The following is a 226,256-nucleotide window of genomic DNA, read 5'->3' as shown; positions in this document are numbered from 1 at the left end:
TGCGGCCGGCTGGCTTTCGGCAAACGGAAGGTACGGTTTGATATCGAGAACGGGAGTCCCGTCGAGCAGGTCAACGCCGCCGAAAGTGAGCAGCACGCCGGCGCGCGTATCGATCGCCAGCAACTCGACCAGCGACAGGCCCAGGGGGTTGGGGCGAAATGGGCTACGGCTGGCGAAAACACCGACCCGCGCGTTGCCGCCAAGGCGCGGTGGGCGGACCGTCGGGCTCCACTGATCTGCGCTACGGTGGAAAACGAAACTGAGCCAGACGTGCGAGAACTCGTCCAGGCCACGCACCGCCTCTTCTCGATCATACGGTCGCAGCAGGCGCAACTGGCCGTGGGCATGCGGCGCCAGTTGCCCCTGCCGGGGGATGCCGAAGCGATCGCGAAACGGCGTCGCCAGAAATCCGATCGGCGAAAAGCTGACCTCAGACACCGATGTGCTCCGCGTCGGCCGCAGCACAGAACAGCAATCGTCGATGACCGGCAGCCGTTGGGCTGGCGCTGGCCACCGGCAACTAGCCCTCGACCAGCGCCAGCGCGTGCCGGGCCATGGCCTGCACGACGCTGTCGGCTTCGCCCACCGCAGCGCCCAACTCAAACTGCGCCTGCGGATGGCAACGCCGCAACTCGTCGAGCAACAGGGGCACGTCGCGTTTCAGATGTCCGCCACGGGCAATGAACATCGGCAGCACGACGATCCGTTCGAAGCCCTCGCCGAGGAGCAACTCGGCGCATTCGCGCAACTCGGGCGTCATGAACTCCAGGAAGGCGAGTTCGACGCGCCGATCCGGAGCCTGTTCGCGCACAAACGCGCAGACGCGGCGCATTGGCTCGGCCCAATCGGGATCACGAGCGCCATGGGCAAAAAGGATCAGGGCTGTCTTGGGCATGGCGAGCTTTTCTCAAGGATGGCGAGCGTCTTTCACGCTCGGTGGATACCGGCGAGGACGGCAATTTCCCGCGCGTGATCGACGACATGATCGGCACCCCACTTCTCTATCGGATCGCCATCACCGAGATAGCCGTAGCGCACCGCCACGGTGACCATGCCGGCAGCGCGACCGGCCTGGATATCACGCAGATCGTCACCAACGTAGAGGCAACGCGCCGGATGCCTGGCAAGCAGGGAACACGCCAGCCGCATCGGGTGCGCTGCCGGCTTGGCACGTCGCGCCGAATCACCGCTGACGACACAGGCTGCGCGCTTGGCGAAGCCAAGCCGGGCCAGCAGCGGCAGGGTGAAGCGCTGCGCTTTGTTGGTGACGATACCCCACAGCGAACGGCGCCCCTCAAGGACGTCGAGGAGTTGCTCAATTCCGGGAAACAGCCGTGTTTCGACACAGATGTCCTGACTGTAGTAGCGCAGGAAGCGATCGTAGAATTGCGCGTAGCCGGCATCGCTCGGCTGCATGTCGAGTCCACCCTTGAGCATGCCCCGTACGCCCTGCGACGTCAAAGGGCGGAGCTGCTCTGGCGACACCCGCGGCAGTCCCAGATCGGCGCGCAATCGGTTGAGGGCGGCAGCCAGATCGGGGGCGGTATCGGCAAAGGTGCCGTCGAGGTCGAAGAGTACTGTGTCAAACATTCTTTATGCTATGCAGAAGGTAATTCACGTCCGTGTCGTGACCGAGAGCGTAGTGCTGCGTGAAGGGGTTGTAAGTCATCCCGCGCAGCTCATCGGGATCGAGGCCGACGTTTCGCAGCCAACGCGAAAGCTCTGATGGTTTTATGAATCGCGCATAGTCGTGAGTGCCTTTCGGCAACATCTGCAGCACATATTCGGCGCCAATCACCGCAAACAGGTAGGCTTTCGGATTGCGGTTGATGGTCGAGAAGAAAACGTGCCCGCCGGGTTTGGCCAGGGCCGCGCAGGCGGCAACGGTACTGGCCGGATCGGGAACATGCTCGAGCATTTCCATACACGTCACCACGTCATACCGGCTGCCCTGCTCGGCGGCAAGTTCTTCGGCGGAAACCTGCCGATAGTCGACCTGGCGACCGCTTTCGAGTAAATGCAATCGGGCCACACTCAGCGCCTTTTCGGAGAGGTCGATGCCGGTCACCGTCGCCCCTCTCTCACACATGGCTTCCGAAAGCAGGCCTCCGCCGCAACCGACGTCAAGCACGCTCTTGCCAGCCAGTTGGCAGTGACGGTCGATCCACTCAAGGCGCAAGGGGTTGATGTCGTGCAAGGGCTTGAAGTCGCTGCCCGGGTCCCACCAGCGATGGGCAAGCTGGCTGAATTTCTCGAGTTCCTTCTGGTCGGCGTTGATCATCATGAAGCGGTTTCCATGGCGAGAGGCGGGAAGCAGGCGAGAGTGGGCCACCGTACCGGCGTGCACCGGTGAGTATGCCAGGCGGCAGGCACCAACGAAAAAGCCCTGCCGAAGCAGGGCTTCTCCCGTAAAACTACCGGATTACTTGGTGCCGATGAGTTCGATATCGACACGACGGTCAGGCTGCAGGCACTCGATGACTTTCGCGCTCTTGCCACCCGGGCACTGACCAGGCTTGGTCACCGGCTGCTTCTCGCCCTTGCCTTCGGTGTAGACGCGGTTGGCCTCGACACCCTTGCTCACCAGATAGGCCTTGACCGACGCGGCACGCCGCTCGGACAGTTTCTGGTTATAGGCATCGGAGCCAATACGGTCCGTGTGACCGACGGCGATGATCACTTCCAGCTTGATCTGCTTGGACATGGCGACGACTTCGTCGAGCTTCGCCTTGCCGGCCGGACGCAGCGTGGCCTTGTTGAAATCAAACAGCGCGTCGGCAGCGACGGTCACCTTGTCACCGGACGGCTTGGCCGTCGCAGCAGCAGCCTTGGCCATCGGCGGCTCGCAGACTTCCTTCGGCAGCAGATCCTTGTCGCACTTGCAACCAGCCGGGTCCTTGGCCGCGCCCGCAGGAGTCCAGAAACCGGTCCGCCAGCAGAGGCCGGCGCCGCTCATCGCGACTTCGCCGCGGGAGTCAATCACATACACGCGATCCAGGGGAATCGAAGTTTGTGCCTGAGCCAGCGAGGCGCCGAAGCCGAGAGCGGCGGCGAACGCAGCCACGATGGTGCTTGTTCTTGCAATTCTTTTCATCTAGGTTTCCCTCGTTAATTGAAGGCTGCGGAGCGGGTCCGCATGGCCTGTTATGCCTCGTTGTTCACTGAACTCGTCACGGACGGATTTTATTCTGCCACAAGAGCGCCAGCTTTATCAATCCGGTTTCGTTGCTTTCAATCAGTTGGCCGTTTTCGACAAGCATGCGACCAGCGACCCACACCGCAGAAACATGCTCTCGGGCTACAGCGTAGGTGAGGTGTGAAACCGGCTCATAGCAGGGGGCAAGGGCAAACTCGTCGAGCGCGACGGCGCACAGATCGGCCGCCTTGCCGGGAGTGATCGAGCCGATCCGTGCCTCGAGACCCAGGGCTCGGGCGCCACCGAGGGTCGCCATGTGCAGTACCTGATGGGCCTTGATCGCGTCGGCACGGCCACTCTGCGCCTTGGCAAGCAATGCGGCCAGCCGCATCTCCTGTAGCAGGTCGAGCCGGTTGTTGCTGGCCGCACCGTCAGTACCCAGACCAATATTGATTCCCTTTGCCGCCAGCTCGGCAAGCGGGGCAATGCCGCTGGCAAGTTTGAGGTTGGAGCTGGGGCAATGCGCGATGGAACAGCCCTGCTGGGCGAGCAGTTCGATTTCGTGCGCGTCGAGGTGCACCGCGTGTACGGCAATCAGTGCCGGGCTCAACATTCCCAGGCGACGGAGGCGCTCGATCGGGCGTATCCCGAAACGCTGCACGCTCTCTTCGATTTCCTGGATGGTTTCATGCAGATGTACGTGTATCGGCAATTCGACCTGCTCGGCAAGCGTCAGCACCCGGGAAAAGCCCCCGTCGCCTACTGTGTACGGCGCATGTGGCGCCAGGCAGAAGGACAGCAGCGGCTCTTCGAGCCGCTGGTCGCGGGCGGCGAGCCCCTTGGCCAGATAGTCGTCGGCGTCGGTCGCGTAGCTACTCGGAAAGTCGACGGTGATCAGACCGATTGCGGCGCGCATGCCCGACGCCAGCGCCGCGTCCGCCGCGGCGCCGGGGAAGAAGTACATGTCATTGAAACAGGTGATGCCACCGCGCAACATTTCGGCGCAGGCGAGCAAGGTTCCGTCATAGACGAACTGCTCCGAGACGTGCTGCGCCTCGGCTGGCCAGACGTGCCGCTGCAACCATTCCATGAGCGGCAGGTCGTCGGCAAGACCGCGCAGAAGGGTCATCGCCGCGTGGGTATGCAAATTGACCAGCCCCGGAATGAGGACGTGCTGCTCCAGCCGCTTGTGGCTCCTTGCCGAAAAGCAGCTCGCCGCCTCGCTCTGGGGAACGACGGCCACGATGCGGCCATCGTTGATCACTACAGCGTGACTTTCAAGAACCACACCAGCGGGGTCGACCGGAACTATCCAGCGCGCCTCGATGAGCAGATCGACAACTTCCATGGGCATGATCCCTGCGTAATCAGGAATGTGCTGGCTGAAAAAAAACCCCGCCGGAGCGGGGTTTTCTTACGCCTTCTCTGAATTACTTGGTGCCGATGAGTTCGATATCGACACGACGGTCAGGCTGCAAGCACTCTATGACTTTCGCGCTCTTGCCACCCGGGCACTGACCAGGCTGGGTCACCGGCTGCTTCTCGCCCTTGCCTTCGGTGTAGACGCGGTTGGCTTCGACACCCTTGCTCACCAGATAGGCCTTGACCGACGCGGCACGCCGCTCGGACAGTTTCTGGTTATAGGCATCGGAGCCAATACGGTCCGTGTGACCGACGGCGATGATCACTTCCAGCTTGATCTGCTTGGACATGGCGACGACTTCGTCGAGCTTCGCCTTGCCGGCCGGACGCAGCGTGGCCTTGTTGAAATCAAACAGCGCGTCGGCAGCGACGGTCACCTTGTCACCGGACGGCTTGGCCGTCGCAGCAGCAGCCTTGGCCATCGGCGGCTCGCAGACTTCCTTCGGCAGCAGGTCCTTGTCACACTTGCAACCAGCCGGGTCCTTGGCCGCAGCTGCAGGCGTCCAGAAGCCGGTCCGCCAGCAGAGGCCGGCGCCGCTCATCGCGACTTCACCGCGTGAGTCGATCACATAAACGCGATCAGCCGCGGTTTGCGCTTGTGCGGCGCCAACTGCAGCAAAAAGGCCGATTGAGGCCAGCAGGGTAGTAATGATTTTCGATTTCAAGATATTCCTCCTCGATTAATCTCTGTTAGGTCCGAATGCGTGTCACGCGATGCGATTTTTGCGCAGTCGGCGGATTTAAGCATACAAACTTCGGCGGCTTCAAGCATTGGTTTGGCATTGTGTTGCATTTATACAACGATTGCCCGTTCGCGGCACTCCGCTGCGTGCGTCGAGACGCTGCCACGCCCGCCCCCGCACCCCGTGCTGACAAGCTGCCCACCGCCGCCTGAGGGAATTCGCCAAGCGCGTGTCGGCCCCGTGCGGACCGGGATGGTCAACAATCGGGAATATGCGAGAATCAAGCGAGCATGAGGCGCCCTGAGGTCCACTTCCTCGGAGGCGGGATCTGGCCAACCAGTCCGGGTACCGGAAAGGAGACGACAATGCACTCAGGCAGCCTGGAATCAGTCGCTTCCGTGGTGCGCGAGGCGAAGGAAATCGTTGTTTTCTCAGGGGCAGGTCTGTCCGCCGACAGTGGCATTCCAACCTTTCGCGACGGCGCAACCGGACTGTGGAACAAGGTCGATCCTGATGAGGTCGCCAGCATTGAGGGCTTCCTACGCAATCCGGAACGCGTATGGAACTGGCTGCTGCAATTGAAAAGGCTGGTCGACGAACGACAGCCGAACGCCGGCCACCAAGCCCTCGCCCGGCTGCAGGAAATCTGTCGGGCAAAACAACTGACGGTCATTACGCAGAACATCGACGGCTACCATAGCCGCGCCGGGAACGCGCCAGTGCTCGAAGTTCACGGCACCATACACCGCCTCCGCTGCCAGCAGCGTTGCGGCTTCTCGGCCGACTGGGAGCAAAGCGCCGCCGAACCTTTTCGCTGCCCCCGCTGCGGTGCGCCGGTGCGCCCGGATCTGGTGTTGTTCGGAGAAATGCTCGACGAGGAGGTCTTTGCGGCTGCCGAAACGTGCAGCATGACCGCCGATCTGTTCTTTTGTGTTGGCACCTCGTTCACCGTCCAACCGGCCGCGCTGCTGCCGGTGTGGGCCAAACGGGCCGGGGCGACGGTGGTGGAGGTCAACCCGCACCCGACATCGCTTTCAGCCCTCGCGGATTACTCGATCCGCAGCGGCGCTTCGGAGTTCTTCACTGCTCTGAGTGCGAAACTCGCAGCACGGCAGGCGTGAAGCGCCCGATTACGCCAAAACACCTGCGCTGCGGGGACGATGTCGGCGACGCCGACTGATCGGCTATAATTTCGCCCTTTTGCTGCCTTGCCCTGACCGGGTCGCGCAGCTCACTTCACTTCACTTCAGCCATCGAGTCGCGAGTCGTATTCATTGTTCTTACCGCTTCCCCGCGCGCCGCTGCCCAAAGTCGGCGAAAGGCTTCAGCTTCCCTCCTTTGCAGGCTCAGCCGACGCGCTGCTGATCGCCCAGGCGGCAACCGCCGCGAGCGCCGGGCAGCGCATGCTCGCCGTGCTCACGGCCGATGCCACCGACGCGCAGCGCCTGCTCGCGGAAATTGCCTGGTTTGCTCCAGATCTGTGCATCCGCCTGTTGCCGGACTGGGAAACGCTGCCTTACGACAGTTTTTCGCCGCATCACGACCTGGTTTCCGAGCGTCTGGCGACACTCTACGCGGTCATGCGTGGCGATTGCGACGTGCTGCTGGTTCCTGCGGCAACGGCGGCTTATCGCCTGGCGCCGCCGGCGTATCTGGCCGCCTATACCTTTTTTCTGAAGCAGGGCGAGCCACTCGACGCCGTTCCGTTCCGAGCGCAGCTGACCCTGGCCGGCTACGCGCACGTCACCCAGGTCGTGGCGCCGGGTGAATACTCGATCCGCGGCGGCATCGTCGACCTCTTCCCGATGGGCTCGCAACTGCCTTACCGGCTGGATCTCTTCGACGACGAGATCGAAAGCATCAAGACCTTCGACGTCGATAGTCAGCGCACCCTCTACCCGGTCCCGGAAGTTCGCCTGCTACCCGCACGCGAGTTCCCTCTCGACGAGAAGGGCCGCGCGCGCTTCCGCCAACGTTTCCGGGAGATTTTCGAAGGCGACCCCGGCAAGTCGCGGATTTACAAGGATGTCTCGAACGGCGTCGCGGCGGCCGGCATCGAATACTGGCTGCCGCTGTTCTTTGAAGAGACGGCAAGCCTTTTCGACTACCTGCCCAAAGAGACCGTTCTCGTCCTCCACAACGACGTAGCGGCGGCGATCCGTGCCTTCTGGCGCGAGGCACAATCGCGCTACGACATGCTCTCCGGCGACCGCAGCCACCCCCTGCTGCAGCCGGCTGAACTGTTCCTCGCCGAGGAGCCGTTTTTCGTCGCCGCGAAATCGTACGCCCGCGTGAACCTCGCCGCCGGCAACGACGGCCCCGCACAAAACCTGCCGCCGCTGGCCGTTGACCGCCGCGCCCAGGACCCGCTGCACGTCCTGAAGGGCTTCATCGACGACTTCCCGGGCCGCGTCCTGCTGCTCGCCGAAACCGCCGGACGCCGCGAAACGCTGAGCGAACTGTTCGCCGACTACGGGCTGGCGCCGACCGCGGGTGGCGACTTTGCCACGTTCCTGGCCGCCGACAGCAAGCTCGCTCTGGCGGTCGCGCCGCTGCACGACGGTTTCCAGCTCGCGCAACTGGCGATCATCACCGAAGCCGAGCTTTACGCCGACAGTCCCTCGCGCCGCTCCCGGCACGCGGCGCAGCGCAAGGCAACGGTCGACAACTGGTTGCGCGACCTCACCGAGCTGAAGGTCGGTTCGCCGGTTGTCCATGAGCAGCATGGCATCGCCCGCTACCGGGGTCTGATTCACCTCGACCTCGGTGAAGGCGAGATGGAATTTCTCGAACTGCACTACGCCGGCGACGCCAAACTCTACGTCCCGGTGTCACAACTGCACGTCATCTCGCGTTACTCGGGTGCCGATCCCGACGCCGCGCCGCTGCACACACTCGGCTCGCAACAATGGGAAAAAGCGAAACGGCGCGCGGCGCTGCAGGCCCGCGATACGGCTGCCGAGCTGCTCGCACTCTACGCTCTGCGCGCCGCACGCCAGGGGCACCCTTGCGAGTTCAAGGCGCACGACCACGACGCCTTCGCCGACGGCTTCGGTTTTGAAGAGACTGCCGATCAGGCGACGGCGATCGAGGCGGTGATCGAAGACATGAAATCCGGCCGGCCGATGGATCGCCTGGTCTGCGGCGACGTCGGTTTCGGCAAGACAGAGGTCGCCTTGCGCGCCGTCTTCTGCGCAGTCGCTGGCGGTCGGCAGGCGGCCATCCTTTGCCCGACGACCCTGCTCTGCGAACAGCATTTCCAGACTTTCAACGACCGCTTCGCCGACTGGCCGGTAAGAATTGCCGAGTTGTCCCGCTTCAAGACCAACGCCGAGGTAGCGCAGGCGCTGCGCGAACTGGCCGACGGCAAGCTCGACATCGTCATCGGGACGCATCGCCTGTTGCAAAAAGACGTCAAGTTCAGCCGTCTCGGACTGGTGGTCATCGACGAGGAGCACCGCTTCGGCGTCCGCCAGAAAGAAGCGCTGAAAGCGCTGCGCGCCGAAGTCGACGTACTGACACTCACCGCGACACCGATCCCGCGCACGCTGTCAATGTCGCTCGAAGGCCTGCGCGACTTCTCGGTCATCGCCACGGCGCCACAGAAGCGCCTGGCGATCAAGACCTTCGTCACCCGCTTCTCCGACGGCATCATCCGCGAAGCGCTGCTGCGCGAATTCAAACGCGGCGGACAAGTGTATTTCCTGCACAACGAAGTCAACACCATCGAGAACATGCGCAGCAAGCTCGAAAAACTGTTGCCCGAAGCACGCATCGTCGTCGGCCACGGCCAGATGAAAGAGCGTGAGCTGGAGCGGGTAATGCGCGACTTCACGCAACAACGCGTCAACGTCCTGCTGTGCACGACGATCATCGAAACCGGCATCGACAACCCGCATGCCAACACCATCGTCATCAATCGTGCCGACAAGTTCGGCCTGGCGCAGTTGCATCAGCTGCGCGGTCGCGTCGGCCGCTCGCACCACCAGGCCTACGCCTATCTGCTGACCCACGACGACGCGGCACTCAACAAGCAGGCCAGGCAGCGCCTGGAAGCGATCCAGATGATGGATGAACTGGGTGCCGGCTTCTACCTCGCCATGCACGACCTCGAAATTCGCGGTGCCGGCGAGGTCCTCGGCGACAGCCAGTCCGGGGAGATGCAGGAAGTCGGCTTCAACATGTTCACCGAGATGCTCAACCGCGCTGTCGCGGCGCTCAAACAGGGCAAGGAACCGGACCTGCTACAGCCGCTGGCGATCGCCACCGAGATCAACCTGCATACCCCGGCGCTGCTGCCCAACGACTACGCGCCCGACGTCCACCAGCGGCTGGCGCTCTACAAGCGTCTGGCCAACTGCACCACCGGCGACGACATCGCCGACCTGCAGGAAGAGCTGGTCGATCGTTTCGGCGCGCTGCCGCCACAGGCCCGCGCGCTTCTCGACAGCCACCGGCTGCGCCTGCTGTGCAAGCCTCTCGGGGTGAGCAAGCTCGACGCCACGGCCGAACAGATCATCGTGCAATTCGACGCCGAACCGCCAATCGACCCGCTGCGCATCATCAATCTGATTCAGAGAGACCGCAACTACCGTCTGTCCGGACCCGACAAACTGCTCCTCAAACGCCAGTGCGCAACGCTTTCCGACCGCGTCGCCGCGGTCAAGGACCTGATTCATCAACTAAGCTGTCTGCCAAAACCATGACCCATTTCGCCATCGAAAACATCAACGTCAGCGCCTTCGACGCCATGCCTTCCCCCGAAGAAATCCACGCCCGCCTGCCGCTTTCGCCAGCCGCCGCAAGCCTGGTGATGAACGGCCGCGAGGTCCTGCGCAATATTCTCGACCGCCGGGACCGCCGCTTGTTTGTCGTCGTCGGACCGTGCTCGATCCATGACCCGATCGCCGGTCTCGATTACGCGCGCCGCCTGAAGACGCTCGCCGACGAAGTCAGCGAAACGCTGTACCTGGTCATGCGCGTCTACTTCGAAAAGCCGCGCACCACCACCGGCTGGAAAGGCTACATCAATGACCCGGACATGGACGATTCTTTCCGCGTCGATCAGGGCATGCAACTGGCGCGCGAGTTCCTGCTCGAGCTCGCCGAAATCGGCCTGCCGGCCGGAACCGAGGCTCTCGACCCGATCTCGCCGCAGTACCTGGGCGATCTGATCGCCTGGACGGCCATCGGCGCGCGCACGACCGAGTCGCAGACGCACCGTGAAATTTCGTCGGGGCTATCGACCCCGGTCGGTTTCAAGAACGGCACCAACGGCGACGTCGCCATCGCCATCAACGCCATCCTTTCCGCCTCGCGGCCGCACAGTTTCCTGGGCATCAACGGCCAGGGGCGCACGTCGATCGTTCGCACACGGGGCAATCGTTACGGCCACCTGGTACTGCGTGGCGGCGACGGCCGACCGAACTACGACACGGTCAGCGTGCAGATGGCCGAGCAGGCGCTGGGCAAGGCCGGTTTGCCGCGCAATATCGTGATCGACTGCTCGCACGCCAACAGCTACAAGAAGCCCGAGCTGCAGCCGCTGGTGATGGCCGACGTGGTCAACCAGGTACGCCTGGGCAACCAGTCGCTGGTCGGCATGATGGTCGAATCGAACCTCGTCGCCGGCAACCAGGCGATCCCCGAAGACCTGTCACAGCTGAAGTACGGCTGCTCGGTCACCGACGCCTGCGTCGACTGGGAGAGCACCGAAAAGATGATTCGCGACGCGGCCCGATTGCTGCACGAGGTGCTGCCGACGCGCACCGGCTGAATGCGCCAACTCCGCCGACAACAAGCGGGCGCCCTCCCTTACACGGGCGCGCTACCAGGTTCCTCTTTCGCGGCAGCGACCTGGCGCTCGAAGTCCTGGGTCGCTTGCTTGACGGAAACGTAGAAGTCCGCGCCGCCGATTTCCTCGGATAGACCAACCTTGGCGAGTTCCTCCCGGAACGGCCTCGGCGCGTCGGCGATCTTGACGTCAATACCCCTGGCGACCAGTTCGCGATGCAGCTCCGCAAAGCGCTGCCCTGCCGTGACATCCATGTCGTGGATCGCCTGGGCGTCGATGACCAGCCATTTGACCGGCGGCTGCGCCTCGTCGACCAGCGTCCGCAGGCGGTTCACGACGTGCCTGGCGTTGGCGAAGATCAGCGGCGCATAGAGCCGGTAGACGAGCAGGCCCGGAACGCTCTCCGCTTCCTCGTCCTCAAGACAGTCGTGGAACTTGCCGTCGCTGCGCAGGCGGCGCAGCACCGCGTCATCGGGACGCGAAACCTCGACCAGCACGGCGACCAGCGACAGCAGCAGACCGAGAATGATCCCGGGCACGACACCGGCCAGCAGGATCGCAGCCGTGACGCCCAGGGCAATGCCGGCCTCGACCCGGTCGATCTTGTACAAGCCCTTCAGGGACGCCACTTCCAGCATGCCGATGGCGGTGACGATGAGGATCGCACCGAGGGCGACTTTCGGCAGCAGGGCGATGAGACCGGTGAGGAAGAACAGGAACAAGAGCAGGCCGAGGGCCAGAATCACCTGCGCGAGCTGTGTCCTGCCACCGGCGGAATCGACGATCGAGGTACGCGACTGACTGGCCGAAACGGGAAAGCCCTGCCAAAGCCCGGCCAGTATGTTCGCCGAGCCCAGAGCGACCAACTCGCGGTTCGGACGCACCTCGTAGCCGTTCTTCTCGGCAAAGGTCTGCGCCAGAAGAATGCCGTCTGAAAACGCCAGGAAGGCAATCGCCACGGCAGCCGGCGCGAGTGCCGCGAGATCTGCCCAGCGGATCGAGGGAATCGTCAGATGCGGAAATCCCGACGGCACCTCACCGACCAGAGCGATGCCGTAGCTGCCCAAGTCAAGAGCGAAAGTGGCTGTGATCGCCACCGCGCAGACCGCCAGCGCACCAGGTACGCGTGGCAGCCAGCGCGCCAGCGCAACCAGCAGAGCAACCAGCAGCACGCCGAAAAAGAAAGTCGCCAGATGCGTCTCGGGCAACTTCTGGAATACCGTATTAACAATGTGGAAGAATTCTTCGCCCTCGGTCTTGATGCCGAACATCTTCCCGAGCTGCGTGGCAATCAGAACCAGCGAAGCACCGTTCAGGTAACCGATCAGCACCGGCCGGGACAGCAGATCGGCAATGACGCCGAGCTTCAGTCGCGCGGCGAGGAGCAGCACGACACCCGACAGGAGACTGAGCACCGCCGCGAGAACGACGATGCGCGCCGGATCCCCGCCCGACAACGGCAGGATTGCCGAACCAGCGAGCAGACCGATCGCCGCATCTGGCCCGGCGATAACGTGCCGCGAACTTGAAAACAGGGCGTAGCCGATGGCCGCTGCCAGCGCCGCGTACAAGCCGGTGATCGCCGGCAGGTGTACCAGCTCGGCATAGGCGATCACCGACGGAATCGAGACGATGCACGCCGAAAGGCCGGCGATCGAGTCCTTGCCGAGCCATGCAAGTCGATAGTCCCGCAGCGTCGCGAGCAAGGGCAATCCAGATCCCAGTAACGCAGATAGAGCGCCAGCTTTCATGTATGAGGCTCCCGAAGGAAGAGGTGTAACGACAATATACCGTGATTCGTCCGCGATCCGGCAAGTGTCAGTCGCGCGCAGAGCGGCGCGGAACGTCGTGCGAGAAGAAGGCCGCCGACCATCCGGCGATCAGGCGGGGCAAGCACGCCGCAGTTTGAAATGACGATGGGGGCCGAAGCCCCCACCGATAGCCATTCTGTTTATTGGACGGCTATGTCCTCAGCAGGCCTTAAGCGGCCATTGCGAAACGCTCATCATTGGCGTTTGTGGTTTTGCGCGGATTACGTCCGTCGCCTCTCGGGCCGCCTGCTCGCCATCTGTCACCCTGTCGAAACCGGTGCACCCCCGCAGTGGTGGAGGTGGCGGGAATCGAACCCGCGTCCAGAACGCTTCCGGTTTGCCGGAATTACGACCATGGAAAGCATTATGGGTGCAGCGCAGCTGGAATACAAGGTCCCATGACCGGTGGCAGACGAGCGCCAAGCTGCAGCCGAGCGCAGAACTGTACACTGCAAAGAAGCCAGCGTGCCGGCGTTCGATCCAACCCGCTAGACCTGCATGTTCATGACGTCCTGATACGCAGAGACGAGCTTGTTGCGCACCTGAATCATCTCCTGGAAGGAAAGGCTGGCCGTTTGCAGCGCGATCATGACTTCGTGCAGGTTCTCGGTGCTGTTGCCGGCGGCAAAATTTGCCGCCATGGCCTCCGCCTGCTGCTGCGTCTGACTGACCTGGGCGATCGAATTCTGCAACACCTGCGCGAAGTCGGCCCCCGTTGCCAGGCTCTGCGCCTCGGCAACACGACCGCCAGCGGTTGCTGACGTCGCCTTCAAGACGCTCAACACTTGCTCGATACCCTTGCTGTCCATTCTCTTCTCCGTTCACTGCCTAACCTATTAAAGCAAAAATCCCGCCAGCTCAACGGCCAGGCTGAGCAGACCTTCAAGCCTTCAGAAAACCGTCGAGACGATACTGTCGCAACTTGTGGCGCAAGGTCCGCTCCGACATCCCCAGGCGCTGCCCGGCAAGGGTTCGGGAGCCGCCGACCGACGCCAGTGTCGCCAGTATATGCTCTCGCTCCACTTCGCTCATCTTGTTGGCTTTCCGGGGCTGCGCCGGGGACGCGACGGTGGTCATTGCCGGCGCAGCCGGTTCTGGTCGCCGCGCGGCGCTCGGCGCCAGCGGTGCCGCTGCCGCCAGATGCAGGGCCTCGAGTTCGACGATGTCGCCGGGGGCCAGAATGACCGCCCGCTGCATGACGTTCTCCAGCTCACGGACATTGCCCGGCCAGGGATGCTGACGCAGCGCCGCATCCGCAGCGGCAGACAGGCGGAGAGCGGGGCGACCGGCGCGAGCGCCGTGATCGGCAAGAAAATGACGCGCCAGCGGAGCAATATCCTCGCCTCGTTGCCGCAGCGCCGGAATGAGCAGGGGAAAGACGTTCAGGCGGTAGAACAGGTCCTCACGAAAGTGACCCCTGGCCACGGCGTCGGCCATGTCGCGATTGGAAGTGGCGATGACGCGGATATCGAGGACCACCGGCTGCTTGCCGCCGACGCGCTCCACTTCGCGCTCCTGCAAGACCCGCAACAGCTTGGCTTGCAGTCCGAGCGGCATTTCGGTGATCTCGTCGAGCAGCAGACTGCCGTTCTGCGCCTGCTCGAATTTGCCGGCCTGTGCGCGCTGCGCGCCGCTGAAGGCGCCCTTTTCGTAACCAAACAGGGTGGCCTCGAGCAGACTGTCCGGAATGGCCGCGCAATTGATGGCCACGAACGGGCCCTTGCTGCGCGCCGAGTGCTGGTGAATGAAGCGCGCCACGACCTCCTTGCCAACGCCGCTTTCGCCGGTCAGCAGGACCGTGCTGTCACTCTGTGCGACCCGCCGGGCAAGTGCAAAAAGGTTGACACTCAGCGGATCGATGGCGATCGCCCGCGCGTCATCGTGGACTTCCGGCAGACGATAGCGCTGCACGTGTTCGAGCAGAGCCTTCGGCTCGAACGGCTTGAGCAGAAAGTCGCAGGCACCCGCGCGCATGGCTTCGACGGCGCGGTCGACGTCGGCGAAAGCGGTCATCAGCACCACCGGCAGGTAGGGATGGCGAATGCGGATCTCCTTGAGCAAGGTGATGCCATCGATGGGCAGCATTCGCACATCGCTGACCACCAGCGCGACGGTGCGTTCGGCGAGGAGCTGCAGGGCCTCGTTCCCGCCGCCGGCGGAGACGACCGCCTGGCCAGCCAGTTCGAGGGTATCGCACACCGCCTCGCGCAGGGCGGCGTCGTCTTCGACCACCAGTATCGGCAGACCGGGCCGCATGGGCTGTGGCCCTCAGACCGCCCGCTCGGCCGCCAGAGCGACCGGCAGCATGATCACGAATTCCGAGCCTTCGCCCGGCACCGAGTGCACTGTCATCGCCCCACCGTGCGCGCGTACGACGCCCAGCGCAATGGCCAGACCAAGTCCGGTTCCCTGCCCGCTGGTGGTAAAGAAAGGCTCGAATACGCGCGCCTGGATTTCGGGGGCAATGCCGGCACCCGTATCGCGCACGGCAATGCGTAGCTGGGCGTCGACCAGATCGGCGCCAATGGTGACGACTGGACGTCTGCCACCTTCCCCGACGGTCGTACAGGCCTGCAGAGCGTTCTCGAGCAGATTCACCAGGGCGCCGACCAGCGCCTTGCGGCTGCCGGTGACAATGATGCCGGCAGCGTCGCCTAGCACCCGGAAAGCAATCCCCCCCTCCAGGAACAGGGGCTCAACGGTCTGCGCAGCTTCGGCGAGCAGCTGGCTGGCCGGCGTCGAATCGCGACCGATGCTTTCGCCACGGGCAAAGAGCAGCACTTCCTGGATCAGGCGCTCGAGGCGCTTCAGCTGGGCAGTCGTCTTGTCCGCGAAACGAAGCCGCGCAGAGTCGGCAAGCCCCGGCTGCGCCAGGTTGGCGCTGTAGAGCAAGGCCGTCGCCAGCGGCGTACGCAACTGATGGGCCAGCGAAGCGGCCATCTCGCCCATGGCCACGAGGCGCTGGTTACGTTCCAGTTCCGCCTTGAGAGCGTGCGCTGCGGTGACGTCGTGGATGAGCAGAATTCGCCCGCCGGCAGAATCAAGGGGGCTCTCGACGATCGCCAGACGGCGCGCGCCAAGCTGCCACTCGTCGGGCGCCTCGGCGGCAACCAGACTGGCCTGAGCCAGCGTCGGCCAGGCTTCGCCGATCATCGCCTGGGCAAACATTTCGGTGGCCGCCGGATTGGCTTCGCTGACCCGAGCCGCGCTGTCGAGCACCACGACGCCAGCCGGCAAGGCCTTGAGCAACAGCGACAGGCGTTCGGAAAGCGCTTCCTTCTCTTCGTATTGCCGACGCAGCTCGCCATTGGCAAGCGCCAGTTCAGCGGCCAGGGATTCGACACGGCCCTGCAATCCCTGGTACGACTGGGTCAGCGCCAGCGAAACCTGGTTGAAGGCGTCGAATGCCCGTTGCAGTTCCTGCGCCTTGAGTTCAGGGCCCGGCGTTTGTACGACTTGCTTCATCCGATGGAAAGTCCCGTGCATTTAACAGCTACAATAGCAGAGTAATTGTCATCATTTTTCGCTTTTCGCCTGCGCCAACGCAGGCTTTCACCGTATCGGGCGCATGGCTGCAGCCGGAACCGAAACCACCGAGATAGCAGGCGCGGGCAAACCGCTGGATCGCGCTCGCGAGGCGCTGGCGCGCTTGAGCGACAAGCAGAAAGTGGTGCTGATAGTCTCGATTGCCGCGATTTTTGCGCTGCTCGTCGTCGCCGGCACCTGGCTCAGGCAAAGCGAGTTCAAGGTACTTTTCTCCAATATCTCCGAGCGCGACGGCGGCGCAATCATCGCTGCGCTCGAGCAGATGAACATCCCCTACCAGTTCAGCAACTCGGGCAGTGCGATCCTGGTCCCCGAGAGCAGGGTGCACGATGTCCGCCTGCGCCTAGCGTCGCAGGGACTGCCACGCGGTGGCGCCGTCGGCTTCGAGTTGATGGAAGCGCAGAAGTTCGGCGTCAGCCAGTTTGCCGAACAGGTCAATTATCAACGTGGCCTGGAAGGAGAGCTAGCGCGGACCATCCAGTCGATCGCCGCCGTGCAGGCGGCACGCGTACACCTGGCGATCCCGAAGCCAAGCGTCTTCATGCGCGAGGAGCAAAGGCCATCGGCGTCGGTCATGCTCAATCTCTATCCGGGACGCACGCTCGATCCGACCCAGGTCGCCGGCATCCAGAATCTGGTCGCCGCCAGCGTCCCGCAATTGACGCCGGCCAGCGTCACCCTGCTCGACCAGAGCGGCGCCTTGCTGTCGAGAAAGAAGAACGCTCTCCTGGAAGCCGGTCTCGACCCAACGCAGGCGAGCTACATTCATCAGGTCGAGGCGAGCATCATCAAGCGCGTCGAGGACATCCTGGCACCGATTGTCGGCCCCGACAATGCACGCGTCCAGATAGCCGCCGACATCGACTTCTCGCAAAGCGAGCAGACTGCCGAAACGCATCGCCCCAACACCACCCCGCCCGATATCAGTATTCGCAGCCAGCAGACCGCTGAAACCGCGAGCACCAACCCGAGCGCGCAAGGAGTTCCCGGTGCCCTCAGCAATCAGCCGCCGGTACCGCCGACGGCCCCGTTGACCCAACCCGCCGTGGCAGGCGCCGGCCCCGCCGCCCCGGGCCAGCCTCCGGTCCCCGGACAGATCAACGCCGCCGGGGTGCAGGCGGTCATCGCAGGCGTCGGACAGCCACTGAGCACGAGCAAGAACGCGACGATCAACTACGAGGTGGACAAGACCATCCGCCACACCAAGAACGCCGTCGGAACAATCAGGCGCCTCTCCGGCGCGGTGGTGGTCAATCAGCGGCAGGAAATCGACAAGGACGGCAAGAGTGTCAGCAAGCCGCTGTCCGACGCCGAGATCAAACAGATCAGCGACCTCGTCAAGGAAGCGATGGGCTTCAACAAGGATCGTGGCGACACCATTTCAGTGGCCAATGCGCCATTCACCACCCTCGAGAAAGAGGACGGCCTGCCGCTGTGGCGAGACCAGGAAATGCTTTCGCTGGTCAAGGACCTGCTCAAGTACGGAGCGCTTGCCGGCATCCTCGCCTATCTCCTGCTCGGCGTCGTTCGGCCTCTATTGAAGACCATCCTGCAACCGGGAGCGGCCAGCGAAGGCAGCGTCGGCGGCACCATCGACCTCCTTGCTGGCGACGAAGGCGAAGGCGAGGGCGAGGAGCAGGCGCCGACAGCCGCCAAGCTGCTCGAGCAGCAACTTGCCAAGGCGCGTGAGCTGGCGCAGCAAGATCCACGGGCGGTGGCCAACATCATCAGGGCATGGACCGGCACCAATGCCAGCTGACGACGGCATCGAGAAAAGCGCCATTCTGCTGATCGCGCTTGGCGAAGACTATGCGGTCGAGGTGCTCAAGCACCTGGGGCCCAAGGAAGTGCAGAAGCTGGGGCACGCCATGGCCGCACTGAAATCGGTACCGCGCGCGCGCGTCGGCGAAGTGCTCGCCGAGTTCCAGACCACTGCCGAGGAGTCTGCCGCAGTCAACTACGATACGGATGCCTACGTTCGCTCGGTCCTCACCAAGGCCCTCGGTGACGACAAGGCGTCCAACCTGATTTCCCGTATCCTCCAGCCGGGCGATACCAACGGTATCGAAGGCCTGAAGTGGATGGATGCGCCAACCGTCGCCGACCTGATCAAGAACGAGCATCCGCAGATCATCGCCACGATTCTCGTCCACCTCGCCCATGACCATGCGAGCGACATTCTCAACCAGTTCCCCGAGCGCCTGCGCAACGACGTGGTCTTGCGCATCGCGACACTCGAAGGTATCCAGCCCGAAGCCCTGAAGGAGTTGAACGACGTCATGCTGCGCCTTCTTTCCGGTTCCGCGAGCGTCAAACAGTCGGCGATGGGCGGCGTGCGCGCGGTTGCCGAAATCCTCAACTTCATGGGTACCGCCAACGAGTCTTCGGTGGTTGACTCGATCCGCGAGTACGACCCCGATCTGGCACAGAAGATCCTCGACGAGATGTTCGTCTTCGAGAACCTCATGGATCTGGACGATCGGGCGATCCAGCTCCTGCTGCGCGAAATCCAGTCGGAATCGCTGATCCTGGCAATGAAGGGAGCCACCGAATCGCTGCGCGAAAAGATCTTCAAGAACATGTCGCAACGCGCCGCCGAAATGCTTCGCGAAGACCTCGACTCGCGCGGGCCGGTGCGGCTTTCCGAAGTCGAAAGCGAGCAAAAGGAGATTCTCAAAATTGTCCGCCGCCTGGCAGACGAAGGGCAGATCGTGCTTGGCGGCGCCGGCGGCGAGGAAATGCTCTGAGTAAGCCAGGCGCATGAGCAACTGGATCCCCAAGGAGAAACTGACCGCCTACCAGCGCTGGGAGGTTGCCGCTTTCGACGAGCAGCAAGAGGCCGGCGCAGCCCCGCCTCCCGACCGCCCGCCTGCTGAGCAACCACCTGCCGAGCAACCGCCTGCCGACGCCACGCCGGCCGAAGAAGCGGCTGCCGAAGTCGCGGATAGCCGCGGCGACGAAGTGCCGGCAGAGCCGCCGCTGGTCCTGCCGACCGCCGAAGACATCGAGCGCATGCATCAGGAAGCGCACGAGGAAGGCTATGCCGCCGGCTATCAGGAGGGCATCGCTGCGGCAAAATCCTCGGCGGACGCCCTGGCAACCCTGATGGACAACCTGCAGCAGGCCATGAGCGGTATTGATCAGGGTGTCGCCGATCAATTGCTGACCCTGGCAATGGAGGTCGCCAACCAGGTCTTGCGGCAAAGTCTGCGCGTACAGCCGGAGTTGCTGCTGGCAGTGGTCAGGGAGGCCGTGGGCACCCTGCACCCGCTTCACGGACAGCCCCTGCTGTTCGTTCACCCCGACGACGCTGCGCTGGTACGCGAGCATCTGGGCGATCAACTGCCGCACATCAACTGGCGAATCGTCGAGGATGGCGCGCTGACGCCTGGTGGCTGCCGCGTCGAACTCGGGGCCAGCGAAGTCGACGCGACGCTGGAAACGCGCTGGCGGCGTGTCGTCGAAGGCATCGGCATCAGCCAGGACTGGCTCGATGGCAAGGAGCCCGAGGCAAAGGCCAAGCCAAGATGAGCGAGCACGCGGACAATCGGCACCTCGCTGACTGGCGGCGCTTTCTCGATGGCTGCGGACAAGCGGCCCATCAGGTCAATTCGCTGCTTCCCAGTGGCCACCTGACACGCATCAACGGCCTGGTAATGGAGGCATCGGGGTTGCGCCTGCCGCTCGGCAGCTCTTGCCGCATCATGCCGCTGGGCGGCTCGCCAATCGAAGCCGAGGTCGTCGGTTTCAACGGTGAGCGGCTCTTCCTGATGCCCTCGGAAGACGTCTATGGCCTGCCCCCGGGAGCCCGGGTCGTCGCTCTCGAAGCGCCGCAGCAGCCACCGCGCATCGGTCAGCCACCGCCGGCACGGCGGCGCTCGATTGACCGTGCAAAGCTGGTCCCGGTCGGCGAATCACTCCTCGGTCGTGTCCTCGATGGCGCCGGCCGCCCACTCGACAAGTTGGGCCCGCTGGAGGCCAGCTCGCTGCGGCCGCTGCAAAGCCGACCGGTCAACCCGATGTCCAGAGCGCCGATCGAGCGCCCGCTCGATGTCGGGGTACGCGCCATCAACGCCCTGCTCTGCGTCGGCCGTGGCCAGCGCATGGGCCTGTTCGCCGGCTCGGGGGTCGGCAAGAGCGTCCTGCTTGGCATGATGGCTCGCTATACCGAAGCTGACGTCATTGTCGTTGGACTGATCGGCGAGCGTGGTCGGGAAGTCAAGGAGTTCATCGAGCAGATTCTGGGTGAGGAAGGCCTGCGCCGGTCGGTAGTCGTCGCCGCACCGGCCGACGTCAGCCCGCTGATGCGCCTGCAAGGCGCTGCCTACGCAACCAGCATCGCCGAGTACTTCCGTGACCGGGGCCAGCATGTCCTGCTGATCATGGACTCACTGACGCGCTACGCCATGGCCCAACGCGAGATTGCGCTGGCCATCGGCGAGCCGCCGGTCACCCGCGGTTACCCACCGTCGGTTTTCGCTCGCCTGCCACAGCTCGTCGAGCGTGCCGGCAACGGTGCCGACGGCAGCGGTTCGATCACCGGTTTCTACACCGTGCTCGCCGAAGGCGACGACCAGCAGGATCCGATCGCCGATTCGGCGCGCGCGATTCTTGACGGTCACATCGTGCTCTCGAGGACGCTGGCCGACGCCGGCCACTACCCGGCAATCGATATCGAACAGTCGATCTCACGCGCGATGGTCAACCTGGTCAGCCCCGCGCACCTCGATCACATCCGCCGTTTCAAGAGCCTCTTTTCACGCTACCAGCGCTCCCGCGACCTGATCAGCGTCGGCGCCTACGCTGCCGGCTCCGACCTGCAACTCGACCAGGCCATCGCCATCTATCCAGCATTCGAAGTACTGCTGCAACAGAATCTCGCCGAGCGCGCCGACTTCGACACCAGCATCGCAAATCTGCAGTCCTTGTTCGCCGTCAACCCCTGATTGAGGGTAGTCAGCCATACTTCCGACTCCGACCCTTCGCTGAATTAGCCAGCCGCGTTCCCCGAGTCCAACGTGCCGAAACCATTCTCCCTGCAAGCCGTTCTCGACCTGATGCAGAATCGCAGCGACGAAGCGACGCAACGTCTGGCGCGCCTGATTGCCACGGAACGCGATGCGCAGGGCAAGCTCGACCTGCTCGAACAGTATCGCGATGACTACAGCGAGCGCTTTCGCAGAGCCGTGCAGGAGGGACTGCGGCAGCCCGAATGGCGCAACTATCAGGAATTCCTGTGCCGGCTCGACCAAGCCATCAGCGAGCAGTTGCAGGCGGTCCGCCGGCAACAAGCGCACACGGCCGCGGGGCAGGCGGCATGGCAGCAGCAGCGGACCCGACTGCAAGCCTTTGACGCCCTCTTTGAACGCCATCGCGCCAGCGAAGCAAAGCTGGAAGGGCGCCAGGAGCAGAAGGAACAGGACGAGTTTGCCGCGCGCCGGAAGTACGACCGACAGGACGACCATTAAGCGCGGCTGCTGGAACATGGAACGATACTTGCTTGAATATCGGCAGCACTCGCCGAAAGGGATCGTTCATGAGCATTGCAATCGTTTCAAGCTTCGTCCAGGCAACCGCCCTGGAAGCGTCCGCCGAAGGTGGCGCCAGCGGCCCGACCGCTGTTGATGACGCTGGCGGCGGACTCGACTTTGCAAGCATTCTGCTGGCTCTGCCCGTCAGTGCCGTGCCGCGCCCCCTGGAGAGCGGAAACGCTGCCGCGGCTGGCGACATGGCGTCACTCGCGGCAGCCGATCCCGCTTCGGCAGGCCTGCAGTTCCTCGCCATGCTCGGCCTGAATCAGCCAAACGCGCTGCCTCCGGCCAGCCATCCTGCGCGCGGCTCGGACAGTGGCGAGATCGCCCCGCTGAGCGTCTCCTTGCAGACTCGCAGCGCAGCGCTGCTCGCCTCGGCGGCGACAAGCTCGGCAAGTGATGCCGCGCAATGGCCCTACCCCGGCAGCGACGAGCGCGGGGCGTCAGCGTCTACCACCTTGAGCAGCGACGGCAAAGCGGCAAAATTTGCCGTCGGCGACTTGCTCGCGCAGGCTCTTGCGCAAGGCGAGGCGAAGCGGGCGGAGCAAGCGCTGTCGCCGGCCAGCAACCTGGCCACTCTCGGGCCCGCGAGCCAGGCGCATAACGGCAGCGCAGGCATCGTCCAGGACACGTCCATGGGCCTGCAGACAGCGCTCCGCGACCCCTCGTGGGCCACCGATTTCGGTCAGAAACTGTTGTGGTTCGCAGGTAACGACAAGCAGCTTGCGCAACTGACGCTCAATCCGCCGCAATTGGGAACGGTGGAAATCACCCTGAAGATCGACAAGGACAGCGCCAACGCACACTTTGTCTCGGCCAACGCCGAGGTTCGCGGGGCCATTGAGACGGCCCTGCCGCGCCTGCGCGAAATGTTCGCCAGTGCCGGAATCGACCTCGGGCAGGTCAGTGTTGGCGGCGAATCCTTCCGCCAACAGAGCGACGGCCAACGCCAGCCCGCGGGGTCGCCCCGCCCGATGGCTGATACCGCTATACTTGGCAACGATTCGCGCGGCGACCTGGTGGGTCAAAGCATCGTCACGCACCGTGGCAGCGCACTGGTCGACATTTTCGCCTAGCGAGGCTGGCGCCAGACCTGCGTGAAGCACGTCGACACGGGAGCTGAAAACCACCACCGGGCGAACCAACCAGGGAGAGAGTTGCTGAATGGCCAAGGATGCAAAAGCCGAAGCGGACGGCGCAGTCGCCGCGCCAGTGAAAAGCAGGAAAAAGCTGCTCATCGTCATCATCGCCGTGCTGGTCCTGGTGATCGGGATCGGCGGCGCAGGCGCCTACTTTCTCTTGAAGCCAGCCAGCGAATATGACGAGGAGTACGCCGACGCCCCCCGTGAACGGGCCAAGCCGGCCAAGAGGAAGAAGGCAGACCACAACGCGCCGCCGGTCTATGTCGCCCTCGACGCATTCACGGTCAATCTCGTACCCGAGAACGGCGACCAGTATCTGCAATTGATTCTTTCGGTCGAGGTTGAGGATCAGCAGGTCGACGAACAACTCAAGCAGTACATGCCCAAACTGCGTAACGACCTGACACTGCTGCTATCCAGCAAGAAGGCCTCGGACTTGATTACCACCGACGGCAAGAAAAGCCTTGCCAACGAAATCAAGGAGCGGATAAACAGCGTCCTCGACCCCGCCGGCAGGGGGAAAAACAATGACTGGCCGGTCAAGGAAGTGCTATTCACGTCATTCATCATCCAGTGAGCCGCGATGAGCGCCGATTTCCTCTCGCAGGATGAAGTCGACGCCCTGCTCAAGGGCGTCAGCGGCGAAGCCGACGAACCGGAAGAAGCGGAAGATCTTGGCGCTGGTCCACGCCCCTACAATCTCGGGACGCAGGAACGAATCGTTCGCGGGCGCATGCCGACGCTCGAACTGGTCAATGAACGCTTCGCCCGTTACCTGCGCATCGGCCTCTTCAATTACATGCATCGCAGCGCCGAAATATCGGTGGGCTCGATACGGGTGCAGAAATACAGCGAGTTCACGCGCAATCTCGTGGTGCCGACCAACCTCAACCTGGTTGCCGCCAAGTCGCTGCGCGGCACGGCACTGTTCGTCTTCGACCCCAGCCTGGTCTTCCTGGTCGTCGACAACATGTTCGGCGGCGATGGCCGTTTCCATACGCGGGTCGAGGGAAGGGATTTCACAGCCACCGAACAACGGATCATCAAGGGCCTGTTGACGGTCGTATTTACCGAGTATTCGCGCTCCTGGAAACCGGTTTACGACATGACTTTCGAATACATCCGCTCGGAGATGAATTCACAGTTCGCCAATATTGCCACCCCGTCCGAGATCGTCATCTCGACGAGCTTTTCGCTGGAATTCGGCGGTTCGAGTGCAGACATGCATATCTGTTTTCCCTACTCGATGATTGAACCGATTCGCGATCTGCTGTACAGCACCCTGCAAAGCGATCAACTGTCGACCGACCGACGCTGGATCATCATGTTGCGCAAGCAATTGAAGAATGCCGAGGTGGAAATCACGGCCAAGCTGGCCACGACGAGCGTCGCTCTGCGCCAGATTCTGGAGATGAAAGTCGGCGACGTCATTCCTATCGACATTCCCGACAAGATCATCGCCCTGGTCGACGACGTCCCGGTGATGGAATGCCGCTACGGGCAACAGGATGGCCAATACGCGCTCAAGGTCGAACGCTTCATGGCCAGCGATCACCAGGAAGCCCCTGCCGGAGGAAGTAATGGATAAGGACGCAAAGGACGAATTCGACCTGCCAGATGACGCGGACGCCGGCGCTGCCGACGACAGCACGGCTGACGACGACTGGGCAGCGGCAATGGCCGAGCAGGCGCAGGCTGACCCAACGCCCAACGCCAGCGCCAGCGCCAGCGCCAGCGAGAAGGCTGCCAACATCTTCCCGAGTTTCGACGAACCCGGGAACAAGGCCTCGCTGATGAACGAGCTGGACATGATTCTGGACATCCCGGTGCAGATCGCCGTCGAACTCGGGCGCACCAAGATCACGATCAAGAACCTCCTGCAGCTGGCGCATGGCTCAGTCGTCGAACTCGACGCCATGGCCGGCGAACCGATGAGCGTTTATGTCAACGGCACGCTTATCGCGCAGGGCGAGGTGGTCGTGGTCAACGACAAATTCGGGATTCGGCTGACGGATATCGTCACGCCCTCCGAACGGGCTCGCCAGATCGGACGCTGAGCGTCCTTGCGCCCTCCTCAAGCCATAGCCCTCTCGGACGGGCGTTTGCGCTTCGCCACGCTTGCTTTAAGATAGCGCCCAGCATCCAAAGCTGGCCGACCCTCTTGCTTCGACACCTCAAGCCCCTCGCCGAACACCCGACGCACAATGCGTGCTGGCTTCTCTGCGCGCTGTCTTCGAGCGGCGCACTCGCCCAGACGGCGCTCCCGGACCCACCCGGTCTTTCGCTGGCGACGATGCTGCAAACGGTTTTCGGGCTGGCGGCGGTCATCGCCGTTCTCTTTCTCGCCGCGTACTTCCTGCGTCGACTCAACGGCGGTCGTGGTTTCGGCAGCAACGGGCCGCTGCGCGTCGTTGGCGGGCTGATGATCGGCACCCGGGAGCGCATCGTTCTCGTCGAGATTGGCGATACCTGGCTCGTTGTCGGCCTGGTGCCTGGCCAGATCCGCACCTTGCACACGCTACCGAAGGGCGAGCTGCCAGCGGCCGGCGACGGCGATAAGCCATTTTCGCAATGGCTGAAGCAGGTCGCCGAGCGCAAGCATGAAGGCCGCTAGACTCAGCCGCTGCGGCACCCTGCTCGCCCTGCTGGCTTTACTCACGCCACTGGCGGCCTGGGCTCAAGCCGGAGGCCTGCCGGCGCTGACCAGCACGCCGGGTGCCGGTGGCAGCCAGACCTACACGCTGTCGATCCAGACGCTGCTGACGCTCACCGCGCTGACCTTCATTCCGGCGGCTCTGCTGATGATGACCAGCTTCACCCGGATCATCATCGTCCTGTCGCTGCTCAGGCACGCCCTCGGCACGCAGACCTCGCCGCCCAATCAGGTGCTCCTTGGACTGGCACTTTTCCTGACCTTCTTCATCATGTCGCCAGTGCTCGACAGCGTCTACAGCGAAGCCTATCAGCCGCTGTCGGAAAACAGAATCACCTACCAGCAGGCGATCGAACGCGGCGCCGTGCCGCTGCGCAAGTTCATGCTCAAGCAGACGCGCGAATCGGACATCGCGCTCTTCGCGCGCATGGCAAACGCGCCCCGCTTCCAGTCTTCCGACGACATTCCGATGCGTTTGCTGGTCCCGGCCTTCGTCACCAGCGAACTGAAAACAGCGTTCCAGATCGGCTTCATCATCTTCATCCCCTTCCTCATCGTCGACATGGTCGTCGCCAGCGTGCTGATGTCGATGGGCATGATGATGATGTCACCGGTAATGATCGCCCTGCCCTTCAAGCTGATGCTCTTCGTGCTCGTCGATGGCTGGCATCTGATCCTTGGCTCGCTGGTCGCCAGTTTCGCCACATGACGCCCGAACTGGTCATGGACATCGGGCGCCAGGCGGTCGAGATGACCTTGCTGCTGGCGGCGCCCCTTCTCCTGGCGGCGCTGCTGATCGGCCTGATCGTCAGTATCTTTCAGGCGGCGACGCAGATCAACGAGCAGACGCTGTCGTTCATTCCCAAGCTCGTCGGCGTATTCCTGATCCTTCTCCTGGCCGGCCCGTGGATGCTGGGACTGATGGTCGACTACGTGCGCCGACTGTTCGAGAGCATTCCTCTACTGGTCGGCTGAAGCGGCAATGATCAGCCTGACGTCGGCCGAGATCAATGCCTGGATCGTTGCCTTTTTCTTTCCGCTGGCGCGCATCCTCGCCGTCCTGGTCAGCGCACCGCCGTTCAACAACCCGGCCTTGAACGTACGCATCCGGCTGATCCTCGGCCTGGCGGTCACCCTCGCCATCTCGCCCGCGCTGCCACCGATGCCGGCGATCGATCCGGCGTCGGCTGCGGGTCTGCTGATCCTCGCGCAACAAATGCTCATCGGTTTTGCCATGGGTTTCGCCGTGCGCCTCGTGCTCGGCGCGGTCGACCTGGCTGGCAGCATGATCAGCCTGCAGATGGGTCTCGGCTTCGCCAGTTCCTACGACCCGCTGACCGCCGGTCAGACGGGGGTCGTTTCGGAGTTCCTCGGGCTGCTGGCACTGCTGGTTTTCATGGCCATCAACGGTCACCTGATGGTCATCGCCACTTTGACGCACAGCTTCACCGCCATTCCCGTCGGCGCGGCACTGCCCGATGCCGGCAGCTGGTGGCAGCTGGCGCGTTCCGGGGCCATGATCTTCTCCTCGGGACTCCTCCTCGCGCTGCCCATTCTTGTCGCCCTGCTGATCACCAACCTGGCCCTGGCCATCCTCAGCCGCGCCGCGCCGCAACTCAACCTGATCGTGATCGGCTTCCCGCTGACCATCACCCTCGGTTTCGCCGGATTGATGTTCGGTTTGTCGTATTTGAGCCAACCCCTGCAGCAGCTTTTCGAATATGGCCTGCAGTCGATGCTCGGCAATTTCTCGCCCGCCGGCGGCTAGGGCTGCTTGTCGACAGGGGGGCTATGGACCAGCTGGAAAGTGCCTTCCGCGTAGCGATGCGTAAAAGGCGTGCTCGATTCGACCCCCTCGGAGTAATCCAGGATACGGTAGTCCAGGAAACCGCGTTTACGCTGCAACTGCAACGCTCGCCGTTTGAGAATCAACCCCGACTCGCCGTCGCCGCCGGTGCGGAAACTCTTGGCGCGCATCGATAGCAGGTAGGTATCGCTGCCCACCATCCGCTCCTCGATGGTCCAGTTCGGAGCCAGCGGATCGTAGACCACATAGGCAATGATCGCGGCGGCAGCCGCCATCCCCAGATTCGCCACCGGCCCGGTGTACTCGGACGCGGCATAGCCGACGGCGCCGACCAGGGCCACCGCCTTGCCCGGCTCGACGCTGACCGTCGGATCGGGCGACTGCGCGAAGCGGCTGTCCGGCGGGCTGTTCTCGGCGCGCGCCGGCGGCTGCCGGTCGACCGTGCCGCAAGCGGTCAACAGGGCCACCAGAACAAGCGCGACAGGGATCAGACGGCGCGTAATCATCGCTCAGAGATAGCTGAACAGACTCAGTCCGCTGATGGTCACGAAAGACCTTTGCGCGGCCTCGAGGCTCATCTGCTGGCGGGTAAAGTCGGAGAGCGCCTTGGCGTAGTCCAGATCCTGAAGGTCCGACAAGCTTTGCTCATACAGAATATCGACCGCGGTCGAGCTGCTGCTGAGGCCATCCAGCGCCTGCAGGCGGGCGCCCACCGACGCCTGGAGACGACCCACATTGGCCTGCGCCTGGTCGAGATTGATCAGATGTCCGGCCAGCTTGCCGGTGAATTCGGTGCGCGCTTCACTCGAACCCAGCGGTGAGCGCAGCAGGCCGATCAGCTCCTGCATCGTCGCGAAGACGCTCTTGTTGGCGCTCGGGGTAACGCTGAAGCTGTCGCCGTCGGCCGGCAGGCCGTTGATCACCACCTGCGCACCGAAGTCGGTCACCGGCGCGACACTGGCCGACAGCGGAATGGCCTGTCCAGCGGTGAATGGCAACAGATCGCTGACCGGCCTGGCCGGTAGGGCAGGGTCCGGCGAAACCGCCGTCGACACGTCGAACAACTGGTAGTGGCTGACCCCGGCAACGGCCGAGAACCTGATTTCCAGCACCTGATTGCTGCTTCCCTGCCAGAAATCCGAATTCAAGGCGCGTTGCCACTTCTGCGGGTCGAGCACCGAACCACCGTCGATCACCCCGGCACCCTGGTTGGCCAGCGTGCCGCCGCCACCTCCGCCCGCGGCGGTCACGAAGCTGCCGTTGCCTTCGCGGATATTCATGAACAGATCGCTGCCGGCGACGCTGCTCGCCATCTGCTGCGTCGGGCCGACCTGCATCAGACGTTCGCCGTTGTCACCGAAGTAGCTGACCGAAGCCGGTGCCGCCGACGATGTCGCCGCGCTGAGCACGAATGGCGTCGTCGCCCCCTGGTGGCCGGCAAAGAGATAATCGCCCTCGGCGTTCTGGCTGTTGGCTATTCCCAGCAGCTCCTCGAAGCGCGCCTCGAGTTCGCTGGCCACGGCCCTCCGATCACTGTCGCTGAGCACCGTGTTGCCGGCCTGAATGACACGATCGCGGACGCTCTGCAGGAGATCGGTGACCGCAGCCAGCCGACTGTCGACCAGTCCCAGGCGATCGGCGGCGGCACCCTGGTTGCGCGCGTGTTGCGCGGCGACCTCCCGGGTCTGCGTCACGGTCAGCGCACGCGCCGCACCGATCGGGTCGTCTGCCGGGGTGAGGATTCGTCGGCCGCTGGAGATCTGCTCCTGCAGCTTGAGCATCTGGGTCTGATTGCGCTCCATGCCGCGCACGCCTGCATCATAAAGCTGATTGGTACTGATCCGCATCTGCGTCTCCCTAACGTCCCAGTTCGAGAATCGTATCGAACAAGGCGGCGCCAATCTGAAAGGCCCTCGCCGAAGCCTGGTAGGCCTGCTGATAACGAATGAGATTCGCCGCTTCCTCGTCGAGATTGACCGCCGAGAGCGAGTCGCGACTCGCCTGTGCCTGCGCCAACAGGTTCTGTTGCGCGTCCGAGCTGACCTGCAACTGGCGTGTCCGGTTACCGGTTTCGCTGACCAGGCGCGCGTAGGCGTCCTGATAGGACGCCGTCTGCCCGGACATCGTCCGCTGCGTCTGCAACTGAGCCAGCGTCAGCGCGTTGCGCCCATCGGCCGTGGCCCCGGTGTTGACCTCAATCGAAAACCGATCGCCGTTGTTCGGCAGACCGGTCATCACGAAACTGAACCCCGCCGGCGGACTGGCGGCGACCGAACCGACCACGGTGACGGTCGCGCCGCTGGTGTAAGCGATGCCCGGGTTGAGCGCGGTGATGGTCACCGCTGTAGCGCCATCGATCGAGACGCGCGTATTGACCGGGAAACCCAGCAGTTCGCCGGCATTGTATTGCAGGCTGATCGGCAGTGCGGCAAAGGCGCCCTGATAACCGGGTCCGGCCTCACCCGAGGTGACCGTGGCAGTGCCCGTATTGGCCGTCCCGGCCGACGCGCGCAGTGGTCCCGCCGCGGCGATCAGGCGCGCATCGGCGACCAGCGCCGGATTCACCGTGATGCCGCGGGCGGCGCCGCGTGTCGGCTGAATCAGGTAGCTTGAACCCGCCGGCAACGTGCCCGTTGAGGCGAGGACGAAACCCTGCGGATCGCTGCTCAGCTCGGCATTCACCGCTGCCAGGTCGGCGCCGGACCACTGCCTGCTGTCCGCAAGGCGAGTCAGCGTAAGAGCGCCGCCGGCGTCGGCTCGCAGGCGGTAGTCGCTGTTCCCCAGGTCGGTGTAGAAATTGCCGTTGAACGGCGTTGTGGGGTCAAAGCTGGCACTGACCAGGGGGCTGCCCGACGGATTCCTGGTGTTGCTGACCACCGCCGGCTGCGCCAGCGAAAAGAACTGCGGCGTAAAACTGGTCGGCGGCGTCGAGGCGAGCAGCGACTGACCAAAAAAGTCCTGCCCGAGAGCATGTTGCGCATTGAAGGTCAGCGCCAACGAAGCTGCGTTGCTGCCCAGATCGTTGCTCGCCCGGTCGAGAGACTCGCGACGGAAAGCCAGCAGGCCGCTGAGACTGCCACCGCTGACCAGCGACTCGGGCATCTCCTGGATCCCGGTCGCCGTACGCAGGCCGACCACCAGTCGTGAGGGATCGTCAGCCGCCGAGGTCGTCGTCATGCCGATCAGCTGCGTGCCGACAACGAGTTGCTGGCCGCTGCCGACGAAAACGTTGTAGCTGCCATCGGCATTGGTCGTCGTTCGCGTACGGATCAGCTGATTCAGTTCGAGCACCATCCGGTCGCGCGTATCGAGCAAGTCGTTCGGCGGTTGGCCGGTCGACGCTTCGGCGACCGAGATGCGACCGTTCAGCAAGGCGATCTGTTCGCCGTAGGAATTGACACTGGCGACGGCAGCGGTGATCTCGCTGTTGATACCGTCGTACATCTGCGCCAGTTGATCGCTCAGCGACTGATAGCGGGCGCTCAGGGACTGCGCCGCCGAGACCATTGCCTGGCGGCTGGGCAGGTCCGAAGGATTGCCGGCGAGCTGCTGGACGCTGCCAAAGAAGGCCTGCAGCACCGGCGACAGTCCGGTGCCCGGATCGGCGAGCAGGTTGTCGATCTGGCTGATTTGCGCGTGGTAGGTCGCGAGTTCGCCGGCGCTGCTCTGCGAACGATCGACCTGATCGCTCAGGAAACGGCTGTACATGCGCTCGACGGTGGCCACGTGCGCACCCTGGCCAATAAAGCCGGCGCCGGTCAGCAAGGCGGGATTGCTCCCCTGAATGGTCCGCTGCCGCGAGAAGCCCGGCGTGTTGGCGTTGGCGATATTGTGTTCGGTGGTCAGCAGACCGTACTGCGCCACGTTCAGGCCGGTAACCGCGGTACTGATGATTCCTGAGCCCATGAGGCGAACTCCTGTTGGATTATTCCGTTAACGGCAGCGCAGCGCGAATGTTTAGCCGGCGCCCGCGCACCCTGTCGAGCCCCTAGCCGGCCAGCGCCTGGCGCAGAGTGCTGCCGCCAATGATCCGCGCCAGCTTGTCAGCGTACATCGGGTCGGTCGCGTAGCCAGCCTGCTGCAATGAACGGGCGAACTGCACGCCATCCTGCTGTCCGACCACGCCCGCGTAACGTGGCTTGCTGGCGAGCAGCCTGGCGTAGTCGCGAAACGCCTCGGCGTACGAAGCATAGGCGCGGAACGTCGCGCGCTCGGACTGCGCCACGCCATTGACGAACTCCGTCGTATCGACCTCGACGGTCGCTCCCGACCAGTTGCGCCCGGCCTTGATGCCGAAGACATTGAAACTCGGCGAACCGTCGGCATTGCGGATCTCGTGCCTTCCCCAGCCACTTTCCAGCGCCGAGTGGGCGACCAGGAAACGTGCCGGCACACCGGTGGCCGCCGCTGCTTCCTGAGCGTGCGGCCAGACGCGCTCGACGAAATCGCGCGGCGCCGATGGCGATCCGGCGGCCAGCGTCGCCGCGCTGCTGCCCGCCTTGACCCCGGGAAGCAGGCCAGCGCGCTGGCGAGCGCCAAGCAGATAGCTTGCCTCACTTGCCGGCGACAGGGAAGCCAGCGACTGCTGCAAGGCGTCGAGGGCTCCACTGCCGGCGTCGGCCTTGGCCGACTGCCCCGATTGCTGCTCGATCAAACCGGCGAGCCCCATGGGCATCTGGCTGGCCAGGTTCAACGCCATCTGCTGATCGCCAATGGCGGTAAAGAAACGGCTTTGCTGGCTATCGAGCAGGCCACTGCTGGCCGTCGCATCGCGCATGCTTTTCAGCAGCAACTGCAGGAGCATGCCCTCGAACTGCTGCGCCACCTGCTTCAGGCCTCCTTGCGGGTCCTGATTGAGCTTGGCGCGCAGATCGGCGGCGGCGGCCGGATCGACAACCAGGCGGGTGTTGGCAAGGTCGATTGATTTCATGGGCGAAAAATGGCGGTTGGTGGGCGTCTCGAACGCCGACTCAGATGATCTCGAGCTCGGCGCGCAAGGCGCCGGCCGCTTTCATGGACTGCAGGATGGAGAGCAGATCCTGTGGCCCGGCCCCGAGCGCATTGATCGCCTTGACGACCTCGGCGAGATTGACCCCGGCCTTCACCTGCATCAACGATCCGCCCCCCTGCTTGATGTCGATTTCGCTCTGCGTCGTGGTGACCGTCTGTCCGGCAGCCAGCGCGTTCGGCTGACTCACCTTCTGTTCGGTGTTGATGACCACCGAAAGGCTGCCGTGCGCGACCGCGCAGGACTCGATGGTCACCGTCTGGTTCATCACCACCGAGCCCGTACGCGGGTTGATGATCACCTTGGCAATACCTTTGCTCGGACGCACTTCCAGGCTCTCCAGTCGCCCCAGGAAGGCCACCCGGCTGTTCGCATCTTCGGGGGCGATCACCTGCACCCGCCTGCCGTCGAGCGCCTGTGCGGTCCCCGGACCGATCTCCCGGTTGATCACGTCGACCACGCGCTGGGTGGTACTGAAGTCGGTCGTGCGCATCTCGTAATGAACGAAGGGGCCCTGCCCGAGCGCGGTCGGAACCTCGCGCTCGACGGTTGCGCCACCGACCACACGCCCGGCAAGCAGGTGATTGACCGCCACCTTGCTGCCACCCGCCGACGCGCCGGCGCCGCCGACCAGCAGGTTGCCTTGGGCCTGCGCGTAGATCTGACCGTCGGCGCCCTTCAGCGGAGTCATCACCAGCGTCCCGCCGCGCAGGCTCTTGGCGTTACCCATCGACGACACGGTGATGTCGATGGCCTGCCCGATGCGGGCAAATGGCGGCAGATTGGCGGTCACCATCACCGCCGCAACGTTCTTCAGCTGCAAGGATTGCGTCGTCGGCAAAGTGGTGCCGAGCTGGGCGAGCATGTTGATGATGCTCTGGGTGGTGAAGGGCGTCTGCGTGGTCTGGTCGCCGCTGCCGTCCAGGCCAACCACCAGCCCGTAGCCAACCAACTGGTTGTTGCGCACCCCCTGCACCGAGGCAAGGTCCTTGATCCGTTCTGCGGCCACCGGAAGACTCAGCAGGGCAAGGACGAGAAAACCGGCAAGAGCGGCAAAAACCGCCGGACGACGCTGGATTTTGCCGGTTTTCCTGGCGATGATCGGGGCCACTTTCTCTTCTCCTAGAATGGCAGGACGGTAAGGAAGAATCGTGCCAGCCAACCCATCACCTGCGCTTCGCTGATCGTCCCGCTCTCCTTGTACTCGATTCGCGCATCGGCGATCTGCGACGAGGGGATGGTATTGGCGGCGTTGACGAAATACGGATTGACGATACCGGAAAGCCGGATGTATTCCTGTCCCTGACCAATGGCCACCTGCTTCTCGCCCGAAACCAGCAGATTGCCGTTCGGCAGGACTTCGATGACGGTCACCGTAATCGTCCCGGTAAACACGTTGTTGGCCGCCGCATCGCCCTTGCCGGCAGCGACATTGCTGCTGTTCGCGCTCAGCTCCATGCCCTGAAACGACTTGCCGGGCAGGCCGACGATCGGGCCGGCGGCGGCGCTGATACTGCCGGTCTTGCTGACGTTGGTGTTGGACTTGGTCGCCGCCGTGGTGTTCTCGGTGATCGTCACCGTGATCGTGTCGCCGACGTAACGCGCGCGGCGATCTTCGAACAGTGTTCGTGACGACCCGGCCTGATAGATGCTGCCGGTCGCCGCCAGATTGGCCGCCAGCGCATCGGTACGGTGCTGCGGACGCGCCGTCATCGGCTGATGGATATTGGTCGGCGGCACGGTGGTGCAGGCGGCCATCAGCAGCGCCACGGGGATCAGCAGCAGCGTCTTCTTGTCCACCCGGCCCATGCTCATCGCCCGCCTCCTACAACTGCGTCAGACGCGCCAGCATCTGATCCGAGGTCGACACCACTTTCGAGTTCAGTTCGTAGGCCCGCTGGGTCTGGATCATCAGTACCAGTTCCTGCGCGACATTGACGTTGGACGCCTCGACGTAGTTCTGCACCACCACCCCCGAGCCGTTGTTTCCCGGGGTATTGGGCGTTGGCGTCCCGCTCGACGCGGTCTCCAGGTAGAGGTTGTCGCCAACGCTCTGCAGCCCGCCATTGTTGATGAAAGTGGCCACCTGTATGGTGCCGATCTGCACCGTCGCCGGAGTCCCCGGCTGGGTGATGCTGACCACACCATCGGTGCCGATGGTCAGGGTCAGGGCGTTCTCGGGGATGGTGATCGCCGGCTGCAGCGGATAGCCGCTGGTGGTGACGATCTGCCCCTGATTGTCCTTCTGAAAGGAACCGTCGCGCGTATAGGCCGTTGTCCCGTCGGGCAGCAGGACCTGGAAGAAGCCCGCCCCGTCGATGGCCATGTCCAGACTGTTTCCGGTTTGCTGCAGAGCGCCCTGGGTGAAGATTCGCCCCGTCGAGACGGGCGTCACGCCGAGACCGATCTGCAGACCATCCGGGATCTGCGTCGTCTGCGACGACTGCGCCCCCGGCTGACGCAACGTCTGGTAGAGCAGGTCGGCAAAAATTCCGCGCGCCTGCTTGAAACCATTGGTGCTGACGTTGGCCAGGTTGTTGGCGATGACGTCAATCTGCACCTGTTGGGCATTGAGGCCGGTACTGGCGGTCCACAGCGAACGGATCATGCTTGTCCTATCAGCGGTTCATGGAGAGAAGCTGGCTGGCCGTCCGCGCATTGGCGTCGGCCGTCTGCAACATCTTGATCTGCATCTCGAACTGGCGAGCGAGACTGATCATCCTGACCATCGCGTCAACCGAGTTGACGTTGCTTCCCTCGAGTGCCTCCGGCGCCAGCTTGACGTTTTCGTCGGCCAGAGCATCGATGCCGTTGCGCGTCCGGAAGAGTCCGTCGTCGCCGCGCACCAGATCGCTTTCCGGCGGATTGACCAGCTTGATCCGGCCGACCACGTTGACCCCGTTGATGGCCCCGGCACCCACACGCGGAATGCTCGACACCGTCCCGTCGGTGGCGATGGCGATGTTGTTGTCGGGCGGCAGCGAGATCGCTCCGCCTTCGCCCGCGACATTGAAGCCGCTGGTCGTTTGCAGCACGCCGTTGGCGTCGGTCCTGAGATTGCCGGCACGGGTGTAGGCCTCACGACCGTCGGCAGCCTGCACGGCGATCCAGCCATTACCGTCTACCGCGACATCGAGCGGCCGACCGGTGACCGTGATCGGCCCCTGCTCGAAGGCGTCGGCCACCGAGGCGTCGGCGGCAAAGGCCCTGGTCGGGGCCCCTTCGCCGAGCACCGGCACGGCGCGAAAGCGATGCTCCATTGCCCGATAGCCGATGGTCGTTGCATTGGCCAGGTTCTGGGCGACGCCCGCCTGCTGCAGGAAGACCTGCTTGGCCCCGCTCATCGCAGTGTAGATCAGGCGATCCATGGCGCTTTCGCAATCCGTCGCTCAGCGTCGGCCATCAGCGCAGATTGACCAGCGTCTGCATGATCTGATCCTGGGTCTTGATGGTTTGCGCATTCGCCTGGTAGTTGCGCTGCGCAGTGATCATCTCGACCAGGGCCTTGGTCAGATCGACGTTCGAATCCTCGACTGCCGCCGCCTGGATGACCGCGCGACTGCCCGACCCCGGCGTTCCGATCAGCTCCGGCCCGGAAATCGAGGTCAGGCTCCACTGGTTGTTGCCCAGGCTCAGGAGCCCGTTGGGATTGGCAAAGCTGGCCAGCACCACCTGCCCCATGCTGCGCGTCTGGCCATTGCTGTAGCGCCCCTGGACGATGCCATCGGCGTTGACCCCCACGCCGACCAGGCTGCCCGACGTGAAGCCTCCCTGCGTCAGGCGGTCGACGTTCGAGCCGTTGCCGTACTGGGTGGTGCCGGTGAAATCCATATCCCCCGGTGACCACGGCGATACGGCACCGGTGGTCAGCGCCCACGACGGCAGCGTATGCACCGCCGACGCCGGCTCGAGGGCACCGGAAGTACTGAAGATCAGGTTTCCGCCCGGGACGACTTGCGGGTCCGCGCCGTCGAGCGTGGCGTGCACGGTCCACTGCCCCGGATCCCCCGCTGCCGCCGGCGTATTGAGCACGTAGAAGGTGGTCAGGTTGTGCACCACGCCGAGGGTGTCGAAAACGGTCAGCGGGGTCGAGAAATTGTAGGTTTCGGGGTCGGTGAAATCGAACGGCGTGACCGCCGGAACCGAGTCGCGGGAGTCGAGATTGAGCACCGCGCGCAGCTCGCCGGCGAGCGGGTCGCTGGTCGCCCGCGGGGCGATCTGGCCCGCTGAAATCTGCAGCTCGACGGGGTTGGAAGGCGTGATCGCACCGCTGGCGGCGACCGGATAACCGGTCAGGCGAAGGCGCAGATCGTTGATCATATAGCCTTCATTGTCGATGTGAAACTGGCCATTACGGGTATAGCTGATCGCCCCTTCCTGGCTCATGCGGAAGAAACCGCCGCCGTTGAGCGCGAGGTCGAGTGGATTGTTGGTGGTCGTCAGATTGCCCTGGGTAAACTGCTGCTGAACCGCCCCGACGCCGACGCCGATACCGATCTTGGCGCCGGTGCCAAAGCCGAGGGAAGCGGCGTACACGTCCGCAAAGTTCGTGCCGCCGCTCTTGAAGCCCACGGTGCTGGCGTTGGCGATGTTGTTGCCGATCACGTCGAGCGACGACGACGCCGCGTTCAGACCGCTCAAACCTTGTTGAAAACTCATTCCTGCCCCCTACACCTAGAGAATTTGCTGAACCTTGTCGAAAGCGACCCGCCCCAGCGCACCCAGGTCGAGCTGATAACCACCCTGCCCTCTAACCAAAGCATTTACCGTGCCAATCTGTAGAGCCTCGGCGGCCACCGTTTCATTGCCGCGCACGGCGTTCACCGCGAAGCGGTAACGGCCGGCTGGCGCCTGCGTACCCTGCGCCGTCATGCCGTCCCAGACGAAGGCGAAGCTGCCGGCGTCGCGGGCGCCGAGGCGCTCGCTCTGGATGACGTTGTCGCCGGCGCCAAGAATCGTCAGCGTCACGTCGTCGGCCGGCCCGGCGAGATTGACCCCGCCGCGCGCCTGACCGTCGACCAGCGCCAGCCCGGACCCCCCGACCAGAACGCTCTTGCCGATCAGCGCGGCGGCCTGCACGGCCTGCCCGTCGTTGTAGGTACCGAGCAGGGTCTCGAGGGTCGCGTTCAGCCTTTCGATGCCGGTCACCGTGTTGATCTGCGAAATCTGGGTGGTTACCGCCGCGTTGTCGAGCGGGTTGAGCGGGTCCTGGTTCTTCAACTGCGTCACCAGCAGCTTGAGAAAACGATTCTGGACGTCCTCGCTCGTCGACACGAGTCCGCTGCTGCCGGTCCTGGCCTGGGTGTTGAGCGAAGCCAGGATGTCACTGCTAGAAGTGCTCGATTGCACGGTGGCCATTTCTTTTCTCTCCGGAGCCGCGTCGCGACTACTGGCCAAGCGCCAGCGTCTTGAGCAGCAGTTGTTTGGCGGTGTTCATGACCTCGACGTTGGTCTGATAGGAACGCGAGGCGGAAATCATGTTGGTCATCTCGTCAACGACGCTGACGTTGGGCATGGTCACGTAGCCGCGCTCGTCGGCGGCGGGATTGCGCGGGTCATAGAGCAGGCGGCCGGGAGTGCTGTCCTCGACCACCTGCGTGACCCGTACGCCCTGTGCCGCCGCACTGCCCATCGGCGTCGCCGCGAACACCACCTGCTTGGCGCGATAGGGCTTGCCGTCGGACCCGACCACGCTGTCGGCGTTGGCCAGATTGCTGGCGACCACGTTGAGGCGCATCGCCTGTGCGGTCAGCGCGCTACCGGCCACCTTGAAGGTATTGAAAATGCTCATTCCTATTGTCCCTGGATCGCCGAGCGCAGGGTATTGATGCGACCGGAAAGAAAAGTCAGGCCCGCCTCGTAGAAAAACGCATTCTCGGCAAACTGCGCGCGCTCGACGTCCATGTCGACGGTATTGCCGTCGGCACTGGCCTGCGTCGGCTGGCGATAGAGCAGGCGCAAGGGATCGGCGGCTTCTCTGCCCTGCGCATGGCGCGGCGAAGTGGTCGCCAGGGGCAGGCTGGCCTGACCACGGCCGCTGACCGCCTGCTGCAGGGTGGTCGCGAAATCGAAGTCCCGCGCCAGATAGTGCGGCGTATCGGCGTTGGCGATATTGCCGGCGAGCACCTGCTGCCGTTCGCTGCGCAGGGTCAATGCCTGCAGCTGGAACGAGAGCGCCCCCTGGATCTTGCTGACCATCACCGTGTCACTCCCTTCGCTGTTCTCACGAACAGTCGACAAGCAATAGCCGTGCCAATTGCCTCGCGACCAGCGGACGGCAGGATCGCCTTCGCGCCGGCGCAGCGGCCAAGCGGCATTTGCCGGATCGTCGGCAAATTTTGCCGCCCGCACCGGCAGGCACGCGCAGCCGGCCCGCTTCGCGAGCCGCCCGGAATCAGGCAGAATGGCGGCATGCCTAACTCTGACCGCGTCAAGCATTCCGCCAGCCTGGCGAAACTGCTGCTCGTTGTTGTCGCTGCGGCAAGCAGCGGCGTCGCCGCGCAGACCTCACTGGGCGCGGCTGTGGACAACTACCTGCGCGTCCAGACGCAGGGCCTGCCGGGAAAGGTGACCTACAGCGTCGGTCGTCTCGACCAGCACGCGCAGGAGGCGTCGTGCAGTGCTTACGAGCCCTTCCTGCCGCAAGGCAGTCGACTCTGGGGAAGGACCACTGTCGGCGTACGCTGCCTGGCCCCCGAGGTATGGACGATCTACGTGCCGGTGCAGATCAGCATCGCCGGAAGCTACCTGGTCACCGCGCGGCAGCTCAATCGCGGCCAGGTGATCAGCGCCGGGGACGTTTTCGCGCAGAGCGGCGACCTCGGCTCGCTGCCGGCCAGCGTCGTCACCGACCTGGCACAGGCGATCGGAAAAAACGGTCAAGAACGGCGTCGCGGCTGGCCAGCCCCTGCGCAACGACCTGCTCACCGCCCCCTGGGCGGTGCAGCAGGGACAAAGCGTCAAGTTGCAGTCGACCGGCGCCGGCTTCTCCGTGAGCAACGAGGGAAAGGCCCTCAACAACGCCAGCGACGGCCAGATCGCCCAGGTGCGCACCGCCTCCGGGCAGGTGGTCAGCGGTGTTGCCCGTCCCGGCGGCGTCGTTGAAGTGACCTATTGAGCTATCTGCAGGATGTTGCTGAAAATAATGTTAAAGTTTTGTCGTTCTGCGCCGATAGATGAATTGAGAACAACCGCTCAAGGGGCAACACCGTGAAGATCGACAGCACCAGCACGACGGCCAGCACCACGGTCAGCAATGACACCCGTAATCGCGGCAGCGTCAGCAAAGCGACCAGCAGCGCGGCAGCCGAAGTCCATCTCAGTGAATTGGCGACGCATCTGCATTCGTCCGGGGACGCCCCGGCCTTCGATGCCACGCGTGTTGCCGAAATCAAGCAGGCCATCGCCGAGGGCCGGTTCACGATCAACGCCGAAGCCGTTGCCGACCGCCTGATCGAGTCGGCCAGCGAACTGATCAGTTCGCAACGGCAAGGCTGACCAGCGCCAGGCCAATGGCTGAAAGCCCCGTGCCAGCCGAGCTTGCACAGACCGTAGACAGCGAGATCGCCGCAGCGCAATGCTTTCTCGCCTTCCTCGAGCGCGAGCAGCAGATGCTGGTCAAGGGTGAAGTGGACGACCTGCTCGATCTGGTGCGCCAGAAGAACAAGGTCGCTGCCGAACTGGCAACGCTCGCCGCGAGACGCAGTCGTCTGCTTGCCGCCAGCGGCGTAGCCAGCGATGGCGCCGGCATTGCTGCCTGGTTTGCCGCGCACCCCGAGGAAACAGGTACCCGTGACGCCTGGTCGTCGTTGCTCGCCGTCGCCACGCAGGCACGCGAACTGAATCGGGTGAACGGCGAACTGATCCAGGAACGCCTGCAGAGCAATGCGCAGGCACTCGAAGCGCTCCTCGGAAGCAACGCCGCGGCCGGCAATCTGTATGGTCCGGACGGACAAAGCGCGCCGCCCAGCACCCGGCGCATCAGCGACAGTGCCTGAAAGCCGCGAACCTGCCTAGCGCGCAGGCAGCGGCGGCACCCGCGCGCTTGCTGCTGCCGCTGGCGCCGGATCGGCGGCGGCCTCGCCGGCCTCGCCCTGCCCCTGTAGATTGACCTCGGTACCTTTTTCGGGAATCGCCGAGTCGATCAGAATCGATACCCGACGATTGCGTGCCCGCCCGTCCGCCAGTGCATTCGGCTCGACCGGACGCGTATCGGCGTAGCCAATCGCCGTCAGGCGTGGCGGCGCAATTCCGGCGGCCGCGAACAAACGTAGAACGGTGGTCGCGCGCACTGCCGAAAGCTCCCAGTTCGAAGGGAACTGCGCGTTGCTGATCGGCACATCGTCGGTGTGTCCCTCGATGGTAATCGGGAAATCGGTTCCGACCAGCACCGCGGCCACGGCCTCCATGGCTCGGGCCAAAGGCGGCTGAATCAGGGCCTGGCCTGGCGAGAACAGGATGCTGTCGTTGATTTCTATGGTCACTCCGCGACTCGTTTCAAGGACCCGCACCTTCCCCTGTTCGACCAGTGGCGCCATCACCTCGAGGATGTCCTTGGCAATACTGCGCATGCTCTCGCGCTGCTTCTGGCGGACCGCCTCCTGCGTCTTGCTGGCCAGATTGGGCTTGCTCACCGGCGCCGGTGTCGGCAGGATCGCCGCCAGCTGGCCGACGCTGTTGACCGGCACATTGCGAAAGGCGCTGACCATCGAATCGCTGAGGATTCGGTACTTGCCCTCGTTCACCGACGAGAGTGCGTACATCACGACGAAGAAAGCAAAGAGAAGGGTAATGAAATCGGCGTACGAAACGAGCCAGCGCTCGTGGTTCTCGTGCTCTTCGACGTGCTTTCGACGGGCCATCGATCAGAAGATGTAGCCGCGCAGGCGGCTTTCGATGATGCGGGGATTGTCGCCATTGGCGATGCAGACGAGGCCGTCGACGATCATTTCGCGCTGGGTGAGCAGGCGATTGATGTGCGCCTTCAACTTGTTGGCCATCGGCAGATAGACCAGATTGGCCAGGCCAACGCCATAGATCGTCGCCACGAAGGCGACGGCGATGCCGGCGCCCAGCTTCGACGGGTCGGAGAGATTCTCCATCACGTGAATCAAGCCCATCACCGCGCCGAGGATGCCGATGGTCGGCGAATAGCCTCCCGCCGCCTCCCAGATTCTTGCCGAGAGCTTCATTTCCTGTTCGAAGGTGCTGATCTCCACTTCCATGACCTCGCGCAGGCGCTCCGGCTCGGCGCCATCGACGAGCAGCTGCAGTCCCTTGCGCGTAAACTCGTCCGGCAGTTCGTTGACCACCGCATCGAGGGCCAGCAGACCTTCGCGCCGGGAGATCTGGCTCCAGCTCGAAATCTGCTCGATCAATTTCTGCGGATCCGAAACGGGCGGCCGAAAGACCCATTTCGCCATGCGTATGCCGCGCATGAATGTCGCGTACGGACTCTGCAGCATGACCGCGCCCAGCGTACCGCCAACGACGATCAGCAGCGCCGTCGGCTGCGACAGGGAACCCACGTGACCCCCCTCGAGAATCTGCCCACCGACGATCGCCAGCACGCCGATCAGCAAGCCGAGTACGCTGGTCCTATCCATTCTTTCTGGCTCTCTTCCGCTTCGTGGCTGCAGCTCCCGCCAGGCGAGTGCGCAGCCTCATCACCGCCTGGCTGTGCAGCTGGCAGACGCGTGATTCGCTGACCCCCATCACTTCCCCGATTTCGCGCAGATTGAGATCCTGTTCGTAGTAGAGAGCCATCATCAGCTTTTCACGCTCGGGCAGGTCGGCAATGGCTTGCACCAGGGCCTGACGGACACCTTCCTCCTCGAAAAGCTGCGCCGGATCGCTGCTCTCTTCAACCCGATGTCGCTCCAGAAAGTCCTCGCCATCCTCGCTGACGAGGTCTTCGAGATAGACCAGCTGGTGTCCGCGAGCGTCCTGCAACATCGTCTGATAATCGGCCAGCGTCATTCCCAGCGAGTCGGCAAGCTCCTTTTCGCTTGGCGCACGTCCCGTCTCCTGTTCCAGCTGCGTGATGGCCGCCTCGATGAGACGACAGCTGCGGCGCAGGCTGCGCGGCAACCAGTCGTTCTCGCGCAGGCTGTCGAGCATCGCGCCACGTACCCGCTGCGCCGCATAGGCTTCGAACTGCGCTCCCACGCCGGCCTCGAAACGGCCAATCGCGTCGAGCAGACCGAGCATGCCGTTCTGCACCAGGTCGTCGAGCAGAACGCTGGCCGGCAGGCGCGCGACCAGATGGCAAGCGATGCGCTTGACCATTGGCGCGAAGCGCTGGACCAGCTGCTCCTTGTTGATCTGACCAGCAGCGTTATACATGCATTCCGGGAGGGCGCTATCAGGCGTAGATAGCTGTGGGGTCTAGACGTTGGCTCAAGTGTAGCAGTTGTTGCACGAAATGTTCGAGGCCGCGGACATCGACGTCGCCGTTCGGCCAGTTGAGCAGAGCACTGGCCAGGCTTTGATAGGCCCGCGCCGAGGGGGCATCCGGAAACAGCCCGGCGACCGGCTGGCAAAGCCTCGAAGCCTGCCGCAGAGACTCGTCGAGCGGTACGTGACCGGCATAGTCGAGGCGGGCAAGCTGGCGGCTGTGGGCGACCTCGGCGATGTTGTCGTACACCGCCTGCGCGTCGCTCGCTGCCCGCGCCTTGCTCACCAGGATGCGAAAGTTCTTGCGCGAGTAACCCAGGCTGACTTTCTTGATCAGCGCATAGGCGTCGGTGATCGCAGCGCCATTCGGCGAGACGACGATCACCGTATCGTGCGCCGCAAGGCCAAGTGGCGAGAAACCGAGCGGATGGTCAAGCGAGGCATCGACGAGAACGACGTCGGCAGGCCGGCCGATGTGGCCAAGGCTGTCGACCAGGATGCGCTGTTCGGCAGCGCTCAGGCTGGCGAGCCGTTTGACCACCTTGGCGGCGGGCAGAACGCGCACTCCTGGCGCCACCGAAAGGATTACCTCGGCGAGCGACTTTTCCCGATGCACGACCTGCTGCAGATCGTGCCGCACCGGGACGCCGTAGTAAGCTGCAACGCTGTCGTCCGTATTCTCATCGACGACCAGGACTTCCTTGCCCTGGCGCGCCAGGCAAGCCGCCAGATTGGCCACCGCAATGCTCTTGCCAACGCCGACGCCACCCGCGGCAAAGGTGACGATGCGCAGCCGCGGGCGGCTGAAGAGGCGCCGCAGCCCGGCCGCCTGGTCGCCGCGAAGATTAACCACGCTGCGTTCCTCCGGCAGAGACGATGCTGGCTGCATTGGCCGCGTTGGCCGCCGCACTGGCCATCATCAGCCCGGGCTCGAGGCCGGCCAGACGGTGTGGCGAGGTCTCCGGCAGGTCCCGGAACGCACGGTGCACCAGATAAGGGCGATTGGGCAGGTGCAGGTCTTCCGGCACTCGCTGCCCGTTCGAGACGTAGTACAGGCGCAGGCGATGACGGATGATGACATCGAGCGACGACGCCAGACTCGCCGCTTCGTCGACCTTCGTGAGGATGCAACCGGCGAGATTCTGCAGGCCGTTGTACGCCCTGATCACGTCATCGAGCGTATCCCCACGGCTGGTCGCCGAGAGCAGCAACAGCGACTTGACGTCGTTGTCACCGAACATCGCCACCTGCTCGCTGACCAGGCGATCGCGCTGGCTCATGCCCATGGTATCGATGAGCACCATGTGCGTGTGCTGCAGATCCTGCAGCGTCGCGCGCAGGTCAGCGGCGTCCCTGGCGAGATGAACCGACACGCCGAGAATCCGCCCATAGATGCGCAGCTGTTCGTGCGCGCCGATCCGATAGCCGTCGGTGGTCACCAGCGCCAGCTTCCTGGCGCCATGACGGAGGACGCAACGGGCGGCGAGTTTGGCGGTCGTGGTCGTCTTGCCGACACCGGTCGGCCCGACCAGCGCATAGATGCCGCCACGGTCGACGATGTCGCTCTCACTGTCGGTGGTCAACAGGCCACGATCGGCTCCCCCCTTTACCCACCCCAGCGCCTGCCCGGCGTCGAGGTCGCGCGGCAGATCGACAAGCAGGTCGCGGGCGAACTGCGGCGAAAAGCCGGCGTCGAGCAGCTGGCGGAGGACTTCGGTCTTCACCGGCTCGGCGCGCGCCGACTCGCCCCAGGCCAGACCGGCCAGGTGCTGCTCGACGATTTTCCGCAACGAGCGAATCTCGTCCATGACCGCCGCCGGAACGACTTCGGCCGCCGTCGGCGGTGTATTCTGCGGCGCCGGTCGCGGCAGATCGAGCTGCGGCTTGGCGCGCACCGTCAATGGCGGCGACGGACGCAGCGGCGGCTGGCCGGCGCGCGCCCTCTCCACCGCCCTCTCCGGCGCTCGCCGGGCGGGCGCTGCCGGCATCGGTGCGGCGGGCGCCGGGCGCCCAACAGCCGCTTCGGACGACGGACCCGGGGCAGCGTCCCGGCGCCGTGGCGCTGGCTCGCGCTCTGCCGTCGGAACGATCATCTCCATGTCACGGGCGGCAACCGCCATGATCTCGACGCCTCCGGGAATTCCACGATTGGAGAGAATGATCGCGTCCGGCCCGAGGGTCTCCTTGACCTTGCGCAAAGCGTCACGCGCGGTCGCGGCGATGAATTTCCTGACGTTCATACCCTGCCTCCAATAATCGAGGTGACTCTGATGATTCTGTTTTCAGGCACTTCGCCGTGCGCCAGCACCTTCAGCTGCGGGATGCTCCGCCGGAGAAAGCGGGACAGGAGCGTACGAAGATTTCCCGGGACCAGCAGAACGGTCGGCAATCCCACCTCTTCCTGCCGCTGCGCCGCAGCGACCGCCTCGCGCAGCAGCGTATCGGCCAGACCCGGTTCGATACTGGCGCCGTCGCCGCCACCGGCAACCGCCTGGAGAAGAATCCGCTCGAGCTGGGGATCGAGCGACATGACCTGCATTTCAGCGCCGCCCGGGAACAGCTCCTGGGCAATCGAACGACCCAGGGCGATACGCACCTGCGCGGTGAGCACCTCGGCGTCCTGCGAGCGTGGCGCGACTTCGGCCAGGGTTTCGATGATCGTGCGCATGTCGCGCAGAGACACGCCCTCTTCGAGCAGGTTGCGCAAGACCTTCTGGAAGACACCGATGGTCAGCAGCTTGGGCACCACGTCCTCGACCAGCTTGGGCATTTCCTTGGCCAGGTGATCGAGCAGCGCCTGCGTTTCCTGGCGCCCGAGAAGCTCGGCGGCGTGCGACAGAATCAGCTGATTGAGATGCGTCGCGGTGACCGTGCTGGCATCGACGACGGTGTATCCGTAGGCCTGCGCCTGCTCCCGCAAGGCAGGCTCGATCCACACCGCCGGCAGGCCGTAGGCGGGATCCTTGGTCGCCGTTCCCGGCACCTGGCCAGCGACGCGACCGGGATTGATGGCCAGAAGATTCCCGGGAAACGCTTCTCCAGCGCCAATCTCGACGCCCTTGAGCAGGATCTTGTAGGCATTCGGTTTCAGTTCCAGGTTGTCGCGTATGTGCACCGGGGAAACGAGGAAGCCCACTTCCTGAGCGAATTTCTTGCGAATGCCACGGATACGACGCAGCAATTCGCCGTCCTGTGACTTGTCGACCAGCGGAATCAGGCGATAGCCGACCTCCAGGCCAAGAATGTCGAGCGCCGTGACATCGGCCCAACTCGCCTCCTGAGCTTCCCTTGCGGGTAGCGGTGCAGCAGCGACCGGCAGTGGTGCGACGGCACGCTCGCCCCTCTCCAGGCGCCAGCCGATGGCTGCCAGAATGACGGCCAGCAGCAGAAAAACGAAGTTCGGCATACCCGGGATCAGGCCCAGCAAACCGATGATTCCGGCGGTCAGGAAAATCAGCCTGGGATTCGTGAACAGCTGCGCGATGAACTGCTGCGAAACGTCCTGGCCGTCACCGACGCGGGTCACCACCATGCCCGCGGCAATGGAGATGATCAGCGCCGGGATCTGCGCCACCAGACCGTCGCCGATGGTCAGCAAGGTATAGGTCTTGGCCGCCGCCGCGATGTCCATGTCGTGCTGCAGGACGCCGACGAAGAGCCCGCCGACGACGTTGATCAACATGATCAGGATGCCGGCCACGGCGTCGCCGCGAACGAACTTCGAGGCACCGTCCATGGACCCGAAGAAGTCCGCTTCTTCGGCGATCGTTGCGCGTCGCTTGCGCGCCTCGTCCTCGCCGATCAGTCCGGCATTGAGGTCGGCATCGATGGCCATCTGCTTGCCGGGCATGGCGTCCAGCGTGAAGCGTGCCGCCACTTCGGCGACGCGACCGGCGCCCTTGGTGATGACCACGAAGTTGATGATCACCAGAATCGTGAACACCACCAGGCCGACGGCGTAGTTGCCGCCGACCAGGAAATGCCCGAAGGCTTCGATGACCTGTCCGGCGGCCCCTGGCCCGGTATGCCCTTCGAGCAGCACGACGCGTGTCGAGGCGACGTTGAGTGACAGACGCAGGAGGGTGGTGACCAGCAGCACGGTCGGGAAGACGGAGAAGTCCAGCGGTTTCATCACGCTCATGGCAACGAGCATGACGATCACCGAAATGGCGATATTGAAGGTGAAAAAGAGATCCAGCGCAAAAGGCGGCAGTGGCAAGACCATCATCGCCAGAATCGCCAGGATCAGCAGCGGACCCGCCAGCTGCCGTTGCGCGAAACGGGCAAAGAGATCCTGCACCGCGATGACCCCGGCGTTAGCCATGCAGGGCCTCCGGGACGAGTTCGGCCGGGACGACGATTTCCTGCGGCGGCAGCGGGTAGACGCCACCCTCCGCGCGCCAGCTGCTCAGCTGATAGACGTAGGCCAGCACCTCGGCGACGGCCGCATAAAGGGCGGCGGGAATCTCCTCGTCGAGTTCGGCGTGACGATAAAGCGCCCGCGCCAGGGGCGCAGCCTCGACCATCGGCACCGCGTTCTCGACGCCTATCGCGCGGATTTTGAGCGCCACCTCGCCCATTCCCTTGGCCAGCAGTTTCGGCGCCCGCATGCCGGCCTTGTAGGCCAGCGCCACCGCGAAGTGACTCGGGTTGGTGACGATCACGTCGGCGGCAGGCACAGCCGACATCATTCGCTTGCGGGCGGCCTCGCGCTGCAGCTGGCGAATTCGGCTCTTGACTTCAGGGTTGCCTTCCAGTTCCTTGCCTTCCTTCTTGACCTCCTGACGAGTCATCTTGAGCTTGTCGTGGTACTGCCAGATCTGGAAGGGAACGTCGACGGCGACGATCAACAGCATGGCCGAAACGATGGCCAGAAAACTGAAGCTGAGCAGGTGTCCGGCGCTGGCCAGGGAGACCTCGATCGATTGCGCGAACATGGCCAGCAGCTGGCCACTCTCGCTCCACAGGACGAGCACGGCAACGCCGCCGACCAGCGACGACTTGACCACCGCCTTGACCAGCTCGACCAGGCCGTTCCATGACAGCACGCGGCCCAGGCCCTTGAGCAGATTGAGGCGGCTGAGGTCGGGTTGCAGCGCCTTCGGCGAGAAGTTCCAGCTGCCGAGAAAAAACGGCGACAGCAGCGCGGCGACGATCAGCGCCGCGAACATCGGCGCGAAGGACAACAAGGCGTCGAGCGAGATATCCGCCAGGCGAACCAGCATCAGCGTCGGCTCGGTGGCCAGACCGTGGTCGAGCACCAGACCGCGGCGGAAAAAACCGGCAACACGCTCGACCATCCACGGCCCCATCAGCCAGAAGCCCGCCGCGCCGACCATCAGGACGAGGAAGGTGCCGATCTCGCGCGAGCGCGGAACCTGCCCCTCCTCACGCGCCTGCTCAAGGCGCCGTGCCGATGCCGCTTCGGTTTTTTCGAGGTCGCTTTCCTCTGCCATATCGAGTTCCCAGTGTACTCGTGGCTATTATAGGAAAAAACATTAATAAATAAAGAGGTATGAGGTTTTATTTAGACCGATTCTCGGATAGTAGCGCGCCTGCAACAATTGTTGCGGACGCGCAAAAAAAACTGGGGGGCCGTAGCCCCCCGAAAAAATGCCTGCTGGTACAGCTTTTTATGCGAGAAATTCGAGCGCCCTGGTCGGTGCGCCACGCGCATCGCGGTCGTTATGGGCCGACAGATCGCTGAGTAGCTCCTTCATGTCCAGGATCAACACGATCTGCCCGTTCGACAGTGTCGTCACGCCGGCCACTCCGCGCGGACGGAAATCGTCGAGCGCCTTGATCACCGCATCGTCACGGCCGGCAAAATTGTCGACCGCCAGAATGAAGCTGCGCTCTGCCGTCTGCATCAGCACCCCGTACTCCGGGCGCGCAAGCTGCGGCCAGCCGAGCAGGCGTGACAGCGCGATCACCGGCAGGATCTCGCCGCGGACGACAAGCGTTTCCTTGCCGCCCACTTCCTGCATTCTCTCGTGGTCGATGGGGAGAATCTCCCTGACCATGGATAGCGGCAGGGCGAACGGTTGATCACCGAGCAGGACCAGGAGCACCGGCAGAATGGCCAGGGTCAGGGGCAGCGAGATGCTGAACACCGACCCCTTGCCAAGCTCGGAGCGAATCTCGATCGAGCCGTTGAGTTTCTGGATGTTGGTCTTGACCACGTCCATTCCGACGCCCCGGCCCGATACCGCCGAAGCCTGCGCCATGGTCGAAAAGCCGGGCAGAAAGATCAGGTTCAGGCTCTGCCGATCGTCCAGCGTATTGGCTTCTTCTTCGCCGATGATGTTCTTTTCGATCGCCTTGGCGCGGATTTTCTCCGGGCTCATGCCGCGTCCGTCGTCGGCAATGATCAGCACGATGTGATCGCCCTCCTGGCGCGCTTCGAGGCGAACGACGCTCTTCACCGGCTTGCCGGCGGCCTGCCGCTGCTCGGCCGTCTCGACGCCGTGATCGACGGCGTTGCGAATCAGGTGGACCAGCGGATCGGCCAGGTCCTCGATCATCGTCTTGTCGACTTCGGTCTCTTCACCGACCAGTTCCAGCTCGACATCCTTGCCCAGCTGCCGTGCCAGGTCACGGGCAATGCGCGGGTATTTCTGGAACAGGCGGCCAATCGGCTGCATGCGCGTCTTCATCACCGAGTTCTGCAAATCGGAGACCAGCAGATCGAGCTGACTGACCGCCTGGTCGAGCGCCTGCAGCGTATCGGCATCGGTTCTGCCGGCGATGATGTCGGCGCGCAGGCTGGTCAGCCGGTTCTTGGTCAGGCCGATTTCTCCCGACAGGTTGAGTACCTGGTCGAGGCGCGCGGTATCGACACGAATGGTGGTCTCGCGAACGGCGGCCCTTTCGTCGGCCCGCCGGCCGGCCGGGGCAGCACTGGCGATCGCGCCTGGCCTGTCTGCCGCGCGGCGGCCTTGCGGCGGAAAGTGTGGCTGCAGCCTGGCGGCGTCCACGGCGTTCGCTGGCGGCGGCACCGACGGTACCGACCGCACTGGCGCCGCGGCGGCGGCTGGCGGCGGCGTGGCAAGCGACGCGCCAGGCGGCGTCACGGCAAGGGGCAGATCCTGCGGGCCGACCAAAACCTCGTAGAGCAGCTGCCAGTCGGGGCCCGCCGGCGCTTCCCGGGCGGGAACGGGCGCCGCAGGCGCAACCGGCGCGGCGACCTTCCCTGCCAGTGCGGCGCGCAGACTGCCGCTGACTGCCGCCGGCACCGGGTCGGGTTGCCTTCCCTGGGCGATCTCGCCAAACATGTTGCGAACCCCCTGTGTCGCGGCCATGATCGTATCCAGCAGCTCAGGGGTCAGCGTCTGCTCGCCGTTTCTCAACTTGTCGAAAAGGTTCTCGGTCAAGTGGCATAGCTTTACCAGCTCGCCGGCGTTGAGAAAACCGGCGCCGCCCTTGATGGTGTGAAAGCCGCGGAATATGTCGTTCAGCAAACGGCTGTCGCCGGGAGTCCTTTCAAGATCGACGAGCTTGTTGTCCACATCCGACAGCAGGTCACCGGCTTCCTGCAGGAAGTCCTGCAACAGATCTTCCATCCCGGCGAAATCACTCATCTCGTGTCTCCTAGAAGCCCAGGCTGCCGAGCAGATCGTCGACCTGTTGCTGCGTGGCCACCACGTCACTTCGCCCTTCGGCGTTGATCACCGGTCCGTTGAGCATACTCATCACCGATTCGGTGCGTCGCTCGCCAGGCATGGCTTCGATCAACACGCCCACCAGTTGCGCTTCCAGCTCCTGCGCCACGGCAATGGTCTTCTTGATCACCTGTCCGGTCAGATCCTGGAAGTCCTGCGCCATCATGATTTCCAGCAACTGCGCCCTGGTCGCTTCGGTTTTCTGCGGCAAACCCTGCTTCAGGAAGGCACGCGTTTCTTCGGCCAGCTGCTTGAACGCATCGACACTCATCTGGTTGGCATACAGCGCGTCCCACTTCGCGGCCAGGGCTGCCGAACTCGCCTCGAGTTGCTCCTGCAGAGGATTGGCGATATCGGTCGCGTTCAATACCCGACAGGCCGCCTTTTCGGTAAGCGTGGCGACGTAGTTGAGACGCTCCCTGGTGTCGGGGATGGCGGCGGCGGCGCTACCGAGGAGTTCGTGATAGCCGAGTTCGCCGAGCGTATCGTGCAGCTGCCTGGCCATCTGGCCAACGCGGCGAAAGACCTTGTCGTTACCGCCGCTCGCCTGGTCGTCGTCCGCCGTCGGCTCGCCGGCCGCCGGAGCTTGCGCAGCGACGACCGCGTCGAACAAGGCCTGCAAGTCGTCGCTATCGTCTTCCTCGCCTTCGACCTCGCGCAGTTGCTGCAGCAGCGACCCTTTGGCAGCCGCTGCGTCAGTCGGGACGGCTCCCGAAGCGATGCTGTCGAACAGCGCTTCGAGTTCTCTCGAGTCCCCCGAACCATTGGAGTCGGTCATCTCAGCCACCCATCTTGTCAAAAATCTTCTGCAACTTCTCGGCCAGTGTTGCGGCGGTGAAGGGCTTGACGATGTAGCCGCTGGCCCCCGCTTGTGCCGCGGCGATGATGTTTTCCTTCTTCGCTTCGGCGGTGATCATCATCACCGGCAAGTGCTTCAGCGTCGGTGAGCTGCGAATCGCCTGCAGCAGTTGCAGGCCGTCCATGTTCGGCATGTTCCAGTCGGTCACGACAAACTCGACGCCACCGCTTTGCAGCTTCTGCAGTGCGATCGCGCCATCCTCGGCCTCGTCGACGTTGGAGAAGCCCAGTTCCTTGAGAAGATTTCTGACGATTCGCCGCATCGTCGAAAAATCGTCCACCACCAGAATTCTCATTTTTGGGTCAGCCATTCTCTACTCCTGATTCTTCTTCTAACGTTCGAGCAAGGGGCGCAGGGTGTCGGCAAGGATTTCAGCGTCGAACTTGGCCACGTAGGCGTCGACGCCCACCGCCTTGCCCATTGCATGATTGGCCTGCGACGACAGCGACGAGTGCATCACGACCGGGATGCCCGCGAAGCGTTCATCGCCCTTGATGTTCTTGGTCAGCACGTAACCGTCCATCTCGGGCATTTCGGCATCGACCAGGATCAGGCGAATCTCGTCGCGCACGGCGGTGCCGATCTGGCTGGCGTGCGCGGCAATGGCCTGCAAACGGCTCCACGCTTCGGCACCGTTGGTGGCGTGCTTGTGCTTGACGCCCAGCCGGTCGAGGACCTCGACGATCTTGCGCCGGGCGACAATCGAATCGTCGGCGAAGAATATTCCCACATCGTCGCCGACATTGGCGCGCCGGATATCGACGATCAGCGCCTCGCCAAAGGCGTTGGCGAGGATCTGCTCGACGTCGAGAATCGACACCAGCTTGCCATCGTCGAGTTCGGTGATCGCCGTGATCAATCCCTGGTTGGTCGACAGGACGCTTTCCGGTGCCTTCACTTTCTCCCAGTCGACGCGGATGATGCGATCGACCTCGTGCACCAGGAAGCCAAGGGTGCGCTTCGAATACTCGGCGACCATCATCGTCCTGCCGTGCTCCGGCGATTGCTCCCTGGGTTCGAGGAAGGAAATCAGGGATAGCACCGGAATGACATTGCCACGCAGGGAAATCAGCCCCTCGACGCCGCGTGGCATGTTCGGGGTCCGGGTGATGTGCGGGGTTCGCCCGACTTCGCGGACCTTGAAGACGTTGATGCCGAAGGTCTCGCGCGTCCCCAGGGAGAAGAGGAGGATCTCCATCTTGTTGGAACCGGCGACCAGCGTCCTCGCGTCCACCCCCTCGAGGTGGCCCTTTCTTTCTGCCAAATCCATCATCTATGATCGCTCCAGAGGTCGCCTGACGAGGTCCACTACGCGGTCAACTGCAGCGCCGGGAGGTCGCCCAGCAACCTGCGCGCCAGCGTCTCCGAGAGGCGCTGCGGTTCGAACTTGGGCACGTATTCATCGACGCCGACCGACCTGCCGAGTTGCTGGTTGGACATCCCCGACAATGAAGAATGCATGATCACCGGCACGCCCGCGAAGCGTGCGTCGGACTTGATCTTCTTGGTCAGAATGTAGCCGTCCATCTCGGGCATCTCGATATCGGTCAACACCAGACTGATCAGCTCGCTCACTTTCTGACCGGCCGTCTGCGCCGACCTGGCCACTTTCTCGAGTTCGTCCCAGGCTTCGCGACCATTGATCGCGGCCACGTACTTGACACCCATCGCCTGCAGCGTGCGCTCGATCTGCCTGCGCGCCACCGCTGAATCGTCGGCAAAAAAGACCGTCAATTGCGGATTGTCGAGCGGCTTGATATTGCGATAGACGCTCTCGTCGTCGTAGCGGGTGGTTTCGGAAAGAATCTTCTCGACGTCCATGAGCATCACCAGGCGACCGTCGGACAACTCGGTGACCGCGGTCACCAGGCCACCGAGTTCGGCGAGCAGCATCGCCGGCGGTACGCGCATCTGACCCCAGTCGAGACGAAGAATGGTATCCACCGCCTCGACGAGAAATCCCTGCGTATGGCCTGCATATTCGGTGACGATCATGATCGAGCGCGGCGTCTGCGTATCCACCCGCGCGTAGCGGGCCAGATCGACCACCGGCACCAGTGCCCCGCGCAGGCTGACCATTCCCTCGACCGCTGCCGGCATGTCCGGTGCCGCCGTAATCGGCGGCGTACGCATCACCTCGCGGACCTTGAAGACATTGATGCCGAAGGTTTCCCGGCGCCCGGTACGCGCGTCCGTCCCGAGCGAGAACAACAGGATCTCCAGCTTGTTGGTCCCGGCCAGCTTGGTGCGCGCATCGATGTTCTTCAGCAGATCCGACATGGTTCTCTTCCCTCGCGTGACGACGGACACAAGCCCGGCCACAAACATCTTAAATCAATCGCCGCCGCCTCGTCATGCGCGGCCAGGGGCCAGCGGCAGCCGCCTGCCAACTCAGACCTCGGTCTTGTAGCCGATGCGGAACCCGCCCCAATGTCGGCCCTTGACGTAGATCGGCGCCGAGATGTCGTGCATTACTTCACCCGTGTCGCGACGATAGGTTTGCAGCAGGAAGGCTTGCTCGTGCGCCCCGCAGCGCTTGCCCACCGGATCGTCGAACAGGCGCTTGCTGCGGCTATTCACGAAATCGATCTTTTCGTTGCCGGTCAATGGCTGCGAGAATTTCCGGTTGTGGGTCGGCACGTAGGCGTTGCGGTCGATGCAGATCGCGTACACCGCCGACTTGCACTGCTCGAGCAGGGCCTCCTGCACGGCAGGCAGGTTCTGATCGGTAAAGTCGTCGAAGCGCGTCTTGAACTTCTGCGGCCGCGTGTTGGCAATCGGCTGGTAGCGGTCGTCGAAAAGATCGTCGATCTTGATCTTTCCCGCATCGACCGCCCTGTCGAAGACCCGGGCAACGCCGAGCGCCGCCTGCCTGACGATGGCCGGCATTCTGGCGTGCGTGGCCAAGGCCTCGTCGCCGGCCGGGCCGAGCCTGAAGACGTTGCTGATTTCGCGCAGATTCTCGGCCAGACATTCGACATGATCGACGGCGACCAGCGTCTCGGCGGCGACCGCGTTGTTGGCGTCGGCCATGTCCTTGATCCGCCGTACATGGTCGGCGATGCTCTGCCCGGTACGACTCTGCTGAGCCACGGCGGCGGCAATCGAATCCACCTTCTCCATCGTTGCCCGGGCGCCGCTGTTGATGCTCTCCAGCGACTGCGCCGCCTGCTGCGCCAGCTCGGCGCCATTGCGCGCCTGCCCGCTACCGGCTTCGATGCTCGCGATCGCACTCTGCGTCTCGCCCTGAATCGCCGCAATCATCTGGCTGATTTCGCCAGTGGCTTTCGATGTTCGTTCGGCGAGCTTGCGCACCTCGTCGGCGACGACCGCGAATCCACGTCCCTGATCACCCGCGCGAGCCGCCTCGATCGCCGCATTGAGCGCCAGCAGATTGGTCTGGTCGGCGATCTCGCGAATCGTCTGAACAATGCCGCTGATCGCCTTCGAACGCTCACCGAGTGCGCAAACGACCCGCGCCGACTCGGTGACCGAAGCGGCGATCTGCTCCATTTCGGCCGAAGCGCGGTGTACGATCCTCATTCCTTCGCTCGACAGGCGGCTCGAAGTCTCCGAAATCTCGGCCGTTTCGCTCGCGCTCCGACTGACCTGGCTCATGTTCTCGGTCAGCTCGCCCATCGCGCCGGTGGTCGCCAGGGCCGCGTCACGTTGCTGGTTGGAACCCGACGCCACACGATTGGCGTCGCCCATCAGCTGCTTGGAAGCGCTGACCACTTCGACCGAATTGAACAGGACCTTGCCGACGATGGTCGCAAAGCTGCCGATCAGGCGATTGAAGTCCTCGGCGACGCCGGCGATTTCATCCCGGCCCTCGACCGCTGCGCGTCGGGTCAGGTCGCCGTCGCCATACATCCCGGCGATCACCGCACGCAGTGCGTTCAGGCGGCCGACCAGACTCTTCTCGAGGAGCACGCCGAGCAGCGCCGTGAACACGGCGAGCACTCCGAAAGTCGCCAGCCACGCGTTCACGTCGCCACCGAGAACAGCGTTCGCCAACCAGGCTGCCAGGGCTGCCGCCGCCACCTGAAGCAGCATCACGGCGCGAATCTTCCACGCAACTCCACCCATATCTTGCTCCTCCTGGTTATTGGCGATCGTCTCGCTATTACGGTACCTACGACACAACTTGCGCGTTCTTTAGCCGGCCAGGCGAAAAACCTCCGCCAGGCCGGTCCACGGCGGCAGACTCGATCACCCGGCGAGCGGTTCGTGGATGGCCACGGGCGCCGTGCGCCCGCGCACCGTCACCCGGTCCAGCTCGCGGCACGGCCAGTCGCCCAAAGCCCGACGAGTCGCCTCACCGATGATCACGCCGGCGCCGTAATCACCCGACAATGCCTGCAGACGTGAGGCCAGATTGACCGCGTCGCCGAGCACCGTATAGGCGCGCCGATGGCGCGACCCCATGTCGCCGACAACCATGCTGCCGCTATTGATGCCGATGCCGATGCGCAACGCAGGCCAGCCGCGCGCGGCAAACTCCCGATTCACGAGCGGCAGCGCTGCCTGCATGGCCAGGCCGGCGGCGACGGCATGCTGCGCGTGCTGAGCGTCGGCGACCGGCGCACCCCAGAAGGCCACGACCGCATCGCCGATGTACTTGTCGAGCGTCCCGCGATGGGCACGGATGACGTCGGTCATCGCCGACAGGTAGTCGTTCATCAACTGCGCCAGTTCGCCCGGCGGCAGCGTTTCGGCAAGGGTGGTGAACCCGCGCACGTCGGCAAACAGGACGCTCAGCTCGGCGCTGCGCCCGGCCATGCTGTAGTGCTGCGGGTCGCGGCTCATCTCCTCGACCAGCTCCGGCGGGACATACTGGCCAAAGAGCTGCGCCAGGCGTCGTTTGCCGCGCTGTTCGAGGAAATAGCCGACGAAGAGCTGCAGCGTGAACAAGCCGGCGACGAGCAACAGAAGCGCGGCGATCGGCAGGAGCAGTTGCGCGAACGCCCAGGCGGCCAGGTTGATGAGCAAAACCAGCAGCAGCGTGGCCATGGTCAGGCCGCCGGCCCAGAGCGGCGAAAGCCGCGGCAGCGCGAAGAGCAGGCCGCCGCCGACGATGAGCAGCAAAGCGGCAGCGACGACAGGCGTCCAGGCGGGTGACTGCAGCAGGCGGTCGTCGAGCAGCGCCGAGAGCAGATTGGCGTGCGCCTCGACACCCGGGTAGGCCTCGCCGAGCGGGGTGACGCGCTGGTCGAAGAGCCCCGGGGCGGTCGTCCCGAGCAGGACGACACGACCGCGCAGGCGATCGGCGGGCAGGCGGGCGGCGAGCACGTCGGCGGCCGAATAGTAGGGAAAACTCCCCTCGGCACCGCGAAAGGGCAGCAGCACGCCGGCCTGGCCGTCGGTCACGATGCGCAGGCTGCGGCGAGCGCCGAGCAGTGTCAGCGCCTCGATCACCGGCCGATCTTCGCCGCCCGCCGACGGCCACGGTGGCTGGTCGGCAAATTGCAGCTTTAGCGTGGCGTTGCCCAGCAAGGCCTGCGCCATGGCCAGCGACAGCGCCGGATAGACCTGCCCCTGGTAGTTCGCCAGCAGCCAGGCGCGCCGCGTCACGCCGTCGCCAGCCACCGGCGCGTTGAGGAATCCGGCCCCCATGGCGGCCTGCTGGAGAAGCGGCAGGTTGCCCCCGTAGCCCGTCCACCGGCTGAGCGACGCGACAGCTGCCGGAGCAAGGTCGGCGAGCACCGGCGCCGGCAGCGCGCCACTGCTGGCCGCAGCCGCGCCGCTGGACAGATGAAAACCGAGAATCACTGCATGGCGACGAATGACGTCGGCGAGACGGGCGTCGTAATCGAGCGTCGGTCGCAAGCCCTCCAGCGCCGCGACAAAGCCGCCATTGCCGCGCAGGGGGCCGCTCGCCAGCGCCTGCAGCGAAGCCAGCCCGGAACTTTCGTCCGGCTCGGCCAGGATCACGTCCATGCCCAGCAGCAAGGCGCCGTAGTCGGCGAAAATTCGCTCGACCAGATCGGCCAGCCGCGCCCGGTTCCACGGCCAGCGCCCCAATTCGGCCAGCGAAGCCTCGTCGATATCGACAATGGCGATCCTTTCGTCGACGGGCGCCTGCGCGAAGAAGCGCACACGAGCGTCGTAGAGGACCGCTTCCAGCCGGGAAACGGGCGCAATCTCGACATAGTGCAGGCTGTTCCCCAGCAGTACGCCGAGCAGCAGGAGACCCGGCAGGTAGCGCAGGAGGAAGGGCGTCAGCCGACGCCGGAATTCGCCAGGCCGCCTAGCGAAGCTTGATTTCAACACGGCGGTTGCGTGCTTCGGCGACCTCGTCGGCGGTCACCACCGCCGGCGCACGCTCGCCCCGCCCAACCACCACAACCGCCGCTGGCGCAATGCCGGCGCTGACCAGCAGGTCACGCACCAGGACAGCGCGTTGCAGCGACAGCCGGTCGTTGGCGTCGACCGCGCCGACCCGATCGGTGTGTCCGATGACCACCGCCTCACCCGCGGGCAGCGTCGCCAGCTCGCTGCGAATGCCCGCCAACAGGGCTCTCGATGCCGGCGTCAGCCGGCTCGTCCCGGCGTCGAAATGGACGACGAACAGGCGCGGCCGTGCCGGCTGCATGGCGAGCAGCGCACCGTAATCATCGCGCACCATTCCCGCGCTGGTCTTCTGCATGCTCACCCTGCCGCCAGCGACCCGGGCGTCGGCATAGGCCTCGCTGAGCACTTTTTCTTCCTGGCCAGTGCTGACCAGCACGGCGCCACTGCGGCCATCCGGCCCCGGCAACAGGACGACACGATCGGAGAGCGGCGCACACCCGGAGAGGCTGAGCAACAAGGCCAGTCCGCAAAGGCGTCCCGCTTTCCTCATTCGCCTTCTCCACGCGTTTCGATGATGAACTCGGTGCCCCTGACGCCGAGCACCACGTTCGGTGTCTTGAAACGCACCTTCTCCGGTGCCTGCCTGGCGATCAGGCCGCTCACCACGCTCAGCGTCCCCTTGAACAGGGTGGCCAGCAGGCTGCCCTCCTCGGTGGTGGTATTGAACTCGAACTCGTTGATCAGCAGCGTGCTGTTCGGCCCGGCGGTGAGCAAGGTATCGTCGGCCAGGGTGACGCCGACCGAACCGTCACCGGCGGTGCGAATGCGGTCGCCGACGAAGACCGGGCTGCCGACCTGCAGCGCCTGTGTCCGGCCAGCGTGGTCGATCGTTACGCCGCCCGCGCTGCGCTTGACCGTGCCGGCTGGCGGGATGACTTCCGCCGCACCCGCGCTGGCCAGCGGCAGCAGCAAGGCGGCCGCGAGGGCCAGCCAGGAGGAACGGCGGGCTACCCGCCGCCTGGCACAGGTCCTCGCGCGCGCAGCCATTAACGCGCGCGGTAGAGCAGCGTCGGATGAACGTCCTGCAAAACCTTCTGCATTCCCCGCCGGGTCCTCACGTTGAGGATGATCGGCGAGCGCGTATTGGCCGCGATCTTGCCGCCCTCGGCCTCGTTGCGGTAGACGATCAGCGCCACGGTCGCGTCATCGCCACCATCGAGACCGAGCAAGGCGCAGTCGGCGTCGGAGAGTTCGATCTGGTATTCCAGATCCAGCGTCTGCGGCGGCACGATCGGAAAACTCAAATCAGGGTCGTCGAGCGACTGCAGCCAGAAGACCGTCGCCTTGCCTTCCTCGTGAAAAATCTTGAAGCGCGTGCAGTCGGCAAAACCGGCCAGCCCCTCGTCAAAAGTGAATACGGTGTCCGGGTCGACGGGTACATCCTTCAGCCCGAAGCGTTCGAGATCGATTTTCATGAGGTCCCCCTGAGCGGCTGCTGCAGCGCGCAGCCAAGAGCAGCAATTTAACCCCATTCGCCGGGCAGCGGCAATTCGATCGGCGCCTCCGGCAGATCCCGCGGCCACCGTCGCCTTGCCATCCTTGAGTTCTGCCGGCCGATTCTGCATAGTGCGCGTCTTTCCCGCCAGCCAAGCCCAGCCGATCACCGATGCCACCAACAACCACCGAACAACGTATTGCTGCAAAGATCGCCGAAGAAATCGGCTGCCGCCCACAGCAGGTCCAGGCCACCGCCGCGCTGCTTGACGAAGGCGCGACCGTACCCTTCATCGCCCGCTACCGCAAGGAGGTGACCGGCGGTCTCGACGACATCCAGTTGCGCCTGCTCGACGAGCGCCTGGTCTATTTGCGCGAGCTCGAAGAGCGACGCCGCGCGGTCCTCGCGTCGATCGAGGAACAGGGCAAGCTGAGCCCGGCGCTGAGCGCCGAGATCAACGCCGCCGAAACCAAGCAACGCCTCGAAGACCTCTATCTGCCGTACAAGCCGAAGCGGCGCAGCAAGGCGCAGATCGCCCGCGAAGCCGGCCTCGAAGCGCTCGCCGACGCCCTGTTTGCCGACCCGACGCTGTCCCCCGAAAGCGAAGCCGAGCGCTATATCAACGCCGAGGCCGGCTTCGCCGACGTCAGGAGCGTCCTCGACGGCGCGCGCCAGATCCTGATGGAGCGTTTCTCCGAAGACGCCGCGCTGCTCGGCGAACTGCGCAGCCACCTCGAAGCGCACGGCGTGCTGCGGGCCAGTGTCGTCGCCGGCAAGGAGAACGAAGCGGCCAAGTTCCGCGACTATTTCACCTACTCGGAAGCAATCCTGGCGATCCCCTCGCATCGCGCGCTGGCGCTCTTGCGCGGCCGCAACGAGGGAATGCTGCAACTGGCGCTGGTCCTCGACAGCGAAGAGCAGGACAAGGCCAGCGCCAGCCACCCCTGCGAAGCGCGCATCGCCAGGCGCTTCGCCATCGTCGACCGCGGCCGCCCGGCCGACAGGTGGCTCGCCGACAGCGTGCGCTGGACCTGGCGCGTCAAGGTCTCGCTGCATCTCGAACTGGAACTGATGAACGCCCTGCGCGAGCGCGCCGAAGCCGAGGCGATCCGCGTTTTCGGCGCCAACCTGCACGACCTGCTGCTCGCCGCACCGGCCGGAAGGCACGCCACCATGGGCCTAGACCCCGGCCTGCGCACCGGCGTCAAGGTCGCCGTCGTCGACGCCACCGGCAAGCTGCTCGAAACGGCCACCCTCTACCCGCACGAACCGCGCCGCGACTGGGACGGCGCGCTGCACCAGCTGGCCCTGCTGGCCGGCAAACACCGGGTCGACCTGATCAGTATCGGCAACGGCACGGCTTCGCGCGAAACCGACCGCCTCGCCGGCGAGCTGATCGGCCGCCACCCCGAGCTGCGCCTGCGCAAGATCGTCGTTTCCGAGGCCGGCGCTTCGGTCTATTCGGCGTCCGAATACGCCTCGCGCGAGTTCCCGGACGTCGACGTCAGCCTGCGCGGCGCGGTCTCGATCGCCCGCCGCCTGCAGGACCCGCTCGCCGAACTGGTCAAGATCGACCCCAAGTCGATAGGCGTCGGCCAGTACCAGCACGACGTCAGCCAGACCCGCCTGGCGAAGACGCTCGACGCCGTCGTCGAGGACTGCGTCAATGCCGTCGGCGTCGACGTCAACACGGCGTCGGTGCCGCTGCTGACGCGCGTCTCCGGATTGAGCGCGACGCTGGCGGCGAACATCGTCGCCCATCGCGACCGGCACGGCGCCTTCGCCAACCGCCAGGCGCTCCGCGAAGTTCCGCGGCTCGGCGACAAGACCTTCGAGCTCGCCGCCGGCTTCCTGCGCATCAACGACAGCGACAATCCGCTCGACGGTTCGGCGGTACACCCGGAGGCCTACCCGCTCGTCGAGCGCATTCTCGCCGACATCAAAAAGGGAATCCGCGACTGCATCGGCGACAGCCGCCTGCTCCAGGCGCTGGTTGCGGAGAAATACACCGACGACAGGTTCGGCCTGCCGACCGTCCGCGACATCCTCAGGGAACTCGAAAAGCCCGGCCGCGACCCGCGCCCGGAATTCAGGACCGCCGCTTTCAGGGAAGGCGTCGAGAGCGTCAAGGACCTGCAACCGGGGATGATCCTCGAAGGCGTGGTCACCAACGTCGCCAACTTCGGCGCCTTCGTCGACGTCGGCGTCCATCAGGACGGCCTGGTGCATATCTCGGCGATCGCCAACAGGTTCGTCAAGGATCCGCGCAGCGTCGTCAAGGCCGGCGACGTGGTCAAGGTCAAGGTGCTCGAGGTGGACCTGCCGCGTCAGCGCATCGCGCTGAGCATGCGCCTGGCAGACGACCTTCCCGGCAGCGCGAAAGGCGGCGCAGGCTCGGCGTCGGCACCGGCGCCAGTCACCGCCCGGGCCCGCCAACGCCAGCAAAACCAGACCGAACCGGGCAGCGCGATGGCCAGCGCCTTTGCCCGCCTGAAGCGCTGAACGCGCGACCATTAACGGCACCCTCCACATCGGATCGCACCATGTTCCAGGCCATCATTTTCGACCTCGACGGCACGCTGATCGATTCACGCGCCGCCATCCTCGACGCTTTCGGCAAGGCGCTGGCGGAAAAAGGCCTAGCGCCGCGGATTGCCCTCGCGGCGGTACGCATCGGCCCCCCGCTCACCGAGACCTTGCGCGAGCTGACCGGCAGCAGCGACGAGGCGCTCCTCGATTCGCTCGCCGAGCACTTCAAGGCGCACTACGACAGCACTGGCTACCGGGCCAGCGAAGTCTTCGCCGGCATCCCCGAGTTGCTCGCAGCGCTGACGGCAAGCGGCGCGCGCTGCTTTCTCGCCACCAACAAGCGCATCGCACCGACGCGCCTGATCGTGCAGTACCTGCAATGGGAGCCGTACTTCGCAGGGATCTACGCGCTCGATCGCGAAACGCCGCGCCTGCCCGACAAGAGCAGCATGCTCGGTCGGCTCCTCGCCGAGCAGGCGCTGGACGCGAGGAAGTGCATCTATGTCGGCGACACGCCGGAGGACGAGGCCGCAGCGCGCGCCAACGGGCTGCCCTTTGCGGCCGTGAGCTGGGGCTACGGCGAGTTCCCGAACACAAACACCCTTCGCTTCAGCAGCGCGCACGAACTCGGCAGCTTCCTCGGCCAGGGAAAGAACGCGCGATGATCCGCGTCTTCACCCCCGCCTGAAACGCGGCACGACCGCACTATAATCGGCAGCAGCCCGATGCCAACCACGCCACGCCCGCCGACGCCATGACCAAGACCACCCGACAAAGCACCGCCAAAGGCCGCAAGGCGGCCCCCCGCAGCACGAGCGAGCCGCGCCTCTCGCGCCAGCGCAAACCGGCGGACCTGCCGACCGACGCCTGGCAAAGGGGCTTGCGCCGCCAGTTCGGCCGCGAGCAGGCTTTCGCTTTCGAGAATCTGGGCGACGATCCGGTGTTTTCCGATTTCGCCGTCTTCAACCCCGAGAGCCGGCGCCGCTACCGGGTCGTCATCCGCGGCGCGCAGCCCGGCGACAACCGCTGCTCGTGCCCCGATTTCGCGACCAACGACCTCGGCACCTGCAAGCACATCGAATTCACCCTCGCCCGGATCACCGCCGATGCGGCGGGCAAGCGCACGCTCGAACAGGGTTTCCGCGAATCGTTCAGCGAGCTGTTTCTCGACTACGCCGGCCAGCGACGCGTCCGCCTGCGCCTCGGCGCCGGCTTTCCTGCCGAGCTGCAGGCGCAGGCAAGTACCCTCTTCGACGCCGGCAGTGGCTGGCAGCTGTCGGCGCAGCGCTTTGCCGACCTCCCCGCCTTCATCGATCAGGTACGCAGCAGCGGTCACGACCTGCGCTGCCAGGACGATGCACTGGCCTATGTCGCCGAGGTTCGTGATGGCGAAGCGCGCCGCAAGGCACTCACCCTGATCTATCCCACCGGCGCCGACGCCCCCGCACTGCAGACCCTGCTCAAGGTCGGGCTCTATCCCTACCAGCGCGAAGGCGCCCTCTTCGCCGCGCGTGCCGGACGCGCGTTGATCGGCGACGAGATGGGCCTCGGCAAGACCGTGCAGGCCATCGCGGCGATGGAGATTTTCGCGCGCCACTTCGCTGCCGAGCGCGTGCTGGTGGTCTGCCCGACTTCGCTCAAGCACCAGTGGGAACGCGAAATCGCCCGCTTCAGCGAACGCCAGGCGACGGTCATCGGCGGCCTGCGCGCGGTCCGCGAGGCGCGCTACGCGCAGGACGACTTCTGCAAGATCACCAACTACGAAACCCTGGGCCGCGACCTCGACCTGATCCAGGCCTGGGCGCCGGACCTGGTGATCGTCGACGAGGCGCAGCGCATCAAGAACTGGAACACCATCGCCGCGCGCGCGCTGAAGCGGGTCGACAGCCCCTACGCCCTGGTACTCACCGGCACGCCGCTGGAAAACCGCCTCGAGGAGCTGATCTCGATCGTCCAGTTCGTCGACCAGCATCGCCTCGGCCCGACCTGGCGCCTGCTCGACGAGCACCAGGAGCGCGACGAACGCGGCCGCGTCGTCGGCTACCGCAAGCTGCAACAGATTGGCGAGACGCTGGCCCCGATCATGTTGCGGCGACGCAAGGCGGCGGTCCTCGAACAACTGCCCGAGCGCGTCGACAACACCCTGTTCGTGCCGATGACCCCGCAGCAGGCCGACCATCACGAGGAAAACCGCGCCCAGGTGGCGCGCATCGTGCACCGCTGGCGGCACACGGGCTTTCTCTCCGAGAAGGACCAGCTGCGCATGCGCTGCGCGCTGCAGAACATGCGCATGTCGTGCAACAGCACCTTCCTGATCGACCACGAAACGGACCATGGCTACAAGGCCGACGAACTGGCCACGCTGCTCGACGACATCCTCGACGACCCGCAAGCCAAGGTCGTCGTCTTCAGCCAGTGGCTGCGTACGCACGAGCTGATCGTCCGCCGCCTCGACGAGCGTGGCTGGCAACACGTGCTCTTCCACGGCGGCGTTCCCGGCGACAAGCGCGGCGCGCTGATCGACCGCTTCAACAACGATCCCGACTGCCGCGTCTTTCTCAGTACCGACGCCGGCGGCGTCGGCCTCAACCTGCAACACGCCGCGGCGGTGATCGTGAACATGGACCTGCCGTGGAATCCGGCGGTACTCGAACAGCGCATCGGTCGCGTGCACCGCCTCGGCCAGACGCGCGGCGTGCAGGTGATCAACTTCGTTGCCCGCGGAACGATCGAGGAAGGCATGCTCTCGGTGCTGGCCTTCAAGCAATCGCTGTTTGCCGGCGTCCTCGACGGCGGCGAAAGCGAAGTCGTCCTGCAGGGAACGCGGCTGTCGAAGTTCATGGAGGTGGTCGAAAAAGCCACCGGCGCCGTCGAAGGCCAGGCCGCCAGCGAAGACGACGGCCAGGATACGCCGCCGCTCGCGGCGATCAACGCCGCGGATGGCGACGACGAGGACGACGCGGGTAGCGGCGGTGCAGCCGACGAGTCCGATAAACGTGCCGGCGACGCACTGGCAATCGACGAAGCGGCAATAACCAGCGAGGCCGAGACCGCACCCGCCGCCGACCGCACTGCGCCGACCAATGAATCCAATGAATCCAATGAATCCAATGAACCCAATGAACCGGCGACCGCAGCCACGGCCGAAGCAGTGCCCGGAGGTTCCGATCCTTGGGCACCACTCTTCGCCGCCGGCGCGCAACTACTCGGCGAACTCGCCGCCGCATCGAAAGGCGAAGGTGAGTCAGCGCTGGTGAAAACCGATCCCGCCAGCGGCGAGCGCTATCTCAGGTTGCCGGTGCCCGACCGGCAGACCATACAACGCCTTGCCGAGGGCCTGCTGGGTCTGCTCGGCAATCGCAAATAGAACCTATCTCCTAGCTGCCAAGGTACAAGCACAGCACCAAGCAAGCCTCAGAGCAGCGAGTGGCCAACGACCCATGCCCTGCGTACGGTCACGGCAGGGATGAGTGACGATGGACTCACGTCGCCCGGGTCCCGTCACCCCAGACGACGATCGTCTGCATCGAGCGTTGGAGCAGGCAAGGCGACCTTCTCCTCGGCAGGCTACTTCTTCTCCTCGTGGTACTCGTCATCGACGTTGACGCCCCAGATGTCGTCCTTACAGCACGAGCCAGACAAGATCGCTTCGACAGCCAAGCGGGCCGTGAGCATGGAATGGTCCTGATTGTTGTACCGGTGCATGCCGTTTCGCCCGACCAGAAACAGATTTTCGATCGTATCCGTGTGCCGGCGCAGCACCTCAAATTGATCGTAGGTGCCGAAGTATGCAGGGTAGGCCTTGGGCACTCGAACGACATTGAAATCGAGCGCATCCGCAGCGTCGATCAGGTCGATTCTCGCGAGTTCGTCTACCGCAAAGCGCCCCATCTCCTCATCGCTTAGGCACCAGAGTTCGTCACCTTCCTGACAGAAATACTCCAGGCCAAGCCAAATCGTATCGGCGTCTCGCACCATGGCCGGACTCCAGTTATTGAACAGCTGCAGCCGACCCAGTTTGACGTCTGGCTCTTGGATGTAGATCCACGTATCCGGCACCAGGTTGCCTTTGTGACCGCGCAGACTTCCTCTGGTCGGCCGCAGCTTTTTAACCAGCACCCCCACGGTGATAAAGTCACGGTAGCAGAGTCCCGCCGCCACCTCCCGCACCACTTCTGGTGCCGGCGGCGAAAGGCCCAGCACCATGTCCCTGACAGGCATCGTGGAAATCACGAAGTCACAGCGATACTCCACGCCCTGTCCCTGCTTGTCCTCCGCGACCACGGCAACGATCCGCCCGGATTCCTCACGCAGTTCCTTTACCCTCACTCCATGGTGAATCCCGCCGCCCCCAGCGCGAACCATTTCGGCCACGACCTGCCACATCTGACCCGGACCGAACTTCGGATACAGGAAGCGCTCGATCAGACTGGTATTAACACCCTTTTGAGCGACACCGTTGCCCGACCCGCGAACCAACTTGCGCAAGGAATGGCTGATCGCCTTTACGACCGAGAGGCCCTTTATACGTTGCGCCCCCCACTCCGGACTGATTTCCCGGCAAGGAACACCCCATACCTTCTCCGTATAGTCCTTGAAAAATGTGCTGTAAAGCTCTTTCCCGAAACGATTGACGAAGAAATCTTCCAGGTTCCGTTCTGGCTTGCGCTGGAAGACGGATGAAAAAGTGTAACTGCAACCGATTTTAAGCAAGCGCATAAAACCAAGATTGCGCATTGTATTTGCACTAAGCGAAATCGGGTAGTCGAAAAACTTGCGAAGGAAATAAATACGCGACAACCTCGGCCTGATCAGCAAATGCCGATCGGCTGCCGGTATCACGCTCAATCCATCGGCCGTCTTGTCAGGAGCCACCGGGAGAATTTCTCGCCACCAACTCATCACCCAATCCGACTTCGAGAAGAACCGGTGGCCACCAATATCCATGCGGTTCCCGTTGTGATTGATGGTGCGGGAAATACCTCCGACGTCATCAAGCGACTCGACGACGATCGGCGTGTAATCGGTCGAGCGACGCAGGAGCTCAAGAGCAGCGGTAAGGCCAGCCGGCCCGGCACCAATGATAAGTACGGTTTTGCTCATAGTATCGATATTTGTGGAGAGACTGGTTGTGGAAGAACACGACGATTGGCCAGTAAAAGCCCCTGCGCAAGAAAATGCTCCCACCCGCAGGAATACGATCCAACAATACTGGCAGAAGGCAAAGGCTTCAACAGTGACAAAGTCTACCTGCACCTCGCAAATGATTCAGAGCCAAAGGCCGATCCCTGTCTGAGCGAAGTGTGGTGAAGGCATGGCCGCCAACCCCGCTGGACAAGCGCTACGGAATTAAGCGAGAACAAATATAATAGCAACCGCAAGCGGAGGAAATTCAAACTTTAACAAACAGTCTTGAAAGAGGAAGCTTCGCCCGCACAATTGCATGCCTCATGGCGAGTCCAGCTGCGCTTTTTTTCTTTCCGAAAACAACCATAACCGCCTGAGAAAGAAATTGAAGAACAATATGAAGACTGCGGCTCCCGCCTTGGACACCAGGTAGTAAAATCCAAGAAACTCGGTAAACAAGAAGATCAGCAGATTGTTGAGCAGCAGGCCCGCGACGCCGATCAGCGAAAATATCACGAACTCGTGCGCCCGATTCTGCAGGGCTCGATAATCAAAAACCACCGCGACACACAATATATAATTTGTCGCCAACCCTAACACAAATGCGATAGAGGCAGAAGAAATATAATGAAAACCAACTTTTTCTGTTAACAGGAAAAGCGCTGCGATATCAACGCCGAAAGCCAGCCCACCGACGCATACATATTGGGCAAATTGCCGCATGATTGGCGTTATGGGCATCACGTCAATGGCCAGGGGACGGGAGATCTGGGAAGGAACGCAGATATTCGCAGGCGTAGAGATAGTATTCACCGTATGAAGAAAGCAGGCGTACCGTCATCATCGGGGTCGCCCCCGCCACCTGCTGCGATAGTACGACGAAATCCAGGATCGGATCCTGACAGACATGAACGATACCATTGAGGGTGGGCAACAACTCCGGCGCCTCACTGCTCGCCCTGCTCACCCAATCAAAGCGTGAATCCGGCAATCCAAGGATCTCCAACCGTGCCAGGCGGCGATCGGCCTCGATCGCCGTCTGTCGCGAAAATATCACGCCGGCAGCTTGCTGAGACGATGCATAGCTTCCGCGGTGGAGAACAAACCAGAGGTTTTTAAGACCCGAGCCCCAGTAGGTCAAATGGTGTGGCTGAATAATTTTGGCCAGTTCCGCGTGCCCGACTTCGCGGAGCTCGTCTTCTGCCGCTTGCAAGCGGCTGGTTCGGTGCCAATAGCCAACAAAAAAGGTTAGAGAGATACTGAACAGCAGCAACAACATCAGCCGGACACTGCTTGAGTCACGACGCTGGAGGAACCACCAAGTGCCCAACATAGCGAGCGGGAAGACGAACCAACCCGTGTCGTGTGCAACGAGGAAAACACGGTGGACAATTTCATGGTTCGATAGACTTGGTGAGTTGAAGTCAATCGGAAACCAAGAGAGCCAGACCGCCCAAAAGACGTTCTCGCCTACCACTATAAAAATAGCAAACCAGGCTAGCCGAAAAAGCCAGGGTGGCAATTGCGGATCAATCCGAAATCGATAGCGGGCTATAACTAGGGCAGACAAGAGGACCGCGCAACCGAGCCTTGTGGCGTCAAGAGTGAATGCACAGACGGCTAAGGCGCCAAGGAGGAGGCGACTGTAAGGCGAGACCGACCACATGTCCTTCAACAAGCTCATTCCAGCTGCTAAAGCGAGTATTTTTGTCAACCACAAAACGCGCCAAGGCTGCATTTGGATCAAGAGCACGCTCGGCCAAAAGACCACTAGGAGCGCCAGACCCATGCCAACCATTAATACTCCGAAAGCAGACCACCATAAGGCGCGGCGCTCTCCGACCGAGACAAGCGCAGCAGTGCCAAGCAGCAGAGCAAAAAAAATGGGTTCGAGGCGTTCTTCCCATGTCCAGTGGTCGAGAAACACAAAAGGGCTGCGTTCTATCGAGAGGCTTAACCACAAGGGATCCATTGCCTTCGTCAAATACACGAACGGACGAATCTCCAGCGCATCAAGTATCGCCCATCCGGCAAGGCCAACCGCGAAAGCAAGCAGCTGTTGGCGACCGTGAAATCCGAAAAAAAAGACGAAGACTACGGCGGGAAACGCGATCACCGGATGCATGGCAACGGCGAACGCCAGACTGACTATCGCCACGATTCGGTAGCCGCGCAAAATGCAGGCAACGGCCAGGAGAGCCGGGGGCTCGGCCCAGATACGCGCGGTAACGAAGGTTTCGCCGTACGAGAAAATACCCATGGATCCATAGGTTGCTGGGAGCACGGCGAGAAGGATCAGCGCCTGCCAGAAGGCGAGCCCGCTGAGGATTCCCCGCAACAAGAAAGCGGCGGCTGCGACCCAGGCCAAGTGCGCCATCCCGAGTAGTGCCATGGACGCAATTGGCAGCCCAAGTTCCTGAATCGCAAGCGAATAAATCCCGGTAAATGCCGTAAAGCTATCCTGCGATCCGTAGGCGAAGAATAGGTCCTGTGCAAACGGAAGGGGATCCCGCCGAAAGATCGCCTGCCCCGCGTACAGCACACCGTCATGCCATATCCCCTGGTAGCGATGAAAGGCGAGCCAGCTTACCGCGACCAGTAGCGCGAGTACCACGGAGTCGATGTACCGACCTGCCGCAGATCGAATGAGCGAGAGAAAGATGCTCTCAGCGCCGCGATGCAAAGATCGAGAGGTCAATGGGCTACTCGCTCGCAGGCGCTGCTGCATTGGCGTTCACTGGCAGGCTTGGCGGCGACCCGCGCTGACCGCACATCGCTGGAAACCGCTGGGCAGCCGTGGCAAATCCGACGCCTTCGTGAGCAAGATGAGGGTGCCCGCGGGCAAGGTCCGTGAACAAAGGCACGCATCGTCTGGGGCAAGTCCAAAGCCTCCTTTATTGTGACCTGCCGACACGAAAACGGCCTTCCTAGCCACTTTTTTCATCAGCCGACGCGATTGTCCGGAAAAAAGCGGTCTCGAGCGAAACACTGGCTTCGACCTTCTGCAGGACGCCGCCACAGGCGAGAACCTTGGCGATCAGCGCGGGCAACTCGGCCGCGCGGGCGTGCCCCCCATACAAACCCGGCCGCAGTTCGACACAGTGCGCTATCGGCGTACCGCCCCGATAGCGCAGCAGGTACCGGTCGGCCTGGTCGGCGACGAGTTCCTGTGGCGAACGTATGGTAAGCAACTGCCCGCGGTGGATCAGCCCGAAGCGGTCGGCAATCCGCTCGACGTCGTGCAGCACGTGCGACGAAAAGAACAGCGTGCCACCCTGGGCACGGTATTCATCGAGAATATCGACGACCTCCTTTCGCCCGACCGGATCAAGACCGGAAAGCGGCTCATCCAGAATCAATAGTCTTGGCTGGATGGCCAAGGCATGTGCCAACGCCGTTCGCTGCAACATGCCTTTGGAGAAGCCGCGCAAGCGGCTGTCGGCAACCGCCGCGAGATCGAAACGCTCCAGCCAGTGCAGGCAGTGCTTGCGTTCGTCGCTGAAACGAAGCCCGTGCAGGCGCAAGCCCATCAACAGGACTTCATAGGGGCTGAGGAAATCCTGCAGACTGGGGTTCTCGGGAACGAATCCCAGCCCGCGGCGGGCCTCCGGCTCGCGCACGTCGCGGCCGAAGATGCTCGCGCTGCCCGCGCTTGGCCGCAGCGCGCCGACCAGAATCTTGATCAGCGTGCTCTTGCCGGCTCCGTTGGGGCCGATGAAACCGAAGGTCTCACCGGCCGCTATGCTCAGCGAGATCCCCTTCAGCGCCTCCCGCGCGGGCTTGCGCCAGGCGCCGGCATAGCTCTTGCGGATGGCATCGACAGCAATGGCCTGACTCACGGCGCACTCCCCGACGCGGCGGCGCCCTGTTCAACAAGCTCGGCCTTGCCCTCCTTGTCGATGCCATAGGGCACGGCAAAGGGGTCGGCCGGAATCGCCGCCAGCAGCGACTGGTCCACCAGCTGCTGCAGGCGGCTTGGCGGCTTGCCCGTCCGTTCGCGGAAACGCGCGATGGCGCGATCGAGCAACAACAGGTTCTCGAGCCGCACCGCCCGCTTCTCGAGGAAACGGGCAAAGGCCTTGTGCCGGGTTTCCCTGGCCATGGCCCGATGCAGGCGGATCGAGAATTCCCTGTCCTCTCCCTTGCTCACCCACAGCGCGGCGACCTGCTGCAGCTGGAGCTGCTCCATCTCGTCCCTGGTGTTGCGCGCGGCGATGCGCATCCACTTGGCGGCCTCGACCGGATTCTTCAGGAAGTGCAGCTCGTTGAAAGCGTAGTAGAAGGGTGGGCCGGAATCGAAGGGGCGGGCTGCCGTCGCCAGGCCGAGGATATACTGCGCGGCAGCCACCTCGCCGGCCCACGGCAGGATCGCCGCGGCAATGTAATAGTTGTCCTCCTGCGCGGGATTGAGCCACGCGGCGTCCGACTGGACGATGCCGAGGATGCGGTAGTTCTCGGCACTCATCGTTGCCGTCGACACCACCAGGGCGCGGAACACGGCCAGGTTGGCGGCAAGGAAGCGGTCGCCGGCCGCCATCACAACCTGCACGAAGCGGGGCATGGCCACTTCCATCTCGGGCGAGACGGGCGGCCGCGGACGCGCGTAGAGCGCGGGCACCAGCAGCGTGTAGGCGAGCACGCCGAGAAGCGCCAGCAGGAGTCCGAAGTGGGCACGCAGGCGGTTCATGTCAGGAAAACTCGCGCCGCGAGAAGGCATGGATGGCCAGCCCGATCATCAGCATGGCGTAGGCGATGGCCATCGCCGCCGCCAGTCCCATGGTCTGGAGGTCGGGAAGCAGGCCGTACATCGGCCACGCCCGCCAGTCGAGCCGGGAGAGGTCGGGCAACAGCCAGCGGATGACGTCGAGCAGGGGGCCATAGCGGGCGGCGAGTTCAACCTGCCCGTCGGCGCCGCGGGACACGAAATCGAAGACCGCGCCCAGGGCCCGGCCGCCAATGGCGAAAACCGCGCCGAGCGCCAGCGGCAACATGGTCACCGTCGACAGCGTCGCGATCCACAGCGTGAAAGCGGCGACGACGGCGATGTCGAGCCATACCCCGAAAACGGCGACCCAGAAGGGCAGGCCGAGCTGGACGCGAAACTGCTGGTCGTAGTTGGCGCCGGACATCATCACCGCGATCCACAGCAGCAGCCCGAGGATCAGCGCGGCGACGCCGGCCAGCGCCAGGACACCGCAGTAGCGTCCGATCAGATACGCCGAGCGGTCCGTTGGATAGCTCAGGGTGAGGACCACCGAACGCTGTTCGATCTCGCGCCCGACAAGGTCCTGGACGAGGGTGATGGTGAACAGCACGAGACTGACGCGCAGGCCGGAGAGGCCGACGTCGAGCGCCACCGTCAAGGGCTGCCGGGGGGAAAACGACGCCGACAGATAGGCCACGCCCACCAGCGCCACGCCGAGCAGGAGCACGGCAAAAAACACCCGATTACGAAAACCGGAGCGCCACGAAGACAGGAAGAACTGCAGCATTTGCAGGCCCAACAAACGAAAGGCGCGCAAAAAAGCGCGCCTCTTTCTTGATTTTGACGAGGGACAGCTGCGCCGTTAAGTACCGCTACCAGCCGCCGCCGTGTTGGCAACGCCCCTGGCGGTCACCGCCTCGGCAGCCGTGCAACCGCCGGCAATAGCGCAGTCAGCGGTCTTGGCGACCGCGCCGCCGTTGGTGTGACCGCCAAAATTGGTCTTGCCCTTGACCGAGTTGGCGCCGACGGCGTACCACGCGCCAGAGGTGCCGTCCTCGCCGGCGACATTCGTATTCGCCGAGCACTTGGCGGCGATCGGCCGCGTCATGTAGTGCGTACCCGCCGTTCCGTTCGGGATCGGCGCGCCCGCGGCGGCGGCCGTGCTACCAGCGGTCGCCGGACAAATGACCGTGGCGATCGCGAACGCGGAACCGCTGCCAAGCAAGCCCGCAATCAGGGCAGTAGAAGCAAGAATCTTTTTCATGAGACCTCCAAGAGAGCGTGAATGAGTCAATCCGGGGACGAGGCAACGACGGCTGCCGTGAGAATATTCCGGGCATCCGACTGCGCAGCCTTGTCTTCGCCCTTGCGGGTGTAATCCGAGAACTGCGGGATGGCGATGGCGGCGAGAATACCGATGATCGCGACGACGATCATCAGCTCGATCAAGGTAAAGCCTTTTTGCAGCTTCTTCATGGTGGGAACTCCTTCGAGTGAGTGCAACGGACAATCCGTTGATATAAGCAGTATCAAGTTCCATGCCAGGGCCGGAAAAGCCCGCAAAAGCGTGAATTTCCGCACACGGCGGCGACGAACCCGGTCACGTTGCGTCACTCGACTGACGCAAATTGTCACAATCTCCCGCTCGGCACGAGTTCAGCGCGCGAACTCGCCGGCGCGCCTCAGCTGCCGGCGACGCGCCCGGGCGCCGAGCGCGGTAGGGTCAGCGTGAAGCGGGTGCCGTGTCCGGGCGGGCTATCGACGGCGATGCTGCCGCCGAGTACGGCAGTCACCAGGTTGTAGGCGATGTACAGCCCGAGGCCGCTGCCGCCCTGGCCGAGACCGGTCGTGAAGAAGGGTTCGAAGACCCGGTTGAGCGCCTCGGCGGGAATTCCCCGGCCGTTGTCGACGTAGCACAGAACGACCTGATCCGGCGCGACGGTATGCGCCATGATTTCGATGCGCCCCTCGTCGATGCCGGCGAAACCGTGCGCCAGCGAGTTTCCGACGAGGTTGGCGATGACCTGTTCGAGCGGACCCGGGTAGCTGTCCATTTCCAGGTAGGCGGGGATTTCCAGGTCGATGCGGTGACGCGTGTGCTTGAAACCGGGACGCAGGGTGACGAGCATCGCCGCGACGGTCTTGCGCAGGTCGAACGAGCGCCGGCGGGCGCTGCTCTGATCCACCGCCACCTCCTTGAACTGGCCGATCAGTTCGGCGGCGCGGGCCGTATTGCGTTCGAGCAGGTCCACCGCCTCCAGACCGCGGCTGAGCAATCCGTCCACCTGCGAGCGACGCAGGCGGCCGCTGGCAATGGCCTCCGAGAACTCGCGAAACTGCTCGCCGAGGACGCCGGCGACGACGCGCGCGTTGCCCAGCGGCGTGTTCAGTTCGTGCGCCACGCCGGCGACCAGGTGACCCAGCGCGGCGAGTTTTTCCGTCTGCACGAGTTGGGCCATTGCCTGGCGCAACTCGGCGGTTCGTTCGGCGACCAGTTCCTCGAGGTGTTCGCGATACTGGCGTAGCTCCTCGTCGACTCGCCGATGCTCGGTAATGTCGGAACCGACGCTGAACACCTCGACGACCTGGCCGTGTGCGTCGGCCACCGCCCGGTTGGTCCACGAAACCCAGACCCGCTCACCGCCACGGCGCATGTTCTCGTTGATATTGCGCTCGAAGCTCTCCGGGTTGCGGCAGATGTCTTGCATCTGCGCGCGCAGATCCTGGCCACCGCTGGCAAACTCCGGAACGATGGTCCCGATCACGTGCTGGCCGAACAGTTCGTCTTCCGAATAGCCGAAGAACTTCAGACCGAAGTCGTTGATGAAGTTGATCTGCCCCGCGGGGCTCCAGCGCAGGATGATGCTGTTGGCGTTTTCGACCAGTTCGCGATATTGCACCTCGCTCTCCAGCAACGCCTGCTCGGCGCGTCTGCGGTCGGTGACATCCTCGGCGAGAACGACTTGCGCCGGACGCCCCTGATAGGTGATCGCATGGGCGACGATTTCGACATCGATGATCGTTCCGTCCCGGGTGACGTGTTTCCACACCCCCGCAGCGTCGCCCATCTCGTCGACCGAGACGATATCCTCGGGCAGAATCGGGGTGTCGTCGGCAAGGTTTATGTCGCTCACCGTGAGGCCCAGGAATTGCTCGCGGGAATAACCGTACTTGCGCACGGCGGCATCATTGACGGTCATGAAGGCGAGCGTGTCCAGGTCATAGACCCACATCGGATGCGGATTGCTGTCGAAGAGCAGCCGGTAGCGCGCCTCGCTCTCGCGCAGCGCCTGTTCGACGTTCCTGCTTTCGCTGACGTCGATGACCACGCCCAGGTAATGGGTGACCTGCCCGGCAGCGTTGCGTTCGACGGCGGTCCGGTCGTCAACCCAGCGCGTCGTCCCGTCCCTGCAGACGACGCGGTACTCCTGCCGAAAGCGGTCGGCGCCCTGTTCCGTGAATGCCTGCACCTCGGCGCCGACGCGTTGCAGGTCGTCGGGGTGGATCAGCGCGGCGAAGCGAATCGATCCATCGAGCAGCTCTGCCGACGAATAGCCGAGCTGGCTGACGTTGTCGGAAACGAATACGGCCGGCCAACCCTCGTCGGCACGCCAGCGGAAGAGCATCGCCGGGCTGTGCTCGACGACCAGATTGGCTTGCTGCAGCTGCTCCTCGACGCGCAGACGGTCGCTCATCGCGCGCTCGCGCTCACGCTGACGAATGGCCGCCGACATACGATCGAGGTGCGTCGCCAGGCTGTCCAGTTCCTTGACCTGCGCCACTGGCCAGGGCCGCTCGTAGTCGCCGCCGGCGATCGCCTGCGCTTGCGCCGCGTAGCTACCGACGCGCCGGGCAAGGCCGCGGGCGGCGATCCAGGTCGCACCGACGGCCAGCAGCAGCGCCGCCAACAGCCCGGCGGCCAGCGCCCGGAAAGTGCTCATGAACGGCTCGAGGGCCTCGCTTCGCTCTTGCACGACGAGCACCGACCAGCCGAGTTGCGCAACGCCGGCCAGGGTGCCAATGAAACGCTCGCCGTCGGCCACGAACTCCCGTGTCGCGGGAAGCCCCGGCTGCCCGTCGCTGACGCCCGGCAGCGGAGCGAACTCGCGCAGCCGGGCGCCAGAACCGGGTTGTGCGCCGGCGACGAACTGCCCGCGGCGGTCGACAATCATCGTCGCCATTCCGGCGGCATTTGGCAGACGGGCGAGAAGCTCGCCCAGCCGATCGATCGACACTTCGCCGAGCAAGATCGCATCGCCGAGCGGAATGGCGAGGACCGCTGCCGCGCGGTCACCGGTAGACGCGCTGGGCACCTCCGACCACGCGGCGGCGCCACGCGCGCGCGCCGCGCGCATGACCGCGTTGAGCGCTGGATCGGTGCTCGACAGGTGTCGCCGCTGTCCGCCCTGCCCGTCTGCAAGTCCAACGGCGTGCACCACGTCATCCGCGTCGGCGACGTAGATCGCCGTGAATACGTCGCCGTCGGCCAGGTGTGCGCCCAGGACATCCGGCCACGACGAAGGCGAAGGCGAAGACGAAGACGAAGACGAAGACGAAGAAGACGACGACGGCGGCGGCTGCCCGTCCTGCCGGCGAAGGTGGGCGGCAATCGTCGACAGTTCACGCTCGGCGCCAAGCAGGTGCAGCTCGACTTGGCCGGAAATGGCGCCGGCAAGCACCTGCTGACGATTGTCGATATCCACCCGTGCCTGCGGCAGATAGACGACCAGCAGGAGCGCGCCAACCAGCAGCAGTGGCAGCACGCCGGCGAGGACGAAGCGCGCAGCCAGCCACAGCCAGAGCGGCCGCCCCGACGCGCCGGCCCGGGCAGAAAGCGAGGCCGGGGGGGGGTCAGGGCGCAAGCGACGCACCTCGCGTGACGCAACGCGGCGGCGGCGTCGAGACTGCGCGCGCCGAGTCTTGGCGCAGCGGTTCGATCGGGAGACTCATGGGGTGGAAGTCGTGCGCGCGGCAAGCGGACGACGGTTCACAAAGGAAGACAGTCTAACGCCATCGACGGAAAGCTGCCCAGCCGCGCGCTCGCCAGCCACCCCAGGCGCTGCGGCGAAACTCCGCGGCGAGCGGCCTGGAGTAGAATCGGACGCTTGTCGTGCGCGGAAAATGCACCATGCAGTCGCTCTGGATGATCGTCGCCAGCCTCCTCTTCGCGTCCATGGGGGTCTGCGTCAAGCTGGTCGCAGAAAGCCATTCGGCGGTCGAAATCGTCTTCTACCGCAGTTTTCTCGCCCTCTTGCCGATGCTCGCCCTGGCCCGGCTGCGCGGCGTTTCGCTGCACACGCCGCATTGGCGCTGGCAGCTCGGCCGCAGCGCCTTCGGCTTCGCGGCGGTGGTGACCTACTTTTCGGCGATCGGCCTGCTGCCACTGGCCACCGCAGTGACCCTCAACTACACCTCGGCGATCTTCCTCGCCGGCTATCTGGCGCTCGCCGGACTGCGCATGACGTCAGGAATCGTCGCCGCCCTGCTTCTCGGACTGAGCGGGGTCGCCCTGCTCCTCAAGCCGACGCTGCACGCCGAGCAGTTGCTCGGCGGCCTGCTCGGGCTGCTCTCCGGCGCACTCGCCGCGATGGCCTACTTCAGCGTCCGCGAACTCGGCGCGCGCGGCGAGCCGGAAACGCGCACCGTCTTCTATTTCACGCTGCTCTCGTCGCTCGCCGCCGGGCTGTGGCTGCTGTTCTCGGAACGGCACGCGGTCGACATGCGCAGCGGCGCGCTGCTGCTCGGTGTCGCCGCCTTTGCCACCGCCGCGCAGCTGGCCATGACGCGCGCCTACGCCACGGAGAGGACGCTGACCGCCGCAGCCCTGGCCTACAGCACGGTGGTTTTTGCCAGCCTCTTCGGGATCATCCTCTGGAACGAGACGCACGACGGCTGGTCCTGGCTGGCGATCACGCTGATCGTCGTCTCGGGACTGGCGGCGACGCGGCGACCGCTCGCCCGCTGAACCGGTCGCCAACCAGGAGAGCCTCGCCGCGCTCAGAACAGCTTCAATCCATGCAGCAGGACGGCGGCAATCGACAGCGGGGCGACGAAACGAACGAGAACGAAGAGCACGCTCACCAGCCGCGTGTTGCGCAGCGCGCCGTCGTTGCTCAGTTGCCGCGCCATCTCCGGCAGGCCATAGACCCAGCCGACGAAGAGACAGACCATGATCCCGCCGAGCGGCAGGAGGATATTGGAACTGAGGAAGTCGAAGAGGTCGAAGGGATTCATGGCAAAGACCTTGAGGTCGCTGGTCAGGCTTGACGACAGGGCGGCCGGGACGCCGAGGGCGGCAACTGCGGCGATGGTGCCCAACGAGGCGCGCTTGCGACCCAGCCCGAAACGTTCCGAGAGAATGGCCACCGGCACCTCGAGCAGCGAGAGCATGGCGCCGACGCTGGCGATCGCCGTCAGGATGAAGAAGAGCGTCATGAACAGCGTTCCGCCGGGCATGGCGGTAAACACGGCGGGAATGGTCATGAAGACCAGCGATGGCCCGGCAGCGGGTTCGAAGCCGAAGGCAAACACCGCCGGAAAGATGGCCATGCCGGCGAGCAGCGATACCGAGAGATCGGCAAACATGACCCGCGTCGCGGTCAGCGGGATGTTCTGATTGTCGCGAAAATAGCTGCCGTAGGTGAGCATGCAGCCCATGCCGATCGAGAGTTTGAAGAAGGCCAGGCCAAGCGCGGTGAGGACGACGGCCGGGGTGATCTTCGCCAGATCCGGGCTGAACAGGAAACTCAGCCCGGCGCTCGCGCCCGGCAGCGTCAGGCTGCGCGCGCAAAGCACGAGCAGCAGGATGAAGAGCAGTGGCATCAACCTGCGGGTCACCGCCTCGATGCCCCTGGCAACGCCGAACATGATGATGCTGCCGGTCACCGCCAGCACCACCCACTGCCAGAGCAGCGAACTCAGCGGATTGGCCACCAGCTCGGCGAACACGGCACCGGCCACCTGCCGATCGGTGGTGGCGATCTGCCCGGCCATGGCCTTGAAGACGTAGGCGTAGACCCAGCCGGCGACTTCGGAATAGAAGGCGAGAATCAGCAGCGCCGCCGCGAAACCCATCCAGCCGATGCTCTTCCACCACCACTGGCGGCGCGGCGCGACGCGATCGAAAGCGCTCACCGCGTTGGCCCGCGCCGCTCGTCCGAGCATGGTCTCGACGATCATCACCGGCAGGCCGACGAGCAGCGTCGCCAGCAGATAGACGAGGAGAAAACCGGCACCGCCGTTGGCGCCGGTCAGCGAAGGAAATTTCCAGATGTTGCCGAGTCCGACGGCCGAGCCGAGCGTCGCCACGAGGACGCCGAAGGAGCTGGTGAAACCGTCGCGGGAAGTTTGATTCATCGTCTCTCCGAGTGCTTTCTGATGCTGAATGTTCATGCACGTGAGCGCTCACCGGAGGCGCGCATGGCCCGCTCCGACGGTCGACGTGCAAGGGGAAAATGGGGCCGCCGGGGCGATGCCCCTTGCCGGCCATTCGTTTCTGAGCCCTGCGCAGGCGGTTCCCGGACTTAGAGCATGTTCTCCAGAAACGCCCGCGTGCGCGGATGTTCGGGAGCGGCAAAGAGCTCCTTCGCCGGACGCGCTTCGACGATTTCGCCGCCGTCCATGAAAACGACGCGGCTGGCCACCTCGCGGGCAAAGGCCATCTCGTGCGTCACCACCAGCATCGTCATCCGCTCTTCGGCCAGCTCGCGGATGGTGCGCAGGACTTCACCGGTGAGTTCCGGGTCGAGCGCCGAAGTCGGCTCGTCGAAGAGCATGATGTCCGGCTCCATGGCCAGCGCCCGGGCAATCGCCACGCGCTGCTTCTGGCCCCCCGAAAGCCGCGCCGGATAGCTGTCGCGCTTGTCGAGCAGGCCGACCTTGCGCAACAGCGCTTCGGCCTTGGGCAGGACCTCCTGGCGGCGCAATCCCTTGACGGTCAACGGCGCCTCGACGATGTTCTCGAGCACGGTCAGATGCGGAAACAGATTGAAGTGCTGAAAGACCATGCCCATCCTGCGGCAGATGCGCCGCAGCCCGGCGTCGGCGACGTAGCGGCAATGCCCCTTTTCGTCCGCACCGACCAGCGTTTCGCCTTCGATGTCGATGTGCCCGCGATCGATCGTTTCGAGATGGTTGAGGCAGCGCAGAAAGGTGCTCTTGCCGGACCCCGAGGGGCCGATGATCGCCAGCACCTCGCCCTTGCCGACGTCCAGCGAAACGCCGCGCAGCACTTCCACCGCAGCGAAGCGCTTGTGCACGTCGAGCGCGTGGATCATCGGGCTATTCATCGTACACCGCGTACTTCCTTTCCAGACGCTGGAAGGCGAGCGTCAGCACCAGCGTCATCACCAGGTAGAAAGCCGCGGCGACGATGAAAGGGGTGGTCGTGAAGTCGCGCTGCACGATGCCGCGCGCAGCGCGCAGCAGGTCGTTCATGGCCAGCACGTAAATCAGCGAGGTGTCCTTGACCAGGGTGATCGTCTCGTTGCTCAGCGGCGGCAGGATGCGCTTGAAGACCTGCGGCAGGACGATGCGGCGCATGGTCTGCGGGTAGCTCAGACCGAGCACGCGCGCACCTTCGTACTGGCCGCGGTCGATCGACTGGATGCCGGCGCGAAAGATCTCGGCGAAATACGCCGCGTAGTTGAGCACGAAAGCGACGATCGCCGCCGTGAAGTCGGGCAGGCGAATTCCGATCAGCGGCACGAAAGGCAGGGCGAAGTAGATGAACAGCATCTGCAGCATCAACGGCGTGCCACGCATCAGCCAGATGTAGCCGTTGACCAGAGCGCTGACGACGACGAAACGCGAAACGCGCAACAAGGCCAGCAACAGGCCGAGCGGCACCGCCAGAACGAAGGTGATGATGAACACCTGCAGGGTCACCCCCGTTCCTTCGAGCAGGGGACCCATTATTTCGATTACATAGTTCATGCGCTATTTCTCAACACCCGCTGGGGGGCAGATAGCGAGGTGTCGAGGTGTCGCATTCTTGGCAAGACTTTCAGCAAGCCCCTCTTCGCTCCACCTGGCGGCAATCCGGCGCCACTCTCCCGCGACGCTTCCGCCGCATCGACAACGCCCGGGGTAAAACCTCTGGATTGCCGCGTCGGCTTCGCCTCCTCGCAATGACGTGCGGATTCGCCGTGGCGCCGCGACCGCCCGGCGGCACGGCCGGGTTCCGTTCGCAGCGGGAACCGCCGGGCTATTTCTTGACGATGTCCTTGCCGAACCATTTGTTCGAAATCGCAGCGGCGGAACCATCGCCCTTCATTTCGTCCATCGCCTTCTGCAGCCTGGCCATCAGCTCGGTATCGTCCTTGCGCGTCCCCACGCCGTAGTCCTCGGTGCCGAAGTTTTCCTCGAGCACGCGATACTCACCGGGTTTCTTGGCCGTGTAGTAACGCCCGACGACCTCGTCGACCACCAGCGCGTCGAGTCGACCAATGCTGAGATCCATCAGCGCCGTCACGTTGTCGCCGAACTTCTTGAGTTCCTTCAGCGATTTGGCGGTCGCGCCATCCTTCTCGATGGCCTCGATCGCGCTGCTGCCGTCCTGCACGCCGACCACCTTGCCGGCCAGGTCGGCCTTGCTGTTCACCGCCGACTTGTCGGTGACGATGATGATCTGCCGGTTTTCGAGGTACGGCGTGGTGAACAGGATCTTTTCCTTGCGCGCGTCGGTGATCGTCAGGCCGTTCCACAGCACGTCCACCCGCTTGCTGCTCAACTCGGCTTCCTTGGCATTCCAGTCGATCGGTTTGAACGTCACCTCGGCGCCAAGGCGCTTGCCGGCCTCGGTCGCCAGATCGATGTCGAAGCCGACCAGCGTGTTGCTCTCGTCACGAAAGCCCATCGGCGGGAAATTGTCGTCCAGTCCGACGACGATCGCGGCCACCGGGGCCGGGGCCGGCGCCGCTGCGGCGCTGGCCGCAGGCGCTTCCTTCTTGCCGCACGCCGCGAGCAGGGCTGCGGCAAGAATAGCGACGATCACCAGCGAGGTCTGTTTCTTCATGTCTCTTCTCTAGCTATGCGTTGAAAGGGCGGCATGATAACAGGCTCTGACGCCAGCGCCGCCTGCGCTGCGCGTCGCTGCCGAAGCCCCGGCCACGCCCCTGGCGTGCGGCGGCGTCGGCAGTTCAATTCCGCTCGTGGTCGCGGCGATAGCGCTCGAAGGCGCCGCGCACGGTTTCACGCAGTTCGGCGTCGTCCCAGGGCTTGGTCATGAAACGGTAGATCTCGCCGTGATTCACGGCGTCGGTGACCGACTGCAGATCGGTATATCCGGAGAGGATCATGCGCACCGTATCCGGAAACAGCGCCCTGGCACGGGCGATGAACTCGCTGCCCGACATCGCCGGCATGCGCTGGTCGGTGATGATCACGCCGACGCGGTGGCGGGCGAGGATCTCCAGCCCCTCGATGCCACTGCTCGCCGTGAAGATGCGGTAGCGGTCGGCGCGCAACAGCCGGCGCAGCGCGTTGGTGATGTTCGCCTCGTCATCGACCAGCAGCAGCGTCCGCGACGCCTCATCCTCCTCATCCGCGGCGCCGGCCGCGGCAAAGTTCAGGCAGCGCGCCTCGCGCAGGAAGACCTCGAAATCGTAGCCCGGCAGGGGCTGGCTGAAGTAGAAACCCTGCATCTCGTCACAGCCCCGTTCGCGCAGGAACTTCAGCTGCGCCTCGCTCTCGACGCCCTCGGCGATGACCTTCACTCCCAGGCTCTTGGCCATGGCGATGACGGCCAGCGCGACGGCCGCAGCGGTCCGGTCGCCGAGAATGTCACGCACGAAGCAGCGGTCGATCTTGATGCGGTCGACGGTGATGCGCAACAGATGGGCGAGCGACGAAAAGCCGGTACCGAAGTCGTCCATCGCCGTCGTCACGCCGGCGGCACGAATCCTTTTCAGGATCGCCGTCACCCGTCCGATGTCCTGCAAGGCGAGGCTTTCGGTCAGTTCGACTTCCAGCGCGCCGCTGCCCAGCCCGGCGCGATCGATTGCCGCAGCCAGCTGTTCGGCCAGGTCGTCACTCTCGAACTGTCGCGCCGACAGGTTGACCGCCAGCCGCGGTGGCGTCAGGCCGGCGTCCCGCCAGGCACGCGACTGCTGGCAGGCGGTTTCGATCACCCACTGGCCGATCGGCACGATCAGGCCGCTGTCCTCGGCAAGGGTAATGAAGTCCTCGGGCGAAATCATCCCGCGCAGCGGATGCCGCCAGCGCAGCAGGGCTTCAGCGCCAACGATTTCGCCGCTGATCAGATCGACCTGCGGCTGGTAGTGGAGCTCGAACTCGCCACGCTCGAGCGCTCGCCCGAGGTCGGCTTCGATGGCCAACTGCCCGGCAACGCGCTCGTTCATCTCGGCCTGGTAGAAGTGGAAGGCGCCGCGACCCCTGGCCTTGGCGCGATGCATCGCCGCGTCGGCGTTCTTGAGCAGCGTCTCCGCATCGCAACCGTCACGCGGGAAGAGACTGGCGCCGACGCTGCAGGTGATCGCCAGTTCGTGGCCGTCGATTTCCACAGGCCGGGCAACGCTCTCCAGGATGCGCGCGATGACCCGCGCCACTTCACCGTCGCCGAGCGGATCGGCAAGGATCAGCACGAACTCGTCGCCGCCAAGGCGGGCGACGGTATCCCCTTCGCGCACGCTGTCGGCGAGCCGCCCGGCGACGATACGCAGCAACTCGTCGCCATGGCCGTGCCCGAGGCTGTTGTTGACCCGCTTGAACTGGTCGATATCGACCGCCAGCAGGGCCAGCTTGGCATCGTGGCGTTCGGCGTAGGCGATCGCCTGCTGCCCGCGGTCGCGCAGCAGGTTGCGGTTGGCCAGGCCGGTCAGCGAATCGTGGTTGGTCTGGTGTTCGAGTTCCTCTTCGTAACGGCGGCGCTCACTGATATCGTGGAAGACGCTGACGAAGTGTCCGAGCGTACCGTCCGGCGAACAGACCGGCGCCACGTTCAGTTCGGCCCACAGCGGCGAACCGTCCTTGCGACGACAGCGCAGCGTCACCTGCGTGCCGCGCCGCTCGCGCAGCGCCTGACGCAACTCGTTGAGCTCCAATTGATCGAGTTCGCCGGCGAGCAGAAAACGGCCGCTGCTGCCGAGCACTTCGTCGGCGCCATAGCCGGTGATCGCTTCGAAACCGGGATTGACGTAGGTGATCGGGTGAGCGGGGTCGAGGGCATCGGTGATCATGACACCGTTGGCCGACGCTTCGACGGCGCGCTTGAGCAACAACATGCCGGCTTCGGCGCGCTGCGCGAAGATTCCGTAGGCGAGGTCGTCGGCGAGCTCTTCGAGCACCTCACAGGCGTCGTCGTCGAAGCCCTGTGGATCGGGCGTCAGCAGGTTGAGCACACCGATCGACACGCCGCGTCCGACCAGCGGCAGAGCGATTGCGGCGCACTGGCCGCGGTCGGCGAGGCCGCTGCTCCAGTGCTCGGGGGCATTAGCCAAAACGAACAGGCAGGTCAGCGCCTGCCCCTGCTCCAGGGCAGGCAGCGCCAGCTGCTGGCGAAAGCCGCTGCGCCAGAGATCGCCATCCAGTGACGCCAGGGAAGAGGCGGCGACCAGCGCGGCCGGTTCCGCCGCCAGTCGAGCCTCGCCGCTACTGCGATCCACCAGGTCGACCCACACCGCGGAATAGCCGCCCTGGCGGTGCAGGCGATCAACGATGCCACCGATCATCTCGCTCTCGCTACCGGCGCGCACCAGCGCCGCGTTGCAATCGTGGATCAGACGCAGCGTGGCGTTCAGCCGACGCAGCGCCAGCGACTGGCGGTCGCGCTCGCTGACGTCGCGGACGGCGCAGGTGATAATCCTTCCCGACGCCTCGTCGATGTGGCTCAGGCTGATCTCGACGGGGAACAGGCTGCCATCGCAGCGCTGGCCCTGGAGATGCGCAACGCGCATGCTGCCCGGTCGCGGCTGCGCGTCGAAGCGGGCGCGGTGACCACGGTGCGCCGCACGCTTGGCTTCGGGAACCAGCAGGTCGATGCAAAGTCCGTTCAGGGCGCCGGGACGATAGCCGAACATCCGCTCGGCGCTGGTATTGGCGAGCAGGATGCTGCCGGCCGAATCGACCAGAAACAGAGCGTCAGCGGCGGTTTCGAGTACGCCACGGTAGCGCGCCTCGGCGGCCGCCAGGGCAGTCAGAGTGCGCGGTTCCTGGCCGGCGTCCGGCGGCCTGTCGAGATCTTCGGGTGAGACCGGAAGGACGTCGGCCTTCATGCGCAGAGCTCCGCCAGCACGCGCGGCAATTCAGGAACCAGATTGGCCTTGCAGACGTAGGCGTCGACGCCGATCGCTGCGGCCGCCGCCCGATACTCCGGCGTCGAGTGCAGGGAAACGACCAGCAACTTGATGTCCGCGTCCACCTCGCGGATGCACTTTGCCGTCTCGAGACCGTTCAGGCCGGGCATCGCGATATCGAGAATGACGACATCCGGGCGCTCGCTGCCCAGGACCTGCAGCGCTTCCTCGCCGGAGCCGACGCTGGCGGCTATTTCGAAACCCAGCCCGCGCAGCATGCGCGCCAGCAACTTGCGGAACTCGGGACAATCATCGACCAACAGCACCCGGACCACACTCATGACCATCACCCTTTCGTCTGAACATGGGCTGAGTCTGGTGGAAGCGGCGGCCTGGCGCCATCGGGGGATCCCCTAGCGGCGACCGGAAAAATCCCGCCCGGCGCCGGGGCGCTCAGCGTCCGGCACGCCTATTCGGCGGCGGAAACAAGTCCGTTGCGGATCGCATAGCGGGTCAGCCCCGCCACATCGTGAATGTTCAGCCGCTCCATGATCTGGGCACGGTGCGACTCGACGGTCTTGGCGCTGATGCCGAGGTCGAAAGCGATTTCCTTGGCCCCGCGACCGGCGGCGATACGGCACAGGATCTCGCTTTGACGCGGCGTCAGGGCGTCGGCGGCGGGTGGTCCGCCTTTGCCGCGGGAAAGGTAGCCGTCGACGACCTGTCGCGAGACGCTCGGCGACAGCCAGGTTTCACCGCGCATCACCGCGCGCAGCGCGAGTTCGAGCTCGACCGGCGCGGCGTCCTTGATCAGGTAGCCGACAGCGCCGACCTGCAGCGCCTCCCTGACGTACTCGGCGTCGGCGTGCATCGACAGCACGATCACCCGCACGGCCGGATAGAGGCGATGGATCTCGGCGCTCGCCACCAGTCCGCCCATGCCCTTCATGGCGATGTCGATGAGCAACAAATCGGGCAGGCACTCGCCGACGCGAGCGATGGCCGTGGCGCCATCGTCGGCTTCACCGACCACTTCGACGCCGCTGAAGGCGCCGAGGAGCGAACGGATGCCGGCACGCACCAGCTGGTGATCGTCGGCGAGAACGACGCGTATACGGTCGTTCATCAGGTCGCTCCGGGCAGTGGCAGCGTCACACGCACCTCGCTGCCGGCGCGCTGCGCGGGCTGCGAGCGCACCTCGAGCCGGCCGCCGGCAAGAGTGGCGCGCTCCTGCATCGAGAGCAGGCCGAGGCTCGTGCCACGCGCCGCGCCGGCAAATGCCGCCGCGGCGTCAAAGCCACGGCCATCGTCACGCAGGGAGAGGATCAGCGCGCCTTGCGCATAGCGCAACTCGAGCACCACCGCAGTCGCGCCGGCATGGCGGATGACGTTGTTCAGCGCCTCCTGGGCAATGCGGAAGCAGGTGATGGCAATATCCTCCGGCGGCGACGGCAGGCCGTCGTCGGCGATGAAGCTGGCCCGGATTCCGGCATGGCGGCAGGTATTGCCGAGGTGTGCGCGCAGCGCCGGCACCAGGCCGAGGTCGTCGAGCTGCGGCGGGCGCAGCTCGACCGACAGGGCGCGTACGCGCTGCAGGGTCCGGTCGGCAATATCGGCAGCCTCGTGGATTTCGTCCTGCTCGCCGCCGGCAGACCAGCGGCGCATGCCCAGGAGCACGATCTTGATCATCGTCAGGTTCTGCCCGATATCGTCGTGCAGGTCGCGGGCCAGACGCCGCCGCTCGTCTTCCTGCACGCCGATGAGCCGAGCCGAGACCTCGTGCAGACGCGCGAGAGCGCTGCGCAAGTCGGCCTCGGCGCGCCGCCGGTGCTCGTCGGCGCTGAATTTTTCGAGGGCGAACGATATGTCGCTGGCCAACTCGGCGAGCAGCTCGATCAACTCCTCGTCAAAGTAACCGACTTCGCCGGCGTAGAGGCTGAAGACGCCGACCACGGCGCCAGCGCGCCGGAGCGGAAACGCCGCCGAGGCGGCGATTCCCGCCGCCCGCGCGCGTTCCTGCCAGGGGCCGGTGCGCGGGTCACTGACGAAGTCATTGCAGATCGCCGGCCGACCAGCGCGCATGGCGGCACCGTCCGGGCCATGCCCCTGCTCATGCTGGGCGTCGATCGAAATGCGCAGGCCGCGCAGGTATTCGCCGGCGATGCCCGAATCGGCGACGACGCCGATCCAGCCATCGGCGTCGAGCAGGCCGATCCAGGCACCGTCGACGTCGCCGTGGCGAACGACGATCCGGCAGGCGTCGACGAGCAGCGTCCCGGCAGACTCGGCGTGCATGATCGCCTGATTGGTCTGCGCCACGGCGTTGAAGAAACCGCTCAGCCGCCGCAGGCGCCGTTCCGCCTCCTTGCGTTCGCTGATGTCGCGGGCGATGGCAAAGACGCCAACCGTCTCGTCGGCGAGCTGCAGGCAGCCCTTGGTCGTCAGATAGGTGCGCTCGCCGCCGTCGGCAGCGCGGAGGATTTCCTCGCAGGTCTCGGTCACCGCCGCCGACATCAGACGCTGGTCGTCGGCGCGCCGGCGCGCCGCCGTCTCGGCGGGAAAGAGATCCGCGTCGCCACGGCCGAGAATGTCCTTGCGCTGTCGCCCGAGCAAGCGCTCGAACGCGCGGTTGCAGAGGAGGTAGCGACCATCGGCAGCCTTGGCGAAGATGCAGTCGGTCGAACCCTCGACCAGCGCCGAGAGCGTCGCCGCCAGCTCGTCGATGCGCCGCTCCTGGCGCTCGGCTTCGACACGCAGCAAGGCCTCGTGCTGGTGCCGCTGCAGCGCCAGCTCGATCGCCAATTGCAGCTCGCGATCGTTACAGGGTTTGATCAGGTAGGCATGCGGCGCAGTGATGCGCGCGCGCGCGAAGCGCTCCTCGTCCGCATAGGCGGTCAGATAGAGCAGCGGCACGCGCTGCTCGTCGAGGATCACCCGCGCTGCATCGATGCCATCGACGCCGCCGGGCAGGACAATGTCCATCAATACCAGGTCAGGCCGTTCACGCGCCGCCACGGCCACCGCCTCTTCGCCGGAGGCCACCGGCCCGGCAATCACGTAACCCAGCGCGGCGAGCCGCAGCGCCAGCGCCCGGGAAACGAGGGGGTCGTCCTCGACGACCAGGATGCGTTTGCCCGCCGGCATGCTGGTGTTCATTTCCTGGCTCCCGAGAGTGCGGCGGCCGGCGCCGTAAGGGCAGGCGGCGAGCTGTCGCTCGCCACCGTCAGTGTGGTCAGAAGGCGATCGAACTGCAGCCTGGCGCTGTCCACGCGCGCGGCCGGGTCGGCGTCCAGCTGCCGCGCCAGTTCCTCGATCGCGAGCGCCGTGGCGCCAAGGTCGGGGTGACCGAAGGTTCCCGCCGCCCCGGCGAGGCTATGCGCGACGGCGCACAGTTTGCGCAGCGCCGCCTCGTCGCTCCTGTCCCGGACCTCCCGGTCCTCCCAGTGCTTCCCGAGCGCCGTCAACGCAGCCTCGACCTGGCGCAGTCGCGCCGGCAGCGAGCGCTGGAACTCCTCGCCAAGCTCGGCCAGTTGCGCCGCCAGCTGGGCGGCGGCAGCGGCGGGCAGGTCAGCCATCGCGAGCCTCCCAGAGCGCGCGCACCTGACCGGCCAGGGCCATCGGATCGAAGGGCTTGGTGATCACGCCCAGCGCACCCTCGGCCTGGAGCGCGGCGATCTCGCCGGGCAGCGCTCGCGCGGTCATGAAGATCGCCGGCACGGCCTCGGTTTCGGACAGCGCGCGCAAGGCGCGCAAGGTCGCCGGCCCGTCCATGCCCGGCATCATGACGTCGAGCAACAGCAGATCAGGGGCGAATTCGCGCACGCGCAGCAGCGCCTCGTCGCCGGAGGAAGCGACCTCGACCGCAAAGCCGCCAACCGCTTCGAGCGCCAGCTTGGCGACCGTGCGGATGTCGACCTCGTCCTCGACGTACAGAATCCGTTGCAGGCTAGCACTCATCATCGTTCTCCTTCTCGTTCTTCGTCACGTCTCCGTCTGCCAACCGAGCACGCCGGCCCGGTTCAGCACGCGCCGCCGACCGCGTCAACCCGTGCACGATCTGCACCAGCCGTTCGTTGGAGGTACGCGACTTGACCAGGCTGGCGGCGACCGCCTGCTGCGCAGCGAGCGGCGTCTCGGCGTCGCTGGCGGAAAAGACGACCACCGGCGGCGGCTGCGCCAGACCCTGGATCAGCGGCAGCAGGTCGAGCCCGGACCCGTCGGGCAGGCCAAGATCGAGGATCACGACATCGAAGGTGCGCGTGGCCAGCTCGGCCTTGGCAGTGGACAGCGTACGCGCCTCGATGATTTCCGCCCGCGATCCGAACTGGGCGGCAACGATGCGCACCAGATCGACATCGTCCTCGACGTGCAGGATGCGCGTCGGTTGCGACGCTGGCCCGCGGATGGCGCGCTTGAGCGCGGCCGAGAGTCGCTGCGCGTCGACCGGCTTTTCGAGCCAGTCGACCACCGCCAGCGCGCCGCCGAGCCCCGGGGTCAGCACATCCGGCGACCCCGACACGACGACCACCGGCACCTCGAACCCCCCCTTGGCCGCGCGCAGGCGGGTCAGCAGATCGACGCCCGTCTCATCGGGCAGGCCGATCTCCAGGGTCATCGCCGCGTACTGACGGCTGGCGAGCAGCTCGCGAGCCATCGCTGCGCTCGCTGCATGGTCGACCTGATAGCCGGCACGCTGCAACAAGTTCGCCAGAAGCTGCGCGACGTCGGCATCGTCCTCGCAAACGAGCACCCGTGGCGCGTCGGCGCTCGCCTCGCCGCCATTAGCCGGTACCGTACCCGACAGCGACGCGACCTCCGGCAACTCGAACCAGAAGCAGGCGCCGTGACCGGGCTCGCTGCTGAAACCGATCTCGCCGCCCATGCGCTCGACCAGCGCGCGCGAGATCGACAGGCCGAGACCCGAACCGCCCTTGGCCCGCGTCGTCGATCCGTCGGCCTGGGAGAACTTGTCGAAAATTCGCGCACGAAACTCCTCCGGGATCCCCGGGCCACGATCGACGACTTCGATGCGCAGGCGATCGCCGCGGCGGTGCAGCGAGACATCGACCGTCGCGCCGGGCGGCGAGAACTTGGCGGCGTTGGAGAGCAGATTGGCGAGCACCTGCAGAAGGCGATCGGCGTCGATGTGCGCGCTGCCCTCGGCGAGGCGGGCGACGATGGCCAGCTTGACGTCGTGTTGCACGGCAAAGCCCTGGTTGGCCGCGACCGCCTGCTCGATCAAGGGCAGCAGCGGCTGCGTCGCAAACTGGAAGCTCATCCGGCCCGAAGCGATCCTTTCCACGTCGAGAATATCGTTGATCAGGTCGACCAGCCGATCGCAGTTGGTCGCCGCGATTCCGATCAGCGCTTTCGCCTGCGGCGGCAACTCGCCGGCGATTCCGCCCTCGAGCAGACCGAGGGAGCCGCGAATCGACGTCAGCGGCGTACGCAACTCATGGCTGACCGTGGACACGAACTCGTTCTTGAGCTGCTCCATCTTCTTGCGCTCGGAGATGTCGCGCACCAGCCCGATGAAACGCCGACGGTCGTTCACGGTCACCTCGGTGACCGCCAGTTCCATCGGAAAACAACTGCCGTCGGAACGCTTGCCGACGACTTCGCGGCCGATGCCGATGATCTTGCGCACCCCGGTTCGCCGATAGGCACTGAGGTAGCCGTCATGCTCGCCGGCGTAGGGCGCGGGCATCAGCATCTTGACGTTGCGCCCGAGCACCTCCTCCGTGCGGTAGCGGAACAGGCTCTCGGCGGCCAGGTTGAAGCTTTCGACAAGACCTTGCTCGTCGATGGTAATGATCGCATCGAGCGTGTTGTCGAGCACCGCGCGCGCGCGTGCCTCGGATTCGCGCAGCTCGTGGGTCATGGCGTCGGCCAGCGTGAGCGCGCGCGCCCGCGACCCGGCAAACGACTGCAGGAGCGCGAAAACGAGGGCGCTGATCAGCGCACCGCCGGCGAGTACGGCAGTGGCGGTGCGTTTGACCGCCGCCGGCGCGTCGACGGCGTCGATGCGCAGTCGCCACTGTCGGTCGGCGAAGTCGAATAGCTTGTCGCTGCTGTAGGGCGCCGGCGACGAGCGGCTCTCCGACGGCATCAGGCGCAGGAGGGGCTGCGCGTCGGCGACGGCACCGCCGGCCGCGCCAACCAGGCCAACGTCATCGATCCTCAGGTCGAGACGCTCGGCATCCTCGCCGAACACGCCACGCGCCAGATCCCCCATCCGGAAGGCGGCATAGACGACGCCGACAAACGCCGCCCACCGCTCTTCGATGGTCAGCAGCGAGGCCCCGTTGCGATAGATCGGCAGGAGCAGCAGGAAGCTGCTCTGACGCCCGGTCTCCTGGACCAGGGTGATTGGCGCGGTTGCAGCGGCTGCACCACTCGCGCGCGCCCGCTCGGCGGCGCTCCGACGCTCGCTTTCGCTGAGTAGATCGAGGCCGAAAGCAGCTTCGTTGCCCTGCGGCGGCTCGGTGTAATCGATGACCAGGTACTCCGGCCGCTCGCCTGGCGGGCGAATCGCAAACGTCGGATAGCCCTCGGCGAGCAGCCGCCGATCGGAACGAACCGCTGTGATGAAGGCCTCGCGTTCCGCAAGTGGCACCCGGCGCGCGAAACCGACGACCTGGACGCCGGGAAGGTCCTGCTTGAGTTCGAGCCGTACGACATAGCGATGGAACTCGCCACGGTCGACCTCCTCGGAGCCCGCGAAGAAGCCCTGCAGACCACGCAGGACACCTTCGTAGGCATCGAGTCGTTCCTTGAGCTGGAGGGCGCGGATCGCCGCCGCCTGCTGGAATTCGTGCCTGGCCTCGCTTTCGGCAACGCCGGCGGCCCATTGCGCCGCCCAGACGGTAAGCGCCAGACCAGCGAAGAGCGAAAGCACTGCGCTGCGTTGAATGCTGAACACTGCCATCAATGCCCTCCGCCGCTTGCCGATCAATCGCCGCACGGCGACACCGCCGGCCCGACGCACAGCCCCCTCCCGGGTGGCAATCATTCAATAACCGCGTCACCAGTATAGGTGTGACAGTGAACCACGGTCAATCAAGGTCCTGGCACGCCGCGCGGCGCCTCCCCCGGCAATCGTCGTCTGCCGCCACCTGATCGATCGGCAGCTTGTTCGAGTGCCGCCTTGCGCGCACACTGGCGGCCTTCAAGGGAGCCCGCGCATGGCACTGAAAGCGACCATTTTTAAAGCTGAACTCACCATCTCCGACACCGATCGCGGCTACTACGCGACGCACGCCCTGACCATCGCCCGCCACCCCTCCGAAACCGACGAACGCATGATGGTGCGCCTCCTGGCGTTCGCCCTGAACGCCAGCGACAGCCTGCAGTTCACCACCGGGCTGTCCACCGAAGGCGAACCCGATCTCTGGCAGAGATCAGCGACCAACGAAATTGACCTGTGGATCGACGTCGGCCTGCCCGACGAAAGACATCTGCGCAAGGCCTGCGGCCGCGCGCGGCAAGTGGTCGTCTATGCCTATGGTGGCAGCAAGGCAGGCCTCTGGTGGGCCAGGGTCGGCCAGGCGCTCGAGCGCTTCGACAACCTCAGCGTCTTCGCGCTGACGCGCGCCACGACCGGCGAACTTGCCGCTCTCAGCCAACGCGGGATGAGCATCACCTGCATGGTCGGCGACGGCGGCGTCTGGCTGAGCGATGGCGGCAACAACGTCAGCGTCGAGCCGGCAGCGTGGATGAATTCCCGCCCTGGGAAGCAGGCATCAGCAAACGGGCGCTGAGCGCGCCGCGGCGCTCAGTGCGGCGGGAAGCGTCCGGCGAGGCGCATGTTATAGATCATTTCGGCCGCTTCGATACAGCGCGCGTTGCCGGTCGCCAGCAGGTCGGCATAGGTCAGTGCCAGTGGTACCGTGGCAGCGGCCTCGTCGCCGGCGAGCAGCGACGCGCCCCAGAAAGGCTTGCGCAACTCGACCAGGTGCTCGTACGCCGCCGGACCGGCGGCTTCGATCCCCTGCTCGGCAAGCAGGCGCGCAGGCAGCTTGTCACCGTAGAGGGTCAGCACGCCGGGTGTCCGCCCATTCGGCATCAGCTCGCCCAGGAGCAGGGCGGCCGCCGCCTCACCACCCCAGCGCGCATGCGCGGGGTTCAGTGACCATGCACGCCAGTCGTCGAAGTGCCGTGCGAGATAGCGGTCGCTGAGCGTCTTGCCGCGCAGGCCGAGCGCATACCCCTGCGCCCACTCGTCGAGCAGACGCTTGCTGGCGACAAGGCAACGCTGTTTGCCGGTGACCACCAGGGCGCCGTGCTGCTGCAGGTCGGCGACGACCGCCGGCAACGAGCCAAGGGCGACGTCGGCAGCAGCGGCAATGCTGCGGTACGGCGCGGCCGCCAACTGCGGATCGCAGAGCAAGGCGAAGAGCACCTTCAGCCGGGCAATGGGGAAGCGGCGGCTGGCTCGCGCGGCGAAGTCCCTGGAGCGCAGCTTGCGCCCGCTGACAAAGACAAAAAGGCCACCACCCTCGAGGTAGGCGTTGCCCGCGCCATCGGCGAATGGCTGCCCCTGTTCACGCAATCGATCGGCCAGTGCCGCCGTCACGCAGGGGGTGAGCAACAGTGGCGAAGGCCGGCCGCCGCCGCTCGCGTGGCGTAGTTGCGCCAGCACGGCGCCGAGGGACTCGGGCGTCAGCCGGCCCTTGACCAGGGCCATGAAGTCATGGCCGCTCCTCCCCTTGCTGATCGTCAGGCAAGTCGCCGACCCTTGCCGCTCGTCGCCGGCCGGGCTATGCACCTCGACCGTCAAGCCATGCCCGCGCAGCGCTTGTACGACGGTGTCGAGAAGGGTCTCCTGCTCGTACTCGCTCATTCCCGGCCACCACCGCAAGTCATGAACAAGTCGCGATTATGAACGCGGAGCCGCCAGCGTTCAATATTCCCGCTTGTTCATGACTGGCAGTGCGCACAGACCTCAGGCTCCGACCTGCCGCGAACAAAGAGGCAGCGGGCTTTCCGGGCGGCGCTCGAGGAGTGGCGAGCCACGAAGCCGCTGCCAGATTCCGTGCACGGGAGCGAGCAACAGCCGCTGCCACGGCTTCGCCGCCGGCTCGAAGCGAACGCGCCCCTTGCCAATGGCCTCGAGCAGGGCGAGTCCGCTGCCGCGCACCAGATGGCTCTCGCCGGCGGCGAGCAGGATATCGCCGGCTTCACCTTCGACGGTCAGCCAGACCCGGCCTGCGGTGCAGATGACGCGCACGCCTCTGGCCGACATCAGCCTGATCGGTGCGTTGTGAGCGAGATACAACTCGCTGTTGTACAAATCGAAGTCCATGGCCAGCTCCCGTGTTTCTGTTCCGATGCGACACAGTGTAGGCCGGCCGGCCTTGATAATACAGTTACAAAAAGGCAAAATTGTGACCAGCACAATTTTCTACCTTGCAAACTGTACCGATCGAGATCAGCAACAACTGTATTGGTGGAGCCGATGGAACACGAACTTCTGCGCTACGAACGACTGGCCGAGGATCTGAGCAGCATCATCGCCGGTGGCAATCTGCGCCCTGGCGAACGCCTGCCGTCGGTACGGCGCCTGTCGCGCGAGCGGCAGCTGTCGGTGTCGACGGTACTGCAGGCACTGCATCAGCTCGAAGACCGCGGGCTCGTCGAGGCTCGACCGCAATCCGGCTATTTCGTCCGCCATGCACCCGCGCCACACGAGCAGCCGAACGCACGCTCGACCCCCGAAGAAGCCGTCCCGGTAGATGTCAGCCAGCGCCTGATACGCGTGCTGCAGACGGGCGGCAGGCCGGGCGTGGCGCCGCTGGGCGCCGCCCTGCCCGCGTCCACCCTGCTGCCCCTGGGGGCGCTGCAGCGACTCTACGGCAGCGTCGCGCGGCGGCACCCGCGGCTGCTCGAAGGCGCCAGCCACATCAACATGGATGAAGCGGCGCTGACCCGTCAGCTGGTGCTGCGCTCGGTCGGCTGGGCCGGACCGCTGGCGGCCAACGAGTTCGTCATCACCAACTCGTGCACCGAAGCACTGGGACTGTGCCTGCGCGCGGTGACCCAGCGCGGAGACACGGTGGTCGTCGAGTCGCCGACCTACCACCTGATGCTCCAGTTGCTGGAAACGCTGGGCCTGAAAGCGCTGGAGATCCCGACCGATCCGCGCACCGGCCTGTCGATCGAGGCGCTCGATGTGGCCACCCGCGACGGCCAGGTAAGCGCCTGCCTGCTGGTCCCCAACGCCAGCAACCCGCTCGGAAGCATGATGCCCGACGAGCACAAGCGCCGACTGGCGAAGCTGACAGCCGAACGCGGCGTGGCGGTGATCGAAGACGACATCTACGGCGACCTGTACTTTGGCAGCAAGCCGCCGCGCCCGATCAAGGCTTTCGACAAAGCCGGCAACGTGCTCCTCTGCTCGTCGTTTTCCAAGTCTCTGTCACCCGCCCTGCGCCTCGGTTTCGTCGCCGCCGGCCGCTATCGGCGACAGGTCGCGCTGCACAAGACCGTGAGTAGCGGCGGCACCAACCCGATCACCCAGCTGGTCGTCGCCGAGTACCTCGAATCGGGTTCCTACGATCGACACCTGCGTAGCCTGCGCCGCATCTACGAGCGCCAGGTCGACGCCATGCGCGCGGCGGTGGCCAGGCATTTCCCGCCGGCAACGCGGATGACGCAGCCGCTCGGCGGTTTCGTGCTGTGGGTCGAACTGCCCGACCAGGTCGATACCACCGCCCTCTACGACCGCGCCATTGCTGCCGGCGTCGCCTATGTGCCCGGCGAACTGTTCTCGGCCAGCGGCATGTACCGCAACTGCCTGCGTCTCAACTGCGGCAACCCGCATACGCCGGCGATCGAGGACGCCGTTCGCCGCCTCGGCGAGTTACTGGCGTCGTGAGGCCACCCGCAAACGCGTTACCGCTCGACAAGGAAGTCGGGGAGTGCCGAATGACCTGCCCAGCGACGGCACCGCCACGCGCGGCGCGGCCCTGAGTGGCCGGCGGCAGATACCGGAGACCCAGCGACAACGGCACCTTCCGCGAGCACAAGCGCGACCGGATAAGGGCCGCAACCCGCCCGCGTCGAGTGGTCGCGAGGGCTCACGTCCGGAAGCATTCGCGTGCTCGCCTTTGTCATAGGAGTGGGCTAGAATCACGCATGCCTCTGATTGAACTCAGCCTGCTTCTTCTTCTGGCCATCGCCGTCGGCGGTGCGCTCGTCCATTGGACACCGCTGCCGTTGCCGATCCTGCTGGTGGTCGTCGGCGTGGTGGCGTCGTTCCTGCCCGGACTGGGCAGCGTCGAAGTCGATCCGGAGCTGTTCCTGCTCCTGTTCATCCCGCCGATTCTCTTTGCCGATGCCTGGGTCTTGCCGCGTCGCGACTTCGTGCATACGCTCAAGCCGGTGCTGCTGCTGGCGCTGGGCTTGGTCGTTCTGACCGTCGTCGTCGTCGGCTACGCGATGCACTGGCTGATCCCGGCGATGCCACTGGCCGTGGCCTTCACGCTCGGGGCGATCGTTTCGCCGACCGACGCCGTGGCCACCGTGGCGACCACCCAGTTGCTGCCCCTGCCCGCGCGCATCGTGCATATCGTCAATGCCGAAAGCCTGCTCAACGACGCGTCGGGACTGGTCGCTTTCAAACTCGCCGTCGCCGCGGCAGCGACCGGGCTGTTCTCGTCGACGGCGGTCGCCGGCAACTTCGTACACCTCGCCGGCGGCGGCATCATCATCGGCATCGCCGTCGAGTGGGTCGGGCGCGAATTGCGCCAGCGGCTGATTCGTCTGCACGCTGGCGACCCGGTGCTGCAGACGCTGCTGACGATATTGATACCCTACGGGGCCTACCTTGCCGCCGAGGCGCTGCACGTTTCCGGAATCCTGGCGGTGGTGGCCGCCGGACTGTGGGCCAGCGGCCAGGAAGTGAAAGGCCTGACCGCCGACGCCCGCCAGCACGCGCGCGAGGTCTGGCGGATGCTGTCCTACGTTCTCAACGGCGCCGTGTTCGTTCTCCTCGGGCTGCAGTTGCGCCGCATGCTGAGCGGCGTCGATGACTTCGCGCCCCTCGATCTGGTGCTCTATGCCCTGGTTCTGTGGGCGCTGTTGATGGTGCTGCGCATCGCCTGGGTGTGGACCTCTGCGCACCTGCGCTTTCGTCTGCGCTGGGGGTGGACCGGCAGCACGACGGGGCCCGACCCGAAACGCCTGCTGCTCGTCAGCTGGGCGGCGGTGCGCGGCTCGATCACGCTGGCCACGGCGCTATCGGTGCCAGCCGTGGTGGCCGCCGGAACGCCCTTTCCCGAACGCGACCTGGTCGTCTTTCTGGCGGCGGCAACGATCATCCTGACCCTGGCGTTCAACGGCGTGCCGCTTCCCTGGCTGATCCGCAAGCTCGCTCTGAACAGCGACGAAGACAGCCCCAACGAGGAACGCACCGCCCGCGCCGAAATCGCGCGCGCGGCGCTCGCTGCCGTCGCCGACGTCGCCAGCGACCTCACCGACCGCGAGGATATTGCCTTCGTCGAGCAGCTCCTCAGCCGCTACCGGGGCAAGCTCGAGCTGCACGAGGGAGACCCCGGGCACGCTTCGCTGCGCGCGACGCACATCGCCCTGCGCCGACGCCTGCGCCTGGCGGCGATCGCTGCCGAACGGCAGCGCCTGCGCCAATTGCGCGAGACCAACGTGATCAACGACGAAACCCAGCGCATCATCGAAGCGGAACTCGACGAACGCGAACTGGTGTCGATGATCAGCGTCGACCGCGGCTAGCCAGAGGCAGCCCCGAACAAGCCGTTCAGACGGCGAACTGCAGCGCCGCCAGCCGCGCGTAGAGTCCGCCGCGCTCGATCAGTTCGAGGTGCGTGCCGGCGTCGATCACCTGCCCGTGATCGAGGACGATGATCCGGTCGGCGCGTTGCACGGTGGCCAGGCGGTGGGCGATGACGATCGTCGTCCGCCCGCTCATCGCCGCTTCCAGCGCTGCCTGCACGACGCGCTCGCTTGCCGCGTCAAGGCTGCTCGTCGCTTCGTCGAGCAGGAGCAGCGGCGCGTTCTTCAGAATGGCGCGCGCGATGGCGATCCTTTGCCGCTGCCCGCCCGACAGGCGAACGCCGCGCTCGCCGACGAAGGTGGCGTAGCCCTCGGGCAGTCGCTGCACGAATTCGTCGACGAAGGCGGCAGCCGCGGCAGCCCGGGTTTCGTCGTCGCTGGCCTGCGGCCGACCGTAGCGAATATTCTCGGCGACGCTGCCCGAGAAGATCACCGCTTCCTGCGCCACCACCGCGATGCGCCGGCGCAGTTCGTCCAGGCGCACGCAGCGCAGGTCGATGCCGTCGATGCGGATGGCGCCCTCGCTGACGTCGTAGAAACGCTGCAGCAACTGGAAGACGGTCGTCTTGCCGGCGCCGGACGGACCCACCAGGGCCACCGTCTGGCCGGCCGCTATGCTCAGATCGAGGCCCTGCAGAACGGGCTGTCCCGGCCGCGAGGGATAGGCGAAGCGCAGCTCTTCGAAAGTGACGCACAGTCCGCCGGCGGGCGCTGGCAACGCGACCGGCGCCACCGGCTCGGCAATCGGCGAACGCAGGCTGAGCAGTTCCATCAGCCGCTCGGTCGCCCCCGAGGCGCGCAGCAGATCTCCCCAGACCTCGGCGAGCACCGCCACGCTGCCGGCGACAAGCATCACGTAGAGCGCCGTCTGACTCAGCTGACCGGCGCTCATCTGGCCGGCGAGTACAGCCTGAACGCCACCGTACAAGCCGTAGAGCAGCGAGCCGAAAACGCCGATGATGACAAAGGCGGTGAATGCCGAACGCATCGCGGTACGCCGGATCGAGGTCACGAAGGCCTTCTCGTTGGCGGCCGAGAAGCGCGCCGCTTCGGCCTCCTCCTGGGTGTAGCTCTGGACAATCGAAATGGCGTTGAGAATCTCGCCGGCAATGCCACTGGTATCGGCGATGCGATCCTGACTGGCACGCGACAGTTTGCGCACGCGCCGGCCGATGAGCACCGCCGGGAGAACGAAGAGCACGATGATCCCGGCGACGGTGAGCATCAGCCGCGGCGTCGTGCTGACGAGCATGGTCAGGCCGCCGGCCAGGAGCACGACGTTGCGCAGCCCCATGCTGATACTCGAACCGACGGCGCTGTGAATCACCGTCGTGTCGGTGGTCAGGCGCGAGAGCACTTCGCCCGATTTCAGCGTCTCGAAAAATTGCGGGCTCTGCCGCAGCACGTGCGCATAGACGGCCTGGCGCAGGTCGGTGGTTACCCGTTCGCCGATCCAGCTGACCATGTAGTAGCGCGCCGCGGTGGCGACGCCGAGCACCACGGCCACCGCGAACAGCCACAGGAAATGCTCGCCAATCGCCGCCAGGCGTTGGCCAGGCTCGCTGCCGGGTGGCGCCGCCAAGCCGCCGTCGACCAGCAGCTTCACGGCAAACGGCAGGGTCAGTGTCGCCGCGGCCGCCAGCAGCAGGAGCAGCAGGGCGAGAGCGATCTGCCGACCATAAGGCGCCACGTAGGGCAGCAGCGCGCGTAGCGGCCGCAGCCTGGGCCCTGGCGCAGGCTGCGCGCCGTCTGGAGTGGCTGCGGAGCGCTCGCCGGAGGCGTCCGGCTTCAGCCGAGCATCCCGCGCAGAACTCCCCAGGCGCCGCCCAGCCCGAGCGCCGCGAAGCAGAGCATCGACAGTCCGAAGCCCGCGCCGCGCGTCTTCGGGTCGCGCGCGTAGGCCAGCGCATACCAGACCCGGGCCAGCCACCAGGCGCTGCCGAGCAGGGTTGCCCAGAACTCAGACGTGTTCACGGCAAAGACCCACAGTACGGGGAGAAAGGCGACCGTATTCTCGAGCGTGTTCATCTGAATACGATAGGCGATCTCGAACTGCGGGTGACCACTGGTCGCCGGCGCCTTGATGGCGAACTTGATCCGGCAGCGACCGACGTAGGCAGTGCAGGCGAAGAGCAGCAGCGAGCAGGCGAGCGTAAGGAGGCTGGCTCCGGGGTAGGTGGTCATGGCTTTTTTCCATCAGCAGCAGTGCGACGCACACTATACCCCGTGAGCATCGTTCCCGGGCCGCTCGCGGCCCTGCGCAAGCTGATTCCGCGACCAATGGCATTCGCTTTCGCGTAAACTGCGTCACGTTACGCTAGGTGAATTGGCCTGAAAATGGCGGCTTCCCGCCTTGCCCGGCCAGCGCAGCATTGGACCTTGCGCCGTCTGGGCGAGCGTTCTGGCAAAAATCAGACGCACCTGGAGGCATTTATCACTGACTCCTCATGTACTCCGACGACAGCATACCCACGGACCCAATGAGCATGAAAACCAAGCATCTCCTTCGCCACGCCGTGACGGCACTGCTACTGCTGGCAAGCTTTGCCGCACTGCCCGCGGAGCAGGAGCAAGCCGAGAACGATTGGCAAATCGACAACGCGACGGTTACCGAGGTGCCGTTTTTCAGGCAACTGATCGACGGCCAGTGGTTTGAGCGCAGGCCGCGCAACCGAGGGACTTTCCTTGAAGTACGCGCCACGCTCAAGGTCGCGGGTGACGGATCGTTCGGACCAAGCAGCCTGGCAACTGCCGGCCTCCTGGCCGGAGCCGGCGACGTGCCGATAGGCGCAGAGTTGCTGGCTGTCGGCGTGGTCAGGACGAATTGCCTCTACCTGCGGGCCCCGATTGGCGCGGGCAACGAGACCTTCGCCAAGCTCGGCGCCGGCAACGAAATCGCCATTCTGCGCGAGAGCGATGCCAATGGCCCCCTGTTTCTCAGAACGCGTGCCCCCAGTCTCGAACTGTGCATGGTGTTCGAGTTGCCGGATACGCCGCCGTCACCATTGCGCTGGCGCTTCGCGGAACGGACGATTCCGCTCGCCGCCGGCACAAGATCCCCTGCCGAATCCGAAGCGGCGGCCAGCGACCCGCTCGATTCCGCCGCATCACTCGCGTCTTCGCCGTCAGTGCCGCCGCTCTGGCGACGGGCGATTTCCTCGCCTCTGCTGTGGACCGCGCTGGTCCTGGCTGCGCTGGCCCTGGTCGGCGGCGTCGCCTTGCAACGGCTATGGCGCCGCCACCGCCTGGCAAACGGCAGCGGCAGCCACGCGGACAGCTCGTCGGCGCTGGACATCCCGCGGGTAGGTGCGGCACACCAGCCCACACGCTTCGCCAGCGTCGAACCCGAAGCGGGCGCCGGCCACCTGCAGTTCCATGACGCCATGGCGGCACTCCGACTGGGCGACTGGGAGCGGGCGAACGCCGTTTTCGGCGAGGCTATCGCGGTCGGGCTGACGCCCACCTTCGAAGCGGGCGCGTGGAGTCTGCGCGGCGAGGCGATGCTCAATGACGGCGACCTCGTCGGGGCAGCGACCTGCTTCCTGCGCGCGCTGAGCTCTCCCGGCGTGACGGTCGAGGCGGCCCTTCCCGCGGCCAGCCAGCTGGCCGCCATCTACCGGCAGCTCCGCCTGCGGCGGGATGCCGTGAAGATGGAGGATGTGCGCGCCCGGATCAACCCCTTCGCCGGCGATCTCGGTCCGCAGCGACTGGAGTTGATCGCCAGCCTGGCCAGGGAGCTCAAACACAAGAAGCGCACCAGGATGCTCGCCCGCCTCATTCCCTGAACTCGCCACCGCGGCCAGGCCGAGCCAGGCCCGGCCGACGCTTGCCGGCAGCGCCACGCGGGCGGAATACGGGCACGCGCGTTTATGGGTAGAATGTGCCCTTGCCAAGCCATCATTCAGGGAGTTCCGTGTTCGATCCGCTGCGCAGCCAGCTACGCATCCTCCTGCTCGCCGGCGCGCTGCTTTTCGGCAGCAGCGGTTGTGACATGGTCAAGGAGAAACTGGGGCTGGAAGAACCTGTCGCCAAGGCTGCCCGGCTCGCTGCCGAGGGACAGGCGGTCGGAGGCGGCTGCCGCCAGTCGGGGCGCGCCATCGAGGATTGCTACTCGATCTATTCCTGGCTGCCAAAGGCCGCCATCTATCAGGGTTGGCGCGACATGGACAGCTACATGCGCGAGAACAAGCTGGATACCGTCGAGCCGCAACTGCCACCGCCACAGCCTCCCGGTGCCAGGAAGAAGAGAAGGCCGCCCGCAACCGATGCTGGCGACGAAGCGAAAGCCGCAGCGAGCGACAAGGGCGACGCCGACCTCGGCAGCGAGCGGCAGTCCGGCAGTCCCCGTTGAGCGCCGGCTGCCGCCGCCTCAGGGCGCGGGATTGGTGTAGCGCAGGTGAAGCTCGTTGATCTCGGCCAGCAACGGCGCCGACAGGTGCACCGCCAGGGCGCCGAGATTCTCGTCGAGCTGCGCGATGCTCGTCGCACCGATGATCGTGCTGGCCGAAAACCAGCGTGAGTAAACGAACGCCAGCGCCAGCTGGCTCGGTGTCAGCCCGTGCCGGCGGGCGAGTTCGGCATAGGCAGCGACCGCCGGCGCGACGTTGAACTTTGTGTAGCGCTGACCGAAACCGGCGAACCGCGTGATCCGGCCTGCCGCGTTCGCGTCGACCAGATACTTTCCCGAAAGCGTGCCAAAGGCGAGCGGCGAGTACGGCAGCAGGCCGATGTTTTCCCGCTGGCAGACCTCGGCCAGCCCGCTCTCATAAACCCGGTTGAGCAGGCTGTACGCATTCTGCAGCGAGACCGGCCGTGGCAAATCGTGCTCACGCGCCAGGCGGACGAACTCCATGACTCCCCAGGGGTGCTCGTTGGACAGACCGAAGTAGCGAATCTTGCCTTCCCGCACCAGCGTCGCCAGCGCCTGCAAGGTCTCCAGAATCGGCGTCGACTCGTGCTCCTTGGCGGGATCGTACTGCCACTGGCCGAACATCGGCTGATTGCGCGCCGGCCAGTGCAACTGGTAGAGATCGACGTAATCGGTGCGCAAACGGCGCAACGAAGCTTCGACCCCGGCACGCAGGCTGGCCAGGTCGAATGCCAACTCGCCGCCACGGATCCAGTTCAGGCCGCGCGACGGTCCGGCGGCCTTGCTGGCAACGATCACCTGCTGCCGCGACTGGCCGGCCAGCCAGTTGCCGACGATCTCTTCGGTCCGGCCATAGGTGGCGGCCCGCGGGGGCACCGGATACATTTCGGCGGTATCGATGAAGTTGACCCCGGCAGCAAAGGCGCGGTCGAGCTGCGCATGCGCTTCGCGCTCGCTGTTCTGCTCGCCGAAGGTCATTGTCCCGAGACAGATCTCGGACACCTGCAGAGCGCTGTTGCCAAGCTGCCTGTTGTTCATGCTTCCTCCCTTTGCGGTGCACCCATCGCCAGGACGACGAGGTCAACGCCGCGAGCACCAGACCTCGGTCATCCTCATCTATAATCCCGCCATAAAAGCTGCGCCATTCGCGGTCGTGGCGCGCCGGATACGATACACTCAATCGCCACCGCCCACCGACTTCCACCGGAACAGCGACCGAACAGCCCAGCGATATATGCCAGATCAGCACCAGCCGCCTCCGCCAACGCCTGCAAACGACTATCGTGCGCAGGTTCTGCTCGCCAGCAGGAACCTGTTTCAGCAGCGGCTCAGAAAGATGGTCGGTGAAGCAGGCGGCAACATCTCGGCGAGCCTGGACGCCTTCAGCCGCGAAGTCGGCAACGCCCACGATGTACTGGCATCGGCCAACCCGCTTGATGGGTTCGATCAGGTTGCAAGCCTGACCGCCTCACGTCTGACGCTGATGGGCGACGATGACCTCGAAGTGGGAATTCGGCTGCGTGAAATCGCCACCCACCTGCGCGATGCCGGCGGCCGCGAGCTATGGCGCAGCCGTTCGCTCTACCTGACCTTGCTGGATCGCACGACGATGGGACCGGATAACAATCCGGTGGGCCCGGAAGCCATTTGCGAAGGCCTCGCGGCGATCTGTGCGCAGCACGACGGCAGCATCGAGCAGACCTTCGCCATGCTCGACCGGGTCGAGGATCTCCTGTGCCAGGGGTTGCCGGCGCTGTATGCCGAGATCAACGAGCTGCTGACGAAACTGGGCGTCGAGCCGGCGCAGGCGCACTACACGGCCAACGTCGCGTCGCCGGCCAGGCCGGCTGGCGGGCAAGCGGCAAGCGCCGGCACGCAGCCCGCCACGAATGCGCTGCTGCTGCTCCAGGACGTGCTGCGCCACCGCAGCGGCCTGCTGCAAGCGGGAGCTGGCGGCCACTTCGTCGCCGCCGATGGCCAGGCAGAGGCGGCGAATCCCTTGCTCGACGACGCCGCCGCGGCGTACATGCTGAAGGACCTGCTCGAACGGCTGACGGCCCTCGAACTGCGCTCGGCATCGTCCCCCGCCGCCGGCCACGACGAATCATCGCCGTCCGCGCCGCGCCCTCTGAAATCGAGCGATCTCGACGTACCGCTGGGCAGGACCGAGGCCCTCACGCTCGACACCATGGCGCTGATCTTCGAAGCCATTTTCGAATCCGCGGACATCCCCGACGCGGTCAAGGGAATTATCGGGCGCCTGCAGATTCCCCTCCTGAAGCAGGCCATCGTCGATCCGACCCTATTTGCCAACAACCAGCATCCGGCCCGCCTGCTGATCAATCGCATGGCCCGCGCGGCCGTCGGGCTTCCCCCGAATACGGGCGTGGATCATCCGCTGTGCAAGCGGATCGCCGCCATCGCCAGTGCGCTCCGCGACCCGCGCGAGGAAAGCGGCGATGGACTTGGCAAGGCACTCGCCGAACTCGACGCGCTGGTCAACGAAGGTGACCAGGCGGTGCGCGCGGCCGCTGCCGGCCATATCCGGCTGGTCGTCGAGCATGAACAGGCCATCGCCGCCCAGCAGGCAGCCGAGACATGGCTGCGCGCCAGCCTGGCGCGCACACGCTCACCGGAAGTCGCCGCCTTTCTCGAACGTTACTGGGTGCGCGTGATGGCCGCGGCGGCCCAGGCGGGTGGCACCGAGGGTGCACGCTGGCAACAGGACAGCGCGACGGGAGGAGAACTGATCTGGAGCGTGCAGCCGAAGCAGACCAACGAGGAACGCAAGCACCTTGCCGGCATGGCCTCGTCACTGATCAAGCGCATTGGCGGCGGGCTCGATGGAATCGGGATTTCCAGCGCCGAAAGGCTTCCTTTCCTCAACCGCCTGTTCGACCTGCAAACCGCGGCGCTGCGCGGCCAGGCGCAGGAAAAGGTCACGCCGGCAGGGCTGCCGCTGGAGCGGCGAAGCCAGGGCAGACCGGCGAGCGGCCCGGCCGCCAAGGGTGGGACGTGCGCACTCGGAAGCGGCGAGTTGCAGGTTCACTACCTCGCCCACGCGGACGACGAGGCCACGGCCCGCGCCGCCGCCAGCAGTGGCTGGCAGGTCGGCGACTGGCTGCGCTTCGCGCTGCCCGATCGGGAGCAGGAGCCACTTTGTGGTCTGTGCTGCTGGCAGAGTCCGTCGTCGCACACGGTGCTCCTTTTCAACCCCGTCTGGGGCTACGCCGTCGCCCTACCGAGCGCGCTGCTCGAGCAGCAGGTGCGCGCAGGCCGCGCGCAGGTCGTCTCCGGGATGGCCACCTTCGACAGCGCTGCCGAACGCGCCCTGCGTCTTCTCGACTGACCGAGCGCCGCGCCGGGCAACCCGGCCAGTCCTTCGCTCCCCGCCGTCGCCTCTGGGCCCGCCGCAGATCAATGTATAATCTCGTTTTTTCCGTGTTCGAGCGTTGACTGACTTGACTGATCCGAAGGCTTCACCCATCCGCTTCACTGACCTCGGCCTCGCGCCCGAGTTGCTGCGCGCCATTGCCGACCAGGGCTACAGCGAGCCAACGCCGATCCAGGCGCAGGCGATTCCCGTCGTTCTCGCCGGACGAGACCTGATGGGCGGCGCCCAAACGGGAACCGGCAAGACCGCCGCTTTCACCCTGCCCCTGCTGCAGCGCATTCTCCCCTTCGCCAGCCCGAGTCCTTCGCCTGCCCGCCACCCGGTGCGCGTGCTGATGCTGGCACCGACGCGCGAACTGGCGATCCAGGTCCATGAATCGGTGCAGACCTACAGCAGGCACGTACCGATCAGGAGTTGCTGCGTTTACGGCGGCGTCGACATCAAGGCGCAGATCGCCGAAATTCGCTGCGGCGTCGAAGTACTGGTCGCCACGCCTGGCCGCCTGCTCGATCTCGTCGAGCAGAAGTGCCTGCACTTCAACAGCGTCCAGGCGCTGGTCCTCGACGAAGCCGACCGCATGCTTGACATGGGCTTCATCCCCGATGTCACCCGCATCATCAACATGTTGCCGCAGCAACGCCAGAGCCTGCTCTTCTCGGCGACTTTTTCGGAAGAGATCAAGAAGCTGGCCGACAAGATGCTCAAGTCGCCGGAGCTGATCGAGGTCGCCAAGCGCAACACCGTCTCCGAGACCATCACTCACCGCGTCCATCCTGTGGCCAGCGAAGCCAAACGTGCGCTGCTGGTAAAGCTTCTGCGCTCGTCGGATTTCAACCAGGTTCTGGTCTTCACGCGCACCAAGGTGGAAACCAACCGTCTCGCGCGCGAGTTGCAGCGCGCCGGAATTGCCGCCGACTCGATCCACGGCGACAAGAGCCAACTGGAACGTCTGAAGGCGCTGGAAGCGTTCAAGGACGGTTCTGTGCTGGTCCTGGTGGCGACCGACGTCGCCGCCCGCGGACTCGATATCGACGAGTTGCCGCACGTGATCAACTTCGAACTGCCGCGAACGCCGGAAGACTACATCCACCGCATTGGCCGCACGGGCCGTGCCGGCAAGGCCGGCACGGCGATTTCGCTGGTCTCGGCCAGTGAAGTGCCGTATCTGGTCGATATTGAAAAACTGATCAAGATCAAGGTCGAGCAGGTGATCATCGCCGGCTTCGAACCGGAATACGACTACACCTACCCGCCCGGCGACAAGCATCGTCATCGCCGCAATCCTGCCGCACCCGCACCTGCGCCGGCTTCACCAGAGGCCGCGCGCAGCGAGCGAGCAAGCGCGCCGCGCAAGGGCGTCGGCAAGCCCGGCACCGGCCGACGCCCGAGCCATATCGCGGCCGACGGTTTCGACTTCAGCAAGCCCTACGAAAGCGCCGAACCGCGTCCGGTCGCCGCAGCCGTCGATGGCGAGGCCGCGAAGGCATTGGGCCGCGTCGAGCATCCGCACAAACGACGCCGTGCGGTGGCCGCGCTACTGGGCGGACTCGGGCGCGAGTGAAACCCTGCCGCCAGGCACGGCAGGCGGCACTTCGACCAATTTAAGAATGGCCAGCGAGATGTTGTCGCCGTCGCCATTGCCCATCGCTCGGGCACGGCCAATCAGCAATTCGGACGCATCCCGCGCCGACGACGCGCCGTCAATCACCCACGCCAGTTCCTGGTCGGTGAAATAGCCCCACAGGCCGTCGGAGCAGAGCAGGAAGGTGTCGCCGCCCTGCAGATCGTCGGCTTCGCCGAAAGCGATCTTGGGGGCATCGACGCCCCCCAGAGAAGTCAGCAGAATGTTCCGGTGGGGGTGGACGAGCGCCTGTTCAGGGGTCACCCTTCCCTGCACCACCAGCTGTGCGACGTAGGAGTGATCAGTGCTGCGAAAGACCAGGCTGTCGCCGCGAAAACGGTAGAAGCGGCTGTCGCCGCAGTGCGCCCAGCTGACCTTTCCCGGTTGCAGCAGCAGCATGACTGCCGTGCTGTGCGGATCTTTCTCGTTGATGAAGCGCGACGCCTTGATCAGCATATGCGCTTCGTTGATACTCGATTCGAGCAGTACGCGCGCCGATTCGGAACGTGCGGAAAAACGCTCGAGATTGTCGCGTGCCGTGTGCACCACCTGCTGCGCGGCGAGCACACCCCCGGTATGCCCACCCATCCCGTCGGCGACGACTGCCAACACCACGCCACCCCCACGCGGATGCGGCAGGATCGCTACGCGGTCCTGCTGCTCGCGGCGGTCACCCTGATGCTGGGCCACGCAGGCATCGATTGAAATTGCCATTGACTCGGACTTCCCGTACGGTCACACGCGACGCCATCGTTGGCCGGAGTGTCTGACGAGGCATGCACAGACCGGCACAGGAAACGAAGGTCGGCCTTGTTGTTCTAGAAATTCACCCGTCGAAGTTCGCTCGGGCGAGGCAAGTGACTGCTGTTCTCTGGATGGCGCTCGATATATACGCGGTGGGCAGCAACCACCAGGGTATGCACCTCGTCACTGCTCAGCGCCGGAAAGTTTTCGCGCAGGACGCGATAGGCGAGCAGTTCGAGCGACTGTCCGGCCCAGCCGTGTTGCGGATCAAAAAATGGCTCGATCATCACGTAGGCCGCGTCGAACGCCGTCCGCAAGTCGAGCTGGCGCCGCCTCTCCTCGGCTGCCGCCGTTCGTTCCAGCCCTTCGCTCAAGTCATTGCCCTTCCCGTCTGCTCCTGTCTTCCGCTTCGCGAGCCCGCAGCACGCACCGTTGCACCTTGCCGGTGGTGGTCATCGGCAGCGCTGCGACGAATTCTATCGCTTTCGGCGTCTCGTAGGGAGCCAGATGCTGCCGCACCTGCCGCTGCAGTTCGTCGACCAGCGTCGGCGATCCCATGACGCCCGGCTGCAGGACGACGAAGGCCTTGACCAGAGTTCCCCGCAGCGCATCCGGGATTCCGATGACCGCGCAATTGGCAACCGCCGCGTGCTTGAGCAGGCAGTTCTCGATTTCGGCCGGGCCAATGCGATAGCCGCCGCTGTTGAAGACATCGTCGGCGCGTCCCTGGTACCACAGGTCGCCCGCTTCGTCGATTTTCGCCAGATCGCCGGTCAACCCCCAGCCGTCGCCGACAAACTTCTCCGCCGTCGCCTGCGGATTCTGCCAATAGCCGAGCATGATCACCGGATCGGCCTCGCCGTTGCACTGGCGATGCACGGCGACCTCGCCGAGTTCGCCCGCCGGCAGGACATTGCCTTGCGCATCGACGACGGCCACGCGGTGCCCCGGATAAGCGCGGCCCATGGCGCCGGGCCTGGCTGGCCAGCGCGACGCGCAATTGCCGACGACGTAGTTCATTTCGGTCTGCCCGAACATCTCGTTGATCGTCACTCCGAGCTTTTCCCTGGCCCAGTGGAAGACCGCTTCGCCGACCGGCTCGCCGGCACTCATGAGGCTGCGCAGATCGAGATCGTAATGCGCTCGCGGCTCGGGAACGGCCTTCATCATCATCTTCAACGCGGTGGGAAAAAGGAAGCTGTTGCGAATGCCGTACTTTTCGATCAACGCAAACGCCTTGCCGGCGTCGAAACGGCCTTTGTAAGCGAGCAGGGGCATTCCGAAGTGCCAGGTCGGCAAGAGCACGTCCCACAGACCGCCGGTCCACGCCCAGTCGGCCGGCGACCAGAACATGTCGCCCGGCTGCGGGAAGAAGTCGTGCGAGCAGGCGTAACCGCTGAGGTTGCCAAGTAGCGTCCGGTGCGCCATCAGCGCGCCCTTCGGCTTGCCGGTGGTGCCGCTGGTGTAGATGATCATTGCCGGGTCGTCGGCGGCGGTAAGCATTGGCGTGTAGCGCGGAGACGCGTGCTCGAGCACCTCTGCCCACGGCTTTACGCCGTTGCCGAGCGCCGCACCAACGCCGATCACGTGCCGCAACTGCGGCAGGCGGTCGCGCAGGGCGAGCAATTTCGGCAGCGAGTCGGCATCGACGATGGCCACGTGCGCACCCGAGTCGCCAAGCCGGTATTCGAGGGCGTCCGGCCCGAACAGATGCGACAGCGGAACCGCCAGCGCGCCCATCTGGTAAATGGCGACATGGGCGATCGCCGTTTCCGGGCATTGCGGCAGGACGATGGCGACGCGATCACCGGCCAGCGTGCCGAGTGCGGCGAGGACGTTGGCCAGCCGGTTGGCCTGGCCTTGAATGTCCCAGAAGGTGTGCGCCGAAGTGAAGCCGCTTTCATCCTCGTAGTACAGCGCAAAGCGACTGCGCTCGGCAGCCCAGCGGCCACAGACATCGACCGCGATATTGAAGGCCTGCGGAACCTGCCAGCGAAAGTTCTCGCAAAGCGCCGCGTAGCCGCCGCTCAGACTATTGATTTCCATGGCTTCCCCGTTTCGGCAGAACCGGCCGCTGTCCGAGCGACCGTTTCAGGCGCCGACGTTCAAACGCTCGTCGATGAGCTCGATCCAGTGCCGCACCGGCACCTTGCTGCCACTTTGCAGATGCGTCTGACAGCCGATATTGGCGGTCACCAGGAGCGCCGGCGACGCGGCGTTCATCGCCGCCAGCTTGTTGTCGCGCAACTGCCCGGCGAGCACCGGCTGACTGATCGAATAGGTCCCCGCCGAGCCGCAGCACAGGTGCGGATCGGCGACCGGCGCAAGGCGATAGCCGGCCGCCGTGAGCAAGGCCTCGACGACGCCGCGAATCTTTTGCGCGTGTTGCAGCGTGCAGGGCGAGTGGAAGGCGACGCGCTCGCCGCTATCGGCACCGGCCTGGCGCAGCAGGGCGGCCAGCGGCTCCTGCTCGGCGGCCAGGACTTCGCAAGCGTCGCGCGTCATGGCGGCGATCCGGGCGGCCTTGTCGGCGTAGGCCGGATCGTCTTTCAGCAGGTTGCCGTACTCGCGCACGTGCTCGCCACAACCCGAGGCGGTCATCACGAAACCCTCGACACGACCGCTCTCGACGTCCGGCCACCAGGCGTCGATCACCTGCCGCATGTCGTCGAGCGCCTTCTCCTGCGCGTGCAGGTGGTAGCGCAGCGCACCGCAGCAGTTGGCCGCCGGCGCCTCGATCAACTCGATCCCCAGGCGGTCGAGAACGCGCGCCGTCGCGGCGTTGGTGTTCGGCGTCAGGATCGGCTGCACGCAACCGGCCAGGGCAATCATCCGCCGCTTGTGCCCGGCGCGCCGCGGCCACGGCCGGGCCGCCCCGCCCGCCGCCAGCGGCACCTTTTCGGCCAGCGCCGCGGGCAGCAAGGGGCGCATCAGCTGGCCGATGGCCACCGCCGGCCTGAAGATCCAGCGCCGCGGCAAGGCTTCGCAGAGCAGGAAGCGGGTCGCGCGCACGACCAGCGGCCGTGGCACGCGCTCTTCCATGACCTCGCGGCCGATTTCGAGCAGGCGGTGATAGCGAACGCCCGACGGGCAGGTTGTCTCGCAAGCGCGGCAACTCAGGCAGCGATCGAGATGAAGCTGTGTCGTTTGGCTGACCGCCTGCCCTTCGAGCATCTCTTTGATCAGATAGATCCGCCCGCGCGGCCCGTCGAGCTCGTCGCCGAGCAACTGGAAGGTCGGGCAGGTCGCGGTACAGAATCCGCAGTGCACGCAGGTGCGCAGAATCGCGTCGGCCTCGCGCCCGGCCGGCGTGTCCTTGATGAAATCGGCAAGATTGGTTTGCATGGTCAGCGCACTCTCATAGTCCCGGATACATCCGGCCGCGGTTGAAAACGCCTTGCGGATCGAAGGCGCGCTTGAGCTGGCGATGAATCCGCAGCAGCGGCGCCGGCAGCGGCTGGAAAACGCCTTCCGAAGCCTTCAGGGCATGGTCAGCGCGAAACAGCGTCGCGTGCCCACCGGCCCTGGCCGCCGCAACCCGGATCGCCCGTCCGTCGCCCTCGCGCAACCAGCGTTGTGCGCCGCCCCACTCGATCAGCGTCGAGCCGGGAAGCGGCTGCGGTGGCGCGACAGACGGTAACGACAAGCGCCACAGGGGCGCGTCACCGGCAAAGAAGGCGTAGGTCTGCTCGCGCAGCGACTCCCAGAACGCTGTCGCCAGGCCAGCGGCCAGTTCCTCACCGCCGAGGTGTCGCTGCGCGGCGGCGACCGCAGCGGCGGCTCCGGAAAGACGCAGCGTCAGCACGCCCTGGTGCCAGGCCGACGCCGAAATCGGCAACGGCCGGCCACCCCAGGCGTTGAGCTTGCCCAGCGCCGCCGCCTCGTCGATGGAGAAACGCAGGCTCTTCTCGGCGACGGGTAGCGGCAGCACCTTGAGCGAAACCTCGAGCACGATGCCGAGCGTGCCGAGGCTGCCGGCGAACAGGCGGGCGACGTCGTAGCCGGCGACGTTCTTCATCACCTGCCCGCCGAAGGAGAGCACTTCGCCAGAACCATTCAGAACCTTGACGCCAAGAACGTAATCGCGCAGCGCGCCGACGGCCTGCCGACGAGGTCCGGAGAGGCCAGCGGCGAACATCCCGCCAACGGTCGCCGAGGCGCCGAAGTGCGGCGGCTCGAAGGGCAGCCACTGCCCTTTTTCGGCAAGCGCCGCCGCCAGTTCGCGCAGCGGCGTACCGGCGCGCGCGGTGACCACCAGCTCGGTCGGTTCGTAGGCCACGATGCCACGGTGGCCGCTGACTTCGAGGACTTCGCCCTGCTCCGGGCAGGCATAGAAGGCCTTGCTGCCACCGCCACGAATGGCCAGGCTGCGGCCGGCACTTGCCGCGTCGGCGACGCGACCGATCCAGTTTTCGATCAATCCTTCCATCACGACCTCGGTGAAGTGGCGCTGCCGACGCGGGCCAGGGTGTACTCGCGGCAGCGGGCGAGCGTCGGAACGCCCTTGCCGGGGTTGAGCAGCCCGTGCTCGTCGAAGGCCTCTTTGAGACGGTGAAAGGCGGCGATTTCGGCCAGACTGAACTGCTCGGCCATGACGTCGACCTTTTCGATACCGACGCCGTGCTCGCCGGTGATCGTGCCGCCGAACTTCACCGACAGTTCGAGGATCGCGGCGCCGAAGGCCAGCGCTCGATCGAGTTCGCCCGGCTGGTTGGCGTCGTACATGATCAGCGGATGCAGGTTGCCGTCGCCGGCGTGAAAAACGTTGGCACAACGCAAGGCATATTTCTCCGACAGGCGGTTGATGGCGTCGAGCATCTCGGCCAGACGCTTGCGCGGAATCGTCCCATCCATGCACAGGTAGTCGGGCGTCATCCGCCCGACCGCCGGAAACGCCGCCTTGCGCCCGGCCCAGAAGCGCAGGCGCTCGGCTTCATCCTGCGAAACGCGAATCCCCGAGGCGCCGCTTTGCTCGAGAACCGCCGTCATCCGGCCGATCTCTTCGGCAACCTCTTCGGGAGTCCCGTCCGACTCGCAGAGCAGAATTGCCGCGGCGTCCATGTCGTAACCCGCGTTGACGTAGGGTTCGACGGCGTGGATCGCCTTCCGGTCCATCATTTCCAGCCCGGCCGGGATGATGCCGGCGGCAATGATGCCGGCGACCGCGTCGCCCGCCTGCCGCACGTCGCCAAACGACGCAATCACCACCTGCGCCAGTTCCGGCTTCGGCGTCAGCCTGACGGTCACCTCGGTGATCACCGCCAGCAGGCCCTCGGAGCCGTTCATCAGCGCCAGCAGGTCGTAGCCGGGGGCGTCGAGTGCGGCATTGCCGAACTCGACGATCTCGCCGTCGATCGTCAGCCCGCGCACGCGCATGACGTTGTGCACGGTCAGGCCATACTTCAGGCAATGCACGCCACCGGCGTTCTCGGCAACGTTGCCGCCAATCGTGCACGCGATCTGCGACGACGGATCGGGCGCGTAGTAGAGCGCGTACGGCGCAGCCGCTTCGGAGACCGACAGATTGCGCACGCCGGGCTGGACGACCGCCGTACGCGACACGGGATCGACGCTGATGATCTTCTTGAGCTTGGCCAGCGAGACGACCACCCCGTCCCGGTGCGGCGTCGCCCCGCCGGAAAGGCCGGTCGCGGCCCCACGCGCCACCACCGGCACCTTCAAGGCATGACAGACCTTGAGGATCGCCTGCACCTGCGCCTCGTCGGCCGGCAGGGCAACGATCAACGGCAGCTGCCGATAGGCGGTGAGGCCGTCACACTCGTAAGGGCGCATCTCTTCTTCCTCGACCAGCAGCGCCTGCTCTGGCAGTACCGCGCGCAGGCTGGCGATCAAGGCCTGCCGGTCAACCGTGAAACGCCGATCGGCGACGCTACTCTCGATGCTCATCTGCAGTCCTCGCAGCAAGAAGGGAACAAAGGTGCCGAGGCCACGGCGCTCACGCAGAGGGCAGGCCTCATCGGCGCTCGGCGGCTCGCCCGCTGACCAGATCGTCGGCCAACACGATACCGACGCGCCGGGCAGCGCAACGTACGTGTTCGTGGGAATGACGGCGCGCGCGTGCGGGCTCGCCGGCGGCGACCGCCGCGAAAATCAGGCGGTGCTCGGCCTGCGCCTCCTCCGGCAAGGCGCCATTGCGACCCGGCATGGTCCAGGCCAGGCGACGCGACTCGGAGAAATGCCGGCCAAGGAATTCCACCAGGCGACGCGTATAGCTGTTGTGGGTGGCGGCGGCGATCGCCAGGTGAAAATCGTCGTCGGCTTCGGAACCATCGCTGCCGCTGGCCAGCGCGTCGTCCATGGCGTGCAGGAAGCACTCGATGGCGACAATGTCGGCGGGCAGGCGACGACGGGCGGCAAGTTCGGCAATCGAGCTTTCGATCATCGCCCGCAACTCGAAGATTTCCCGCAATTCGACCAGCGCCGGGCCGTCTCCCTGCCAGAACCTGAAATTCAGGCTTTTCGGCACCAGGGCGACGAAAGCGCCCGCGCCCTGCCGCGTCTCGACGCGACCGTCGGCCTTGAGGCGTGCCACCGCCTCACGAATCACGGCACGGCTGACGCCGAAGGTTTCGGCCAGCGCTTTCTCGACCGGCAACTGCTCACCCGGCTTGATCTCCCCGCGCGCGATCTGCCCTTCAAGGGCAATCGACACTTCCTCGCTGAGACGCGGCCGGCGGACAATTCTCTTCGTCTCGATGCGCTTTAGTTCATTGGTGAGCATGGCAATCCAGTTGTCTGACAACTTCGCAGCAGCATACTACAAGCGGCGGCCGATGCAACGCCTGCGGCTGCCGGCAGGACCCCCGCACATTGACCGCACGCTCGGCAACAGGCGCCGAGCTTGGCCGGCGTACCCTCCGAGTTGCGGGGCGGCTCGACCGTTGCGGCCATTCTGCTACAATCGCCCGCTCGCTGCGCCCGTGCCGGGCCCCTCTGCAAGCCACCGCTGGCGGAGGCCAACGAACCATCGAGGTAACCGAATGTCCGCCATCGTTCATCATCTGAATCGCGTCTTGCCCGGACTGATGCCTCTGGTCAGGTATCGTGCCGCCGACTGGCCACACGATATTCGCGCCGGCCTGTCGGTGGCCGCGGTGGCCATCCCGATCGCCATCGCCTACGCGCAACTGGCCGGTTTCAGCCCGTCGACCGGCCTCTATGCCTCGATCCTGCCGATGGTCGTGTACGCCTTCGCCGGCACCTCGCGGCAGCTGATCATCGGCCCCGACGCGGCGACCTGCGCGATGCTCGCGGCGGTGATCGCGCCACTGGCTGCGGGCAACAGCGGCCATTACCTCTCGTACAGCATCGCGCTCACCCTGCTCACCGGCATCTTCTGCCTGTCGGCAAGCTTTCTTCGCCTTGGCGGCCTGGCCGATTTCCTCGCCCGACCGATCATCATCGGTCTGCTCAACGGCGTCTCGCTGTCGATCATGATCGGTCAGGTGGGCAAGGTTCTCGGCAGCAAGCCGGAGGCCACGCGCTTCTTCAAACAGCTGATGGAAATCCCGCATCTGGTGATCACCGCCCACTGGCCGACAGTCGTCCTGTCAATCTGCTGCGCCGCAGTGATGTTCTTCCTGCCGCGCTACACGAAAGTCATTCCAGCGTCTCTGGTGACCATGGCCCTTGCCGGCCTGGCGGCGTTCGCGTTCGGGCTCGACAACTTCGGCGTCGCGCTGATCGGCCCGGTGGCCGCCGGCTTGCCGGATCTGGTCATCCCGGAGTTGCACCTCGACGTCGTCGGCGAGCTGGCTGCCTCGGCGGCGGGACTGGCCCTGGTGTTGTTTACCAGCGGCATGCTCACCGCGCGCAGCTTCGCCGAGCGCAACGGCTACGACATCGACGTGGACCGCGAATTCGCTGCCTTCGGCCTGGCCAACATTGTCTCGGCGCTGTCGCAAGGCTTTGCCGTCACCGGCGCCGATTCGCGCACCGCGGTCAGCGACGCCAACGGCGGTCGCACGCAGATGGTCAGCATCGTCGCCGCGCTGGCGATTTCCCTGCTCCTGCTGGTCGGAACGGGATCGCTGGCGTGGTTGCCGATACCCGCTCTGGGGGTCGTCCTGCTCTTCGCCTCGTGGCACCTGCTCGACTTCCAGGTCTTCAAGCGCTACCAGTTGATCGAGCGCTCGGCGGTGCTCCTCGGCGTGATCACCATGCTCGGCGTACTTGCTTTCGGGGCGATCAAGGCCATCATGCTGGCCGTGACCCTGGCCCTGCTGATGTTCATCCGTCGCGTCGCGCGCCCGGACTGCGAGGAACTGGTCAATGTGCGCGGCCGGGCGGGGCTCTACAACCACAAGCTGTTTCCCGACGCGGCGACGATCGACGGCCTGCTGCTGCTGCGCTTCTGTGGCCCGCTGGTCTTCTTCAATGCCAATCATTTCCGTGCCGAAGTGCATCGCGCGATCGCCCGCCAGCGGGTACCCGTCGAACGCGTGGTCCTCGACATGATCGCCATGACCGACGTCGACATCACCGGCATCGACACCCTGGGGCGACTCGATAGCGAACTGGCGGCGAAGGGCATCACGCTGGTTCTGGCGGGAAGGCAGGTCGAATTCGAGCAATGGCTGAAGGCCACCAAACACCCCGACGAGGCACTGCAGCAGCGCGCGTTCCCGACCATGCGCCAGGCCGTTCGCCATTGGCGCGGGCGCGATGGCAGCCGCGTCGTCGCCGACGAGGCTGAAGACACCGGCGGGGTAACGGCGGGCGGGGAAGAGAGCGAGTCGGCAGGCGAGCCGCCGGTCGTGCCGAGCACGCGATAAGCGGCCGGCAGTCGCCACGCCGGCCGCTTATCGCGGACGGCGGCCGAGCGGTGGGTCAGCCGGCCTTCTCGTTTTCCAGGGCCTTCGCCGTGATGTGTTCGTAAAGCTCCATCAGCCGTGCGGCCAGCGCGTGATACTCCGGATGCCTCTCCACCATCGGCTTGAGGTCCTGCGTGTCGGCGAAAACGCGCTCGAGAAAGGCGATGTCCATGTCGTCAAGCCGCGCCCCCGCATCGACCTTGTCTTTCAGGTCGATGGCACGAGGCAGACGTTCCTTTTCCAGACGTTCCAGCACCACTTCCGCCAGACCCCGATCTTCCGCTTCCTGATTCATCGCTTCCTCCTTCTCCGGTGGTGGCGCCAATGCGGCCACTGTCGCGGTGGATAATGCCAGCTCAGGCGAACACAAGGCAAGCGCTGGCACGCGCCATCGCCAAGCACGGCCAGAAGGACGCGGCCCGTCGCCGGGAAGTGCCTCGCCGGTACCGGCACGGATCACACGCCGTTACACAACAGGGACAGAGCTCCAACAGATCGTCGGCGGGCGATTCGGTACTCTTCGTCCTGTCGCTGCCGCGCTCCCCTCCCCCTCCCCGCGCGGCAGTGATCGCAGCACCCGGCCCGCCCAGACTCTCCCTCTGTGCGGGCCGTTCCCTTTCTGGCAAGCTGTGCGGCAATTGAGCTGCCGGGCCAGCGACGGCGACGTCGCCGGGCCGCGCACGCAATCCGACGCAGCTCCTGCAAAAGTCGTGGAGTGATGATGATGAACCGATGGACTAGCACAGCGGCGTGCCTGCTGTCTTCACTGGTACTGGCCTTCGCACCGGCGGGCGCCGCCGCCCGACAAGCAACGGCAGCAACACTGCCGGCGGGGGTCGAAAAGCTGAGTACCGTCGAAGGGATCAGCGAGTATCGCCTGACCAACGGCCTGCGCTTCATCCTCTTTCCGGACACCGCCAAACCGACGGCTACGGTCAATGTGACCTATCTCGTCGGTTCGCACGACGAGAACTACGGCGAGACCGGCATGGCCCACCTGCTCGAACACCTGATCTTCAAGGGATCGAAGAACTTTCCCGATCCAACCAGGGAGTTCAAGGCGCGCGGTTTCCAGATCAACGGCACGACCTGGCTCGACCGAACCAACTACTATGTCACCTTCCCGGCCAGCGACGATAACCTCAAATGGGCGCTTGGCTGGAGCGCCGACGCGATGGTCAACTCGTTCATCGCCAGGAAGGATCTCGATAGCGAGATGAGCGTCGTGCGCAACGAGTTCGAGATGGGGGAAAACAGTCCGAGCCGGGTAATGATGAAGCGCCTGCAATCGCTTCTCTTCGACTGGCACAACTACGGCAACAACACCATCGGCGCGCGCAGCGACATCGAGAACGTTCGCATCGAGAACCTGCAGACCTTCTATCGGAACTTCTATCAGCCCGACAACGCGGTCCTGACGGTGGCCGGAAAATTCGACGAACAACAGGCGATGAAATGGATTGTCGCCAGCTTCGGCAAGCTGGCAAAGCCGACCCGCACGCTGGCCAAGCAATGGACCGTCGAGCCGACGGCGGACGGCGAGCGCGAGTTCGTCGTCCGCCGCAAGGGTGAGGTGCAACTGCTGACCCTGGCCTATCGCACGCCATCCAGCCTGCACGCCGACTCCGAAGCAGTGAGCATGGCCGGCGAGATTCTTGGCGACACGCCGAATGGTCGCCTCTACCAGGCGCTGGTTCAGCCGGGCCTGGCGGCGCAGGTTTTCGCCTATACCATCGATGCCCGTGAGCCCGGTTTCGTGGTTTTCGGCGCGCTGGTCAACAAGGGCGAATCGCTGGACCGCGTCCGCGAAAAGATGATCGAAGCCATCGAAGGCGGCTTCGCTCGCCAGCCGGCGACTGAGAGCGAGCTCGGCCGCGCCGTCGAACAGGCGCGCACCGCCTACGAGCGCGCGCTGGCCAACCCGGAGGTATTCGCCGTCATGCTTTCGGAGTACATCGCGCTCGGTGACTGGCGACTGTTCTTCTACTCCCGTGACCAGCTCGACCAGATCAGGCCGGCGCAGGTCGATGCGGCCGCCGCGAAGTACTTCGTGCGTGACAATCGCGTGCTTGGCAGCTTCATCCCCGAGGATTCGCCGCAGCGCGCCGAGATCCCAGCGGCGCCAACTGCGGCAAAGCTGCTGGCCAACTACAAGGCCAGCGAAAAGGGCGACGCCGGCGAGGCCTTCGACGCTTCGCACGAGAACATCAACCAACGCTCGCGACGGCCGAGCGTCGGCGAGCTGCAAGTGGCGCTGCTGGCGAAAAAGAATCGTGGCCAGACGGTCAACGTGGCGATGAGCTTCCGCTGGGGCGATGAACACACGCTGCGCAATCGCGACATGGCGGGCGCACTGACCATGGCCATGCTCAGCCGCGGCAGCGAGCAACTGACCCGCCAGCAAATCGCCGACGAGTTCACCCGCCTGAAAATCCGCGGTGGCCTGACGCAATTCGAGACCAGACGCGACGAGCTACCCGAAGCGCTCAGGCTGGCCGCGCAGCTGCTCAGACAACCGAGCTTCCCGGCGAGCGAGTTCGACGAGCTGAAGCGGCAGACGCTGACCGCACTGAAAGCTCAGCTCGACGATCCGCAGATGCTCTCCAGTGACGCACTGGCCGCTCATTTCAACACCTACCCGCCTGGCGACCCGCGCTACCACGCGCAACTCGCCGAGCGTATCGAACAGCTGCAGGCGACGACGCTCGCCGATGTCGTCGCCTATCACCGCGAGCTGATGGGCACTGCCCGCGGTGAGATCGCCATCGTCGGCGACTTCGATGAAGCGGCGATCACCGCGGAACTCAGGCAGCTCTTTCCGGATTACGTCTCGCGATCACCCTACGCCCGCGTCGATCGGGAGTTTCGGGAAGTGGCGGCGCAGCGCATCGCCATCGACACCCCCGACAAGGAAAACGGCTACGTGCGCGCGCGTCTCGATCTGCCGCTGCGCTTCGACGACGAAGACGCACCGGCGCTCTACGTGGCGAACAACATATTTGGCGGCAGCAGCGGACTGTCAAGCCGGCTGATGGATCGCCTGCGCCAGAAAGACGGCCTCAGCTACAGCGCGGGCTCGTCGCTGTCGATGGGAATGCGGGAGAATCTGTCGACCTGGTCCTTTGCCGCCATGGCCGCGCCACAGAACCTGGCTCGCGCCGAGCAGGCCTTCCTCGAGGAGCTGACTCGCGCCCGCCGCGACGGCTTCACGGCCGACGAGGTCGCCGAGGCGAAGAAGGGAATCCTCGAAGCACGCGCGGTCGCTCGCTCGCAGGACAGCGCGGTCGCTGCACGCTGGATTTCGCTGCTCGACCTCGGCCATGACTGGCTGTACTCGAAGGACTTCGAGACACGGGTGATGGCGCTGACCCCGGAGCAGGTCAACACCGCCTTCCGCAAGTACATCGACCCCGGGCAGCTGACGCTGGTCGTCGCCGGCGACGCCCGCAAGGGAAAGGAAAACTGACGCCGGCGACCGCGGCTCACCGGGCCAGGCGGCCAAGATGGCGGCGCCTTGCGAACCCGCTGACTATTTTTTCAGACTGTCACGAATCTCGCGCAGGAGCAGCACCTCCTCCGGTGGCGCGGCGGGGGCTGCCGGCGGCTCGTTGCGCTTCAGGCGATTCACCTGCTTGATCATCATGAATATGATGAAGGCAAGAATGACGAAGTTGACCAGAATGGTCAGGAAATTGCCGTAGGCGAAGACGGGAACCTGTGCCTTCCTCAGCGCGTCCAGCGTCGTCGCGACGCCTTCCGGCACCGTGCCCAGGACCAGGAACATGCCCGAAAAATCGAGCTTGCCGCCCATGATGAGCGCCACCACCGGCATGATCAGATCGGCGACGACGGATTCGACGATCTTGCCGAAGGCACCGCCGATGATCACGCCGACGGCGAGATCCATGACGTTGCCCTTCATCGCGAACTCTTTGAACTCCTGCATCATGCTCATCATTTCTCCTTTGTCTTGGGCCAGGAAGGCGCATCGTGTGGCCACTGTGGGGTCATCGGCGAATGCTTGTCAAACGCCGCGCAGTCTTTCGCCGGCGGCGGCCAGCGTCGCCTCCTGCTTGGCGAAACAGAAACGGACGACGCGCTCGTCGTGACCGTCGTGATTGAATACGGACACCGGAATCACCGCCACACCCACCTCGCGGGTCAGCCAGCGGGCAAACTCCTGGTCGGGAAGGTCGGAAATGGCGCCGTAACGCGCCAGTTGGAAGTAGGTGCCGCGACAGGGCAGCAGCTCGAAGCGCGAAGCGCCGAGCTGGCGGCGAAAGAAGTCGCGCTTCCCTTCGTAGAACGCGGCCAGGCCGAGATGCCGCGAGGCGTCGCGCATGTACTCGGCAATCCCCAGCTGGCAGGGCGTGTTGACCGTAAACACGTTGAACTGATGGACCTTGCGAAACTCGCGCATCAGTTCGCGAGGACCCAACACGTAGCCGATCTTCCAGCCGGTGATGTGATAGGTCTTGCCGAAAGACGACACGACGATGCTGCGCGCGGCCAGTTCGGGATGTGCGGCGACGCTCTCGTGCCGGGCGCCGTCGAAAACGATGTGTTCATAGACCTCGTCGGCCAGGAGCACGATGTTCGTATCGCGCGTCAGTTCGGCCAGGGCCGCGAGATCGTCGGCGTCGAACAGGCTGCCGGTGGGGTTGTGCGGCGAATTGATGATGATCATCCGCGTGCGCGGGCTGAGCAGCGAACGGACCTGCTCCCAGTCCGGCCGGTAGTCCGGGAAGCGCAGCGCCGCGTAAACGGCCTTCCCACCAACCGTTTCGATCGCCGGCACGTAGCTGTCGTAGACCGGCTCGAAGACGATCACCTCGTCGCCGCCGCGCACGAAGGCGGCGATCGCCGTGAAGATCGCCTGCGTGGCACCGGCGGTCACCGTGATTTCGTCTTCGGCGTCGCAGTCGGCGCCATAGAGCGCCGCCACCTTGTCGGCGATCGCCGTGCGCAGTTCGGCCACGCCCGCCATTGGCGGATACTGGTTGCGCCCCGCGCTCATCGCCTGCAGGGTGGCGTCGAAAAGCGCCGCTTCGGCCTGAAAATCGGGAAACCCCTGCGACAGGTTGATCGCGCCGCAGTCGGCGGCGAGCTTCGACATCACCGTGAAGATGGTGGTCCCGACCCAGGGAAGTTTCGAGTCGATGGCGACTGGGGACTGGCGCATGGCGATCCGCGACAGCCGCGGCGGAGAGTGAGCAAGGGCGTAGTTTAGGGGCCCCACGGCGATCAAACAAGGCACCGCCGCTGCAGGCCGGCGAGCCATCGGGCGGGCGGTCGCCGCCAGCCGCGCTGGTCGTTGGCAAGGCGATCTGCTAGCATTTGCCGGTCGCCGTTTTCATCGTCATTCCCCGGCAACCACCATGGCCACCGCGAATACCCTCTGGCGCAGCCTTGCCGCCACGGCTCTCGTCCTCGTGCTGAGCACCGGCCACGCCCGCGCAGCGGAAGCACCGCCGCCTCTGCCGGCGCTGGGCGCCGAATTGAGCGGCCTGACCGTCTCCGGCATCTCGTCGGGGGCGTTCATGGCGGTGCAGTTTCAGGTCGCGCACGCGCAGCTGGTCAGCGGCGCCGGCGTAATCGCGGGCGGCCCGTATTACTGTGCCGAAGGATCGATCCGGCGAGCGCTCACCCAGTGCATGGCGCCCTCGTGGTGGGCAGCGCTGCCGTCGCTGGACGAACTGCGCGCCAGGGCTGAAGCAATTGCCGGCGCGGGCCGCATAGATCCTCTGGAGCACCTGAGCGACGACCGCGTGTGGCTGTTCTCAGGCGGCAGGGACAGCATCGTTGACACCACGGTGATGGAGCGGCTGGCCGCTTTCTATGGCCAGTGGATAGCCCCGTCGGCGATTCGCTTCGTCAAGCTGCCGGAGGCCGGGCACGCCATGATTTCGATCGTCGCCCCGGCAGCCAATCCCTGCGGCAGCGAGCAATCGCCGTTCATCAACCGCTGCGGCGACTTCGACGCCGCCGGCGAGATGCTCGGCTATCTGCTGGGCCGACTACGGCCGGCGGCATCGACCCTCAGCGGCGAAATGCTGCGCTTCGATCAGGGCGCCTTCGTCGCCGGCAAAGCGATCGACGCCGGACTGGCAGACGCCGCTTACGCTTTCGTGCCGCAGGCCTGCCACAGCAATGCCTGCAGGGTGCATGTCGTCTTCCATGGCTGTCGTCAGAGCACGGCGCAGATCGGCCGCCGCTTCGTCGATGGCGCCGGCTACAACCGCTGGGCGGACAGCAATCGCATCATCGTCCTCTATCCGCAGGTGGAACCGCGCTATGGCCTGGCGCTCGGATCCTGGCAGTGGCTGAACAATCCCTTCGGCTGCTGGGACTGGTGGGGCTATTCGGGCAGCGACTACGCCACCCAGGGTGGCGTGCAGATCAAGGCCGTGCGCGCCATGCTCGAAAGACTGGCGGCGCCCCGCCAGCCACAGGCCGACCCCGCGGCACGCCAGCCCTGAGCGCGCAGCGCGCCGCCGGCCCGGATCAGGGGGGAGGAATGCGCAGCATCTGGCCGGGATAGATCCTGTCCGGGTGACCGAGCATTGGCTTGTTGGCCTCGAAGATGAGCATGTACTTGTTCGGATTGTCGTAGTGCAGCTTCGAGATCTTCGACAGATTGTCGCCGGCGACCACGGTGTAGAAGAGGGCTTCCGGCGCGCTCTGGTCGACCGAAAGCATGTCGTTGACCCGGGCGACGCCGCTGACGTTGCCACAGCACAGGAGGACTTTCTCCTTGCTGGTCTGATCAGCGGCGACACCGAAAACGGTCGCCGCCCCACTGCCACCGTCAAAGGTCACGGTCAGCCCGGTTACCGTCAAGCCCTGCGCGTTGACGTAAGCCTCAATGGCATCGCCAGCGACACGGTTCATCTGGTCCAGTTTGGCTTTGGCCGCATCGTCGTTGGGCGCATTGGTCACCGCATCCGACGCGACTTGTGCATCCTGGGAGCGAAAAAGCTTCTCGCCTGCTTCCTTGACGAAATCGAAAAGGCCCATGCTGATTCCTCCGGTTGAGCGACGCCCGGTGGCGCCGGAAAGTGACTTGGCGGTGGTTTGACGACGGTCGGCAAACGGCAGCGAGTCTAGCACTTTCTCCCGCCTTGGCAAGCCAGCGGCAGCGCCCCCCCACGGCACAACGCCCGGCGGGCCGGGCGTTGCCTTGTTGCGCGCAAACCGTAGGCTCAACCGTAACGGCCTTCGATATAGTCGGAGGTCTCCTTGTGTAGCGGTGTCACGAACATTTGCTCGGTAAGCGCATGCTCGACCACCTTGCCCATCAACATGAAGATGCATTCCTCGCTGGCACGACGGGCCTGCGCCATGTTGTGGGTGACGATGAGTATTGTGTACTGGCCGCGCAGTTCCCAGAGCAACTCCTCGACCGCTTCGGTACCCTTCGGATCGAGGGCCGAACAGGGCTCGTCCATCAGCAACAGCTTCGGCTTCACGGGTAGCAGACGAGCGATACACAGCTTCTGCTGCTCTTCCAGCGACAGCTCGGTCGCCTTGCGCTTGAGTCGATCCTTGACCTTGTCCCACAGCAACACGGTGCGCAGGGACTCCTCGACGATTTCGTCCGCAGTGCCCTGGTGTACGTCACCGCCGCCCTTGGCGTGCAGACGGTGACTGAAAAGAATATTGTCGCGAATCGAAATGGGCAGCGGATTGGGACGCTGGAAAACCATCCCCACCTGCTTGCGCACCTGGATCAGTTCGACGCCCGGGTCGTAGATATTCTGGCCCATGACGTCGATACTGCCCTCGATGCGCACGTAGCCGAGACGCTCGTTGATGCGGTTGACGCTGCGCAGATAGGTACTCTTGCCACATCCCGAGGGCCCGATCATCGAGGTGATCATGCCCTGGCGGACGCGCAGGTCCACGTCGTACAGAGCCTGGAAAGTTCCGTACCAGAGGTTCAGTTTTTTGGTATCGATCGCGTATTCTGGAACTGGCTGCTGCAGAGCAGCGGCTTGGACGGCGGTCATCTCGTTATGTCCTTCGTTGGCATTCAAGTCAATTCAGTGGCAAGCGGCGTCGCCTGGCGCGAAAGCCGGCGCCCGGCCGCCGCGGCAACAGGGCGCCAGCTAGGCAGCCGGGCTCAGCCGAATCGTCCCTCTACGTAGTCGCGGGTGCGCCGATCCTTCACCTCACCGGTGAACAGATCCTCGGTCACGCCGACCTCGACGCACTCGCCATTCAGGAAGAACGCCGTGCGGTCGGCCAGGCGCCGCGCCTGCTGCACCAGGTTGGTGACCAGGATGATGGTCACCTCCCGGCGCAGCTCCTTGAGCACATCTTCGATGCGCATCGTGGTCACCGGGTCGACGGCAATCGAGAACTCGTCGAGCATCAACAGATCGGGCTCCTGCGACAAGGCCCGGGCGATCGTCAGGCGCTGCTGCTGGCCGCCGGAAAGCAGGCTGCCAAGCGCATGCAGACGATCCTTGACCTCGTCCCAGAGGGCCGCTCGCGTCAGACAGCGCTGCACGATCACGTCCAGCTCGGCCTTGTTCTTGATCCCCCGCAGGCGCGGCGACAGGGCAACGTTCTCATAGACCGTCATCGGCAGGCCGACCGGCAGCGGAAAGACGACACCGATGCGACTGCGCAGCGCATAGACGTTTTTCAGGTGGCGGGTATCGAGTCCGTTGAAGCGGATTTCGCCGGCCACGTGCATTCCCGTGTTGAAGACGTCCATGCGGTTGACCGCCTTGAGGAACGAGGTCTTGCCGGCATTGGCGGGGCCAATGATGCCGAAGATCTCGTGCTCGCGAATCTCCAGGTTGACGTCCTTCAACGCCGCTGCCTTGCCGTAACTGATGGTCAGGTCCTTGACCGCCAGCTTGATCCGCGGCGCCGCGGAAGCGGCGCCGTCCTGACCGGCAAGCTCCACTCGTTCGAGAGCGCTTTGACTTACCATTTCTTCTTCCCCCTGAGCCACATGCGAAACGCGATCGACGCGCTGTTCATCAGCAACACCAGTCCGATGAGGACCAGAGCGACGCCGAACGGGACCTCCTCGGCGATGCCCGGAACCTGGGTCGCGGCGACGAACAGGTGCAGCGACAAGGCCATGGTCTGGTCAAACACGCTTTGCGGCAGGAAGGGCGTGAAGAACACCGCGCCGGTGAACATGATCGGTGCGGTCTCGCCGGCGGTGCGCGAAACCTCGAGGATCACGCCGGTCAGGATGCCGGTGATCGAGTTCGGCAGCACCACCTTGCGGATGGTCTGCCAGCGCGTCGCTCCCATGTTCCAGCAGGCCTCGCGAAACGCCAGCGGCACCGACTGCAGCGATTCTCGGGTGGCGACGATGACCACGGGCATGGTCATCACCGCCAGCGTCATGCTCGCTGCCAGAATGCTCGTCCCGAACTTGAAGAAGATGACGAAGGCGCCGAGCCCGAACAGGGCATGCACGATCGACGGCACGCCGGCCAGGTTGATGATCGCCAGATTGATCACCCGCGTGAACCAGTTGTCGCCGGCGTACTCGCTGAGGTAGATGGCCGCGAAGATGCCGATCGGAACCGACAGCAAGAGGGCGACCATCACCAGCCAGACGGTGCCCAGCAGCGCTGGCAGCACGCCGCCGGTACGCATGCCGTCGGTCGGCGCGGTAAACAGAAACTCCCAGGAGATCGCCCCGCCGCCCTTGTGGATCAGGGTTCCGAGAATGATCAGTACCGGCGCAATCAACATCAGGGTCATCAAACCGAAGAGCATTCGATAGAGGCTCTGGACCCTGGCATTACGGTGATTCAGGCTGCTCGCCTGGAACAGGGCTGCGTTGGCAGTTGTCATTTTCTACCCCTTGCGAATTCCGCGCACGATCAGATCGGCGGTCAGGTTGACGGTGAAGGTGACCAGGAAGAGCAGAATGCCGATGGTGAACAGCGCCTGATAGTGCTCGCCGCCCACCACCGTTTCACCCAGCTCCGCGGCGATGGTGGCGGTCAGCGCGCGCACCGAGTCGAAGACGCTGTCGGGAATATTGACCGCGTGTCCGGTGGCCATCAGAACGGCCATCGTCTCCCCGAAACCACGTCCGACACCGAGCAGAACGCCACCGAGGAGGCCGTTCTTGGCCGCCGGCAGCACCACCTTGTAGGTCACCTGCCAGCGCGTCGCGCCCATCGCCTCGGCAGCTTCGCGGTAGCGATCGGGAACCGCCTTGAGCGCATCCTCGGCGATCGAGGTCATGATCGGCGCGGCCATCAAACCAAGGATGATGCCCGCGTTGAGCACGCACAGACCCACCGGCACGTCGAACCACTTGATGATCAATGGATTCATGATCACCAGGCCGATGAAACCCCAGACCACCGACGGAATCGCCGCCAGCAGTTCGACCAGCACTTTCAGCGTTTCGCGCGTCTTGCCGCTGGCAAACTCGGCGATGTAGATCGCCGCGCCGAGCGAAAAAGGCACGGCGACCAGCATCGCCAGACCGGTGACGCTGGCCGTCCCGGCCATCAACGCCAGGATCCCGTATTCGGGGTCGTCGGCGTCGCTCGGGAACCAGTACGGCGTGAGAAAGAACTCGCGGACGTTCATGTGGTGGAAGATGAAGCCGACACCTTCCTTGAAGACGAAGATGAAGATTCCCAGGACGAAGACGATCGCCGAGATGCCGCAGAGGAACACAAGGCCCTGAACCGCCTTGTCTACGTACCAGTCAGAATCGCGACGATCGAACGCGCCCGCCCCCCCGGCAGCCACAGCGGCGCCGGGTACAGTGTTGCTGTTGGCCATGTCAGTCGGCCTCCTCGCCCCGCAGGGTGGTCATCAGGCTGCTCACCTGCATGGCGATCTCGCGCGTCAGCGCCTCGTAGCGCTCGCGCTGCTGGTCGCCCGTAAGCTCCGCGGCTACGGGACCGCCGACGTCCCACTCCAGCGCCGCGGTGTGGAACGGAATGTTTTCGACGTAGGACTTGACCGGACCCTGCAGGCTGACGATGACGTGAAAATCGGCAAGATCGCGAAGGCTCAGGTTGATTGCTTTTGACTGATGGCGGGCCAGATCGACACCGCTCTCCTGCAGCAGGCTGACCACCTCCGGCGCCGTCGTACCGGCGCGACGGCCGAGGCTGCGGAATTCGCCCCCCTCGGGGAAATTCTTGCGGGCGACGGTCTCGGCAATCGGACCGAGGACGCTGTTGTCCTCGTCGAGGAAGAGGATGCGAAAGACCTTGCTCGCCTTGGTCTGCCCGGTGACCGCGAATACCGTCTCCTCGCAGATGTTCTTGGCCTGGTCGGAAACGCGCTCGAGCGAATTGAAAACGCCCAGGTAGGCGAAGAGATCCTCGATGCTGAAGTTTTCCCCTTCGGTGACCAGATCGGCGAAGACGACGTCGAAGGTCCGCTCGACCTGATCGGCCATGATCATCGTCGCCCTGGCCTTCTCGGCGTTGCCGTCGATGAAGGCGCAAACCGCCTGCTTGAACATCTGCCGTGACTCGCCGGCAAGCAGTTCGACCTCGCGCTTGATCAGCGCGTCAGGCCGCTTGGCCAGATGCACCGACTCGCGGGCGATGGTCACCGCGTAGTCGCCGACGCGTTCGAGCGCGACATTGGCGTGAATCATCGCCGTCATCAGGCGCAGATGCCCGGCGCTTGGCAGATGGACGCCGATGAAGGCGTGGCACATCTTGTCCAGCTTGCGGTTTTCGGCGTTGATCCGCTGATCGCCCAGGACGGTTGCGTAGGCCAGTTTGTCGTCTCCGGTGAGCAGCGCGCGCACCGCCGTGCCGAGGGCCTCGTCGACGCGCTTGGCCAGCAGGGTCGCTTGTTGTTTGATTCGGGACAGGTCTCTCTCGAGACGTTCTTCATAATGGCTCATCGGTTGCGGCTCCCCACAGCGCTAACGGACAACAGGTTGCAGAACGGGCACGGGAACGGCAGCGTCCCCGTGCCCGGCATCAAGAATGGATTACTTGCAGGTGACTTTCTTGATCGGCGCGTAGCCTTCCTTGGCCACGATGCACTGGCCGACGTCGCTCTTGATCCAGTCCATGTACTTCTTGGTATCGGCCTTCGGCTGACCATCGGTGTACATGAACAGCGGACGGGCGATCGGGTAGGTGCCGTCGAAAGCGGTATCCTCGGTCGGCTTGACGCAGGGCTTGCCTTTCTCGGGTGCGATGCACAACGCCTTCAGGTGGTCGGTGGCGTAGGCCAGGCCGCTGTAGCCGATCGCGCAAGGCGTCTTCTCGACCAGGTCGGCAACGTCCTTCGAGCCGTGCATGTCCAGCGTTCCCTGGCGGAACTTGCCCTTCTCACCGAGAACGGCCTCCTGGAAGTAGGCGTAGGTTCCCGAGTTGTTCTGCCGGCTGACGACGACGATCTCGTCCTTGCAACCCGGAATGGTGATTCCCAGATCGCTCCACTTGGTCGCTCCGCCGCCGCGTCCGTAGATCTTGGCCAGGTCGGTGATGGTCATCGAATCGCCGGGGAAGTTCTTGTGTACGAAGATGGCCAGGGCATCGTAGCCAACGACGTGCTCGACCGGATCGTGGCCCTTGGCCTTGGCCTCGGCGATTTCCTTGTCTTTCATCTTGCGGCTGGAATTGGCGATGTCCACGGTGCCGTTGATCATCGCTGCAATACCGGTGCCCGAACCGCCGCCGGAAACGGCAACGGCCACATTCGGATTGATCTTGCCGTATTGCTCGGCCCACGACTGGGCAACGTTGACCAGGGTATCGGATCCCTTGTTCTGGATCTCGGTGCGTGCGGAAACAGCGCCGGAAGCAAGGGCGCCGGCGACGGCAAGACTGACGCTCAACAACATCGATTTCGAAGTCATTTGGGATTCTCCAAGGGTGGGAAATTTTTTGAAGTCTCTAGATGCAGATCAAAGACTTCAGTGCGACGGAAAGCATTTGAGGGACAAAGACTATCAGAAAAATTTTGTCTGACAAGCCCCACAGGTGCAGGAAATAATAATAAAAATTGGCCTGACCAATAACCGGCGCAAGTTTTTTCGACAAGCCCGCAAGAACATGCCAAACGCGTACTTCAAAAACTTCAAGGAAAGCACAACAGCTCAGAGTTGTTATTCAACATGCTGTTTTTGCGCATGTTTCTTATTGCCGACCGATGCTTTATGCATGTTTATTGGCCGGCAACTGCTGCGCCCAGGAATCTTAAGCCGATTAACAGGATCTCTCGATGAAATGCCATGGCCAGAGAACTTCTGGCTAAACGTTTTCAACCGCGATGGTGGCGTAAAACCCGCAATAACTGCCAGAGTTAATCGTCACTACATAATATTAATTGTTTTTTATCATCGAGTTGCACGGCGTTTTCGGAAGTCTTCCGCAGGCGTGCAATCCTTCGCCGGTTTTCCAAGGATCATGACATTGGAACGTTCTCGGGGAGGCGCCGGAAGGGCCGGGTTTCCGGCCTTCATTTCCATACTTCCAGAATTCCGGTTCATGCGTTCAACATGCACTGGGGCGGATTGCGGGCGCGTTCTCAGGACGCGAACGCGCGGGGAAGGTCGGCGATCCGGTCGGCAAGCGAAGGGTACGGCGAAGACGGGCGCGAGCCGTCTGCACAGCCGGCGAGACGCTGCGGAGTCGGGTGGAACTACGCGGGCAAATCCGCGGCGAGCGAGCCGCCGCGCTTACTTGCTGAGCAGCCGCATCCCCCGCTCCAGCCCGTCGAGCGTCAGCGGGAACATGCGCCCGCCCATCAGGTTGTGGATCAGCGACGTCGATTGGCGGTACTGCCAGGCGTGCTCGGACTCGGGGTTGAGCCAGATCGCGTGCGGCCAGGTGTCGGTCAGCCGGCGCAGCCAGGTGGCGCCCGGCTCGGCGTTGTTGCGTTGTTACACTCGGCGCTGCCCCAGGGCTGCAGAATCTCGTAGGGGCTCATCGCTGCGTCGCCGACGAAGATCGACTTGTCGTCATTGCCGTCCCGAAGCGGGCGACCTTCGCGCTTGTGGCGAGTCGGCGACCCTCAGGTCGAAGGCACGACGGTCAATCCTCGCTCGCGCATTTGCTCGGCCAGCACCTGCGCCTCGGGCAGCCCCATACGCGACAGGTCCGCGTAGGCCGCTTCAAGCAGTTGCCTTGCTTCAGCTAGCGACGCACTTTCGGCGCGACCCAAGAGCTGCAGCGCGATCTTCCAGCGCACCACCGCCCGCGCACGCACGTCCCCCAGGCGCTCGTAGACCGGCAGTTCTTCCTCCTGGCGGATGCGCAGTGCCTCGTCCCACTGCCCCCACGCCTCCAGCACGTCGGCTATCCCGCCGTGCGTCAGCGCCATTGAGCGTACATCGCCCAGGCTCTCGAACACCGGCAGCAATTCCTCGCGGCGGATGCGCAGCGCCTCGCCCAACTGCCCCCGCGCTTCCAGCACGTCGGCAATCCTGGCTTGAGTCAGCGCCCTCTCACGCACATCACCTAGGCGCTCGAACACCGGCAGCTGTTCCTCGCGGCGGATGCGCAGCACCTCGTTTAACTCCCCCCGCGCCTCCAGCACGTCGGCAATCCTGCCTTGCGTCACCGCCCGCGCACGGACATCGCCCAGACGCTCGAACACCGGGACCAATTCCTCGCGGTGAATGCGTAGCGCCTCGTCCAACTGCCCCCGCGCCTCTAGCACGTCGGCAATCTTGGCTTGAGTCACCGCCCTCTCGCGCTCATCGCCCAGACGCTCATAGACCGGCAACTCTTCCTCGCGGCGGATGCGCAGTGCCTCGTCCGACTGCCCGCGTGCCTCCAGAACGTCGGCTATACCGCCTTGCGTCAGCGCCACCGAGCGTGCATCGCCCAGGCGCTCGTAGACCGGAAGCTGTTCCTCGCGGCGGATGCGCAGCACCTCGTCCAACTGCCCCCGCACCTGCAGCACATCGGCAATCTTGCCTTGCGTCACCGCCACTCTGCGGTCATCACCGCGCAGGCGGTGCAACGGCAACTCGCGCTCACGCCAATGCGCCAGCGCCGCATCGTAATCGCCCACGGCGTGGAGCAGTCGGCCGAGTTCCTCGAGGGGCGCGACGATGAGATCGTCAGCCGCTGACCCGTGACTGTCCAGCCAGGCGCGAATGTCGGCGATGCGGCGACGGCGCTCGCTCATCGAGCGGACATCGGGGCCGTCCCGGTGCGGAACGAAGGGCGCGTCGCCGCCAACGGTATCCGTACGGAGGAGCCCTGTGGAACGAAGCGGGGTGAAAGCGTACACGCCGCCACGCCAGGCCCAGAGATCGGGGGCGCCGTGCGACGCCAGGGCGATCGCTTCGGCGTCGAGCCAGAACACCAGCCGGGCGCGCACTTCGGCAGCGATGCGCTCGCGGCGCACGTTGAAAGCGTCCCAGCGGGCCGCGTCGAACCAGCCCTGCGAACCGATGACATGCACCACGGCCGCTTTGCCGGCGTTCTTGAGCAGCCGCTTCTCCAGAGTCGCGACGTCGGCAATGCGGCGTCCAAGCGGCAAGCGGTTTATCTGCAGGCCGGCAGCGTGCAGGACACCGTCGAGCGCGGCCATCACCTGCTTGCGCAGCAACTCGTGCGGCGCATCAACCAGCAACCACTGGAAGGCTGGCCCATGCAGCAGTGTTCGCGACAGGCGCTGAAAATCATCGAAGCAATGCGCCGGCAAGCTGCCGGCGGCCTGCAGCCGAAGGCGTTCGATCTCGAAGTCGGCAGCGGCCATCCGTGCAGCGCCGATGCCGCCCTAACGCGGCGGAACGGCGGAATTGACCGCCGTTACCGGCATTGCGGGCCTCACCGCCAGGGCCGCTTGGGCAAGCTGGTAGCCTTCCAGCGTACGCACAACCGGATGGCTGCGCCGCCACCTGCCGTCGTTGTACTGCATCAACGCCAGGCGGTGCAGCAGTTCCTGCGCGGGCTCGTCGTTGCCGCCCTGCGCCGGATCTGCGTCGACGGACGCGAGCAATGCGTAGTCGGCAGGTTTGAGGAAGTAACGGTAATCGGCGGCCAGCTGGGCGATGGCCCGCTGCACGACGGCGTCGTCGATCAAGCCATCAGCAAGCTCGCAGCACAGACGAAGCAGGCGCAGCAGCTCGCGCGGATGTCCGCCGCTATGTTCGACCAGTTGCTCACTGTCAGTGTCGGCGGCAAAAAGTCGACGATCGGCGCGCAGCAGGAGCAGACGGGTCAGCGCCGTCCAGCCGGCTTCACAGCGGCTGCCGTCGCGCTCGTGCAGCTTGATCATCGGCAGCACCATGTCGGCATCGAGCTTGCCCCCGAGCCGACCGTCGTACTTGAGATGCAGGGGCGCGGTGTAGATCGCCAGCGTCTGGATGGCCAGCAGCTGTTCGGCGTCGAGAACGAAGAACTGCTGGGTGTCCTCGCCACGCATCTTGTCGGTGCCGTCGACCAGGAACAGGACGCGCTCCGCGCGGCCGCAGCTCTGCAGTTCGGCCTCCGCAGCACGGATCAGCTGGCTGAAGGCGGCGGCGAGCGTCGTGAACCGATTGCGGATTTCCTGGCGCCATTCGTTCTTCTGGCTGGTGCCGGTCTTTACTGCCGCGGTGAAGTTGGCGAACAGCGTGACCAGTCCGGGAATGCCACCACCGGCTTTCGCGCCGGCCTTGACCTCGGCGCTCGCTTCTCGTTGCGTGGAGCGTATCTTGATGGCGGTCTCGAACCACTCGCGCACCGGCCGCAAGGCGGCGTCGTCCAGCGAATGGCCGTCGCCGAGCAGACGCTCGAGCAGCGTCTCGGCCATCGCCATCAAGGCTTCGGAATATTGCAGATTGTTGCGGTCGAGCTTGACCAGCACATCGACCTCGACGACGTAATAGCGCCGCGAAGCGTTCAGGCGTTCGGCGTAACGGCGTAGTTCGGTGGTCTTGCCGCTGCCGATATGGCCGAAAAACAAGGCGTGCTTGTCGCCAGGCGGGAAGAAAGCGTCGCTGGCCGGGTCCCAGCCGAACTTGCGTGCCAGTCGCGAAAAAGTTCGTTCGCTGCCACGCGCTTCCTGCGTCTCGACGTAGCGCTCATCGCCAGCCGGCAGCGCCTCTTCGTACTCGATCTTCTGCAACACTTCGAGAATGCTGGTGGGCGGACGATAGGTCATGGCGATCGCAGGAATGAAGGTGGGAAAATCGGGAATGACAAAGGCTGCCGACGAGTATCTGCAGCGTCCTCGGTACTGTCAAGCGCAGGCGGTCGACCGCGACGCCCATCGCCCCGGCGCGGCAGGCCGGACAGCACCGCCGCGCCTACTTGCTGAGCAGCCGCATCCCCCGCTCCAGCCCGTCGAGCGTCAGCGGGAACATGCGCCCGCCCATCAGGTTGTGGATCAGCGACGTCGATTGGCGGTACTGCCAGGCGTGCTCGGACTCGGGGTTGAGCCAGATCGCGTGCGGCCAGGTGTCGGTCAGCCGGCGCAGCCAGGTGGCGCCCGGCTCGGCGTTGTTGTATTCGACGCTGCCCCAGGGCTGCAGAATCTCGTAGGGGCTCATCGCTGCGTCGCCGACGAAGATCAGCTTGTAGTCGTTGCCGTACCGGTGCAGCACGTCGTGGGTGTCGATACGCTCGCTGTGGCGGCGGCGATTGTCCTTCCACAGGTATTCGTAGACGCAGTTGTGGAAGTAGTAGTACTCGAGGTGCTTGAATTCGCTGTGGCAGGCCGAGAACAGCTCCTCGCAGACGCGGATGTGATCGTCCATCGAGCCACCGATATCGAGAAACAGCAGCACCTTGACGGCGTTGTGGCGCTCGGGCCGCAGGCGCAGATCGAGCCAGCCGGCGTTGCGCGCGGTGCCGGCGATGGTGCCTTCGAGGTCCAGTTCCTCGGCCGCGCCCTGGCGGGCAAAACGGCGCAGCCGGCGCAGGGCGACCTTGATGTTGCGTGTGCCCAGTTCGACGCTGTCGTCGAGGTTGCGATACTCGCGTTTCTCCCAGACCTTGACCGCCGAGCGGTTCTCGCTCTTGCCGCCGACGCGGATCCCTTCGGGATGGGTGCCGCCGTGCCCGAAGGGCGAAGTGCCACCGCTGCCTATCCACTTGCTGCCGCCGGAGTGACGTTCCTTCTGTTCGGCGAGCCGCTTCTTGAAAGTCTCCATCAGCTTGTCCCAGCCGAGTTTTTCGAGCTTGGCGCGTTCGGCGTCGGTGAGGTGTTTCTTCACCGCCTGCCGCAGCCAGTCTTCGGGGATCAGTGCTTCCATGCCGGGCAGTGCTTCGACGCCCTTGAAGTACTCGCCGAAGGCGCGGTCGAACTTGTCGAAGTGCGTCTCGTCCTTGACCAGAATCGCGCGCGAGAGGACGTAGAAGTCGTCGAGGCTGTGCTCGATGACGTGCTGCTGCAGGGCTTCGAGCAAGGCCAGGAACTCCTTGATCGACACCGGCAGCCGGTTCTCTTTGAGATGCAGGAAGAAATCGATCAGCATGGTGGCTATCGTTCAGCCGAAGCGGCTGTCAGCGCTCAGCGATTCTGGCGGGCCATGAAGATCAGCCGTTCGAAGAGGTGGACGTCCTGCTCGTTCTTCAGCAGCGCCCCGTGCAGCGGCGGGATGGCGCTCTTGTTGTCCTTGCTGCGCAGCGCTTCCGGCGGGATGTCCTCGGCGAGCAGCAGCTTGAGCCAGTCGAGCAGTTCCGACGTCGACGGCTTCTTCTTCAGACCGGGGATCTCGCGCAGATCGAAGAACACTTCCAGCGCCTCGCGCAGCAGGGCCGGCTTCAGTCCCGGGAAATGGACGTCGACGATCTGCTTCATCGTCTCCCGGTCGGGGAACTTGATGTAGTGGAAGAAACAGCGGCGCAGAAAAGCGTCGGGCAGTTCCTTTTCGTTATTCGAGGTGATGAACACCGCCGGCCGGTGACGCGCACGAACGTTCTGGCGCGTCTCGTAGACGAAGAACTCCATGCGGTCGAGTTCGCGCAGCAGGTCGTTGGGAAACTCGATGTCCGCCTTGTCGATCTCGTCGATCAGCACCACCGACGGCGTCTCGCATTCGAAGGCCTGCCAGAGCACGCCCTTCAGAATGTAGCTGCCGATGTCGGCGACCTTGGCCTCACCGAGCTGCGAATCGCGCAGGCGGGAAACGGCGTCGTATTCGTACAACCCCTGCTGCGCCTTGGTCGTCGACTTGATGTGCCACTGGAAGAGTGGCCGCCCGAGCGCGGCGGCAACCTCTTCGGCCAGCATCGTCTTGCCAGTACCCGGCTCACCCTTGATCAGCAGCGGTCGCTGCAGGGTGACGGCGGCATTGACCGCCAGCGTCAGGTCACCGGTCGTGACGTATTTGTCGGAGCCGGAAAAGCGCATGGGGAATCTTCCTCTCGAAGCGACCCGTCGATTCTACGCGCAAAGTCCGCACGCCGGGTTCGCTGCGGCACCCTGCTGCGCCTCAGGCGCCGGCGGCACGCCGCACGCAGTCGAGGTAGGCGACACCGTCGATGGCGCTGCCGTCGCGCTGCGAGCGCCACAGCGCCTCGCCGAGGCACTCGAGGATGGCGTGCTCGGCGTCATGGACTTCGAGCCGCCCGCGCAGCGCCTGGTAAGCGGCACGTATGCCCGGCGGCTGATCGATGCTGATCTGCTCGGCGACGGCGAGGTGCAGCGAGAGGTGCAGGAAGGGATTCATCTGCCCGTTCTCGGGCGCGAACTCCTGCTCGACCGCCCGCTCGGGATTTTCGAGCAGCGCATGATATTCCGGGTGCTCGACGATCAGGTCGGCGGCCGTGACTTCGGCGCCCTCGAGGATGGCGCGATCGAGATGCTTGCGCCAGGCGGCGCAGAAAAACTGCCGTACCTGCTCACGACTGGGATTGAACACTGGACCTCCGGGACGAGTTGCTGATCAGGGCGGTGACCACGGCATTGTGCAGCGAACGATTGCCGCCCGCTGCGCAGGCCGCGATTTGCCCGGTTCCGTAAACGCCCAACAGCGGCAGACCGGGAAACGCCCGGCGCAGGCAGTCAAGCTCAGGTTCATGGGCGCCATGAAAGTACGGACCGCGACCGATGCACGAGAAAACCAGGCCGGCAACCGGTTCTGCCACAACGGCGGCCAGTTGCTCGACGCTGCGACGCATGTCGTCCTCGGCCGACTGTGGCCGGCGAATCGCCCAGGCCAGCCTTTGCCCCGGCCTCGTCCCTTCGGCCAGGGTCAGCGAGCGATCCGCCGCGTTGGCCGAGAGAATGGCGATCGAATGCCGGCCAGCGGCACTGAATGCGTCCCGGTTGGCGCCACTCTCCTCGTCGATCAGCAGCGCAGACAGTGCGGCCAGCGGCGGCGGCCCCTGCTCGCGCAGGTCGGCTGGCAGGGCACCGAGCAGGCTGTCGAGCGCGCTTTCACCCCCCAGCGAGAGCAGATCGTAAGCGCGACTGCGCTCTATCCGCCGCGGCTCGGCGAGCAGGCTCCAGCCGCTCGATACGCCGATGTCGACCCGCGCTCCGTGCACGCGCACGCTACAGCTTGCCGCCAGACGGCTGTGCTGCCAGACGGTGGGCGCGCTGCCGCCAGTGCTGCCAGCGAAGCTGCCGCCGAAGCGGCGCTTCGTCGCGTCCCCCCAGGGATACGGAAAACTGCCCCCGGCATAGCTCATGAATGCTTCCCGATGCGCTTCGCCCGCTGGCGCGCCGCCTTCGCGATGATCCAGCGACAGACCGCCGGCGAAGACCATGACGGCTGCCGCAGGTCGATCGATCACCCAGCCGTGCTCGCTGAAGACACCGGCGGCGATGCCACCGGCGACCTCGGTGCACTGGGCGGCCCGGGCCACGGCGCTGACCGTCTGCTGCGCGCAGCGGGAGAAGTCCGGAGTGAGGAAGAGCAGCACCCCCGTGGCATGGCTGGCGCCGCTCCTGGCGAGCGCCTTCGCGAGCGCCTCTTCGGCCAGCGCGGGCAGCGCATCGTTGCCCGAGACCAGCGCGCTGGCGACGCTCATGGCCGCTGCGCTGCGCAAGGATCGGCCTTCCCGGACCACGCGCACAGGTCGGCGATCGCGCAGCGCCAGCATTCCGGCTTGCGCGCCTTGCACACGTAGCGCCCGTGCAGGATCAGCCAGTGATGCGCCGATTGGCGAAACTCGGCGGGAACGCGCTTGAGAAGCTCGTGCTCGACCGCCAGCGGCGTCTTGCCGGGAGCCAGTCCGCTGCGGTTGGCAACGCGGAAGATGTGCGTGTCCACGGCGATCGTCGCTTCGCCAAAGGCGGTATTGAGGACCACGTTGGCCGTCTTGCGACCGACTCCCGGCAAGGCTTCGAGCGCCGCCCTCGAGGGCGGCACTTCGCCGCCGTAGAGCTCGACCAGTTGCCGACAGGTGGCGATGACGTTGCGCGCCTTGCTCGGGTAAAGACCGATGCGGTTGATGTACGCGGCCAGACCCTCCTCGCCCAGGGCCAGCATCGCCGCTGGCGTCGGCGCATCGGCGAAGAGCCGGCGGGTGGCCAGGTTGACGCTCTTGTCGGTGGCCTGCGCCGACAGGATGACGGCCACCAGCAACTGGAAGGTCGTCGCGTACTCGAGCTCGGTGGTCGGCTCGGGATTGGCCGCGCGTAAGCGCTCGAAGAGCTCCTGCCGCTGCTGGCTGTTCATCGGCAAACCTGGAGCGGGAGAAATCCGGCGCTGCTCAGACACCGTCAGCGACGGGCAGCGGCGACCGATGGTCGGACCCGGCATCGGGCTTGCGCGCCGCGGCGCGCGCTTCGGCCCAGTTCTTCCAGGCGATCAGCAAGCCAAGAAGAATGAAAGCACCCGGCGGCAGAACGGCGAGCAGGAAGCCCGGGTAGTCGGCAGGCAGCAGTTGCAGCCCGTGGACGCCGGGAAAGACCATGTCGATTCCCGCAAACAGCGTGCCACCGCCGATCAGCTCGCGCAAGCCGCCGAGCAGGGCCAGGGTCCACAGCAAACCGATACCCATGAAAACACCGTCAAGGAGCGATTGGAGAGGGGGATTCTTGTTGGCAAAAGCTTCGACCCGCGCGAGGACGATGCAGTTGGTGACGATCAGCGGGATGAAGATGCCAAGGACCAGGTACAGCTCGTGAAAGTAGGCGTTGAAGATCAGGTCGACGACGGTCACCAGTGCGGCCACGACGAGGATGAAGACCGGAATGCGAATCTCGTGCGGAATCAGGTTGCGCAGCGACGCGACGGCAACGTTGGCCACCGCCATGACGATGATCGTCGCCAGGGAAAGCATCACCCCATTGACCAGCGTCGTGGTCACTGCCAGCAGCGGACACAGACCAAGCAGCTGTATGAGGCTGGCGTTCTGGTGCCAGACGCCGTTGTCCAGGATCTGGCGGAATTGTTCGCGATCGATCACTTGCTTTCTCCTTGGCTGGCTGCGGGGAGCGTGGGGAAGAACTGCTGGCGGTTGTCGGCGACGTATTGCAGCGCCTTGTGCACCGCCTTGATCACCGCGCGCGGCGTGACCGTCGCACCGGCGAGCGAGTCGAAACGGCCATGGTCTTTCCTGACCGCCCATTCGCCCTCGGCAACGCTGGCCAGCGAGAGACCGTTGAACTGGCTGATCCACGGCCTTTTCTTGTCCTTGTCCTTGCGCGGGTCGATGTAGTCGCCCAGCCCGGGCGTCTCCTTGTGCTGCGTGACGCGAACGCCAAGCAGGCTGCCATCGGCAGCCACCGCCAGCAACAGGCGAATCCTGCCGGAATAGCCGTCAGGGGCGACGGCTTCGAAAACCAGCGCACTGGCGCTGCCGTTCCTGCGCGCCAGATAGGCGGTCGACGGCTCGTCGAGCCCGAGACCGGCGCTTGCCGGCAACTGCCGCTGGTCGTTGAGCAGGTCGTTGTCGTAAAGCTCGCGCGGCAGGACTTCGCCGATCAGTTTCATTTTCTCGGCTGCCGCCGCGGCTTCGATGGCCGGCTCGGTGGACCTGAAAACCGCCGCCAGCAGAGCGGTGAAGACGACGACAAAGACGAACAGGACGATGGCCGTGCGCACGGCCATCGCTGCGGCGCCGATCGTCTTGAGCGGCGGCGTCATGGCTCGTCCTTGAGACCGAAGATCGGCGGCTGCGAATACATGTCGATCAGCGGCACACAGAGATTCAGCAGCAGCACCGCAAAAGCGATGCCGTCGGGAAAACCGCCGAAGACGCGGATGATGTACGCCAGCAGGCCGGCAAGCAGGCCAAAGATCAGCTTGCCTTTCGGCGTCGTGCAGCCAGAAACCGGGTCGGTGACGATGAAGAAGGCGCCGAGCAGCGCGCCACCCGAAAAAAGATGAAAAACCGGGTTGGCGAACTGTTGCGGATTCCACCCCCAGAGCAGCAGCGCCAGCGAGCTCAAGCCGGCAATGAAGCCGAACGGTGCGTGCCAGCTGATCAGCTTGCGCTGCCACAACCACAGGCCACCGAGCAGATAGGCGCTGGCCACCCACTCCCAGCCACGGCCGGCGAAATTTCCGAAAACATCCTGCGTGGCCAGCAATGTAGGCACATCGACGCTGCCATTGGAGAGCTTCAACGCGGTCTTCAGCGCATCGAGCGGCGTCGCGCCGCTCATCACGTCGACACGCGGTGCCAGACCGGCAATCATCTTCAGCTGCTCGGCGAAACCGAGTTGCAGGCCGAGCGTCGGCCATTGCGACATCAGCGCCGGAAACGAGACGATGCAGGCGGCAAAGGCAAGCATCGCCGGGTTGAACGGGTTCTGGCCCAGGCCCCCGTAGAGATGTTTGCCAACGATGACGGCAAACAGCGTGCCAACGACGATCAACCACCACGGAGCCAGCGGCGGGAAGCTCAGCGCGATCAGCCAGGCGGTGACGATGGCACTGCCGTCGCTCAGGAACAGGGCCAGGGGCTTGCGCCGCAGGCCGAGCACCAGGGCCTCGCCGGCGAGCGCCGCCAGGGTCGCCAGCCCCAGCTGCACGACGATACCCGGACCGATCAGCCAGACGTAGGCGGCAATGCCGGGCAGCAGTGCGAGCAGCACCTGCACCATGACCCGGCGAACGCTGGTGCCTTGCTGCAGCAGATAAGGGGGCGTGCTGAAATCGCTCATCCGGCCGTTCGCCCAGGTTTCTCGACGGGTGTCGACGTGGCCTGCCCGGCACTCGCCGCCTCCAGCTCCGCCGCGTCTTCTGCCTGCAGCGCCGCCCTCCTCGCGTCGACCGCAGCGAGCTGGCGCTTCTGCTCAGAAGTCAGTTGCTCGGTATTGCGCGGTTGCACCGCCGCGCGCTGGGCGCGCGCACGTTCCATCGCCGCGACGATGGTCGCCTTCTTGATCGCTTCGGCGTCGGGCGCGGGAGTTTCAGGGGCCGCAGAGGCGTCGGGCGCGGAAGCTTCAGGGGCGACAGAGGCGACGGGCGCAGACGCGTCGCCGGATTGCGCCGACGGCGCGGCGACCGCCGGCAGCGCGTCGGCTTCGGACCCGCTGGCGAGCGGTGGCTTCGCCGCCGCCGCGGCAGGACCTTGAGCGGCGGCCGGCAGCTCGCCCGCTGCCGCCAACCGCGCCTGCTTCTCGGCCGCGCGCGCGGCAGCGCCTTTGGCCAGGCGTGCCGCTTTTTCGGCCTGTTCGCGTTCCTCGCGCGCGTTGCGCAGCTCGAAGCGCGCCTTGGCGGCGTCGGCGCCCTTCTTTTCCCGCTCGCGCGACCAGATCTCGCTCTTGGCGAAACGAAAATACTGCACCAGGGGAATGTGCGACGGGCAAACGTAGCTGCAGCAGCCACACTCGATACAGTCGAAGACGTGGTACTCCTGCGTCTTGCCGAAGTTGCGCGCGCGTGCGAACCAGTACAACTCGAACGGTTGCAGCTCGTGCGGACAGACTTCGGCGCAGGCGCCGCAACGGATGCACGGCATCTCCGGCGGACTCGCCGGGAACATCGTCGGCGATGCGGCGATGATGCAGTTGGTCGCCTTGACCACCGGCGCATCGAGGCTCGGCAGGGCAAAGCCCATCATCGGCCCGCCCATCAGGTAGCGGTCGGTATCGGCTTTCGGCCGGCCGAGCGCGACCAGCTCGCGCAGCGGCGTACCGAGCCGCACTTCCCAGTTGCGCGGCTGTTCGAGATTGCCGGTCAGGGTGACGATGCGCGAGATCACCGGCTCGCCGAAAGCCAGGGCGCGATACGCCGAGTAGACCGTGCCGACGTTGAAGCACTGCACGCCCAGTTCGGTCGAGCGCTTGCTCGCCGGGACCTCCTTGCCGGTCAGGACGCGAATCAGCTGCTTGGCGCCGCCGGCCGGGTAGCGAGTCGGGACAGCGATCACTTCATGGTCTTCACCGACCTCCTGCACCGCTCGTTGCATGGCGGCGACGGCTTCCGGCTTGTTGTCTTCGATGCCGATCAGTACCCGCTGCGCGGCGAGCAGGTCGCGAAAGATGGCCGTTCCGCGAACGATCTCCTCGGCACGCTCGCGCATCAGGACATCGTCGCAGCTCATGTAGGGCTCGCACTCGGCGCCGTTGATGACCAGCTCTTCCACGGCCACGCCTGCGGCAGCGGTGAGCTTGGCGTGACTGGGAAAGACGGCACCGCCGAGACCGACGACACCGGCGTCACGCAGCGCTTCGCGCACCTGCTCGGGAGGCAGACTGCGGTGATCGAGCGGCGTGCGCGCAATCCACTCGTCGCGGCCGTCGGGCTCGATGACCACGGTCAGCGTCGGCAGGCCCGAGGGATGAGCAGCCATATGCTGCTCGATGGCCAGCACGGTACCGGAAGTCGACGCGTGCGCGGCCGCCGACAGCCAGCCGTCGGCGCCGCCAATGACCTGTCCCTTGCGCACCTGCTCACCGACTTCGACGAGCGGCAGCGGCTCGCCGCCGATGCTCTGATGCAGCGGCACGTAGAGGCGCGACGGCAGCGGCGCCAGGGCGATCGGTTCCTGCACCGAAGGCGTCTTGTGCGTCTGCGGCTTGACGCCGCCCTTGAAGTTGAAGAGTCGCTGCAGCATTCCGCTCGCCTCAGGCGGCACGCTTGGCTGGCTTGATTTCGATCACCGGGTATTTCCACTTCCAGTTGTCGAGATTTTCGCTGATCGGCCGCATTTCGATGCATTCGACCGGGCACGGTTTGACGCACAGCTCGCAACCCGTGCACAAGGGTTCGACGACCGTGTGCATCTGCTTGGCGGCGCCAACGATGGCGTCGACCGGGCAGGCCTGGATACACAGGGTGCAGCCGATGCACGTTTCCTCGATGATGATCGCCACCTGCTTCGGCTTCTCTTCGGCCTCCAGCGGTTTGACTTCACGGCCGAGCAGATCGGCGAGTTTGCGCACGCCATCCATGCCGCCTGGCGGACAAAGGTTGATGTCGGCTTCACCTGCCGAAATTGCCGTGGCGTAGGGTTTGCAGCCCGGGTAGCCGCACTGCCCGCACTGGGTCTGCGGCAGGATCGCGTCTATCTTTTCGACCAGCGGGTCGCCCTCGACCTTGAACTTGATCGACGCATAACCGAGCGCCGCGCCGAGGACGATGGCCCCGAGCGCCATGACCGCCAGGGTGATGATCATTGGCTGGCGACTCTCACGGGTAGCGGTCCAGTCCGGCGAAGCCCATGAAGGCGAGGCTCATCAGCCCGGCGGTGATCATGGCGATCGCGTTGCCCCGAAAGTAGGCAGGCACGTCGGCGCCTTCGACCCGTTCGCGAATGCCGGCAAAGAGCACCAGTACGAGCGAGAAACCGATGGCGCTGCCGGCACCGAAGAGCAGCGATTCGACGAAGTCGTTCTTGTTGGCGATGTTCAGCAGCGGCACTCCGAGAACGGCGCAATTGGTGGTGATCAGCGGCAAATAGATACCGAGCACCTGATGCAGCAGCGGACTGGTTTTCTGGATGACCATCTCGGTGAGTTGGACGACCGCGGCGATGGTGATGATGAACGACAGCGTGCGCAGGTATTCGAGATCAAAGGGCATCAACAGGTAATGGTCGATGATATAGCTGGCACCGGTGCCGACGGTGAGCACGAAGGTCGTCGCCGCACCCATGCCGAAAGCCGTCTCCAGTTTCCTGGAAACGCCCATGAATGGGCAAAGGCCGAGAATTTTCACCAGCACGACGTTGTTGACGAGAACCGCGCCGATGATGATGAACAGGTAGTGGGTCATGGTGAGCGTAGGCTGTTGGCAGCGCAGTCCGGGGCGCAGCGATTATCCCGTGTCGAATGCGAGCGTTCAACCACCTTGTCAGTAGCGCCTTCCGGGCTCAGGCCGTGCCCGGCATGTGCAGCGTGCGCTGGCTGGCGATGGCGGCGGCGGCCTCGGCCACCAGTTCCGGGCCGCGGTAGATGAAACCGGTGTAGAACTGAACCAGGCTGGCACCGGCGGCGATCTTGGCCGCCGCATCGCTCCCGCTCATGATCCCGCCGACACCGATGATCGGCACTTCGCCGCCCAGCGCTGCCGCCAGCTTGGCAAGCACCGCCGTCGACCGGGCAAGCACCGGCGCACCGGAAAGTCCGCCGGCCTGCTCGGCATTGGGCAGCCCCTCGACGCCGGTTCGCGAGAGCGTGGTATTGGTGGCGATGACGCCGTCCATGTGGTGTTGACGCAGCAAGGCGGCAATCGCCCGGACCTGCTCGTCTTCGAGGTCCGGGGCGATCTTCAGCGCCAGCGGCACATATTTGCCGTGACGGTCGGCAAGCCTGGCCTGCGCCGCCTTCAGGCTGCCGAGCAAGGCGTCGAGCGCGTCGTCGCGCTGCAGCTCGCGCAGGTTGCGCGTATTCGGACTGGAAATATTCACCGCCACGTAGCTCGCCGCCGGGTAGACGCGGTCAAGGCAAAGCAGATAATCGTCGGCCGCTTTCTCCATCGGAGTATCGAAGTTCTTGCCGATATTGATCCCGAGAATACCGCCCTGGCGGGCGAAGCTGGCGGCGGCGATATTGCTCAGCAGCTTTTCGACGCCGTCGTTGTTGAAGCCCATGCGGTTGATGATCGCCTGTCTTTCCGGGATGCGGAACAGGCGAGGCCTGGGATTTCCCGGCTGCGCACGCGGCGTCACCGTGCCCACCTCGATAAAACCGAAGCCCTGTGCAGCCAGGGCGTCGACATGCTCGCCGTTCTTGTCCAGACCAGCCGCCAGACCGACCGGGTTGGGAAAATCCAGTCCCATCACCTGCACCGGGTCGGGAGCCACCGGGCGGGCGAGCAGCGACGCCATACCGGCGGCCTTGATCAGGTCGATGCCCGCCATTCCGACACCATGTGCGGTCTCGGCGTCGAGCGCGAAAAAGAACTTGCGAAGCAGTGGATAAATCATTGGCGCATTTTACCGCATCGCAGCATGCGGCGGCTGCAGCACGCTAGCGCTCGGCGTTGATTCGGCTCGCCCAGCAAAAGGCGCCCAACTGGGCCATGGCGTGGCACGCCGGACTGATCCCCAGGCCCGCCAGGAGTGTCTGCGCCTTCTCCAGCTCACCGGCCTCGCCGGCAACGATGGCCGCCAGCAGCGTACCCAGCGTACCCTGCCGCGACGACAGCGCCTGCCCGACCTCTGCCGACAGCGGCAGCTCGCCGAGAATTTCGCTCATCGGCAGCTTGAGCAGGATATCGAGCAAGGAAAAGATGCCGGTCATGAAAGCGGCGTCGCCGCCGTCGGCAAGCTCGCCCGTCGCGGCCAGACCCAGGGAGAGCAGCTCCATCTGACGGCCGCGTTCAGCGGCCAGTTGCAGCAGGGGGTTCGGCCGGTTGGCGTGGGTCAGTTGATCGGCGTAAATGAGCAGTTGCAACCAGCGTTGCAACTGGCGGCGGCCGAGCAAGGCAATCGCCTGATGGAAACTGCTGATGCGCGTCTTGGCGCCAACGGCGACCGAATTGACCAGACGCAGCAGGTTGTACGCCAGCCGCGCCTCCTGACGGAAAACCTCTTCGATCTCGGCCGTATCGGCATCCTGAATGACCAGCGTCAACAACTTGAGGACCTTCAACCGCGCCAGGTCCGGCTGGCCACCTGCGTGCGGGTCGACAACGGTCACGAATCTGCTGTCGGCAAGCTCGAAGTTCTTTTCCGCCAGCCACTCGAAGGAATCCAGGGAAGCGACGCCTGCCGCGATCCTGCCCAGGCGTTGGCGCTGGAGGGCGCTCCAGTCGAGCGCCGTGAGTTCGTAGCGCGCCATCGCCGCGTCGATTTGCAGGTAATCGAAAGGGGCGCCTGCAAGGCGCTCGATCAGTTGGCGACGGTCAAGCCGTACACCGAGGTGACGCCCCTGCTGGCGCAGGTTCTGGCACAGAGCGAGGCCTGGTGCATCTTCCAGGACTCTCGCCGGGAGCACGAATATGGCTTGGTCGGGCTCGAATTTGTCGATAAACTCGCTCTCCGGCAGCCATTCCGGTTCGATTGACACGACCAGAGGCGTGCTCTTTGCCGGAGCCGCCGCACCGGCATCGACGAAGCGCGCCGCCAACTCGCTGGCGGCAAGCAGGCTCGGGTCGGCGAAACAGCACTCCAGCGCAGCCCAACGCTTGTCAGCGGCGAGCAGGGGGCGCAAAAACGAATACAGTTCAGGCATGATCCTGGTTCTTTTTCGATTGTTCTTGGGTTTATGCCGGCTTCTGCTGGCCTTGGTCGAAGGCCTGTGGTCGACAATCGCTGCCGCCGCTCACAGCCAGGTACAGAACTCATGGCGATGGCCGTGAAACCTGAGCGTCAAATCATCGCCTTCTAGCACGGGTAACGACATGGCAGGCAGTTTCTTTAGCGTCTACCGCCTGGCAACGGCACTCATCCTGCTCTGCGTGCTGCAGTCGACGGCGCTCGAGGCGCGCGATTTGCGCCTGGCGACGACGACCAGCACCGACAATTCAGGTCTCCTGCGGGCCATCCTGCCGCCGTTCGAACGGCAGCAGGGAATCAAGGTGCATGTCATTTCGGTGGGCACCGGCAAGGCTCTCAAGCTGGCCGAGAACGGCGATGTCGACGTCGTCCTCGTTCATGACCGCCAGGCCGAGGAGGCCTTTGTCGCCGCCGGCCACGGCAGCGAACGGCACGACGTGATGTACAACGACTTCGTCCTCGTCGGCCCGAAAAGCGATCCCGCCGGGGTGCGCGGCGGTGGCGACGTGCTCGCCGCACTGCGGCAGATTGCGGCGACGCAGGCGCGCTTCGTCTCGCGCGGCGACGATTCCGGGACCGAGCGCATGGAGCGCAGCTACTGGCGGGAACTGGCCATCGCCGCCCAGGGAAAGCCATGGTACGTCGCGGCGGGTCTCGGCATGGGCGAGGTGCTGACCATGGCTGGCGAGATGCACGCCTACACCCTGTCCGATCGCGCCACCTACGCGACCTACCAGGCGCGGACGGGGCTGGAAATCCTGGTCCAGGGTGACCCGCGCATGTTCAACCCCTATGGCATCATGGCCGTCAGCCGCAGCAAGTATCCGGACATCAACTTCAGTGGTGCGCTGGCGCTGATCGACTGGTTGACCAGCGCCAGCGGGCGCGCGGCAATCAGCGCTTTCAGGCCCAACGGAGAACAGTTGTTCTTCGTGACGCCGGCCGGCAAGAAGTAGCGGCTGCTCTTTGGGCTTGCTCGACGCCACGCACGCCGCACTACGACTGCTGCTCTCCGGAGATGCGGAGCTGTGGACGATCGTCGGCGTCTCCCTGTCGGTGACCCTGCGTGCCATGCTCGTCGCCATGCCGGTGGGCATTGGCTGCGGCTATCTGTTGGCCACGCTTCGCTTCCCGGGGCGGCGTGCGCTGATCGTCGTCATCCAGGGACTGCTGGCCTCGCCAACGGTGGTTGTCGGCCTGCTGCTCTACCTGCTGCTTTCGCGCCAGGGCGTCTTCGGACAATTGCACCTGTTGTTCACCCAGACGGCGATGGTCATCGGCCAGGTGCTCATCGCCCTGCCCGTACTCATCGCCTTCTCGCTGTCGGCGATTCAGGGCGCCGACCCGCGCGCACGCGAGACCGCCGTGGCGCTCGGTGCGTCGGGCGCACGTGTCGCCTGGACGCTGCTCGTCGAAGTGCGCTTCGCGCTGATGGCGGCGGTCTGCAATGCCTTCGGTCGCGTGGTTTCGGAAATTGGCTGCTCTTTGATGGTCGGCGGCAATATTGCCGGCGTGACCCGCAACATTCCGACGGCGATCGCCCTGGAAACCAGCAAGGGCGACTTTGCGCAGGGAATTGCCCTGGGCATCGTGCTCCTGGTCGTCGCCCTCGGCGTCAATTTCTCGTTCGCTTTCTTTCAGGGGGAATCGCGACGATGAGCCTGCTGGCAGTGGCCGGGCTGGCCAAGTCTTTCGCCGACCGGCGCTTGCTGGCGATCGAAACGTTGAGCCTCAGCGCCGGCGAGCGCTACGTGCTGACTGGCGAAAACGGCAGCGGCAAGTCGACCTTGCTGCGCATCCTGGCCGGCATCGACGCGCCGGACGGCGGCAGCGGCCACTTCCGCGAGCACCGTTTCGACTGGCACCCGTATCCGGACTGGCTGCGGCGGGAAGTGATCTACGTCCATCAGCAGCCCTATCTGTTTCATACCAGCGTCGCCGAGAACATCGCCTACGGCTTGCGCGCGCGCGGCATCGAGGCCAGCGAGCGTGAACGCCTGGTCAGGGCAGCCATCGCCTGGGCACGTCTGGGCCATCTGCTGCGCACACCGCCGCAGAAGCTGTCGGGGGGGGAAAGACAACGCGTGGCGCTGGCACGGGCCTGGGTACTGGCGCCGAAGGTGCTCTTGCTCGACGAACCCACGGCCAACCTCGACGCCGAATCGCGCCAGCAGACGATCGATCTGGTGCACGGCTTCTGCGGTCCCGAAAGCACCGCCGTCGTCGCCTGCCATGATCGCGACATGATTGCGCTGGCCAACCGGCGTCGGCTGCATCTGGTCGACGGCGAGATTCGCCACGACAGCGAAGCTGCGCCCTGAGCGTGGAGCAAGGAGCGCGTGCCGGTCGGGGCGAAGCGAGCGGCGCTACGCCGAGCCGATCACCCGCCGCGGTTGAACGCTGCCCTGGCCATCGACCTCGCCGAGACCGAGGAGCCGACCATTCACGTACACGCGACATTTTCCGGGCGCAGCTGCGCTGCTGCCCACCGGATTACCGTGCGCGAAGCGCGCCGCGGCGTCGTCGTCGAGACTAACCACGGGCAGACTCTGCAGCAGGGTGTCCGGGGGCAGTAGCCAGCGCTCGCGCCCGTCTTCGGCCAGCGCCGCCAACTGATCGAGGGTCACGGCCTCGGCGACCACCAGGGCGCCAACGGCGACGCGGCGGAGCGCGGTCAAGTGCGCGCCGCAGGCGAGCGATCGCCCCAGGTCCTCGGCCAGGCTGCGGATATAGGTGCCCTTGCTGCAGGCGACCCGCAGACGACAACGATCACCGGAAAAGTCCAGCAGGCGCAGCTCGTGGACCGTCACCTGGCGTGCCTCGCGCTCGACTTCAATTCCCTGGCGGGCGAGCTCGTACAGCGGTTTGCCATCGCGCTTCAATGCCGAGTACATCGGCGGAACCTGGCGAATCGGCCCGCGCAAGCCGACCAGAGCGAGCTCGAGCTCGCCGCGGCCGAAAGCGACCGGGCGACGCTCGATGACGCTGCCGTCGGCGTCACCGGTATCCGTCGTGACGCCAAAGAGGAGATCGGCTTCGTAGGTCTTGTCGGCGGCGAGCAGGTCGACCGCGAACTTGGTCGCGGCGCCGAAACAAAGGGGCAGCAGGCCGCTGGCGAGGGGGTCGAGGGTGCCGGTGTGGCCTCCCTTGGCCGCTGAAAACAGGCGTCGGGCAGCTTGCAGCGCCGAGTTCGAAGTCATCCCCGGCGACTTGTCGAGGAGCAAGACGCCATCGACGCGCTGCCAGCTCTTGCGGGTAGTCAAGCCTGTTCGGGAGGATCGGTTTGATCCGAAATGGCCGCCGCCTCGCTGATCAGCTTGGACATCTTCTCGCCGCGTTCCAGCGACTCGTCGAAGATGAAATGCAGCTGCGGCGTGCTGTGGATGCTGATCCGCTTGCCCAACTCGCCGCGCAGGAAACCCGACGCGTTCTGCAAACCGAGCACAACCGAGTCCAGCTGCTCACCAGCGGCCAGGCTGCTGAAGTACACCTTGGCATGCGCGTAGTCGGCACTGATATGCACCTCGGTCAGGCTGACCATGCCCACGCGCGGGTCGCGCAGCTCGGTGCGGATGACCTCGGCGAGCTCGCGGCGGATCTGCTCGCAGATCCGGTCCCGGCGCAAAAACCCCTTGTTGGCAGGCATTTACAGCTTCCGAGCGACTTCCGTGACGTCGTAGGCTTCGAGCTGGTCACCCTCTTCGTAGGCGTTGTAGTTCTTCAGCGACAGACCGCATTCGAAGCCGGAACGCACTTCCTTGGCGTCATCCTTGAAGCGCTTCAGGCCATCGAGCTCGCCGTCCCAGACGACGATATGGTTGCGCAGCAGGCGCACACGCGAGTTGCGCCTGATCACGCCTTCGAGAACGTAGCAACCGGCAATGGTGCCGATACGCGTGGCCCGGAAGACCTGCCTGATCTCGACCAGACCGGTAATGTCTTCGCGCTTCTCCGGCGAGAGCATGCCGGAGAGCGCGTTCTTCACCTCGTCCACCGCATCGTAGATGATGTTGTAGTAGCGGATATCGACACCGGCGTGCTCGGCTGCCTTGCGCGCACCGGCGTCGGCACGGGTATTGAAACCGATGATCACCGCATTCGACGCCTGCGCCAGGTGCACGTCCGATTCGCTGATCGCACCGACGGCGGCATGGATCACGTTGACCTTGACTTCACTGGTGGACAGCTTCTGCAGCGACTGCACCAGCGCTTCCTGCGAACCCTGCACGTCGGCCTTGATGATCAACGGCAGCACCTTGGCTTCGGCAGTGGTCATGGTCTCGAGAATATTCTCCAGATTGGCCGCCTGCTTGGTCGCCAGTTTGACGTCACGGTACTTGCCCTGACGGAACAGCGCGATCTCGCGCACCTTGCGTTCGTCAGCCAGCACGACCGCCTCTTGCCCGGCCGCGGGAACGTCGGAAAGACCCAGGATTTCGACCGGGATCGACGGTCCCGCCTCCTTGATGACCTTGCCGTTCTCATCCAGCATGGCGCGCACCCGACCAAAAACCTGGCCTGCCAGCAGCACGTCGCCCTGTCGCAGCGTTCCCGACAAAACCAGCATCGTCGCCACCGGACCGCGGCCCTTGTCGATGCGCGCCTCGATGATCAAACCCTTGGCCGCCGACTCCCTCGGCGCCTTGAGTTCTAGCATGTCGGCCTGCAGCAGGACGTTCTCGAGCAATTCGTCGATACCCGCCCCGGTCTTCGCCGAAACCAGGATGAACGGCACGTCGCCACCGTACTCTTCGGGAACGACCTCTTCGGCCACCAGTTCCTGTTTCACGCGTTCGGGTTGTGCGCCGGGCTTGTCGATCTTGTTCACGGCGACCACCAGCGGGACACCGGCGGCCTTGGCGTGGTGAATCGCCTCGCGCGTCTGCGGCATGACGCCGTCGTCAGCGGCAACGACCAGGATTACCAGGTCGGTCGCCTTGGCGCCGCGGGCACGCATGGCCGTAAAGGCTTCGTGACCAGGGGTGTCGAGGAAGGTCACCATGCCACGCTCGGTTTCAACGTGGTAGGCACCAATGTGCTGGGTGATGCCACCCGCTTCGCCGCTGGCCACACGCGTACGACGAATGTGGTCGAGGAGCGAGGTCTTGCCGTGGTCGACGTGGCCCATGACAGTCACCACCGGCGCGCGCGGTTCGAGCGGCGCATCCTTGTGGTCGGCGGCATCCACGTCAAGGAGGAAGGCGTCCGGATCGTCGAGCTTGGCGGCAAACGCCTTGTGGCCCATCTCCTCGACGATAATCATCGCCGTTTCCTGATCGAGCACCTGATTGATGGTCACCATCGAACCCATCTTCATCAGCGCCTTGATCACCTCGGTGGCCTTGACGGCCATCTTGTGGGCCAGGTCGGCAACGGAAATGGTCTCCGGGACAGAGACCTCGTGAATGACCGGGTCGAGCGGTGCCTGGAAGGAATGCTCCTCGTCGACCCCGCTGCCGCGCCCGCCGCGCTTGCCATGCTTGTTGTCGCGCCAGCCACTGGCCCCCGTTGCGCCACGCGTGCGCAGCCCCGCCCGCTTGTTGGCGCCTTCGTTCTTCCACTGGCCCTTCTTGTCGACGGCTTTCTTGTCGGGCGTTTTCTTGTCGGTGCTGGCAGGCTTTCCCGCCGGCTTGTGCAAGGTCTTGTCTTCCGCCGGTCGCTCGCTGGCGGTCTGCGCGGCGACCTGCTTGGCAACACCTGCAGCCTTGGCCGCGACGGCCTTGGCTTCAGCGTCCTGCTTCGCCCGCGCCAGATCGACAACGCGCTGCTGCTTGTTCTTGAACTCGGCTTCCTGCAGCGCACGCAGCTCGGCGTTGCGCCGTTCTTCCTCGGCGCGCAGCTTCTGCTGCTCCTCGCCGATGATCGATGCCCGCGTCACCACTTTTCTGCCACCCGCTTCGGCCTTGACTTTCTTGCCGGCCGGCTTGGCCTTTTCACTGCTGACGGGTTCGGATGTCGTGTCGACCGGCGCCTCGGCCGGCGTCTCGACGACCGCTTCTGCGGCGGCCACCTCGGCCACCGGCTCGGGCGCTTTTTCGACCACCGGCTCGGGCTCTTTTTCGACCACCGGCTCGACAGCCACTTCCGCGACCGTGGTCTCAGGCAGCGGCTCGAAGACCGGCTCGAAGACCGGAGCAGGCACCGGCGCGGTAACTGCCTCGACCATCACCTCCTCGCCCGCGGCGGGGATTGCCGGCTGCGCCGCAACCCCGGGTCGCGCCTCGACCGGATCACGTTTGACCAGCACCCGCTTCTTGCGCACCTCGACCTGGACCGTGTGCGATTTTCCGTGCGAATCATGCGACCGGATCTCGCTGGTCTCTTTGCGCGTCAGGGTAATCTTGGTCTTGGCGTCACCGCCATGCGAGCGCCGCAGGTACTCCAGAAGCCTGGATTTGTCCTGCTCGGAAAGCAACTCACCGGCCTCGCTCTTGGCCACGCCGGCACGGCGCAGCTGCTCGAGCAGGACACCCTCCGCCATCTTCAGTTGGGTAGCAAATTGGGCAACACTTGTTTGCGCCATATGAATTCCTTTTTCCCGCTTACTCGAACCAGTGCGCACGCGCCGTGGTGATCAGTTGTTTAGCCCGTTGGGTATCCATGCCGGTCAGTTCGGTCAGTTCGTCGACCGCAAGATCGGCGAGATCGTCGCGCGTCTTGATACCACTTCCCGCCAGTTTCCCGGCCAGGGACTTGTCCATCCCCTCAAGGCCCAGCATGTCCTCGGCGACATCCTCGATCTTCTCTTCGGTGGCGATGGCCTCGGTGAGCAGGACGTTGCGCGCACGCTCGCGCAGTTCCTGAACGGTTGCCTCGTCGAAGGACTCGATCTCGAGCATCTCGTGGACCGGCACATAAGCGACTTCCTCGAGCGTCGAGAACCCTTCCTCGATCAGGATATTGGCCACTTCCTCGTCGACATCGAGCCTTTCCATGAACAGCACACGGATCGCCGCAGCCTCGGCCTCGACCAAGGTTTGCGACTCTTCTTCGGTCATCAGGTTGATCGTCCAACCGGTCATTTCCGAAGCAAGGCGGACATTCTGACCGCCACGACCAATGGCTATCGCCAGGTTCTGCTCGTCGACCACCACGTCCATGCAATGCTTCTCTTCATCGACGATGATCGAACTGACTTCCGCCGGCGCCAGGGCCCCAACGACGAACTGGGCCGGATCCGGCGACCAGAGGACGATATCGACACGTTCGCCGGCCAGCTCGTTGGTCACCGCGGTGACCCGCATACCACGCATGCCGACGCAGGTGCCGATCGGATCGATGCGCTGGTCGTTGGACTTGACCGCGATCTTGGCACGCATGCCGGGGTCACGCGCAGCGGCCTTGATTTCGAGCAGGCCGTCATCGACTTCCGGCACTTCCAGGGCGAACAACTTGACGATGAACTCCGGCGCCGTGCGCGAGAGTATCAGCTGCGGCCCGCGGGCGGCACGATCGATACGCAGCAGAAAGGCCTTGACCCGGTCACCGACGCGCAGATTCTCGCGCGGGATCATCTGGTCGCGCGGCAGCAGGGCTTCGATCTTGCCCGTCTCGATGATCGCGTTGCCCCGTTCCATGCGCTTGATGGTCCCGATCACCAAGTGCTCCTTGCGCCCCAGGAAATCGTTGAGAATCTGTTCGCGCTCGGCGTCGCGGATTTTCTGCAGAATCACCTGTTTGGCAGCTTGGGCGCCGATCCGACCGAAATCGATCGGCTCCAGCGCCTCTTCCAGAAAATCCCCCACTTCGACCTCGGGATCCTGACCCTGCGCTTCCGACAAGGGAATCTGTTGTTCCTCGTCAAGAAAGTCATGATCGGCAACGACCTCCCAGCGGCGGAAGGTTTCGAAATCGCCGGTTTCGCGGTCGACCACCACGCGAACGTTGGCATCGTCGTGGATGCGCTTCTTGGTAGCCGACGCCAGCGCCAGTTCGAGCGCGCCGAAGACGATGTCCCTGGTGACGTTCTTTTCACGCGCCAGGACATCTACCAGCAGCAAGATTTCGCGGCTCATTTGCTCATTTCCTCCTAAACCAGCCTGTCAGTCGATTTTGCCCGGTCGAAGTTGGGCACCAGACGCGCCTTGTCGACGCTCATCAGGTCGAACACCACCTCGCCCGAATCGATCTGCAAGCGCACCTTGCCTTCGCGCACACCCTGCAGGACACCTTTGAAGTTCCGTTGACCGTTCACCGGCAAGCGCAGCTTGACCGTGATCTCCGACCCCGCGAAACGCTCGAAATCAGCCTCCTTCTTCAAGGGCCTGTCGATTCCCGGCGAGGAAACCTCGAGTTGATCGTAATCGAAGTTCTCGACCATCAACACCCGCGACAATTGATTGCTGACCAGCGCACAGTCTTCAACATCGACGCCGCGCGGCTTGTCCGGCTTGTCGATGAAAACACGCAGCACACGGCCACGCGGACTGCGCTCGACATCGACCAACTCGTAGCCGAGGCCGGACACCGTTTTCTCAAGAACTTCGTGCACATCCATGGCTGCAAATAAAAAATGGGCGAAACGCCCATCCCCGAAAAATTGTGCCCACAAGGGGCGACCGGAAAACCGTTGGATTATAACGAAAATAGTGGCTGACGTAAATCGGCCTGCGCGCTTGCAGAGCTTGCTCAGCGCTCGCGGCTGCGCCGCGGCGGGCGATCGGCTTCCGGGTTCTCCATGTCGAAGCCCGCCAGCAAGCGTTTCACTTCGGCGTCGGCGAGCTCCAGAACCTGACCCCGCTTCAAGCTCGGCGGCAGCGCGATCGGGCCGTAGCGCACACGCATCAGGCGACTGACGACGCCGCCGACGGCTTCGAACATTCGCCGCACCTCACGATTCCGGCCCTCGAAGAGCGAGACGCGGTACCAGCGGTTGGCGCCTTCGCCGCCGGCCTCCTGAAAGCTGGCAAACTGCGCCGGCCCGTCGTCGAGATCGATGCCTTCGAGCAGGCGCTGGCGTGACTCGTCCGAGATTTCGCCGAGGATGCGCACGGCGTACTCGCGCACCAACTGATAGCGCGGGTGCATGAGCCGGTTGGCGAGCTCACCCGAGGTGGTCAGCAGCAGCAGACCACTGGTGTTGAAGTCAAGCCGGCCGACCGCCACCCAGCGTCCGGCCGAGAGGCGGGGCATCGAGGTGAATACGGTCGGGCGATGATCGGGGTCATTGCGTGAAACGATCTCGCCTTCGGGCTTGTGATAGAGGATCACCCGCGGCAGACGGTTGGAAAAGCGCAGATTGACCAGCTTGCCGTTGACCTTCACCCGGTCCCCGGGGCTGACTGATTGGCCGATGTGCGCCGGCTGGCCATTGACGTTGATCCGCCCGGCAGCAATCAGCTCTTCCATCTCCCGCCGCGAACCGACGCCGCTCTGCGCCAGCGCCTTGTGCAGGCGTTCAGGCTTGCTCGGAAGGTCATGATGCCGGCCACGTTTCGACGCATCAGCTGCCGGGCTCGGCGCCGGGCGGGGACGAGCCCGGCCCTCCTCGCCAGCAGGCTGTGGCAACTCGTCAGCGGACGGACGTCGCCGGACGGAACCGGCGGCAGCCGGGCGTGGCGAACGGGAAGGGGCGGCAGGCAATCTGCGCTTGCTATTGGCCATCAGCGAGGTCCAGGGTTGAATTGATCTGTTGCAGAGGCGGCAACTCGGCAAGACTGCGCAAGCCGAGGTCGTCGAGAAACTTACGGGTGGTCGCCAGCAGTCCGGGCCGCCCCGGCGTGTCGCGATGACCCACGACATCGACCCAGCCACGCTCCTCGAGCAGCCGGATGACCTGCGTGGCGACGGTCACCCCGCGAATATCCTCGATGTCGCCACGCGTCACCGGCTGACGATAGGCGATGATGGCCAGCGTTTCGAGCACTGCGCGCGAGTAGCGCGGCGGCTTTTCCGGATTCAGTCGCTCCAGATAGGGCATGAACTCGGCGCGCGTACGAAAGCGCCAGCCACTCGCCACCGGCAGCAGCTCCAGTGCTCGCGTGCTCCATTCGCTGCGCAGCTCGTCGAGCAGCACGCGCAGGACCTCGGCACTGATCTGGTCGTCGAAGACCTTGCGCAGTTCGAGAACGGACAAGGGAACGCGGGTGCTCAGGAGCACCGCCTCGAGAACGCGCTTGAGGTCGTCGGGAGCACCCACCGGCGCTTCGTCACGCGGTGGTTTGTCGAGATTCGCTGCGCTCATCGCTCAACCTGAGGTAAATAGGCTCGAAAACTTCCACCTGCGTCATTTCGACGAGGTGCTCGCGGGCCAGTTCGAGCAGCGCCAGAAAGTGCACCACCAGCACCGGCGCGCCCTGCTGGGGGTCGAAGAGCTCGCCGAACTCGACAAAGCCGCCGGCGTCGCGCAGATGACGCAGGATCAGCGTCATGTGCTCGCGCACCGACAACTCCTCGCGCTGCACCATATGATGCGTGTGCAGCCTGGCCTGGCGGAGGATGCCCAGCCAGGCATTCTGCAAATCCAGCACGCTGACCTCGGGCAGGCGGCGCAGCAGCGTCTTCTCGACCCACACCTCGACCCACTCGAAATCACGCTCGGCCTGCGGCAGTTCGTTGATCCCGTAAGCGGCCAGTTTCATCTGCTCGTATTCGATCAGGCGGCGCACCAGTTCGGCGCGCGGGTCCTCGGCGTCGTCGCCAGCGTCGACCTTCGGGCGCGGCAAGAGCATGCGCGACTTGATCTCGATCAGCATCGCCGCCATCACCAGATAATCGGCCGCCAACTCGAGGTTCTGCGAGCGCATCGCCTCGACGTAGACCAGATATTGCTCGGTCAGCGGCGCCATCGGAATGTCGAGAACGTTCACGTTGGCCTTGCGGATCAGGTAGAGCAGCAGGTCGAGCGGCCCCTCGAAGGCATCGAGCATCACCGCCATCGCGTCGGGCGGGATGTACAGGTCGAGCGGCAGCTGCGTCAGCGGCTGGCCGTAGATCCGCGCCAGCGGACTTGCCGCCGTCGCCGGAGGCGGCGCTTCTGCCGCGGCCAGGGTCGCGCTATCGCTCATTTCCGTCATCCTCGGAGCAGTGCTCAGCCGTAGTTCAGCCCCATCGCGTCACGCACGTCGCGCATCGTCTCGCGAGCGAGCTGGCGCGCCTTGCGGTTACCTTCGGCGACGATTTCCTGCACCAGGCGCGGGTCGTCCAGATACGGTTGGGCACGCTCGTGCATCGGCGCCTGCTCGACGAGAATGGCGTCGATCACCGGCTGCTTGCAGTCGAGGCAGCCGATGCCTGCGCTGCGACACCCCTGCTGCACCCACTCCTGACACGCGTCGTCCGAATACACCTGATGCAGTTGCCAGACCGGACACCTGTCGGGATCGCCCGGGTCGTCGCGGCGAACGCGCGCCGGGTCGGTCGGCATGCGCCGCAGCTTGTGCGTCACCGAAGCGGCATCCTCGCGCAGGGTGATCGTGTTACCGTAGGATTTCGACATTTTCTGCCCGTCGAGCCCGGGCATCCGTGACGCGGCGGTGAGCAGGGCGCCGGGCTCGACGAGAATCATCTTGCCGGTGCCTTCGAGATAGCCGCACAGCCGCTCGCGGTCAGCGTGCGCCAGGCCGGGAACTTCGTCGAGCAGCGCGTGCGCTCGCTCGATGGCCGTCCGGTCACCGTTCTGCTGAAAGTGGGTGCGCAGCTGCGTGTACGAGCGGGCGCGCTTTGAGCCCAGCTTCCTGACCGCCTCCCTGGCCTTGTCCTCGAAGCCCGCCTCGCGTCCGTAGAGGTGATTGAAGCGCCGTGCCAGCTCGCGCGAGAACTCGATGTGCGGCACCTGGTCTTCGCCCACCGGCACCTTGTCAGCGCGATAGATCAGGATGTCGGCCGACTGCAGCAGCGGATAGCCGAGAAAACCGTAGGTCGACAAATCCTTGCTCTCGAGCTTTTCCTGCTGGTCCTTGTACGTTGGCACACGTTCCAGCCAGCCGAGCGGGGTCATCATCGACAGCAGGAGATGCAACTCGGCGTGCTCGGGAACCTGTGACTGGATGAACAGCGTCGCCCGTTGCGGATCGACGCCCGCCGCCAGCCAGTCGATGACCATGTCCCACGACGCAGCGACGATTCCCTGCGGGTCGTCGTACTGGGTGGTCAGCGCGTGCCAGTCGGCGACGAAGAACAGGCAGGGATGCTTCTGCTGCAGCTCGACCCAGTTCTTGAGTACGCCGTGGTAGTGGCCAAGGTGCAGGCTGCCGGTCGGGCGCATGCCGGAGAGGACTCGTTCTGCGTACATGTTCGCGCTCCGGACGCTCAGGCGGAAAACTGAAATAGGAAGAAAATCATTCCCATCACCGCGCTCATCACCGGCATCAGGAGCTTGCCCAGAATGCCGGTGAACAGGAGCAGCAGCAGGATCGGGAAACCGAAGCGCTCGAGCTGAGCGAAGCGCCAGGCGGCTTGCGGCGGCAACAGGCTGACCGCGATCCGGCCGCCGTCGAGCGGTGGCAGCGGAAAGAGGTTGAGCACCATCAAGGCCAGGTTGACCAGGATGCCGATCTCGGCCATGCGCGCCATCGGCACGCTGAAAAAGTTGGTCGGCAGGGTCACCGCCAGCTTCATCAGCGTCGCCCAGAACAGGAGCATGGCGAGGTTGGCCGCCGGCCCGGCCGCGGCGACCCACAGCATGTCCTGCTTGGGATGGCGCAAGCGACCGAAATTGACCGGCACCGGCTTCGCCCAGCCAAACAGAATGCCACCGGTCGACAGCAGCAGGATGATGATCGGCACCAGGATCGTGCCCACCGGGTCGATATGCTTGAGCGGGTTGGCGGTGATCCGACCCTCCTGCCAGGCGGTCGGATCGCCGAAATAGCGTGCCGCGTAGCCGTGCGCCGCCTCGTGCAGGGTGATCGCCAGGATCACCGGCAGGGCGGCGATGGCGACGGTCTGGATCATCTCTTGCATATGCGCTTCCTCAATCGAGACCGAGGGGCGCCAGGGCGCCCAGTCCGGCACGGACCAGCGTCGGCAGCGCGCCGGTCAGATCGACGACCGTCGTCGGCTCGATGCCGCAATTGCCGCAGTCGAGAATCAGTTCGAGCTGGCTGTCGAGCCGGTCCTGAATCTCCCAGCCTTCGGTCAGCGGCCCCTCGTCGCCGGCAACGATCAGCGTCGACGTCAGCAGCGGTTCGTCCAGCGCTGCGAGCAAGGCCAGGGTCACGGCATGCGCCGGCACGCGCAGTCCGATCGTCTTCCTTTTCGGGTGCAGGACGCGCCGCGGCAACTCGCGGGTCCCCTCGAGAATGAAGGTGTAGCTGCCCGGCGTCGTCGCCTTGAGCAAACGATAGGTGGCATTGTCGACGCGCGCGAACTGACCGATCTGCGACAGGTCGCGACACATCAGGGTCAGCAGATGGCGCTCATCGACGCCACGGATGGCGCGAATTCGCTCGACCGCCGCCTTGTCGCCGAGATGGCAACCGAGGGCGTAGCTGGAGTCGGTGGGCAAGGCAATGACGCCACCCTGGCGAATGATCTCCGCTGCGCGCTGCAGCAGCCTCGCTTGCGGATTGTCGGGATGAATCGAAACGTGCTGTGCCATTACCCTCTCCCCGGCTCAGAACGCTGCCCAGACGGGCTTCAGCCCATCCGGCAAGGCGGCCAGCTGCCCCAGATCAAAATAACTCTCGCCGGGCCCGTGGAAATCGGAGCCACGCGAGGCCAGAAAGTCGTACTCCCTGGCGTAGCGCGCGAAGATATCGACGTGCTCCTGCGTGTGGCTGCCCGATACCACCTCGATCGCCTCGCCGCCAAGATCCTTGAACTCGGCGAGAAAGCGACGCATTTCCACCCGCGACAGCTTGTAGCGCCCGGGGTGCGCCACCGCCACCAGCCCTCCGGCAGCGTGCACCCACGCCAGCGAGTCGGCCAGCGTCGCCCAGCGGTGATCGACATAGCCCGGCCGACCGGGAACGAGGTACGACTCGAAGACGCTGCGCAGATCCTTGGCCACCCCGCTGTCGACCAGAAAGCGGCCGAAATGCGCACGACTGATCAGGCTGGGGTTGGCCGCGTAGCGCATCGCTCCGTCGAAAGCGCCTTCGATACCGACTTTCTCGAGCTCGGCCGACATCCGTTGCGCGCGCTCGACGCGCCCCGAGCGAATACTCGCCAGACCGGCATTGAGCGCCTGATCGCTGCGGTCGAACGCGTAGCCAAGCATATGTATCTGCAGACCCTGCCACTCGATCGAAATCTCGACGCCATTGACGAAACCCATTCCCGCCGCTGTCGCCGCCGCTTGTACCGCGGACAGGCCGTCAAGCGAATCGTGGTCGGTCAGCGCCAGAAGGTCGACGCCGTTGGCGGCCGCCCGCGTGGCGACGTCGGCCGCAGCCAGAAGGCCGTCGGAGCAGGTGGAATGACAATGAAGATCGCAGTTGAACACGGTAGCGGATGGCGCTGGGCAGCGGAAAATCGTAGACCGCGCATCATAGCACAGGCGCCGGATGACGCCCCGCCCCGCCAGCTCGCCTTGTCGATCGACCAGCCCGACCGCCATCGCGGCCGGAAGCGACCAGACGCCGGTACGATGCGCGCTTCTACCGCGTCGGCGCCGATGCGCATCTGGCGAACATCATCATGGTCAATCTGGCGACGGAGGTATCTACCGACGAAATCGACCCACTAAACGAGATTCGGCGCGGATGCTTTTGCCACTATCCCTTTCCATACACCCTCTATACTGACCTCCCGAGCCGAAGTTCGGGAGAGAAAGGTGCTGCCAGTTTCCCGGCGCGCTGCCTGAGAGGACCGATTTACCCCCAGGCACTTCGCCGCAATCGCCGTCGCCCAGCCGCTACCGATGCCTGTCGATCACTACGAAAACTTCCCTGTTGCTTCGCTCCTGCTACCCCGGCGCCTGCGCCGGCCGATCGAGGCCATCTATCGTTTTGCGCGCGGCGCCGACGACATTGCCGACGAAGGTGACGCCAGCGACGCGGCGCGCCTGCAAGGCCTCGCCGATTATGGCGAGGAAATCGAACGCATCGAACGTGGTGAAGCGCCGGTTCGGCCAGAGTTCAACGAATTGGCCAGGGTCATCGCCGAGTGGCGCCTGCCGACGCAGCTGTTTCGCGACCTGCTCGACGCCTTTGCGCAGGATGTGGTCGTCAAGCGCTACGCGGACTACCCGCAGTTGCTCGACTACTGCCGGCGCTCGGCGAATCCGGTCGGTCGCCTGCTGCTGCACCTCGTCGGGCGCGCCAGCGACGAGAATCTGCATCGCTCGGATTGCATCTGCACGGCGCTGCAACTGATCAATTTCTGGCAGGACGTGGCCATCGACTGGCAGAAGGGCCGCATCTACCTGCCGCAGAGCGACCGCGAACGCTTTGCTGTCTGCGAAAGCCAGATCGCCGCCGGAAACTGCAGCGCCGAATGGACGGCGCTGCTGGCCTTCGAGATCGAGCGCACGCGCGACTTGATGCGCGCCGGCGAGGCGCTGGTGCACCAGCTGCCGGGCCGTATGGGCTGGGAAATCCGCTTTACGGTGCAGGGCGGTCTGCGCATCCTGGAAAGGATCGCGCATTCCCGCGGCGACGTTTTCCGGCAGCGTCCGCAACTGGGCGCGACCGATTACCTGTTCATCGCCGGCCGCGCCCTGTTCATGTAACTGCTGCAAGCGGGGCAAGTCATGTGAAAATTGCTGCCCTGTGCACTCCCAGAGATTGCGAATGAGCCCCGACGAATACTGCCAACAGAAAGCCGCCCGTAGCGGCTCCAGCTTCTACTACAGCTTCCTCTTCCTGCCGCCGCCCAAGCGCCGCGCGATCACCGCGCTCTATGCTTTCTGCCGCGAGGTTGACGATGTCGTCGACGAGTGCCATGACGCGCAGATCGCCGCGACCAAGCTGGCCTGGTGGCGGCAGGAATTGAGCAGCGTCTATGGCGGCAAACCACAGCATCCGGTAAGCCAGGCGCTGCAATCGGCCTGCGCCGAATTCAACCTGCCCGAAGAGCAGCTGCAGGAAATCATCGACGGCATGGAAATGGATCTGCAGCAGTCGCGCTACCTCGACTTCAAGGCGCTGTCGCTGTATTGCTACCGGGTCGCCAGCGTTGTCGGCCTGCTCGCCGCCGAAATCTTCGGCTACCAGGACCGCAGGACGCAGAAGTACGCGCACGATCTTGGCGTCGCTTTCCAGCTCACGAACATCATTCGCGACGTTGGCGAAGACGCGCGCATGGGACGCATCTACCTGCCGATCGACGAACTGCAGCGCTTCGAAGTGACCGCCGCCGACATCCTCAACGCGCGCCATGGCGACAAGTTCCAGCGCCTGATGGCATTCCAGGTCGAGCGCGCCGAGAGCTACTACGCACAAGCCATCGACGCCCTGCCGGCCAGCGATCGGCGCACGCAACGCCCGGGCCTGGTGATGGCGGCGATCTACCGCACCCTGCTCGACGAGATCAAACGCGACGGCTACCAGGTCCTCACGCAGCGCACCTCGCTGACCCCGATACGCAAGCTGTGGATCGCCTGGCGGACCTGGGTGCGGGGATGAAAGCAGCAATCGTCGGTGGCGGCTGGGCAGGTCTGTCCGCCGCCGTCGAGCTGTCCCGAGCAGGCGTCCAGGTCACCGTCTTCGAAGCCGCCAGGCAGGTCGGCGGCCGGGCCCGCAGCGTCGAGGCGCGCGGACGGCGCCTCGACAACGGCCAGCACATTCTCATCGGCGCCTACCGCGAAACCTTGCGCCTGATGACGGCGGTCGGCGTCGACCCCGAGCGACTGCTCAAGCGCCTGCCACTCGAAGTGAATTTCCCGGACGGCAAGGGCAGCCACTTCCGGATGCGCCTGCCGCGGCTGCCAGCGCCCCTGCACCTCGCCTTCGGCCTGCTCGGTGCGCGCGGCGTCAGCGTCGCCGAGAAGTTCAGCGCGGTGCGCTTCATGCGATTTCTGCAGGACGCTCGCTACTGCCTCGACGCCGACTGCACGGTCAGCACGCTGCTCGATCGCCACCGGCAGCGCGGCAAGCTGCGCACCTGTCTGTGGGAGTCACTTTGTCTGGCCGCGCTGAACACCTCGCCGAAACAGGCATCGGCGCAGATTTTCGTCAATACGCTGCGCGACAGCCTCGGCGGCGGTCGCGCAGCAACCGACCTGCTCTTGCCGGCAGCCGACCTCGATCGCCTGTTCCCGGCCGCCGCGGCAAGCTTCATCGCCGCGCACGGCGGGAAAATCCGCTGCGCGACGCGGGTCGAGACCATCGACGACGGTTTCCAGGTCGCTGGCGAGCGCTTCGACGGCGTTCTTCTCGCCGTCGGCCCGCAGCACGCGGCGACCTTGCTTGCCCGGCAGCAGGCAACGGCCGAGACAGCACAGTTACTCGCCGGCTACCACTTCGAGCCCATCGCCACCGTCTATTGCGGCTATGCCCCGCAGCTACGCCTGCCTTTCCCCATGCTCGGCCTGGCGGCGCGTGGCCGCGGCGAGATCGGGCAGTGGGCCTTTGATCGCGGAGCGCTGTGCGGCACGCCGGGAGTGATCGCCTTCGTGCTCAGCGGCCATGGCGCCTGGGAGGAACTCGACAGGCAGGAGCTGGTTGCGCAGCTCGACGCGGAACTCGCATCGGCGCTGCACACCCGGCTGCCGGTGATCGCATGGCAACAGGTGATCCGCGAACAGCGCGCGACTTTCTCGTGCCGCCCGGGCTTGCGCCGGCCGGCCGCGCGCACCGCGCGCAGTGGTCTGTGGCTGGCCGGCGACTACGTCTGCGCCGAGTATCCGGCGACCCTCGAGGCGGCCGTGCGCAGCGGTCTTGCCGCTGCCCGCGGCATGCTGCTCGAGAAGCGCGGCTGAGCGCGCCGTCAGCCGGGAGCTTTCCAGCCGTCGATGCGCGTTCGTGAGCACTCGACGCTGGCCGCCGAGAAGAGGTCGGGGTGGCGGACGACGACCTCTTCGAAGGCGTAGTCCTCAAGGCCCAGTTCGCACAAAGCCGGATAACCGGTGACGTCCGGGTCGCGATTCACGGTGCGCTCGACGGCGCCGATGATGCCGTGGCGCTTTATCAGCTGCCAGGTGCGCAGGTCCCGTGTGGCCTTGCCATTCCTGGCCGAGAGCACGCCTTCGTAGGCATAAACCGCCTCCAGGCATTGACGCTCCGGTTCGCTGCCGGCGCCGTACTTCTGCGCACGCAGTTCGAGCGCGCGCTTGCGCGCCGCTACCGCCAGATCGGGGCGCCCGCGTTCGAGAACATTTCTCTCGAACATGGCGCACTCTTCGGGCGTCTTGAGGTTTGCTACTCGTTCGACCATCAGCGACATAAGATTCCTAAGCTGTTGAACTACGGTGATTACTGCCAGCGCGGAAGAAAATGGGGCATCTCCCTCCTCGGCGCCTCGTTTCTCGCCCAGCCGGCTACGACCGGTGCCGCCACTCGGCGCCGACCTCTTCCAGCTGCCCGGCGTCCATGCGCAGACGACGCCGACAACGCGCGGCGATCTCCTCGTCATGGGTGACCAGAATCAGCGTCGTCGCGCTTTCGGCATTGATGGCGAACATCAGTTCGATCACCTGATGGCCGGTCACCGCGTCGAGATTGCCGGTCGGCTCGTCGGCAAGCACGAGCCTCGGCCCCGGCGCAAAAGCACGGGCCAGAGCCACGCGCTGCTGCTCGCCACCCGAGAGATGCTTCGGATAATGCTTCAGGCGATGCGCCAGCCCAACTCGCTGCAGCCAGCGCTCGGCCTCGCTGCGAGCGTTGGCAGCGCCCGCCAGTTCAAGCGGCAACATGACGTTTTCGATCGCCGTCAGCGACGGCAGGAGCTGAAAGGTCTGAAAGACGAAACCCAGCAGCCGACCTCGCAACACGGCCCGCGCATCCTCATCCAGCGCCCCCAGATTCTCGCCCGCCAGAATCACCGCGCCGCTACTCGGCTGGTCGAGACCCGCCATCAGACCAAGCAGGGTTGACTTGCCCGAACCCGAGGCGCCGACAATGGCCACCGTTTCGCCCGCCGCGACGGCGAACGAAATCTCGTGCAGAATGGTCAACGGCTGGCCACCGCTGTCGACACGCTTGGCCAGATCGCGAACCTCAATCACCATTGCTGCTGCCTCTCCTACCACGCCACCATGCTCCGTTTCCCGATATGTCACTCCCTGTTGCTCGCCGGACTGCTGTTGCTTGCCCCCGCTGCCTTGGCGGCACGCACCATACTGGTCTTCGGTGATTCGCTGTCAGCGGGCTACGGCATCCGCCAGGATGCGTCCTGGCCAGCCTTGCTGGCCAGACGCCTGCAGGAGAAGAAGCTCGATTATAGCGTCGTCAATGCCAGCATCTCCGGAGAAACGTCCGCCGGCGGCCGCGCGCGCATCGGCGCGGCACTGAACAGGTACTCGCCACAGGTGGTCATCGTTGCCCTCGGCGCCAACGACGGCCTGCGTGGACTGCCGGTGGCGCAGCTGCGTGAGAACCTCAGCGCCATCGTCGCCAGCGCTCAGCAACACAAGGCGCAGGTCCTGCTCGTCGGGCAACGCGTACCGCCCAACTATGGCGCCTACGCGACTGAATTCCACAACACTTTCGCCGCCGTGGCCCGGGCCCGCAAGGCCGCACTGGTGGACTTCCTGCTCGAGGGGGTGGCGACCAGAGCACAGCTCTTTCAGGCCGACAATCTGCATCCTACCGCTGCCGCACAACCCCTGCTGCTCGACAATGTCTGGCGCGGATTGGCGCCACTGCTAGAATAACGGGTTGTCTCAGCCACAGGACTTGCGCAGCATGCAGGCAAGCGTATGAAACGCGATATCGCGACCGTCGAACAGCTCGGCGAACTCTCTTCGTTTGACCAGATCATCGACGTCCGTTCGCCGGGCGAGTTTGCCGAGGACCACATTCCGGGGTCGATCAACTGTCCGGTACTCGACAACCAGCAGCGGATCGAAATCGGCACCCTCTACAAGCAGGCGTCGCCCTTCGAGGCCAAGAAGCTTGGCGCGGCCTACGTGTCCACGAACATCGCCAGGCATCTGCAGGCACAGTTTCTCGACCGCCCGAAGAACTGGCGCCCGCTGATCGTCTGCTGGCGCGGCGGTCAGCGCAGCGGCGCCATGACCTACGTCTTCCGGCGTGTCGGCTGGGACGCGCAGCAGCTGGAAGGCGGCTACAAGGCCTATCGCCGACTGGTCGTCGAGCAACTCGCCGAGGTACCCCGGCAGCTGCAGTTCAAGGTCCTCTGCGGCGCCACCGGCAGTGCCAAGAGCCGCATTCTGCAAGCCATCGGGCGGCGCGGGGAACAGGTGCTCGACCTCGAGGAGCTCGCCTGCCACAAGGGCTCGGTGCTCGGCGTCCTGCCCGACTCGGGGCAGCCGTCACAGAAGATGTTCGAGTCGCAATTGCTGACCACGCTGCGCTCGCTCGACGCCAGTCGCCCGGTCTACGTCGAAGCCGAGAGCCGCAAGATCGGTTCGCTGCAAGTACCGGCAGCACTGATCGAAACCATGCGTGCCGGCGAATGCTTCAATATCGAAGCGTCTTTCGCCGCTCGCGTCGATTTTCTCTTGCGCGACTACGACTATTTCCTGCTCGCACCCGAGCGACTGACCGCCTGCCTGCACCCATTGCGCAACCAGCAAAGCACGGAAACCCTCCAACGCTGGCAAGGCTACGTGCGCGACGCGCGGTGGCGAGAACTGGTGAGCGAACTGCTTGAACTGCACTACGATCCGCTCTACAGTCGCTCGCAGACGCGAAACTACGGCGGATTCGCAGCCCCGGCGCGCTTCACCAGCGACGACCTGACGCCCAGCGGCATCGAAGCGCTGGCCCTGAGAGTCAGTGGCGAGTAGTGGTTCCGCGGTCGCGTGGTCACCTGGTCCATGGTCGCGCGCGCGACGGGTTCGCTGCGCCAAGCGCCAGGTCGGCGTCAGAGCAAGGCAGCAAGCGCCCCGCGGCAGGCGCAAAGGCGCTGCAGCATCGCCGGCCTGGGAGAGGCGACCTGGCCTTCTTCGAAAGCCACCACCCGCCAGCCACGCTGCGCCATCCAGGCGAGCATCTCCTGCGAGCGCAGCAGGAAATCGGGATTCGACGGCTTGCCGTAGCGCTCATTGCCGACCATGAAGGTTTCGTAGATCAGGACCCCGGGTTCGGCGAGACAGGCCAGGAGCTCGTCGATGCGCGGGCGAAACAGATAATTGGTGACCACGATGCCCGCGAACAGACGACCGCGATAGGGCCAGCGGCCGTCTTCAAGATCGGCCTGGAGCAGCGTCACGCGCTCGCTACCGTGCAGCGAAGCGAGCGCCTGCGAACTGCGATCGACTGCCTCGACGCGGTAACCGAGCCCGGCCAGCAAGCGCGCATGGCGGCCACTCCCGCAGGCCAGGTCGAGGACCTCGCCGGGCTCGGGAATCAGCTGCGCAAAGCGCCGTACCCAGGGCGACGCGGGCGATTCTTCGGGCGAAGCTGCCATGCGGAGCCTTCCTTCCATTATCATTCGGCAAAACTCTCGGAGAGCACAGCATGGCACAGGAGCAAGCAGCCGTGGTCGTCAGCGAGAACGGCCTGGGACCCTACCAGCAGACGGTTCGCCTCGGCAGACACACGCTGATCGCCGACGAGCCGGTGGCGATGGGCGGCGAGGACGCCGGCCCGGAACCGATGGACTTCCTGCTCGCCGGCCTCGGCGCCTGCACCTCGGTGACCCTGCGCATGTATGCCAAGCGCAAGCATTGGCCACTGGCCGCGGTCAGCGTCGCGCTGACGCACGACAAGCTCGAGCTTGACGGCGGCCGTGGCAAGGTCGATCGCATCAGCCGCGTGATCACGCTGGCCGGCGAACTGACCGCGGAGCAGCGCGAGCGGCTGCTGGCCATCGCCAACAAGTGCCCGATGCACCGCACACTGCAATCCGACACGCGCATCGACAGCCGGCTCGACGTCGGCGCGGTAACCGCAGCCGCCTAGGCATGTCCGTCTGCTTGGCTGCTCGGGAAACACCGGTTGCGGGCCGCTCGGCGATGCCCGCAGCGCCGCGCACCGGTGCCTGCCCAGGGGTCGCTCGCGGGGTGATTAATGTCACACTGCGGCGTCATCAAGCGCGTCATATCTAGAGACTTGACAGGGCATCTGTGATAAATTGATGCAGTGCAACATCCGCCCGTACCGCGCCTCTCAAACACGAGGTGAAAGTCCCCATGCTAGAACATCACTACCTCACCACCCTGTTTGAACCCAAGTCTGTCGCGGTCATCGGCGCTTCGGAGCGAGAGAACTCGGTCGGCAACGTGCTCTTCAGGAACATCCTCGATTCTGGCTACAAGGGTCGTCTCTACCCGATCAACAAGGGGCACGACAGCGTCCAGGGCGTACCGGCCTACAAGTCCATCGAGGAGATCAGCGCTCGCGTCGAACTGGCGATCGTCGTCACCAGGCCGCAGACCGTGCCGAAGATCATCGAGCAATGCGGTCGCAGCGGCGTCAAGAACGCCATCGTCATCTCGTCCGGCTTTGCCGAAGCGGGTCACTCGGGCGCTGCGCTCGAACGCAAGATGATGGAAATCGCACGCAGCTACGGCGTTCGCCTGCTGGGCCCCAACTGCCTGGGGATCATTCGCCCCGACCTCGGACTCAATGCCACCTTTGCCAGCGTGCACGCGCACGTCGGCAATCTGGCGCTGGTCGCGCAGTCGGGCGCCATCTGCTCGGCGGTTCTCGACTGGGCGGCAAGCAACCGCATCGGCTTTTCCAGCGTCATCTCGCTGGGTGGCACCGCCGACGTCGATTTCGGTGAAATCCTCGACTACCTGATCTACGACAACCGCAGCCACTACATCCTGCTCTACGTCGAAGGCATTCGCGACGCCCGCCGCTTCATGAGCGCGCTACGCTCGGCGGCGCGCATCAAGCCGATTGTCCTGCTCAAGGCCGGTCGCCACGCCGGCGGGCTGGCCGCCGTCGAAACGCACTCCGGCATGGCCGGCGGTTCGGACATCGTCTTCGATGCGGCGGTGCGCCGTGCCGGCGTGGTGCGCGTAAAAAACATCGGGCAGCTGTTCTACGCCGCCAAAGCACTGGCCTCGAAATTCCGTCCGCAAGGCAAGCGTCTGGCGATCATCACCAACGGTGGCGGACCGGGAGCCATGGCCGCCGACCGCGCCGGCGACCTCGAAATCCCCCTCGCCGAGTTGTCGCCAAGCACCATGCAAGCGCTCAATGCGGCGATGCCGGGAACCTGGTCGCAAAGAAATCCGGTGGACATCGAGGGGGATGCGACACCCAAGCGCTATCACGATGCGATTCTCGCCGTTGCCGAGGACAGCGAAGTCGACGGCGTTCTGGTCATGCTCTCACCGCAGGCAATGACCGACCCGATGGAAGTCGCCAAGGCGGTGATCGAGGTGGACCTGCTGACCGCCAAGCCGATTCTCACCTGCTGGATGGGCGAGGAACAGGTCGGTGAATCGCGCAGCATGCTGGAAGAGGCCGGCATCCCGTCCTTCCGGATGCCCGAAACCGCCATCGAACTGTACTACCACATCTCGACCTACTACTGGAACCAGAAGCTGCTCTTGCAGACACCGGCCCCCCTTTCCAAGCACGCCCGCCCGGAAACCGAAGGGTCCAAGATGTTGATCGACGCGGTATTGCACGAGCGCCGCAAGATCCTCTCGGAAATGGAATCGAAGGCGATCCTGCGCGCCTTCCGCATTCCCGTTGCGCAGACCATGGTCGCGCACACACCGACCGAATCGCTGCTGCTCGCCGAACAGATTGGCTTCCCTATCGCCATGAAGATCGATTCGCCGGACATCGTGCACAAGAGCGAGGTCGGCGGCGTGCGGCTGAACATCACCAACGCGCCGGCGGTTCGCAATGCCTACCACGACATCATCGAGACGATCAAGAAGCGGCACCCGACGGCACGCATCAATGGCGTATCGATCGAACCCTACCTGGCGCGCCCGAACGGCCGCGAGCTGATGATCGGCGTATCGCGCGATCCGATCTTTGGTCCGATCATCACCTTCGGCGCCGGCGGCGCCGAAGTCGAGGTGTTCAGCGACCGGGCCGTCGCCTTGCCGCCGCTCAACCGCTTCCTGGCCCGCGACCTGATCGCGTCGACGCGCGCTTCGAAGCTGCTCGGCGAGTTCCGCAACATGCCGCCGATCAACCTCGAAGCGCTCGAAGACGTGCTGCTGCACGTCTCGCAAATGATCTGCGAACTGCCATCACTGCACGAACTCGACCTGAACCCGTTGATCGTCGACGAGAACGGTGCCATCGCGGCGGACGCGCGCATCGTCATCGACTATGCGGCACCGTCGGGCGACCGCTATTCGCACATGGCGATCCACCCCTACCCGGTGCATCTGATCCAGGAATGGGAACTGCCCGATGGCCGCGTGGTAACCATTCGCCCGATCCGCCCGGAAGACGCCGAGCGCGAAAAGGAGTTCGTCATCTCGATGTCCGACGAAAGCAAGTACTACCGTTTCATGGACACCATTCGCGAGCTGACGCAGACCATGCTCGTGCGTTTCACGCAGATCGACTACGACCGCGAAATGGCTCTGGTCGCGACGATCCTCGACGCAGAAGGCAAGGAAGTCCAGATCGGCGTTGCCCGCTACGTCACCAACCCGGACGGCGAATCGGTCGAGTTTGCCCTGGCAATCGCCGACGACTGGCAAAAACACGGCGTTGGACGCAAGCTGATGAGTGCACTGATCGCCTGCGCGCGGGCCAAAGGCTACCGCACCGTCGTCGGCGACGTGCTGTCGATGAACTCCAAGATGTTCAGTCTGATGAGCAAGCTTGGTTTCACCATCCACCCGCATCCGGACGACCCGGCGGTCAAGCGCGTCATCAAGCCCCTCGCCAGCTAGAATGGCGGCGCCGTGGCCGGGCCATGGCGCCGCCCTGCCCAGTCTCCAGATCGAGCCGGAACAAGGCAAGAAGCGACCGCGCCCTGCGCGGGCCGGTCACTGCTTGCGCCGACTCCCTGAAGACGCTTACTGCTGTTCGAAATTCACGTCGTAGGGATAGGGCCGCGGCGGGTCGCCGGCTTCCCGGTACGCCTTCTGCTCGTCGAGATCGGTCTTCCTGTCCCAGAAGATCGCCCGCCCGCGACGTTGGTCTTCAAGCCACTCGGGATGCTTGGCCATCATCTCGCGCATGAACTTGGTGTGCTCGGATTCGTACAAGGCCATCTGGCCTACTCCCCATAAAAAACAGCTGTGATCAGCGACATCGTCGACCACCGCATTATACGCTTGCCGCGCTCAGGCGCTCCCTCGCCGTTCCAGGTGGCGAACCCAGAACAGCTCGTGCCGGCGAACAGCCTTGCGGAAGAATTCGTTCTCTCCGCTGGCAGGCCACTGGCGCGCGGCGAGCAGTTTCTGGATCGTCCGCCGCAGGCGCTTCTTGCAGGGCAGAGTGCCCTGCAGGTCGTGCTGCATGGCCAAGGCCATGGCCTTGTCGATCTGTACTGCCGGGCTCAGGCAGGGGCTCCACAGCGCGTCGGGCGGCAACGGCGCCAGCGCCGGTGGCAGGGCGACTCCCTGCCCGGCCGGGCCCATCGGCCAGCGGTCGTTGTCGTGCAGGTGATTGGCATAGAGGAGACCAATTTCCGGCTTCCAGCACGAGCACTCGACCGCTTGCAGCAGAGCCTGCGTACCGGCTATGTGGTCGGCGTGCGGATCGAGCTCGGGGTGCGGCATGACGACCACTTCGGGGCGAAAGTGCTCGAGCAACGCCACCAGGTCGGCGAGCAGGTTCTTTCCGGACGGCAAACCGTCGGCGTCCGCTGGCAGGGGAAGCGGGTTGTGCGCTCGCGCCTGGCGCACGTCTGCGCCACCGGACTCGCGTGAAGCAAACGATTGCTCGGGTTCGGCGAGCATCGCCGGCAACTGCAGGCAGTAGTAGCCCAACTGCACGCAGCAGCTCTGCGCAACGCCACCCCAGAGCGGCACGGCGAGGCTGTCCCAGGTCCGCAGACGCCCCTTCAGGCACGCCGCGGCGGCGCTATCCAGGCCCAGGGACCGATACCGATCCGCCTCGATCTCGCCCTGCGTGAGGGTCACGATGGTCACCCCACCGTTTTCGCGCGAGCGGGCGAACCCTGCAGCACGGCTGTACAGGCCATAGGCCGCCAGCTCGGCGTCGTCGGCGTGTGGCGCGATGAGCATCATGCGCCGCCGGGAGTAGTCGGGGTTGTCCAGCACGTGCAGGAGGGCGGTCGGCGGCAGGCGGCAGAAGCGGCCACTGATCGACAGCTCATTCCTGGCCAGGGCCGCCGCCTGCCCGGAGAGGTTCAGATAGCGTCGCCCGTTGACAGCGCGCTCGAAGTCCTGCCGGTCGTCGCCGAGAACGACGTGGGGGTCCAGACAGTGGCCAAGCAGGGTGCTCTGCAAATGCAGCTCGAGAATCAGCGTTTCGCCAGCCGCCAGCGGTGCGCTCAACTGCACCCGCCCGGCGATCAGCGAGACCGTCTGCTGCGCCGTTTCGGCCGGGAAGTGGTATTGGTAGTCGTCCTGCGGCGAATAGAAGAGGTGGTCGGCAAACCAGGCCTCGTGCGCCACCCAGCCAGGCAGCAACAATACCGGCGGCAACCACCAGGCGACGAAGACCCCGAGCGCGGCGAGCAGCAGCAGCGCGACCAGCAGGAGGAAGCGCTTGCGCTGGCGGTGTCGCTTCAGCAATTGCTGTTTTCTTGAACTCATGGGTGCTCTCGGACGGTGGCCCCGCTCGCCAGGCGAGGCATGTTCATGACTACGCTCTTTCGTGCACTCTATATTCGATACGCCGGCACCCGGTGGCACCAGCGATCCTTGTACTCGCGATCGGCACGGCCAAAGGAAAAGCGCAAGGGCTTGCCGAGCGCGCGCGCCTCTGCCCAGGCGCTCTGCGTATTGATGAAACTGAGCACGCTTCCCGGGCTGAAATCACGCGTTGCGGGATCGACACCGCCATTGATGTACTCCAGAGAAATCCACGCCGGGGCTTCGACGCGATAGAGAATCTGAACGGCGATCGGCTGCTCGTGACGCAACAGGACGGCGCCGGTCATGAACTCGCGCAGGAGCGTGAACACCTCCGCCAGATGCTCGTGGCCCCTGGCCGCAAAACCCCAGCGACGCTGAAAGAGATCGGCATACATGGCGGCCTGCTCGCACGGCGAAAACTCGCTCATCTGGCGTACCTGCCCGCCGGCCTCTTCGAGCAGGCGAAGCTCACGCCGCTGGTTGTAGCGAAACTTCTTCGAGTAGTCCTCGGGCGCACGCGCCAGCGCCAGGCCTTCCGGCTGCGCCTTGAGTTCGCCGATCCGTCCGGCGTTGAGCTCCGACACGTAACGCATGTGCTGGCGCACCGGCACGCAGGCGTGTGCGGCAATCGGCAGGATCACCTCGGCGTTGCCCAGATCAAACAGGTCGCGCTGGCCGCGCTGTTTCAACACCGCCTTCGACAGCGCCAAGTGGCGCCCCCAGCAGGGAATCGCCGCCACCAAATCTTCGCCGGAAGGGCAGCCTAGGTAGCGCACCCGGATTCCCGCCAGCGCCGAGAGTCGCTCGACGACTGCCGGATGGGTGAACACGCTGCCGCCGAAGCGCTGCCACGCGGTGGCATACGCCGCGGCATCGATTTCGCTCCAGCCGCGCTCGCGCCAGACTCGCAGCCGATTCAACATGCGTCGGCGGAGCGTGTGCAGAGGCGGGTCATGACGGCGGGAATCCTCGCTGTTCGCTGCGCCCGGAGGGATCTCCGGGTGCTCGTGGTGGGTGGTCGTTGAACGGCACAAGCGTGCCACTGCCACGGGCGCAAGGATAAACCAATTACCGCGCCGTTTGCCCTGCGTTCGGGATCAGCGCAGGCCATGGCTGGCGCGGTATACTTGCCAACCTCGAGCGCCCCCGGCGCGGCGGCAGGATTGCGCATGGCCAGCAGCAGCCAATCAACATGGAGGACCACGACGATGTCGGCTGAATCGCGCCGCGTGCTGCAGCTCTGCCACAGCTATGGCGCGCCGTTCACGGATGTCGCCTGCCAGTGGGCCAGGCTATTCGCGGGCCAGGGCTGGACGATGACGACCGTATACCTCACCGGCGAACCGGACAGCGAAGTGGTGCGCAACTCCGGCGGCGACGAAGTGCTGTTTCTCGGCTTCGACTCGCGACAGGTGCGCGGACTGAAGCTGGCGGCCATCTGGAAATTGCGCAAGCTGCAGCAGACGCACGCCTTCTCGCTGGCCATTGCCCACCGCTTCAAGCCGATCTACGCCTGCTGCCTGGCGCTGGACATCCCGGTCATCGGCGTGCATCACGCCTTTGGCGACTACCAGCGCCTGGGAAGGCGCCTGCTTGCCCGCGCCTTCGCCAAGCGGCTGGCATTGCTCGGGGTCTCCAATGCAGTGCGCGACGACATTCGCGCGTGCCTGCCGCGCTGGCCCGCAGGGCGCATCCAGACCCAATACAACCACGTCGAACTGGCGGCCTTGCAAGCTCGCCAGCTTGCCAGGAACGAGGCGCGGCGCGCACTCGATCTGCCGCCCGACGCCTACGTCTTCGGCAATGTCGGCCGCTTGCACCCGGACAAGGACCAGGCGACACTGATCCGCGCCTTTGCCCGCCTGCCGCCTGCCGGCGCACTGCTGGCAATTGCCGGGCGCGGTCGCCTGGACGAATCGCTGCAGACCCTGGCCGCCGAGCTGGGCGTCGCTGACCGTGTCCGCTTTCTCGGCCAGGTGCCGGCCATGGACCGCTACTTCCGCGCCTTCGACAGCTTCGTTCTGAGCTCGGATCACGAGCCCTTCGGAATGGTGCTTCTGGAGGCCATGGCCGCCGGGATTGCGGTGCTAAGCACCGATTGTGGCGGCGCCCGCGAAGTGGTCGCGGCCAGCGAGTGGCGCTTTGCTCTCGGCGACGTCGAGAGCCTGTGCAAGTGCATGCTCGCCGTCAGGGCCTTGCACGAGCCTGCCCGGACGGAGCTCGTTGCCGCACAACTGGCACATCTTGAGGCCCACTTCTCGCTGGCCGCCGCACGCCGCCAGTTCTGGGCGCAGCCCTGCCTGCACAGCGGGAGCGAATGCCATTCAGGGGTCTGAACTCCGCCGGTAACGCGGCTGTTCAGCGAGTTCTCCAACTGACCAACCTCGCGCCCGTCAGTCAGTCAGTCGACCGCCTGGCGCAGCGCGCGTTGGCGCGCATAAGCCAAGATGGCCTCGACCTGCTCGCTACAGAGCAAGCGGCTAAGCTTGCGCACTTCCTGCTCGGGCCAATCCCACCAGGCAGCCTCCAGCAACGCTTGCCGCGTCGCCTCAGGAAAGCGCCAGCGAATATGCCGTGCCGGGTTGCCCGCCACCACGGAGTACGGCGCTACGTTTTCGCTAACCACCGCACCGGCAGCGACCACAGCGCCATGCCCCACGCTTACCCCGGACAGGATGACCGCGTTGCTGCACAACCAGACGTCGCTACCAATAAGTACATCGCCTCGACTTACCGCGTATCCCTGAATATCGGCCGCCTCTGGTATCATCGCCGGAAACGGATAGGTGGTAACCCACTCGGTACGATGGTGGCCACCCAGGAAGATCTCTACCGTCTCGGCAATCGACGTGTAGCTGCCCAACTTGAGGATCGTGCCTTCCTTCCAGTCATGCACGATGGGAACACCGTAGGTGCCTACGCCAATCTGATACTGCGGATAGCGCCGACGAAATCTCGCGGGTCCCCGATAGAACTTGGATAAATTGCGGATTGTTTTCTTCGCGCGTCGCTCCAGGAATCTTGCCCAGAAGCCCATATCGCTTCAGCCCCTTTCTAGAGGTGAAAGGTAAAGCCTCATCAGGCCTCGCCACGTCTTCTTCGACCAGCGTTTGAAGGGAATCTGCGCCAACAATTCACGGGCCAAGCCACGGTCACGATTGGAGCACTTGAGAAACATCGAGTTGAGAAAGCGGTAGCGAACCCAATCGTACTGCGGATGTTCGCGAAACAAGGCATAGGTCTTGAGAATGCTCTCGATCATGAAACGGTGATTCTTGTACGAGTTGCTGGCATGCTTGCGATAACGCGCAAGCACCTCCCCCAGGCAATCAATGTAGTAGCCAGCATGGGTGATCTTCAACTCGATCAACAGATCTTCCAGGCGGATTTCAGGATCGAAACCACCGACTTTCGCCAAGGCCTCCTTGCGGAACATCAAAGTTGGCGCCGGAGGATAGGGTTTACGCTCCATGAATACATCTTCGAAATCGAGGCGACGGAAGGGCACGTGCCGACGCTGCCGCTTCTCCGGAAACAATTCGCCAGCCGCATCTATCAGTTCAATGTTACCCGCACAAATGCCAACATCCGGTTTGTCCTGCATATAGGCGACCTGCCTGGCCAGACGCTCGGTGAGCATGATGTCATCCGAACTGAATGGCACTATCAGACTGCCCTTAGCTCGCTTGATGGCGGCGTTCAGAGTATGGGTCAAGCCCTGGTTCTGTTGCTCCTTGAAGTCGAACCCATGCTCGGCCTGCAAGCGGCGGATGCGCTCGACACTGTCATCCGTGGATCCATCATCGATAACCAGCAGCTCCACATGCGGATGGGTCTGATTCAGAATGCTGTGGATGCAAGCCTCGATATAGGGCCCATGGTTGTAAGACGAAATGATCACGGTGACCAGCTCTTGATGTTGATTCATGGGGATGTTCTCGTTTCTTTCAGCGCCTCGTCGATGAGGCGCAGATACTTCTGACGAAAGGCTTCGATATCGTGGTTGGCGCATAGGTAGGCGTAGGCCTGCTCGCCCCTTTCCTTAAGCTGTTGATCACTCAGCCGAAGGTAGTCAGCCAATGCGGCAGTCAACGCATCAACGTCTGCTGGCGGCACGGCAAGGCCACCGGCCCCTTGTATCAACGGCAGCATCGCGGGCACGTTGGAAGCAACCACTGGCAGGTGCCCGCTCATACCTTCGAGCAAGGCCAGCCCCAGACCTTCGGCCAACGAGGGCATGGTCCAGATATCGAAAGCACGAACATACTGTAAGGCGTTCTCGCGAAAGCCCAGCAGATGAACCCTCCCCTGCAAACCGAGCCTGTCGACCTCAGCACGCAAGCGAGGCTCCTCTCGCCCTTTCCCAATGATCGCCAACTGCACCTGCGGATGAACATCCTTCAGCCGGGCGAAAGCCCGGAGCAGGTAGACATGCCCCTTGATCGGCACCAGACGGCCAAACGTACCCAGCAGACGCACCTGCAAGTCGACCCCCAACAAGCGACGCGCCTCATCGCGGGAAAACTGCAGACTCTCGGCCTGGGCGATATCGATGGCATTGGTGATGGCCAGGGTATTCTGCGCGCTAAAACCGCAATTGCATTCGAGCAAGTATTGCCTGACGGCCGGCGAAACGCCGACGAAGCGCCAAGCATGGTCAATCAGATACTTGACCTGAAACCGCCGGTAATAACGCTCGTACTCACCAAAGCCATGTGCAATACCGATGCACAATGGCACTTTCAGCCAGCGGTTCAACTGTAAAAGCATGTTGACCGGCTTGAAGCGGTTGCAGATCACCACGTCGAACCGTTGCGCACGGCAAAAACGATACAGCTGCCACATGGCCTGCAAGCGCAATCCCTTGAGTTGCTTGTCGGAAAACTCGAAATAAACCGAGCGGCCTGCCCGGCTCACTGGCTCGCCTTGCTGCGGCTTGCCACGCAGAAACGCGGCTACCACCTCGTAGCGCTCAGCTGGCAGTGCCTTGACGATTTGCTCTGCGAGGTCGGCGAAGTCATGCTCTTTTACGTTGTAGTCCGGCTGCAGCTGCAAGACCTTTATTCTCTTAGTCATCATTGATCACGCTCGAAGCCTTGCTCACTGATCGACCACGACGAGCTGCCAGCAAACCCGGAAGTGGACTGCAATTGATAGGCCTGAAGCTTTTCCCATTGGTGCCTCTTCCAGACGATAAAGTGGAAATAGGGGAACTCGCGAGCACCATTCACATCGTTCGTCAACTTGCCATCCGTCCAGAACCAACGACGTGGAAAGTTACGATGGCCGTCGACCCAGTCAATGCGAGCATATGGCGTACTATAGGCCTCAACAAATTCGCTGCACCGGTACCACGGGTTGAACACGGTACCGATCAGCCGCTGCAGAAATGCGGGTAGATTCTTGTTTCGCAGGAAGATCCGCGTAAACGCTCCCTCATCCAGCGCATGATGTTCCTGATCGCAGAAACGCCTTTGCCAATCTGGGATCCGCTTGAAGACCTCACGCATGCGCAGGGTATTCCGAATCAGGCACAGGTGACCGGATACGCGCCGAGCGTGAGTCGAGTACAGATCGTAGCCTTGCAGGCGCTCATCCGTGAAGTAGGCACGTAGATCGCCGTAGACCACATCAATATCACCGAAACCCCAAAAATGGTACGCCCGCAGCTCATCCTCGTGGATGAGCCCCAAGGCCGGGCGAATATCACAGAGTTTATAGGCTTTGGTCGGCGAAAAATCGATGCTCAACTTCGTCGAGACCTTGCGGCAATAGTCATTGAGGCTTATCTGAACCACGCGCACGTTTTCCGGACAATGGTCCAGCGGTTGACAGTCGGTATATAGGAGCCAATCGACGCTCGGATTGAACCTGCAACTCTGCAGAAAAAAGGGCATCCAGAAAGGCCATTGACCAAAATACGGCATCACTAGACAGATGCTTGATGACTCGCTCATGAACATCCTTCAGGGGCAACCGAAAAAATTAGCGATAGCGTTTCTCTCTCCCGCACCGGCAGTTGGCGGACAACCGAACGCCGGCGCCCAGCTGAGCCGTTCATGCCGAAGCTGAAGGTGCCCTACGGCAACCCCCGACGTTCTCGAACGGCGGGCACCGGGAACAGACACAGCCTTCCGCAATTAATAGCGACGCCGTACGACGCCCGGCGAACGATTGCCAGTGCGGTTTCTGAAGAGCCAGCTCAACAGGCAGCATCCGGAAAAAATGGTAGCATTGAACCCCCTAGCAGACGAAAGACCGCGAGAAATTCAGATGTATTTTCAGGCACCAGTTCGTTCACAACAAGCCTTCTCTTTCATCTGCAACTGGCTACTCCCGCTCGGTTACTTGAGCTTGCTGGTAGGCTTAGCAGCCCTGCCTGATCGTAGCCTTTACCACAAGCTTTTCTACGCTCTGGTCGGACTTCCCGCCCTGATCGCGCTGCTGTTGAAGCCAGGAACGCTCCGGGTGTTGCTACGCGAGCCGATCATCCTTCTTTTTCTGGCTTTCTCCGCCTGGTCGCTGCTCAGCGTCACTTGGTCAGATACCGACAGCTCGGTCTTCGACCTGCTGAAAAGGCCCCTCTACATCTTCATGCTGTTCTCCGCCTGCGCCCTGCTAAGCCTTCAGGCCAGCAATCGGCTAGAGCAGACCACATTACTTGGCGCACTACTGATGCTTCCGCTGACAGTCTACTCGCTGAGCGCGTTCGCCCTTGCCTGGACCCCCGGCATGAGAATGATCGGCTCAGGAGCATTGGACAATCCCCTGCTGAGCTCACATATTTTCGGTTTTTTTGGCACTCTTTGGCTCGCTTTAAGCATGACCCTGCCGCGACACCAGTCCTGGGTGACGATCGCTCCAGCCTTGGTTTCCGTAGGCGCTCTGATGGCGACCGGCTCGCGCACGCCGCTGGTCGCCATGTCATTGGCCTGTGTCTGGCTGACTGTCGTCTGCTGGAACAGACGTTCGATCGTGCTGATCGCAACAGGCACGGCAGGCTTGGTGGCGTTGCTCCTGCTGTATCCCGATGCACTGCTTGAACGCGGCACTTCCAGCCGAATCGACATCTGGCAGATCGCACTGGGCAAGATTCTCCAGCAGCCGTGGCTAGGCTTTGGCTTCCAGGCCTCGCTGGTGATCGACATCGCGGGCTTTCCAATTCCCTTCAGTGAACCTCACAGTTTTGCGCTTGGCGTGCTGTACTACACGGGCATCGTCGGACTGACCATCTGGCTGGCCATGCACGCGCTGGCGCTCAGCCATTGCTGGCGCAATCGAAACGCGCTACTTTTCGTCATTGCCGGTAGCCTACTGATCTATGGTCTTGGCGCCGGACTTACGGAAGGCGGAGGTATCCTGAGCCGGCCGAAAGAGCACTGGTTCTTGACGTGGATCCCGCTGGCGCTTATCGCTGCCTTGAACATCGCCGCTCACCAGGCTCAGGAGACACCGCTGCGATAAACGGTTCTTCTGACCACCGGTTGTGCTCGCCGGCCGATGCTTCGCACGCGGCGCATAGGAATGCACTGGGCGTAGGCGCCGGTAACGCTCAGGCAGCCGTCACGGCGGCCACGTCGAGCGCCGGATAGTCGACGTAGCCCTTCGCTCCGCCCTTGTAGATCGTCGTCGAGTTCCAGGGTGCCAACGGCGCCCCGATGCGCAGGCGATCGACGAGATCCGGGTTGGCGATGAAGTGCTTGCCGAAGGCAATCAGATCGCCGCGACCGGCACGCAGCGCCGCTTCCGCACGCTCGCGGTCGAAGCCTCCGCAAAGAATCATCGTCCCCGGGAAGCAGGCGCGCAGGTGCGGCAGCAGATCGCCCTGCCGATCGTGGATCCAGCTCCCTTCCTGGTCGTAGACGTGCAGGTGAGCGATGCGCAGGAGCTTCAGCCGCGTCGCCAGGTAGCCATAGCTGACCAGCGGATCGGGATCAGGCTGCATCTCGTGCGCGCTCCCCAGTGGCGAGATGCGTACGCCGACACGCGCGCTGCCAATCGCCGCGGCAACGGCCTGCACGGTCTCCAGGAGAAAGCGCCAGCGATTGGACAGCGAACCGCCATACTCGTCGGCACGGTCGTTGACGTAGGGGCAGCGGAACTGATCGAACAAATAGCCGTTTGCGGCGTGAATCTCGACGCCGTCGAAGCCCGCGGCGACGGCATTGCGCGCTGCGCGGACGAAATCGGTGACGATCAGCCGCACCTCCTCGGTCGTCAGCCCGCGCGGCGCATCGCAGGGCACCATCACCGGCTCGGCGCCGCCGTTTAGGATCGGCACCCGATCACTGTGCAGACCGATTCCGGTCGGCCCCACCGGCGGTGAGCGATCCGCGCGCAGGCTGCTATGGCCGACGCGGCCGACGTGCCAGAGCTGCAGATAGATGCGGCCCCCGGCATGGTGCACGTCTTTGGTCACCTTGCGCCAGCCGGCGACCTGCGCGCCGCTATAGATGCCGGGCGTGCGCGCACAACCGCGTGCCTGCGGCGAGACCGGCGTTCCCTCGGCAATAATCAGGCCGGCCGAGGCGCGCTGTGCGTAGTATCTGGCGGTCATCGCCGGCGGCGCGAGTTGCCAGTCTGTAGCGCGGTTACGGTTCATTGGCGCCATGACGACGCGGTTTGGCAGCAGCTTGCCGCCGAGCGAATGACGAGAAAACAGTTTCTTGAACATTGTTTGCCTACCTCCTTGATGGCTGGGCACACCAGAAATCGAGCAATTTCCGTGCCCGAGAACCATCAGCTTTCGTATATGTTGGTCAGGGTGATGCACCGCCAGCGGTTCGACACTGCGGCGGGCGTACGATCCTCGTGACGATCACCGCTTGCGCGGCCCGCCCGGAATCCGCGACCGCCGCAGCGAACACTGGCGACGCTGGTAGCGCTCACCGGACAGCAAAGGCATCATAGAGCGCGAAAGGTTTCGCATTTGTGGCAGCGGCACCCGCCTCTGCAATTTGCGACCTTCCTTCGAGAGCGCGGTCTGACCCCCAACTGACAAGAAAGTTTCGTCAGCGCCGACGCTTCCAGGACAATTTCCGACCGCAACCCTGTTGGCCGCCCGCTATCTACCCTCGTTCTTCGGATCCCGGCTGAGCAGTTTTTCGACCGCCGATGCTGCCGGTTCAGCGCGATAGAGGATCGCGTCGACGGCCTGCGTGATGGGCATCTCTATCGCCAGCTGGCTCGCCAGGCGCGCAACTTCTCGCGTCGTGCTGACGCCCTCGGCAACGTGGCCGAGATCACGAAGGATCTGTGACAGCGTCTTGCCAGCGGCCAGTTCCAGACCGACACGCCGATTCCGTGACAGGTCGCCGGTGCAGGTAAGGATCAGATCGCCGATCCCGGCCAGCCCCATGAAAGTCTGCGCCTGTCCACCGAGAGCGACACCAAAGCGCGCTATCTCGGCGAGCCCACGCGTAATCAGCGCGGCGCGCGCGTTGAGCCCAAGGCCAAGGCCATCGCAAACGCCGGTGGCAATGGCCATGATGTTCTTCACCGCGCCGCCGACTTCAACACCGGGCAAATCGTCGTTGGCATAGATGCGAAAGCGCGGGCTATGCAGGGCCAGCGCCGTCTGTTGGCCAAATGCAGCGTCGCTGGCCGCCAGCGTCACCGCAGTCGGCAGGCCGCGCGCCACCTCGTCGGCGAAGCTCGGCCCCGACAAGGCAGCACACAAGCGCTGCGCACCCAGCTCTTCCGCGACAATCTGGTGCGGCAGCTTGCCCGTTTCGGCCTCCAGACCCTTGCACGCCCAGATCAGCGGGCTGGCAACCGCGGCATCACGCAGGCGGCAAAGCGTCGGCCGCAGGCCGGCAAGCGGAGTCGCGATCACCAACAGATCGGCGTCGGCTACGGCAGTCGCGAAATCGTCGCCGATGCGCAAGGCCTCGGGAAGACGGCAGCCCGGCAGGTAGCGCGGGTTTTCGCGCCTGTCGCGCAGGGAACGCAGCACTTCCGGCTCGCGCGCCCACAGCGTGACCGTGTGCCGATCGCAGAAAGTGGCGGCCAGCGCGCTACCCCAGGCGCCGGCGCCCAGCACCGTCAACTTCATGTATTCAAAGATTCACAGGCCCCAGATCTGGTCGGCGCGGACGTAGCCCGACTGTCCATCGCGGTGGCGGACCTTTACCCAGCCACCGGGAGCGACTTCGAGGTAATCGAGGGCGACATTCCTCTCGGCTTCGAAGACCAGCGCAGCGGCATCGTCGGCGCCTTTCCGGACCTGCGCACGCGCGGCGACAACGACCACGGAGTGCCGCAAGCCGAGATACTTGCTCTCCAGCCAGGCCATGGCGCCGTCCGAATCCCGCACCTTTGCCCAGCCTTCGAGGTGGACGACCAACTCGACCGGTGTATCGCGCTTGATGACGAAAAGCTTATTGCCCCGCGGGGAAGGCGCATCGTAGAGCACGGTCGCCGTGTCGACCGTGCGAAACTCGACCGCCAACGCCGGTACAGCCGAACCAGCCGCGAGCAACACGCTCAGCCACCGCTTCATTGGCAAGGCCTCTTTTCTTGGCCGCCCCAGCTTACTGGATGGTCGCTTCGCCAGGCTCCTCGGTCGGCGCGTCCTTTGCCGCTTCGGCCTGCTGCTGTTGGAGGCGAGACATGTAAAGCGCTTCAAAATTCACGGGTTGCAGCATTACTGGTGCAAAACCAGCACGGATCACGGCGTCGGAAACGACTTCGCGAGCATAGGGGTAGAGAATATTGGGGCAGGCAATCGACAATACGGCATCCATGTTCTCGCTTGGCACGTGCTGAACGCGGAAGATACCCGCCTGACCGACCTCGACGAGGAAAACGGTCTTCTCTTCTATCTTCGAGGTCACCGTGGCCGTCAAGGCGACCTCGAAGAGCCCTTCGCCGATACCCTGCGCCTTGGTCTGCAACTGGATGTTGATCGCTGGCGTCTCGCGCTCGAGATAAATCTGCGGCGCATTGGGCACTTCGACCGAGAGATCCTTGACGTAGATCTTCTCGATGGAAAAAACGGGGTTCGGGGTTTCTTGTTCGCTCATGGTGTTTTTCGGCCTGTAGTTGGGGGTGGGGAAAAATGCTCGCGGGAAAGTAGCGGGAACTGGCGGGAAGGGCGCGGTCACTCGGCGAGGGTGTTCACCCGGGTTCACCCGCCAGCAAGGGTAACAACTTGCCCGCCTGATCAAAAGCAAGGAGATCGTCGAAACCGCCGACGTGCATCTCACCGATATAGATTTGCGGGACGGTACGTCTGGCGGTCTTCTCGAGCATCTCGCTACGGCGCTCGGGATCGAGGTCGATGCGAATCTTGTCGATCATGACCACGCCGCGGGCAAGCAACAGTTGCTCGGCCCGGATGCAGAAGGGGCAAACGCCGGTGGAGTACATCAGCACCCGCGGCGACTGGGTCATTTCCGCGACCCCTTCTTCAAGGGCAGACCGGCCTCGGCCCACGCGCCGACGCCGCCCTCGAGGGAGTGCAGCCTGGAGAAACCGAGCTTGGCCAGCTTGGAGCAGGCGGCGGATGAACGCATGCCGGATTGACAGATCAGAATCAAGGGATTGTCCTTGAATGACGCCAGCTCCTCGGCCCGCTCGTCGAGCGACCCGACAGGAATGTTGATTGCGTCGGCCGGGTGTCCGGCAACGTATTCGCTCGCTTCACGGATGTCCAGCAACTGCGCATTCTCGCGGTTGATCAATATCGTTGCCTGGGCGGTGGTCAGCGATCGCGAGCCACCGGGGCGGCGCACCGAAAGCACGAGCAGCAGCGTGCCGCTGACCACGGCGACGGCCACCAGGAGAAGATTCTGCTGTATGAATTCCAATCGAAACTCCAGAAATTGACACGAAAAATGGCTAGAACGTGGCACAAACATGGCGAAAAAACGGGGCCACACCAGGAACGAGGCCCGACCCCACTCGCCGGCAAGGACGGGTCGGGCAGCGACAACGCGCCGCTAATCGCCGCAGAACACCTCGCGCATCATGCCAATCAACTGCAGCGTGCGCGCGTCGCCGACCCGATAGTAAACTCGGTTGGCGTCCTTGCGCGCGAGCAGAACTCCCTTTTCGCGCAGGATTGCAAGATGCTGGGAGATATTGCTTTGCGAAGTCCCGACAGCGTCGACGATCTCTTGCACACAGGCATCCTGGTCACCGATCACACACAGAATCTTAAGGCGCAAGGGATGCGAGATCGATTTGAGCGCCCGTGCGGCTTGTTCGATATGCTCCTGCTTGTCGATGATGCTGGTCCGGATAGGCACGTTACGCCAGACTCGCCGTTTATCATATAATCCGCGATTATAGAACAAAACCACCCGCCAAGGGATGCCGCACACGCCTTGGACGCGCTCGCCGGGTTCCCGCTTACCAGCGGCGATGCCGGCCACGTGACCTCACCACCTCGCGACCATCTCGGCCTCCCGGCCCTCTCTCGTCAACTCACGTTTAAGCCAGGCGTGCGCCGCTCATTGACCAACACATCCGCAAGCCCTTTCGACGACGCAACGCCGACCCGCACGGCAGCCAAGGCTGGCGTCGCGGCAAGGCTTCCGGGGAAGCGCCAGGACGCGCTCCTGCCCGCAGCAGCCGCGCGTTCGGCCCGCCGCGCACTCGCACGCAGACTGGCCATTGCCGTGCTCGCCAGCGCCTTTCTCACACCGGCTTTCGCCGCCGACGGCAACAAGGAGCGGCCGGACTCCGCCGCCAGCTCGCCAGGCGACGTCGCCGAAAAGCAGGGGAACCTGAAATCCTTGCGCACCCAGATCGAAGCGCTGCGCCGGGAGATGGTCGCTGCGGAAGGTTCACGCAAGGAATCGGCGGATCAACTCAAGGACGCCGAACGCGCAATTTCATCGACGCAGCGCGACCTTCACCAGCTCAAGGAGCAGATCGCCACGCTACAGGGCAAGCTCAAAGACCTCGATGGCCAAGCCAAGGCGCTCGAGCAAGGGCTGACCCTGCAGCAGCAACAGCTCGAAAAACTGCTCTACAGGCAGTACCTGCGTGGCAATCCGGATGCGCTGCAGCTGTTTCTCAACGGTGACGACCCCCACCAGCTGGCGCGCGACCTGCACTACCTCGAAGCGATTGGACGGGCACGCAGCCAGCTTCTCCTGGAGATCGACACCAACCTGCAGCGGCAAAAGGCCTTGGCCGCCGACGCCCGCGAGCAGGCGGCGCAACTCGCCGCCGCGGAGGACAAGCAGCGCGAGGAACATGCCAAGCTGCTCGCCCAGCGCGCGCAACGCCAGGCGACGCTGGACGGACTGTCTGAACAGATCACCACGCAGAGACGTGAAATCGGCAAGCTGCAACGGGACGAGACACGCCTGACCAACCTCATCGAGCGCTTGTCGAAAATCATCGCCGCCAAGGCTGCCGAAGCACGCCGGGAAGCGCAGCGCCGGGAAGCCGAGAGGCGGGAAGCCGAGAGGCGGGAAGCCGAGAGGCGGGAAGCCGAGCGGCAGGAAGCCGAGCGCCAGGCAAGCGAGCGCCAGGCGGCGGCGCAACGGCAACGGGCCCTGGCACAGCAGGAAATCGTCCGCCAGGAGGCACAGCGCGCAGCCCGCCAGCACAAGCCGGCAGCGCCCGATGCCGGGGCCGGCAGAGAGCCGCCGGAAAGCGAGCCTCTCCGCCCCGAAATCCGCCGCGAAATCCGCCGCGAAATCCGCCGCGAAGCACCGCCGGCAGCGCCGCCGGCAGCGCGCCCGGAAACGCCGCGCGCAAACCCGCCGGCCGACGCTTTCGTCGGCAACCTGGCGAAAATGAAGGGTTCCCTGCGCCTGCCAACCAAGGGGTCGGTAAGCAATCGCTTTGGTAGCGCGCGCCAGGAAGGAAGCACCTGGAAGGGGCTGTTCATCCGTGCCGGCACCGGCAGCGACGTGCGCAGCATCGCCGCTGGCCGCGTCGTCTTTGCCGAATGGATGCGCGGGTTCGGAAATCTGCTCATCGTCGACCACGGTAGCGACTACCTGTCGGTGTACGCCAACAACGATTCACTGCTGAAACAGGTCGGTGACGATGTCCGCGGTGGCGAAAGCATTGCCACGGTCGGCAACACCGGTGGCAACCCGGAATCCGGTTTATACTTCGAAATCCGCCACGATGGGAAACCGCTTGACCCGCTGGCGTGGGTCAACAGCAAATAGGGCGCGCACGGAGTGAAAGAAATGGGCAAGTGGAAACAGGCCGGGCTGGTTTGCGCCGGAGTTCTTGGTGGCATTCTGATCAGCCTGCAGTTTTCGGCGCTGGCCGAAAAGGAGACACGTACAAGCCTGCCCATAGAAGAGTTGCGCACCTTCGCCGAAGTGTTCAATGCCATCAAGAAGGGCTATGTCGAACCTGTCGGCGACAAGACGCTGATCACCCACGCGATCAGCGGCATGCTCTCCAACCTGGACCCGCACTCGACCTACCTTGATGCCGACGCATTCAAGGACCTGCAGGTCGGGACGCAAGGCGAGTTCGGAGGCATCGGTATCGAAGTCGGCATGGAAGACGGACTGGTCAAGGTGGTGTCGCCGATCGAGGACACTCCCGCCGATCGTGCCGGCGTCAAGCCTGGAGACCTGATTTTCAAGATCGACGACACGCTGGTCAAGGGTCTGACGCTGACCGAAGCCGTCAAGCGCATGCGCGGCAAGCCGAAGTCGCAGATCAGATTGTCGATTCTGCGCAAGGGCGAGGCGAAACCGATCGACGTCACACTGACCCGCGAAGTGATCAAGGTGCAAAGCGTCAAGTCGAAGCTGGTCGAAGACGGCTTCGGCTACCTGCGCATCACCTCGTTCCAGGAGAATACTGGCGCAGCGGTGGTCAAGCACCTCAACGACCTGTCCAAGCCTGGGCCGCTCAAGGGGCTGGTGCTCGATCTGCGCAACGATCCGGGCGGCTTGCTGAACAGTGCCGTTGGCGTCTCGGCCGCGTTCCTGCCGCCGGATTCCTTGATTACCTCGACCGATGGGCGCGCACCCGACGCCAAGCACGAGTTTCACGCGTCGCCGGCGGACTATCTGCGCGGCAGCCGGGAAGATTACATCAAGCGCCTGCCGGCCGAAGCGCGCACCGTCCCGATGGTCGTGCTGGTCAATGGCGGCTCGGCTTCGGCGTCCGAAATCGTCGCCGGTGCGCTGCAGGATTACAAGCGTGCCGTCGTCCTCGGCACGACGACCTTCGGCAAAGGCTCGGTGCAGACCGTTCTGCCGCTCCCCGGCAATACCGCCATCAAGCTGACGACGGCACGCTATTTCACGCCTCTGGGGCGCTCGATCCAGGCCAAAGGCATCGATCCGGACATCGTCGTCGAGGAGACGGCCAACGGCGGCTCGACGCAGCGTTTGCGCGAAGCCAACCTCGACCACCACCTTGAGAACAATAGCGAAGCGGACAGTGAGACCGCGGTCAAGGAAGCACCGGCCAAACCGTCAAGCAGCAGGGCACTGCCACCCGCCCAGCCGAAGCCCAGCGGACCGAAGGACAACAAGGACGAAGGCGACGAGGCGGCCGAACTGCCGAGCCGCGAACTGGCTTCGAAAACGGACTACCAGCTGACCCAGGCGCTGAATATTCTCAAGGGCATGCAGATCATCCGCAACAAGCCCTGAACCCCCCTCTCTCCAGGGAAGGAACGTGAAACGACCGGCGGCGACAACGCACAAGACAGCACCGATCCGCAAGCAGCGGAATATCCTGTTTGCCAAGTTTCCTCCGCATCAAGTGCCTGAGGCATCCGAATTCCTCGGCCGGATCGAGCAACTGGAGGTCGAGCGGCGCGAACAGGAGCGCGCCGTCGGCGTCGCCTACGACCTTCACCAGCACTCGCTGGAAGAGCTCGAAGGCTCGCTCGAGGACAATGGCTACCACCTCGACAACACCTTGATGAGCAAGATGATGCGGGCGCTGATCTACTACGTCGAGGAAACACAGCTGCATAACCTCGAGGCGCCGCAGCGGCCACTGAAACGCTCGCAGTCGGAAGCCTACACGCACGCCTGGGAACGTCACCCGCATGGCGACCACGACGACACGCCGCCGGAGTGGCGCGAGTACAAGTAAGCCCGGCATGCAGGGCATTCGCAACATCTGCCGCAGGTGCAGGAAAAGGCCAGGGCCAGCCCGATGAACGACGAGCAATTGCTTCGCTATAGCCGCCATATCCTGCTCGACGAAATCGGCATTGAAGGGCAGCAGCGCCTGGTCAACGCCAAGGCACTGATCGTCGGTGCCGGCGGCCTGGGTTCTCCGGCCGCTCTCTATCTCGCCGCGGCCGGCGTCGGCCGGATCACCCTCGCCGACGGCGATCAGGTTGACCTCACCAATCTGCAGCGCCAGATTCTCCACACGCAGGAGCGCATCGGCCAGCCCAAGGCCCTGTCAGGAAAGATGGCGCTGGCGCATATCAATCCCGAAGTACGCGTCGAAGCAATCAACAGCCGTCTCGCTGGCGATGCTCTGGCTGCTCTGATCGCCGACGCCGACGTGGTGCTCGATTGCTGCGACAATTTCGCCACCCGCCACGCCGTCAATCGGCAATGCGTCCGCCAGCGCACGCCACTGGTTTCCGGCGCTGCGATCCGTTTTGCCGGCCAGCTCGCGGTATTCGACAGCCGGCGCGCGGGCACGCCGTGCTATAGCTGCCTGTTCCCGGAAGCAGACGATGTCGAGGAGGAGCGCTGCGCGGTGATGGGGGTATTCGCACCGCTCACCGGCATCATCGGCGCCATGCAGGCAGCCGAAGCGCTGAAGCTGATCGCCGGCGCCGGCGAAGTCGTCCTTGGCCGCCTGTGGCTGCTCGACGGTTTGTCGATGGACTGGCGCAGTGTGAACTTCGGCCAGGACACGCAGTGTCCGGTCTGCGCGTCAGGCGACGTCAAGCGAAGCGTGCCAGCAGGCGCAAGTCCGGCCCCACGGGACGCAGGTCGCGGATGAGCAAGCTGCGTTTGCCGGCCAGGGACTCCAGCGCGGGCAGATCGAACATGCCACGTGCCGCGTCGCCCAGCAGGCAGGGCGCCAGATAGAGCAGCAGTTCATCGACCAGACCGGCGCCGAGGAGCGAACCGCTGAGGCGAAAACCCGCTTCAGCGTGAACTTCGTTGATGCCGCGGCGGGCGAGTTCGGCGAACAGCGCGCGCAGGTCGACCTGCCCGTCCGCCCCAGGCAGCAGCAGCACCTCGGCGCCGGCTTCCCGGAAAGCGGCGACCCGCGAGGTGTCGGGGCTGGCGGCAGCGAGCAGAACGCGAGCACCGCGCAACAGTCGGGCGCCAAGCGGCAGTTCAAGCCGGCTATCGACGACGACTTTCAGGGGCTGGCGGGAATCGCTGGCCAGCCCGGCCACCCCACGCACATCGAGCTGCGGGTCGTCGTGCCGGACAGTACCGATGCCGGTCAAAATGGCGCAGGCACGCGCGCGCCAGCGATGCCCATCCTGGCGGGCGTCGGCACCGGTCAGCCACTGGCTGGCGCCGTTGCGCAATGCCGTCTTGCCGTCGAGACTGGCGGCGACCTTCAGGCGCAGCCAGGGCCGCGAGCGAGTCATGCGGGCGACGAAACCGATATTGAGCTCGCCGGCCTCGACAGCGAGCAAGCCCTCCTCGGCAAGCACTCCGGCCGCGCGCAGGCGGGCGAGCCCCTGCCCGGCGACGAGCGGATTGGGATCGGGCATGGCGACGACGACGCGGCGCACTCCCGCCGCCAGCAGCGCGTCGGCGCAGGGCGGCGTCCGACCCTGATGACTGCACGGCTCGAGCGTCACGTAAACGCTTGCCCCGCGCGCACGTTCAGCCGCAGCGCGCAGGGCATGTACTTCGGCGTGCTGCCCGCCGGCGCGCAGATGCCAGCCTTCGCCGACGATCTTTCCCGCATTGACGATGACGCAACCGACACGCGGATTGGGGGTGGTGGTATACAGACCCAACTCGGCCAGGCGCAACGCCCGCGCCATCATCTCGTGGTCGAACGCGCTGAAGCCCTGCGCCATCAGCGACCGAGTTTCTGCGGCGAGCGGGAGACCTCGCGAATCAGCTTGGAGAACTCGTCTACGTCCTCGAAATTGCGATAGACCGACGCAAAGCGGACGTAGGCCACCTTGTCGAGTTTTTTCAACTCGAGCATGACCATCTCGCCGACCTTCTCCGAAGCCAGTTCGCGCTCACCTAGGGCCAGCAGCTTGCCCTCGATACGGGCAATCGCCGCCTCGACCGCCTCGGTGCCGACCGGGCGCTTGCGCAGCGCCAGGCGGAGACTGGCGGCGAGCTTCTCGGCGTCGAAGTTGACCCGCGAGCCATTCTTCTTGATCACCTGCGGCATGCGCAGTTCGGCACGCTCGTAAGTCGTGAACCGCTTGTCGCATTTCAGGCAACGCCGACGACGGCGGACCAGGTCGCCATCGTCATTGATACGGGTGTCGGCGACGGTCGTTTCGACGGCGCCGCAGAACGGGCATTTCATCCCGCCGGCCCGCCATAGACGGGGAATTTCCTGCACAGCGCCGCACCATCGGCGCGCACTCTGGCGAGGACCTTTTCGTCGCCGGGGGCATCGAGAACGTCGGCGATCAGGTGCCCGACCACTTCCGATTCGATCTCGGTGAAGCCACGCGTGGTCATCGCCGGCGAACCGATACGAATCCCGGAGGTCACGAAGGGCTTCTGCGGATCATTGGGGATGGCGTTCTTGTTGACCGTGATGTGTGCGGCGCCCAGCGCGGCCTCGGCTTCCTTGCCGGTGATGCTCTTGGCCCGCAAATCAACCAGGAAGACGTGCGATTCGGTACGCCCCGAAACGATGCGCATGCCGCGCTCTTCCGACAACACGCGCGAGAGAACCCGGGCGTTGGCCAGCACCTGCTCCTGGTACTTGGCGAAGCTCGGCTTCAGCGCCTCCTTGAAAGCCACCGCCTTGGCCGCGATCACGTGCATCAGCGGCCCACCCTGCAGACCCGGAAAGACCGCCGAGTTGATCGCTTTTTCGTGCTCGGCCTTCATCAGGATGATGCCGCCACGCGGCCCGCGCAGCGTCTTGTGCGTCGTCGAGGTCACCACATCGGCGTGCGGAACCGGGTTCGGGTAGCAATCGGCGGCAATCAGACCGGCGTAATGCGCCATGTCAACCATGAAAATCGCGCCCACCTCCTTGGCTACCCGTGCGAAGCGCTCGAAATCGATGCGCAGCGAGTACGCCGAGGCACCGGCGATGAGGATCCGCGGCTTGTGCTCGCGGGCCAGCGCTTCCATTTTCGCGTAATCGATGGCTTCATGCTGGTCGAGACCGTAGGCCACGACGTTGAACCACTTGCCGGACATGTTCAGCGGCATGCCATGCGTCAGGTGCCCTCCTTCGGCGAGGCTCATTCCCATGATCGTGTCACCCGGCTTGGCAAAAGCCATCAGGACTGCCTGATTGGCCTGCGACCCGGAATTCGCCTGGACATTGGCCGCCTCGGCGGAAAACAGTTTCTTGAGGCGATCGATGGCCAGCTGCTCGGCGACATCGACATGCTCGCAGCCGCCGTAGTAACGCTTGCCCGGATAGCCTTCAGCGTACTTGTTGGTCAATTGCGAGCCTTGCGCGGCCATCACCGCGTGGCTGACATAGTTCTCCGAAGCGATCAGCTCGATATGTTCTTCCTGGCGCCGATTTTCGTTTTCGATCGCCTGCCAGATCTCGGGATCCACTTTCGCCAGTGTGTCGTTAGCCGAAAACATCGTGCGCCTCTCAAGCCTTGAAAAAGAAAGGGATTATAGCATGCAGCGCGTACCGGACCGCGGCCCCTGCCGGCTACAGATCGCCAGCGGGCAGCGGCGCCGGTTGCGCCTGCCGCGGAGCGCACAAGCAAGCCCGCACGCAGCCGACGACTGCCGTTCAGTCGGCGCTCCCGGGAAAAATTGCCGGCCGAAAATCAACCGCGGCGCACGGGAAAAATACGCTGGCGGTAGTTGATCGACAGGGCGCCGAGCAAAGGATGCGCGCGCAGGCGCTCGGCGAATTCGCGTTCTGCGGTGCTGACCAGGGTCGGGTCGGAGAGAATCTCGCAAGGCAGAAAGATTTCGGCCTCGACACGGCCGTTGAGATAGTGCAGAACCACTCGCTGCGGTTTCGGCAGCGTCGCCAGCACCGGCGCCAGGAAGCCCATCAACTCGCTGCGGTCCGGCATGTTCTGGCTCTTGCTATCGTGATCGACGTCGTCTTCGACGTCGACATGCACCAGCACGTCGGACACTGTGGGATGGCTGTCGAGCACCCGCTTGCGTGTCGCCTCGGCGATGCGATGCCCCTCCGAAACGCTGATCCGAGGATTGACGCAGACATGCGCGTCGACCAGCGAGCGATGCGCCATGCGGCGGGTGCGCAATTCGTGCAGGCTGCCCACACCCTGAGTGTCGATGATCACCTGGCGAATACTATCCACCTCGTCGACCGACAGCCCGGTGTCGATCAGTTCCTGCAGCGCTTCCCAGGAAAACACCACCCCCATGCGCACGATCATGAAACCGACGATCACCGCGGCCACCGAATCGGCGAAGACGAAGCCCATCAGATTGCCGCCGATCCCCACTGCCACCACCAGCGACGAGGCAGCGTCCGAGCGAGCGTGCCAGGCGTTGGCGACCAGCATCGGCGAGCGCAGGCTTTCACCGACGTGCAACATGTAGCGAAACAAAGCCTCTTTGGCGACCAGCGCAAGCAGCGCCGTCCACAGCGCCAACGGCGCAACCGGCGGTAGGCTACCCAGGTCCTGCAACTTCATGCCGGCGCTCCAGATGATGGCGCCGCCAGTCGCTGCCAGAATCGCCCCCAGGGCAAATGACGCCGCTGTTTCGATGCGCGCGTGACCGTAAGGGTGACTCTCATCGGCCGGGTCCTTGCTGTGATGAGCAGCGAAGAGCACGAGGAAGTCGCAGACGAGATCGGACAGCGAATGCATGCCATCGGCGATCAGCGCCTGCGAGTTGGCGATGATGCCAGCGACAACCTGCGCCGCGGTCAGCAGCACATTGACCGCGACGCTGATCCAGGTGCAGCGCTGCGTCATCGCGTGCCGTCCTGGGTCGTCGAAGGAAATTTCCGGGGCGGCGTTACCGGTGCTCATGGGCGGGGTCACTTCTCGAGGAGGGGTGGTCATTATTCTATCGCCGCCTTGGCGGTCGCAGCAGCAGGCTCCCGACAGCACGGCAAGCATCGGTGCCGGGAGCCGTTGGCCGCAACGAGCGGCGAAGCGCCCACGGGCTGACCTGCCCTCACACCAGGGAAGGGATCATGCTTTGACCAGCTGAAGCGTGTCTTAAGCCGGCCTCGTCAAATCCCGGCAGCTTGCGGACAGAGGCGGCGAAGCGGCTACTTGCGTGCCTGCGGACCAGCGGACGAGGCCATGCCTCGCCAGCAGTCTTTGCCGCGACTCGCCAAGCACCGGCCAACAATAACGAGTGCGCCGCATCGCGAGCGCCAGCCGGCTCATGTTGCGCCGACTCAGCGCCCCAGCGTATTGACCACCTGCGAGAAGGTGTGCGCGACCTCGTCGGGTTGTGACGCGCCCCCCATCTGACGCTCGATCTGCGCCAGGAAGAACGCCCCGCAAAGGACATGGTTGTCGCTCTCGTCGTGCTCCACTACCAGGAAGCTCGACGTCCCCAGTTCCTTGAGCGTAGCCAGGACGTGGCCGACCTTGGCCTCGGCAAGGTCCTTGAGGTGCACCACCTCGGCATCGTCGTGCTTGTTGATCATCACATTGCCGACCACCAGCTCGCGCGGGCGAATTCCCATCGCGTGCGCTGTTGCCAGCGGCCGGTGCCCCTTGGTACTGGCCTCGGTGACGATTCCCAGCAACTGCCGCTGCTCGTCACCAACCAGCAGGTAGTGCACATTGCACAGGGTCATCAATCGGTTGGCCTCGTCGAGCGCAGCATCGCGGGCAATCGTGACCGGCGCAAAGCGACGAAAGTCGGTCATCACCGCCAGGGCCGGAGAATGAGCCTCAACCCGGGCGCCCACGGCAGCCTTCGGCAGGTAACACGGAACGCCTCTCCTGAGCTTGGTCCAGAGCAGAGGCTTGAAGTGACTATCTGGCATCTCGTGACTCCTCACATTGGCTGACGGTAAGATAATTAAAGCACCTGCCTTTCCCGATTGACAAGCGCAATTCGGCCACTCCTGCCGCGTTCGGCCGGTGGCCGCCGCGACAGGCGCAGGGGCAGCGGCAGCGACGCTTTGGCGACACGCGGCGCGGTCTTCCAGGACGGGCCGCTGGCAAGAACGCCCGCCAGTCGCAGTCGCCACCGGCAGACGCCACTCAGCACTCCCGCGTCACGGCGCCAGTGGAAGCCAGAATTGCGTCTACCCCCTCTTGAAGGTAGTATCCATGCCGCACGCCTTATGATTGCGTTGATCCTGTCATCCTGCGTTTGCGGCGCTGCAATCCCGGTTGCTCACGATTGGCTCTCCAATGCTCGCCATTTCTGGCAGTGGCAGCGCTTCGCCGCTGCTGCCGGACTGGAGCCCTTATACTAACTTCGCAGCTTCCTTTACCGTTCCCAGAATGATTCCCGGCCTACTCAAAAAGATTTTCGGCAGCCGCAACGATCGGCTGATCAAGCAGTACTCGCGGGTTGTCCGCAAGATCAACGCGCTCGAGGAAGGCATCAGCGCGTTGTCCGATGAAGATCTGCGCGGCAGAACGGTCGAGTTCAAGGAACGAGTCGCCAGCGGCGAGACGCTCGACGCGCTCCTCCCGGAGGCGTTTGCGGTCGTACGCGAGGCCGGCAAACGAGCCCTCGGTATGCGGCACTTCGACGTGCAGCTGATCGGCGGCATGGTCCTGCACGACGGCAAGATCGCCGAAATGCGGACCGGCGAAGGCAAGACCCTGGTCGCGACCCTGCCCGCCTACCTCAATGCCCTGGCCGGCAAGGGCGTCCATATCGTCACCGTGAACGACTATCTGGCCAACCGTGACGCCGAATGGATGGGACGCCTGCATCGCTTTCTCGGCCTGTCGGTCGGCGTCAACCTGTCGCAGATGGCGCACGACGACAAACAGGCCGCCTACGCTGCGGACATCACCTACGGCACCAACAACGAGTTCGGCTTCGACTACCTGCGCGACAACATGGTCTACTCGACCGCCGAACGGGTACAACGCAAGCTCAGCTTCGCCATCGTCGACGAAGTCGACTCGATCCTCATCGACGAAGCGCGCACCCCGCTGATCATCTCCGGACAGGCCGAAGACCACACCGATCTCTACGTGCGGATGAACAAGGTCGCCCCCTTGCTCACGCGCTGCCAGGAAGAAAACGGTCCCGGCGACTACTGGGTCGACGAAAAGGGCCATCAGATTCTGATGACCGAGGCCGGCCACGAGAATGCCGAAAGGGTTCTCGAGGAAGCCGGGCTGCTCCCCGGCAACGGCAGCCTGTACGACGCCAGCAACATACTCCTGATCCATCACCTCTATGCCTCCCTGCGCGCCCACAACCTGTTCCTCAAGGATCAGCAATATGTGGTGCAGAACGGCGAAGTGGTGATCGTCGACGAGTTCACCGGTCGGCTGATGAGCGGTCGCCGCTGGTCCGAAGGCCTGCACCAGGCGGTCGAGGCCAAGGAAGGCGTGAAGATCCAGAACGAGAATCAGACGCTGGCGTCGATCACCTTCCAGAACTACTTCCGGATGTACAGCAAGCTGTCGGGGATGACCGGTACGGCGGATACCGAAGCCTACGAGTTCCAACAGATCTACGGCCTCGAAACCGTGGTCATCCCGCCCAACAAGCCGATGCGCCGGACCGACAACAACGACCAGGTGTTCCGGACGGCACAGGAAAAACACGCGGCCATCGTCGCCGACATCCGTGGCTGTCGCGAGCGTGGGCAGCCGGTACTGGTCGGCACGACGTCGATCGAGAATTCGGAACTGCTCTCGGCGCTGCTCGACCACGAGAAGCTACCGCACCAGGTACTCAACGCCAAGCAACACGCACGCGAGGCGGACATCGTCATCCAGGCCGGCCGCCCGGGGGTCATCACCATCGCCACCAACATGGCCGGGCGTGGAACCGACATCGTTCTCGGCGGCAGCATCGAAAAGCAGATCAGCCTGGTCCGCGACGACGAAACGCTGCCGGCCGAAGAGCGCGATCGGCGCATCGCCGAAATCCGCAGCGAGTGGCAGGTGCTGCACGACCAGGTCGTGGCCTCCGGCGGCCTGCACATCATCGGCTCGGAACGGCACGAATCGCGGCGCATCGACAATCAGCTGCGCGGCCGGTCGGGCCGCCAGGGCGACCCCGGCTCGTCACGTTTCTATCTGGCGCTCGACGATTCGCTGCTGCGCATTTTTGCCGGCGATCGCCTGAAGGCGATCATGGAGCGACTGAAGATGCCTGAAGGCGAGCCGATCGAACATCCGCTCGTCTCGCGCTCGCTGGAATCGGCGCAGCGCAAGGTCGAAGCGCGCAACTTCGACATTCGCAAACAGCTGCTCGAGTACGACGACGTCTCCAACGATCAGCGCAAGGTCATTTACGCGCAACGCAACGAACTGCTCGAAAGCGAAGACATCTCGGAAACGGTCACCGCGATGCGCGCCGCCGTGTTGCACGAGACTTTCCGGGTGCACGTACCGGCCGACAGCGTCGAAGAACAATGGGACCTGCCCGGGCTGGAAAACACCCTGGCCGCCGACCTGCAACTGCCGCTGCCGATCGTCGCCTGGTCGACCGACGAGCCGAATCTGCGCGACGAAGAGATACTGGGGCGGATCGTCGACAACGCGACCGCGAGCTACTCGGCCAAGGTCGATCTGGTCGGCGCCGAGATGTTTCACCAGTTCGAGCGCAACGTCATGCTGCAAAGCCTGGACACGCACTGGCGCGAGCACCTGGCGGCACTCGATCACCTGCGCCAGGGAATTCACCTGCGTGGCTATGCGCAGAAGAACCCCAAGCAGGAGTACAAGCGCGAGGCCTTCGAGCTTTTCGAGCGCCTGCTGGACAGCGTGCGTGCCGATGTAACACGCTTGTTGATGACCGTTCAGGTACGCCCGCAGGACGTCGAGGAAACCGCACCGCATGCCGAAGTGCAGAATGTACAGTATCAGCACATGGGCTACGACGACGCACTGCGCAGCGACGACCAGGCAGCTCCGGCAGAGGCCATGGCGCCACTGCCGGCGGGGCCGAAGGTCGGTCGTAACGACCCCTGCCCCTGTGGATCGGGCAAGAAGTACAAGTTCTGTCACGGCAAGTTGTCGTAAGCGCCACTGCCGCCACGCGCACCACCGGGGGTTGCCACCTGCGCAGGCGCCAGCTGCCGAAGCTGTAACCTGCCAGGCGCCCCCCACTGCCGGCCACGCTGGCGCAGCCCTTCCCCGTTCGCGAGGTTGCAATGCCCGTCAATTATCGTACCCCTGCCGCCGCAGATCTCTTGCCGGTTGCCGGCGTTCGTCTCGGCGTCGCCGCGGCGGCCATCCGCAAGCAGGACCGGAACGACCTCACCGTTCTCGCCCTCGACCCCGGCTGTCGTGTCGCTGGCGTGTTTACCGCCAACCGCTTCTGCGCCGCACCGGTACACGTCTGCCGCCGCCATCTGCAACTCGGCAGCGACGTGCGCGCACTGGTCATCAATACCGGCATCGCCAACGCCGGGACCGGCGAGCAAGGCTGGCAGGCAGCCGCTGAAAGCTGCGCTGCGCTGGGTCTGCTACTGGGCATCGCCGACCGCCAGGTGCTCCCCTTTTCGACCGGAGTGATCCTCGAGCCTCTGCCCGTCGATCGCCTGATCGCCGGTCTGCCAGACTGCGTCGCCGACCTGCGTGCCGATAATTGGCATGCCGCGGCGCACGCGATCATGACGACCGACACCGTCGCCAAGGCCGCCTCGCGGCGCCTCGAGATTGACGGCAGAAGCGTCACCATCACCGGCATCAGCAAGGGCGCCGGAATGATCCGCCCGAACATGGCGACCATGCTCGGATTTATCGCCACCGACGCCGGCGTCGCGGCGCCGCTGCTGCAGCAACTGCTGCGCGAAGCGGCCGACGAATCGTTCAACTGCATCAGCGTCGACGGCGATACGTCGACCAACGACTCGCTGATCCTGATCGCCACCGGCCAGGCGGGTATCGAATGCAGCGACGCCGGCTCACCCGCCTACGCGCAACTGCGCGAAGCGGTGACCGCCGTCGCCATGGAGCTGGCGCAGGCGATCATCCGCGACGGGGAAGGGGCCAGCAAATTCATCACCGTCGCCGTCGAAGGCGGCCGCGACCGTCAGGAATGCAAGCGCGTGGGCTACGCCGTCGCCCATTCGCCGCTGGTCAAGACCGCCTTTTTTGCTTCCGATCCCAATCTCGGCCGCATCCTGGCGGCGATCGGCTACGCCGACGTCGATGCCCTCGACGTCAATCGCCTCAGGGTATGGCTGGCGGGCGGAGGCAGCGAGGTTCTGGTCGCCGAAAACGGCGGCCGGGCCGCTTCCTATAGCGAGAGCGACGGCGCGCGCATCATGCGCGCGGACGAAATCACCGTCCGCGTCGAGCTTGAACGCGGCCCGGCCCGAGCGGCGGTCTATACCTGCGACCTCTCCTACGACTATGTCAAGATCAACGCCGACTACCGCAGCTAGCGCCTCTTTGCGGAACGACTGGCGATGAAGCCCGGACGGAACGATCCCTGTCCCTGCGGCAGTGGCAGGAAGTACAAGAACTGCTGCCTCGGCCAAGGTGCCGCCGAACCGGCCCAGCGTCACCAGCTCACCTTGCCGCCCGACGCGGTCGACGCGCGCCAGCTGGTGGCCATGTTCCAGGCAGGCCGCCATGCCGAACTGGAATCGTGGCTGCACCTTCTCGTGCGACAATCGCCGCAATCGGGATTTCTCTGGGGGCTCCTTGGTGCCACCCTGCAGGCGCAAGGCAAGGATGGCGTGCCCGCCCTGCAGCGCGCAACGACGCTCGCACCCGAAGATTTCGATGCCCAGACTGCGCTCGGGAGAGCTTTCATCGAACGCGGGCTTTTCGACGCGGCGGCCACCAGCTTCGAGCGCGCCGCGCTGATTCAGCCGGGGAACGCGGGCGCCCAGTTCGCGCTTGGCGATTCCTTGCGACTGTCAGGAAGGTTTGCCGAGGCGGAGGCCTGCCTGCGCGGAGTCCTGCGCAGCGCGCCGGATTCGGCCGAACTGCTGGTCTGTCTCGCGGATACGCTGGGCGAACTGGGGCGGTTGGACGAAGCTGAAGCCTTCTCTCGTCGGGCAGCACAGCGCGCGCCGGAATATCCTGCGGCCCACTTCTGCCTGGGCAACATCCTGTGCAAGAGCGGGCGGCTGGAAGAAGCTGGGAACTGTTTTGCAGCCGCGCTGCAGCGCGCTCCGGACTACGTCCCCGCCCTCGACAATCTTGGCAACGTGCTGCAGGAACTCGGGAGCCTGGTCAAGGCCGAGGAATGCTATCGTCGAGCCCTGCAATTGGCTCCTGGCTACGTGAATGCGTGCACCAATCTGGCACGACTTCTCGTCGACCAGACCCGTTTCGCCGAGGCGGAGCGCTGCTATCGGGATGCCCTGAAGGCGCAGCCGGCGAACGCCGAAATACTTGAACGGCTCGGCGGCGTCCTGGTGGAACTCGGACGCGCGAAGGAAGCCGAAAGCTGCTACCTTCAGGCACTCGATGCGCAACCTGATCGTGCCACGACGCGGCTGGCTCTGGCGACCGCCGCCCTGCCGGTAATCGTGCACACCAGCGCAGAAGCTGCCGCCGTACCGAACGCTTTCGCTGCCGCACTCGCTACGCTTTCCGACTGGCTGCACGCCGACCCCGGTCGGCAGATACGTGCCGCCGACCTGGCCGGCGCGCAGCAACCGTTCTTCCTCGCCTACCGCGATGGCAATCACGTCGATCTGCTATCGCGCTACGGCGACCTGGTCGCTGAATGCCTGCCCCCGCGGGAGCGTGCACCGCGCCCGCATCGCGACAGAACCCGGCTGTTGGTGGTATCGCATCACGTGCGCCGGCATTCGGTATGGGATATCGTCCTGCGCGGCCTGTTGCTGCACCTGGATCGTACGCGTTTCGAGGTGCTCATCTATCACCTGGGCAATGCCGAGGACGAAGAAACGGCCTTTGCCCGCACGCAGGTCGATGGCTGGCGTGACCGGCACACGATTGGCGAGGCCAGCGGCTGGCTGGCCGCCGCTGGCCAAGACTGCCCGGACGTGATTTTCTACCCGGAAATCGGCATGTCGTCGATCGCCTACTTCCTTGCCGCACATCGGCTCGCGCCGCTGCAGGTGGCCAGCTGGGGGCACCCGATCACCACCGGCCTGGCCAGCATCGATCTGTTTCTCTCCGGCGACCTGCTCGAGCCCGCGAATGCCGATGCCCACTACCGCGAGCGCTTGATCCGCTTGCCCGGCACCGGCTGCTGCACCGCTTCGCTGCCGATCGCTGCCGAGCCCATTCCGGAGGTGGAGGCCGCCCTGCACGGTCTGGATGGTCGCCGCTTCCTGATCGCCCAACGGAGCATCAAGCTCGACCCGGTCGACGATGATCTCTATGCGCAGATAGCCGTTGCAGCCGGATCGAGTGTCTTCATTCTGCTGCGCGATCCGGTTTGCCCCTGGGCGACCGACCAGGTCATGGCGCGCCTCGAATCGGTGTTCCGCAAGCGCGGCATCGATCCGACGCGACACCTGCTCTTGATTCCCTGGCTCTCGCCCGGGAAGTTTCTTGCCTTGCTCGATCTCTGCGACGTCTTTCTCGACTGCCCGGCTTTTTCCGGATACACCACGGCCTGGCAGGCACTGCATCGCGGCCTGCCGATCGTCACCCGCGAAGGGCGCCACATGCGCCAGCGCCTTGCTTCCGGATTGCTGCGCAAGGCCGGCCTGGCCGACAACATCGCCTCGTCGACAGACGACTACATCCGCATTGCCACACGCCTGGCCGGGGAGTGCCGCGACGCAGGCCGCAGAACGGCGCTGCGCGCGGCGGTTCTGGCTGCCGCGCCAGCGGTGGACGATGACGTCAGTGTCGTCAGATCATTTGAAAGCTGCCTGCTGGCTGAACTGGACGTCGCCCGCCGCGCCGAAGTCACGGGTTCCCGACACGCTTCAGACCGATCAACCTGACCCAGTCAGCCGCCAGAAACTCCTCGAAAACCACATCGCGTCGCCGCGACAAGCACGCGATCATAGGACGGCGGGAGCCGCGTGTAGCCATGCTTGCGGCGCAAGGGAAATGCGTCAGTGCAGGACGCGCGGCACGGCCAGGGTGAACTCGTGGATTTCCGCTTCGAACTGCTTGCCGTCTACGGCCGTCATCTGGTAACTGCCACGCATCGTGCCCACCGGCGTATCGAGCTGGCAGCCGCTGCTGTATTCGAACTTCTCGCCCGGCTGCAGCAGCGGCTGGCGGCCGACGACGCCCAGGCCACGCACCTCCTGCACCTCACCGGCGGCATCGGTAATGATCCAGTGCCGGGAAATCAGCTGCGCCGGCACGGTGCCGACGTTCTCGATGGTGATCGTATAGGCAAAGACATAGCTGTCGTTGGCGGGGTCCGATTGCTCGGCGATATATTGCGGGACCGCGCTGACTGCGACCTCGTATTTCTTGCTTTCGGCCATGTTTGCTCGATGTCGGGACGATCAGAAACGGCATTGCACACCAAAGTGCGCACGCTGACAAGCCCGCCGCGACCCGGCAACGGCGCGCCGGGCCGAAGGAAGGCGTTTCACGGTAGAATGAGAACTCGCTTTTTCACCGGGTTTCCTGTTCATGCACGTCATAGCGCCGAGTATTCTTTCCGCCGATTTCGCCAGGCTTGGCGATGAGGTGATCAACGTCCTCGCCGCCGGCGCCGACTGGATTCACTTCGATGTCATGGACAACCATTACGTCCCCAACCTGACCATCGGCCCCCTTGTCTGTGCCGCCATCCGCCCGCTGACAACCGCGCCGATCGACGTGCACCTGATGGTCAAGCCCGTCGACCGGATCATTCCCGACTTCGCCAAGGCCGGCGCCAACATCATCACCTTTCACCCCGAAGCTTCCGAACACGTCGACCGTTCGCTGGCGCTGATCCGTGAATGCGGCTGCCAGGCAGGCCTGGTGTTCAATCCAGCGACGCCGCTGGACTACCTGGACTACGTCATGGACAAGCTCGATATCGTCCTGCTGATGAGCGTCAACCCGGGCTTTGGCGGACAGACGTTCATCCCCTCGACGCTGACCAAACTGCGCGCTGCGCGCGCCCGCATCGACGCCTACCAAGGCAAGAGCGGGCGCCGCATCCGGCTCGAGGTCGATGGCGGGGTGAAGGTGGACAACATTGCCGCGATCGCGGCTGCCGGCGCCGACGCCTTCGTCGCCGGTTCAGCCGTCTTCGGCGCCGGCCGCGACGGCGACGCCAACCGCTACGACACGGTGATCGCGGCGCTGCGCGCCCAACTGGCCGGCGCATGATGGTGGCGCCGTCACTCGCCGTGCGCGCCGTGCTCTTCGACCTCGACGGTACGCTGATCGACACCGTCCTCGACCTGCACGCCGCAGCCGACGCCATGCTCGGCGACCTCGGCCGCCCGGAAATTCCCGTGGCGGCGATTCGCAGCTACGTCGGGCGCGGCATCCCCAATCTGGTCAAGCGCGTTCTCGCCGGCAGCATGATTGCCGCCGACGACCCCGCACCGCCGCCCAAGGAAGCGCTGGACAGTTTCCGGCACCACTACGCGGTGGCCAACGGACGCCATGCCGTCCTTTTCCCCGGCGTACGCGAAGGCCTCGAAGCCTTCCAGTCCCTGGGCCTGCCGCTCGGGGTGATTACCAACAAGGCGGAAGCTTTCTCGCTGCCATTGCTCGAACATGTCGGTCTGGCGCCATTTTTTCAGGTGGTGGTCAGCGGCGACGTTCTGCCCCGCCCGAAACCCGACCCCATGCCTCTGGTCTGGGCCAGCGGCCGCCTTGGCGCCTCGCCCGCCGACGTGCTGATGATCGGCGATTCGGTGCACGATTTTCACGCCGGGCGGGCCGCCGGCTGCCACGTTTTTCTCGTCCCCTACGGCTACAACGAAGGGCGCGAAGTCCGCGACCTCGCTTGCGATGCTATAGTCTCGACCCTCGCCGAAGCGGCCCGGCGCGTCAGTCACGCATGAGCACACACGACCACAAGCTGCACGCGCCGCCTGTCCGCCGGGCGGGGGCCTGGCCCTGGCGTCACTGACGTCCGTAGGCAGACCAGCCGCCTCGTCGCGCCGCCCGGCCGCGCCGTGCAGGCGCCCGGCGCACCTCTGTTCCAGCCGAGTTTTCTTGTGGAGTTCCCATGACTGCAGCGTATTTCAATCGGCTGGCCGCCGAAGGCTACAACCGTATCCCGGTGACCCTGGAGACCTTCGCCGATCTCGACACCCCGTTGTCGATCTACCTGAAGCTGGCCAATCAGCCCTACACCTACCTGCTTGAGTCGGTACAGGGGGGCGAGCGCTTCGGCCGTTACTCGATCATCGGCCTGGCCAGCCCGACGCGCATCGTGGTCAACGCGCATCAGGTATTGGTACTCAATGGCAATCGCATTGCCGAACGCGAGGACGACACCAACCCGCTCGACTTCATTGCCAACTACATGCAGCGCTTTCGGGCGGCGCCGACGACCGGTCTGCCACGCTTCTGCGGTGGCCTGGTCGGCTGCTTCGGCTACGACACCGTGCGCTACATCGAGACCCGCCTGACGCGCTCGCAGAAACCCGACGACCTCGGCATTCCCGACATCGTGCTCCTGCTCTCCGAGGAGATTGCCGTAGTCGACAACGTCTCGGGCAAGCTGACGCTGGTGGTCTACGCCGAGCCAGGCGTTCCCGGCGCCTACCAGAAGGCGCAGGCGAGACTGCGGGAACTGCTCGCCAGGCTGCGCGAACCGGTGCGCATTCCCGCTGAAAAACCGCAGCCCTCGCAGCCGGCGACGTCGATGTTCGGTGAAACCCAGTTCAAGAAGGCGGTGGTCAAGGCCAAGCGCTACATCACCGAAGGCGACATCATGCAGGTCGTCCTTTCGCAGCGCATGAGCAAGCCCTTCAGCGCCAGCCCGATGGCCCTGTATCGTTCGCTGCGCTCGCTCAATCCGTCGCCGTACATGTTCTATTTCGACTTCGAGGACTTCCACGTCGTCGGTGCCTCACCGGAAATTCTCGTTCGCCTCGAGGGCGACACGGTGACCGTGCGGCCCATCGCCGGCACCCGCCGGCGCGGCGTGTCCTTCGACGAGGACCAGGCGCTCGCCGACGAGTTGCTGGCCGACGAGAAAGAACGCGCCGAACACGTCCAGCTCCTCGACCTCGGCCGCAACGACGCCGGTCGCGTCGCCCGCGTCGGCAGCATCAAGCTCACGGAAAACATGATCGTCGAGCGCTACTCTCACGTCATGCACATTGTCTCGAATGTGGAAGCCCGGCTGCGCCCCGAGCTGAACGCCTTCGACGTTCTCAAGGCCACCTTCCCGGCGGGAACGGTCTCCGGCGCGGCCAAGGTGCGGGCCATGGAAATCATCGACGAGCTGGAGCCGGTCAAGCGCGGCATCTACGCGGGTGCGGTCGGCCACATGGGTTTCAACGGCGACATGGACCTGGCCATCGCCATCCGTACGGCCGTCGTCAAGGATGGCCAGCTGCACGTCCAGGCCGGTGCCGGCATCGTCGCCGATTCGGACCCGGCCTCGGAATGGCAGGAGACCCAGAACAAGGCTCTGGCAGTGCTGCGCGCCGCAGAACTCGCCGAGCACGGCCTCGACACGCGCCTGTGAGCCACCGACCGCCATCCGCAATGACGACGGGGGCTGGGGAGTGCTTGCCCGGACTTGGCGACGATGGCCGCGCCATGGAGCGGGCGAAAGCCCGCCGGCGCAGGGGCTTCAGGCGGCTGTCAGGGTCGCTGCAGGTTTCATCGAGAACGCAGCACGGCACCAGAGGCCATACGACCTACTCGTGCGGCCAGTAGAAATAAAGCTCCCGCCGACGGCCTTCGCCAACACTGGCCGCCTTGCTGAGCACCCCGCCATTGTAGTCGGCGTCGACGCGGTATCGCCCTGGGCGCAGGCTGACGTAGAACAGCGGTCCCGGTGAATGCGCCACCAGCACGGTCTGCCCCGCCGCATCCTGAATGCGCACCTTGACATCGGCAAGGTAGGCACCGCTGCCCTGCTCCGCAAAAACGAGTTGCAGGTTGTACTCGTTGCGCATCGCCTCGACCTCGATCGGGTCATCGTCACCAATGCCGCCGCTGGCATACGGCACCTCGGCAACGGCCGCGTGGATGACCCCCAGAGTCAGCAGGCCTGCGCCGAGAAAGCTCGCCGAAAAACGGTAAAATCGTTGCATCTCTGATCTCCCTCCAAATGTGCCTGGTCGACCATGCAGCCTACCTGCACCGCCGCCTCGCTTGCCGCCGACATGCGGCCGGCACGCCCACCCAGGTGGCCACCGTCAGGGAAAACCGCTGTGCAAGCGACCGGCAGCCGAAGCCTCCATATCAGGCTTGAGCACCGGTTCCGGCATCGCATTACGCACCGCATCGTCGACGCTGTCGAGAAAGACGAACTGCAGTTTTTCTTTCGCCGCCGCTGGCACCTCATCGAGATCACGGCGGTTGCGTGCCGGTAGCAGGACGCGCTCGATTCCCGCACGCATCGCTGCCAACACCTTGTCCTTGATGCCACCGACCGGCAACACCAGTCCGCGCAGGCTGATCTCACCGGTCATCGCCGTATCGCCGCGCACCGGCAGATCGGAGAACAACGAGGCCAGCGCGATGAACATCGCCACCCCCGCGCTCGGACCGTCCTTCGGGATCGCACCGGCCGGCACATGCACATGCACGTCTGATCTCGCGAAGCGGGCGGCCTGGATTCCGAGGCCCGCAGCGCGCGTCTTGACCAGCGTCAGCGCCGCCTGCGCCGATTCCTTCATCACCTCGCCCAGCTGCCCGGTAAGGATCAACTTGCCGTCGCCGGCGGTACGGCTGGCTTCGATGAACAGGATGTCGCCACCGGCAGGCGTCCACGCCAGGCCGGTAGCCACGCCTGGCAGCCCGGCACGCAGGGCGATCTCGTTGTCGTAGCGAACCGGCCCGAGAATGCCGGCCAGCTCGCTGCCGTCGACCTGCATCGTGTGCATCGTTCCCTCGGCAATACTCACCGCCGCACGCCGACAAACCGCGCCAATCTGCCGTTCGAGCGAGCGCACGCCGGCTTCGCGGGTGTAGTCGCGGATGATCGCCAGCAACGCTGCGTCGGAGAAATCGATCTGTCCGTCCTTGAGGCCATTCTGCTCGATCTGGCGCCCGACCAGGTAGCGGCGCGCGATCTCCAGCTTTTCCTCCTGCGTATAGCCAGGAAGTTCGATCACTTCCATGCGGTCACGCAAGGGCCCCGGGACATTGTCGAGGACGTTGGCGGTGGTGATGAACAGCATTCGCGAAAGGTCATACGGCAACGCCAGGTAATTGTCGCGGAAAGTGTTGTTCTGTTCCGGATCAAGCACCTCGAGAAGCGCCGCCGACGGGTCGCCCTGAATGCCGCTGCCGAGCTTGTCGATTTCGTCGAGCATCATCACGCAGCCTCGCGATCCGGCCTTGCGGATGGCCTGAATGATGTTGCCCGGCAAGGCGCCGATGTAGGTACGGCGATGGCCGCGAATTTCGGCCTCGTCATGGACGCCGCCGAGCGAGGCACGCACGAACTTGCGCCCGAGCGCGCGGGCAATCGATTGCCCGAGAGACGTCTTGCCGACACCCGGTGGACCGACGAAGCAAAGAATCGGCCCATGACCACTCGGATTGAGCTTGCGCACGGCAAGAAATTCGACGATGCGCTTCTTGACCTGCTCCAGTCCAAAGTGGTCGGCCTCGAGAACCCGCCGCGCTTCGGCTATTTCGATGCGATCCGGCTCGGGCTCCCTCCAGGGCAGCTCGACGAGCCAGTCCAGATAGGCGCGGATCATCGAGTATTCGGCCGCGCCGTCGGACATGTGCTGCAGGCGTTTCAGCTCCTTGTTCGCCTGGTCCGCCACCTCCTCGGGCATCTGCGCCTCGTCGATCGCCTTGCGTAGCGCCTCGATCTCCATGGCATTGCCGGCGTCGCCCTCGCCAAGTTCTTTCTGGATCGATTTCAGCTGCTCGCGCAACAGGTACTCGCGCTGGTGGTGATCCATGCTGGCCCTGGTGCGCTCGTCGATCTCGCGTGACAGGCGAAGCACTTCCAGGCGCCGGAGCAGGCAATCGAGGACCGCATCGAGACGTTGCCCAAGGTCCACGGTCTCCAGTATCTTCTGCCGGTCGGCAGTCTTGATCTCGGTGACGCTGGCGACCAGGTCCGCCAGCGCCCCTGGCTGACTTATGTTCTGCACCGCATGCAGCAACTCCTGCGAGACCTGCGGCATGAAGTGCAGAACTTCCAGTGCCCGTTCGCGCAAGCGAATCAAGCGCGCCTCGATCTCGCGCTCGTTCGCTTCGGACTCGTCGATGCGCACGACTCGCGCCACCGGGAAGGGATATCCGGGCAGGTACTCGCTGACGCGAAATCGCTGCTCGCCTTGACAGACGATGACGTGCGAGTTGTCAGGGAGAGTGACGTAGCGCAGAACGCTGGCGACCGTCCCAACCGTGCACAGATCGTCCGGACCGGGCACCTCGACCTCGGCGTTGCGCTGCAGCAGAATGCCGACCTGGCTCTCGCTCTTGGCCGCCTGCTGCGCCGCCAGTATCGCCTGCTCGCGGTTGATCGTCAGCGGCAGGATCATGCCCGGGAAAAGCACCGCATTGCGTATCGGCACGATGACCAGGGCATCGACGGGGATGACCAGCACGCCCCCTCCTGGCGCGAGTCGATCGCGCTCCAGCTGCGCCTTTTCGCTTGACATGGTCTTATCCTTGCATGAATTTACGGAGGACCAGCACGAGAAAACCGTTTTCCAGAAGCTGCTCATGCATGCTGAAACTTCCCGGGGGCAGCGCGATCCGCCGCTCGAAACGGCCATAGGGAATTTCAAGGCGGTGGATGGCACCTCTCTGGCAAGCCGGCGGCATGGGTCTCTCGCCGCGCACGAGCAGGCCCGCCTCGTCGAGGGCCACTTCCACCTGCCGGGAATCGACTCCCGGCAACGCGACCAGCAGCGTAAGCTCATCGCCGTTTTGATAGAGATCGACGGACGGTTCCCAGCACGGCGCCGAGCCCAGAATTTTCAGCGCAAAACTCTGGCGTTGCAGGCGCTCGGCGCCCTGCAGAAGATCGAGCGCCTCGGCCCACACCCAGAAGCTCCGACTACCGGATCTCATAGCGTGCATCCCCTTCAAGGAAGACTGGTGCTTAACTTGCATCGACCCCAAGAGTATAGCGTGGCCAGCTGAGCGCTTCACGCGTCATGGCGGCGGCGGTTGGCGATCATTCGCGCCAGCCTGAACTTGAGGTGACCGAGCGCACGCGCGATAATCCTGGCTTTACCGGTGCCGTCGGCGCCGACCGCCCTTCCGAGAACGCGAGACAAGCGGCGATCAACGGCTGGTACCGGCCATCAACAGGCGGCATGGCAGGCGCCAGCCTGTTCAGTCACGAGGATAGGCTCTGCATGCTCTTGATGATCGACAACTACGACTCCTTTACCTACAACCTCGTGCAGTATTTTGGCGAGTTGGGGCAGGAAGTCAGGGTATTCCGCAACGATGCCATTTCGCTCGCCGAGATCGCGCGCCTAGACCCGGCCCTGCTGGTCATTTCTCCCGGCCCGTGCACGCCGGCACAGGCGGGAATCTCGCTGGCCGCGATTCGTGAGTTTGCCGGCAGGATTCCACTGCTCGGCGTCTGCCTCGGTCATCAGGCCATCGGCGAGGCCTTCGGCGGCCGCGTGGTGCACGCGCACAGGTTGATGCATGGCAAGGTGTCGCCGGTCGAGCACAGCGACCAGGGCGTTTTTCGCGGCCTGCCGAATCCGCTGACCTGCACGCGCTACCACTCGCTGGCGGTCGAGCGCCACTCCCTGCCCGACTGCCTGGAGATTACCGCCTGGACCGACGACGGCGAGATCATGGGCTTGCGCCACCGTACCCTGGCTGTCGAAGGCGTTCAATTCCATCCCGAATCGATCCTCACCGAACGCGGCCACGACCTGTTGAAGAACTTCCTCGAGGAGCACCACCAATGAAAGCACAGGAGGCCCTGGCGCGAGTCGTCGAACACCGCGAGATCTTTCACGACGAAATGGTCTCCCTGATGCGCCAGATCATGGGTGGCGAAGTGACGCCGGTGATGATTGCGGCGATCATCACCGGCCTGCGCGTGAAGAAGGAAACCATCGGCGAGATCTCGGCAGCGGCACAGGTGATGCGGGAATTGTCGACCAAGGTAACGGTCAGCGACCGTGCGCACCTGGTCGATACCTGCGGCACCGGCGGCGACGGCGCGCAGACCTTCAACATTTCGACGGCCGCGATGTTCGTCGCCGCGGCGGCCGGAGCCCGGGTCGCCAAACACGGTGGCCGCTCGGTGTCATCGCAGTCGGGCAGCGCCGACGTTCTCGAGGCGCTTGGCGTGAATATCAACCTCACTCCGGAACAGGTGGGACGGTGCATCGACGAAGTCGGCATCGGCTTCATGTTCGCCCCCAATCACCACAGTGCGATGAAGCACGCGGCGCCGGTTCGCCGCGAGCTGGGGGTGCGTACGCTGTTCAATATTCTCGGCCCGCTGACCAACCCGGCCGGCGCGGAAAGCCAGGTTCTCGGTGTCTTTCATCCCGATCTGGTGGGAATCCAGGTGCGTGTCCTGCAGCGCCTCGGCAGTTCGCGCGCGCTGACCGTTTTCGGCCGCGAAGGTCTCGACGAAATCTCGATCGCCGGCGAAACGCTGGTCGGCGAACTGAAGGACGGCCGCATCGACGAGTACACCGTCCACCCCGGGCAGTTCAATCTGCCGCTGCACGATCCCGCTGCCTTGCGCGTGGCCAACGTCGAGGAATCGAAAGCGATGTTGCTGGCCACCCTGCAGAACAAGAGCGGTGCGGCACGTGACATCGTCGCCCTCAACGCCGGCGCGAGCATCTACGTCAGCGGTCTTGGCGATACGCTTGCCGACGGCGTCGAGCGGGCCTTCGAAGCCATCGCCTCGGGCGCGGCCCTCGCCAGGCTCGACGAGTTCGTCGCGTTCACGCGCGACTTCTCGGCGTGATCAGCCGCTTGGCGAAGGAGACAAGACATGGCCATCCCGCAAACTGAAAAGCCCTTCGATGCTGCCGCCTACCTGGCCTGGGAAGAAGTGCAGGCAGAGCGGCACGAATACGTCGCGGGCGAGGTCTTTGCCATGGTCGGCGTGCGCCAGTCGCAGAATGTCGCCACACTGAACCTTGCCAGCACCCTGCGCCAAGCCCTCAAAGGCACGCCATGTCGCGTCTTCGTCGAATCGGTCAAGGCCCGCGTCGAAGCTGCGAATTGCTTCTTCTATCCCGACGTACTCGTCACCTGCGACCCGCGCGACCGCTTGACGCCCGACTACGTCAGTCATCCCGTGCTGGTCGCCGAAGTCCTCTCCGAGTCGACCGCGGCCTTCGACCGCGGCGGCAAGTTCGCCGCCTATCGCAAGCTCGACAGCCTGCAGGACTACGTCCTGATCGACCTGAGCACACAACGAGTAGAAGTCTTCCGTCGCGACCTCGAGAATCACTGGGTTCTCCATGACTACGGCCTGGGCGAGGACGTCGAACTCGCCTCCCTGACAGTGCGGGTGCCGGTTGACCAGATATTCGAAGACCCTGCAGAACAAGCCGCACTGCCTTCCGCAGAAGCAGCGCCACGATGAGCGACATCCTCAAGCGCATTCTTGCCGTCAAGCACGACGAAGTCGCGACTGCGCAAGCGGCCACCCCCCTGATCGAGCTACGTGCCGCCGCCGAAAGGCAGCCGGCGGCACGCGACTTTGTCGGCAGCATCCGCGCCAGGATCGCGGCCACGCAGCCGGCGGTGATCGCCGAAATCAAGAAGGCCAGCCCGTCCCGCGGCGTTCTGCGTGCCGATTTCCACCCCGCCGAGATCGCTGCCAGCTATCAGCGCCACGGCGCGGCGTGTCTGTCGGTACTCACCGACAGCCCGTTTTTCCAGGGCTCGCCCGCCTATCTGCAGGCGGCGCGTTCAGCCTGCGCCCTGCCCGTATTGCGCAAGGACTTCCTGGTCGACGCCTATCAGGTCTTCGAAGCACGCGCCATGGGCGCAGATGCGATCCTGCTCATCGCCGCGGCGCTCGATCTGCCGAGCATGCTTGACTTCGAGGCCGTCGCCGCCAGCCTCGGGATGGGCGTGCTCGTCGAAGTGCACAATGGCCACGAACTCGAGCTCGCCCTGCAACTCGTCACGCCGCTGATCGGCATCAACAATCGCAACCTGCGCAGCTTCGAGGTCAGCCTGCAGACGACCCTCGAGCTACTGCCCTTCATCCCGGAAGATCGCATTGTCGTCACCGAAAGCGGCATCCTCGCCGCCCACGACGTCGCTCTGATGCGCGACCACGGCGTCAATGCCTTTCTTGTCGGCGAAGCCTTCATGCGCGCCGGCGAACCCGGCGAAGCGCTCGCGGCCCTGTTTGCCTGACCTCGCCCGATCGACCGCTGGTCGACCCGAACCGGCCTGCGCAGGAAATTGGCAGGCTTGTTGCAAAAACCCAACACTCTCGTCGCAACAAGCCACTAAAGCCCTCGGGAAACTTGCCGCGCTTGGCGGCGTTTGCCACAATCACTTCAACTTCTCGTCTTTACCGAGAGGCCCAGTTTGATGAAGCACCAGTTGGATTCATTGATCGCAAACATAGAGGAGATTCACCATGCAAAAGAAACTTATCGCACTGGCCGTTGCCAGCATGGCCTCGGGCGCTGCTCTTGCCCAGACCAACGTCACCGTTTACGGTATCGCTGACGCCGGCTACGTTTATAGCTCGGGCAGCGCGGGCAAGGACGACTTCCAGAACGGCGACAAGATCGGCGGCAACAACACCTTCAGCGGCATCCAGTCCGGCCTGCTGAGCGTTTCGCGTATTGGCTTCAGGGGCGAGGAAGCCCTCGGCAACGGCCTCAAGGCGGTCTTTACCCTCGAATACTCGCTCGGCATCGACGTCAACGGTGGTATCGGCAGCGGTACCGGGAGTTCTCTGAATTCCCGTCAGCAGTTCGTCGGCCTGCAAAGCGACAAGCTCGGTACTGTCGCCCTGGGCCGTCAATATGCTCCCGGCTATCAGGCCACGATCAATAACGACGCCTTTGCCGGCGCCGCCTTCTCACCGACTGCCTTCCTGACCGCTAACGCAGCCAACACCATCAATCCGGGCAGCAACGCCCGCTGGAATAACGCTGCAACCTACACTTCGCCGAACTGGAGCGGCTTCACCGCCAAGGCCAACTACAGTTTTGGTGAACGCGCCGTAAATGGTATGTTCAACAGCAAGGACACCAGCACCACCGACAACGGCATGTTCGGCATTGGTGGCAACTATTCCAATGGGCCACTGAACATCGACCTGGTTTACCAGACGCGTCAGAAAGTCTATGGTTCATACGGTTCCGTTCCAGCTTTTGGTGCGAACTTCTCCGGCACCGGTGACGGAAAAGACATTAACGAGTACTACATCGGCGGCTCCTATGACTTTAAGGTCGTCAAGGTCATGGGTTCGTGGCAGCAACAGAACGACAAGAACCCGCTCACCAATACCACGTATGGCAATCTCGACAACACGATCTGGACAGTTGGCGCAGTCGTCCCGGTCATGGCCGCGAGCAACATCCTCTTCAGCTACGGCAATCTGGGCTGGGATATGGGCCGCGCTCCCGATGGCGAGAAGCTGTTGAACAACAACAGCCAATCGGCCGCCCTCGGTTGGACGACAGCCATGTCCAAGCGCACCACCCTGTACGCTGGTTACGTCTGGACCTCCAACGACAACTACAGCAGCGCAAGCGGGCCAGCGGCCGGCGTCGGCGCGGTGAACGAAGACAACAACACCTTCCTGGCTGGTGTGCGTCACACCTTCTGATTCCACCGGATCAGCTAGTATGTAAAACGGGCGCTACGGCGCCCGTTTTTTTTGCGTTCATCAGCCAATCCACTAGCCCTGCGTAGCGTATAGAGCCCCCGCCACTATCGCCCGTGCCGGTGACCACAGCGCCGCGACCCCACTCGGCCACCCACCCCGGGGATGTAATTCACATGGCATCGCCATGCGCCGCCCGCAAAGAGGGCTGTGGCAGAAACACAACAATTACTCCTTTCTGCACCAATCGACGTTTGTCGCGCCTGCCCACCTCCCTACAGTTTGCCAAACTCTGTCCAGCCATTTCGCAGCGCTGCCTCAGTCACAGCAGGTCATTTCGGCGCAAAGCGAACAGTCCAATTGATGAAAAACGACACCGGAGATTACTGATATGCAAAAGAGACTCATCGCGCTGGCCGTTGCCAGCCTGGCTTCAGGCGCTGCGCTTGCCCAGACCAACGTCACCATCTACGGCGTCGTCGATGCCGGTTACGTTTACAGTTCGGGTAGCGCCGGTCCCGGCATGGGGACGAATACCTTCAGCGGCATCGCCTCGGGAATCGCCGCCGGTCCGCGCCTCGGCTTCAAGGGCGAAGAAGCACTCGGTAACGGCCTCAAGGCGGTATTCACGCTCGAGTACGCGCTGAACATCGACGGTAACTACGGCATCGGTAACAACGGCGCCGACGGGTCTCTCAACGCCCGTCAGCAGTTCGTCGGCCTCTCCAGCGACAAGCTCGGTACCGTCGCCCTTGGCCGCCAGTACTCGCCTGGCTTCAACGCAGCCGCCCGCAACGACGCTCTCGACGCAACCGACATGGCAATTCAGTCGAGCCTCAGCGCGCTTTCCAATAGCACCATCACGCCGAACAGCCCGGCGCGCTTCGACAACTCGATCACCTACACCAGCGCCACCTACTCGGGCTTTACCGGTAGCGCGATCTACGGTTTCGGTGAAGCAGGCGTCACCAACTCCACCAGCGACAACGGTAAATTTGGTCTCGGCGGCAACTACGCCAACGGTCCAGTGAACGTCGACCTGGTCTACCAGAGCCGTCAAAAGGTAGTCACGACCATTGGCGACGGCACCGTCCCCGTCATTACGGGCAATGGCAAGGACGTCAACGAGTGGTATGTCGGCGGCAATTATGACTTCAAGGTGGTGAAAGCCTTCGCCAGCTACCAGGCACTGAACAACAAGAACGCAACCAGCGGCGAGGTCAATGACAGCAACCTGTGGACGCTTGGCGTGTCTGCACCCGTCGGCCCCGGTACGCTCGCTCTGAGCTACGGCAAACTGTCGCTCGACAAGAAGAACGCGTCGGATGGTGATTCTTGGGGCGCAGGCACCATGTATACCTACCCGCTGTCGAAGCGCACCGCTGTATACGCCGCCTACAGCTACTTCAGCAACGATAACAACTCGCTAGCCAGCCAAGCCATAATCGTGCCAGGAGGCGTTGGTGCCATCGGCGAAAGCAACTACACGGTCGGTGGCGGCCTCGTGCATAGCTTCTGACTTGCCGTCTCTTGATGGCAGAAAAAACGGGCGCCTGGCGCCCGTTTTTTCTCGCCCGCCGGATTCTGGATTATCGCGACGGGCAAAAAAGCCACACCTCGACCGACGGGCGCTTGCTTCCCTTGGTCTGCCCCTGTACAATCCTCGCCTTTCGCTGCAACCAACCGCTTTCATAGGAACGAATATTCATGGCCAATAGCGCACAAGCTCGCAAAAGAGCCCGCCAAGGCGTCAAGCAACGCATCCACAACGCCGGCCTGCGCTCGACGCTGCGGACCGCCGTGAAGCGCGTTCAGAAGGCGATCGTGGCAGGCGACAAAGCTGCTGCCCAGAGCATTTTTCAGGAATCAGTCGCGGTGATTGATCGTATCGCCGACAAGAACATCATTCACAAGAACAAGGCCGCTCGCCAGAAGAGCCGCCTCTCGGCCCAGATCAAGGTTCTCGGCGCGTAAGCCGGACCGGGCTCGAGACGCAGCGACAGCGGCACCTCAGGGTGCCGCTTTTTTTTCGCCCTGCGAGCAGCGATGAGCGCTCCGGCAGGGCCTGCGGGAGCGCCGAACCGCCCCACGGCAGCCGAGGCACGACCCTGGTCGGATAGCAGGGTATAATTCCGCTGAAGATCGCATATTAGATCGTGCTAATATAGCTACATTGATGAGGAATGCCATGACAGCGGTGAAGATGGATATGGAACAGGCTCGCTTCAACATGATCGAGCAGCAAATCCGCCCCTGGGAGGTGCTCGATCCGGAAGTGCTGGCGGTTCTTGACGCGGTGAAGCGCGAGCAATTCGTACCGGCCGCCTACCAGATGCTGGCCTTTGCCGACATCGAGCTGCCGATCGGCAATGGCCAGACCATGCTGCAGCCCAAGATCGAGGCGCGCATTCTTCAGGAAGTGGCGGTCAGGAACACCGACATCGTGCTCGAGGTCGGTACCGGGAGCGGCCATATGGCCGCCCTTCTGGCGACCAAGGCCGAGTATGTCTATAGCGTCGAGATCGATCCGCTTCTCGCCGACACCGCCAGGGCCAACCTGGAGCAGGCAGGGGTGGCCAACGTCAGCGTTGAAACCGGCGACGCGTCCGAGGCCTGGCCGACGCACGGACCGTACGACGTGATCGTCATCTCCGGCTCCTTGCCCGAGTTGCCCGAAGCCTTCCTGCAACAACTGAAGATCGGTGGCCGTCTGGCGGCGTTCATCGGCGAGCGGCCGGTGATGCAGGCCCGCCTGACGACGCGCACCGACGAGAAAGCCTTCAACACGATCAATCTTTTCGAAACCATCGTCGCGCCCCTGCGCACGGCAAAGCCGCGCCAGCGCTTCGTTTTCTGACGCTTCCGGGACCAGATGCAGCAGCTCTCGGCGACCCAGCTCAAGGAATGGTTGACGGCAAGCACTCCTGCGGGCGGCAGTGGCGGGTCGCCAGCACGCCGGCGACCGCTGCTGCTCGATGTCCGCGAGCCCTGGGAGTTCGAGCTTTGCCACCTTGCCGATTCCCTCCTCCTGCCCATGCAGAGCGTACCGGCGCGCATCGACGAGCTCGAGCGCGATGCCGACATCGTCGTCATCTGCCATCACGGCGTGCGTAGCCGGCAGGTTGGCGGCTTTCTCGAGCGGCAGGGCTTCACTTCGATCTACAACCTCAGCGGCGGTGTCGACGCGTGGGCGAATGACGTCGATCCGGCGATGCACAAATATTGAAAGCGAGTTCGAAAAACATGTCCGTGAAACCCGGCGCCCGGCGGTTTGGCCCCCGGAAGTTTGCCCTCCTCCTGGCCGCACTTCTCTCTGCAGCTCCCGCGTTCGCCGCCGACCTGCTGCAGGTCTATCGTGATGCCCTGACCTACGATGCGCAGTACGCTGCCGCGCGCGCCAGCGCTGCTGCCGGGCGCGAAAAGGAGCCGCAGGCGCTGGCCGGACTGCTGCCGACGATTGCGGCGACCGGCAACACCTTCTGGAACGACACCACCTACAAGGTCAAGGTTAGCCCCCTCAGCGACTCGTATCGGAACAAGTACAACAGCAACGGTTACGGGGTCAGCCTGACGCAGCCGCTCTTCCGCTGGCAGAATTTCGTTCAGTACGACCAGTCGAAGCTGCTGGTCATGCAGAGCGAAGCCACTTTCGCCCAGGCGGGCCAGGATCTGATCCTGCGTGTCGCGCAGGCCTACTTCGACGTCCTCTTCGCGGTCGAGAACCTGCGCGCCGTGCAGGCCAACAAGACGGCGATCGCGCAGCAACTTGCGCAGGCGAAGAAGAACTTCGAGGTCGGCATCGCCACGGTGACCGACACCTACGAATCACAGTCGCGCTACGACCTGGCCACCTCGCAGGAGGTTGCTGCCGACAGCGAACTGGCGGTTAAGCGCTATGCGCTGAGCGTGCTCACCGGCAAGGACGTCGGCGAGCTGAATCGGCTCAAGCCGAAGGCCGTCATGCAGCCGCCACAACCGGCAAACATGGAACAATGGGTCAGCGCTGCCGAGAACGACAGCTTCGTCGTCCAGGCGCAGCAGGCGGCCAGCGAAGCGGCGGCCAAGGCCGTCGAGGTGAGCAAGGCGGGGCACTACCCTACGCTGGACATGGTCGCCAACGTCAACCAGAACAACGGTCCCGGCCAGTTTGGTGTCGGCTCGATCGACAACACCACCCGCCAGGTGGGTCTGCAGCTCAATATCCCGATCTTTCAGGGCGGCTCGGTCAACTCGAAGACCCGCGAAGCGATCGCCAGGCGCGACGCCGAACAGGCTGCGCTCGACAATGCCAGACGCAGCGCGACGCTCACCGCACGCCAATCCTACCTGGGGGTGGTCAACGGCCTCGCCGGCGTCCAGGCGCTCGAAGCCGCGCTGGTTTCCGGTCTCAGCTCGCTGGAATCGAACCGGCTTGGTTACGAGGTCGGCGTACGCATCAACATCGACGTCCTCAACGCCGAGAATCAGGTCTATGTCACCCGCCGCGACCTCGCCAAGGCGCGGTTCGACACCCTGCTCGCCCAGCTCCGCCTGAAAGCCGCCGTCGGCGCGCTCGGCGACGCCGACCTGGAGAAAATCAACAGCCTTTTCGAGGCCCCGTAAGCGTCTCGATCAACGCCACGGTACGTGCCGTGGCGCCGCGATGCGCCTGACTGAACGCCGTCGCCGCGGCGCGCATGGTCAGCAGTTGCGCCGGCCGGGCAAAGAGTTCGCCGGCCACCAGCGCCGCCTGGCCGGCGTCGACGATTCGCCGCGCAGCGCCACAGGCAACGGCATCGTCACTGGCCTGGGCGAAGTTGAAGCTGTGCGGCCCCAAGAGCAGCGGACAGCCACAGGCCGCCGCCTCGATCAGGTTCTGTCCGCCAAACGGCAACACCGTCCCGCCCATCAGGGCCAGGTCCGCCAGGGCGTAGTAGGCGGCCATTTCACCCATGCTGTCGCCCAGCCAGACGCGGGTCTTGCTGCCTGGCAGCTGTGCTGAGCTTCGCCGGCGGAAAGCCAGTTTGCGGGCGGCAAGCAGCGCGGCGACCTCGGCAAAACGCTGCGGGTGACGAGGGACGACGACCAGCAAGAGGTCGGCAACGCGCACTGCTGCCAGGGCGTCTAGGAGCAGCGCTTCCTCCCCTTCGCGGCTGCTGGCCAACAACCACACCGGCCGCTGGCCGACTGCCTGCCGCCAGTGCGCGCCAAGCTGCAGCTTGTCCGCCGGCGGCGTGACGTCGAATTTCAGATTTCCGCTGACGGTCGGCTGGCGAGCACCCAGGTGCTGCAGGCGTTCGCCGTCGGCCTTCGTTTGCGCGGCGACCGCACTCAGCGACGCCAGCGTCGGTCCGATCAGGCGGCTCAGACGCTGGTAGCCGCGCAAGGAGCGTGCGGACAGGCGCGCGTTGATCAGCGCCATCGGCACGCGCCGCCGGCGCGCCGCGTCGATCAGGTTTGGCCACAGCTCGGTTTCCATCAGCAGCCCGACGCGCGGCCGGAAATGCTCGAGAAAGCGCCCGCAGGCGTCCGGCAAGTCGTACGGCAGGTAGGCCTGCTGCAACCGCCCGGGATGCGTCGCCAGCAACTCGCTGCCGGTTTCCCGGCCGGTCGGCGTCATATGGGTGAGCAGCAGGTCATGGTCCGGATAGGCAGCCAGCAGCGCGTCGATCAGCGGTGCGGCGGCGCGCGTCTCACCCACCGAAACGGCGTGCAGCCAGAGCAGCGGCCGCTGCCGAGCCGCCAGCGGCGGATAGAAGCCATGGCGCTCGCCAACATGCTGCACATACGCCGGCTGGCGGCGGGCGCGCCAGAGCAGCCGCAGCCAGACCAGCGGCAGCGCAAGGTAGAAGAGCAGCGAATAGGCGAGAAGGGCCAGACGCGCCATCAACGCAGCGCCTGCTCGGCGACCCTCAGCACCTCGGCGGCCGACGGCGGCGCGCCGCTACGACCGAGGTTGCGCACGAAACCGCTGCCGTAGACGCCGGTCAAGGCCGGGTCGGTAGCGACGTAGAGGGCAATCACCGGCACGCCCAAGGCAGCCGCAAGGTGCGCCAGGCCGGTATCGACACCAATCGTCAGGGCTGCCCGCGCGATCAGGGTGGCGACCTGCGGCAGCGACAGGGGCGGCGGCACGATGGCCCCGTCCAGGGCGGCGGCGATACGCTCGGCCCGCTGCCGCTCGAGCGCGCTGCCGGCCGGAAGAACCGGCGTCAGCCCGCGCTCCAGCAAGGCGCGACCCAGCACGCACCAGTTCGCCTCGTCCCACAGCTTGTCGTCGCGACTGGTCGCCGTCAGCAGGATGACCGACCGACCCCGCGCAGGACCAGCGCCGGCGATGGCCGGTGCCGAAATACCGTAGTCGAGAACCAGGTCGACCGGATAGTCGAAAGCGGCGGCGGCCAGCCAGCGGTTACGTTCGACCGCGTGCACGTTGCGCGGGATGACAAAGGTTTCATCGTAGAAGCGCGCCGCAAGCGGCTCACGCGCCGCTTCGGCGGCGTAGCCGTAGCGCCTGCCGCTTGCCTGGCGGGCAATCAGCGCGCTTTTCAGCAAGCCTTGGGTGTCGAGTACGGCGTCGTAAGCCCGGGAAGCGATGCGGGCGCGAAAAGCGCGCACTTCGCGCCAGGTCGCCAGCCGCGCGAGGTTCTTTCGCCAGCGCCTGATGGCCACCGGGATGACCTCGTCGACCGCCGGATGCAGCCGCGCAATGTCGGCGAACGCTTCCTCGACGCACCAGTCGATCGACGCGTCGGGGAAGCTATGGCGCAGATCACTGACGACTGGCAAGTTGTGGATTACGTCACCGAGCGACGAGGTTTTTACCAATAGGATGCGCATCGGTGGGCCAGTTCAGGGAAAGAGGGGCGGCAAGCGGGAAGAGCGCATTATAGAAGATGGCGCGCGCCGCCAGCCGCCTCGCCGGCCGCCCCTGTCGGCCAGCGCTTGCCGGCGCTCGCCATACACTCCTCGCCACCGCCTGCGAGGGGCAAAACGCGGCAGCGCTATAATGCCGCCTCCCGAATCCCTTGGCGGCAAGCCTGCAGCAATTGGAGACGCTGAAAATGAACACCTCTGTGATCCGCCCGGTAATCCTCTGTGGAGGCTCGGGAACCCGTCTGTGGCCGCTGTCACGAACGCACTACCCGAAGCAGTTTCTCCGCCTGGTCGACGACTTCTCGCTGCTGCAGAACACCGTGCGCCGCCTCGACGGTATCGCCGGACTCGGCGGCGCGATTGCCGTCGCCAACGAGAACCATCGCTTCCTGGTCGCCGAGCAGTTCTTCGAGATCGGCCAGAAGGCCGACATCCTCCTCGAACCGGCCGCCCGCAACACCGCACCGGCCGTCGCCGCGGCCGCCGTGCACGCCATCGGTACCGGCACGCAGCAGGACCCGCCACTGCTCCTGGTGCTGCCATCGGACCATGTCATCGCCAACGTGGCCGCCTTTCAGGAGGCGGTCAGGGCAGCGATTCCACACGCCGACGCTGGCGCCCTGGTCACTTTTGGCGTCGTCCCTGACCGTGCCGAAACAGGTTACGGCTACATCCGTCGCGGCGAGGCCGTGGCCGGCGGCTATGCGCTCGATCGCTTCGTCGAGAAGCCCGACGGCGAAACCGCGCAGCGCTACCTCGATTCCGGCGACTACTTCTGGAACAGCGGCATGTTCCTCTTCCGCGCCGACACCTACCTCGACGCCCTCGAGCGCTACGCGCCGCAAATCCGCGAGTGTGTCACGGCGGCTGTCGCCAGCGACCGCTGCGACCTCGACTTCGTGCGCCTCGATCACGCCGCTTTCGTCGCCAGTCCGTCGAAGTCGATCGACTACGCGGTGATGGAAAAGACCGACCGTGGCGTCGTCATTCCACTCGATGTCGGCTGGAACGACATCGGCGCCTGGGACGCAATGGCGGCGCTGGGCCAGGCCGACGGCAACGGCAACACCCAGCGCGGTGACGTGCTGAGTATCGACACCCGCAATTCGATTCTCCTCTCCGAAGGACAGTTGCTGGCCACCGTCGGGGTCAGCGAACTGATCGTCGTCGCCACGCCGGACGCCGTACTCGTCGCCGACAAGTCGAAAGCGCAGGAAGTCAAGGCGGTGGTCGAGGAGCTGAAGCGCTCGGCGCGCAGCGAAACCGAACTCAGGCACATCGTTCACCGCCCCTGGGGCAGCTACGAAGGGCTGGCGCATGCGCCGCGCTATCAGGTCAAGCGTATCCTGGTGAAAGCCGGCGCCAGCCTCAGTCTGCAGAAGCATCATCACCGGGCCGAGCACTGGGTGGTCGTCAAGGGAACGGCGCTGATCGTGCGCGGCGACGAAACCCTGTTGCTGTCCGAAAACCAATCGACCTATATCCCGCTCGGCGTCGTCCATCGTCTGGAAAACCCCGGCAAGATCGACCTCGAGATGATCGAGGTCCAGTCCGGCAGCTATCTTGGCGAGGACGATATCGTCCGTCTGCAGGACAGCTACGGCCGCTGACGCGAAAGCGGTAGGCGGCGCGTCCCGGCTGGCCGGCCTGTACCCGATGGCGGCGCCCGACTGCGCCGACACCGCTTCTCCCGTCCATTCTCCCTCCCTCTGAAAGGACCTGTACATGATTCTGGTCACCGGCGGCGCCGGCTTCATCGGCGCCAACTTCGTCCTCGACTGGCTGGCACAAAGCGACGAGGCGCTGATCAACCTCGACAAGCTCACCTACGCCGGCAATCGCGAGAACCTCGCGACGCTGGCCGGCGACCCGCGGCACATCTTCGTGCACGGTGACATCGGCGACAGCCAGCTCACCGCCAGCCTCCTGGCGCAATACCAGCCGCGCGCGATAGTGAACTTCGCCGCCGAGTCACACGTCGATCGCTCGATCCATGGTCCCGAGGACTTCATCCAGACCAACATCGTCGGCAGCTTCCACCTTCTCGAAGCGACGCGCGCCTATTGGGGCACGCTGGCCGACCCGGCCAGGCAGGGCTTCCGCTTCCTGCACGTGTCGACCGACGAAGTCTATGGCTCATTGCGCAGCGACGAAGCGGCGTTCAGCGAAACGCACGCCTACGAGCCGAACAGCCCGTACTCGGCAAGCAAGGCGGCCAGCGACCATCTCGTGCGCGCCTACCACCACACCTACGGGCTGCCGGTGCTGACCACCAACTGCTCGAACAACTACGGTCCCTACCATTTCCCGGAAAAGCTGATCCCGCTGATGATCGTCAACGCCCTCGCCGGAAAAGCCCTGCCGGTCTATGGCGACGGCCAGCAGATCCGCGACTGGCTGTACGTCAAGGATCACTGCACGGCCATCCGCCGCGTGCTCGAAGCGGGTCGCCCGGGCGAAACCTACAACGTCGGCGGCTGGAACGAGCAACCCAACCTCGACATCGTGCACACCGTCTGCCAACTGCTCGACGAACTTCGTCCGCGCGCCGACGGCCGGCCCTATCGCGAGCAGATCACCACGGTCGCCGACCGGCCGGGTCACGACCGCCGCTACGCCATCGACGCGCGCAAGATCGAAAGCGAGCTCGGCTGGAAGCCGGCAGAAACCTTCGCCACCGGCATTCGCAAGACCGTGCTCTGGTACCTCGAGAACCAGCAATGGGTGCACAACGTACAGTCCGGAAGCTACCGCGACTGGGTCGAAAAGAATTACGGCGAACGCGAGAAATGAGAATCCTGCTCTTTGGCAAGCGCGGACAGGTCGGCTGGGAATTGCAGCGCAGCCTGGCGCCGCTGGGGACGATCGTCGCCCTCGATCGCGAAGGCGATGGTCAGCTGTGCGGCGATTTGACCAGGCTCGACGGCCTGGCGGCCTGCGTGCGCGCAGTCGCTCCGGACGTCATCGTCAATGCCGCCGCGCACACGGCCGTGGACAAGGCCGAAGCGGAACCCGCGCTGGCCAGAACGCTCAACGCGCTGGCGCCCGGCGTGCTCGCCGAGGAAGCCAGCCGCCTCGGCGCCTGGCTGGTGCACTACTCGACCGACTACGTCTTTGACGGCAGCGGCGAGAGGCCCTGGCAGGAAAGCGACGCAACCGCCCCACTGAGCGTTTACGGACAAAGCAAGCTCGCCGGCGAACAGGCGGTCGCCGCTTGCGACAAACACCTGATCTTTCGCACCAGCTGGGTCTACGCCGCGCGCGGCAACAACTTTGCCCGCACCATGCTGCGCCTGGCCGGCGAGCGCGACCGGCTGCACGTCATCGCCGACCAGATAGGCGCGCCGACCGGCGCCGAACTGCTCGCCGACGTCACCGCGCAGGCGCTGCGCAGCGTCCGGCGACAGCCGCAGCTGGCCGGACTCTATCATCTGGCAGCCGCTGGCGAGACCAGCTGGCACGGCTACGCGCGACACGTCGTCGAGTTCGCCCGCCAGGCCGGCGAGAGCATCCGCGTCGCCCCGTCGGCCATCGCGGCGGTGCCGAGCAGCGCCTACCCCCTGCCCGCGCCGCGACCGCTGAACTCGCGCCTGGACACACGCAAGCTGCAGACGGCGTTCGATCTGTGCCTGCCCGATTGGCGGGTCGGCGTCGACCGCATGCTGGCCGAAATCCTCGCAAAGTAGGAGCGCATCACCGCCATCGCCCGCGGCCAGACGCGGTGCGGCGCCCGATTCGTGGGATGATAGGCCGCTTTGGCACAGTCGGTCGTTGACCTGAAGGGAGTCTGCCTTGCTCTGGTGGCTCGCATATATCGCGCTCGGATTATTCACCGGCTTCTTCGCCGGCATGCTCGGCATCGGCGGCGGACTGGTGATGGTCCCGACACTGACCATGATGTTCGCCGCGCAGGCTGGATTTCCGCCCAGCGAGGTCCTCCATCTGGCGCTCGGCACGTCGATGGCCACGATCCTGTTTACTTCGCTGGCCAGCCTGCGCGCCCACCACCAGCACGGCGCCGTGCTCTGGAAAATCGTCTTCCAGATCACGCCGGGGATTCTGCTCGGCACGCTGCTTGGCACCTTCTTCGCCGGCAGCGTGCCGTCGAGGCCTCTGGCCCTCTTCTTCACCGTTTTCGTCTGCCTGGTCGCTGCGCAGATGATCCTCAACCTGAAGCCGAAGGCGGCGCGCGAGCTGCCCGGCTTCGGCGGTGTCTTCGCCGTCGGCAGCGGCATTGGCGCGGTCTCGGCGCTGGTCGCCATCGGCGGCGGCTCGCTCACCGTTCCTTTCCTGACCTGGTGCAATGTCCGTGTCCAGCATGCCATCGGGACATCCGCGGCAATCGGCTTTCCGATCGCCTTTGGCGGTTCGCTGGGTTACATCTTCAACGGCTGGGGGCACGCCGACCTGCCGCCGTGGAGCCTCGGCTACGTCCACCTGCCGGCCTTCGCCTGGCTGGTGCCGTCGAGCATGCTGATTGCGCCACTCGGCGCGAGACTCGCCCACCGCCTGCCGGTAGCCACCCTGAAGCGCCTTTTCGCCGGCATCCTGATCGTCCTTGCCGGGAAGATGATGTGGGGTCTGTTCGCCTGATGGCGGCGATCAGCGGCCGGTGAATTGCGGCTTGCGCTTTTCCATGAACGCCGCCAGGCCCTCACGATAATCGTCGCTATCGAGAAAAGCGAACGAGGCGCGCAATTCCTCGTCGCTCAGCGGCCCCCCCTCCTGCAACCGGCGTAGCCACTGCTTGTGCCAGCGCGCAACCAGAGGCGCACCGGCGCCAATTCGGCGCGCGCTGGTGTAAGCCTCGTCAACGACGTCGGCATCGGCGACGACGCGGGTGACGAGGCCTTTGGCCAGCGCCTCGGTCGCGCCGAGAATGCGGCCTTCGAGCAGGATTTCGAGCAGGCATGCCGGTCCAGCCAGACGGAGCAGACTCGCCATTTCGGCGGGATACATGGAAAAACCGAGCCTGTTGATCGGTGCGCCGAAACGCGACGACTGCGCGCAGATGCGCAGGTCGCACTGTGCGGCAATCTCCAGCCCGCCACCGATACACGCCCCCTGCAGCAACGCGATCGTCGGCTGACGACAGTCGGCCAAAGCCTGCAAGGCGGCTCCCGCTTGCGCGTGGTAGGCCATCGCCCGGTCCACCGTGTCTCGCCGGCTGAGAAACTCTTCGATGTCGCCCCCGGCCGCGAAAGCCTGATCCCCATCGCCGCGGACGATGACGCAGCGCAGCTGATCGTCGCCCGACAGTTCGGCGACGATCCCGGCCAGGCTCTGCCACATGGCGAAGTCGATGGCGTTGAGCTTGCCCGGGTTGGAGAGGGTGACCGTGGCCACATTTTCCGCGCGCGTGCACAGAACACGCCCGCTCATGTCGCCAGTTCTTGAGCGACGTGGCTCCTGGCCAGCGCCTGGCGTCCGGCCAGAATGTGATCGTGCATCGCCGCTTGCGCGCCCGCCGCGTCGCCGGCCTTGATCGCCGCCAGGATGGCCGCGTGTTCGGCGAGCGACTGCTGCAGGCGGCCGTCGATGCTCAGTGAAAACAGGCGCGTCAGTTTCAG

Annotated in this window: 208 protein-coding genes, 1 other RNA gene and 2 pseudogenes (1 of these 211 only partly in view); 70 read left to right on the top strand and 141 right to left on the bottom strand. The window is 64.6% G+C overall.

Annotated elements, in window-relative coordinates:
* From tsaA to ompA, 7 genes are all read right to left on the bottom strand, one after another.
* A partial coding sequence (gene tsaA, locus QZ613_RS16415; RefSeq protein WP_291983219.1) for a tRNA (N6-threonylcarbamoyladenosine(37)-N6)-methyltransferase TrmO occupies window positions 1-438 on the bottom strand: 438 nt, incomplete at its 3' end.
* Between the two features lie 82 nt (window positions 439-520).
* Window positions 521-895 (bottom strand): CbiX/SirB N-terminal domain-containing protein, encoded by a 375-nt coding sequence (locus QZ613_RS16410; protein WP_043565093.1) that lies wholly within the window; start codon window positions 893-895, stop codon window positions 521-523.
* A 32-nt stretch (window positions 896-927) separates the two neighbouring features.
* Window positions 928-1,590, bottom strand: a complete 663-nt coding sequence (locus QZ613_RS16405; protein ID WP_043565091.1) for an HAD-IA family hydrolase — start codon at window positions 1,588-1,590, stop codon at window positions 928-930.
* Window positions 1,583-2,284 (bottom strand): bifunctional 2-polyprenyl-6-hydroxyphenol methylase/3-demethylubiquinol 3-O-methyltransferase UbiG, encoded by a 702-nt coding sequence (gene ubiG / locus QZ613_RS16400; protein ID WP_043565090.1) that lies wholly within the window; start codon window positions 2,282-2,284, stop codon window positions 1,583-1,585. Before ubiG ends, QZ613_RS16405 begins: the two co-directional genes overlap by 8 nt.
* Before the next feature lie 138 nt (window positions 2,285-2,422).
* The gene (locus QZ613_RS16395; RefSeq protein ID WP_043565089.1) at window positions 2,423-3,094 is read right to left on the bottom strand and encodes an OmpA family protein; all 672 of its coding nucleotides are present in this window, start codon (window positions 3,092-3,094) and stop codon (window positions 2,423-2,425) included.
* A gap of 76 nt (window positions 3,095-3,170) precedes the next feature.
* Window positions 3,171-4,490 (bottom strand): TRZ/ATZ family hydrolase, encoded by a 1,320-nt coding sequence (locus QZ613_RS16390; protein WP_043565087.1) that lies wholly within the window; start codon window positions 4,488-4,490, stop codon window positions 3,171-3,173.
* Window positions 4,491-4,566: 76 nt separating this feature from the next.
* Window positions 4,567-5,223 carry an outer membrane protein OmpA gene (gene ompA / locus QZ613_RS16385; RefSeq protein ID WP_043565085.1) on the bottom strand — a complete coding sequence of 219 codons (657 nt, stop codon included), beginning with the start codon at window positions 5,221-5,223 and terminating at the stop codon, window positions 4,567-4,569.
* 383 nt (window positions 5,224-5,606) lie between these two features.
* Between ompA and QZ613_RS16380 the strand changes: the two genes are divergently transcribed.
* From QZ613_RS16380 to QZ613_RS16370, 3 genes are all read left to right on the top strand, one after another.
* Window positions 5,607-6,362, top strand: a complete 756-nt coding sequence (locus QZ613_RS16380) for an NAD-dependent deacylase (protein ID WP_291866933.1) — start codon at window positions 5,607-5,609, stop codon at window positions 6,360-6,362.
* 153 nt (window positions 6,363-6,515) lie between these two features.
* On the top strand, window positions 6,516-9,947 hold the full coding sequence (gene mfd / locus QZ613_RS16375; protein WP_291866936.1) for a transcription-repair coupling factor: 3,432 nt from the start codon (window positions 6,516-6,518) through the stop codon (window positions 9,945-9,947).
* Window positions 9,944-11,017, top strand: coding sequence for a 3-deoxy-7-phosphoheptulonate synthase (locus tag QZ613_RS16370; RefSeq protein ID WP_043565081.1), 1,074 nt, complete (start codon window positions 9,944-9,946; stop codon window positions 11,015-11,017). The genes mfd and QZ613_RS16370 overlap by 4 nt, the downstream gene beginning before the upstream one ends.
* A 38-nt stretch (window positions 11,018-11,055) precedes the next feature.
* Here QZ613_RS16370 and sulP read toward each other — a convergent pair whose 3' ends face one another.
* From sulP to QZ613_RS16345, 5 genes are all read right to left on the bottom strand, one after another.
* A complete protein-coding gene (gene sulP / locus QZ613_RS16365; protein WP_291866940.1) occupies window positions 11,056-12,741 on the bottom strand; it encodes a sulfate permease in 1,686 nt (561 codons plus the stop codon).
* Window positions 12,742-12,946: 205 nt separating this feature from the next.
* Window positions 12,947-13,252, bottom strand: a transfer-messenger RNA (tmRNA) gene (ssrA, locus tag QZ613_RS16360).
* 82 nt (window positions 13,253-13,334) lie between these two features.
* Window positions 13,335-13,655, bottom strand: coding sequence for a flagellar hook-basal body complex protein FliE (fliE, locus tag QZ613_RS16355; RefSeq protein WP_043565077.1), 321 nt, complete (start codon window positions 13,653-13,655; stop codon window positions 13,335-13,337).
* A gap of 73 nt (window positions 13,656-13,728) precedes the next feature.
* Window positions 13,729-15,102: a sigma-54 dependent transcriptional regulator gene (locus QZ613_RS16350; RefSeq protein WP_043565076.1), complete on the bottom strand. Its 1,374-nt coding sequence runs from the start codon at window positions 15,100-15,102 to the stop codon at window positions 13,729-13,731.
* A 12-nt stretch (window positions 15,103-15,114) separates the two neighbouring features.
* Window positions 15,115-16,311, bottom strand: coding sequence for an ATP-binding protein (locus QZ613_RS16345; RefSeq protein ID WP_043565074.1), 1,197 nt, complete (start codon window positions 16,309-16,311; stop codon window positions 15,115-15,117).
* A gap of 103 nt (window positions 16,312-16,414) precedes the next feature.
* On the opposite strand from QZ613_RS16345, the gene fliF reads away from it, so the two are divergent.
* The 13 genes from fliF to fliR all read left to right on the top strand — a co-directional run bounded on the left by fliF (window position 16,415) and on the right by fliR (window position 27,486).
* Window positions 16,415-18,151, top strand: coding sequence for a flagellar basal-body MS-ring/collar protein FliF (gene fliF / locus QZ613_RS16340; RefSeq protein WP_043565073.1), 1,737 nt, complete (start codon window positions 16,415-16,417; stop codon window positions 18,149-18,151).
* Window positions 18,141-19,139, top strand: a complete 999-nt coding sequence (fliG, locus tag QZ613_RS16335) for a flagellar motor switch protein FliG (RefSeq protein ID WP_043565071.1) — start codon at window positions 18,141-18,143, stop codon at window positions 19,137-19,139. Before fliF ends, fliG begins: the two co-directional genes overlap by 11 nt.
* Window positions 19,140-19,152: 13 nt before the next feature.
* Window positions 19,153-19,923, top strand: coding sequence for a flagellar assembly protein FliH (locus tag QZ613_RS16330; protein ID WP_043565069.1), 771 nt, complete (start codon window positions 19,153-19,155; stop codon window positions 19,921-19,923).
* The gene (gene fliI / locus QZ613_RS16325) at window positions 19,920-21,338 is read left to right on the top strand and encodes a flagellar protein export ATPase FliI (protein ID WP_043565067.1); all 1,419 of its coding nucleotides are present in this window, start codon (window positions 19,920-19,922) and stop codon (window positions 21,336-21,338) included. Before QZ613_RS16330 ends, fliI begins: the two co-directional genes overlap by 4 nt.
* A gap of 72 nt (window positions 21,339-21,410) precedes the next feature.
* Window positions 21,411-21,860, top strand: a complete 450-nt coding sequence (fliJ, locus tag QZ613_RS16320; RefSeq protein WP_291983216.1) for a flagellar export protein FliJ — start codon at window positions 21,411-21,413, stop codon at window positions 21,858-21,860.
* A 68-nt stretch (window positions 21,861-21,928) separates the two neighbouring features.
* Window positions 21,929-22,999: a flagellar hook-length control protein FliK gene (locus QZ613_RS16315; RefSeq protein ID WP_291866948.1), complete on the top strand. Its 1,071-nt coding sequence runs from the start codon at window positions 21,929-21,931 to the stop codon at window positions 22,997-22,999.
* Window positions 23,000-23,087: 88 nt separating this feature from the next.
* A complete protein-coding gene (gene fliL, locus QZ613_RS16310; RefSeq protein WP_291983214.1) occupies window positions 23,088-23,642 on the top strand; it encodes a flagellar basal body-associated protein FliL in 555 nt (184 codons plus the stop codon).
* Between the two features lie 6 nt (window positions 23,643-23,648).
* Window positions 23,649-24,653, top strand: a complete 1,005-nt coding sequence (gene fliM / locus QZ613_RS16305; RefSeq protein WP_043565064.1) for a flagellar motor switch protein FliM — start codon at window positions 23,649-23,651, stop codon at window positions 24,651-24,653.
* Complete coding sequence (gene fliN / locus QZ613_RS16300) at window positions 24,646-25,122, top strand: flagellar motor switch protein FliN (RefSeq protein WP_291983212.1); 477 nt, start codon at window positions 24,646-24,648, stop codon at window positions 25,120-25,122. Before fliM ends, fliN begins: the two co-directional genes overlap by 8 nt.
* 104 nt (window positions 25,123-25,226) lie before the next feature.
* Window positions 25,227-25,679, top strand: coding sequence for a flagellar biosynthetic protein FliO (gene fliO, locus QZ613_RS16295; RefSeq protein ID WP_291900918.1), 453 nt, complete (start codon window positions 25,227-25,229; stop codon window positions 25,677-25,679).
* Window positions 25,666-26,427: a flagellar type III secretion system pore protein FliP gene (gene fliP, locus QZ613_RS16290; protein ID WP_043565062.1), complete on the top strand. Its 762-nt coding sequence runs from the start codon at window positions 25,666-25,668 to the stop codon at window positions 26,425-26,427. The genes fliO and fliP overlap by 14 nt, the downstream gene beginning before the upstream one ends.
* Window positions 26,424-26,693 carry a flagellar biosynthesis protein FliQ gene (fliQ, locus tag QZ613_RS16285; protein ID WP_043565061.1) on the top strand — a complete coding sequence of 90 codons (270 nt, stop codon included), beginning with the start codon at window positions 26,424-26,426 and terminating at the stop codon, window positions 26,691-26,693. Before fliP ends, fliQ begins: the two co-directional genes overlap by 4 nt.
* A gap of 7 nt (window positions 26,694-26,700) precedes the next feature.
* A complete protein-coding gene (gene fliR, locus QZ613_RS16280; protein WP_043565060.1) occupies window positions 26,701-27,486 on the top strand; it encodes a flagellar biosynthetic protein FliR in 786 nt (261 codons plus the stop codon).
* Here the strand turns inward: fliR and QZ613_RS16275 are convergent.
* The 12 genes from QZ613_RS16275 to flgB all read right to left on the bottom strand — a co-directional run bounded on the left by QZ613_RS16275 (window position 27,483) and on the right by flgB (window position 38,773).
* A complete protein-coding gene (locus QZ613_RS16275) occupies window positions 27,483-28,031 on the bottom strand; it encodes a hypothetical protein (protein ID WP_291866966.1) in 549 nt (182 codons plus the stop codon). The genes fliR and QZ613_RS16275 overlap by 4 nt on opposite strands.
* A gap of 3 nt (window positions 28,032-28,034) precedes the next feature.
* Window positions 28,035-29,372 (bottom strand): flagellar hook-associated protein FlgL, encoded by a 1,338-nt coding sequence (gene flgL / locus QZ613_RS16270; RefSeq protein WP_043565059.1) that lies wholly within the window; start codon window positions 29,370-29,372, stop codon window positions 28,035-28,037.
* A gap of 10 nt (window positions 29,373-29,382) precedes the next feature.
* Window positions 29,383-31,431 carry a flagellar hook-associated protein FlgK gene (gene flgK, locus QZ613_RS16265; protein WP_043565058.1) on the bottom strand — a complete coding sequence of 683 codons (2,049 nt, stop codon included), beginning with the start codon at window positions 31,429-31,431 and terminating at the stop codon, window positions 29,383-29,385.
* An 82-nt stretch (window positions 31,432-31,513) separates the two neighbouring features.
* Window positions 31,514-32,455, bottom strand: a complete 942-nt coding sequence (gene flgJ / locus QZ613_RS16260; protein ID WP_291983209.1) for a flagellar assembly peptidoglycan hydrolase FlgJ — start codon at window positions 32,453-32,455, stop codon at window positions 31,514-31,516.
* Window positions 32,456-32,495: 40 nt separating this feature from the next.
* Window positions 32,496-33,557 carry a flagellar basal body P-ring protein FlgI gene (locus tag QZ613_RS16255; protein ID WP_291867015.1) on the bottom strand — a complete coding sequence of 354 codons (1,062 nt, stop codon included), beginning with the start codon at window positions 33,555-33,557 and terminating at the stop codon, window positions 32,496-32,498.
* Window positions 33,558-33,655: 98 nt separating this feature from the next.
* Complete coding sequence (locus QZ613_RS16250) at window positions 33,656-34,348, bottom strand: flagellar basal body L-ring protein FlgH (protein WP_291866975.1); 693 nt, start codon at window positions 34,346-34,348, stop codon at window positions 33,656-33,658.
* 10 nt (window positions 34,349-34,358) lie between these two features.
* Window positions 34,359-35,141: a flagellar basal-body rod protein FlgG gene (gene flgG, locus QZ613_RS16245; protein WP_043565056.1), complete on the bottom strand. Its 783-nt coding sequence runs from the start codon at window positions 35,139-35,141 to the stop codon at window positions 34,359-34,361.
* A gap of 10 nt (window positions 35,142-35,151) precedes the next feature.
* Complete coding sequence (locus tag QZ613_RS16240) at window positions 35,152-35,901, bottom strand: flagellar basal body rod protein FlgF (protein WP_043565055.1); 750 nt, start codon at window positions 35,899-35,901, stop codon at window positions 35,152-35,154.
* A gap of 34 nt (window positions 35,902-35,935) precedes the next feature.
* On the bottom strand, window positions 35,936-37,192 hold the full coding sequence (gene flgE, locus QZ613_RS16235; protein WP_291983207.1) for a flagellar hook protein FlgE: 1,257 nt from the start codon (window positions 37,190-37,192) through the stop codon (window positions 35,936-35,938).
* 15 nt (window positions 37,193-37,207) lie between these two features.
* Window positions 37,208-37,891, bottom strand: coding sequence for a flagellar hook assembly protein FlgD (locus tag QZ613_RS16230; RefSeq protein WP_043565053.1), 684 nt, complete (start codon window positions 37,889-37,891; stop codon window positions 37,208-37,210).
* 28 nt (window positions 37,892-37,919) lie between these two features.
* Window positions 37,920-38,324 carry a flagellar basal body rod protein FlgC gene (flgC, locus tag QZ613_RS16225; protein WP_043565052.1) on the bottom strand — a complete coding sequence of 135 codons (405 nt, stop codon included), beginning with the start codon at window positions 38,322-38,324 and terminating at the stop codon, window positions 37,920-37,922.
* A gap of 2 nt (window positions 38,325-38,326) precedes the next feature.
* Entirely contained in the window at window positions 38,327-38,773 is a 447-nt protein-coding gene (gene flgB, locus QZ613_RS16220; RefSeq protein ID WP_324593269.1) for a flagellar basal body rod protein FlgB, read from the bottom strand.
* 171 nt (window positions 38,774-38,944) lie between these two features.
* Here flgB and QZ613_RS16215 point away from each other — a divergent pair.
* The 4 genes and pseudogenes from QZ613_RS16215 to QZ613_RS16200 all read left to right on the top strand — a co-directional run.
* Window positions 38,945-39,349, top strand: a pseudogene (locus tag QZ613_RS16215) (flagellar basal body P-ring formation protein FlgA); the annotation flags it as partial.
* A gap of 91 nt (window positions 39,350-39,440) precedes the next feature.
* Entirely contained in the window at window positions 39,441-39,650 is a 210-nt protein-coding gene (gene flgA / locus QZ613_RS16210; RefSeq protein WP_366144474.1) for a flagellar basal body P-ring formation chaperone FlgA, read from the top strand.
* A gap of 92 nt (window positions 39,651-39,742) precedes the next feature.
* Window positions 39,743-40,030, top strand: a complete 288-nt coding sequence (flgM, locus tag QZ613_RS16205) for a flagellar biosynthesis anti-sigma factor FlgM (protein ID WP_043565048.1) — start codon at window positions 39,743-39,745, stop codon at window positions 40,028-40,030.
* A 14-nt stretch (window positions 40,031-40,044) separates the two neighbouring features.
* Window positions 40,045-40,530, top strand: a complete 486-nt coding sequence (locus QZ613_RS16200; protein ID WP_291866987.1) for a flagella synthesis protein FlgN — start codon at window positions 40,045-40,047, stop codon at window positions 40,528-40,530.
* Between the two features lie 15 nt (window positions 40,531-40,545).
* Here the strand turns inward: QZ613_RS16200 and motD are convergent, their stop codons facing one another.
* The 17 genes from motD to fliW all read right to left on the bottom strand — a co-directional run bounded on the left by motD (window position 40,546) and on the right by fliW (window position 59,217).
* Complete coding sequence (gene motD / locus QZ613_RS16195; protein WP_043565046.1) at window positions 40,546-41,394, bottom strand: flagellar motor protein MotD; 849 nt, start codon at window positions 41,392-41,394, stop codon at window positions 40,546-40,548.
* A gap of 3 nt (window positions 41,395-41,397) precedes the next feature.
* Window positions 41,398-42,138: a flagellar motor protein gene (locus QZ613_RS16190; RefSeq protein ID WP_043565044.1), complete on the bottom strand. Its 741-nt coding sequence runs from the start codon at window positions 42,136-42,138 to the stop codon at window positions 41,398-41,400.
* Window positions 42,131-42,877: an RNA polymerase sigma factor FliA gene (locus QZ613_RS16185; protein WP_291866990.1), complete on the bottom strand. Its 747-nt coding sequence runs from the start codon at window positions 42,875-42,877 to the stop codon at window positions 42,131-42,133. Before QZ613_RS16185 ends, QZ613_RS16190 begins: the two co-directional genes overlap by 8 nt.
* A 19-nt stretch (window positions 42,878-42,896) precedes the next feature.
* The gene (locus tag QZ613_RS16180) at window positions 42,897-43,781 is read right to left on the bottom strand and encodes an AAA family ATPase (RefSeq protein WP_043565041.1); all 885 of its coding nucleotides are present in this window, start codon (window positions 43,779-43,781) and stop codon (window positions 42,897-42,899) included.
* Window positions 43,774-45,168 (bottom strand): flagellar biosynthesis protein FlhF, encoded by a 1,395-nt coding sequence (gene flhF, locus QZ613_RS16175; protein ID WP_291866992.1) that lies wholly within the window; start codon window positions 45,166-45,168, stop codon window positions 43,774-43,776. Before flhF ends, QZ613_RS16180 begins: the two co-directional genes overlap by 8 nt.
* On the bottom strand, window positions 45,165-47,252 hold the full coding sequence (gene flhA, locus QZ613_RS16170; protein WP_291866994.1) for a flagellar biosynthesis protein FlhA: 2,088 nt from the start codon (window positions 47,250-47,252) through the stop codon (window positions 45,165-45,167). The genes flhF and flhA overlap by 4 nt, the downstream gene beginning before the upstream one ends.
* Complete coding sequence (gene flhB / locus QZ613_RS16165) at window positions 47,245-48,384, bottom strand: flagellar biosynthesis protein FlhB (RefSeq protein ID WP_043570871.1); 1,140 nt, start codon at window positions 48,382-48,384, stop codon at window positions 47,245-47,247. The genes flhA and flhB overlap by 8 nt, the downstream gene beginning before the upstream one ends.
* Window positions 48,385-48,561: 177 nt before the next feature.
* Window positions 48,562-50,508: a chemotaxis protein CheA gene (locus tag QZ613_RS16160; protein ID WP_291983205.1), complete on the bottom strand. Its 1,947-nt coding sequence runs from the start codon at window positions 50,506-50,508 to the stop codon at window positions 48,562-48,564.
* Between the two features lie 10 nt (window positions 50,509-50,518).
* Window positions 50,519-51,367 carry a protein phosphatase CheZ gene (gene cheZ, locus QZ613_RS16155; protein ID WP_291983202.1) on the bottom strand — a complete coding sequence of 283 codons (849 nt, stop codon included), beginning with the start codon at window positions 51,365-51,367 and terminating at the stop codon, window positions 50,519-50,521.
* Window position 51,368: 1 nt separating this feature from the next.
* Window positions 51,369-51,758, bottom strand: coding sequence for a chemotaxis response regulator CheY (gene cheY, locus QZ613_RS16150; RefSeq protein ID WP_043567283.1), 390 nt, complete (start codon window positions 51,756-51,758; stop codon window positions 51,369-51,371).
* Window positions 51,759-51,779: 21 nt separating this feature from the next.
* A complete protein-coding gene (locus tag QZ613_RS16145) occupies window positions 51,780-52,718 on the bottom strand; it encodes a chemotaxis protein (RefSeq protein WP_043567380.1) in 939 nt (312 codons plus the stop codon).
* Window positions 52,719-52,756: 38 nt separating this feature from the next.
* Window positions 52,757-53,728, bottom strand: coding sequence for a chemotaxis protein (locus QZ613_RS16140; protein WP_291983200.1), 972 nt, complete (start codon window positions 53,726-53,728; stop codon window positions 52,757-52,759).
* A 111-nt stretch (window positions 53,729-53,839) separates the two neighbouring features.
* On the bottom strand, window positions 53,840-55,537 hold the full coding sequence (locus QZ613_RS16135; RefSeq protein WP_291900903.1) for a methyl-accepting chemotaxis protein: 1,698 nt from the start codon (window positions 55,535-55,537) through the stop codon (window positions 53,840-53,842).
* 123 nt (window positions 55,538-55,660) lie between these two features.
* Window positions 55,661-57,721, bottom strand: coding sequence for an adenylate/guanylate cyclase domain-containing protein (locus QZ613_RS16130; protein WP_291983198.1), 2,061 nt, complete (start codon window positions 57,719-57,721; stop codon window positions 55,661-55,663).
* Window positions 57,699-58,292, bottom strand: a complete 594-nt coding sequence (locus tag QZ613_RS16125; RefSeq protein WP_291983196.1) for an OmpA family protein — start codon at window positions 58,290-58,292, stop codon at window positions 57,699-57,701. The genes QZ613_RS16130 and QZ613_RS16125 overlap by 23 nt, the downstream gene beginning before the upstream one ends.
* Window positions 58,289-58,789, bottom strand: a complete 501-nt coding sequence (locus QZ613_RS16120; RefSeq protein ID WP_291867008.1) for a FecR domain-containing protein — start codon at window positions 58,787-58,789, stop codon at window positions 58,289-58,291. Before QZ613_RS16120 ends, QZ613_RS16125 begins: the two co-directional genes overlap by 4 nt.
* Complete coding sequence (gene fliW / locus QZ613_RS16115; protein WP_291867010.1) at window positions 58,789-59,217, bottom strand: flagellar assembly protein FliW; 429 nt, start codon at window positions 59,215-59,217, stop codon at window positions 58,789-58,791. The genes QZ613_RS16120 and fliW overlap by 1 nt, the downstream gene beginning before the upstream one ends.
* 191 nt (window positions 59,218-59,408) lie before the next feature.
* On the opposite strand from fliW, the gene QZ613_RS16110 reads away from it, so the two are divergent.
* The 3 genes from QZ613_RS16110 (at window position 59,409) to QZ613_RS16100 (ending at window position 65,133) form a co-directional block, all read left to right on the top strand.
* Window positions 59,409-61,739 carry a Tex family protein gene (locus tag QZ613_RS16110; RefSeq protein WP_291983194.1) on the top strand — a complete coding sequence of 777 codons (2,331 nt, stop codon included), beginning with the start codon at window positions 59,409-59,411 and terminating at the stop codon, window positions 61,737-61,739.
* Between the two features lie 41 nt (window positions 61,740-61,780).
* Complete coding sequence (locus QZ613_RS16105) at window positions 61,781-62,431, top strand: HAD hydrolase-like protein (RefSeq protein ID WP_291983192.1); 651 nt, start codon at window positions 61,781-61,783, stop codon at window positions 62,429-62,431.
* An 89-nt stretch (window positions 62,432-62,520) separates the two neighbouring features.
* Window positions 62,521-65,133: a DEAD/DEAH box helicase gene (locus QZ613_RS16100; RefSeq protein WP_291983190.1), complete on the top strand. Its 2,613-nt coding sequence runs from the start codon at window positions 62,521-62,523 to the stop codon at window positions 65,131-65,133.
* Window positions 65,134-65,333: 200 nt separating this feature from the next.
* Here QZ613_RS16100 and QZ613_RS16095 read toward each other — a convergent pair whose 3' ends face one another.
* The 9 genes from QZ613_RS16095 to QZ613_RS16055 form a co-directional block, all read right to left on the bottom strand.
* A complete protein-coding gene (locus QZ613_RS16095; RefSeq protein WP_291900876.1) occupies window positions 65,334-66,869 on the bottom strand; it encodes an NAD(P)/FAD-dependent oxidoreductase in 1,536 nt (511 codons plus the stop codon).
* A gap of 345 nt (window positions 66,870-67,214) precedes the next feature.
* Entirely contained in the window at window positions 67,215-67,634 is a 420-nt protein-coding gene (locus tag QZ613_RS16090; RefSeq protein WP_291983233.1) for a GtrA family protein, read from the bottom strand.
* Between the two features lie 4 nt (window positions 67,635-67,638).
* Window positions 67,639-69,621: a hypothetical protein gene (locus QZ613_RS16085; protein WP_291983188.1), complete on the bottom strand. Its 1,983-nt coding sequence runs from the start codon at window positions 69,619-69,621 to the stop codon at window positions 67,639-67,641.
* Between the two features lie 199 nt (window positions 69,622-69,820).
* Window positions 69,821-70,732: an ABC transporter ATP-binding protein gene (locus tag QZ613_RS16080; protein WP_291900869.1), complete on the bottom strand. Its 912-nt coding sequence runs from the start codon at window positions 70,730-70,732 to the stop codon at window positions 69,821-69,823.
* Window positions 70,729-71,580 carry a hypothetical protein gene (locus tag QZ613_RS16075; protein ID WP_291983187.1) on the bottom strand — a complete coding sequence of 284 codons (852 nt, stop codon included), beginning with the start codon at window positions 71,578-71,580 and terminating at the stop codon, window positions 70,729-70,731. Before QZ613_RS16075 ends, QZ613_RS16080 begins: the two co-directional genes overlap by 4 nt.
* A 1-nt stretch (window position 71,581) precedes the next feature.
* Window positions 71,582-72,415 (bottom strand): ABC-2 transporter permease, encoded by an 834-nt coding sequence (locus QZ613_RS16070; RefSeq protein ID WP_291983185.1) that lies wholly within the window; start codon window positions 72,413-72,415, stop codon window positions 71,582-71,584.
* 45 nt (window positions 72,416-72,460) lie between these two features.
* Window positions 72,461-72,862 (bottom strand): hypothetical protein, encoded by a 402-nt coding sequence (locus QZ613_RS16065; protein ID WP_291983183.1) that lies wholly within the window; start codon window positions 72,860-72,862, stop codon window positions 72,461-72,463.
* Window positions 72,863-72,888: 26 nt separating this feature from the next.
* Window positions 72,889-73,074 carry a prepilin-type N-terminal cleavage/methylation domain-containing protein gene (locus tag QZ613_RS16060; RefSeq protein ID WP_043567319.1) on the bottom strand — a complete coding sequence of 62 codons (186 nt, stop codon included), beginning with the start codon at window positions 73,072-73,074 and terminating at the stop codon, window positions 72,889-72,891.
* 206 nt (window positions 73,075-73,280) lie between these two features.
* On the bottom strand, window positions 73,281-76,460 hold the full coding sequence (locus tag QZ613_RS16055; RefSeq protein ID WP_291865146.1) for a PAS domain S-box protein: 3,180 nt from the start codon (window positions 76,458-76,460) through the stop codon (window positions 73,281-73,283).
* A 266-nt stretch (window positions 76,461-76,726) separates the two neighbouring features.
* Between QZ613_RS16055 and QZ613_RS16050 the strand changes: the two genes are divergently transcribed.
* The gene (locus QZ613_RS16050; protein ID WP_291865143.1) at window positions 76,727-77,563 is read left to right on the top strand and encodes a DMT family transporter; all 837 of its coding nucleotides are present in this window, start codon (window positions 76,727-76,729) and stop codon (window positions 77,561-77,563) included.
* Between the two features lie 32 nt (window positions 77,564-77,595).
* Here the strand turns inward: QZ613_RS16050 and QZ613_RS16045 are convergent, their stop codons facing one another.
* The 11 genes from QZ613_RS16045 to QZ613_RS15995 all read right to left on the bottom strand — a co-directional run bounded on the left by QZ613_RS16045 (window position 77,596) and on the right by QZ613_RS15995 (window position 91,779).
* Window positions 77,596-78,954 (bottom strand): sodium-dependent transporter, encoded by a 1,359-nt coding sequence (locus tag QZ613_RS16045; RefSeq protein WP_291900859.1) that lies wholly within the window; start codon window positions 78,952-78,954, stop codon window positions 77,596-77,598.
* Window positions 78,955-79,121: 167 nt separating this feature from the next.
* Complete coding sequence (locus QZ613_RS16040) at window positions 79,122-79,874, bottom strand: amino acid ABC transporter ATP-binding protein (RefSeq protein ID WP_291865153.1); 753 nt, start codon at window positions 79,872-79,874, stop codon at window positions 79,122-79,124.
* A 4-nt stretch (window positions 79,875-79,878) separates the two neighbouring features.
* Window positions 79,879-80,532 (bottom strand): amino acid ABC transporter permease, encoded by a 654-nt coding sequence (locus tag QZ613_RS16035; protein ID WP_291865136.1) that lies wholly within the window; start codon window positions 80,530-80,532, stop codon window positions 79,879-79,881.
* 271 nt (window positions 80,533-80,803) lie between these two features.
* Window positions 80,804-81,613, bottom strand: a complete 810-nt coding sequence (locus QZ613_RS16030) for an amino acid ABC transporter substrate-binding protein (RefSeq protein ID WP_291865133.1) — start codon at window positions 81,611-81,613, stop codon at window positions 80,804-80,806.
* Between the two features lie 124 nt (window positions 81,614-81,737).
* Window positions 81,738-84,830: an EAL domain-containing protein gene (locus QZ613_RS16025; protein ID WP_291983181.1), complete on the bottom strand. Its 3,093-nt coding sequence runs from the start codon at window positions 84,828-84,830 to the stop codon at window positions 81,738-81,740.
* Window positions 84,827-85,192: a response regulator transcription factor gene (locus tag QZ613_RS16020; RefSeq protein ID WP_291865126.1), complete on the bottom strand. Its 366-nt coding sequence runs from the start codon at window positions 85,190-85,192 to the stop codon at window positions 84,827-84,829. The genes QZ613_RS16025 and QZ613_RS16020 overlap by 4 nt, the downstream gene beginning before the upstream one ends.
* Window positions 85,193-85,320: 128 nt before the next feature.
* Window positions 85,321-85,977: a response regulator transcription factor gene (locus tag QZ613_RS16015; RefSeq protein ID WP_291865123.1), complete on the bottom strand. Its 657-nt coding sequence runs from the start codon at window positions 85,975-85,977 to the stop codon at window positions 85,321-85,323.
* Entirely contained in the window at window positions 85,977-88,007 is a 2,031-nt protein-coding gene (locus QZ613_RS16010; protein ID WP_291865120.1) for a GAF domain-containing protein, read from the bottom strand. Before QZ613_RS16010 ends, QZ613_RS16015 begins: the two co-directional genes overlap by 1 nt.
* Window positions 88,004-88,426 (bottom strand): Hpt domain-containing protein, encoded by a 423-nt coding sequence (locus QZ613_RS16005; RefSeq protein WP_291865117.1) that lies wholly within the window; start codon window positions 88,424-88,426, stop codon window positions 88,004-88,006. The genes QZ613_RS16010 and QZ613_RS16005 overlap by 4 nt, the downstream gene beginning before the upstream one ends.
* Entirely contained in the window at window positions 88,419-88,808 is a 390-nt protein-coding gene (locus tag QZ613_RS16000) for a response regulator (protein WP_291865150.1), read from the bottom strand. The genes QZ613_RS16005 and QZ613_RS16000 overlap by 8 nt, the downstream gene beginning before the upstream one ends.
* On the bottom strand, window positions 88,798-91,779 hold the full coding sequence (locus tag QZ613_RS15995) for a CHASE domain-containing protein (protein WP_291983179.1): 2,982 nt from the start codon (window positions 91,777-91,779) through the stop codon (window positions 88,798-88,800). The genes QZ613_RS16000 and QZ613_RS15995 overlap by 11 nt, the downstream gene beginning before the upstream one ends.
* A gap of 256 nt (window positions 91,780-92,035) precedes the next feature.
* On the opposite strand from QZ613_RS15995, the gene QZ613_RS15990 reads away from it, so the two are divergent.
* Window positions 92,036-92,611, top strand: a complete 576-nt coding sequence (locus QZ613_RS15990) for a YaeQ family protein (RefSeq protein ID WP_291867664.1) — start codon at window positions 92,036-92,038, stop codon at window positions 92,609-92,611.
* Window positions 92,612-92,625: 14 nt separating this feature from the next.
* Here QZ613_RS15990 and QZ613_RS15985 read toward each other — a convergent pair whose 3' ends face one another.
* Together QZ613_RS15985 and QZ613_RS15980 are read right to left on the bottom strand one after the other, a co-directional pair.
* Entirely contained in the window at window positions 92,626-93,693 is a 1,068-nt protein-coding gene (locus QZ613_RS15985) for a type IV toxin-antitoxin system AbiEi family antitoxin (RefSeq protein ID WP_291983177.1), read from the bottom strand.
* Window positions 93,694-93,795: 102 nt separating this feature from the next.
* Entirely contained in the window at window positions 93,796-94,155 is a 360-nt protein-coding gene (locus tag QZ613_RS15980; protein WP_291983175.1) for a DUF2917 domain-containing protein, read from the bottom strand.
* A 153-nt stretch (window positions 94,156-94,308) separates the two neighbouring features.
* Between QZ613_RS15980 and QZ613_RS15975 the strand changes: the two genes are divergently transcribed.
* On the top strand, window positions 94,309-95,727 hold the full coding sequence (locus QZ613_RS15975) for a PLP-dependent aminotransferase family protein (RefSeq protein WP_043567337.1): 1,419 nt from the start codon (window positions 94,309-94,311) through the stop codon (window positions 95,725-95,727).
* Window positions 95,728-95,987: 260 nt separating this feature from the next.
* Window positions 95,988-97,598 carry a Na+/H+ antiporter gene (locus QZ613_RS15970; RefSeq protein ID WP_043567338.1) on the top strand — a complete coding sequence of 537 codons (1,611 nt, stop codon included), beginning with the start codon at window positions 95,988-95,990 and terminating at the stop codon, window positions 97,596-97,598.
* Between the two features lie 25 nt (window positions 97,599-97,623).
* Here the strand turns inward: QZ613_RS15970 and QZ613_RS15965 are convergent, their stop codons facing one another.
* Together QZ613_RS15965 and QZ613_RS15960 are read right to left on the bottom strand one after the other, a co-directional pair.
* The gene (locus QZ613_RS15965; protein ID WP_291867678.1) at window positions 97,624-99,348 is read right to left on the bottom strand and encodes an ABC transporter transmembrane domain-containing protein; all 1,725 of its coding nucleotides are present in this window, start codon (window positions 99,346-99,348) and stop codon (window positions 97,624-97,626) included.
* Window positions 99,349-99,446: 98 nt separating this feature from the next.
* Window positions 99,447-99,842, bottom strand: coding sequence for an MAPEG family protein (locus tag QZ613_RS15960; protein ID WP_043567341.1), 396 nt, complete (start codon window positions 99,840-99,842; stop codon window positions 99,447-99,449).
* Window positions 99,843-100,144: 302 nt separating this feature from the next.
* Between QZ613_RS15960 and QZ613_RS15955 the strand changes: the two genes are divergently transcribed.
* Together QZ613_RS15955 and QZ613_RS15950 are read left to right on the top strand one after the other, a co-directional pair.
* On the top strand, window positions 100,145-101,443 hold the full coding sequence (locus QZ613_RS15955; protein WP_291900840.1) for a tetratricopeptide repeat protein: 1,299 nt from the start codon (window positions 100,145-100,147) through the stop codon (window positions 101,441-101,443).
* Between the two features lie 128 nt (window positions 101,444-101,571).
* Window positions 101,572-102,009, top strand: a complete 438-nt coding sequence (locus QZ613_RS15950) for a hypothetical protein (RefSeq protein WP_291867687.1) — start codon at window positions 101,572-101,574, stop codon at window positions 102,007-102,009.
* 18 nt (window positions 102,010-102,027) lie between these two features.
* Here QZ613_RS15950 and QZ613_RS15945 read toward each other — a convergent pair whose 3' ends face one another.
* On the bottom strand, window positions 102,028-103,065 hold the full coding sequence (locus QZ613_RS15945; protein ID WP_291983173.1) for an NADP(H)-dependent aldo-keto reductase: 1,038 nt from the start codon (window positions 103,063-103,065) through the stop codon (window positions 102,028-102,030).
* Window positions 103,066-103,363: 298 nt separating this feature from the next.
* Between QZ613_RS15945 and QZ613_RS15940 the strand changes: the two genes are divergently transcribed.
* Window positions 103,364-105,376 (top strand): DUF1631 family protein, encoded by a 2,013-nt coding sequence (locus tag QZ613_RS15940; RefSeq protein ID WP_291983171.1) that lies wholly within the window; start codon window positions 103,364-103,366, stop codon window positions 105,374-105,376.
* Window positions 105,377-105,512: 136 nt separating this feature from the next.
* Complete coding sequence (locus QZ613_RS15935; protein ID WP_043567412.1) at window positions 105,513-106,982, top strand: DEAD/DEAH box helicase; 1,470 nt, start codon at window positions 105,513-105,515, stop codon at window positions 106,980-106,982.
* On the opposite strand, the gene QZ613_RS15930 is transcribed toward QZ613_RS15935, so the two are convergent.
* The 7 genes from QZ613_RS15930 to QZ613_RS15900 form a co-directional block, all read right to left on the bottom strand.
* A complete protein-coding gene (locus QZ613_RS15930; RefSeq protein ID WP_043567347.1) occupies window positions 106,956-107,756 on the bottom strand; it encodes a protein phosphatase 2C domain-containing protein in 801 nt (266 codons plus the stop codon). The two genes, QZ613_RS15935 and QZ613_RS15930, sit on opposite strands and share 27 nt — an antisense overlap.
* A 104-nt stretch (window positions 107,757-107,860) precedes the next feature.
* Entirely contained in the window at window positions 107,861-108,160 is a 300-nt protein-coding gene (locus tag QZ613_RS15925; protein ID WP_291983169.1) for a hypothetical protein, read from the bottom strand.
* Between the two features lies 1 nt (window position 108,161).
* Window positions 108,162-109,832 carry an AMP-binding protein gene (locus QZ613_RS15920; RefSeq protein WP_291983167.1) on the bottom strand — a complete coding sequence of 557 codons (1,671 nt, stop codon included), beginning with the start codon at window positions 109,830-109,832 and terminating at the stop codon, window positions 108,162-108,164.
* Between the two features lie 45 nt (window positions 109,833-109,877).
* Window positions 109,878-111,131: a glycolate oxidase subunit GlcF gene (gene glcF / locus QZ613_RS15915; protein ID WP_291983166.1), complete on the bottom strand. Its 1,254-nt coding sequence runs from the start codon at window positions 111,129-111,131 to the stop codon at window positions 109,878-109,880.
* Window positions 111,132-111,144: 13 nt separating this feature from the next.
* The gene (glcE, locus tag QZ613_RS15910; protein ID WP_291983163.1) at window positions 111,145-112,215 is read right to left on the bottom strand and encodes a glycolate oxidase subunit GlcE; all 1,071 of its coding nucleotides are present in this window, start codon (window positions 112,213-112,215) and stop codon (window positions 111,145-111,147) included.
* Window positions 112,215-113,693, bottom strand: coding sequence for an FAD-linked oxidase C-terminal domain-containing protein (locus tag QZ613_RS15905; RefSeq protein ID WP_291983162.1), 1,479 nt, complete (start codon window positions 113,691-113,693; stop codon window positions 112,215-112,217). The genes glcE and QZ613_RS15905 overlap by 1 nt, the downstream gene beginning before the upstream one ends.
* A 67-nt stretch (window positions 113,694-113,760) precedes the next feature.
* Window positions 113,761-114,528: a FadR/GntR family transcriptional regulator gene (locus tag QZ613_RS15900; protein WP_043567354.1), complete on the bottom strand. Its 768-nt coding sequence runs from the start codon at window positions 114,526-114,528 to the stop codon at window positions 113,761-113,763.
* Between the two features lie 259 nt (window positions 114,529-114,787).
* Between QZ613_RS15900 and QZ613_RS15895 the strand changes: the two genes are divergently transcribed.
* Window positions 114,788-116,581: a SulP family inorganic anion transporter gene (locus QZ613_RS15895; RefSeq protein WP_291864259.1), complete on the top strand. Its 1,794-nt coding sequence runs from the start codon at window positions 114,788-114,790 to the stop codon at window positions 116,579-116,581.
* Between the two features lie 55 nt (window positions 116,582-116,636).
* On the opposite strand, the gene QZ613_RS15890 is transcribed toward QZ613_RS15895, so the two are convergent.
* Window positions 116,637-116,915, bottom strand: a complete 279-nt coding sequence (locus QZ613_RS15890; RefSeq protein WP_043567355.1) for a hypothetical protein — start codon at window positions 116,913-116,915, stop codon at window positions 116,637-116,639.
* A gap of 429 nt (window positions 116,916-117,344) precedes the next feature.
* Between QZ613_RS15890 and QZ613_RS15885 the strand changes: the two genes are divergently transcribed.
* Window positions 117,345-120,086 carry a pitrilysin family protein gene (locus QZ613_RS15885; RefSeq protein WP_291983160.1) on the top strand — a complete coding sequence of 914 codons (2,742 nt, stop codon included), beginning with the start codon at window positions 117,345-117,347 and terminating at the stop codon, window positions 120,084-120,086.
* Between the two features lie 63 nt (window positions 120,087-120,149).
* Here QZ613_RS15885 and mscL read toward each other — a convergent pair whose 3' ends face one another.
* Both mscL and QZ613_RS15875 read right to left on the bottom strand, forming a co-directional pair.
* On the bottom strand, window positions 120,150-120,575 hold the full coding sequence (gene mscL, locus QZ613_RS15880) for a large conductance mechanosensitive channel protein MscL (RefSeq protein WP_291864264.1): 426 nt from the start codon (window positions 120,573-120,575) through the stop codon (window positions 120,150-120,152).
* A 69-nt stretch (window positions 120,576-120,644) separates the two neighbouring features.
* Window positions 120,645-121,802 carry a pyridoxal phosphate-dependent aminotransferase gene (locus tag QZ613_RS15875; RefSeq protein WP_291983158.1) on the bottom strand — a complete coding sequence of 386 codons (1,158 nt, stop codon included), beginning with the start codon at window positions 121,800-121,802 and terminating at the stop codon, window positions 120,645-120,647.
* 196 nt (window positions 121,803-121,998) lie between these two features.
* Here QZ613_RS15875 and QZ613_RS15870 point away from each other — a divergent pair, with 196 nt between their 5' ends.
* Entirely contained in the window at window positions 121,999-123,099 is a 1,101-nt protein-coding gene (locus tag QZ613_RS15870) for a poly(3-hydroxybutyrate) depolymerase (RefSeq protein WP_043567362.1), read from the top strand.
* Between the two features lie 25 nt (window positions 123,100-123,124).
* On the opposite strand, the gene lysM is transcribed toward QZ613_RS15870, so the two are convergent.
* From lysM to QZ613_RS15755, 23 genes and pseudogenes are all read right to left on the bottom strand, one after another.
* Window positions 123,125-123,637, bottom strand: a complete 513-nt coding sequence (lysM, locus tag QZ613_RS15865; protein ID WP_043567363.1) for a peptidoglycan-binding protein LysM — start codon at window positions 123,635-123,637, stop codon at window positions 123,125-123,127.
* A gap of 185 nt (window positions 123,638-123,822) precedes the next feature.
* A complete protein-coding gene (locus QZ613_RS15860) occupies window positions 123,823-124,629 on the bottom strand; it encodes a phosphate ABC transporter ATP-binding protein (RefSeq protein WP_043567416.1) in 807 nt (268 codons plus the stop codon).
* A 113-nt stretch (window positions 124,630-124,742) separates the two neighbouring features.
* Window positions 124,743-125,564, bottom strand: coding sequence for a phosphate ABC transporter ATP-binding protein (locus QZ613_RS15855; RefSeq protein ID WP_291864269.1), 822 nt, complete (start codon window positions 125,562-125,564; stop codon window positions 124,743-124,745).
* Window positions 125,558-126,448, bottom strand: a complete 891-nt coding sequence (gene pstA / locus QZ613_RS15850; RefSeq protein ID WP_291864271.1) for a phosphate ABC transporter permease PstA — start codon at window positions 126,446-126,448, stop codon at window positions 125,558-125,560. The genes QZ613_RS15855 and pstA overlap by 7 nt, the downstream gene beginning before the upstream one ends.
* 3 nt (window positions 126,449-126,451) lie before the next feature.
* On the bottom strand, window positions 126,452-127,399 hold the full coding sequence (gene pstC, locus QZ613_RS15845) for a phosphate ABC transporter permease subunit PstC (RefSeq protein ID WP_043567365.1): 948 nt from the start codon (window positions 127,397-127,399) through the stop codon (window positions 126,452-126,454).
* A gap of 1 nt (window position 127,400) precedes the next feature.
* Window positions 127,401-128,486, bottom strand: a complete 1,086-nt coding sequence (locus QZ613_RS15840) for a PhoU domain-containing protein (RefSeq protein WP_043567367.1) — start codon at window positions 128,484-128,486, stop codon at window positions 127,401-127,403.
* Between the two features lie 90 nt (window positions 128,487-128,576).
* Window positions 128,577-129,452, bottom strand: a complete 876-nt coding sequence (locus QZ613_RS15835; RefSeq protein WP_043567368.1) for a phosphate ABC transporter substrate-binding protein — start codon at window positions 129,450-129,452, stop codon at window positions 128,577-128,579.
* Between the two features lie 822 nt (window positions 129,453-130,274).
* A pseudogene (locus QZ613_RS15830) lies at window positions 130,275-130,558 on the bottom strand (hypothetical protein); the annotation flags it as partial.
* Between the two features lie 51 nt (window positions 130,559-130,609).
* Entirely contained in the window at window positions 130,610-132,307 is a 1,698-nt protein-coding gene (locus QZ613_RS15825; protein ID WP_034920193.1) for a hypothetical protein, read from the bottom strand.
* Window positions 132,308-132,328: 21 nt separating this feature from the next.
* Window positions 132,329-133,696, bottom strand: a complete 1,368-nt coding sequence (locus QZ613_RS15820; protein ID WP_034920195.1) for a hypothetical protein — start codon at window positions 133,694-133,696, stop codon at window positions 132,329-132,331.
* A gap of 145 nt (window positions 133,697-133,841) precedes the next feature.
* Entirely contained in the window at window positions 133,842-135,011 is a 1,170-nt protein-coding gene (locus QZ613_RS15815) for a VWA domain-containing protein (protein WP_043567370.1), read from the bottom strand.
* Between the two features lie 35 nt (window positions 135,012-135,046).
* Window positions 135,047-135,889, bottom strand: a complete 843-nt coding sequence (locus QZ613_RS15810; RefSeq protein WP_043567372.1) for a MoxR family ATPase — start codon at window positions 135,887-135,889, stop codon at window positions 135,047-135,049.
* An 82-nt stretch (window positions 135,890-135,971) separates the two neighbouring features.
* On the bottom strand, window positions 135,972-136,400 hold the full coding sequence (locus QZ613_RS15805) for a DUF1841 family protein (protein ID WP_043567374.1): 429 nt from the start codon (window positions 136,398-136,400) through the stop codon (window positions 135,972-135,974).
* Window positions 136,381-137,514: an FIST C-terminal domain-containing protein gene (locus QZ613_RS15800; protein ID WP_291983152.1), complete on the bottom strand. Its 1,134-nt coding sequence runs from the start codon at window positions 137,512-137,514 to the stop codon at window positions 136,381-136,383. Before QZ613_RS15800 ends, QZ613_RS15805 begins: the two co-directional genes overlap by 20 nt.
* Window positions 137,511-138,164 carry an endonuclease III gene (nth, locus tag QZ613_RS15795; RefSeq protein ID WP_043567378.1) on the bottom strand — a complete coding sequence of 218 codons (654 nt, stop codon included), beginning with the start codon at window positions 138,162-138,164 and terminating at the stop codon, window positions 137,511-137,513. The genes QZ613_RS15800 and nth overlap by 4 nt, the downstream gene beginning before the upstream one ends.
* 34 nt (window positions 138,165-138,198) lie before the next feature.
* Window positions 138,199-138,894, bottom strand: coding sequence for an electron transport complex subunit E (locus tag QZ613_RS15790; RefSeq protein WP_043567421.1), 696 nt, complete (start codon window positions 138,892-138,894; stop codon window positions 138,199-138,201).
* The gene (gene rsxG, locus QZ613_RS15785) at window positions 138,894-139,577 is read right to left on the bottom strand and encodes an electron transport complex subunit RsxG (protein WP_291864282.1); all 684 of its coding nucleotides are present in this window, start codon (window positions 139,575-139,577) and stop codon (window positions 138,894-138,896) included. Before rsxG ends, QZ613_RS15790 begins: the two co-directional genes overlap by 1 nt.
* Window positions 139,574-140,599: an RnfABCDGE type electron transport complex subunit D gene (locus tag QZ613_RS15780; protein ID WP_043567379.1), complete on the bottom strand. Its 1,026-nt coding sequence runs from the start codon at window positions 140,597-140,599 to the stop codon at window positions 139,574-139,576. The genes rsxG and QZ613_RS15780 overlap by 4 nt, the downstream gene beginning before the upstream one ends.
* Window positions 140,596-142,497 carry an electron transport complex subunit RsxC gene (rsxC, locus tag QZ613_RS15775; RefSeq protein ID WP_291864285.1) on the bottom strand — a complete coding sequence of 634 codons (1,902 nt, stop codon included), beginning with the start codon at window positions 142,495-142,497 and terminating at the stop codon, window positions 140,596-140,598. Before rsxC ends, QZ613_RS15780 begins: the two co-directional genes overlap by 4 nt.
* Before the next feature lie 10 nt (window positions 142,498-142,507).
* Window positions 142,508-143,059, bottom strand: a complete 552-nt coding sequence (gene rsxB, locus QZ613_RS15770) for an electron transport complex subunit RsxB (RefSeq protein ID WP_043565973.1) — start codon at window positions 143,057-143,059, stop codon at window positions 142,508-142,510.
* Between the two features lie 13 nt (window positions 143,060-143,072).
* Window positions 143,073-143,657: an electron transport complex subunit RsxA gene (gene rsxA, locus QZ613_RS15765; protein WP_043565977.1), complete on the bottom strand. Its 585-nt coding sequence runs from the start codon at window positions 143,655-143,657 to the stop codon at window positions 143,073-143,075.
* A 97-nt stretch (window positions 143,658-143,754) separates the two neighbouring features.
* Complete coding sequence (locus tag QZ613_RS15760) at window positions 143,755-144,810, bottom strand: quinone-dependent dihydroorotate dehydrogenase (RefSeq protein WP_043565981.1); 1,056 nt, start codon at window positions 144,808-144,810, stop codon at window positions 143,755-143,757.
* Between the two features lie 43 nt (window positions 144,811-144,853).
* Entirely contained in the window at window positions 144,854-146,059 is a 1,206-nt protein-coding gene (locus QZ613_RS15755) for an HDOD domain-containing protein (RefSeq protein WP_291864292.1), read from the bottom strand.
* Window positions 146,060-146,228: 169 nt separating this feature from the next.
* Between QZ613_RS15755 and QZ613_RS15750 the strand changes: the two genes are divergently transcribed.
* From QZ613_RS15750 to QZ613_RS15740, 3 genes are read left to right on the top strand one after another with little or no spacing between them, the layout of a single operon-like run.
* A complete protein-coding gene (locus QZ613_RS15750) occupies window positions 146,229-147,059 on the top strand; it encodes a substrate-binding domain-containing protein (protein WP_043565985.1) in 831 nt (276 codons plus the stop codon).
* A gap of 10 nt (window positions 147,060-147,069) precedes the next feature.
* Window positions 147,070-147,762: an ABC transporter permease gene (locus QZ613_RS15745; protein ID WP_043565988.1), complete on the top strand. Its 693-nt coding sequence runs from the start codon at window positions 147,070-147,072 to the stop codon at window positions 147,760-147,762.
* Window positions 147,759-148,424, top strand: a complete 666-nt coding sequence (locus QZ613_RS15740) for an energy-coupling factor ABC transporter ATP-binding protein (RefSeq protein ID WP_043565992.1) — start codon at window positions 147,759-147,761, stop codon at window positions 148,422-148,424. The genes QZ613_RS15745 and QZ613_RS15740 overlap by 4 nt, the downstream gene beginning before the upstream one ends.
* Window positions 148,425-148,469: 45 nt before the next feature.
* Here QZ613_RS15740 and truB read toward each other — a convergent pair whose 3' ends face one another.
* The 12 genes from truB to QZ613_RS15680 all read right to left on the bottom strand — a co-directional run bounded on the left by truB (window position 148,470) and on the right by QZ613_RS15680 (window position 160,489).
* Window positions 148,470-149,366, bottom strand: a complete 897-nt coding sequence (truB, locus tag QZ613_RS15735; protein WP_043565996.1) for a tRNA pseudouridine(55) synthase TruB — start codon at window positions 149,364-149,366, stop codon at window positions 148,470-148,472.
* Window positions 149,363-149,749 (bottom strand): 30S ribosome-binding factor RbfA, encoded by a 387-nt coding sequence (rbfA, locus tag QZ613_RS15730; protein WP_043565999.1) that lies wholly within the window; start codon window positions 149,747-149,749, stop codon window positions 149,363-149,365. Before rbfA ends, truB begins: the two co-directional genes overlap by 4 nt.
* On the bottom strand, window positions 149,750-152,626 hold the full coding sequence (gene infB / locus QZ613_RS15725; RefSeq protein ID WP_291983149.1) for a translation initiation factor IF-2: 2,877 nt from the start codon (window positions 152,624-152,626) through the stop codon (window positions 149,750-149,752).
* Between the two features lie 19 nt (window positions 152,627-152,645).
* A complete protein-coding gene (gene nusA, locus QZ613_RS15720) occupies window positions 152,646-154,118 on the bottom strand; it encodes a transcription termination factor NusA (RefSeq protein ID WP_043566004.1) in 1,473 nt (490 codons plus the stop codon).
* Window positions 154,119-154,132: 14 nt separating this feature from the next.
* Window positions 154,133-154,600, bottom strand: coding sequence for a ribosome maturation factor RimP (gene rimP, locus QZ613_RS15715; protein WP_043566008.1), 468 nt, complete (start codon window positions 154,598-154,600; stop codon window positions 154,133-154,135).
* A gap of 131 nt (window positions 154,601-154,731) precedes the next feature.
* Entirely contained in the window at window positions 154,732-155,706 is a 975-nt protein-coding gene (rluB, locus tag QZ613_RS15710; RefSeq protein ID WP_043566011.1) for a 23S rRNA pseudouridine(2605) synthase RluB, read from the bottom strand.
* Entirely contained in the window at window positions 155,696-156,286 is a 591-nt protein-coding gene (gene scpB, locus QZ613_RS15705; protein ID WP_043566014.1) for an SMC-Scp complex subunit ScpB, read from the bottom strand. The genes rluB and scpB overlap by 11 nt, the downstream gene beginning before the upstream one ends.
* Window positions 156,252-157,109, bottom strand: a complete 858-nt coding sequence (locus QZ613_RS15700) for a ScpA family protein (RefSeq protein ID WP_291864306.1) — start codon at window positions 157,107-157,109, stop codon at window positions 156,252-156,254. The genes scpB and QZ613_RS15700 overlap by 35 nt, the downstream gene beginning before the upstream one ends.
* Before the next feature lie 23 nt (window positions 157,110-157,132).
* A complete protein-coding gene (locus QZ613_RS15695) occupies window positions 157,133-158,335 on the bottom strand; it encodes a tryptophan--tRNA ligase (RefSeq protein WP_043566016.1) in 1,203 nt (400 codons plus the stop codon).
* 17 nt (window positions 158,336-158,352) lie between these two features.
* Window positions 158,353-159,006 (bottom strand): site-2 protease family protein, encoded by a 654-nt coding sequence (locus QZ613_RS15690; protein ID WP_043566019.1) that lies wholly within the window; start codon window positions 159,004-159,006, stop codon window positions 158,353-158,355.
* A 10-nt stretch (window positions 159,007-159,016) separates the two neighbouring features.
* On the bottom strand, window positions 159,017-159,643 hold the full coding sequence (locus QZ613_RS15685) for an L-threonylcarbamoyladenylate synthase (RefSeq protein ID WP_043566021.1): 627 nt from the start codon (window positions 159,641-159,643) through the stop codon (window positions 159,017-159,019).
* 15 nt (window positions 159,644-159,658) lie between these two features.
* Complete coding sequence (locus QZ613_RS15680) at window positions 159,659-160,489, bottom strand: 3',5'-nucleoside bisphosphate phosphatase (protein ID WP_291900789.1); 831 nt, start codon at window positions 160,487-160,489, stop codon at window positions 159,659-159,661.
* 417 nt (window positions 160,490-160,906) lie between these two features.
* Here QZ613_RS15680 and hpnC point away from each other — a divergent pair, with 417 nt between their 5' ends.
* The 3 genes from hpnC to hpnE all read left to right on the top strand — a co-directional run bounded on the left by hpnC (window position 160,907) and on the right by hpnE (window position 163,906).
* Entirely contained in the window at window positions 160,907-161,716 is an 810-nt protein-coding gene (gene hpnC / locus QZ613_RS15675; protein WP_043566025.1) for a squalene synthase HpnC, read from the top strand.
* A 61-nt stretch (window positions 161,717-161,777) separates the two neighbouring features.
* Complete coding sequence (hpnD, locus tag QZ613_RS15670; RefSeq protein WP_043566028.1) at window positions 161,778-162,611, top strand: presqualene diphosphate synthase HpnD; 834 nt, start codon at window positions 161,778-161,780, stop codon at window positions 162,609-162,611.
* Entirely contained in the window at window positions 162,608-163,906 is a 1,299-nt protein-coding gene (gene hpnE, locus QZ613_RS15665) for a hydroxysqualene dehydroxylase HpnE (protein WP_043566252.1), read from the top strand. Before hpnD ends, hpnE begins: the two co-directional genes overlap by 4 nt.
* An 8-nt stretch (window positions 163,907-163,914) precedes the next feature.
* Here hpnE and QZ613_RS15660 read toward each other — a convergent pair whose 3' ends face one another.
* On the bottom strand, window positions 163,915-164,316 hold the full coding sequence (locus QZ613_RS15660; RefSeq protein ID WP_291864320.1) for a hypothetical protein: 402 nt from the start codon (window positions 164,314-164,316) through the stop codon (window positions 163,915-163,917).
* Window positions 164,317-164,464: 148 nt separating this feature from the next.
* The gene (locus QZ613_RS15655) at window positions 164,465-165,154 is read right to left on the bottom strand and encodes an ABC transporter ATP-binding protein (protein ID WP_291864322.1); all 690 of its coding nucleotides are present in this window, start codon (window positions 165,152-165,154) and stop codon (window positions 164,465-164,467) included.
* A 27-nt stretch (window positions 165,155-165,181) separates the two neighbouring features.
* Here QZ613_RS15655 and QZ613_RS15650 point away from each other — a divergent pair, with 27 nt between their 5' ends.
* Entirely contained in the window at window positions 165,182-165,799 is a 618-nt protein-coding gene (locus tag QZ613_RS15650; protein WP_043566033.1) for an arylesterase, read from the top strand.
* A 45-nt stretch (window positions 165,800-165,844) separates the two neighbouring features.
* Window positions 165,845-166,897, top strand: coding sequence for a tRNA 2-selenouridine(34) synthase MnmH (mnmH, locus tag QZ613_RS15645; RefSeq protein WP_291864325.1), 1,053 nt, complete (start codon window positions 165,845-165,847; stop codon window positions 166,895-166,897).
* Between the two features lie 77 nt (window positions 166,898-166,974).
* Here mnmH and QZ613_RS15640 read toward each other — a convergent pair whose 3' ends face one another.
* Window positions 166,975-167,520: a class I SAM-dependent methyltransferase gene (locus QZ613_RS15640; protein ID WP_043566039.1), complete on the bottom strand. Its 546-nt coding sequence runs from the start codon at window positions 167,518-167,520 to the stop codon at window positions 166,975-166,977.
* Window positions 167,521-167,570: 50 nt separating this feature from the next.
* Here QZ613_RS15640 and QZ613_RS15635 point away from each other — a divergent pair, with 50 nt between their 5' ends.
* Entirely contained in the window at window positions 167,571-168,014 is a 444-nt protein-coding gene (locus QZ613_RS15635; protein WP_043566043.1) for an OsmC family protein, read from the top strand.
* Between the two features lie 230 nt (window positions 168,015-168,244).
* The gene (locus QZ613_RS15630; RefSeq protein WP_043566049.1) at window positions 168,245-170,935 is read left to right on the top strand and encodes a bifunctional acetate--CoA ligase family protein/GNAT family N-acetyltransferase; all 2,691 of its coding nucleotides are present in this window, start codon (window positions 168,245-168,247) and stop codon (window positions 170,933-170,935) included.
* 126 nt (window positions 170,936-171,061) lie between these two features.
* Here QZ613_RS15630 and QZ613_RS15625 read toward each other — a convergent pair whose 3' ends face one another.
* The 3 genes from QZ613_RS15625 to QZ613_RS15615 all read right to left on the bottom strand — a co-directional run bounded on the left by QZ613_RS15625 (window position 171,062) and on the right by QZ613_RS15615 (window position 173,736).
* Complete coding sequence (locus tag QZ613_RS15625; protein WP_043566053.1) at window positions 171,062-171,259, bottom strand: DUF3460 family protein; 198 nt, start codon at window positions 171,257-171,259, stop codon at window positions 171,062-171,064.
* 72 nt (window positions 171,260-171,331) lie between these two features.
* Entirely contained in the window at window positions 171,332-172,771 is a 1,440-nt protein-coding gene (locus tag QZ613_RS15620) for a PIG-L family deacetylase (protein WP_291900784.1), read from the bottom strand.
* A 68-nt stretch (window positions 172,772-172,839) separates the two neighbouring features.
* Window positions 172,840-173,736: a GNAT family N-acetyltransferase gene (locus QZ613_RS15615; protein ID WP_291864332.1), complete on the bottom strand. Its 897-nt coding sequence runs from the start codon at window positions 173,734-173,736 to the stop codon at window positions 172,840-172,842.
* Window positions 173,737-174,021: 285 nt separating this feature from the next.
* Here QZ613_RS15615 and QZ613_RS15610 point away from each other — a divergent pair, with 285 nt between their 5' ends.
* Window positions 174,022-175,149: a glycosyltransferase gene (locus QZ613_RS15610; protein ID WP_291900781.1), complete on the top strand. Its 1,128-nt coding sequence runs from the start codon at window positions 174,022-174,024 to the stop codon at window positions 175,147-175,149.
* Between the two features lie 65 nt (window positions 175,150-175,214).
* Here QZ613_RS15610 and QZ613_RS15605 read toward each other — a convergent pair whose 3' ends face one another.
* Genes QZ613_RS15605 through QZ613_RS15590 form a run of 4 tightly spaced genes read right to left on the bottom strand, consistent with a single transcriptional unit; the run spans window position 175,215 to window position 178,770 of the window.
* Window positions 175,215-175,850, bottom strand: a complete 636-nt coding sequence (locus QZ613_RS15605) for a CatB-related O-acetyltransferase (protein WP_043566064.1) — start codon at window positions 175,848-175,850, stop codon at window positions 175,215-175,217.
* Window positions 175,851-175,856: 6 nt separating this feature from the next.
* Complete coding sequence (locus QZ613_RS15600) at window positions 175,857-176,741, bottom strand: glycosyltransferase (RefSeq protein ID WP_043566067.1); 885 nt, start codon at window positions 176,739-176,741, stop codon at window positions 175,857-175,859.
* Window positions 176,738-177,889 carry a glycosyltransferase gene (locus QZ613_RS15595; protein ID WP_043566256.1) on the bottom strand — a complete coding sequence of 384 codons (1,152 nt, stop codon included), beginning with the start codon at window positions 177,887-177,889 and terminating at the stop codon, window positions 176,738-176,740. Before QZ613_RS15595 ends, QZ613_RS15600 begins: the two co-directional genes overlap by 4 nt.
* Complete coding sequence (locus QZ613_RS15590; protein WP_043566258.1) at window positions 177,889-178,770, bottom strand: DUF6625 family protein; 882 nt, start codon at window positions 178,768-178,770, stop codon at window positions 177,889-177,891. Before QZ613_RS15590 ends, QZ613_RS15595 begins: the two co-directional genes overlap by 1 nt.
* Window positions 178,771-179,086: 316 nt before the next feature.
* Between QZ613_RS15590 and QZ613_RS15585 the strand changes: the two genes are divergently transcribed.
* A complete protein-coding gene (locus QZ613_RS15585; RefSeq protein ID WP_291983146.1) occupies window positions 179,087-180,277 on the top strand; it encodes an O-antigen ligase family protein in 1,191 nt (396 codons plus the stop codon).
* A gap of 88 nt (window positions 180,278-180,365) precedes the next feature.
* On the opposite strand, the gene QZ613_RS15580 is transcribed toward QZ613_RS15585, so the two are convergent.
* From QZ613_RS15580 to QZ613_RS15550, 7 genes are all read right to left on the bottom strand, one after another.
* Window positions 180,366-181,487 carry an alkene reductase gene (locus QZ613_RS15580; RefSeq protein ID WP_043566069.1) on the bottom strand — a complete coding sequence of 374 codons (1,122 nt, stop codon included), beginning with the start codon at window positions 181,485-181,487 and terminating at the stop codon, window positions 180,366-180,368.
* A gap of 390 nt (window positions 181,488-181,877) precedes the next feature.
* Entirely contained in the window at window positions 181,878-182,867 is a 990-nt protein-coding gene (locus QZ613_RS15575) for an NAD(P)H-dependent glycerol-3-phosphate dehydrogenase (RefSeq protein ID WP_043566072.1), read from the bottom strand.
* A 12-nt stretch (window positions 182,868-182,879) separates the two neighbouring features.
* Window positions 182,880-183,314, bottom strand: a complete 435-nt coding sequence (locus QZ613_RS15570; protein ID WP_043566074.1) for an SH3 domain-containing protein — start codon at window positions 183,312-183,314, stop codon at window positions 182,880-182,882.
* Between the two features lie 31 nt (window positions 183,315-183,345).
* Window positions 183,346-183,837 (bottom strand): protein-export chaperone SecB, encoded by a 492-nt coding sequence (gene secB / locus QZ613_RS15565; RefSeq protein ID WP_043566079.1) that lies wholly within the window; start codon window positions 183,835-183,837, stop codon window positions 183,346-183,348.
* Window positions 183,838-183,931: 94 nt separating this feature from the next.
* Window positions 183,932-184,207 carry a glutaredoxin 3 gene (grxC, locus tag QZ613_RS15560; protein WP_043566081.1) on the bottom strand — a complete coding sequence of 92 codons (276 nt, stop codon included), beginning with the start codon at window positions 184,205-184,207 and terminating at the stop codon, window positions 183,932-183,934.
* Window positions 184,204-184,623: a rhodanese-like domain-containing protein gene (locus QZ613_RS15555; protein WP_043566082.1), complete on the bottom strand. Its 420-nt coding sequence runs from the start codon at window positions 184,621-184,623 to the stop codon at window positions 184,204-184,206. Before QZ613_RS15555 ends, grxC begins: the two co-directional genes overlap by 4 nt.
* Before the next feature lie 132 nt (window positions 184,624-184,755).
* The gene (locus QZ613_RS15550; RefSeq protein WP_042335199.1) at window positions 184,756-185,064 is read right to left on the bottom strand and encodes a metalloregulator ArsR/SmtB family transcription factor; all 309 of its coding nucleotides are present in this window, start codon (window positions 185,062-185,064) and stop codon (window positions 184,756-184,758) included.
* A gap of 207 nt (window positions 185,065-185,271) precedes the next feature.
* On the opposite strand from QZ613_RS15550, the gene QZ613_RS15545 reads away from it, so the two are divergent.
* The 4 genes from QZ613_RS15545 to QZ613_RS15530 all read left to right on the top strand — a co-directional run bounded on the left by QZ613_RS15545 (window position 185,272) and on the right by QZ613_RS15530 (window position 189,730).
* Window positions 185,272-186,951 carry a peptidoglycan DD-metalloendopeptidase family protein gene (locus tag QZ613_RS15545; RefSeq protein ID WP_291983144.1) on the top strand — a complete coding sequence of 560 codons (1,680 nt, stop codon included), beginning with the start codon at window positions 185,272-185,274 and terminating at the stop codon, window positions 186,949-186,951.
* 21 nt (window positions 186,952-186,972) lie between these two features.
* Window positions 186,973-188,406 (top strand): S41 family peptidase, encoded by a 1,434-nt coding sequence (locus QZ613_RS15540; protein ID WP_043566084.1) that lies wholly within the window; start codon window positions 186,973-186,975, stop codon window positions 188,404-188,406.
* 25 nt (window positions 188,407-188,431) lie between these two features.
* Window positions 188,432-188,857 carry a hypothetical protein gene (locus QZ613_RS15535; RefSeq protein WP_043566087.1) on the top strand — a complete coding sequence of 142 codons (426 nt, stop codon included), beginning with the start codon at window positions 188,432-188,434 and terminating at the stop codon, window positions 188,855-188,857.
* Window positions 188,858-188,920: 63 nt separating this feature from the next.
* A complete protein-coding gene (locus QZ613_RS15530) occupies window positions 188,921-189,730 on the top strand; it encodes a HesA/MoeB/ThiF family protein (protein ID WP_043566091.1) in 810 nt (269 codons plus the stop codon).
* On the opposite strand, the gene ribD is transcribed toward QZ613_RS15530, so the two are convergent.
* From ribD to QZ613_RS15505, 5 genes are all read right to left on the bottom strand, one after another.
* Window positions 189,672-190,778, bottom strand: a complete 1,107-nt coding sequence (gene ribD / locus QZ613_RS15525) for a bifunctional diaminohydroxyphosphoribosylaminopyrimidine deaminase/5-amino-6-(5-phosphoribosylamino)uracil reductase RibD (protein WP_043566094.1) — start codon at window positions 190,776-190,778, stop codon at window positions 189,672-189,674. The genes QZ613_RS15530 and ribD overlap by 59 nt on opposite strands.
* A complete protein-coding gene (nrdR, locus tag QZ613_RS15520; protein ID WP_043566097.1) occupies window positions 190,778-191,248 on the bottom strand; it encodes a transcriptional regulator NrdR in 471 nt (156 codons plus the stop codon). Before nrdR ends, ribD begins: the two co-directional genes overlap by 1 nt.
* Entirely contained in the window at window positions 191,245-192,504 is a 1,260-nt protein-coding gene (glyA, locus tag QZ613_RS15515) for a serine hydroxymethyltransferase (protein WP_043566099.1), read from the bottom strand. The genes nrdR and glyA overlap by 4 nt, the downstream gene beginning before the upstream one ends.
* A 194-nt stretch (window positions 192,505-192,698) precedes the next feature.
* Window positions 192,699-193,889, bottom strand: a complete 1,191-nt coding sequence (locus QZ613_RS15510; protein ID WP_291863208.1) for a cation diffusion facilitator family transporter — start codon at window positions 193,887-193,889, stop codon at window positions 192,699-192,701.
* A 377-nt stretch (window positions 193,890-194,266) separates the two neighbouring features.
* A complete protein-coding gene (locus QZ613_RS15505) occupies window positions 194,267-194,866 on the bottom strand; it encodes a CBS domain-containing protein (protein ID WP_291863210.1) in 600 nt (199 codons plus the stop codon).
* A 466-nt stretch (window positions 194,867-195,332) separates the two neighbouring features.
* Here QZ613_RS15505 and secA point away from each other — a divergent pair, with 466 nt between their 5' ends.
* From secA to QZ613_RS15490, 3 genes are all read left to right on the top strand, one after another.
* Complete coding sequence (secA, locus tag QZ613_RS15500; RefSeq protein WP_291983231.1) at window positions 195,333-198,047, top strand: preprotein translocase subunit SecA; 2,715 nt, start codon at window positions 195,333-195,335, stop codon at window positions 198,045-198,047.
* Window positions 198,048-198,178: 131 nt separating this feature from the next.
* Window positions 198,179-199,417, top strand: a complete 1,239-nt coding sequence (argJ, locus tag QZ613_RS15495) for a bifunctional glutamate N-acetyltransferase/amino-acid acetyltransferase ArgJ (protein ID WP_291983142.1) — start codon at window positions 198,179-198,181, stop codon at window positions 199,415-199,417.
* Between the two features lie 24 nt (window positions 199,418-199,441).
* Window positions 199,442-201,913 (top strand): tetratricopeptide repeat protein, encoded by a 2,472-nt coding sequence (locus tag QZ613_RS15490; protein WP_291983140.1) that lies wholly within the window; start codon window positions 199,442-199,444, stop codon window positions 201,911-201,913.
* Between the two features lie 114 nt (window positions 201,914-202,027).
* Here QZ613_RS15490 and apaG read toward each other — a convergent pair whose 3' ends face one another.
* The gene (apaG, locus tag QZ613_RS15485; RefSeq protein WP_043566115.1) at window positions 202,028-202,411 is read right to left on the bottom strand and encodes a Co2+/Mg2+ efflux protein ApaG; all 384 of its coding nucleotides are present in this window, start codon (window positions 202,409-202,411) and stop codon (window positions 202,028-202,030) included.
* Window positions 202,412-202,562: 151 nt separating this feature from the next.
* Between apaG and rpe the strand changes: the two genes are divergently transcribed.
* The 3 genes from rpe (at window position 202,563) to trpE (ending at window position 205,578) form a co-directional block, all read left to right on the top strand.
* Window positions 202,563-203,252, top strand: coding sequence for a ribulose-phosphate 3-epimerase (gene rpe / locus QZ613_RS15480; RefSeq protein WP_291983138.1), 690 nt, complete (start codon window positions 202,563-202,565; stop codon window positions 203,250-203,252).
* A complete protein-coding gene (locus tag QZ613_RS15475) occupies window positions 203,249-203,938 on the top strand; it encodes a phosphoglycolate phosphatase (RefSeq protein WP_043566121.1) in 690 nt (229 codons plus the stop codon). The genes rpe and QZ613_RS15475 overlap by 4 nt, the downstream gene beginning before the upstream one ends.
* Before the next feature lie 167 nt (window positions 203,939-204,105).
* Window positions 204,106-205,578, top strand: coding sequence for an anthranilate synthase component I (gene trpE, locus QZ613_RS15470; RefSeq protein WP_291983136.1), 1,473 nt, complete (start codon window positions 204,106-204,108; stop codon window positions 205,576-205,578).
* A gap of 175 nt (window positions 205,579-205,753) precedes the next feature.
* Here the strand turns inward: trpE and QZ613_RS15465 are convergent, their stop codons facing one another.
* From QZ613_RS15465 to QZ613_RS15455, 3 genes are all read right to left on the bottom strand, one after another.
* Window positions 205,754-206,152: a carboxypeptidase regulatory-like domain-containing protein gene (locus tag QZ613_RS15465; protein ID WP_291866020.1), complete on the bottom strand. Its 399-nt coding sequence runs from the start codon at window positions 206,150-206,152 to the stop codon at window positions 205,754-205,756.
* A gap of 105 nt (window positions 206,153-206,257) precedes the next feature.
* Window positions 206,258-208,690, bottom strand: coding sequence for an endopeptidase La (gene lon / locus QZ613_RS15460; RefSeq protein WP_291983135.1), 2,433 nt, complete (start codon window positions 208,688-208,690; stop codon window positions 206,258-206,260).
* A gap of 4 nt (window positions 208,691-208,694) precedes the next feature.
* Entirely contained in the window at window positions 208,695-209,078 is a 384-nt protein-coding gene (locus QZ613_RS15455; protein ID WP_291866025.1) for an Hsp20/alpha crystallin family protein, read from the bottom strand.
* A gap of 317 nt (window positions 209,079-209,395) precedes the next feature.
* Here QZ613_RS15455 and QZ613_RS15450 point away from each other — a divergent pair, with 317 nt between their 5' ends.
* The 10 genes from QZ613_RS15450 to QZ613_RS15405 all read left to right on the top strand — a co-directional run bounded on the left by QZ613_RS15450 (window position 209,396) and on the right by QZ613_RS15405 (window position 218,433).
* Window positions 209,396-209,968, top strand: a complete 573-nt coding sequence (locus QZ613_RS15450; protein ID WP_043566267.1) for an aminodeoxychorismate/anthranilate synthase component II — start codon at window positions 209,396-209,398, stop codon at window positions 209,966-209,968.
* A complete protein-coding gene (gene trpD / locus QZ613_RS15445; protein ID WP_043566137.1) occupies window positions 209,965-210,990 on the top strand; it encodes an anthranilate phosphoribosyltransferase in 1,026 nt (341 codons plus the stop codon). The genes QZ613_RS15450 and trpD overlap by 4 nt, the downstream gene beginning before the upstream one ends.
* Window positions 210,991-211,017: 27 nt before the next feature.
* The gene (locus QZ613_RS15440; protein WP_291900751.1) at window positions 211,018-211,617 is read left to right on the top strand and encodes a Uma2 family endonuclease; all 600 of its coding nucleotides are present in this window, start codon (window positions 211,018-211,020) and stop codon (window positions 211,615-211,617) included.
* Window positions 211,614-212,402: an indole-3-glycerol phosphate synthase TrpC gene (gene trpC / locus QZ613_RS15435; RefSeq protein ID WP_291900748.1), complete on the top strand. Its 789-nt coding sequence runs from the start codon at window positions 211,614-211,616 to the stop codon at window positions 212,400-212,402. The genes QZ613_RS15440 and trpC overlap by 4 nt, the downstream gene beginning before the upstream one ends.
* Before the next feature lie 229 nt (window positions 212,403-212,631).
* Complete coding sequence (locus QZ613_RS15430) at window positions 212,632-213,834, top strand: porin (protein WP_291983133.1); 1,203 nt, start codon at window positions 212,632-212,634, stop codon at window positions 213,832-213,834.
* Between the two features lie 388 nt (window positions 213,835-214,222).
* Window positions 214,223-215,350 (top strand): porin, encoded by a 1,128-nt coding sequence (locus QZ613_RS15425; protein WP_291900742.1) that lies wholly within the window; start codon window positions 214,223-214,225, stop codon window positions 215,348-215,350.
* 188 nt (window positions 215,351-215,538) lie between these two features.
* Window positions 215,539-215,805 (top strand): 30S ribosomal protein S20, encoded by a 267-nt coding sequence (gene rpsT / locus QZ613_RS15420; RefSeq protein ID WP_043566151.1) that lies wholly within the window; start codon window positions 215,539-215,541, stop codon window positions 215,803-215,805.
* Window positions 215,806-216,034: 229 nt separating this feature from the next.
* Window positions 216,035-216,688 carry a protein-L-isoaspartate O-methyltransferase gene (locus QZ613_RS15415; protein WP_291983228.1) on the top strand — a complete coding sequence of 218 codons (654 nt, stop codon included), beginning with the start codon at window positions 216,035-216,037 and terminating at the stop codon, window positions 216,686-216,688.
* 15 nt (window positions 216,689-216,703) lie between these two features.
* A complete protein-coding gene (locus tag QZ613_RS15410) occupies window positions 216,704-217,057 on the top strand; it encodes a rhodanese-like domain-containing protein (protein WP_291983131.1) in 354 nt (117 codons plus the stop codon).
* Between the two features lie 17 nt (window positions 217,058-217,074).
* Window positions 217,075-218,433, top strand: coding sequence for a TolC family outer membrane protein (locus tag QZ613_RS15405; RefSeq protein ID WP_291983129.1), 1,359 nt, complete (start codon window positions 217,075-217,077; stop codon window positions 218,431-218,433).
* Here the strand turns inward: QZ613_RS15405 and waaA are convergent.
* Both waaA and waaC read right to left on the bottom strand, forming a co-directional pair.
* Window positions 218,408-219,697, bottom strand: a complete 1,290-nt coding sequence (gene waaA, locus QZ613_RS15400) for a lipid IV(A) 3-deoxy-D-manno-octulosonic acid transferase (RefSeq protein WP_291983127.1) — start codon at window positions 219,695-219,697, stop codon at window positions 218,408-218,410. The two genes, QZ613_RS15405 and waaA, sit on opposite strands and share 26 nt — an antisense overlap.
* A complete protein-coding gene (waaC, locus tag QZ613_RS15395; protein WP_291983125.1) occupies window positions 219,697-220,650 on the bottom strand; it encodes a lipopolysaccharide heptosyltransferase I in 954 nt (317 codons plus the stop codon). The genes waaA and waaC overlap by 1 nt, the downstream gene beginning before the upstream one ends.
* 224 nt (window positions 220,651-220,874) lie before the next feature.
* Between waaC and QZ613_RS15390 the strand changes: the two genes are divergently transcribed.
* From QZ613_RS15390 to QZ613_RS15375, 4 genes are all read left to right on the top strand, one after another.
* Entirely contained in the window at window positions 220,875-222,296 is a 1,422-nt protein-coding gene (locus QZ613_RS15390) for a mannose-1-phosphate guanylyltransferase/mannose-6-phosphate isomerase (RefSeq protein ID WP_291983123.1), read from the top strand.
* Between the two features lie 115 nt (window positions 222,297-222,411).
* Window positions 222,412-223,479: a dTDP-glucose 4,6-dehydratase gene (gene rfbB, locus QZ613_RS15385; protein ID WP_291983121.1), complete on the top strand. Its 1,068-nt coding sequence runs from the start codon at window positions 222,412-222,414 to the stop codon at window positions 223,477-223,479.
* Complete coding sequence (gene rfbD, locus QZ613_RS15380; RefSeq protein ID WP_291983119.1) at window positions 223,476-224,372, top strand: dTDP-4-dehydrorhamnose reductase; 897 nt, start codon at window positions 223,476-223,478, stop codon at window positions 224,370-224,372. Before rfbB ends, rfbD begins: the two co-directional genes overlap by 4 nt.
* A 106-nt stretch (window positions 224,373-224,478) precedes the next feature.
* Window positions 224,479-225,279, top strand: a complete 801-nt coding sequence (locus tag QZ613_RS15375) for a sulfite exporter TauE/SafE family protein (protein WP_291983117.1) — start codon at window positions 224,479-224,481, stop codon at window positions 225,277-225,279.
* Between the two features lie 9 nt (window positions 225,280-225,288).
* Here the strand turns inward: QZ613_RS15375 and QZ613_RS15370 are convergent, their stop codons facing one another.
* Both QZ613_RS15370 and QZ613_RS15365 read right to left on the bottom strand, forming a co-directional pair.
* Window positions 225,289-226,068: an enoyl-CoA hydratase-related protein gene (locus QZ613_RS15370; protein WP_291983115.1), complete on the bottom strand. Its 780-nt coding sequence runs from the start codon at window positions 226,066-226,068 to the stop codon at window positions 225,289-225,291.
* Window positions 226,065-226,256: the end of a GntR family transcriptional regulator gene (locus QZ613_RS15365; protein ID WP_291983113.1), read on the bottom strand. Its footprint extends 480 nt past the window's final position; only the last 192 of its 672 coding nucleotides appear in the window; the start codon falls outside the window, past its right edge; its stop codon occupies window positions 226,065-226,067. Before QZ613_RS15365 ends, QZ613_RS15370 begins: the two co-directional genes overlap by 4 nt.

The sequence above is a fragment of the Candidatus Accumulibacter sp. ACC005 genome (assembly GCF_907163215.1).
In the GTDB taxonomy this organism is placed as follows: Bacteria; Pseudomonadota; Gammaproteobacteria; order Burkholderiales; family Rhodocyclaceae; genus Accumulibacter; species Accumulibacter regalis.
Note: the sequence above shows the minus strand (reverse complement) of the source record. Positions and strands in the feature narration are given on the sequence as shown.

Coding starts and splice junctions, on each gene's coding strand:
- QZ613_RS16410 (WP_043565093.1), bottom strand. CDS start 895: ATGCCCAAGACAGCCCTGATCCTTTTTGCCCATGGCGCTCGTGATCCC.
- QZ613_RS16405 (WP_043565091.1), bottom strand. CDS start 1,590: ATGTTTGACACAGTACTCTTCGACCTCGACGGCACCTTTGCCGATACC.
- ubiG (WP_043565090.1), bottom strand. CDS start 2,284: ATGATGATCAACGCCGACCAGAAGGAACTCGAGAAATTCAGCCAGCTT.
- QZ613_RS16395 (WP_043565089.1), bottom strand. CDS start 3,094: ATGAAAAGAATTGCAAGAACAAGCACCATCGTGGCTGCGTTCGCCGCC.
- QZ613_RS16390 (WP_043565087.1), bottom strand. CDS start 4,490: ATGCCCATGGAAGTTGTCGATCTGCTCATCGAGGCGCGCTGGATAGTT.
- QZ613_RS16380 (WP_291866933.1), top strand. CDS start 5,607: ATGCACTCAGGCAGCCTGGAATCAGTCGCTTCCGTGGTGCGCGAGGCG.
- QZ613_RS16370 (WP_043565081.1), top strand. CDS start 9,944: ATGACCCATTTCGCCATCGAAAACATCAACGTCAGCGCCTTCGACGCC.
- fliE (WP_043565077.1), bottom strand. CDS start 13,655: ATGGACAGCAAGGGTATCGAGCAAGTGTTGAGCGTCTTGAAGGCGACG.
- QZ613_RS16350 (WP_043565076.1), bottom strand. CDS start 15,102: ATGCGGCCCGGTCTGCCGATACTGGTGGTCGAAGACGACGCCGCCCTG.
- QZ613_RS16345 (WP_043565074.1), bottom strand. CDS start 16,311: ATGAAGCAAGTCGTACAAACGCCGGGCCCTGAACTCAAGGCGCAGGAA.
- fliF (WP_043565073.1), top strand. CDS start 16,415: ATGGCTGCAGCCGGAACCGAAACCACCGAGATAGCAGGCGCGGGCAAA.
- fliG (WP_043565071.1), top strand. CDS start 18,141: ATGCCAGCTGACGACGGCATCGAGAAAAGCGCCATTCTGCTGATCGCG.
- QZ613_RS16330 (WP_043565069.1), top strand. CDS start 19,153: ATGAGCAACTGGATCCCCAAGGAGAAACTGACCGCCTACCAGCGCTGG.
- fliI (WP_043565067.1), top strand. CDS start 19,920: ATGAGCGAGCACGCGGACAATCGGCACCTCGCTGACTGGCGGCGCTTT.
- QZ613_RS16315 (WP_291866948.1), top strand. CDS start 21,929: ATGAGCATTGCAATCGTTTCAAGCTTCGTCCAGGCAACCGCCCTGGAA.
- fliL (WP_291983214.1), top strand. CDS start 23,088: ATGGCCAAGGATGCAAAAGCCGAAGCGGACGGCGCAGTCGCCGCGCCA.
- fliM (WP_043565064.1), top strand. CDS start 23,649: ATGAGCGCCGATTTCCTCTCGCAGGATGAAGTCGACGCCCTGCTCAAG.
- fliN (WP_291983212.1), top strand. CDS start 24,646: ATGGATAAGGACGCAAAGGACGAATTCGACCTGCCAGATGACGCGGAC.
- fliP (WP_043565062.1), top strand. CDS start 25,666: ATGAAGGCCGCTAGACTCAGCCGCTGCGGCACCCTGCTCGCCCTGCTG.
- fliQ (WP_043565061.1), top strand. CDS start 26,424: ATGACGCCCGAACTGGTCATGGACATCGGGCGCCAGGCGGTCGAGATG.
- fliR (WP_043565060.1), top strand. CDS start 26,701: ATGATCAGCCTGACGTCGGCCGAGATCAATGCCTGGATCGTTGCCTTT.
- QZ613_RS16275 (WP_291866966.1), bottom strand. CDS start 28,031: ATGATTACGCGCCGTCTGATCCCTGTCGCGCTTGTTCTGGTGGCCCTG.
- flgL (WP_043565059.1), bottom strand. CDS start 29,372: ATGCGGATCAGTACCAATCAGCTTTATGATGCAGGCGTGCGCGGCATG.
- flgK (WP_043565058.1), bottom strand. CDS start 31,431: ATGGGCTCAGGAATCATCAGTACCGCGGTTACCGGCCTGAACGTGGCG.
- flgJ (WP_291983209.1), bottom strand. CDS start 32,455: ATGAAATCAATCGACCTTGCCAACACCCGCCTGGTTGTCGATCCGGCC.
- QZ613_RS16250 (WP_291866975.1), bottom strand. CDS start 34,348: ATGAGCATGGGCCGGGTGGACAAGAAGACGCTGCTGCTGATCCCCGTG.
- flgG (WP_043565056.1), bottom strand. CDS start 35,141: ATGATCCGTTCGCTGTGGACCGCCAGTACCGGCCTCAATGCCCAACAG.
- QZ613_RS16240 (WP_043565055.1), bottom strand. CDS start 35,901: ATGGATCGCCTGATCTACACTGCGATGAGCGGGGCCAAGCAGGTCTTC.
- flgE (WP_291983207.1), bottom strand. CDS start 37,192: ATGAGTTTTCAACAAGGTTTGAGCGGTCTGAACGCGGCGTCGTCGTCG.
- QZ613_RS16230 (WP_043565053.1), bottom strand. CDS start 37,891: ATGGCCACCGTGCAATCGAGCACTTCTAGCAGTGACATCCTGGCTTCG.
- flgC (WP_043565052.1), bottom strand. CDS start 38,324: ATGAGCATTTTCAATACCTTCAAGGTGGCCGGTAGCGCGCTGACCGCA.
- QZ613_RS16200 (WP_291866987.1), top strand. CDS start 40,045: ATGGCTGAAAGCCCCGTGCCAGCCGAGCTTGCACAGACCGTAGACAGC.
- motD (WP_043565046.1), bottom strand. CDS start 41,394: ATGGCCCGTCGAAAGCACGTCGAAGAGCACGAGAACCACGAGCGCTGG.
- QZ613_RS16190 (WP_043565044.1), bottom strand. CDS start 42,138: ATGGATAGGACCAGCGTACTCGGCTTGCTGATCGGCGTGCTGGCGATC.
- QZ613_RS16185 (WP_291866990.1), bottom strand. CDS start 42,877: ATGTATAACGCTGCTGGTCAGATCAACAAGGAGCAGCTGGTCCAGCGC.
- flhF (WP_291866992.1), bottom strand. CDS start 45,168: ATGAACGTCAGGAAATTCATCGCCGCGACCGCGCGTGACGCTTTGCGC.
- flhA (WP_291866994.1), bottom strand. CDS start 47,252: ATGGCTAACGCCGGGGTCATCGCGGTGCAGGATCTCTTTGCCCGTTTC.
- flhB (WP_043570871.1), bottom strand. CDS start 48,384: ATGGCAGAGGAAAGCGACCTCGAAAAAACCGAAGCGGCATCGGCACGG.
- QZ613_RS16160 (WP_291983205.1), bottom strand. CDS start 50,508: ATGAGTGATTTCGCCGGGATGGAAGATCTGTTGCAGGACTTCCTGCAG.
- cheZ (WP_291983202.1), bottom strand. CDS start 51,367: ATGACCGACTCCAATGGTTCGGGGGACTCGAGAGAACTCGAAGCGCTG.
- cheY (WP_043567283.1), bottom strand. CDS start 51,758: ATGGCTGACCCAAAAATGAGAATTCTGGTGGTGGACGATTTTTCGACG.
- QZ613_RS16145 (WP_043567380.1), bottom strand. CDS start 52,718: ATGGATTTGGCAGAAAGAAAGGGCCACCTCGAGGGGGTGGACGCGAGG.
- QZ613_RS16140 (WP_291983200.1), bottom strand. CDS start 53,728: ATGTCGGATCTGCTGAAGAACATCGATGCGCGCACCAAGCTGGCCGGG.
- QZ613_RS16135 (WP_291900903.1), bottom strand. CDS start 55,537: ATGGGTGGAGTTGCGTGGAAGATTCGCGCCGTGATGCTGCTTCAGGTG.
- QZ613_RS16125 (WP_291983196.1), bottom strand. CDS start 58,292: ATGAGGAAAGCGGGACGCCTTTGCGGACTGGCCTTGTTGCTCAGCCTC.
- QZ613_RS16120 (WP_291867008.1), bottom strand. CDS start 58,789: ATGGCTGCGCGCGCGAGGACCTGTGCCAGGCGGCGGGTAGCCCGCCGT.
- fliW (WP_291867010.1), bottom strand. CDS start 59,217: ATGAAAATCGATCTCGAACGCTTCGGGCTGAAGGATGTACCCGTCGAC.
- QZ613_RS16110 (WP_291983194.1), top strand. CDS start 59,409: ATGCCACCAACAACCACCGAACAACGTATTGCTGCAAAGATCGCCGAA.
- QZ613_RS16105 (WP_291983192.1), top strand. CDS start 61,781: ATGTTCCAGGCCATCATTTTCGACCTCGACGGCACGCTGATCGATTCA.
- QZ613_RS16100 (WP_291983190.1), top strand. CDS start 62,521: ATGACCAAGACCACCCGACAAAGCACCGCCAAAGGCCGCAAGGCGGCC.
- QZ613_RS16095 (WP_291900876.1), bottom strand. CDS start 66,869: ATGAGCAAAACCGTACTTATCATTGGTGCCGGGCCGGCTGGCCTTACC.
- QZ613_RS16090 (WP_291983233.1), bottom strand. CDS start 67,634: ATGCCCATAACGCCAATCATGCGGCAATTTGCCCAATATGTATGCGTC.
- QZ613_RS16085 (WP_291983188.1), bottom strand. CDS start 69,621: ATGCAGCAGCGCCTGCGAGCGAGTAGCCCATTGACCTCTCGATCTTTG.
- QZ613_RS16075 (WP_291983187.1), bottom strand. CDS start 71,580: ATGAACCGCCTGCGTGCCCACTTCGGACTCCTGCTGGCGCTTCTCGGC.
- QZ613_RS16065 (WP_291983183.1), bottom strand. CDS start 72,862: ATGAAAAAGATTCTTGCTTCTACTGCCCTGATTGCGGGCTTGCTTGGC.
- QZ613_RS16060 (WP_043567319.1), bottom strand. CDS start 73,074: ATGAAGAAGCTGCAAAAAGGCTTTACCTTGATCGAGCTGATGATCGTC.
- QZ613_RS16050 (WP_291865143.1), top strand. CDS start 76,727: ATGCAGTCGCTCTGGATGATCGTCGCCAGCCTCCTCTTCGCGTCCATG.
- QZ613_RS16045 (WP_291900859.1), bottom strand. CDS start 78,954: ATGAATCAAACTTCCCGCGACGGTTTCACCAGCTCCTTCGGCGTCCTC.
- QZ613_RS16040 (WP_291865153.1), bottom strand. CDS start 79,874: ATGATCCACGCGCTCGACGTGCACAAGCGCTTCGCTGCGGTGGAAGTG.
- QZ613_RS16035 (WP_291865136.1), bottom strand. CDS start 80,532: ATGAACTATGTAATCGAAATAATGGGTCCCCTGCTCGAAGGAACGGGG.
- QZ613_RS16030 (WP_291865133.1), bottom strand. CDS start 81,613: ATGAAGAAACAGACCTCGCTGGTGATCGTCGCTATTCTTGCCGCAGCC.
- QZ613_RS16025 (WP_291983181.1), bottom strand. CDS start 84,830: ATGAAGGCCGACGTCCTTCCGGTCTCACCCGAAGATCTCGACAGGCCG.
- QZ613_RS16020 (WP_291865126.1), bottom strand. CDS start 85,192: ATGAGTGTGGTCCGGGTGCTGTTGGTCGATGATTGTCCCGAGTTCCGC.
- QZ613_RS16015 (WP_291865123.1), bottom strand. CDS start 85,977: ATGAACGACCGTATACGCGTCGTTCTCGCCGACGATCACCAGCTGGTG.
- QZ613_RS16010 (WP_291865120.1), bottom strand. CDS start 88,007: ATGAACACCAGCATGCCGGCGGGCAAACGCATCCTGGTCGTCGAGGAC.
- QZ613_RS16005 (WP_291865117.1), bottom strand. CDS start 88,426: ATGGCTGACCTGCCCGCCGCTGCCGCCGCCCAGCTGGCGGCGCAACTG.
- QZ613_RS16000 (WP_291865150.1), bottom strand. CDS start 88,808: ATGAGTGCTAGCCTGCAACGGATTCTGTACGTCGAGGACGAGGTCGAC.
- QZ613_RS15995 (WP_291983179.1), bottom strand. CDS start 91,779: ATGGCAGTGTTCAGCATTCAACGCAGCGCAGTGCTTTCGCTCTTCGCT.
- QZ613_RS15990 (WP_291867664.1), top strand. CDS start 92,036: ATGGCACTGAAAGCGACCATTTTTAAAGCTGAACTCACCATCTCCGAC.
- QZ613_RS15985 (WP_291983177.1), bottom strand. CDS start 93,693: ATGAGCGAGTACGAGCAGGAGACCCTTCTCGACACCGTCGTACAAGCG.
- QZ613_RS15980 (WP_291983175.1), bottom strand. CDS start 94,155: ATGGACTTCGATTTGTACAACAGCGAGTTGTATCTCGCTCACAACGCA.
- QZ613_RS15975 (WP_043567337.1), top strand. CDS start 94,309: ATGGAACACGAACTTCTGCGCTACGAACGACTGGCCGAGGATCTGAGC.
- QZ613_RS15970 (WP_043567338.1), top strand. CDS start 95,988: ATGCCTCTGATTGAACTCAGCCTGCTTCTTCTTCTGGCCATCGCCGTC.
- QZ613_RS15960 (WP_043567341.1), bottom strand. CDS start 99,842: ATGACCACCTACCCCGGAGCCAGCCTCCTTACGCTCGCCTGCTCGCTG.
- QZ613_RS15955 (WP_291900840.1), top strand. CDS start 100,145: ATGAAAACCAAGCATCTCCTTCGCCACGCCGTGACGGCACTGCTACTG.
- QZ613_RS15945 (WP_291983173.1), bottom strand. CDS start 103,065: ATGAACAACAGGCAGCTTGGCAACAGCGCTCTGCAGGTGTCCGAGATC.
- QZ613_RS15940 (WP_291983171.1), top strand. CDS start 103,364: ATGGTCGGTGAAGCAGGCGGCAACATCTCGGCGAGCCTGGACGCCTTC.
- QZ613_RS15930 (WP_043567347.1), bottom strand. CDS start 107,756: ATGGCAATTTCAATCGATGCCTGCGTGGCCCAGCATCAGGGTGACCGC.
- QZ613_RS15920 (WP_291983167.1), bottom strand. CDS start 109,832: ATGGAAATCAATAGTCTGAGCGGCGGCTACGCGGCGCTTTGCGAGAAC.
- glcF (WP_291983166.1), bottom strand. CDS start 111,131: ATGCAAACCAATCTTGCCGATTTCATCAAGGACACGCCGGCCGGGCGC.
- glcE (WP_291983163.1), bottom strand. CDS start 112,215: ATGGAAGGATTGATCGAAAACTGGATCGGTCGCGTCGCCGACGCGGCA.
- QZ613_RS15905 (WP_291983162.1), bottom strand. CDS start 113,693: ATGAGCATCGAGAGTAGCGTCGCCGATCGGCGTTTCACGGTTGACCGG.
- QZ613_RS15900 (WP_043567354.1), bottom strand. CDS start 114,528: ATGCTCACCAATGAACTAAAGCGCATCGAGACGAAGAGAATTGTCCGC.
- QZ613_RS15895 (WP_291864259.1), top strand. CDS start 114,788: ATGTCCGCCATCGTTCATCATCTGAATCGCGTCTTGCCCGGACTGATG.
- QZ613_RS15890 (WP_043567355.1), bottom strand. CDS start 116,915: ATGAATCAGGAAGCGGAAGATCGGGGTCTGGCGGAAGTGGTGCTGGAA.
- QZ613_RS15885 (WP_291983160.1), top strand. CDS start 117,345: ATGAACCGATGGACTAGCACAGCGGCGTGCCTGCTGTCTTCACTGGTA.
- mscL (WP_291864264.1), bottom strand. CDS start 120,575: ATGAGCATGATGCAGGAGTTCAAAGAGTTCGCGATGAAGGGCAACGTC.
- QZ613_RS15875 (WP_291983158.1), bottom strand. CDS start 121,802: ATGCGCCAGTCCCCAGTCGCCATCGACTCGAAACTTCCCTGGGTCGGG.
- QZ613_RS15870 (WP_043567362.1), top strand. CDS start 121,999: ATGGCCACCGCGAATACCCTCTGGCGCAGCCTTGCCGCCACGGCTCTC.
- lysM (WP_043567363.1), bottom strand. CDS start 123,637: ATGGGCCTTTTCGATTTCGTCAAGGAAGCAGGCGAGAAGCTTTTTCGC.
- QZ613_RS15860 (WP_043567416.1), bottom strand. CDS start 124,629: ATGACCGCCGTCCAAGCCGCTGCTCTGCAGCAGCCAGTTCCAGAATAC.
- QZ613_RS15855 (WP_291864269.1), bottom strand. CDS start 125,564: ATGGTAAGTCAAAGCGCTCTCGAACGAGTGGAGCTTGCCGGTCAGGAC.
- pstA (WP_291864271.1), bottom strand. CDS start 126,448: ATGACAACTGCCAACGCAGCCCTGTTCCAGGCGAGCAGCCTGAATCAC.
- pstC (WP_043567365.1), bottom strand. CDS start 127,399: ATGGCCAACAGCAACACTGTACCCGGCGCCGCTGTGGCTGCCGGGGGG.
- QZ613_RS15840 (WP_043567367.1), bottom strand. CDS start 128,486: ATGAGCCATTATGAAGAACGTCTCGAGAGAGACCTGTCCCGAATCAAA.
- QZ613_RS15835 (WP_043567368.1), bottom strand. CDS start 129,452: ATGACTTCGAAATCGATGTTGTTGAGCGTCAGTCTTGCCGTCGCCGGC.
- QZ613_RS15825 (WP_034920193.1), bottom strand. CDS start 132,307: ATGGCCGCTGCCGACTTCGAGATCGAACGCCTTCGGCTGCAGGCCGCC.
- QZ613_RS15820 (WP_034920195.1), bottom strand. CDS start 133,696: ATGACCTATCGTCCGCCCACCAGCATTCTCGAAGTGTTGCAGAAGATC.
- QZ613_RS15815 (WP_043567370.1), bottom strand. CDS start 135,011: ATGCTGATCGATTTCTTCCTGCATCTCAAAGAGAACCGGCTGCCGGTG.
- QZ613_RS15810 (WP_043567372.1), bottom strand. CDS start 135,889: ATGCGCTTTTCCGGCTCCGACAAATACGTCACGACCGGTGACCTGACG.
- QZ613_RS15800 (WP_291983152.1), bottom strand. CDS start 137,514: ATGAGCGTCGCCAGCGCGCTGGTCTCGGGCAACGATGCGCTGCCCGCG.
- nth (WP_043567378.1), bottom strand. CDS start 138,164: ATGAACAGCCAGCAGCGGCAGGAGCTCTTCGAGCGCTTACGCGCGGCC.
- rsxG (WP_291864282.1), bottom strand. CDS start 139,577: ATGACGCCGCCGCTCAAGACGATCGGCGCCGCAGCGATGGCCGTGCGC.
- QZ613_RS15780 (WP_043567379.1), bottom strand. CDS start 140,599: ATGAGCGATTTCAGCACGCCCCCTTATCTGCTGCAGCAAGGCACCAGC.
- rsxC (WP_291864285.1), bottom strand. CDS start 142,497: ATGCTGCAGCGACTCTTCAACTTCAAGGGCGGCGTCAAGCCGCAGACG.
- rsxB (WP_043565973.1), bottom strand. CDS start 143,059: ATGATCATCACCCTGGCGGTCATGGCGCTCGGGGCCATCGTCCTCGGC.
- rsxA (WP_043565977.1), bottom strand. CDS start 143,657: ATGACCCACTACCTGTTCATCATCATCGGCGCGGTTCTCGTCAACAAC.
- QZ613_RS15760 (WP_043565981.1), bottom strand. CDS start 144,810: ATGATTTATCCACTGCTTCGCAAGTTCTTTTTCGCGCTCGACGCCGAG.
- QZ613_RS15755 (WP_291864292.1), bottom strand. CDS start 146,059: ATGCCTGAACTGTATTCGTTTTTGCGCCCCCTGCTCGCCGCTGACAAG.
- QZ613_RS15750 (WP_043565985.1), top strand. CDS start 146,229: ATGGCAGGCAGTTTCTTTAGCGTCTACCGCCTGGCAACGGCACTCATC.
- QZ613_RS15740 (WP_043565992.1), top strand. CDS start 147,759: ATGAGCCTGCTGGCAGTGGCCGGGCTGGCCAAGTCTTTCGCCGACCGG.
- rbfA (WP_043565999.1), bottom strand. CDS start 149,749: ATGCCTGCCAACAAGGGGTTTTTGCGCCGGGACCGGATCTGCGAGCAG.
- infB (WP_291983149.1), bottom strand. CDS start 152,626: ATGGCGCAAACAAGTGTTGCCCAATTTGCTACCCAACTGAAGATGGCG.
- nusA (WP_043566004.1), bottom strand. CDS start 154,118: ATGAGCCGCGAAATCTTGCTGCTGGTAGATGTCCTGGCGCGTGAAAAG.
- rimP (WP_043566008.1), bottom strand. CDS start 154,600: ATGGATGTGCACGAAGTTCTTGAGAAAACGGTGTCCGGCCTCGGCTAC.
- rluB (WP_043566011.1), bottom strand. CDS start 155,706: ATGGCCAATAGCAAGCGCAGATTGCCTGCCGCCCCTTCCCGTTCGCCA.
- scpB (WP_043566014.1), bottom strand. CDS start 156,286: ATGAGCGCAGCGAATCTCGACAAACCACCGCGTGACGAAGCGCCGGTG.
- QZ613_RS15700 (WP_291864306.1), bottom strand. CDS start 157,109: ATGAGCGATAGCGCGACCCTGGCCGCGGCAGAAGCGCCGCCTCCGGCG.
- QZ613_RS15695 (WP_043566016.1), bottom strand. CDS start 158,335: ATGTACGCAGAACGAGTCCTCTCCGGCATGCGCCCGACCGGCAGCCTG.
- QZ613_RS15690 (WP_043566019.1), bottom strand. CDS start 159,006: ATGCAAGAGATGATCCAGACCGTCGCCATCGCCGCCCTGCCGGTGATC.
- QZ613_RS15685 (WP_043566021.1), bottom strand. CDS start 159,643: ATGGCACAGCACGTTTCGATTCATCCCGACAATCCGCAAGCGAGGCTG.
- hpnC (WP_043566025.1), top strand. CDS start 160,907: ATGCCTGTCGATCACTACGAAAACTTCCCTGTTGCTTCGCTCCTGCTA.
- hpnD (WP_043566028.1), top strand. CDS start 161,778: ATGAGCCCCGACGAATACTGCCAACAGAAAGCCGCCCGTAGCGGCTCC.
- hpnE (WP_043566252.1), top strand. CDS start 162,608: ATGAAAGCAGCAATCGTCGGTGGCGGCTGGGCAGGTCTGTCCGCCGCC.
- QZ613_RS15660 (WP_291864320.1), bottom strand. CDS start 164,316: ATGTTCGAGAGAAATGTTCTCGAACGCGGGCGCCCCGATCTGGCGGTA.
- QZ613_RS15655 (WP_291864322.1), bottom strand. CDS start 165,154: ATGGTGATTGAGGTTCGCGATCTGGCCAAGCGTGTCGACAGCGGTGGC.
- QZ613_RS15650 (WP_043566033.1), top strand. CDS start 165,182: ATGCTCCGTTTCCCGATATGTCACTCCCTGTTGCTCGCCGGACTGCTG.
- mnmH (WP_291864325.1), top strand. CDS start 165,845: ATGAAACGCGATATCGCGACCGTCGAACAGCTCGGCGAACTCTCTTCG.
- QZ613_RS15640 (WP_043566039.1), bottom strand. CDS start 167,520: ATGGCAGCTTCGCCCGAAGAATCGCCCGCGTCGCCCTGGGTACGGCGC.
- QZ613_RS15635 (WP_043566043.1), top strand. CDS start 167,571: ATGGCACAGGAGCAAGCAGCCGTGGTCGTCAGCGAGAACGGCCTGGGA.
- QZ613_RS15630 (WP_043566049.1), top strand. CDS start 168,245: ATGCTAGAACATCACTACCTCACCACCCTGTTTGAACCCAAGTCTGTC.
- QZ613_RS15625 (WP_043566053.1), bottom strand. CDS start 171,259: ATGGCCTTGTACGAATCCGAGCACACCAAGTTCATGCGCGAGATGATG.
- QZ613_RS15620 (WP_291900784.1), bottom strand. CDS start 172,771: ATGAGTTCAAGAAAACAGCAATTGCTGAAGCGACACCGCCAGCGCAAG.
- QZ613_RS15615 (WP_291864332.1), bottom strand. CDS start 173,736: ATGTTGAATCGGCTGCGAGTCTGGCGCGAGCGCGGCTGGAGCGAAATC.
- QZ613_RS15610 (WP_291900781.1), top strand. CDS start 174,022: ATGTCGGCTGAATCGCGCCGCGTGCTGCAGCTCTGCCACAGCTATGGC.
- QZ613_RS15605 (WP_043566064.1), bottom strand. CDS start 175,850: ATGGGCTTCTGGGCAAGATTCCTGGAGCGACGCGCGAAGAAAACAATC.
- QZ613_RS15600 (WP_043566067.1), bottom strand. CDS start 176,741: ATGAATCAACATCAAGAGCTGGTCACCGTGATCATTTCGTCTTACAAC.
- QZ613_RS15595 (WP_043566256.1), bottom strand. CDS start 177,889: ATGACTAAGAGAATAAAGGTCTTGCAGCTGCAGCCGGACTACAACGTA.
- QZ613_RS15590 (WP_043566258.1), bottom strand. CDS start 178,770: ATGAGCGAGTCATCAAGCATCTGTCTAGTGATGCCGTATTTTGGTCAA.
- QZ613_RS15585 (WP_291983146.1), top strand. CDS start 179,087: ATGTATTTTCAGGCACCAGTTCGTTCACAACAAGCCTTCTCTTTCATC.
- QZ613_RS15580 (WP_043566069.1), bottom strand. CDS start 181,487: ATGTTCAAGAAACTGTTTTCTCGTCATTCGCTCGGCGGCAAGCTGCTG.
- QZ613_RS15575 (WP_043566072.1), bottom strand. CDS start 182,867: ATGAAGTTGACGGTGCTGGGCGCCGGCGCCTGGGGTAGCGCGCTGGCC.
- QZ613_RS15570 (WP_043566074.1), bottom strand. CDS start 183,314: ATGAAGCGGTGGCTGAGCGTGTTGCTCGCGGCTGGTTCGGCTGTACCG.
- secB (WP_043566079.1), bottom strand. CDS start 183,837: ATGAGCGAACAAGAAACCCCGAACCCCGTTTTTTCCATCGAGAAGATC.
- grxC (WP_043566081.1), bottom strand. CDS start 184,207: ATGACCCAGTCGCCGCGGGTGCTGATGTACTCCACCGGCGTTTGCCCC.
- QZ613_RS15540 (WP_043566084.1), top strand. CDS start 186,973: ATGGGCAAGTGGAAACAGGCCGGGCTGGTTTGCGCCGGAGTTCTTGGT.
- QZ613_RS15530 (WP_043566091.1), top strand. CDS start 188,921: ATGAACGACGAGCAATTGCTTCGCTATAGCCGCCATATCCTGCTCGAC.
- ribD (WP_043566094.1), bottom strand. CDS start 190,778: ATGGCGCAGGGCTTCAGCGCGTTCGACCACGAGATGATGGCGCGGGCG.
- nrdR (WP_043566097.1), bottom strand. CDS start 191,248: ATGAAATGCCCGTTCTGCGGCGCCGTCGAAACGACCGTCGCCGACACC.
- glyA (WP_043566099.1), bottom strand. CDS start 192,504: ATGTTTTCGGCTAACGACACACTGGCGAAAGTGGATCCCGAGATCTGG.
- QZ613_RS15510 (WP_291863208.1), bottom strand. CDS start 193,889: ATGAGCACCGGTAACGCCGCCCCGGAAATTTCCTTCGACGACCCAGGA.
- QZ613_RS15505 (WP_291863210.1), bottom strand. CDS start 194,866: ATGCCAGATAGTCACTTCAAGCCTCTGCTCTGGACCAAGCTCAGGAGA.
- secA (WP_291983231.1), top strand. CDS start 195,333: ATGATTCCCGGCCTACTCAAAAAGATTTTCGGCAGCCGCAACGATCGG.
- argJ (WP_291983142.1), top strand. CDS start 198,179: ATGCCCGTCAATTATCGTACCCCTGCCGCCGCAGATCTCTTGCCGGTT.
- QZ613_RS15490 (WP_291983140.1), top strand. CDS start 199,442: ATGAAGCCCGGACGGAACGATCCCTGTCCCTGCGGCAGTGGCAGGAAG.
- apaG (WP_043566115.1), bottom strand. CDS start 202,411: ATGGCCGAAAGCAAGAAATACGAGGTCGCAGTCAGCGCGGTCCCGCAA.
- rpe (WP_291983138.1), top strand. CDS start 202,563: ATGCACGTCATAGCGCCGAGTATTCTTTCCGCCGATTTCGCCAGGCTT.
- QZ613_RS15475 (WP_043566121.1), top strand. CDS start 203,249: ATGATGGTGGCGCCGTCACTCGCCGTGCGCGCCGTGCTCTTCGACCTC.
- trpE (WP_291983136.1), top strand. CDS start 204,106: ATGACTGCAGCGTATTTCAATCGGCTGGCCGCCGAAGGCTACAACCGT.
- QZ613_RS15465 (WP_291866020.1), bottom strand. CDS start 206,152: ATGCAACGATTTTACCGTTTTTCGGCGAGCTTTCTCGGCGCAGGCCTG.
- lon (WP_291983135.1), bottom strand. CDS start 208,690: ATGTCAAGCGAAAAGGCGCAGCTGGAGCGCGATCGACTCGCGCCAGGA.
- QZ613_RS15450 (WP_043566267.1), top strand. CDS start 209,396: ATGCTCTTGATGATCGACAACTACGACTCCTTTACCTACAACCTCGTG.
- trpD (WP_043566137.1), top strand. CDS start 209,965: ATGAAAGCACAGGAGGCCCTGGCGCGAGTCGTCGAACACCGCGAGATC.
- QZ613_RS15440 (WP_291900751.1), top strand. CDS start 211,018: ATGGCCATCCCGCAAACTGAAAAGCCCTTCGATGCTGCCGCCTACCTG.
- trpC (WP_291900748.1), top strand. CDS start 211,614: ATGAGCGACATCCTCAAGCGCATTCTTGCCGTCAAGCACGACGAAGTC.
- QZ613_RS15430 (WP_291983133.1), top strand. CDS start 212,632: ATGCAAAAGAAACTTATCGCACTGGCCGTTGCCAGCATGGCCTCGGGC.
- QZ613_RS15425 (WP_291900742.1), top strand. CDS start 214,223: ATGCAAAAGAGACTCATCGCGCTGGCCGTTGCCAGCCTGGCTTCAGGC.
- rpsT (WP_043566151.1), top strand. CDS start 215,539: ATGGCCAATAGCGCACAAGCTCGCAAAAGAGCCCGCCAAGGCGTCAAG.
- QZ613_RS15415 (WP_291983228.1), top strand. CDS start 216,035: ATGGATATGGAACAGGCTCGCTTCAACATGATCGAGCAGCAAATCCGC.
- QZ613_RS15410 (WP_291983131.1), top strand. CDS start 216,704: ATGCAGCAGCTCTCGGCGACCCAGCTCAAGGAATGGTTGACGGCAAGC.
- QZ613_RS15405 (WP_291983129.1), top strand. CDS start 217,075: ATGTCCGTGAAACCCGGCGCCCGGCGGTTTGGCCCCCGGAAGTTTGCC.
- waaA (WP_291983127.1), bottom strand. CDS start 219,697: ATGGCGCGTCTGGCCCTTCTCGCCTATTCGCTGCTCTTCTACCTTGCG.
- waaC (WP_291983125.1), bottom strand. CDS start 220,650: ATGCGCATCCTATTGGTAAAAACCTCGTCGCTCGGTGACGTAATCCAC.
- QZ613_RS15390 (WP_291983123.1), top strand. CDS start 220,875: ATGAACACCTCTGTGATCCGCCCGGTAATCCTCTGTGGAGGCTCGGGA.
- rfbB (WP_291983121.1), top strand. CDS start 222,412: ATGATTCTGGTCACCGGCGGCGCCGGCTTCATCGGCGCCAACTTCGTC.
- rfbD (WP_291983119.1), top strand. CDS start 223,476: ATGAGAATCCTGCTCTTTGGCAAGCGCGGACAGGTCGGCTGGGAATTG.
- QZ613_RS15370 (WP_291983115.1), bottom strand. CDS start 226,068: ATGAGCGGGCGTGTTCTGTGCACGCGCGCGGAAAATGTGGCCACGGTC.